The sequence below is a fragment of the Flavobacterium hankyongi genome, assembly GCF_036840915.1.
GTDB lineage: Bacteria > Bacteroidota > Bacteroidia > Flavobacteriales > Flavobacteriaceae > Flavobacterium > Flavobacterium hankyongi.
Genome location: NZ_CP085725.1, coordinates 288357 through 519042, shown reverse-complemented (window position 1 = coordinate 519042; position 230686 = coordinate 288357). Strand labels below are relative to the sequence as shown.

Here is a 230686-nt window from a genome sequence, read left to right as displayed (position 1 = left end):
AAGGTGATTCAGGAGCTTTCTTTGTTCTTGCTGGTGATATAGGAATTGAATATAATTTTGATTTCCCTTTACAATTATCATTTGATTTTAGACCTGAAATTTACATTAGTGATGATTATGGAGACTTAAGAGATGGCAACTTTGGACCTGATTTTGGAATCAGTGCTAGATATCGTTTCTAATAATAAATAAGTTTAAAAATAAAAAACACCTTAACTTTTAAGGTGTTTTTTATTTTGTTTTTTTACTACTTTAGAATAGAGTTCTTCATAAATAGGAACAATTTTTTCTATTGAGAATTGTTTGGCCGTTTCAAAGGCATTGTCTTTAAACTTTTGAAGTTCTTTTTCATCAGAAAGTATTTTTAAAGCATTTTTAGCCATATCGTCTACATCTCCAACATTACTTAGATAACCTGAAATACCGTGGAAATTAACTTCTGGCAAACCTCCTGAATTACTAGAAATTACTGGTACACTACAAGCCATGGCTTCAAGAGCGGCCAAACCAAAACTTTCAGTTTCTGATGGTAATAAAAATAAATCTGAGTAACTTAATATTTGATTTACTTCTGTACTGTTACCAAAGAAAATTACTTTGTCAGTAATTCCTAATTCCTCACACAATTCCTCTGCTTTTATCTTTTCTGGTCCATCACCTACCATCATCAATTTAGCAGGTGCTTTTTGTTGAATTTTATAAAACACCTTAACAACATCAGGAATATTTTTCACCTTTCTGAAATTACTAATATGTGTAATAATTTTCTCTTCAGGTCTTGCCATTACAGATCTTTTGCAATGTATATTATCTTCTATTCTATTGTCTAATTCAATAAAATTAGGTATTACCTGTATTTCATTTTTAATATTAAATAATCTAAGCGTATCATCTTTTAAACTTTGTGATACCGAAGTCACTATGTCAGATTTATTGATACTAAAGGTAACAGCAGGTTTATAAAAAGGATGATTTCCTACTAAAGTAATATCGGTTCCATGTAGCGTAGTTACCATAGGAATTTTTATTCCTTCGTCTTTTAACATTTGTTTTGCCATATAACCTGCATAAGCATGAGGAATAGCATAATGCACATGAAGTAAATCAATCTTGTGCAATTTAACCATATCAACTAATTTACTTGACAATGCTAATTCATACGGTTGATAATGAAATAAAGGATACTCAGGAACATTTACCTCGTGATAATGTACATTTGGATTAAGAAGTGCTAAACGTACTGGCTGACGATATGTAATAAAGTGAATTTCGTGTCCTCTTCGGGCTAATTCAAGGCCTAACTCTGTGGCTACCACACCACTACCCCCAAAAGTTGGATAACAAACAATGGCTATTTTCATACTACTAAAATACTTAAAAACAGATGATATTAGCAGTCACTTTTAGACAAAATTAACTATTATTTGATAATTGCTTCGTAGATAACTTTTTGAATATCCTCACGTATATTTTCCTTAGAAAGTTTGTTTGGAGCATTACCATCAGGATAAGTTCTATTAGACAGAAAAACGTATATAATTTCTGTTTCAGGATCTGCCCAAGTCATCGTTCCAGTAAAACCTGTATGTCCAAAACTAGTTATAGAAGCACAACCACATGTTGGCCCTGAAGTCCCAGCTAATTGTGGTTTATCAAAACCTAAACCTCTTCTATTACCTTCAGCACAGAAATAGCATGTATTAAAATCATCTAATGTTTTTTCAGAAAAGTACTGAATTCCTCCATAATTGCCTTTTTGCAAATACATTTGCATTATTTTGGCAATATCTATACTATTAGAAAAAACACCAGCATGTCCCGCAACTCCACCTTGCATTGCTGCAGCCATATCATGTACATAACCATGAACTTCCTGATGTCTAAAATATTTGTCTTTTTCTGTTGGTGGAATTACATCTTCGGAAAACTTTCTTAACGGATTGTACATTGTACTACTCATTCCTAACTTTGAAAAGAAATTTTCATTAGCCAAAACATCCAATCCTTTTTTATGGTGTGTTTCTAAATATTCTTTAAGCAAAATGAATGTAAAGTCACTGTATTTGTATTCTTTTTTAGGCAACAGCTTACTTTTCATTATTTTACTAATGATAGTATCATTATAGGCATTTGTGATGTATAAATTCTCTGCAACTTGTGTAGTAAAAGGTTTTACACTTGTTTTTTTATAATATTTTTTAAGTGGAAGCTTAGTTACTGAATCTAAAGTACTTTTATAAAAAGGTTCCCAAGCTTGCAAACGAGCGTAATGTGAAAGTAAATCTTTAAAAGTAATAGAATCTTTATTTGTTCCTTTAGCCTTGTGGACCATTTGTCCTAAATGAGTATCTAGACTTATCTTTCCATGATCGTAATCCAGCATTACATTTGGCAAAGTTCCAACAATTTTTGATAATGAAGCAATATCATAAATATCTGAGTTTTTCACCTTCACATCCTTCCTATAAGTGTGATATCCAAAAGATTTTTGATAAATAACTTTACCTTTTCTAGCCACTAAAACTTGTGCTCCTGGTGTCATTCCTCCATCTATGGCCTTCTTTACAATTCCATCAATTTTAGACAAGATTTTTGAGTCCATTCCAACACTCTCTGGGTTAGTAAAACCTAATCTATTAATTAAATCAGTAGACAATCCATCGCCTACTTTAAAATCTTCATTAATAGAAACTGGTAATTTTCCTTTAGCCTGAACAGTACCAAAAATTATTTCAGCTGAAATTTCCTGAGGGATATCTCCATTTTGATACGAAACAATTATACTTTCAAACTTGTCAAAATCTTTAATTGGTAAAAGTACATAAGGTTTAGAAAAAACATCTAAAATCACATCATTATGCTCTGCCACTTTGTTAACTAATTCAAGCTCTTTGGATGTAAATTCATGTTTCTTCCACCAAGATTTATCAGAAACATGATAACCGATAATTACTTTGTCATATTTCTTCAACTCCTGATTTAAACTGTCTACATTTTTATGAGAGACTTCCGTTACTTCAGCATATTTTTTTAAGGTAGATAAAAATGCTGTATTATTATCATCACCTATTTTGACATAAGCCAATTTAGATTTTGTCAAATCTTTAATTGGAAGTATTTCATCATTATTTTTAATGACAGTTATTGCATTTTCATACAATTTGTATTGTAATGATGTACTTTCTGGTTTGTTAATTTCGCTATATAATCCATCTATTTGAATTGGCTTGTAATTGTTTAAACCTGCCTTATACTTATATTTTAAAATCTTCTTCACTGAAAATTCAATCCTTTCATCTGTAATTTTTGGAATTGAATCTGTATAAGCTTGTTTGAATTTTTCTACCGCTTTAGGAACATCTTCTGCAAAAAGCAAAATATCATTACCAGCCATAAAAGCTTCAAAATCTATATCTCCAGGTTTTTTAAAACTACTGGCTCCTTTCATATTCAGTGCATCTGTAAAAATTAATCCTTTAAACTTTAGTTGTTCTTTAAGTATGTCATTTACAACATGGTATGAAATAGATGTTGGGTAATTCTCACGAGGTTCCAAACTTGGCACATTTAAATGAGCAACCATAACGGAAGCTAATCCTAAATGAAACATCTTTTTGTAGGGATAAAACTCAACTTCATTTATTCGTTCTTCTGAAAAGTTTACTATAGGGAGTGTATGATGTGAATCAGTTTCGGTATCACCATGACCAGGAAAATGTTTACCTGTTGCAAAAACCCCTTCATTTTGAATTCCTTTCATTAGAGCAACAGCTCTTTTAGCCACTTCTTCCTTGTTTTCTCCAAAAGATCGATTTCCAATGATAGGATTATTTGGGTTTGTATTGATGTCTAAAACTGGTGCAAAATTAAACTGAAGTCCGAGACGTTTAGCTTCTTTAGCCATTTGACCTCCTAATTCTTCAATTAATTTCATATCCTGAACGGCACCAAGTGTCATGTTCCAAGGATATTTATACGTTGAATCTAAACGCATGCTCAATCCCCACTCGGCATCATTACCAATAAACATTGGTATTTTAGATTTAGACTGAAATCTATTGGTTAATCTTGCTTGACGTACAGGGCCTCCTTGGAAGAAAATTAGTCCTCCTATTTTATAATTTTTAACAAGTTTTTCAATAGCATTAAAATGTACAGTATCCTTGTTAGAATAAGCCGCCACCATGAATAATTGACCTATTTTTTCTTCGAAAGATAATGTTGAATAAACACTATCTACCCATTTTTTCTCAGCTGGAGAATCTTCAAACAAATTAAATCCTTCTAATGAAGGATCTTTAAATTTTTCGATATTTGGATTTTCGGCAATAGCAACATCATCGCCTTTTACAGGGAGTTTTTTCTTTACAGAACAATTTACTGTAAAGGCAATTATACATAAAAGGAGAGAAATATTTATTCCGAGATTTTTCATTATATTTTTTTAAAAGAAACGACTATGCCAGCTATCCTCTGCGGGCACTTCCCAAGCTTCGTTAAACTCTTGAATAGTGTTTACCAAATTATTGAAAACAATTGTTGTTCCTGAAACAGCCTTTTCTTTAGCCATTTTTTTGAAATCAATTAAAGATTTATGAGCAATAAATTCACCATTTTTAAAAGTAACATTCATTTTATCCAATAAATCTACTTCGTATTTTTTCTCTAATTCTTGGATAAACGAAACTGATGAATCTATTGAACAACCTGTAGCAGCTTGTACTTCTTGATTTACTGCCAAAACAATAAATCTATTGTATTTTGTTATAAATGAAGCTTCTAAACTTGCTCCATGAGCTGACCAATTTTCGACGAAATCTTTAACCAAAGATTCAATTTCAGTCATTTCTTCATCCGTGAATTTTCTATTGGACTGATAAATCCAAATTCTTGATTCTATTGGCAATTCTTCAAAAGGAAGATACATAATTATATTTTTAAAATTTTGAAACTAATCCAAATCCAACTTCTTTATTACCATAATAAGGAAGTAATGATATTTTTGTTTTTGTCAAATTTTCCTTGAAAAACAATTTATTTATATATGGATAGAGAAAATAAGCAATTTTTGTACTCAACATCCCTATTCCTGCACCGGCCGCAACATCACTAAACCAATGTCTATTGTTGTACATTCTAAAAAAACCAGTAGCCGATGCTACTGCATACCCTGATAAACTATACCAAAGTGATTTGTCTTTATATTCTTGATGCAATAATTCGGCACCCATAAATGCTGTAGCAGTATGTCCCGAAGGAAAAGAATTATTTGACGTTCTATCTGGTCTTTCAGAAACAGTGGTACTTTTTAAAGTATTTACAACAGCTCCCATAATTAAATATGACGTAGCCGTTATAATAGCTTTGTCTTTAAAGCTATGCTTACTTTTTATTCCTAATCCATCGAGTGCATAAATAGAAACTAATGGCGCATATTGTGAAAAATCATCAATGGTTAGTTTTTTATCGATGTGTTCTCTTATTTCTTCCCTTACTTCAGTATTAAGATCTAAAAGCTGATGACTTTCTAAACCAACAACCCCATAAATTACTAGAGCCGAAGGAATAATGAATTGCTTATAATTAATTTTACTTTTTTCTAAAGAAACAGAATCTTGTTTAACAACAATTTCATTTTCTTGAGAAAATAAAGAAAGGAACATAAACAATAAAAAAACTGATAATATTTCTTTCTTTTTCATTCTTTTAATTATAAATCTTGTGCGTTTGCAATTAACTCAGCAACATCAAGAACTTTTACATCATGCTCGCGATGTTTTGCTTTTGTTCCATCTGTTAACATTGTATTACAGAAAGGACAACCAGCTGCAATAATTTCAGCATTTGTCTCTAAAGCATCTTCGGTTCTCTCTACATTAATATCCTTATCACCATTTTCAGGTTCTTTAAACATTTGCGCTCCTCCAGCTCCACAACATAATCCGTTTGCTTTTGAACGCTTCATTTCTACTAATTCAGCATCTAACTTTTGAATAAGTTCACGAGGTGCTTCGTATATTTTATTAGCACGACCTAAGTAACAAGGGTCATGGAATGTGATTTTTTTCCCTTTAAACTGACCCCCTTCAATTGTAAGTCTGCCAGCATCCAACAATTCTTTTAAGAATTGAGTATGATGCACTACTTCAAAGTTTCCTCCTAACTCAGGATATTCATTTTTTAAAGTATTAAAACAATGAGGACAAGCTGTTACAATTTTTTTTGTTTCATAAGCCTTCAACACCTCAATGTTCATGAAAGCCTGCATTTGGAATAAAAATTCGTTTCCAGCTCTTTTTGCAGGATCACCAGTACAACCTTCTTCAGTTCCTAATACTGCAAATTCGACATTGGCTTTATTTAAAATACGTACAAAAGCTTTAGTTATTTTTTTTGCTCTATCATCAAAACTTCCAGAACATCCTACCCAAAATAACACTTCTGGTTGTTTGCCTTGAGCTAACATTTCGGCCATTGTAGGCACTACTAAATTTTCTGACATAATCTATATGTTTATTCGTTGGTCTTGTTTGTTTTTAAATACTATCTTTTTCGTCATCAAAAACTTCGATAGTAACCTGTTTCTCAATTAAATCTGTAAACCTTCCTCTGTATCGAGTCGCTTTTACCAAATGATTATCAATCCAATGATAATTTCCTCCTCTTGGTTTTCCCATTATCATTCCGTGATATTTGAAACCGTGTTTTTTTAACCAAATTTCAGTGTATTCTCTATGCTCCTCAGTTCTTGATGTAAAGAAGAAAATAATATGACCTTCATCATACCATTTGTTCAAAGTTACTAGTGCGTCAGGATATACTTCGGCTGTTAGCATTCTTTCTGGCTCTTCATTTGGAATATCATCACAAATAGTTCCATCAATATCAATCAAATAGTTTTTGATTCCTGGAGGAAGAATAGGACTAATAGTTTGTCCATCTTCTGAAGCTGCAATTAAATTTTTATCTAAATCTTGGTTTTCCATTGTTGTGTGTTGTGTTGCGTGAGGGATAGAAGCAAACTACCATGTAGTGCGAATAGCCCGACCCGAAGGGGCACGCCAAAATTATTCTAATTTTCGTCTTTCCAGTTTAATCTATCCAATTGGTTGTATTGCCAAGGCGCACTATTGTTCTCAATATTTGTCATCATTGCATTTAATGATTGAGGTGCAGCACTTTGCTCCATAACCAAGTAACGACGCATATCCATAATAATAGATAACGGACTAATATTTACAGGACATTCCTCAACACATGCATTACATGATGTACATGCCCAAAGTTCCTCTTGTGTGATGTAATCATTTAATAGTGATTTTCCATCTGGAACAAAAACACCATTGTTTTTATCCATATTATCCCCTACTTCAACCATACGGTCACGAGTGTCCATCATTATTTTACGTGGAGATAATTTTTTACCTGTTTGATTTGCTGGACATGATGAAGTACAACGACCACACTCTGTACAAGTATAAGCGTTTAATAATTGCGCCCAGTTTAAATCCTGAACATCTGAAGCTCCAAATTTACTTGGTGCTGCATTAGCGTCTGGTGCTGGCGCCGCAAAAGGGTCAGCATTTGGGTCCAACATTAATTTTACTTCGTTTGTTACGCTTTCTAGATTGTCAAATTTTCCTAGTGGATTCAAATCGGCAAAATAAGTATTTGGGAATGCTAATATGATATGTAAGTGTTTTGAATAATATAGATAGTTCAAAAATGCCATCACCATCATAAAGTGACCCCACCATCCTATTCTTTCTAAAATATGCAAAGCTCCTTCTGACATCCCGCCAAATATTGCTGGACCTACATGTTGTGAAACTGCGAAACCAAATGAGCCTTGTCCTTCAAAATGAGATTTACCCATATTGTATAGTACTTCATCAGTACCATTCATTGTGAAAATACAACATACCAAAATGATTTCCATAATTAGAATCAAATTTGCATCTTTTTTAGGCCATCCTAATAATTCTGCTTTATTTAAGCGTGGTAACTTTAATAAGTTTCTTCTAGCTAAAAACAAAACAGTTGCTGTTAAAGCTAAAACTGATAATATTTCGATGAAACTGATTAAGAAAGTATAGAAACCTCCTAAAGCTGGTTTAAAAAAACGATGAGTACCAAAAATACCATCAACAAGAATTTCTAATAATTCTATTTGAGTGATAATAAAAGCAGCATATAAGGCAAAATGTAGTAAAGCCGGAATTGGTCGTGAAAACATTTTCTTTTGACCAAAAGCAACAAGTGCCATATTTTTCCATCTTTCAGAAGAACGGTCAGAACGATTTACATCTTTTCCTAATTTGATGTTTCGAATAATTTTTTTGACATTTTTAGCAAAAAAACCTCCTCCTACTATAAGAATAACAAGAAATAGTATACTGCTTAAATAATTCATAATGGTTATAATTGGTTGATTTGTTTGTTTTTATTTTTGTTCTGGTGCTGTGTATGGCTTTTCTTTTTTTCCAAAAAGCGATACGTTAACATAGCGAGTTGGATGTAATCTTAAATCTTGCAACAACAGTTCAAGCTCTTTAGAAGCTTTTGCGAAGTTGTTATACATTGTTTCATCTTTCATAAGTTTACCCATTGTACCTTTTCCAGACTCAATATCAGTCATTATTTTATTAACATTTACAAGAGTAGTTTCCAAGTTTTTAACTGTTTGCCCTAATTGAGCCTTTTCTAAATCAGAAGAAATTTTAGAAAAATTTTGAGTAGTCTGATCTAAATTTGAAACAGCACTACCTAATTTATCTTTGTTTTGCGCTAAAAGTTGATCTAACTCGGCAGAAACTTTTGTAAAATTAGAAAGTGTTTTATTTAACTCATTTATTGCTTTTTTAAGATTGGCCTGAGTTTCTGTATCAAGGACATTATTAACATTTGTTAAAAGTCCATCAGCACTTACAAGAACTTTATCTAACCTATGTTGTAAAGGTGTAAGTTTTTCACCTAATGAAGATGTTAATCCTAATTTTACTCCCGCTATTAATTTATCTCCAGAAACAGCAACTGATTTATCTTTATAATTAGGAACAATTGCTATTTGTTTACCTCCAATGAAACCAGGCTCATAAATTTCCGCGACACTTGTTTTTGAAATTGGAAAATCTTCTTCATTAATTTGAAGTTCAACTAATAATTTTCCGCTTGATGTTAATTCTATTTTATCAACCTTCCCTATAATTTTTCCGCTAACGGTTACAGGAGCAGAAACTGCCAACCCTTCTACGTTATCATACTCTACAAAAAGTCTTTTGTGATCATTAAATAGATTTGAGCCTTTTAAAAAACTATATCCCCAAATAAACAATAATAATGAAGCGATAACAAGTATAGCTGTTTTAATTTCTCTAGTAATTTTCAAAATGTATGGTTTTTAAAAAGACAAAAGTACTAATTTAATAGATATGTAAGTAAATTACTTGCTCTTTAAAGCATCGTTTAAGCTGATTTTTTGACCATTTTTAAAGGGTACAATAAATGCCGAATCATAACCTCTGGTTTTAGCTTCAAGCAATTGCATTTTTGCTTCGTTGTAATCATTAGTTTCGCCATACATATACTTAAAGTAACCTTTTTCTGAAATAAATGATATTTTCTTTAGACCATTAAAGTTCTCTGGCTTAGTTTCTACTTGTGTTGCACTAGCTTTAAGTTGGACTTTATAAATAACTTTATTAGAGTCAACAGGTCTAGAATCGTTTGTTTTAGGTGTAGAATCTTTAACTGTTGTTTTTGCTGTATCTTTTTTGACAACTGGTCTTTCAGACTTTTGAATTTCAATAACTGGCATAGTACCACCAAAGTGCTCCACTTTCATTCTAAAAATTGCATCTGCAATTGATTTAGCAACATTTAATTGTCCTTCTTCAGAGTTTAAGTAAGCGCCCTCTTCTTTATTTGAAATAAATCCCATCTCAATTAAAACTCTTGGCATAAAGGCTTTATGTAAGACCATAAACGGAGCTTGTTTTACTCCTCTTACTTTACGATTTAATTTTATATCAAAATTGTCTTGAATTCTACTAGCAAACTCAATACTTTGATCTAAATATTCTTCTTGCGCCAAAGTCGCACTAATTAATGACTCAGGAGAATTTGGATTATATCCTGCATATTTTGTTTTATAATCTTTCTCCATCTCAATTACCTGGTTTTCTTTCTTAGCCACTTCTAAACTTGAAGCACTTTTAGAAAGTCCCATTACATAGGTTTCTGTTCCATAAGCTTCTTGATTTTTGTTGGCATTACAGTGAATTGATACAAACAAGTTGGCATCAGCTCTGTTCGCTATATTAGCACGCTCGACAAGATCAACAAAAGTGTCATTCTTTCTCGTGTAAATTACTTGGATACTTGGATCTTGCTCTAATATTTTTCCAACTTTAAGCACTACACCTAAAGCAATATTCTTTTCTACAAAACCATGATAAGTAGCTCCAAAATCATGATCACCATGACCTGCATCTAAAGTAACTTTAAACTTACCTTGAGCAAATGCTGAAGAAACAATAAGTAATGATACTAAAACAAAAACTTCTTTGATTTTAAGAGTAAACTTCATACTAAAAATTTTATAATGACCAAAAGGTTATAATTTTACTAAATGCTTAATTATTTTTAAAAATAGATGTAAGTTTGTCACTTCAAAAATTAAGCCATACTTTTACAAAAATAGTATTTATAGCGTTGCGTACAAACTTATTTCATATCGTTTTACTGCCTTTTTTATTAACTCTTAGCAGTTTAAAAACTTTTTCGCAAGAGTTACCAAAAAAGAATATTTCAATATCTACTGATAAACAAGAAGATAAGATATTGATAAGTAGAAAAAATACTACAAGACCTCAAGATTCTACAAAAACTGACACTGTAAAGAAAAAAAAGGCTTTACTGGATGGAAAAATCCATTATAAGTCTAAAGAATACGCAAAAATCAATCAAAAGAAAAAGCAAATCACTTTACATGACGAAGCTGAAGTCTACTACAAAGACATCGAATTAAAATCGGGAATCATTGTAATTGATTATGAAAAAGATGAAGTTTATGCTGGTAGATTAAAAGATAGTTCAGGTACTTACATACAATATCCTGTATTCAAACAGGGGCAAAATGTTGTAGAACCTGATTCAATTCGTTTTAATTTCAAAACCAAGAAGGCATTAATCTGGAACTCAAGAACAGATCAAGGAGAATTTAAAGTAAAAGGTGAAATCACTAAGAGAGAAAATGACTCTGTTTATTTCATAAAAAATGCTCGTTTTACGACTTCAAAAAACATTGAAAATCCAGAATATTATTTTATTGCAAGAAAAATTAAATTAGTCCCTCAAAAGAAAGTAGTTACTGGACTAACAAACATGGTAATTGCAGATGTCCCTACTCCTATTGGACTCCCATTTGCCTTTTTTCCAATGACTGAAGAAAGTACCTCGGGAGTAATTCCACCTACTTTTGGACAAACTAATGCTCAAGGTTATTTCCTTCAAAATGGAGGTTACTATTTTGCACTAAATAAACATTATGATTTAGCACTATTAGGTGATTATTACACTAATGGAAGCTATGCTTTTAGAGCAGAAACAAGCTATGCCAACATATACAAATTCAGAGGAAATTTCAATTTTAGATATGAAAATCAAATAACAGGAGAAAGAGGTTTACCTGGATATGGTAAAACAAATTTATATAATATTCAATGGACTCATTCACCTGATGCTAAAGCAACTCCAAACTCAAGATTTTCTGCTTCAGTGAATTTAGGAAGTTCAAAATATTACCAAAGTTCTTTTAACCAGCTTAATACCGCAAATTTTTTAAATAATACATTAAGTTCTTCAATTTCATATAGCAAAACCTTTAATAGCATCCCTCAGGTAAACATGTCATTAACTGCATCACATTCTCAAAACACGAATACTGGTGTTATAAATATGACTTTGCCAACCTTACAAGCTAGTGTTGATAGAATTTTTCCATTTGCCCCAAAAAATGGAACAAAAAAAGGATTAATCAAAAACATTAATTTTCAATATAGTTTAAGAGGAGAAAATAGATTTGAAACAAATGATTCTTTATTTTTTAAATCTGAGATGTTTAAGCAAGCAAAAAATGGATTACAGCATTCAATTCCTTTAAGCACAAACTTTAAAGTATTCAAATATTTTAGTGTAACTGCTTCAACTAATTATCTTGAAACTTGGTATTTAAAAACTACTGAAAAGAAATATAATTCATTGACGAACAAAGTTGAAGATATTGAAAAATCTGGATTTGATGCTTTTAGAACATATGATTTTTCTTCAGGCGTGGGAACTACAATTTATGGAACATTCAACATTAGTAAAGATAAAAAGATACAAGCCATTAGACATGTAATGAGACCTAATGTGAGTTACTCTTATACACCAAGTTTTGAAAGATACTATGATACTTATGCTGCAGATGGAAGTGGTAGAATGGAAACCTATACTCGATTTGAAAAAGGAATTTTTGGTGCTCCAGGTAAACAAAATAATAATATCCTTAGCTTTGCTTTAAACAATACCTTTGAAGCAAAAGTAAGAGATAAAGATTCAACTAAAGTTGAACCAAAAAAAATAATGCTACTTAATAACTTCAATCTATCAACTGGTTATAATATTAGTGCAGATTCATTGCGTTGGACACCTCTTAGAGTAAGTGGAGGAACAAATTTACTAAAAGACAAAATGAATGTAAATTTTGGTATGACTTTAAATCCATATGCTATAAACAATAAAGGTCAAATGGTAGATGTATTTAATATTAATAATGGCGGAAGTTTATTTAGAATGACAAGTGCTAATATGACTATTAATTATTCTTTTTCGAGCAAAGACTTTAATGGTAATAAAGATGGAAAAGAAAACTCATTAAACAATAAAGGATTACGTAGTGGAGGTCGCGCAGATGATTTGTTTGGTACTACAACCGATTTTAGTGACAGACAAAAAAGCCAATTTGGGAAAGACGAAGAAACTAAGTTTGATGAATTTTTCAATGCAAGCCTTCCTTGGGATTTAAAACTTGCCTATTCACTAACCTACACTAACAATAATAGAGAAAACAAAATATCTCAAAGCTCCTTAATGTTTTCTGGTAATGTTGATATATCTCCACGCTGGAAAGCTGGACTATCTTCTGGATACGACTTTGTGCAAAATGGAGTAACATACACTCAATTAAGATTTGAAAGAGATTTATTAAGTTGGCGAATGGATTTCAACTGGAATCCTATTGGCGATAGAGCATCTTGGTATTTTTTCATAGGAATTAGCTCATCAGTTCTTAGTGATATTAAATGGGACAAACGTAGTTTACCTGACAGAAGACTTTAATCATCATATTTCTAAACATACAATTTATATGAAAAAAATAATTTTTACCGAAAAGGCACCTGCTCCTATTGGTCCATACAATCAAGCCGTTTTAGCTGGTGATACACTTTATATTTCTGGACAAGTAGCTTTTGTTCCTGGAACTGACAATTTAATTTTAGATAACATTGAAGCAGAAACTGATCAAGTCATGAAAAACTTAAAAGCTATTTTAGAAGCTGCTGACATGACTTTTGAGAATGTTGTTAAATCAACTATATTTATCATGAATATGGGAGATTTTGCTAGAATTAATTCAGTTTATGGTAAATACTTCAGCGAAACGACAGCTCCTGCTCGTGAAACAGTTCAGGTAGCAACATTACCTAAAAATGTTAATATCGAAATTTCTATGATTGCTGTTAAGTAATTTTTTTTTGACTATCATAATAAAATATAAAAACCCGAGTAATTAATTACTCGGGTTTTTTATTATTCAAAATATAATTTTAGATTATTTCACTTCTTCAAACTCTACATCTTGAGTTGAATCACCATTAGCGTCAGCCTGCGGTTGAGCACCTTGTGCTTGTCCTTCAGATTGAGCTTTGTATAATTCTTCAGAAGCATTTTTCCACGCTTCATTGATTTTATCTAAAGCTGGAGTAATTGCAGAAATTTCTTTTGTTTCGTAAGCTGCTTTTAATTCATTTAAAGCTGCTTCAATTGTTGATTTATTTCCTTCTGACAATTTATCACCAAACTCATTCAATTGTTTTTCTGTTTGGAAAATCATACCATCAGCTTCATTCAATTTATCTGCTTTTTCTTTAGCTAATTTATCTGCTTCTGCATTTAATTCAGCTTCTTTTTTCATTTTTTCGATTTCCTCTGGAGTTAATCCTGAAGAGGCTTCGATACGGATATCATGTGATTTTCCAGTTCCTTTATCTACAGCAGTCACATGGATAATACCATTTGCATCGATATCAAAAATAACTTCAATTTGAGGAACTCCTCTTGGTGCTGGTGGAATACCATCTAAGTGGAAACGACCAATTGTTTTATTGTCACCAGCCATAGGACGCTCACCTTGTAATACGTGAATTTCTACTGACGGTTGATTATCAACAGCTGTTGAGAATACCTGTGATTTTTTTGTTGGAATTGTTGTATTAGACTCAATTAATTTAGTCATTACACTTCCCATAGTTTCAATACCTAATGAAAGTGGTGTAACGTCTAATAATAATACGTCTTTTACATCACCAGTTAAAACTCCTCCTTGGATAGCAGCACCGATAGCTACAACTTCATCAGGATTAACTCCTTTTGATGGTTTTTTACCAAAGAATTTCTCCACTTGCTCCTGAATTACAGGGATACGTGTAGAACCTCCTACAAGGATTACTTCATCAATTTCAGAAGTTGACAAACCTGCATCTTTCAACGCTTTAGCAACTGGTTCCATAGAACGTTTTACTAAAGTATCTGCTAATTGTTCAAATTTAGCACGAGTTAACGTTTGAACTAAGTGCTTAGGTCCTGAAGCCGTAGCTGTAACGTAAGGTAAGTTAATTTCTGTTTGTGCAGAAGATGATAATTCAATTTTTGCCTTCTCTGCAGCTTCTTTTAATCTTTGTAAAGCCATTGGATCTTGACGTAAATCAACACCTTCAGCAGCTTTAAAGTCATTAGCTAACCAATCAATAATTACTTGATCAAAATCATCACCTCCTAAGTGAGTATCTCCATTAGTCGATAATACTTCAAATACACCATCACCTAATTCAAGGATAGAAATATCAAAAGTACCTCCTCCTAAATCGTATACTGCAATTTTCTTGTCATGTGCAGCTTTATCTAAACCGTACGCTAACGCTGCAGCTGTAGGCTCGTTAATGATACGCATAACTTTTAAACCAGCGATTTCACCTGCTTCTTTAGTAGCCTGACGTTGTGCATCATTAAAATAAGCCGGTACCGTAATTACTGCTTCAGAAACTGAATGTCCTAAATAATCCTCCGCAGTTTTTTTCATTTTTTGAAGTGTCATTGCTGACAATTCTTGTGGAGTGTACAAACGACCATCGATATCTACACGTGGCGTATCGTTGTCTCCTTTTACTACTTTATAAGCAACTGTTGATGCCTCTTTAGCACTTTCAGAATACTTATTCCCCATAAAACGCTTAATTGAAGCGATAGTTTTAGTAGGGTTAGTTACTGCCTGACGTTTAGCAGCATCTCCTACTTTAATTTCTCCACCTTCAACAAATGCAATTACAGATGGTGTAGTTCTTCTACCTTCAGCATTTGCGATTACTACAGGCTCTCCACCTTCCATAACCGAAACACATGAATTGGTTGTTCCTAAATCGATTCCAATAATCTTACTCATAATATAATTCTCCTTAATTTTTATTTCTTTTTGATTACTCCTCTATGAGTGAGCAGTGTTTTTGTAACACGATTTGCAAAATGACAAGGATTGTGCCAAGGATAAAATATTATTAAAATGTCAGTTTTTACAAAACCAGATGTGACAAAATGTCAATTTAAAACTATACAAAATAAAAAAACCGTCTAGATGACGGTTTTTAAAGTAATTGAATTCTAACTTATTGTAGGTTGAAGTATTCTTCATCTGACATTTCTCCCGACTGAATTCTTCTTAACTCTTCCATGTGTAACATGATATATGCATGAGTTTCTTTAGATATGTTAGCAGGTTTAGCTAAACGATAGGTTCCAGCTAAAACACCACTATAATAATAGAAGAAATTATAATCAAATTGAGATGCTGTTAATTTTGCATTAGCAGGATCTGCCAATAAGAAGCCTAAACGAACTGCTGAACGACGTTGTGGAGGCGTTCCATGGTGTCCTGAACTTGTTGTTTGATAATCACCAATTGCATACGCAAATTCATAACCAGTTGCTATAGAAGCAAAAGTTGATTTTCCATATCCTCTACGTAAATAGTATCCTGCCATACCATCTGCTTCTAACTCATTTGGTCTTGCTGTTGATTCACTCACAGATGGAAGTCCAAAAGCATATTGTAATTGATGTCCGTATTCATGAGCTAAAATCATTACGTTTATTAAGTTTGAAGCATCTTTAGCTTTTGCATCTCTAAAAATACCTTCTCCATAATAGATTCTTCCTGTGCTGTAAGAAATTGCATTATAAGTTGAATTCCAATTAGTTCCATTGTATACAAATCTAAACAAAGGTGCTGCTACAGAAGTTCCTCTCCAAAATGTTTTAATCGCCGTATTTTGATTGTTCATTAAAGTTACATCTGAAGATGTTCCAGCACCAGCAGATAGCGTAGTTGATAAAACAGCAGATGAAGGCCAATATGCATCTACATACATACATTCCTTTTCAAGTCCATGTGGCTGTTCAATTGTTTTTGCATCTAAGTTCTCAACAGGAACTTCGTTTTCATCTTTAGTACACGAATAGATTGTTACTAATGCAACTGCACTTAAAATAAATGCACTTTTTTTAATTTGTTTCATAATTGTTTGGTTAAAAGTTAATTATGTCAAATTTAAAAAAGTTTTAATTTAAAAATTTAATAAAGTTAATCTTACAAAATACTTATATCTGTAAAGTGTTATTCATCGACAAAAATAAACATTTCATCGATAATAACCTAAAAAACAGTTACATACGTAACAAAATACGTAAAAAGAGATTTATTTAAAACAACAAAAAATAATTTAAGATTGACTTAATTTCTTTTTAAGATTAATTTTTCGTTAAAAACTACAATCGCAAGCAGAATAATTGCATAAGCAATCATTTGCCCGAAGTTAATTTCTTCTTTAAAATAAAATAAAGCAAGGAAAAAATTGATTAATGGATTGGTATACATTAACACTCCAACAGTTGCTGAATCCATTCCTTTTAAAGCATATAAGTTCAAAAACAAAGGAATTATGGTGAACAAAACCACTATTAATGTCAATAAAACCCAAAATAAAGAATCTTCTGGCGTTTCTCCTTTATAAGATGGGAAGAAAGGCAATAAAACAATCGATGCGATTACCAATTGTACTGTTAATATCACAAATCTATCAAACTGATTGTTTTTACGCTGACTTATCAAATATAAAGCAAATGTTGTGGCTATTACTAATGAATACATCAAATCCTTCACATGACCATAAGACAAGATGGCACAGCTAATCACAAACAAAAATACTGCTAACCATTGCCATTTACTCAATTGCTCTTTAAGAATAAAGTATGCTAAAACAGTCGTTATAATTGGACATATTAAATAAGCCAATGATGCTGATTGCACACTCACATGATTAATACAATAGATAAATAGAAACCAATTGAATACTAATAAAAATCCGCCTAAAACAGTAAGAGAGATAATTTTTGTTTTTTCCTTTTTATCAAATGAATTATAGACTTTTAAGTCTGCTTTAATTTTTTCTTTTCTAAAAAATAAATTGATTACCAATAATAAAACAGTAGCATAAAATACTCTATAGAAAAGAATATCTAAAGAAGGATAATCATGTAATGGTTTTAAAGCTAAACTGAAAAAACCCCAGATGAAGAAGGCTGAAAAAGCAGATAAGAAGTATTTGTTAATTTGCATGTAAGTTGTATTTATAAATGATTGGGGCATTGATTGAATTGGCATCAAGATTAAACTTTTTATCATAAAAACTCCAGGGTGAATTACCAATGAAGTATAATGTATGATCTTTTACTAAACCATTTGTTGGTTCAATCATTTCATTTCTATTATGATCAATTACTTTAAAATTCACAATTGAATCACTTTCATTTAAAAACAATTGAGCAACACGGTGTGGTTTTATTCCATTTTGCAATGTTATTAATGAGTTTTTATAATATAACAATCCATCGATTCCTTTTTGTGAAAATTCTTCAGGCAGTTTCAACCAGTTTCTATTAGAAGTATTCTGAATATCAATTTTTAAAATTCCTTTTAAATAGTCAGCAACAAATATTTCGTTTTGAGTTTTACCAAAAGTAATCCCTTGCAGATTAAAAGCTTCTTTCTTTAAATCTAACCAAATAGCAAGCTCATTATTTTTAATAGAATAGATAACTGTTTCACCACTATCTGAGATAAAAACTTCTCCTTTATCATTTATTATTAAATCACCAAAGACATGATTTCCTTGAATCGAAAATCTTTTGACAATAATTTTGGTTTTAATATCAATTTTCAAAATTTCTGATTTTCCTTCTAAAGCAGAAACATATCCTTTCATTTCAGGAATTGCAGAGGTAGTTATCCATAAAAACTTTTCATCTTTATCTGCTTTCATAGCAAAAACTGAATATAAGTTGTCATTGGTAAACCAATCGGAACATTTACCAGATTTAGCATCAAACGAAATGACTTTCTTATTTCTAATACTATTCGCAAGCCAAATTTTTGATTTTTTTAAATACAACAAACTCTCTGGATGCAAGTCTTTTTCGGATAGTTCAACAAACTTTTCAGAATTGGCTACAGACTCATTCAGTTTTTTCTTTAGACCAATTAACTCTTCAAATTCCTTTGTATTTCGAATTGGAGATAAATCTGATTCATTTTCAAACGGAATGTTTGAGTTCGATAACAAACATTTTTTTAGCTGAATAATTGAATTATCAATCATATTATTCAGAGCGTAAGCACAAGCCAAATTGTATGTATAAGTAGGGTGTGACGGTCTTAAACTATCTAATTGTTTTGTAAGTTTTAAAAAAGTGGTATAATCTTTATCTGAATATACTTTAGTGCTAGCTTGATAAATTTCTTTTTGGGATTGTGCTAATAGTCCAACGGAAAACAGTAGAAAATATAAATGTTTCATCCCTAAAAATTAAATCGGGATAAAAGTACTCAATTCCTTTTACCCCGATTGTGATATTAATATTTCTTTAAGAGTTTATTAATGCGCTCCATCCGCTTCAATACTATCAACATCAATATTTTGTTTTTTCAAAATTCCTTTTACCAAAACAGCAAAAAGTGTCAAATAAGCAAAACAAACTACTGCAACAATATAAGATTGATGAATTCCTATAATGTCTGAGATTTTACCTTGAATTGGAGGAATAATTCCACCTCCTAAAATCATCATAATTAAAAATGCAGATCCTTGTGAAGTATATTTTCCTAATCCAATAATTGACAAACTGAAAATAGCAGGCCACATAATACTACATGCCAAACCTCCTGCTAAGAAAGCATAAATTGCGACAGTTCCAGTTGAAAATAAACCTATCAACATAGCAGATAATCCAAAGAATCCAAATATCATCAAAGTACGTGCTGGTTTATCTTTTGATAAGAAAGTTGCTACAACTTGTAACAATACACAAACTACATAATAGTATAGTGGTTTCATATCTTTTTCTGACAAAATATTTACACCTAAAATCACTCCAAAAGCGATCAATGGAACAATTACTAATGCTAAGTTTTTTTGAGATTTTTTTAAGTTGAAAACACTTATAGCTCCAGCCCAACGACCAATCATTAAACTTCCCCAATACATTGAAATATATGGTGCAATATCTGAAGATTGATGACTTCCAAATTCAGGTAATTTTAAAAGTTCTCCTAAATTACTTCCTATGGCAACTTCTACTCCAACATAAACAAAAATAGCCAACATCCCTAATACTAACTGAGGATATTGCATTGCTCCCCACCCTTCTGACTTCTTTTTTGCAGAAGAATATGAAAACAGGATGCCTCCTACAACCACTACTAACGCACCAAATAACCAATTCATTCTATATTTATTCAAATCTAATAATTGTTCAGGAGTATAAGCTGTTGTGTCTAATTGATATGTTTTAAAAATTGGTGTAAAACATGCAGCTAACAATATTGTCATTACAACTAAAGTTGTTAATGCTTTGTTCGCTTTCTCCATTGGCTCATCAGAAATACCAGATGGTACTTTTTTTGAAAAATAAAACATTGCCGCAGAACCAATAAATAACAAACCTACACAAACATATAAGAATATAACTTTACCAAGTTCTAAGTGCTTAATTTGCTCATCAGATACTGAAGCTGTAGTTCCAAATAAAGCCAAAGCCACTATAATAGGTCCAATTGTTGTTCCAAAAGAATTAATTCCTCCTCCAAGATTTACACGGCTTGTTCCTGTTTTTGGATCCCCTAATAAAAATGCAAAAGGATTCGCCGCAGTTTGTTGTAATGAAAAACCTAATGCTACAATAAATAAACCAACAAGCATACCTGCATAAACACTGGCTTCTACCGCTATAATCATAGCTCCAGCTCCTAATGCTGAAAACAGTAAACCATAAACAATACTCTTTTTATGTCCCCATGTTCCTACAACATCTTTCCCTCTTGAATTACCCATAGCAAACAGCAAAAGAGCTCCTATATAATAAGCTGTATAAAAAGCAAAATCAATTAACTGAGATTGAAACTGATCTAATGAAAAAAAGTTTTTACAAAAAGGTATAAAAATACTATTTCCGGCTGCTATAAAACCCCAGAAAAAAAATACTGTCACTAGAGTATATAGAGCGGGATAATTGGTTTTTGTTGATTCTAAACTCATAAATTTAGTTTTGGTTGATAAATTTGTTTTTTATTCTGCTAAAAATACTTTTTTAAAATTTCAAAAAACAACAAATAAAAATAAGTTATTAACGAAAACGTTGTAGTGAAAGTTTTACAATCTAATAAAAGTAATTTTTAAAATCGCTTCAATTATTAAGAACAAATAGTATTTTTGTTTAAAATTTTGAAACATGAAATATTTTTGGACACTTTTATTTAGTTTAATGATTTTAACTTCTTGTGATGATGGAGACATCATTGAAGATACATTTAATTTCGAAAATGAAACAATCCAGAAATGTTCAAATTCAAATGTTTTATATAAAATAAATGATAAAGAAGCTTTAATGTTTAATGCTCCTGAAGATTATTTTTCCAACAAAGAACAAACACAAACTTACACTATTGGGTCAGGGAATTCAATAATGTATAGAAAATTTGCTAGTACTACATCTACATCAAATATTTGTAACACTCCCACTTTACAAGTTATTGATGAATGGAATGCCATAGGAGGATCTATAGAAATTATTAGTACAGAAATACTTAATGGAACTACTATTGTTGCCTACAACCATAACATTACTTTCAAAAATGTTACCTTTCAAGCTTCTGACAAACAGGTTGTTTATGAATCTTATTTTTATGGAAGTTACAGAACTGATGTCATTGATTTAGATTTTGATTACACTTTAGCGCTAACGAAAAATTGTCCAGGAAATAATTTAATTTTCAAATACAATGGAAACAATGTATTATTATTTGACGTTAATAAATCAACTTTATTTCCCAATATCGTAACAACACCCGGAAGCCCAAGAGAAGTATTAATAAATACAACTACAAACAAAGTTGTTTACAGAGTTTATAATGGCGGGTTAAACGAAAACTTCTTTTGCAGTGCTATTACACCTTCTTCCCCTACTCTAACTGAAGAATGGATTGCTGATAGTGGTGTTAATAGTGTAAGCGGTATCATCAGAGTTGTAACCGAAACTACTTCTGTGCCAAATCAATACAAACATACTATTTCATTATACAAAACAACTTTTAGGAAAGGTTTTCAGTATTATAGTCCAAACCCAAATGGAGATTATGTTTTTGGAGTGTATTATACTCCTTAAATTTTCTTTTGAATAAAATACACTTCAGTTGCCCCTAAACCATATTTTTGGTAATTAGCATCTTGGAAAGTTATATTATCATATCTGCCCAACATAAAATCGAGTTCGGCTTTGAGAACACCCTCTCCTACACCGTGAATAAAAACAATTTTAGGAATTCTGTTTCTCATTGCAAATTCCATTTGTCTCTTTGCCGTGTCCATTTGAAGGGTTAAAATATCATAGTTACTCATTCCTTTTTTATTTCGAACTAGTTTTTCGATATGGAGATCTATTTCGAGTACAAACTCATCTTTCTTAGATTTTTTTTCTTTTACAAAACTTCTTGGAGCAGGAATTTCCTTTTCTTTTTTTATTGAAGAGAAATTTGTGTTTGCAAAATTATTCATCAAATCGTTAGAAGATTGTATCAATATCAATTCTTTTTCATTAAAAGTCAATTCAAAACCTTCATCGGTATCAATAGTTATTTGATTGGAAATAACTTTTATTACAACTCCATTAATATTATCATCTAAAACCGAAACTTTATCTCCTCTTGTAAACATTATTCTTCGTCTTGTTCATTATTTTTACTTGGTACTTTTCTACTTAAACGCATCATACCATAAAAAAGTAATACAAAGCCCATCACCTGAACCCACACATTTGGTTTGTCAGAATTTTGCTGCCAAAATAAAACTCCAACCACAACTATCATTAAAATCAATATGATAAACTTTTTCATGTAATTTCTTTTTTCAAAAATAACAACTTTCAACGTTTTATATTTTTAAATCAATATAATATTTTGTAAAATTGACTAAAAATAAAAACAATGAGAGCTGAAGATTATATGATTCCTTGCATGAACAAATCCTTATTTGGAGTTGAATGTATGGGCTGTGGGACACAAAGATCACTGCTTTTACTTTCTAAAGGAGAATTTATCGAGGCATTTTATATGTTTCCTCCCATTTATACAACAATTTTATTTTTTTTAATTCTAGGTCTAAACTTCATAGACAAATCCAGAAACTACAATAAAATAATCGTTTCAGTTGCAGTATTAAATGCTCTAATTATGGTTATTTCATATTTTTATAAACAAACAAATATTTAATCAAACTATGCAAAAACAAAAACTACCAAACGAAAAATCATCAATGATTTTAGCATTAACCTCTTTTATTGGTTGCTGTTGTACAAGTGGAGTACTGGGGATTATTTTATCACTAATTGGTCTACGACTTGCTAAAAAAGATGAAGCTACTTATGCTGAAAATCCTGAAAATTACAATCTTGAAAATGTAAAAACGTGGAAAACAATAAATACTATCAGTCTAGTAATAAGTAGCCTAGCTCTTATTTATGCTATTTATATGAAAGTTACAGGTAAAGATGTTGAGCAACAAGAACAATTAATGGAAATTATAAGACAATATCAGAAATAAATAATTTCTTCTAAATAAAAACCCCGAGATTTGCTCGGGGTTTTTATTTTATTTTTCAAAAGACTTTAGTGTTGAAATGATTATTGAAACACAATCTCTTAATTGTTCTTCGTTCATTACTAATGGCGGTGCAAAACGAATAATATTTCCATGAGTTGGTTTAGCTAGCAAACCATTTTCTGCTAATTTCATACAAATATTCCAAGCAGTATCACTTTCTTCAGTATCATTAATCACAACAGCATTTAATAAGCCTTTACCACGAACCAAAGTAGCAATGTTTGAAGTCTCAATATAATTTGCTAATTCTTGACGGAAAATTTTTCCTAATCGTTCAGAGTTTTCAGCTAACTGTTCATCTTTTACAACTTCTAAAGCTTCTATAGCAACTGCAGCCGCAACTGGGTTTCCTCCAAAAGTTGAACCATGTTGTCCTGGCTTGATTACATTCATAATTGAGTCATTGGCTAATACTGCCGAAACTGGATACGCTCCTCCAGACAATGCTTTTCCTAAAATTAAAATATCTGGTTGTACATTTTCATGATGCACCGCTAGTAATTTACCAGTACGTGCAATTCCTGTTTGAACCTCATCAGCAATAAACAAAACATTATGTTTTTCACATAAAGCTTTTGCTTTTGCTAAATATCCTTCACTAGGTACATAAACTCCCGCTTCACCTTGAATTGGTTCCACCAAGAATCCTGCAATATTGGGTGATGATGTAATAGCTTTTTCTAAAGCATCAATATCATCATATGCAATTTTGATAAATCCCGCTGTGTATGGTCCGAAGTTTTTACGTGCATTTTCATCATTCGAAAAAGAAATAATGGTAGTTGTTCTTCCGTGGAAGTTATTTTCACAAACGATAATTTGAGCTTCATTTTCATTTATCCCTTTTTTCTCATAAGCCCATTTTCTACAAAGTTTCAAAGCTGTTTCAACGGCTTCAGCACCAGTATTCATTGGTAACACTTTATCAAATCCAAAGTAATTGGTTATATATTGCTCGTAAACGCCTAATTTATCATTATAAAACGCTCTCGATGTTAACGTCAATGTTTGTGCTTGTTGCATCATTGCACCAACAATTCGCGGATGACAATGTCCTTGATTTACTGCCGAGTAAGCCGACAAGAAATCGTAATATTTTTTTCCTTCTACATCCCAAACATAAACACCTTCTCCTCTATTTAAAACTACTGGTAGTGGATGATAGTTATGTGCTCCGTGTTTGTCCTCTAATGCAATGGCTTCTGCTGAACTTAATTTTTCTAAAACTGCCATGATAATAATTTGTTATTGATTGGTAAAATCGCAATTCCTACTTGTGGAGAGAAATCATCCATAACCACTGCAAAAATAGAATTATTTTTGAATGCGTTGTAAAATATCATTCATCATTTCTATTTGCACTTTTTGTATCTCAATTAACTCTTGTTGCTGATTCATAATAAGATGGTCTATCTTTTCATCTAACATCCTAATTTCAACTTCTGCTTTTAAATTAATCATGTAATCTTTTTTAGCCCGTTCACGATCTTTTTCTTCTTGTCGATTTTGGCTCATCATAATAACAGGAGCTTGCAATGCTGCAATACAAGACAAAATCAAATTCAATAAGATAAAGGGATAAGGATCAAATCCTTTATTTGTCAAAAGAAACACATTGGAACCAATCCAAAATAGGATAAAAATAAAAAATGCGATGATAAAAGTCCAACTACCTCCAAAAGCCGCTACTTTATCAGCAATTACTTGTCCGTAATTTCGAATATCTACCTCATCTTCAACTTTATTTACGAATGACTTATCATCGTTGATAGAGTCAATGATTTTTTTATGCAAATCAGATAACTGATTCACTTCGGTAGATAAATACCTGGATATATATTTTTCGCGATATATATTCAACTCGGTATCTGCGATATAATCTTGAATGCTAAAATCGGGATAATCTTCTTTAATTAAATTCAAGACTGGGATTCGAATGGTTTTTCCTAAAACTTTTTCATTGTCGTTAAATTCTAATCCTGAAATTGCACTTGTAAACATAACTTTCTATTAATCCTACTAAGGTACAATTTATTAGTTTTTTTTAGTACTAATCTTGATACATATTTAACAAAGTGGTGACGGTATTCCAATTTCTAGTTATGCATTAAATAGGACTTTATTGTTCTCTAAGCCATAATATACTAAAAACACCTTTTCCTTACATTAAAATCACATACCTCCGTTTTATTAACCTTTTCTTAGATTTTTAAAAATATAGAGATTAGAATTTACTAACAATAGGGTTCTATGTTTGCATCACAAACAAAATTAACTACAAATGAAAACTTTAAACGTTTTAATGAGTGCAGCTTTATTAGGATCATTTATTGCCTGTAACTCTAATGATGACAACGCAACAAACAACGAATCAACTAATCCAGTTGAATTAAAAAGTCATTCAAAAACTCCGATTTTAATCAGTAAAAAAGCAGGTTTTGAAAATTTAGAAATCTATTCTATATTAAGTTCAGAGGACAAATTAGTAAACTCTCCTGATTTTGTTTACGGTTCAATGGCCGATGGAAATGGTTTATTAAAAAATGCTGATGGAACTTATTCACTAATGAATAATATAGAAGCACACTACTCTGTAGCCCGAATAACTTTCGACAAAACTTTCAAACCAGTTAAGGGAGAATATGTGTTAAATGCAACAGCAACAGCAAATACTGCAATGTGTTCAGGTACTTTAGTTACACCTGAAGAACATGGTTTTGGTCCATTATTTCTTTCAGGAGGTGAATGGGATGGAAACTCTAAAAACGTATTTGCAACCGATCCTTTTAAAAACGCTAATTTTGCAGGAACTGGAAAAACATTGCCAGCTTTAGGGCAATGGGATGTTGAAAATGCAGTGCCACTAGGTAAAGATGCTTACAGCAATAAAACAGTTATCTTAATTGGCGATGACACATCAAATGACTCAACTCCTAAAGGACAATTGGGAATGTATGTTGGTAATCGAGGTGATTTAGAAAATGGTAAATTGTATGGTTTAAAAGTTATTTCTTCAGGAATCAACTTCGAAATGGATATGCAAGAAGGTACATCTTATGATGTTTCTTTTGTTGAATATAATGAAAAAACATACAATGAAATTGAAACAGAATCAGCTACTAAAGGCATTATGGGGTTCTCGAGAGTTGAAGATATAGATTATAGAAAAGGTTCGGCTGAAAACAATCGTGAATTTTATTTTGCTGTTACGGGTAGAAAGAAAACTGGTCTTATAGGGAAAGGAACTGCTTATGGTCGAATTTACAAAGTTGTATTAGATGCAAATAATCCCTTAATCGGTAAAATCACTTGCGTTTTAGACGGAGATAAATTGACAGGAAAAGCAAAGCAATTTCATAGCCCAGACAATTTAGTTGCTACAAAAGATTATTTATACATACAAGAAGATCCGAATGGTTATCCTGATACTGCTGATAAAACTCATTATGCTTATTTATATCAGTATAATTTAAAAACTGGAGTTCTAAAAGTAGTTTTAGAATGCGACCAAGTAACTGCAGAAACAAAAGGATACGGACCAAAAACCACAGCATGGGAGTTTACTGGTATGGTAGATATATCTGATAAAATTGGTATTGAAGGTTCATTTCTTATCATTACACAAAATCACAGTTGGACAAACCCAAATTTCTTCGATCCAAAGGCAGTTACATCAACAACATACAAAGAAGGAAGTACTTTATATTTAGTTAAAGGATTAGAAAGATAAATGAAAAACATTTTAAGTTTGGTAAAAAAGGCTATTGTTTTATATAGCCTTTTACTATTTACCTTAAGTTGCAAAAAAGACAATTCTTACGAATCGAGGGACTCTTTCATTCAACTCGAAAAAGAATACAAAAACAATTTAGAAAAATGTTCGGAAGCACTTGATAATATCACAAATGCTTTATCTATTGAAGATTTTAAATCTTTATACAGTGAAGCCAGAAAACAATTCAAATTCGCAGAACCTATTATGGCTTTCATTGACGAAAGTAATTACAAATCCCTAAACCAACCCAATATCATAAAAGTAACGGAAGAAGATGGTACTAATATCCGAACCAGCAAACCATTTGGGTTTCAGGTATTGGAAGAATTGATATACAATCCAAATCCGGATCTCAAGCAGATACAGAAAGAAGCAAAACTTACCTCATGCAGAGTAAAACTTTTAAAAAACAACTGTTCGCTCTCTCAATTAGACAACCATCACATCCTTTGGATTCTTCGGGATGCCATAAATAGAGTCGCGCTAAAAGGGATTACTGGTTTTGACAGTACTGCTGCTTTTTCTTCGTTGGAAGACAGTAAAAACGTGTATCAATCCTTAAAAAACATCCTCTTTATTTTCGAGACATCTTTTACAGACAAAGCACTTTACAAGCAATGGATATCTGAAATTGAAAAATCTCAAAAAGCGTTTGAGGCTGATTTTAATGATTTTGATCGGTATACTTTTATCAAAAACCACACCCATAAAACGCTATCACTTTGGAACAAAACCGTAACCGATTGGAAAGTGACCTTTAGCATAAAGCAACCTTTGCAATACAATATTGTATCGCTGTTCGATAAAAACACCTTCAACATCACCCATTTTACCGATCAAGAAGATCCTACGAATCCTGCAAAAATAGCCTTAGGTAAACAATTGTTTAACGACAAAAAACTTTCTGATTCCAAAACCATTAGCTGCGCCAGTTGTCATCAGGCGAAACTGGCTTTTACAGACGGAAAATCAAAATCGCCAGGAATCAAACGAAATTCTCCTACATTATTATATGCCGGTCTTCAAAAAGGCTTTTTTTACGACAATCGCACTGGAGGTCTTGAAGGTCAAATTGTAGATGTGGTAACCAACCCGAACGAATTTCACAGTTCATTGGAGAAGATGGTTGCTTATGTAAAAAAATCGCCCGAATACCCAGCAATTTTCCAAAAAATATTCAAACAATCTCCATCAGATTATAATATACGAATGGTTATTGCTTCTTACATACTGTCATTAAATCCGTTCGATTCAAAATTTGACAGAAACATTTCAAACAAAGAAAATACCTTAACACAAAGCGAAAAAAATGGATTCAATATTTTCATGGGAAAAGCCAAATGTGCAACCTGCCATTTTGCTCCGCTTTTTAATGGAACAGTACCCGTAAGCTTCCGCGAATCGGAAATGGAACTGATTGGTGTTCCAGAATCTAAGAATAAAATAAAGCCGAAAATTGATCTGGATTTAGGGCGATTCGAAGTATTTAAAACAGAAAACAGAAAGTATTTCTTCAAAACACCTACCCTTCGTAACATTGCTAAAACCGCACCTTATATGCACAATGGGGTTTATACTACTTTGGAAGAAGTGGTCGATTTTTATAATGATGGTGGTGGCAATGGCTTGGGTTTTCAACTCGAATTTCAAACGTTGCCTTTTGACAAATTGGAGCTAACCTCTAAAGAAAAATCTGATTTGGTTGCGTTTTTAAAAACCTTAAATGATTATGAATAAAAGGAATACTAATTACATCCCATATTCTTTAAAATTCAGTTTGTTCATATTAAAATAAAACTAAATTAATATACAATTTTTCCTGTTAATTAATTTTGTAATCTATATAAAAAACATTTTATGAAAAAATTATTTTTAAAGTCAATGCCCTTTATGATGTTGACTAGTTTCCTTTTAACTTCATGTCAACAGGATGATGTAATTGATGACAAAACGGATGAAAACAAAACATTAACTGTTAATGCAAATGACCCTCAAGTTGTTAAGCTACTGGAAATGGGTTTCAAACTTGTTAATATTAAAGAGTTTGATGATTATTATCTTGTCGAAAATGATATGATATTCTACAAAAATGAAAATTACAATCAAAAGCAAGCCCATGGAAACAGATTAGTATACATGGATAAAGTTAATACGATGACTGTAAAAATTGATAATTCAATACCTGCAACTGGAAATTGGAGACAAGCCATAACCAATGCCGTAAATGACTGGAATAATATTGCTGATTGCCGTATCATTTTTTCAATAACAACCAATACCACTGCCGATATTTATGTGGTTAATGACCCTTCTATTTCTTCTCCATTAATCGCTGCTTTGCCATATGGAGGCAATCCTGGTTCACAAATTAAAATAAATTTAAATCATTCTAGTCTTATAGATCTTCCTGAATCAGGGAGAAAAAGAGCTGTAATGCATGAACTCGGACACACAATTGGATTTGTACACAGTAATGGAATAGCAAATGGAGAAGGTAACAGCCCTAATGGATATATTACAATTCCTAATACACCTTATGGAGGTGGCATATATATAGATGCTGATTCAGTAATGAATTCAAGTTTAACAACTGCAATTGGATTTTCTTCTTATGATTTAATTGCTTCAAAATATTTATACCCAGATACATACTCTATTAATGATTTGATAACTTTTCCTGTTGAAGGAACTAGAGAGGTTAATGGTGGTGGTGGCTTACATGCCTATTGGAAAGCCTCATATATCCCATCGGCAAATGTGAAAATTGAAGTTTTTAAAGAGGGAATATTAAAACAAACCTTAATTGTACCAAATACTGGATTTTCTTATTATGATACGTTTTCTTCAGGCTTCTATAAAGTCAAAATATCATCGGAGACAAATCCAAATTTGTATGATGAAGTGAATTTTGAATATTTTATGGATTAATTAAAAAATATTTTAAAATTTAGAAATAATTAAATCGGAATCATGTCTGATTCCGATTTAATTATTTATTATTCTTTTTAACTTATTATACGCTATACATCTCTAGCAGTTTCACAACTGTATTCCAATTTCGCATGGTTGCCTTTACATTGAGCTTTTTCTCTATATACTTTTGGTCAAAACGGGTCTTCCCTGCTCCAATGGCATATTTCACGTAAATTCTGTTTTTATCTATTACCGCTTCATCGGGTTTTACTTGACTCATTTTCAAATCATGAATACTGTTCTCACTTAACTCTTTGGAAATAAAAGTAAAATACAGTTTCTTGGTATCGGCTTCTTTTTCTTTCAGATACGGATTGTTGTTCAAACAGGCTTCCAAATCCTCTTTGGTAATTACAATTACAGGAACATCAAAACCCAATTGACTGAAAATTTCCTGTTTTATTTTAAAACCTACACTTGGACCATGTTCTTCTTCAGAATCAATAAATACATTTCCTGATTGAATATAAGTCTGCACATTCTGAAAGCCTGCTTTTTCAAGCAATGTTTTTAAAACATCCATCTTGATCATATTGTGGCCAGAAACATTGATTCCTCTAAGAAGTGCTAAGTGACGATACATAAACTATATAATTAATATACGAAGTTCGATAATTACAATTTCTTTTGCAACTCTTGTTTTTATATATCTTACTTGAACTCATTTCTTTTTTTTATCAAAAATTGTAGCAACTCCAATGGATCAGATTTCTCATTTAACAGTTGATAATTTTTATCTTCTTCACAAAATGCAAAGAACAATTCCAATTCGTCATTTTCTAATTTCAGGTTTTTACTTAAATAATCATCTGAAAACTTATTCTGAATAAAGTTTTTAAATGGAATTACTTTTTTATAAGATTCTTTATCTTTATTAGAAAATAATTTACCAACTAACTTGTAAGCTCCTTTACCTAATGCTATAAAATCTGCTCCATTTTGAATTTCACCAGTATAAACTCCTGTAACTTTTGGAGATAATTGCTCTTTGGCAATTTTTTCCATTTTTAAGGCATTATAACTTACATCGATTTTCATAGATGGTCCTCTAATTACTTCAACTTCTGTCAATTCTATTGCTTTTTTGTTTAAAAAAACTTCAATATTTTTGCTTAGATTATCTTTTGTAATTTCAATAGTTTTTTGAATATAATCTTTTAGATAAAACATCACTTTGTCATTCACATTTGCTTCAATTTGAAATAGACCATTTTCATCACTTTTTACAAAAATTTTATTTGAAGAATTAATTATTTCAACATTAGACAAAGGCATACTTCCACTTATTACTTTACCTGAGAATTTTGATTGTGCATTTACAAGGCTAAAAAAACAGCCAATTAGATATATAAAATAAAGTTTGTTCACCGCTTTCGTTTGTTTAAAGCTAAGTTAATTTTAAAGCCGTTTTTTATTACTAATTTTCTGTTAATTGAGTTTTTATTAACGAAGCTTAATAACTTTAAAAAAGAGTTCTCTTTTCATTATCTTTGCGCCATGGGAAGAAAACAAACAAAAAAAGTCGTATTCGAAAACGTAAAAGTCCTTGATGCAGGTGCAAAAGGCGTATCGGTGGCAAAAGCCCCAGAAGGTCAGGTAATTTTTATCTCTAATGTAGTACCAGGTGATGTTGTAGATGTACAAACCTTTAAAAAACGTAAATCTTATTTTGAAGGAAAAGCTATTAAATTCCATAGTTTTTCAGAACACCGCGTTGATCCAGTTTGTGAACACTTCGGGGTTTGTGGCGGATGTAAATGGCAAAACATGCAATACAGCCAGCAGTTACATTACAAGCATCAGGAAGTATTCAATAATTTAAAACGCATTGGTAAAGTAGAATTACCCGAATTTGAACCCATATTAGGTTCTGAAAAGCAGTTTTTCTACCGCAATAAAATGGAATTCGGTTTTTCATCATCTCGATGGATGACTCAGGAAGAAGTTGAAAGTGGTGCCGAACTAGATAATAAAAACGCAGTAGGTTTCCACATTCCTAAAATGTGGGATAAAATCCTTGATATTCAAAAATGTCACTTACAAGGTGATCCTTCAAACGATATCCGTAATGAAATTAGAAGTTTTGCCAATGAAAATGGTTTATCATTTTTTAACCCTAGAAATCATGAAGGGTTATTAAGAACTTTAATGATCCGTACAGCTTCTACTGGCGAATTAATGGTATTGATTCAGTTTTACGATAACAACAAAAAAGAGATTGAACAAGTAATGAATTTTCTATCGGAACGTTTCCCAGAAATCACTTCATTACAATATGTAATTAACCAAAAAGCAAACGATACCTTATACGATCAGGATATTATTCTTTTCAAAGGAAGAGATTATATTCTTGAAGAAATGGAAGGTTTGAATTTTAGCATCAATGCTAAATCGTTTTACCAAACAAACTCAGAACAAGCCTACGAATTATATTCAATAACACGAGAATTTGCAGGATTAACAGGTAGCGAACTAGTTTACGATTTATATACAGGAACAGGAACTATTGCACAGTTCGTTTCTAAAAAAGCAAAAAAAGTAATTGGTGTAGAAGCTGTTCCTGAAGCGATTGCTGATGCTAAAGAAAACGCAAAATGCAATAACATTACTAATTGTGAGTTCTTTGTAGGAGATATGAAGAATGTTTTCAACGACGAATTTATTGCCACACACGGTCATCCAGATGTAATTATTACTGATCCGCCACGGGATGGAATGCATGCAGACGTAGTGAAACAAATATTAAGCATCGCTCCTGAAAAAGTAGTGTATGTCAGTTGTAATTCGGCTACGCAGGCACGTGACTTGGCTTTAATGGATGAAATGTACAAAGTTACTCGTGTGCGTCCGGTGGATATGTTCCCACAAACACATCATGTGGAAAATGTTGTACTTTTAGAAAAAAGATGATTTTAGAATGATGTCTGAGGCATTCGAAGACAACATTCATTTGAAATTTGTTACCTTCGAGAACCTCAGGCAACATATATAAGATATTTAGATTATGAAAAAATTATTATTGTCTTTACTATTTACAATCACAGCAATTTTATTATGGAATTGTGAAAAAGATGATATTTGTGAAGATGGAACGCCTACCACTCCAAGAATGATTATCGAGTTCTATGATAACAATAATCCAACAACAAAAAAAACAGTAACGAATTTAGCTGTAGTCGCTCAAAATGTTACTGATACTTTATTATTTAATGGTGTAAGTAAAATTGAAATTCCGTTAAAGACAAATGCTGAAAATGTGATTTTTAATTTTGTGCATGATTCTAAAAACGCAACTGTTAGTTTAAGAAACACTGATGAAGTTATAGCCAATTATACTCGTAATGATGTTTTTATTTCAAGAGCATGCGGTTACAAAACAGTCTTTACATTAAATGATTCAAATGGGTTAGATTTTACTCCAGATAGTGATAATTGGATTAAAGAAATTGCTATTCAAAACCAAAACATTTTAAACGAAAACGAGGTTCATGTTAAGATATTCTTTTAAACTATTACTACTATTTTTGTCGATTGCTTCTTTTGCTCAAACTGCAAAAAAAGATACTGTTGTAAAAAAAACGGAACGATATGGTCTTCGTGTTGGAGTTGATTTATCAAAATTAGCTAGAACTTTCTACGAAAAAGATTATAAGGGATTAGAAATTGTTGGTGATTACAGATTAACCAAGAAAATTTACATTGCTGGTGAAATTGGGAATGAAAATAAAACAGTTGATGATGACAGAGTAAATTTTACTACAAAAGGAACTTATTTTAAAGTTGGATTTGATTCTAACGCCTATCAAAATTGGCTAGACATGGAAAACATGATTCACATTGGCCTTCGTTACGGTGTGAGTTCGTTTAGCCAAGAATTAAATACTTATAAAATTTACGATACTTCAAATTATTATCCTTTACAACCAGATGTAGTTTCAGGTAAAAAATTTGATGGTTTGTCTGCTCATTGGGCAGAAGTTGTTGCAGGAATGAAAGCCGAATTGTTCAATAATTTTTATGCTGGAATAAGTGTACGTTTGAATTATTTAGTTTCTGAGAAAAAACCCGAAAATTTTGACAACCTATACATTCCAGGTTTTAACAGAACTTATGATGGAAAATTTGGTGTAGGATGGAATTACACTTTGAGTTACTTTATTCCATTATACAAGAAGAAAAAATAATAAAAAATGCCTTCAAATGAAGGCATTTTTTATTTATTTAATCTCTTTTAATCCTTTGGTAAAAATCCATTGCATAAAAAGTTTTTCTCCGTCTTTAGTATTCACTGCTTGAAATTTAGGAGACAAAATAAGGCCAACTGCAAATGCAGTTAAAGGAATCCACCATCCTTCCAAATTTGTATAACTATCCACTAAATATCTTGTTCCAAAAAAGAATATTGCGAAACCAATAAAATTATATAGGAAAGCTTTTGTTTTTTTACTCATAATTTTTAGTTGTTATTTGATTCTTGGAATTTTGTTCTCTTACTTCCTGCATACATCTCATACTTCACCAAACGAGCTTCAAGTTTTCCGTTAAATAATTTAATTTTACGTGAAGGTTTTAAACCAACATATTTCAATGCTTCTAAGTTTGCTGTAATAAACCAAGCATTCGTATTAGAATAACTTTGTTTTAAGGTATCTCCTATTTCTCTGTAGAATCTTTCCAGATGTATATCTAAACGTTCACCATACGGCGGATTGAATACCATGTGCAATGGTCCTTGATTTTCTTTTTCGCTATCAAAGAAGTTACGCTCTGAAATCTTTACATATTCATCTAAGTTCGCATTACGGATATTGTCTTTTGCTTTCATTACTGCACTTGGCGCTTTATCATAACCAGTTATTGTATAATGGAATTCTTTCACTTTCTTCATTAGTGAATCCATAATTTGATCAAACAAATCATTATCCCAATCATTCCATTTTTCAAAAGCAAACTCTTTACGATTGATATTTGGAGGAATATTACAAGCAATCATCGCTGCTTCTGCTAAAATAGTTCCTGAACCACACATAGGATCCATAAAATCACAACTACCGTCCCAGCCTGACAATAACAACATTCCAGCTGCTAATACTTCATTAATTGGAGCAATATTTGTAGCAGTCTTATAGCCTCTTTGATGTAATGAAGAACCAGAAGAATCTAATGAAACCGAACATTGATCACGATCAATATGAATATTAATTCTTAAATCTGGATAATCTTTATCAATACTTGGACGTGAACCAAATTTCTCTTTAAACTGATCTACTATGGCATCTTTACATTTTTGAGCCACAAACTGTGAATGTTTGAAGTTATCAGAGTGAACTGTAGTATCAATTACAAAAGTCTGGTTCGAATTCATGTATTTTGACCAATCAATTCCTTGTATTCCTTTATATAAACTCGCTTCGTTAAAAGCTCTGAAATTATAAATTGGTTTTAATATTTTTAAAGCAGTACGCAACGCTAAATTAGCTTTGTACATAAATCCTTTGTCACCCACAAAGCTTACCATTCGGGTACCAATTTCTACGTTTTGTGCACCTAACTGCTGTAATTCTTTTGCTAAAATCTCTTCAAAGCCAAATAAAGTCTTGGCAATCATTTTAAAGTTTTCCATAAACTCGCTACTTTCCCACTAATAATTTACTAATTCCAATGAATCTTTAAATTTCAAATTGGAACAGGTTCGCAAAATTACTGTAAATTTGCATGTAAATTAGAATAAATGTCAGAAAACAATACTTCACAAGCAAACAACTGGTTCGAAACTTGGTTCGATTCTCCTTATTATCATATATTATACAAGGACCGTGACGATACTGAAGCGCAATTGTTCATGGATAATCTAACTCATTATCTTAATTTACCTGAAGAAGCTAAAATATTAGATTTGGCTTGTGGTAAGGGACGTCATGCTATTTATCTAAATCATTTAGGATATGATGTTACAGGTGTTGATTTATCTGAAAACAGTATTACAGAAGCTTCAAAATCAAGTAATGAATCGTTACACTTCAAAGTTCACGATATGCGTGTGCAAACAGAAGAAAAGTATGATGCCGTTTTCAATTTGTTTACCAGTTTTGGATATTTTGAAAATGAAGAAGATAATTTTAAAACTTTAGCAGCTATAAAAAATAGTTTAACCGAATACGGTTTTGCTGTAATCGATTTTATGAATGCAAATTATGTAATCGAAAATTTGGTTGCCGAAGAAGTGAAAACTGTTGATGGAATTGATTTCCATATCAAACGTTATGTAAAAGACGGGCATATTTTTAAGGAAATTGATTTTGAAGACACCCGAGCCGAAGGCGAACGGAGCGGAGCTAAAGGACAAAAATTCCACTTCACTGAAAAGGTAAGAGCATTAACCTTATCAGATTTTGAACTAATGATGGAAAAAGCAGATATTTATCTTTTAGACATTTTCGGAGATTATAAACTGCGTAAATTCTATAAAAATGATTCAGAACGACTGATCATGATTTTCAAATAATCTACAACTCATAATTGATTTTATGATTTATATAATTCCATTCTTATCAGTAGTATTAGGATACATAATTGCTACATTTTTACAACCCAAAAACAAAAAGAATCTCAAGCTATTATTAGCCTTTAGTGGTTCCTTTCTTTTGGCATTAACGGTTTCTCATTTATTGCCAGAAATATATAACGTAACTCATGTTATACCAGGCAAATTTGCACCTAGCGTTTTCATTATGATTGGAATTGTTTTCCAAATCATTTTAGAATATTTCTCGCAAGGAGCTGAACACGGTCATGTACACGGTCATAATAAAATGAATCACATTCCGTGGGCATTATTCATCAGTTTATGCTTACATGCTTTATTGGAAGGAATGCCTGTAAGCCAACATCATCATTTAGCTTGGGGAATTTCAATACACCACTTCCCTATTGCTATTATTTTGACCACATTTTTAATGCAGTCTCATTTAAATAAAGTTTCTCGATTAATTTTCATGATGGCTTTTGCATTAATGACACCGCTGGGAACATTACTCACAACAGATTCGAGCGCTTTATTGCAATTTCAAACTGAAATCACAGCCTTTGTTATTGGTATTTTATTCCACATCTCATCTACCATAATTTTTGAAAGTAGCGAAGGACACAAATTCAATATGGCTAAACTTACGGCAATTATTTTAGGAATTGTGCTAGCTTATTTTATGTAAAAGCAATAAACTTTAGGCAAACAGCTAAAAACTTTATAACTTTAAAACTCTGTCATCCAAAAATTTAAAAAATGGCTTTCACAAAAACCACCGAACAATCATCAAAATACGAGCATTTAGAACAAATGTCGGTTCATGATTTGCTAACCAACATCAACAACGAAGACAAAACTGTTCCTTTAGCAATTGAAAAGGCTTTACCTCAAATAGAAACTTTGGTTACTAAAGTGGTGGAACAAATGAAAAAAGGAGGTCGTTTGTTTTATATTGGTGCTGGGACTTCAGGACGTTTAGGAATTGTGGATGCTTCGGAATGCCCACCAACATTCGGTGTTCCTTTTGATTTGGTAATTGGAATCATTGCTGGAGGTGACATCGCTATCCGTAAAGCAGTCGAATTTGCTGAAGATGATAAAATCCAAGCATGGAAAGATCTTCAGGAATGGAATATCAATGAAAATGATGTGGTTATAGGTATTGCAGCTTCGGGAACAACTCCTTATGTAATTGGTGGATTAGAAAAATGCAACGAAAACAATATTGCAACTGGTTGTATAACTTGTAATCAAGGAAGTCCGCTAGCACAAACAGCTCAGTTTTCTATCGAAATAGTTGTGGGTCCTGAATTTGTAACTGGTAGTAGCCGAATGAAAGCTGGTACTGCACAAAAACTAGCATTAAACATGATTTCTACTGCTACAATGATTCAGTTAGGTCGTGTGAAAGGAAACAAAATGGTGGATATGCAATTAAGTAATGTGAAGTTGATTGACCGTGGCGTTCGTATGATTATGGGAGAAATTCCTGTAACTTATGAAGAAGCCGAAAAATTACTAAAAGAACACGGAAGTGTTAGAAAAGCTGTTGAAAACTATAAGGGATAATGAAATTGAATATATTATTTTCTTTTTTGGCCTTACTACCAATACTTTGGATAATAAACATCTTTATTCTAAAAAAATGGGAACATGTCTTTAAATATCTAATTTTAAATATTGTTGTTGCTATCACCTATTTTATTATTATTTTTTATTCAATGTCCAATTATTTTATAAATGATCAATACGGAATAGACAAAGTATTTTACTTTATACTTTTATTCATAATTCATACATTGCTAGCTTTTATTTTTGTTATATATTTTAAATATAAATCAACCAAGAATGTCAACTAATAAAGAAGTACTATACAAAGGAATTAAATATCTTGGATTCGCTTTACCTCTTATGTTTATAGGACCATCAGTAATTTTTAGCTCTTTTAAAAACCAAAGTCATCCCTTTTACATTCCTATTTTAGGGATTGGGATTATTTTGTGCTTACTGTCAATTTTTCTTATCTTTAAAGGAATACAAACTATAATGAAAAGCCTTTTTGATGGAAACTAATACTATTTTTTTAGAGAGTGTCAAGCGTTTGTTTTTATACTACAAAACATTGGCAGAAAAAGCAATTGATCAAGTAGAAGAAGAACAGCTATTTTTTTCTGCTAATGAAGATACAAACTCCATAGCTATTATTGTTCAACACTTAGCTGGAAATATGCTTTCTCGCTGGACAGATTTTTTAACGACGGACGGAGAAAAAGAATGGCGCAATCGTGACGGAGAGTTTGAAAAAAATTACAACACAAAAGCAGAACTTATGGCTTTTTGGGAAAAAGGATGGAATTGTTTGTTCAATGCTGTCAATTCGTTAGAGCCTAATCAACTTTCAGAAATAATATACATACGAAAAGAAGGTCACACGGTTATGGATGCCATTAACAGGCAACTTGCCCATTATCCATATCATGTTGGCCAAATTGTTTTTTATGCCAAAATGCTGAAAAAAACTGAATGGGATAGTTTATCGATTCCTAAAAACAAGTCTAATGATTACAATTCTGATAAATTCTCTAAAGAAAAAAGTATTCGTAATTTCACTGATGACGAATTAAATAAATTGAAATAATAGTCCTGATAGAGCCATTGTTGAAGCTCTTTTTGTAATATAACCTTTGGTTAATATTACAAAAAAGCGACTGGCGAAAGCAGGAAAAAGCTTCGAAAAATGAAAAAACTAATTGTACTATTTACCCTATCCCTAATTTCTTGCTATAATGTAGAAAGAGATTGCAAAGATTTTAAAATTGGTAAATTTGAATTTGAACAAGAAATAGATGGTAAGAAAATGAAATCTGTTTTTGAGCGTAATGACACATTACAAATTGAAACATTTAACGGAAAAACAGATACAGCAAGTGTTCGTTGGGTAAATGATTGTGAATATATTTTACAAAAAATACATCCAAAGAACATGCAAGAGAAAAAAGCAGTTCAGATTAAAATATTGAGTACCAATAAAGAAGGATATAAGTTTGAATATTCCTTTGTTGGTGACCCAAAAAAGCAGACAGGAACTGTAACCAAAATAGATTAATTGATATAAAAATCACCTATTCGCAATTCCCACACTCTTTTTTTGTTGGTCCCAAATTGTTTTTCCTTTTCAGATAGGTAAACTTTTTGAGAGGAGATAATTTCTTTTTTATTCTTAACATTTTGAATTTCTAAGACGTATTTCATTTCAAAAAAATTATTTTGAATTTCGTTGAGTTCAATTCTTGAAATAGCAAATTGGAGTTTATCTCTTTTTATACTTTCTAGAAACTGATCTATCGTTAGAAAATTTGGAGTATTACTATCAAGATATTGAAATTTGACATTATTATCAATAAAAAGCTTCTTTATTACGTTTTTAATTTCATTTGACGTAGTAGAATCGGTTTCTTTACTCCATAAATTTAAATAGGAATATAAATCATTAATCTTAGCTTTGGCTTGTTCTTTATAAGCATCTAAAACAATTGGACTAAAAACTTTCGAAATAGCAGCATTAGAGGCATAATCACTAGAAGTATGATTAGCATTCTGTGCAAATAAACCAATAGAAAACAACATCATAAAAACACCTATTCTCATCTTCACATTATTATTCATTTCCAATTCTTAAAAAAGAAATTTTTTGATCTGGATTACTTTTCAGTTCAATTATTTTCATCTTCTTAATCGAAGGCGTTGGTACTATCAACTTTTGTGAAAATTCTTCTTTATTAAAGTACTCAACTCCAAGATTGTTTTTTAACATAATCAACACTTCAACATCATCAGATAAAATCTTTTCCAACTGTTCCTTTCGTGTTTTCCAGTCCTTGATATCACTTTTCATAAAAGCGTTTAACATCATGGCATAATCATTAGGATATAAATCAATTACAGCTTCTGTATTTGTAGGTTCAATAGCTATTTCTTTTGATTTAAATAGCGGACTAGTGACCACTATTTTAGTTGGCTTTGTGACTTTTATTTTAGAATCTGATAAAATTATATTTGATTGGGTTGTATCTTCAATCTTAAATACTTTCACCTCATCATTAGAAAGTTTCTCGTTTGTGTAGACATTTTTAAATTCTAATTTTGTTTCTGTATTTTTATCATTAAACACAAAAAAATAAACACTTATAATTATTGCTAATCCTACCAAAAGAATTATAGTCTTCTTTTTATTACTACTACTTCCCTGTTTGCTTGATAGACTACGAGATGAATTTTCAGTAAAACTTTCATTAACATATACTGGAGCTAATTGATTAAACCTATATTCATCCCAACTTATTTTATGCACATACTTACATAAAATATCGAGCATATCTTTTCTTGGAAGCTTTTCATTATTCTCCGGTTTTAAATGCGTATAAATCCATTTTTCGCTAACCGTTTGTTTGGTTTCTTCAAAAATCTCGTCGATCAAATTCAATATGTCCTGTGAACTGAAGTTTTTCCAATTACCCACAAAATAAGGATAGCTTTCTTGATAACGAGAAAGCACCTCTTCTTTTAATTTATAAAAAGACTCCTTTTCAGTCATAAATAATTGAGTCGGTAAAAATAGTTTTATAATGATTTTTTTTACTGTAAAATCACTGTAAAACTATTGAAAATAATTTACAAGCAATATACAACCCTTTTGCCAAACTTGACTTTTAAGTGTGCACTATGTTTGCTTCATAATTTTAAAAAATCAATTATGAAAACAAAACTTTTCTTAGCAGCAATCATTTGTGCAACCACTAGTACTAAAGTATTAGGTCAACATTCAGGCAATTACAATTCAACTGGAAACTCAGGTTCTACTTATAGTAACCAAAATATACAAACCATTCCTACTTCTTATAGTGATGAAAACGAAATGACTATTACTATTAAAGGTATATACAATGAAAAAGCAACCTATCAGCGAGCAGTTTTCAGCATATTACAAATTGGCAAAACAGCGGAAGAAACAAACAAATTAATGGATGAAAGGATTAATAATACAATTACAAGACTAAAAAACTTAGGCAATGAAATTGATGTTGTAATAGATTTTATCTCTTTCATACCCAGTTATGACTATGAAGTACAAAAGAAAATATTTAACCCTAAAACCTATAACGAAAAACCTTCGGGATTTGAATTAAAAAAGAATCTTATTGTTAAATTTAAGAATACAAATGATCTCAATAAAATAATAAGTATTTGTAGCCAAGAGGAAATATATGATCTTGCCAAAGTAGATTATATCACTACAAATATTGATCAAATTAGAAACATACTTCACGAAAAAGTTTTACAAGAGTATAAAAGATTATTAGCCGAATATTCATTTATTATGAACGTTGATTTATCAAAAAAGAAGAAAAAGATAATTGATGCTTCTAATACAATCTATCCAATGGAAAGTTACAAATCCTACAGTGCCTATAGTCAAGCCGCTATCAATTTTAGTCAAAACTCACAAGTAAACAATATCAAGAAAAACAACACTCAATTTTATGATGGTGCAATGTTAAAAACCCATTCATTTGTAATTAATCCAGAAATTACCGAGCCTGCTATTCAACTTTTCTACGATTTAACAATCAAAATAAAACTTAATGAAGATCATTTGCCTAAAAATACCATACAAGTAAACAACAAATACTATATAATAACACCAACAGGTACTATAAAAGCATTGATATTATAATTACTGCTGATAAAAATTTTAAATGTTAAATTGGAGTTTATAAGTCAATAACGAAAAAAATAAATACTTTTGGGGTGAAAATAATTTTCTGTTTGTAACAAAACCCAATTAGACCCGTATAACTCCCGTAAACATAATTAAACAAAATGGAAACATTAATGAACCCTGATGCATGGATTGCATTACTGACTTTAACTTTTTTAGAAATCATTTTAGGTATCGATAACATTGTATTTTTATCGATTGTATCTGGAAAATTAAGAGCCGAAGATCAACCAAAAGCTAGAAGAATAGGATTATTATTAGCAATGGCTTTCAGAATCATTCTTCTTTTTGGAATCACTTGGGTAATGAGTCTACAGGATTCATTTTTTGATTTTGATTGGGGTTTTATGTCAGGTGGAATTTCAGGACAGAGTTTGATTGTTTTTGGTGGTGGTTTATTCTTACTTTATAAATCGGTTACAGAAATACACCATAAATTAGAAGGTGAAGAAGAGGCAACATCAGGTAAAGCTAGTAATTCGATAACAGGTGCAATTATTCAAATTGCATTATTAAACATTGTATTCTCTTTTGACAGTATTTTAACTGCAGTTGGATTGGTAAGTTCAGCAGAGCCACCAGTTGGTTTTGGACCTGCCGGGGCTTTAGAAATTATGGTAGGTGCAATTATTATTTCAATTGTAATCATGTTAATTTTTGCTGGACCAGTTTCTAAATTCGTTAACGAGCATCCTACAATTCAAATTTTAGGTTTATCGTTCTTAATCTTAATTGGCGTGATGTTATTAGCTGAAGGTGCTCACTTAGCTGACTTAAAAGTGTTAGGTTCAACAGAAGTGCATAGCATACCTAAAGGATATTTATACTTTGCGATTTTCTTCTCTTTATTTGTAGAATTCTTGAACTTGAGAATGAAGAAATCGAAAAATCCGGTACAACTTCACAATAGTAAAATTGTGGATGACAAATTAACCGACGATGATTTAACAAACTAACAATAAAAAGCCCTGAAAGTTCTCAGGGCTTTTTTATTTAATAATTCAAAGTTAATCCGAATCCAAATCCCATATCACTGTCATAATGAGTCGATAGCGCAGAATAACGATTAAGAATATATTTGAAGCCTGTCATATACTCTTTATCAGTATTTATCATGAAAGCCATACGTAATCTCCTTGATAGAGGAATATCTTCGCGCATTAATTGAAAACGTACATTACCATCAGTAAATACTTCTCCTTGAAATGTTACTAAAAAAGGTAAAACATAACTGGCACCTGCACTCAAAACAGCACGCTTATCTTTTGTGTTTGTTTGCCCAAAAAGATTCTTTTCAATTTCATCATGACCCATTTTTCGGTGGCGCCAATCAAAACCAATAAAAGGCATAAACCACTGTATTTTTCCGATATAGCGGCCAAAGTGAGTTTCTGTTTCATAACCATGCATATCATTGTAACCTAATCGCCATTCGGTACCTATACTCCATCGTGTATTTTGCAACATAAACATCCCATCATTTCCATTGGTTGCAAAATCATTTTCGGTCATGAAATGAAATTCACGATCATCTGCCTTAAGCATACGATATGCTTTTTTAGGATTTGGCAACTCAGGGTTTGGTGCTTGGTTTTCGTATGAAAAAATACGTCCCATTCCACTCATCATATGATACAAAATGTGACAATGAAAAAACCAATCACCTTCTTCATTAGCTAAAAATTCAATAGTATCTGTTTCCATTGGCATAATATCAACAACGTTTTTCAGCGGAGCGTAATCACCTTGACCGTTAATTAAACGGAAATCGTGTCCATGTAAATGCATTGGATGTCGCATCATTGAACCATTATAAAGAGTAATGCGCAATATCTCTCCTTTCTTCACTAAAATTTTATCTGTTTCAGAAATTACTTTGTTGTCAAGACTCCACACATAACGGTTCATATTCCCCGTAAGCTCAAACTTTAATTCCCTTACTGGTGAGCTTGAAGGCAAAACTGTTTTAGTGGGAGATTTGAGCATTGCATAATTTAAAGTGACAATATCTGATAGTTTATTGGCTTCATACTGATGATTTGAATGTTCATCTTGCATAATTTTTTTTCCTTTTTGGTTTCCTGTAATTTCGGGGTACATGACAACGTTCATATCCATTTGGTTGAGACTCATGTTCATGCCCATATCATTTAGTTCACCATTCATTTTCATCATATCGTTCATCATCTTCATTCCTTCAAAATATTTTAATTTAGGAAGCGGTGATACTAATTGTTTTATTCCGTTACCAAGAAATAAAGAAGTCGATTGTGTCCTGTCTTCTGGAGTAGCCAAAAACTCAAAAGCTATATCATTAGCAGGAATTTCAACCACAATATCATAGGTTTCAGATACAGCGATTAACAGTCTATCAACTTCCACAGGTTCAACATCATTACCATCATTTGCCACAACCATAATTTTTCCTCCAGCATAAGTAAGCCAGAAATTGCTCGATGCTCCTCCGTTTGAAATTTGCAAACGGACTTTCTCTCCTCCTTCGATTTCAGTAATTTGATTTTGAGGTTTTCCGTTAATCAAAAACTTTTCATAATACACATCACTTACATCCATAGCCAACATGCGTTTCCATTCGTTGGTAAGTTTAGTTTTAAAATGACCTTCTTTAATCGCTTCGGCATAACTTTGAGTACTACCTTTTTTTAAAGCAAACCAATCGGAAGCATTATGAAGCATACGATGTACATTTTCCGGATTAATATCAGTCCATTCACTCAAAATGACGGGATATGTTGGCAAATCGTCTATTCCTTTTCGGAAAGTAGGATCATTTTGTTTTTTCTTAAAAATAAGCGATCCATACATCCCTATTTGTTCTTGTAACCCTGAATGACTGTGGTACCAATGCGTTCCGTTTTGTTTTACCAAAAAACGATACACATAAGTACTGTGTGGTTTTATGGGCATTTGTGTCAAATGGGGAACTCCGTCTTCTTTATTTGGTAAAAAAACACCATGCCAATGCATGGCGGTTTCTTCATCCAACTCATTATGTACATAAATTTCAGCCATATCACCTTCGGTAAAAGTCAGTGTCGGCATAGGAATTTGACCATTAACTGCAATGGCTCTTTTTTCTTTACCCGAATAGTTTACGATGGTATCACGTACATATAAATCATATCGGACGACCTTTTGTGCAAAGGCCGTTGATAAAGCAAATAATAGTATAATATTTAAGAATAATTTCATTTTTTAGTTTATAATAACTGAAGAAGCATATAAGCGCTCATTGCAATCATCAATGCGTCTTCAATAATGGTTATAGTGCTCATGGGCAAGTTGAAAACGGCGCCCAAGCAAGCACACTGGATTCTTTTTTTATTCAAAACCGATTGTAGCACTCCTATAATACTAACAGTCATTACAACAAAGGTTGTCGAATTTGTAATTATTGGATTAAAATCAATTAGAAAAGCGATTCCCAAAGCCAATTCAATAAAAACATATGCATATGCCCAAGCAGGTAATTTTCGAGCTATTACATCATACATAATATAGCTTTCTGCAAAACCTTTTAAATTTAAAAGTTTAAAAAAGGAAAACACCAAAAAGAAGCCAGCCATGAAATGTCGCATCCACTCCATAAAATGAAACGTTCCCGATTGCCATTGAATTAATATAGTAACAACAGTTATAAATCCGAAAATCAGTAAGACTGATTTATATGTTTCAAACCATGACTTAGTCTGTTCAGCCAATTCATTATGTCCTTTCACTGAAATTTGATATTTACTATCTTTTTCCGTTAGTACTTTTTGCAATTCACTTAAAGAAACATGTTTATCCATTGATATTACGGCAGAATTAGTTTCTTTGGAAACTTCTACATTTGTAATGTTAGCAACTGTTAGCAAAGCTGATTTTACTTTTGCCTCGCAACTTGAACATGTCATTCCTGTTATTTGATACTCGTGTGTCATTGTTAAAATTTTTAGTTATTTATTAATGACAAAGTTCTGGACACGCTGTTAGGAATTCTTTACACTATTCCGAGTTTGATTTGTAATTTTTATAGGTCTTCGATTTGCTTACGTTTTTTTTCTTTTAATTGTTTAAAATAAGTTGGTGTAAATCCAGTTACTTTTTTAAACTGATTACTTAGATAAGCTACACTACTGTAATTAAGCTGATACGCAATTTCACTCAAAGACAATTCATCATAAACCAAAAGTTCTTTTGCCCTTTCAATACGTTGCAGAATATAATACTTTTCTATTGTAAGGCCTTCTACTTCCGAAAACAGGCTACTCAAATAATTGTAATCAAGGTTAAGTTTTTCGCCAATAAAATCAGAAAGGTTCGTTTTGATTTTATCCTGACTATGATGCACAAGCTCTATGACAATAGTTTTTATTTGTTCTATGATTTTGCTTTTTTTATCATCGATTACTTCAAAACCATATTGTTCCAATTGCCTGACGATTTCTTCTTTTTTATTTTCGTCTAAAGAACCAATAATATCTGCTTCGCCAAGTTCTACTGAAAGGACGCTAAGCCCGAGTTTTTCTAACTCGGACTTAACAACCATTTTGCAGCGGCTACAAACCATATTTTTGATATAGATCTTCATTATTTCAGCTTTTCAACCGTTTTACCGCAATTTAGCATCATCGAACCATAGTACGGATTTTTAATTGTACTCTCTTTGCTTAACCAATTGGCACCTTTACCATCATTCGCCATTGGACAAAATTGATAATAAACGGGCTCCTTAGATTTATCAACTTTCATTAACGCATATATATTTTTAGAAAGCGTCATAAAATAATCTCTTTGGTGTTTAACATCTTTAGTTTCATTGATATGTTCTGCATCTTCTGTTAGATTCTTCATTACTTTCATCCAAACCAAATGAACATCGTTGTCCAATTTTTCCATTTTGACTTCATTGATAGCTGTCAATAAAACTTTTGACAAATCAGAAGCCTTATTTCCATCAGATTTTACTAAAGCATCTTTAAGCATAAAGTAGTTTTCATAAACTTTTTCTAACTGATTTTTTTCTTGAATCACTTCTTGACTTTTTACATGATCCTCATGATTATGTGCCATTTCTTTTGAAACCGATTTAATAGTTTCCTTTTTAAATTCACGTTTGTATTGACAACATTCAGGTAAATTTTTATAGGCTTGATCTGGAGCCAGAAAAAATTGACTATCATAACCAGCCAAAGCAATTCTTTTTAAGATTTCCTCTTTGTTGGTTTTTTTGTCGTCATAACTTATTGTTGCCATTTTTGTGTCTTTATCCCAATCGACAGCGGCGATTTTCTTTAAATTCCCTGCTTTTTCAATGGTTTCTTCACACATTTCACAGTTCCCAGTGATTTTTACGGTTTCCTTTTTTTCATTTTTTATTTGGGCTTCACATGAGATAGAAAGTAATGCCACACTTAACAATAAAGTTATATTTTGAAATATATTTTTCATAAGTAAACGATTTTAAAGACTGAAAAACAGGCTGTTATTAGTATAAATTTAGATAAATAATTGCAATTGGAATAGTTATCATTTCCGAAAATGTACAATTATGGCTATGCAGAAAATCGTTTAGCTTATTTTAGGGAGTGACCAGATTGTCACAAATGCATTAGAAACGAAATCATTATAATGAAAGTTGTTTCCTCTTTCAATAGACGGAAAAAAGTAGCAAGTAGTGCCTTCAGTAGTACCAAAAATTAATGAAGTACAGCTTCCTAGTGAACTACATTGACATTTTGAATCATTACAGCTTTTGCTACATCCCTTATCTTTTGAAGAAGATTTTTTATCGCAACAACTTTTTGTTGCTGTTTTTTTTGAAGTGATTATTTTATGAGAAGTTACATTCATTTTCATATTACATGCATAAACATCTTGAGGCATTACAAACATGCCTAATAAGAATACGATTAAATATGTAAATACTTTTCTTCTCATTTCGTATGAGCAAATATAAAAAATAGTAACAGCGTAAACTGTTACTATTTTCTTAAAACTTATTCTAAAGTTAATGTGATTTGACCATCGTCATCCAGACTGATATTGTAATCCGTTAGCTCAGTCCCTTCCTCAGAAGAAGATTCGTTAACTTCTATTTCCTCAGGAATTACCTCTATTGGCTCTTCATAAGGAAGTGATTCCAGCAAGTTGACTTGTTTTAATTTATCAGTAGTTAATTGATTACCTAACGCCTTGATTCCTTTCACAGCTATGAACTGTTCCATATCGATGGTTTGGTTCTCTTTTTGAACTCCTTTACTCTTCACAAAAACAATTTCAGCTACTGGGCGCCAATCGGTCGAAACTATTTCTAACTGAGATTTTTCATGTTCAGTTATGAAAATTTCTTCTTTGTTTTCGTTTTCAACTAAGAAACGTTTAATAAAGTAGCGTTCTTTTTCTCCGTCATAATAAATCGCCGAAATAGGTTTCTTAGGATGCCATTTTTCAAGGATAATCATGTCCTCATCAAAATGGGTAGTCAATTCCGGGATAATAGTTTTTAACTTTCCTGATTGATTAATAATCAATAATCGATCATTAGGTCTGAATTCACCTAACAACTCTCCTCGTCCATCAACATTCAAACGTTGTACTGTATCATCGAACCAAACCTTACGTGGACGCAAAGTTGAAATTCCTTTCTCTTTCAGTTCAATTTTTTTGATAGGATATTTTGAAACCGTGTTTCCTTTAGAAGCACGTCCTTTAATCATGATTTCTGCAAAATCAACATCCCATTTCAGCTTTTTAACGCTTCCTACTTGACGTAATAAAATGGTTACTGTTTCGGCTTCACCATTTGGATTGGCAGAAAAATACAATACTTGCGATCCAGCTTTTTCTTGTGTTAAATCGTATTCTTTATCACGAGTTACTCCCGAAACATTGAATCGTTTAATAAATGAAGGGCCTGATTTACCATCACGATAAATCATATTATAAATCGTTCGCTTATCGTTTTTATCAAAAACGGCAATGTGAATAATGTCTTTGCCAATGAATTTCTTTTCATCTACTTTGGTAATGACCATTTTCCCATTGCGGAGGAAACAAATCACATCGTCAATATCAGAACAATCAGCAACATATTCGTCTTTCTTTAAGCCAGTACCAATAAAACCTTCTTCTTTATTTACATACAATTTGGTATTACGTAATACAACCTTAGTTGCTTCAATAGTATCAAAGTTTCTAATCTCGGTTTGACGTTCACGTCCTTTTCCATATTTCTCTTTCAAACGAGCAAAATAATCAATCGCAAAATCAATCAGATTGGCCAAATGATGTTTTACTTGTTCCATTTCAGATTCCAACTTCGCAATAGCATCATCCGCCTTATCAGAGTCGAAACGCGTAATACGAATCATCGGGATTTGGGTTAGACGTTGTAAATCTTCATCAACAATATCTCGAACTAATAACTTCTTAAATGGTTCGAAACGTTTATACATGTATTCATACAAGGATTCCTTATCAGAATATAATTTGAAGTCGATATACATTTCTTCACGAATGAAGATTTTTTCCAAAGTAGAGAAATGCCACTTTTCTTGTAATTCCTTCAATTGAATTTCCAATTCCTGACGCAATAAATCAACGGTTCTATCGGTTGAAATCTTCAACATTTCCGAAGCACCAATAAATAACGGTTTGTTATCCTCAATCACACAACCTAAAGGTGCAATGGAAGTTTCACACGCCGTGAAAGCATATAAGGCATCGATTGTTTTATCAGGTGAAACGCCAGGCGGAAGGTGAATTAAAATTTCAACCTCGGCTGCTGTATTATCTTCAATTTTCTTGATTTTGATTTTCCCTTTATCATTGGCTTTCAAAATACTATCAATCAATGAAGTGGTATTGGTTGAAAACGGAATTTGAGTAATAACCAACGTTTGCTTGTCTAACTGCGAAATTTTGGCACGAACACGAACACGTCCACCGCGCATACCATCATTGTAATTAGACACATCAGCGATTCCAGCTGTTGGAAAATCTGGAAATATTGTAAATGGTTTATTTTTTAAGATTTTAATCGACGCATCAATCAATTCATTAAAATTGTGAGGCAAAATTTTAGTTGATAAACCTACGGCGATCCCTTCTCCACCCTGTGCTAACAACAGCGGAAACTTTACAGGAAGATTGATGGGTTCTGCACGACGACCATCATACGACAAACCCCATTCGGTGATTTTAGGAGAGTATAAAACTTCAAGCGCAAACTTACTTAAACGCGCCTCAATATAACGTGACGCTGCTGCTCCATCACCAGTTAGGATATTACCCCAGTTTCCTTGAGTGTCAATCAATAAATCTTTTTGACCAATTTGCACCATAGCATCACCAATACTCGCATCTCCGTGAGGGTGATACTGCATGGTGTGTCCTACCACATTGGCTACTTTGTTATAGCGACCATCATCCAACTCTTTCATCGAGTGCATAATACGACGCTGCACGGGTTTGAAACCGTCTTCAATAGCGGGTACGGCACGTTCCAAAATTACATAAGAAGCATAATCTAAGAACCAATCCTTATACATTCCTGTAACTTTGGTTATGGTTGCTTCTGGATTTTCTTCGTCTTGGTCGTAAAAATGTTCGCCTTCAAAATGACCTTCCTCTGAAGTGTTTTCTTCAGATAAATTATCGTCTTGAGGTGTTAATTCTTCTTCGTTTATATTTTCGTTTTCTTCGCTCATAATTTAGTTAACAGCTAACAGCTAACAGCTAACAGAAAATTCTGTGAACTGTGAACCATAAACTTTAAGATGTTAATTCTTCAACGGTATCCAACTCCACTTTCAAATTCTTGATGATAAACTCTTGGCGGTCTGGCGTATTTTTACCCATATAGAATTCCAATAGTTTTTCAATAGAAGTCGCTTTGTCCAACATTACTGGATCCAATCGAATGTCTTCTCCAATAAAATGTTTGAACTCATCAGGTGAAATTTCCCCTAATCCTTTGAATCGTGTAATCTCTGGTTTTGGTTTTAATTTATCAATAGCTGCTCTACGCTCATCATCGCTGTAACAATAAATCGTTTCTTTCTTATTACGCACACGGAACAACGGCGTTTGCAAAATATACAAATGTCCTTCTTTGATAATTTCAGGGAAAAACTGCAAGAAAAACGTAATCAATAACAAACGAATATGCATACCATCAACATCAGCATCGGTAGCAATTACAATATTGTTATAACGTAAATCTTCCATGCTTTCTTCGATATTCAAAGCCGCTTGAAGTAAGTTGAATTCCTCGTTTTCGTACACAATTTTCTTTGTCATTCCGTAGGTATTCAATGGCTTACCACGCAAACTAAATACAGCTTGTGTATTTACATCACGTGATTTAGTAATTGAACCCGAAGCTGAGTCTCCCTCGGTAATAAATAATGTACTTTCTAAACTTCGTGGATTCTTAGCATCAGTTAAATGTACACGACAATCACGTAATTTTTTATTGTGTAAACTTGCCTTTTTAGCACGTTCTTTGGCTAATTTTCTAATTCCCGAAAGTTCTTTACGTTCGCGTTCAGCCTGAAGGATTTTACGAAGTAATAAATCAGCTACTTCAGGGTTTTTATGTAAAAAATTATCAAGATTCGTTTTAATAAAATCGTTTACAAATGTACGTACCGATGGACCATTTGGACCAATGTCAGTCGAACCTAATTTGGTTTTGGTTTGTGATTCGAAAACTGGCTCTTCAACTTTTACAGAAATCGCAGAAACAATTGATTTACGAATATCAGAAGCTTCAAAAGGTTTATTATAAAACTCCTTTATCGTTCTTACAATAGCCTCACGAAAAGCGCCCAAATGCGTTCCTCCTTGTGTCGTGTTTTGTCCGTTAACGAATGAATAATATTCTTCGGAATACTGACTCTTACTATGTGTCATCGCAATTTCGATATCATCACCACGTAAGTGAATAATTGGATATTGCATATCTTCTTCAGAAATTGTTTCTTCTAATAAATCTTTTAATCCATTATCAGAATAGAACTTTTCACCATTATAAACTATCGTTAATCCTGTGTTTAGGTAACAATAGTTTTTAAGCATTTTTACGATATATTCATTACGGTATTTGTAATGCTTAAAAATAGTATCATCAGCTACGAAAGAGACCTTTGTCCCTTTGCGTTTTGTTGTGGTTATAACTTCTTCTTCAAGGGTAAGGTTACCCGCAGAAAATTCGGCTGCTTTTTGTTGGTCATCACGAACAGATTCTACACGAAAGAAAGTAGAAAGTGCATTAACAGCCTTGGTACCTACTCCATTTAAACCAACAGATTTTTTAAAGGCCTTTGAGTCATACTTACCTCCAGTATTCATTTTAGAAACTACATCGACAACTTTTCCTAAAGGAATACCACGTCCGTAATCACGTACGGTCACCATTCGATCCTTGAGAGTAACTTCGATAGTTTTACCAGCACCCATTACGAATTCATCGATACAGTTGTCAAGAACCTCTTTTAACAGAATGTAAATCCCATCATCTGGCGACGAACCATCACCTAATTTACCAATGTACATACCAGGACGCATACGGATATGTTCCTTCCAGTCGAGAGAACGTATATTGTCTTCGGTATATTGATTTTGCTCCAGCATAACTAGTTTTTGGATTTTTTGCTAATATAATAGAAATGAGCCTAAAATGAAATAGACCACACCGAAAGTTATTAAGAAACCACTAGATTCATTTATTAACAATTTTTATCTTATAAAATCACGAATAATTTGTTAAAATATGTTAAAAAAATACATACATTAGCTTAAACTAAACAAACATTTTATGAAAAAACTAATCAATTTATCCTTTCTCTTACTGTGTGTATCCTATGCGTACTCGCAAGATCAGGAAAAAGAACAAACTAAAGAATTAGAAGAAGTCACAATCCAAACAGTTGGCTCAAGAAATTCAAAACGAACTGTTGTAAATTCTGCTGTTCCAATTGATATTATTAATGTTAAAGACGTAACGACTCAAAGTGGTAAAATAGAGATTAATGAGTTACTTCAATATGTTGCTCCTTCTTTTAATGCTAACAAACAATCGGGATCTGATGGGGCAGATCACGTAGATCCAGCATCTTTAAGAGGTATGGGACCAGATCAAACTTTAGTCTTAATCAATGGAAAAAGAAGACATCAATCTTCATTAATAAATCTATTTGGTACTAGAGGTCGTGGAAACACTGGAACTGATTTGAATACAATACCAGCTTCTGCCATTAAGAGAATTGAAATTTTACGTGATGGAGCATCAGCACAATACGGTTCAGATGCTATTTCTGGAGTAATCAATATTGTCCTTAATGACAATGTTAATGAACTCAACGGAGCCATTACTTATGGGGCTTATAATACAAAAGCAGATGGAGATTTTCCATTAGGAACTGCTAATACCAAGGGCTTTAGGTTAGATCAAAACGGTAATGGAAATTCATTTGGAAAAAACAAACGTTTTGATGGAAACTCTGTAAAAGTTGGAGCAAACTATGGTGTTTCTCTTGGTAAAAAAGGTGGTTTTGTAAACTTTACCACAGAATTTTTAAATAAGGAAAAAACATTACGTCCTGGTTTTGACTTTAGAAAAGGCTTTGGAGAAGCCGAAATCATGAGTGCCAACATAATGGCAAATCTATCAGTTCCAATTTGTGACAAACTAGATTTTTATGCTTTTGGAGGAAGAAACTACAGAGATACTGACGCTTACGCTTTCACAAGAAATGATGGAGAAAGAGTTGTAGAATCAATTTATCCTGGAGGATTTACTCCTAGAATTACATCAAACATTGTTGATAATTCTATTGCTGTTGGTTTTAGAAGAAAATCTGACAAGGGATGGAAAATGGATTTAAGTAATACTTATGGGAAAAACATTTTCGACTATAGAATAAAAGGAACTTTAAATGCATCATTAGAAGGTAATTCTCCGAGAGAGTTTGATGCTGGAGGACATAGCTTAAGCCAAAACACAATTAACCTTGATTTTTCAAAAAATTATGACTCAGTTTTAAAAGGGATGAATTTAGCTTTTGGAGCTGAATACAGATTAGAAAGATTCGAAATTTTTGCTGGTGAAGTTGGATCGTACGCAACTTATGATACAAACGGCAATGTAATAACTGATCCTTCAACACAATCTGCTCCTATTGATCCTGTTAGTGGTAATCCGAGACCAGGTGGATCACAAGGTTTCCCTGGATATAGTCCTAAAAATGAAGTTAATGAGACTCGTTCAAACATCTCTTTTTATGCTGATGCTGAATTTGATATTACAGAAAGATTACTAATTAGTGGCGCAGCTCGTTTTGAAAACTATAGTGATTTTGGAAGTACTTTAAACGGAAAAATAGCCTCTAGGCTTAAAATCACAAGTAAAATAAATTTAAGAGCTTCAATAAGCTCAGGATTTAGAGCACCTTCATTAGCGCAAATTTATTACAACACTAGTTTTACAAACTTTAGCAGCTCTGGTGCTTCTGAAATTTTATTAGCAAATAATGAAAGTTCAGTTACAAGAGCTTTTGGTATAGAAAAACTAAACGAAGAAAAAGCTATAAATACATCATTTGGAGCAACAGCAAATTTTGGAAATTTTACAGCAACAATTGATGGATATATGATTAACGTAAAAGACAGAATTGTTTTAACAGGCTATTTTGATGCATCTTCTTTAGGCTTAGGTGTAGATCAAGCTCAATTTTTCGTAAATGGTGCAGATACAAAAACAAAAGGTATTGATCTTGTATTATCGTGGAAGAAAAAATTTGGTGAATCTAATTTTGGAGCTACATTCGTAGGTAATATAAATGAAATGAAAATTTCTAAAGTAAAGAATCATAATTTAGATGAACAAACATTCTTTGGGGAGAGAGATAAAGCCTTTTTATTAGCTTCAGCACCAAAAAATAAGTTTGCTTTAAATTTAAATTACGGCAGAAAATGGTTTGATGCAGGCCTTGCATTTACTAGATTTAGTGAAGTTAAATTATTGGATTATCAAGTATATGAGGATGTTGCTGATTATGGTTCATTTGACAACCAAATTAAAGCTGCAACTGACACATATGACCCTAAAATTGTTACCGATTTAACTTTAGGCTTTAAACTATCTAAAAATTTCAAACTTACATTAGGAAGCAACAATATGTTTAATATATATCCTGATCAACAAGATGATTGGGTTGAAGCTGGTGGATATTGGGATGCTGTACAAATGGGCTTTAGTGGTGCATACTACTACGCAAGACTTGGACTTAAGTTTTAATTCATAGAATGAAAAAAATACTATTTTTAGTTTTGCTTATTTTAGGAATTACCAACGGATATTCCCAAATTATAACAGGCATAATTCACGACAGTAGTAAAAAACCACTTTCAGGTGTAATAATTACTGAAAAAGATGTGATAAATAATTGTGTATCCGATAAAGATGGTAAATTTTCCATTGCCATTAATAATCTTGTAGATAACAAATATATGTTAGGAATATCATTAGATGGTTACTATTATAGTGAAGCCTCAGGCTTTGGTAATGAAACAAAATTAGATATTGAAATGATTAGAATTGGAGAAGATTTGGAAGGTGATTGGAAAAAAATATCTCCTGAAGAAAAAGACAAGCAAAAAAATTAAAATATTCATTTAAAAAAAGCCTTCAATAATTTGAAGGCTTTTTTATGATTAGATTATTTCAGCTACAAGCTCCCTTAATTGAGAATCTAATTCAGAATTAGAAATTTTTAAATTCTCTATATCAAAATTATCATTAAAACTTGGTAATGAAAATGTTCCTTTAATATCAGCTCCAAATCTTGGGAAAGCATTTTTAGCAATTTCTAAAACTGTAGCTCCTCCTCTACCTCCTGGTGATGTAGCCATTAATAGCATTGGTTTTTGTTGAAAAACCTCTTTAGCTTGTCTGGAAGACCAATCAAACAAATTTTTAAATGCTGCCGAATAGTTTCCATTGTTCTCAGCTAATGAAACCACTAAAAAATCTGCAGAAGTAATTTTATTCAAAAAATCCTTAGCTAACTGTGGCTGTCCAATTTGTTTTTCCAAATCGACACTAAAAAGTGGTAATGCAAAATCATTTAAATCTAGAATTTCTACTAAAGCATCATTAAATAAAGTTGAAGCATAGGTAGCTAATTTTTTATTTATTGAGTTTTTACTATTACTTCCTCCAAAGGCAACTATTTTCATACTTTTTAAATTTATTTACAAGATAAAAAAAATGCGAGATAAATTAACTCGAACCTATATTATTTTCTATTCAAAAAATTATAGATCGAAGCGGAAGTGCATTACGTAATCATCATAAACGATATATTCTTTTCCTTCTACACTTAATTTTCTTCTTTTTTATTTAGAATCAAAGAGAATTTATAAATTTTAGCAACTTCAACTACTGAACAAGAAAAAATAATATTCAGTTACGAAACTTCTCAAATTGTAGTCTATAAAATTTGTAAAAAATTTGTAAGAATAACTTTTATATATTTGCTAAATCACAAACTGTTGTATTTTAAATAATTAGAGATAAAACATGAGAAAAATTACTTTTTGTATATTGGGAACTGTTCTAATTTTCAAATTACAGGCGCAAATTAGCCCTGCAAATTTTATAGACACAGCTGTTGAAACTGCTGGTATAACCAAGATCATTTCCTCTGATTTAAATAATGATGGTTTTAATGACATCATTACTTCTTCTACAGGAACCAATGGTAGATTAGGATTTTACAACAATCTAACGAATCATACGTTTTCAGCTTTTAATATCATAGAACCCTTTGAATTTTGTAGAGGAATCGCAACTGGGAATTTCAATAATGACAATTTAATAGATTTTGTTGCCATTGGTAAAGCAACCAATGAAGTCAAAATTTTCATCAATAATAATGGCTCTTATACAACATCTATAATCGATTCCCATAACATGATATTGAATGATGTTATTGTAGCCGATTTTGATCAGAACAATTTTGACGATATTGTAGTTATCGGACAACATTCCATTGATTTTTACAGAAATAATGGTAATAGTCAATTTAATAAAGAAATTATATTAAACACAAGTACTTCTCCGTTAGTTTTAGAATGTTTAGACATCGCTACCAAAGACATGGACAATGATGGAGATTTAGACATTATATCAGGAGAAACTGCTGGTTTGGTTGTTTATATTAATAATGGAAATGCTATTTTTTCACCAAATTATTATTCGATAACCCCTGAAGTATATTTTTTAGTACATCCAATCGACATAGATAATGACGGAGATTTTGATATTGTTGGTAGAAATGGTGCAGGAAAAGTCAAATGGTTTGCAAACAATGGAAATGGTAATATGACTTATCAAGCTACATTGACTTCGATACCAAATATAATATCTTTGGACTCCAACGATTATAATGGAGATGGCTGGCAAGATTTATATGTTTCTTTCACGAATAACATTGCAATATTTGCAAATGATGCTACTCATAATTTCAATACTTCTATCAATATGTATCAAAATACAGGTTTAAATATGGGAAAAGTAGCTATCGCCAATATTAATAATGACGCTAGCCTAGATTATGTTTGGTCTGGTGGAAACAATGCCCTTGCATACCATTTAAATCAGAGTGTATTATCTTTAGATAAGGAAGAACTAAACAATTTGATTATTTTTCCAAATCCAACAAATGAAATTTTACAAATTTCTGTACAAGTTGAAAAATTAACTCTTTACAATTTAATTGGAGAAAAATTACTGGAAAATAATAACTCAAACAGTATTAATCTATCAAATCTTTCTAATGGAATTTACATCCTTCGAATAGAAAAAGAAGGAAAAAGTAGTTTTAAAAAGATCTCTAAAAAATAGATATAAAAAATAAAAGCTATTTATAATTAATAATGATATAGTATTCCTGTATCAGTTGCTGTCCACAAGGCTGCTTTCTGATTGGATGCCTTCAAGGCATTGTTGGTCCAGGTATTGCAGGTATGAAATAGGCTATAACTTCCTTTGGCTTCATAAAAAGCATCATTTTTTCCATAAACCGCATTCGTTTCAATTTTCATATAATTATCTGAATCTAATTGAAAAGAGTCATTTATATAGTCTATTAATTTTTGATATTCTGCTTCAGAAACAATTATTTTTTTACAATTGTTATTCTCTTTCAAGCTTTTATAAAATGTAGCATGAATAGCGGATGTACTGAAACCTATTGCCGCTTTTAAAGCTGTTGAAAGTTTCAAATCATTCCAAGTTGGTGTTTCCAGATAAAATCCTTTATCACCCCATCCAAAGGCTACTAATTGAGCTGTTGAATCTTTAGCAATTGTATTCTCGAATTTTACCTTTTGACTCCAATCAAACAGGTTATTTTTAACTGGAAGAACTATATCTGTGTGGATACCATTTGACAGGATATAAACCGGGATTGTTTTTCCTTCTTATGAAACATCGGAATTAACTGAAATTTTAGGTAATAAAAAAGCACATAAAGTATAGGTTAATAAAAAACCTAGGAGACCCAGTATTAATTTTAGAGAGAATTTGAATACTTTTTTGAATTTCATAGAATAGTTTACAAATGAAAATCAAAAATTAAGCCAAAAAGAAAGCGAAACCTCTGGGTTTCGCTTAATTATTTATGTATGAGATTATTAAAAATTATACATTGAAACGGAAATGCATCACATCACCATCTTTTACAATATATTCTTTACCTTCTACGCGTAACTTTCCAGCTTCTTTTACTTTTGCTTCCGAACCATAGTTTGAATAATCCTCAAAAGCAATAACTTCAGCACGGATGAATCCTTTTTCAAAATCTGTATGGATAACTCCAGCTGCTTTTGGCGCTGTATCACCAATATTGATTGTCCAAGCTCTAACTTCCTTAACTCCGGCAGTAAAATACGTTTGAAGATTTAATAGTTTATAAGCCGCACGAATTAACACAGATGAACCTGGTTCTGTTAAGCCCATATCTTCTAAAAATACTTGACGCTCTTCGTAGCTTTCTAACTCAGTAATATCAGCTTCTGCACCAACAGACAAAATAATTACCTCTGCTTGTTCGTCTTTAACCAACTCACGCACTTGGTCAACATATTTATTTCCACTTACAGCAGAACTTTCATCAACATTACAAACATATAAAACTGGCTTTGTTGTAATCAATTGGAATTCTTGCATCAATTCTTCCTCATCTTGATTTTGAGGAATTACCGTACGAGCCGATTTTGCTTGCATTAATGCTTCACGAATTCTATCTAATAACACTTTTTCAGCTTGTGCTTCTTTATTTCCCGTTTTTGCAGCGCGATTTACTTTTTCTAAACGTTTGTCAACTGTTTCTAAGTCTTTTAACTGCAATTCGATATCGATAGTCTCTTTATCACGAATTGGATTTACATTACCATCAACGTGAACAATATTATCGTTATCAAAACAACGTAAAACGTGAATAATAGCATTACACTCGCGGATATTTCCTAAGAATTGATTTCCTAAACCTTCTCCTTTACTTGCTCCTTTTACTAATCCTGCAATATCTACGATATCTACAGTAGCCATTTGCACTCGCTCTGGTTTTACTAATTCTTCCAAACGGTTAATTCTTGGGTCTGGAACATTAACTACACCAATATTAGGTTCAATAGTACAAAACGGGAAGTTTGCACTTTGTGCTTTAGCATTAGATAAACAATTAAAAAGAGTTGATTTCCCAACATTAGGCAATCCTACAATTCCTGCTTTCATTATTTTGATTTTTAAAAGTGTGCAAATATAGGGTAAAAGTTACAAAGTCTCAAAGTAGCTAAGTACAAAGTTATTTTTATAAAAGATTCTTAATTAGAAGATTTTTAACTTGAAATCTTGAAAAAATTACCCAGCCTAGTTATAATAAAATCAAAGAATACTATTACTTTTTTTAATAAAAAGATTATGTTTAAATTTTGATGATGTTGTAGGGCACCCTGATGGCACTCTATAAATCTTAGTTATTTTCTTCTCTACTCTACTTTTTAAATATTGTTCAAAAACATCATTTAGTCTCTTACTTTGTTTCATATGTAATTTTTAAAAATCTATTTTTCAATTTATAAGAATGAATTCTTACAAAAAATCATTAAATATGATGATTGTTTTATGTACAAAATAAACTTACTTTTGCAAGAAATTTACTCCTAAAAAAAATGAAAAAAGTATTTATTTTATTACTTATACTAATTGGAAGCATAAGTCATGCTCAAAAACTTTCTTTCCAATACGATAGTGCTGGAAACCAAATAGTAAGACAACTCTGCCTTAGTTGTTCTTCAAAAACTTCAGAAACACCACCAAAAGAAGTCAGTGAATTACAAAATGAAGATTTAAAAAAATTTTCTCCTGAAGATGTTATTTCCTATTATCCAAATCCAGTAAAAGAGCAACTATATCTAAAATGGGATCTAATAAATAATATAAAAGTCGTTTCTATTAATCTATATTCATTAACTGGTCAACTTATAAAAACTTTCAAAAATCTAGAAAATGAGAACAGTTATGTAGTTTCATTTTATGACCTACCAGATAATGTTTATAGTCTAAACCTAGTTTACTCCAATGGAGAACAAAAACCAATCAAAATCATTAAAAAATAAATTTTGCTCCTATGAAATATAGAATACTATCTATACTCTTCTTTTTTACAACTATTTTATTTTCTCAAAATTATCACGACACACAAGGTAAATTAGAAATCTCAAATAGCGGGCAAGCCGTTTATACTTTACCAATTGCAATGCCACCTAGTGCTAATGATGTCGGGCCTGTAATAAATCTTGTCTATTCAAGTGGCCAAATGGGAGGTGTCGCAGGTCAAGGATGGAATATTAATTCGATTTCTACTATTGCCAGAATGGCGACAAGAACTGACATTGATGGTTTTAAAGATGGTGTTGATTTTGATGATAACGATAAATTATCACTAGATGGTCAACGACTTATTTTAAAGTCTGGAACGTATTGGGCTGATGGTTCAACCTACGAAACCGAAATACAATCGAATACTAAAATCGAATTAAAAGGAAGTGGCACCAATATTTATTTTATTACTACTGCCCCAGACGGTTCACGCACATGGTATGGTAATTATGGAGGTACAAATGCTACCGATTTGACTGCTTATTATATTGTTCGATTTGAAGACACTAATGGTAATTATATCACCTACCATTATTCTAATCCTTTTGGAAAAAGTTTATGTATATCCGAAATTAAATTTAGTGCTAACAACAATGGAGTAACTCCTGTAAACAGTATTCTTTTTAATTACAAGCAAGCGAAACGAACTGAAAAAGCTTATATAAAAGGTGTATTACTTGAAAAAGTAGCCTTACTAGATAATGTAGAAGTAAAAACTTCAGGTCAATTATTTAGAAAATATCAACTAACTCATATTGAAAACTCAGGATATGAAAGAGTGAAACAAATTCAAGAGTTTAACGGTGCTGGAGAACCTGCTAATCCAGTTGTTTTTGATTACGATACCACATATACACAAAATATCGAAACACCAACAGATTATGCAAATAATTTAAATTTTAATTCTATAACATTATCTGGTGATTTTGATGGTGACAGCAGATTAGATTTTGCAACAGAAAACAAAATATACAGTAAATTATTTCAAGGTTCAACTGGTGCTGTAACTGATATTCCTTTTTCTATTGACAAAAGAACATCACTATGCGTTACAACATTAAATGGCACAAAACTAAATCAATTTCATTCAATTTCTAACATTAAAGAAAATGCTAATTCCATAGCTTTTGAAGTTTACAGTAAAAATCCAGACTATTCTCCTTATCTACCAGGTTTGAGTTTGAATTACATAAAAGAAATACCACTAAATAATACGGGTACTGGAACAGGAGATAATTCTAACTGTACATTTGAACCTGTTTATACAAAAAAATCAAATGAATATTTGGAAGGAGATTTTGATGGAAATGGCATTTCAGAGATTCTGATTACCAGTAAAATAAACGAAGTTAAAAAGACTTTATTTACTACAGAAAATGAATGTATACAATGCAAATATGAAATTGACTTTAATTCACATAAATTATACCGTAAACCACAATATCCGTATTCTCAATATCCTTTCGAATCTTCAAATTTTACTACTGAATGTGTAAATCTAAGAGGAACCTGTCAAAAAGTTGGTTATATAAGTTTAGAAGATCTTTTTGATTTTAACGGACATCAATATGTATATAAATATTATAGTAATAGAGCTAGTACGGGCTGGAACTTACAAACCAATCCACCAGCCAGCCTTAATTCTCAAACTTCAACACTTACTGATTATGTAATTCCTATTGGTGGCATTACTCTTAATGCTACAAAAAAATGTTATGAATCATATTCAGACTCTGGAAATAATTATTACTATTTAGATCTAAACCAATATAGTTCTGAAGATTTAGGAAGTAGTGGATTCTCTCAACTTGATGTACCAAATTCAACAATTTTAGAAGGTAAAAAGTATGTGATGGATTTTAATGGTGATGGAAAGAGTGATATTTTATGTGTAAAAACCAATGGGCAATACAATTTAATCACATTTAATAAGCTAAATCAATCTCCTTGGGTTAATCTGGAAATTATAGGAAATGGTACTTTAAATAATTATACCGATGATAAGCAAATATTATTTGGAGATTATAATGGAGATGGAAAAACAGATATTATGATGCCTCATCATAATGGTAACGGATGCTCACAATGTGATTACTGGTATATTTACTATAGCAACCCTAAACCCACTGGAGGATCTTTTTTTGAAATAGAAGGGCATAATATAGTTGAATATTGGGCAAATACTGGTGATAGCTATAACACTCAAACTCATTTAAGTAATTATTATGCATTAGACACTAATAATGATGGAAAATCTGACTTAGTACGAGTTTGGCGTAAATATTACAAACCAGACGAAACGATAAATGACCATAATACCATGTGGGAAGTAACTACTTATGTTAACAATATTGGAAATACAAATGTAACTGGTAACAAATTTACATTAGATTACACCAGTCCAATTAATCATCGTAGTGATAACAACTGGATGCCAATTCCAATAGTTTCTTCTTATAGAAACAATGGATTAGAAAGTGACTTAGTGGTTGTCCAAAATCAAGATAACACAGTCACTTATGTTAATTTCACCAAAAATGTTTCGCAAGATATTTTACTAAAAAAAGTAAGTTCATCAGGCGGAAACATTCTAGATGAAATTACATACAAATCCATGGAACCTGAAACTAATGCTAATTTTGGTCAAGGCGCATTCTCAGAATTTTATTCTTCAAGCAATTCACTAGATTATCCCAATGTAGAAGTTAAAAGAGTTATACCAATTAAACTTGTTTCAAAAATAACTAATACAGCTGTAGGTGTAACTAAAAGTCAAGATTTTAAGTATCATGGTTATATGGTCAATATGAACTTAGGCCCTATTGGTTTTGCCAAATTTGCTCGTAGTGCTTGGTATCAAAATCCTACGGAAAAAAGAATATGGAGTGTGACTGAAAATGATGCTATATGGCGAGGTGCAACCAAAAGAAATTATTCACAACTCGTAAGCACGGGTAATGCTTTTTCATTCGTAACTTCAGGTAATCCATCAGGAATAATAAACAGTACACGAAATAGTTTTTCTTATAACACTGTAAATAGTGTGTATAACATTCTCTTAAATACTCAAATCACGACTGATTTCATTACAAATGTATCTAACGAAAGCAGCTACACTTACGATTCTAATTATTTTATCCTTACTCAAAGCACAACAACAAATAAATTAAATGGGGTAACTCAAGGAATTGTAACCACTGATAATACTTTTAGTAATAATCCTTCAGGAACAGGGAGTACCTATTTTATTGGAAGACCTTTAACCACAAAAACAACAACTGTTGCTTATTCGGATACATCACAATCAAGTACTGAATTTTATTACACCAATAATTTACTTACTAAAACCAAGAAAAAAGGAAATACAACTTCAAATAAATATTTAGTCGAAGACTATGAATATGATTTCTTCGGGAATATCAAAAAGAAAACTGTGAGTGCTGAAGGATATACTGGCCCAGTAATAGCACCTAGGAGTACCTCGTTTACTTATGATTCTTCAGGAAGATTTGTTGAAACCTCTACTGATGTTGAAGGTTTAACCACAACTAACAACTTATTTCATCCTTTATATGGTATTGTCCTTAAATCGACAAATCCTTTTGGACTTGCTACAACAACTGAAGTTGATAATTGGGGAAAAACAAAAAAAATTACCGATTATCTTGGAAAAAGCATTAACTATACTTACACGAAAACTTCTAACGAATATACTGTCACAAAAACTGGTGATGATGGAAGCAGCAGCATTACAGTAAGTGATGCTTTAGGTAGAGGAATTAAAACCGGAGTTAAAAACATCGATGGATTATGGTCATATAAAAATGTGGAGTATGACTTTTTAGGTAGAATATATAAAGAGACTGAACCTTACTCTACAGGTGGCCCTACAAACTGGAGCACTCTAACCTATACCTATGATGAATATGGAAGGAAATTAAGAGAAGTTAAAGGTACAACAGGAATAATAAAAAATTATGTTTATAATGGTCTAACCGCATCTGTTTCTGACACATTTAAAACAGTTTCAACTACCAAAAACGCTAATGGCCATATAATGTCTACAACAGACAATGGTGGAACAATAACTTATACATATTACGCCAATGGAGGTCTTAAAACATCAAATTTTGAAGGCACAACCATAAGCACAAAATATGACGAGTGGGGTAATAAAATAGAACTAAATGATCCATCTGCAGGTCTTTATAAATATGAATACTATCCAACAGGTGAAATTTATAAAGAAATCACACCAAAAGGGGAAACTGTTTATAATTTAGATAATACTGGAAAACTTCAAGAGAAAACAATTTCAGGAGATCTAACAGAGACTAAAATAGTACATACCTATGATGGGACAACAAAATTGCTAACATCAACAGATTTTTATGATGTTGATGGAGAAAACATACAATATACTTATGAATATGACCAGTTTAATAGAATAGTAAAAACTACTGAAACCAACACTAATACAGCTGGTTATGAAAGACAAACCACGTATGATAGTTTTGGAAGACCTGACAGAGAATATTACAAAGCAACCTATTATGCCAATGGTAAAAGTTCTGAAAAATGGATTAAAAATACCTATAAAAATGGCTCACATTGGCAAATACTGGATGATACTTCTCAAAAAATTTTATGGCAAACTAATACCGTTAATGAAAGAGGTCAATTAAAAGAAGGGTTGTATGGTAATGATATTTTAGTTACAAACAGTTATAATGAATTAGGATTCCCTACCCAAAAAAAACATGATTTACAAGGTACAACTCCTGTAAATGTCATGACTCTAAACACCACTTTTGATGTAGTAAGAGGTAATTTATTGAATAGATACAATAGTTTATTTAATAAAACGGATCAATTTAAGTATGATGCTCTTGACAGACTTACAGAATGGAGTGATGGTCCAAAACTATTATTTAAATATCTTTTCACAACAAACAATGAAGGGTTTACAGCTTTTGGAACTAGTGGAATTGTAGTTACACAAGAAAGTGGTAGACTAAAAGTAAATGCTACAAATTATGGTGTAGGTACAGAAAAAGTAATTTTAACAAATGCTTCTATTGGAAAAACTATAAATGTTAAAGGTGAATTTACAAGAATATCTGGCGCCACTAATGTTTCTATTACTATTATTGAAACAGACCCTGTAACTCAAGATTTTTATGAAGTTGATGGAGGTACACTAGCTAATGGTAATTTTGAAATGGAATACACTACTCAATTTTATCCAAACATTAAACTCCGATTTAATACAGGTAACGGTTTTATAAACAGAAAAACCAATGGAACCATAGTAAATCAGAACAGTCAAAGTATTAATCAAAGACCTGGAGACCCTATAATTACGCCAGATCCTGCATCTGTAGTATTCACTCTGGACAATATCACAATTACAGATATGAATCCTCCTGGTATAACACAATCGTATGACAATAAAGGGCGAATCACTCAAAGCAAAATTGGATCTTATAATTATACAAATACAGCAAAACTGTATCAAAATACTTCTGTATTCGTAACGCCTGAAGCTAATACATACTATCAAGCACAACCATTACAAAACGTTAGCTATAATGCATTTAAAAGTCCCGTTTCTATTGCTGTTGACGGTATTGATGCACTCTTCTTTTCATATAACGCTTTCAACAATAGAAGTGCCTTATATTATGGAAGTCCTGATCCTGATATCTCAAGATGTCTTTATAAAAAATTCTATTCGGCTGATGGCACAATGGAAATAAAATATGATAAAGACACAGACATCACTGAGTTTATTACTTACATTGGTGGTGATGGTTATACAGCTCCAATTATTTTAAAAAGCGATGGCAATAAAAAACATTATTTTTATTTACACAGAGATTATCAAGGCAGTATAATAGCTATAACTGATGAAGCGGCTAAAATAGTAGAAAAAAGACTTTTTGATCCTTGGGGTGAAATCGTAAAAATTCAAGATGGATTTAACAATAATCTAGACAAATTAACCGTTTTAGACAGAGGTTATACAGGACATGAGCATTTACAAACTATTGGTCTAATTCACATGAATGGTCGATTGTATGATCCTAAATTACATCGTTTCCTACAACCTGATAATAATATACAAGACCCGTATAATACACAAAATTACAACCGTTATGGTTACGTTCTTAACAACCCTTTAAAGTATACTGACACAAGTGGTGAATCGTATGAGCTACTAACAGCAGTAGTAGTAGCTGCCGCCGTAGCAGTTTTAAGCTATACGGCTACAGCCTTTTTTGCCGATGTACCATTTACAGCTGGTGGCTTGGTTAAATCTGTCTTAATAGCTTCAGCTTCAGCAGTAATTACATACGGTATTGGATCTGCTACAAGTACTATTACAAATTTTTATGTAAGATCTGGAGTACAAGCCCTAGCACACGGGGCATTTCAGGGAGGAATGTCAAGCGTACAAGGAGGTAATTTTTGGCAAGGATTTGCGGCAGGAAGTATAAGTAGTCTTGCAGCTAGTGCTTTTAGTAAAGGTTATAGCCATGATGGTGTAGATGCTAGTGGACAAATGATAAATGCAAAACAAGTATGGAGTGGTGCTGGGCAATTTGCCGATAGCACTGCTGGCATGGTTGCTTTTGGAACAGTAATGGGTGGTGCCGGTGCTAGTATAAGTGGCGGTAACTTTTGGCAGGGAGCTGCAACAGGTTTCACCGTGAGTATGTTTAATCATGCGATGCACGATGGAGACAGAAACAGTATGTTTGATGATGATGACCTACAACAACAAGGCAAGGAGGTAACTCTAAAATCATTAGGGATTAGTTCTAGAGACTCTGGAGAAACAATCATTAATAAAATCATGTCTGGTATGAAACCAGGTGATTATGCGTCTGGTGATATGTTTTCTTTTATAAATTCAGATGTTGGAGATTATATTAAGACAGTAACAAGAGTAGATGCAAATAATTTTAGAATTACTACTAAAGGTGTGTTTACAGGCGCGGCATTAAAAAACAATTCTACTCTAACAATATCAAAAGCTAATATCTCCGCATTAAAAATTACTGGAGCATACAAAATATCTATAAATGGACTCACTTCTATAGGTAGAGGTCAAATTTATCAGAATGTTTGGGTAAATGATAATATGCGATATATGTACGACAATAATAAATGGTTACAAGCAAAAGTAAAATAAATAGTTATGAAAAACATTTATCAAAAAATCATTATAGTATTATCTACCTTATTATTTAAGATATTAATTTGGTATATTTTTCAAAATCAAGCTATAGATTTATCTAATCTTATTTGTGAAAATTTAGGAATTGTAACCAAAGGGAAACAAGATTTTTTTAACGGAATACCAAAATTAATAGTCCTAATTAAAGTTAGTATTTTAATTATTGAAGTTTTATTAGACTTGGTTATTTTATTGTCTTTAAGATTCATTTTTAGGTATTTTATTTTAAAGCGTTTTATTTATTGCTATCTAATTGTTAGTTTTATCATTTTACTTTTGGTTCTATTATTATTTTAACGAAAATTAACATAAACAACAAACCCAGCCGTTGAGCTGGGTTTTGTTATTTATAAAATATTTAGTTTAGTAGCTTTAATAAAATTATCTACGGTAAGCAATAAGCATTGTTTATCTTTTTCGGGCAGGCTTTCAATATCTGCCATTCTTTTAAACATAACTAGTCTTTAAATATATTTTGGTTATCTGCTTCTCCCATTAAAAAACCGTGTCATCAAAGAATATAAACTACAACTGTAAAAAGTTGTAGTTTTGTTTTTTTATATACACCATGTCCACAAAATATAAAGCCGCAACTAGACGAAGCTTATTTTATTACGATAACAACAGTAGGATGGATAGATGTTTTTACAAGATTAAATCAAAAACAAAACATTGTCAGAGCACTACAATACTGGCAGTTACATAAATGACTCTAAATTTATGTTTATTGTATTATGACAAGTCATATACAAATACTATGTAAAACTACTAATGGATTTATTCTTAGTGATGTTATACGTGATTTTAAAAAAATTTACTTCTAAGGAAATCATTCAAATAATTATTAACGAACCAGAGAGCAGACGTGAATAGATGTTGGATTATTTTCAAAACGCATGTGAACATTTAAAAGAGAGCAGCACTATAAAGTTTGACAAGATGGTTATCATGCAGAACAGATTTATAGAAATTCGTTTATAAGACAAAAAGTTGAATATATACACAGGACCCCTGTTAAAAACAAAACTGTAAGATGTCAAGAAGATTATTTTTTCAGCTCAGCCAGAAATTATGCGGGTTTGGAAAATGATTTAGATGTGATTTTGTTAGATTTGTTTTAAAGTTTGTGATAAGCACGGATTACACTCGAGCGAAGCGAACAGACGAAGTAAATCCGCGCTATCAGATTATCAGAGTAATAATAAAGACATTATAACACATATAAATATAAAAAAAGCTGCTCAAATGAGCAGCTTTTTTTATATATGTAGAATAAATTTATTGAAGATTTCCCAAACGCTCTATCACTTCTTTTTCTTCTTTTGTTGAGATGAAACCTGATTCTACATCCCAATAATTGTTATAGTATTTTGTTTTTTTACTGATTAAGGATTTGTCTTTAAAAACATTATGCTCGTTATACTTGAAAAGTTTTTTATCATAATTAGTTGTCACCATATGATTATTCACCTCTACTCTACTGCTTGTTTTCTTGTATTTTTTTTCAAATGCAATTACTTCTTTAGAATTCGCTAAATAATATAAATTACCATCTGTTTTAAAAGTGTTTTTATACTCTAGCTTGTAAATTTTACTACTTTTCAAAAATGACTGTCTTAATTCGCCCAAACGCGATTCGGCAACCATAGAACCTGTTTCCATGATTATCATTTTATTTCTATCGTAAACAATTTTGTAATTAGACAACACACCATCTGCTTCTTCAAGTGGCGTAATATTAATTACCAAATAATCTTCATTACTAGAATATGACATAACTTGAAAATCATATCTTCGCTTTGCACCTGACTCCAACACTTCTCCTAAGTAGCTAAATTGATAATAGTTTTGAATAATATCATTTAAATCATAACCTAAAAGTTCGTTTTTAATATCAATCTCTAATAAACCAATAGCTCTATTTTGTTCTACTAAAATATCCGTTTTAATATTTTTTGAAGTTCCAAATATTTGAAAATTTATCAATCCATCATTAAAGAAAACTATCTGATCATTTTTCTTGTAAAATTCCCTTAAATACACTTTCAAGTTAGCTGGAATCGATATTTTTTCAAGAGAGTTTTTAACTAATTTCTTTAATATGTCTTGAGGATGTTCACTGGTTAAGATAATTTCATCAAGTCTTTTAGCATTACTTTCTAAATAAACTTCATTGACTTTTTTATTCAGCTCAGTAAATTTAACAGTGTAGGTTTTATAAAGCGAATGTTCAAATTGTAAATCTGACGCTTTGCTAAGGTTAATAAAAGCTTCTCCATCTTTGTTAGTTAAAAAGCCTTGATTATTTTTTTTTGAAGTTATGGTTACTTCTTCAATAGGTAGACCTGTTTCAATATCTTTTACTATTACTACAAACTCAAGATTTTGAGAAAAAGCACTAACACTAAGAAAAAATAAAACAAAAGATAAAATGTTCTTCATCAACGTTGATTTGTATCAAATTTAAAAAAAAAGAGGATTTTTTTTAAAAAAACCTCTTTTATTATATTCTTATCTATTATTCGTTATGTAAAAATGATTGTCTGTTTAACAACGTTTCCTCATCTTCTACATGATTGTCATCGGGAACACAACAATCGACTGGACAAACTGCAGCACATTGCGGTTCATCATGAAAACCCTTACACTCTGTACACTTCCCTGGAACAATATAATAAATATCGTCTGAAACTGGTGTTTGAGCAGCATCTGCATCTACTTCAGTTCCATCAGGTAAAATAATTTTTCCGCTTAATCGTGTACCATCTTTCCAACGCCAGTCGTCAGCGCCTTCATAAATTGCAGTATTTGGACATTCTGGTTCGCAGGCACCACAATTGATACATTCGTCTGTTATGATAATTGCCATATTTCTAAGTTAGAATTTAAAAGTAGAAGTTAGAAGAATATTGTTATTATTCATTAACTAAAACTTATTACTTATTTTTGTGCAAAATTACAATGTAAACCACACATAAGCAAAAAACAAATGCTACAAAAAGATAAAATAAATGCTTTTATTGAATTGGGAAAATTTTTAAGTCAGTTCCAATTAGAAAAAAGTGTAAAGATTGAAGATGTAAAGTTCAACTATCTTTACTTTGACCGTTTTTTAAATCTGATTGAACTTTCACAGTCTCATAATGGTTGGTTTACACCTGAACAGGTTTATTTTTCTATAAAATCGTGGGCAGAAGCATTGACAGAAGAAAATATTAATCAATGGCTTTCTAACTACAATTTTCAGGAAGTAACTACAAAAACTGTTGGTTTAATTTTAGCTGGAAATATTCCGCTTGTAGGTTTTCACGATTTTTTATCAGTGTTAATTGCAGGACATAAAGTTTTGGTTAAAACCTCTTCAAACGATCAGCATTTATTACCATTTTTGGCCAATTATCTAATTGAAGTAGAACCTGTATTAAAAAATTACATTGAATTTAGCGAAGGTAAACTTGAAAATTTTGACGCCGTAATTGCTACTGGAAGTAATAATACAGCCCGTTACTTCGAATATTATTTTAAAGACAAACCTAGTATTATCCGTAAAAACAGAAATTCAGTAGCAGTTTTAAATGGAAATGAATCGACCAAAGATTTGGTTAATTTAGGAGAAGATATATTTCGTTATTTTGGATTAGGGTGTCGTAATGTTTCCAAACTTTTTGTTCCAGAAGGCTACGATTTCAAAAACTTTTTTGAAGCCATTTTTGAATATCAAGATATCATAAAATATGAAAAATACGCTAACAATTACGATTACAATAAGGCGGTTTTTTTAATGAGTTTGTTCCAAATTCTAGACAATGGATTTTTAACAATTAAGGAAGACACGAGCTATGCCTCTCCTATTTCATCTGTATTTTATGAGTTCTATCAAGACATTAAAGATGTAGAGTTACGTTTAAAAAATGAAGCAGACTCCATTCAATGCATTGTCTCCAATAATTTGGTTCCAAACAGTATTCCGTTTGGACAAACACAAAAGCCAAAGCTTTGGGACTATGCAGATAACATAGATACATTAGACTTTTTGTTACAATCATAAAGCACGAAAACGTTTTCGTTAATAAACTAAAGCCTAATGTTAACAACAATTAGGCTTTTTTGTTATCTATTTCACGAAATTTGTGATGATTTTAAAAAATCCGATAAACAACACACAAACTACACAATGAAAAAACACAATTACAGCGCCGGACCATGTATTTTACCGCAGGAAGTTTTTGAGCAGTTAGCAAAGGCTATTCTCAATTTTAACGGAATGGATTTATCCATCCTTGAAATTTCACATCGCAGTGCAGCATTTGTCTCGGTAATGGAAGAAGCACGTGCTTTGGTTCTTGAACTTCTGGGATTAGAAGGAAAAGGTTATCAGGCATTATTCTTGCATGGAGGTGCTAGCTTAGAATTTCTCATGGTTCCTTACAACTTAATGAGAGAAAACGGTAAGGCTACTTATCTTGATACAGGGACTTGGGCAAGTGGAGCGATTAAAGAAGCTAAACATTTTGGTGAAACTATTGTGGTTGCCTCTTCAAAAGCAGATAACTATAATCACATTCCTAAAAATTATGAAGTTCCCACAGATGCAAATTATTTTCACTGTACAAGCAACAATACTATTTTTGGGACACAAATGAAATCGTTCCCAGAATTGAATATTCCTATCGTTTGTGATATGAGTTCTGACATATTTTCGAGATCATTGGATTTTTCCAAATTCGATTTAATCTATGCCGGTGCACAAAAAAACATGGGGCCTGCAGGAGTTACATTAGTAGTTGTAAAAGAAGAAATTTTAGGCAAAACTGGAAAACACATACCTTCAATGTTGGATTACCAACAACATATCGCTAAAGAGAGTATGTATAACACTCCACCAGTATTCCCAATTTATGCATCTTTACTAACATTACAATGGTTAAAAAAGCAAGGTGGAATTAAAGCCATTGAAAAAATAAACGAAGCAAAAGCTAATTTACTATATACCGAGATTGACCGCAATCCTTTATTTAGAGGAACAGCCGTTACAGAAGACAGAAGCATCATGAATGCTACATTTGTATTAAATGATGAAGGTCATGCAGAAACTTTTGACAAATTGTGGAAAGCGGCTGGAATATCTGGATTGACAGGACATAGATCAGTTGGCGGATATCGTGCCTCAATGTACAACGCCTTACCACTTGAAAGTGTACAAGTATTGGTTGGTGTAATGAAAGAACTGGAAAATAAAATATAACTAGCCCCGATAGTAGCAGCATCCTTTTTTGTAACCTGAGGCTCTCGAAGGTTACAAAAAAAGATACAGCGAATAGCGGGAAAAACTCCTAAATAAAAACACAATGAAAATTTTAGCAAACGACGGCATTTCAAAAAGTGGAATTGCACATTTAGAAAATGCTGGATTTGAAGTAATTACTACAAAAGTGGCCCAAGAACAGGTTGCCAATTATATAAACACGCACCAAATTGCCGCGCTATTAGTTCGCAGTGCGACTAAAGTGAGAAAAGACATTATTGATGCTTGTCCGTCCTTAAAAATTATTGGTCGTGGCGGCGTAGGAATGGATAATATTGATGTTGATTATGCTATTTCGAAAGACATACAAGTGATTAATACACCTGCTTCATCATCAAATTCGGTAGCTGAATTAGTGTTTGCCCATTTATTCAGTGGCGTTCGTTTTCTACACGATTCTAACAGAAATATGCCACTTGAAGGTGACAGTAATTTTGACGGATTGAAAAAAGCCTATGCTAACGGAATTGAACTAAGAGGAAAAACTATTGGTATTATTGGTTTTGGCCGAATTGGTCAGGCTGTTGCCAAAATGGCGCTTGGCTTAGGCATGAAAGTAATTGCATCGGATAGTTTTGTAGGTAAAGCCATGATTCGAGTAGAATTTTACAACGATCAATTCATAGACCTAGAAATTGCTACTGAACCTGTAGAAGATTTATTGAAACATTCAGACTTTATTACCCTTCATGTGCCTTCACAGGATGGTTACTTAATTTCTAAAAAGGAATTTGAAATAATGAAAGAAGGTGTAGGAATCATTAACTGTTCGCGTGGTGGGATTATCAATGAAGTTGATTTAGTAGAAGCATTGGATAGCAAAAAAGTGGCCTTTGCAGGATTGGATGTTTTTCAAGACGAACCAACACCAGCGGTACAAATTTTAATGCATCCTCAAATATCGTTAACACCACATATTGGAGCTGCAACAGTTGAAGCTCAAGACAGAATTGGAACAGAATTAGCAGAGCAAATTATAACATTATTGAAACACGAAATCTAAAATTTTTCCTTAATTTTATGTCCTTACTAACTTAACAACTAAGGAATTATGTCAGGATTAATGGACTTACTAAATAGTGATTTAGGCAAACAAATTATTTCGAGTGTAGGACAACAAGCTGGGACCAGCGAAGCAGAAACTTCATCGGTTTTGACTTCTGCATTACCTACATTAATTAATTCCATGCAAAATAATGCTTCTACAGAGCAAGGAGCTAGCGGTTTACTTGGTGCCCTTTTAGGAGGAAAACATAATAGTGGTTTCCTTGACAATCTTGGTGGATTAATGGGTAATGGCGGTGTTGATACTGAAGACGGTGGAAAAATACTGGGTCATGTTTTAGGAGATAATCAGGCTAATGTTGAAAACTCGTTGAGTCGAAATACAGGAGTAAGCTCTGATAAAATTGGAATGATTTTAAAAATTGCAGCACCTATTTTAATGGCCATTTTAGCAAAAAAAGCAAAAAGCAGCAATGTTCAAAATGGAACCGACTTAGGTGATTTATTGGGTGGACTGTTAGGTAATAGTCAATCATCACAATCTTCTTCAATGGGTGGTTCTATATTAGCCTCAGTTTTAGATCAAGATGGAGATGGACAACTAGGAGTTGGTGATGCACTCGCAGCAGTCACTAAAAAAGGAGGTCTTGGAGGTTTACTCGGAAAATTATTTGGAAAATAGAATAACTAAACCACGCTTTATCAGCGTGGTTTTTAATTTTCATTATTATGAAACATTTTATAATATTTCTGTTCGTTTTTGTGACTATAATTAGCTGTAAAACAAAAAATGTTACAAGCACAAACTCTAATTCAAACTCGGTAAAAGGAGATACTGTCACCATTGCAAATAAGGATTTAGAATATGAAGTGACCATAATTGATCCCGGTTTTACTAGTTGGCTAAATTCTAGAGCTTATCAAAGAGGATATCACTCTGAATTCTATTTAGAAAACAAAAATCGTTGGTATGTTTCAGAATGGAATAGAAGAGTACTACAACCTCAGCGATATGATCCCAATTTATACGAGATGCAAATTAATTATGATCCAAGCATACATTATGGTTATGAAGTAAATTACCTCATTTATAACTACATGATATATTTTCAAAATACTTACAAACAAAACTTATACGGTATTGTTCCACCAAGGTAATTTTTTATATTTGTTTTATGAACAAATTAAAACAGCGTTGGGGAATTACATCAAACTGGCAATTGGTCGTAATTTTTATTGTTTTTGCCATTAATGGTTCATTGTCTGCAAAAATATCAGACTATTTAATGGGTCTTTTAGGGCTTACAAAAAATAATTTACACTGGATTCCTTACTATATAATTCTGTTAGTACTTGTATTGCCTTTATACCCTTTTATGCTTATGGTATTTGGTTATTTATTTGGACAATCAGGTTTCTTTTTTCCTTTTGCTAAAAAAATGCTTAAGTCAATTGGTTTAGGTTTTATTTTTAAAGCATAAAAAAATCCCGATTACTCGGGATTAATCATTTTTATTTATTTTTCTTTTCTTGAAAATACTCATACAACCATGTTATGGTAAATGTTGGTATAAAATCCAGCCCAGGAATTATCTCTTCAATAAAGGCAATTACACCACTTACCTTACCCACTGTTCCTTTATACATCATCGAAATTGAAAAAGCTGCAATAGGCGCCCAAATTATATCTGTCGCTTCAGCTAAAACTGGAACTGCATAAGATAACATTCCTATAGCATCAAACAATACCCCTATTATAAGTTTCCCTATTGTTGCTTGAGGTTTTTGTTTTACCTCAATTTGTACATCTTTTGTCATTCTTAAATTTAAATTAGTTACTAAAATAATAACAAATCTAGTGCCAATTATTTTTTTAATTTATCCTTGAACTGCTTCTTAACTTTTTCAACTTTAGGTGTTATCACATAATGACAATACGATTGATCCTTGTTTTGATTGTAATAATTTTGATGATAATCTTCAGCCACATAAAATTCTGATGCATTGCTTACTTTTGTAACTACTTTTTTTCCAAATGTATTTTCTTTGTTTAAGAGATCAATGTAAGCTGTAGCCAATGTTTTTTGTTTTTCATTGGTAGTAAATATTTCACTTCTATATTGAGAACCTACATCATTTCCTTGTCTATTTATTGTCGTTGGATCGTGAGTAGCAAAAAATACTTCTAATAATTCTCCGTAGGTTATTTGGTTAGGATCAAAAACTATCTTTACGGCTTCGGCATGACCTGAATATCCTGAACAAACTTCTTTATAGGTTGGATTACTTGTTTTCCCTCCTATATAGCCAGGTTTTATACTTTCGACTCCTTTAAGTTGCAAAAAAACTGCTTCTGTACACCAAAAGCACCCTCCTGCAAAAATAGCTATTTCTTTTTCTTTTTCTAAATTCATATCTTGTTTTTCTAATGAAGGCATTGGTTTCGATTTTGATTCACAACTCAAACTTAAAAGTGATAAAAAAAGTGCAACAAATGTTTTCATAATTACAATGTTTACTCAAATTTAACCAAAAGTGAAACCTAAAAAAACAACTTAACAAAACTTTATTTGATGTTCAACAAATTCTTTGTTTCTTTGTGAAAACAGATAGTATGATTACGGCCAAAAATATTCACAAATTTTATGAAAACTTACACGTTTTAAAAGGTGTAAACCTACATATTAAAAAAGGTGAGATTGTTTCTATTGTTGGTGCATCTGGTGCTGGAAAAACTACATTGCTACAATTATTAGGCACTTTAGACACTCCAAAACTTTCAACGGGATCAGACATACAAATTAACGGTGAAAGCATTTTAAAAATGAATGATGCCACTGTTTCTAAATTTAGAAATCAAAATTTAGGATTCATCTTCCAATTTCATCAATTACTACCTGAGTTTACTGCTTTAGAAAACGTATGTATTCCTGCCTTCATTGCTAATAAACCTAAAAATGAAACAGAGGCTGAAGCTGAAAAACTACTTACCTATCTTGGTCTTAAAGAAAGAATGCATCATAAACCCAGTGAACTTTCTGGTGGTGAACAGCAAAGAGTTGCAGTAGCTAGAGCTTTAATAAACAGACCCGCAGTTATTTTTGCCGATGAACCTTGTGGAAATTTAGATTCACATACGGCAGAGACTTTACATCAACTTTTCTTTAAACTTCGTGATGAATTTGGTCAAACATTTGTAATAGTAACTCATAACGAGCAGTTAGCAAACATGGCCGATAGAAAACTAGTGATGGTGGATGGTCGAATCAAAGATGAGATTTTAAATTCGACATCTCTTTCAATTTAAATAACTATTTTAAATTAAATAGAAAAATACATATAACTTTTACAATTTCATTAAAAAAACCACCTAGAAAAGGTGGTTTTTAAAAAATTAATTTGATTTCATAAACTATAATTTACATTTACACTCCAACGGTATTTAGCTTCAACTCTACCTTTAGCTAAATTTTGATTAATCGGAAGCATAGTGTTAAATCCAAACGATAGTTTATTTTTTCCTAATTCACAACCTAATTTTCCAAACAAAATATCACCCGAGGTATTTCTAACTATTTCAGAATATTGACGGTTGCTTGCATAAACCTCACCTGCAAAACCTAACTGTGGTGCAATTGATAATTCATCTTTTTCAAAAAGATAGAAGAAGGTACTTGAATAATTAAATTGGTTACCAAATCTGTAATATTTATCATTTTCAGTTTTGACAGTATAGTTCAACATTGTATTTAAGCCAAGCTGCTTCCTTTTAATAATGTATTCTGTTGCCAAAAGATAATCCCAACTACCAGTTCCTACCTGAAAACTTGGGTTAACATTACCAGCATTGGCTTGGTCAAATTTTCCTGTTGGTGCTTTTATCCCACCACCTACTTGCAAAGTATGAACTAAAAATGTACTGTCTTTATGTGTTTGATATAATCTATACATAGCTAACACAGTAATATCTCCAATTCCGTTAATTTCTTGGTTACCAGCTTTAGATTCACGATTATGAGATTGATAAGGAACTAATGCTGAAATTTGAAAGTTTGTAAAAATGGGTATTCTTGCCCAGACTTGAACTGTATTAAAATTTTCTTTATACCAAGGTGAATTACTGTATAAGCCGTCAGTACTTCTGTAGCTTTGATTAAAATACCGCACTCCAACGAAATTGGAATTTAACATTGAAGCAAATCCCATACTTCCACCACTTGCAGAACATCCACAGGCATCACACATCAATTTTTCTGGAAAAGCATAATATTTCCTGAACGGATTGGGGTTTGTGTTTGATAAACTGTCTTTTTCTGTCGCATTTGTAAATTGAAATACAATCAGCAATATTAAAACATATTTTTTCATTTCTTTAAAATTCTGAAAATCGCTTATCGGTTAGATATTGATCATCTGTTAATGTTTTTAAAAAGGCTATGAGCTTAATTTTTTCACTTGTAGACATTGGAATGCCTAAATTTCCATTATTGTTTAAACTCGGGTCAAGCGTTGAAGAATTAACTACTCCTGACGAATAATGATCTAAAACTGCTTCGAGCGTAAAAAAACGACCATCATGCATGTAAGGCTTTGTTTTTTCAATATTTCGCAAGCTTGGCACTTTAAATTTGTATTTGTCCTGCTCCAGTAAAGTTACACGATAACGACCAATATCATTAACTAGTGGATTGACCGCTAATCCATTATTTCTAAAAGAATTATCGGTAAACAAATCAGTGGCATGACAGGATACACACTTCTGATTAAAAATAGCATAGCCGTCAAGTTCTTCCTGAGTTAAAGACCCACCTGATTCATTCCTGCGATACTTGTCAAATCTGGAATTGGAAGAAGTTACCATCACTAAAAACTGAGCCATAGCTTTAAGCATGTTTTCTGTGTTGATTGGTTTACCTGGGTAAGCCAATCCAAATAGCTTTTTGTATTCTGCATCAGAATTTAACATTGCTACTATTTGGGTAAAATTGCCATTCATTTCCACAGGATTCGTAATCGGGAGAATTGGCTGTAAATTCAAATGTTCCGTTGCGCCATCAAACATAAATGTATTTTGAAACGCCAAATTTTGAATTGAAGGAGAGTTTCTTATCCCGCTCAATCCATTTACACCATGACTAACCGTGTGTCCATGATGTGTAAAAGCATACTGTTGTTGGTGACAAAATCCACATGATATTGTTCCGTCTGAAGATAATCTTCCGTCATAAAATAACTTTTTGCCTAACTCAAATCCCTTTACAGTTATCGGATTATTTTGCAAATCATAAGCTAATGGCGGGAAATTACTAGGTATTTTAAAATCAATCGGAATATCCTTATACTCGTCAGAATCATCACTTGAACAACTCCACAATAAGGACAAAATGAGCAATACTAAATATTTTGCTTTCATTTTAATTCTATTTATAAAAAAGCTGTAAGCAAATAAATGCCAACAGCTTTTAATTAAATCTAGTCGTTATGAACGTGGTTCACAGTGAACATGTTGGATAAGTTAGCAGTGATAAGAGCCAAGTTCGAACCTGACATAATCATTGCTCCCATTCCGCCCATATTATTATCCGATAATTTTATTTTATTTGTTCCATCAATAATTTTTGCAACATCAGCAAAAATATGGACATCTGGTGTAATGTTAGTTCTTACCAAAGCTTTATCAGGAAAATTTAAAGTTACTTCTTTATAATTATAATCTGCTCCAGATTTCCCTGTATGTATCATAAATTGTGTTGATGTAGTAACACTTGAAGAAGTAAACATACCTTCAAAAAGTAAATGTTTATAGCCTGCGCTCCAACTCCAAGCCATGTCCTCATCTTGAGCATAAGCAAAGAAATCTCCTTGAACTGTTTGACCTGCATTGTATTGTGCCTCATCAACTCCTATACCAAACTTGATCTTAGTATAATTTCCAGCAGGAATATTTTCTAATTTCAAAACACGAGAAGCCTCATTTGCTTCACTAACAATGAAATAACCTTGAGCTTTTGGATAAACAAAAGTTGATCCGTCTTCTTTTGTCAAAACGATATTGCTAATTATATATTTTACATCCGATACGTTTAGGGTTTCACCTTGAGAGGTAACATTTGCCTGCGAATTAAGAATTAAGTCAGCGCTTCCAAAAACATTATCATATTCAACATCTAATTTTCCAGTTCCAGTAATATTATTTGCAGGATTTTCATCATCGTTTGAACAAGAAACAAATGCAAGAGCCATTGCCATCACGGCAACTATATTTTTTAATTGAAATTTCATCTTTTTTGTATTTTATTATTTATTGTAAAAGATGGAACTTGGCAAACAAAAGTCATTATAAAACAACTTGAAAAGCCTCGTTTCATTTTTTTATTTATTAAAGTTTATAAGAATTTTGTTCGGGAAATAACTCCCAAACGATTTTGAACACAAACACTTTGGCAACCTATACAGAATAGGAAGCCTTTAAAGCACATATTTTGTTCAAAAACTTTAAGAAATAATTGAAGGTGGATGAAAAGAAGTTGAACAGTCCAAAAAACTATACAAATTGGAATATTTTGAATTTAATTCATTCATAAACGCTACTAATGGCTGTGAGATTGAAACGGCTTCAATTTCTTGAAAAAACAGCACCTCAACTTCTTTAACTATTAGTTTTTTATCTGAAATCGGCTTTTCTTCTTCAGAAGATTTTGCCAATTGGCTCATAAGGTAACATTTTCCGTCACAACCAATGATTGGCTTTTCCTTATTTACACAGAGTACTTTTGATATATACTCATAATTGACAACATACTCAACAAAAGGTATAAATGGTTTGAGTAGGATAAATGATGCCAATATGAATAGTGTTTTTTTCACAATGCAAATATAGATTGTTTTTTTAAACATATATCAATAACTCAGAAATTTAAAGTAACATAAAAAGAATTTACTTTAAATAACCTGCTTTAATATTTTCAATTAAGTCTATTTTTGCATTTGGAAAAGTCAAATTAATGATATTGAAACAATTTGAATTAAAAGAATTTCTTGATGAAAAAGTGGAATTATACAACAATCCAAATTTCATCGAAAGTGATCCTATACAAATTCCACATCAATTTAATTTAAAAGAAGATATTGAAATTGCTGGTTTCTTAGCATCGGTCATTGCTTGGGGAAATCGAAAAATGATTATCAAAAATGCACAAAAGATGATGGAGCTAATGGGAAATACTCCCTATGATTTTGTCATGTCACATGAAGAACATCATTTGGAAAATTTGCAAAGCTTTGTACATCGAACCTTTAATGGTCAGGATTTTATAAGTTTTATTAAAGGATTACAAAACATTTACACTAATCATAATGGTTTAGAGAATGTCTTCAGTATAAATACAGCAAATAATTCAACCCAAAAAGCCATTTCTGAATTCAAAACTACTTTTTTTGAAATTCCACATCTTCAAAGGACTCAAAAGCATTTACCTAATCCCAATATTGGTTCAGCAGCAAAGAGAATTAACATGTACTTACGCTGGATGTGTCGCCAAGACAACAAAGGAGTCGATTTTGGTATCTGGAAAACTATCCCTACTTCTGCCCTATCTTGCCCTCTAGATGTTCACTCAGGTAATGTAGCCCGTAAACTAGGATTACTTATCCGAAAACAAAACGATGCCAAAGCATTGCTAGAATTAGATACAAACCTTAGAAAACTTGACCCGAATGATCCTGTAAAATATGACTTTGCATTATTTGGTTTAGGTGTTTTTGAAGGATTTTAAACATATTTAGTTAAGGTAAACTTAAATTGAAATTCCAGTTACATGCTTATTTAGTAACTTTGATGAAGTTTTTTATCAAAAAGCATGAATTTTAGTGAATTCCCGGAAAATCCGTTTCAAATAAAAATTTCTTTTCATAAAGTTTTAGAAGCTTTAGAAGAAATTGCCAACTCTGATGTTGATTACAGATCTAATTACGCCAAAGCATTACTAGAAAAAACAGCACCATTCCCAGAATTGCGTAATGGAATAACCAGTATGCGACAAATAGATGATAATGCTGTATTGATTAATCATTTACTGGCAGATTTATTTCCAACAGCTTTAACCAATAATGAAATTAAAGCGGTTACTATCCCTTTTGTCAATATTACTTTCAACTATACGGAAAGGTTTAAAAAAATACTTAAAGATGCCGGAACTGATTTCGACATGAATATTCGTGATTTTGATGAAAATCAGTTTTATATCATGTGCTGTTGTCTTATAATCAACATGCAATACAAACAAAATTTTGATTTCAGCAAACCTTTATTTTATGATATTCCAGATGCTCTAGGCATCATGAAACACTATCGCATTTTATATAATGCTGATTTTCTTGAAATACTCCCAACAGAAAACTCTATACATCTTACACAGGAAGATATTGATTTATTAATGGATAGTTTTGACAACATTGATATCTGGAAAGAAAAATTTCCCATTGACAGTTGGATTCTAAAAGGTTTTGGTATAGTAGTACTTTTTGACGCTACAACTGAGAATGCAGTTTCAAATCTTAAAAGTACTTTATTAAAAGTAGCTGATGAAAACGAAGATTTTAGTGAAATTTTAAAAGGAATACTCAAATCTATATACAAAATAAAAGATTTACGTATTGGCTATACTTCTTTTTCTCAAGACGAAATAAAATTCAACACTATGGAAAAAGAGAAGAAAGTAGATAGCTTCTTACTCTGTGGTACTACCGAAATGAAATGTCAAAAAGCATTGAACAGTGATATTTATAAGTCTTTAGTAGAAGAAAAAAACTACGTAGCTATTTCTAATGTGAGTAAATTTGCAGCAATAGCAGAAAATGCATTCTTTGGTTATCATTTACTTTCACAAAATGTTATGAGCTGTGTGTTTGCTCCAGTTGTAAAAGATAACAATTTACTAGGTGTTATCGAACTGGTTTCTTCTAAAATTGGGGAATTAAATAGCTTGAATGCTCACAAGTTGGATATTGTTATGCCTTTTATTGTGGATACAATAGATCGTTATAATTCAGATGTTCAGAATAAAATTGAAGCAGTAATCCAAAAAGAATATACTACAATACATCCAAGTGTTTACTGGAAGTTCCAGAAAGAAGCCCGTAAATACATTATAAACGAACATTCGAGTCCTGAATACACCTTCAAAGAAATAGTATTTAAAGATGTGTACCCATTATATGGACAGATAGACATCAAGGAATCCTCAGACACAAGAAACAGAGCCGCTCAGGAAGATATTAGAAATCAATTAAGGTCTTTAATTCAGATTATTGAAGCGTTACATGAAAAAACAAAACTTCCAATATTAGAACAACGAAAATTTGAATTAGAAAGCTATTTAAATGATTTGTTTACTAACTTAAAAGCTGATACTGAACAACAAATTCAGCGTTATATTGAAACTGATATTCATCCCATCCTTAAAAATGAAAATGAAGCCGAAAAGGTGCAGGATTATTTTAAGATGATTGATGAAAATACTGGTACTTTTTATCAGGAAAGAAAAAAGTTTGATGCTACACTAACAGCCATCAATAAAAAAATAAGTGTTGTATTAGACAATAAACAGAAAGAGGCACAAGCAATCTTTCCGCATTATTTTGAACGGTTCAATACCGATGGCGTAGAACACAATTTATATATAGGCAATTCAATAGCGCCTAATGGAAATTTCAACTTGAATTATCTTTACAATATGCGTTTGTGGCAATTGCAGGTACTGGCTGAAATGGAAAAAGAACATTATGCCCTAAAAGACACATTACCCTTTCAATTAGAAGTTACTTCGTTGATATTGGTGTTTAGTTCTCCAATCACTATTCGTTTCCGTATGGATGAAAAACGTTTTGATGTAGACGGTTCTTATAATGCACGTTACGAAGTAGTCAAAAAACGCATCGACAAAGCTTTAGAAAAAAACACCAAAAAACGTATTACTGAAAAAGGAAAAATCACGATTGTTTATTCACATTCTCATGAAGAAAAAGAATACACAAAATATATTGAATATCTTCAATTCCAGAAAATTCTTGAACCTACTGTTGAATTTCTTGAAGTTGAAGATTTACAAGGTGTTTCTGGATTGAAAGCGATACGTGTTAAAGTACTTTTAAATTAGATTCCAGAAGTTTTAAAAGCCCATACAAAAGCAAATACTGAACAGATTATTCCAATCATAAAAACGGTATAGGTTGTACGCAATAATTTGTATTTACGGTTTAATACAAGGCCAAGGTAATACAAGTCTTTAATCATTGAATTGTACAGATAATCGCGATCTTTCATCATTTCATTTACCGCCCATTGGTATTCATCTAACGGCATTTTATAGAAATTACCAAAGAACAAAAGATTTACCTTTTTGTCTTCTATATCCTGACGTGTGAATGTTCCGCTTGTGACTTTAGGTCTAGTGGACATAATAGCAAAAATGATTGAAATCACACTAAACATTAATAGAATAAAAGTAGGCACAATTAAATGTACATTTCCAGGACTGTCTAATTTTGGAATTAGGGTTGATAATGCAATAGAAATAATAATAGCATTAACCGAAAGAAGTATATTCGCTTTACTGTCTGCTATTTCACTAAGACGAGTATGATTACTCAGTGTAGTTCTAAACATTGTATCAATACCACGTTCAGGACGTTCCAGTTTTTCCAATTTCTTCTTTTTAATTTTAGACTTGGAAATGTTTTCTATGTTTCCTGAAAGCTTTTGTATTTCTTTATGTAATAACAAAATATTTTTATCCTTTACTGGTTGCCATTTTTCTTTAGCATAATCCGTAAAATAACGATGGCAACTTACTAGAATCCTTCTGTTTTCTGTCATCCATTCTAAATCGGTGTATTCTTTTTCTTGAGTAAGCTTCCATTCTTCGCGCAATAATTGACAAGTTGCTATATAATCCTCACTAGCAAAATGGCTATAATCTGCATCTTTAATGATTTTTTCTAAAATATTTTGAGGCTCATAATTGACTTCCGTTGCACGAATCAATGAAGCTACTTTATCTATAAACTCTTCATCTTTATTATTATCTAAAAGGAATTGTTTTACTATCACAGCACTGGCTTCTTCATGACTGGTAGGACCTTTTATATATCCTGTATCGTGAAACCATGCTGCTACAAGAAGGGCTTCGGCATCGTTATCATTGACTTTTTCATTAGTAATCAATATTCTGGTAGCCGAAACTACTTTTTGAGTATGATTAAAATTATGGTAAGTATATAAATTAGAAAGATTATCTTTGAGTAATTTGAAAACAAAGTCTTCTGCGTGTTGAATAAAATTCATACAATGATCATTTAATACTACTAAATTATGAAATTGTTTTGGGTAAACGAATCAATCAAACAAAATTATAAACTGTTTTGCTATTCTTTAACCTCTCTACTGCTTACTGCCTGTGCTACACACAAAATTCAATTAGGTAAAAACACATCGAATGAAATTACTGAAGAAAAACAGGATACTATAAAAAATAGCCATACACTGTATTTAATTGGTGATGCTGGAAATGCTGATGATGAACAAACCCAGAAAACTCTTTCTCTTTTAAAAGAAAGACTGGATAAAGCCGATAAAAATGCGACATTGTTATTCCTTGGAGATAATATTTATCCATTGGGAATGCCTGCAGATAAAAATAATCCTGAAAGAACGGCTGCCGAAACGAAACTTAGCAATCAATTAAAAATAACCGAACAATTTAAAGGAAAAACCATTTTTATTCCAGGTAATCACGACTGGTATCACGATTTGAAAGGATTGCACGAACAAGAACTTTTTGTTTCTACATACCTAAAAGAAAAAAAATCCTTCTTACCTAGAAAAGGCTGTGGTATAGAGAATATCAGTCTAAGCAATGATGTTGTTTTAATCACAATTGACAGTCAATGGTATTTGGAAGACTGGAACAAACAGCCTTACATTAATGATGATTGCGAAATCAAGACAAGAGATAAATTCTTTGAGGAATTTGAGAGTTTAGTCAATAAAAACCAAAACAAAACTACTATTATTGCCATTCACCATCCGTTATTAACAAACGGTCCACATGGTGGGCAATTTTCATTAGAGAAGCAAATCTTTCCATCAAAATACAAAGTTCCTCTACCTGTTCTAGGCTCTTTTATCAACTTATTGAGAAAAACATCAGGTATTAGTCCGCAAGACTTACAAAACAAACAATACACAGCTTTTGTAAACCGTATAAAGCCAATCATTCAAAACAGAGACAACATTATTGTAGTTTCTGGTCATGAACATAATTTACAATATATTGAACACGAAGGCATCAAACAAATTGTTAGTGGTTCAGCCTCAAAAAGAGAAGCTGCAAGAGCCATTTACCCTAATAACTTTTCATTTGGAGGTAATGGATATGCTGTTCTCAACATAAAAAACAATGGTACTGCAGTGACTTCATTTTACAGTACCGAGGACAACAATGAAAAAGAAATCTTTAGTCAAGAAATTATTAAAACCGAAAAAGGAGATGAATTAATCTATACTGGATTAAACAACAAAGTCGTGGAAGCTCCTATATATCCAACGAAATTGACTAAAAAAAATGCTTTTTACCGCTTCCTGTGGGGAAAACATTATCGTGACTATTACGGTATGCCTATTGAAGCTCCAATAGCGCAATTGGATACGCTGCATGGTGGGCTAAAACCAAACATTGCTGGTGGAGGTCATCAATCATTATCATTGCGCTTAAAAGACAAAAACGGTAAAGAATATGTAATGCGTGCCTTAAAGAAAAGTGCTTCGCGTTTCCTGCAAAGTGTTGCCTTTAGAGACCAAAACGTAGAAAACGAGTTCTATAATACTGCTGCTGAAAAGTTTATTTATGATTATTACACTACTGCACACCCTTACACTCCATTCATTATTGGGGATTTAGCTGATAATGTTGGTATTTATCATTCTAATCCAAAATTGTTTTATGTTCCAAAACAAAAACTGTTGGGGCAATACAATGACACTTTTGGAGATCAATTATACATGATTGAAGAAAGACCAACTGATGAACACAAAGACTTGGAAAACTTCGGAAAGCCTGATGCAATTGTAGGATCTGATGATGTTTTTACCAATTTAAGAAAAGATGAAAAGTATAGCGTTGATGAGGAAAGCTACATAAGAGCTCGCCTTTTTGATATGCTTATTGGCGATTGGGACCGCCACATTGACCAATGGCGATGGGCCGAATACAAAAAAGACAACAAAATTATTTACAAGCCAATTCCAAGAGACCGTGATCAGGCATTTGCAAAAATTGATGGAAAACTACTTTCTTTATTGACCAATATTCCAGCGGCAAGACATATGAAATCATTTAAAAAAGAGTTCCCTAGTGTGAAATGGTTCAACTTTGCTGCGAATTCATTAGACAAAGCTTTTATAAAACAGAATAATCGCGAAGTATGGAAAAAGCAAGCTAACTATATTGTAACTCATCTTACTGATGAAGCTATTGATAAGGCTTTTTCTAACTTACCAAAAGAAATCAGAGATGATCACACAACAAATGAAATAAAGGAAAAACTTAAATATAGAAAAAGTCAACTTGAAAGTTTTGGATTAAAATACCAAAAAAGATTGGAGGAAAATGTGCTTCTTTTGGGTACCGATAAAAAAGACAAATTTGTCATTACTCGTATGCCCAAAGGGAAATCGGAAGTAAAAATAATCCGAATGAAGAAAGACGGAGAAGCATTACAATTCAGTAAAATCTACAACAAAAAAGAAACCAAAGAAATCTGGATTTATGGCTTGGACGATGAAGATATTTTTGAAGTTAAAGGTAATGCAGAAAATCCAATACTGATCCGCTTAATAGGTGGACAAAACAACGATACCTATGTTATTGAAGAAGGCAACAAAGTAAAAATTCACGATTTTAAATCGAAAGAAAACACAATAGACAATAAAGACAATGCTTGTGTTGCTTTATCAGATGATTATGAAATTAATGAATACTATTACAAAAGAGCACTTTTAAACGCAATGAGAATAATGCCTTCTGTTGGTTCTAATCCTGATGACGGAGTAAAACTTGGAGTAGCTCTAAATTATACTAAATATGGGTTCAACAACAATCCGTACCAACAAAAACATCAATTTAAAGGTAATTATTACTTTGCCACCGAAGGTTTTGAATTGTTTTACAAAGGGACTTTTGCAAAAGCTGTAGGAAATTGGGATTTTGTGATTGATGCTAGGTATACCACTCCTAATTTCAGCATCAATTATTTTGGATACGGAAATCAAACTTCAAATAATGATGAGGAATTCGGAATGAATTACAATCGTGTAAAAATACAATTACTAAAAATAGCTCCTTCATTAGTCAGAAACGGAAGAAACGGAAGTACTACACAAATTCAACCCATTTTCGAAAACATTGAAGTAGAGAAAACCACTAGAAGATTTGTAAATCAACTAGGTAACAATGTAAACGAAAAGATTTTTGACTATCAGCAATTTGCCGGAGTTGATTTCAAGTATGGATACGAGAATTACGACAATACTTCTAATCCTACTATGGGAATGACTTTTTCTGTACTGGCGAGTTGGAAAACTAATTTAAGTGATTCAAAACGTAACTTCCCTTACTTGGAAGGAATTTATGGAATAAGTCATAAGCTTACTACAAACGGTGCTTTGGTATTAGGCACTATGTTAAAAGCAAAAGCTGTTTTAAACAATAATTATGAATTTTATCAAGGCGCTACCATTGGTGGTGACTACGACTTGAGAGGCTACCGTACAGAACGTTTTTTAGGAAAACAATCGTTTCTACAAAGTACCGATTTACGTTTGAAAATTGGTAAAATACGTCAGAGTATCGTTCCTATGCAATACGGAATATTAGGAGGCTATGATTACGGACGTATTTGGCTCGATGGTGAAACTTCAAACAAATGGCATCAGTCTGTTGGAGGTGGTTTATGGTTGAACGGAATTAATACTGTTACGGCCAGACTTACGTTTTTTAATGGTTCAGATGGTAATAGAGTTGCCTTCGGGTTGGGTTTTGGATTTTAGTTCTTAAGTTTAAACTCATATACTTTCCCTCCTGATTTCTTTATTTTCTCATCTGCAATTAATAACGCCGAATTGCTTTTAAATGTTATGGCTTCTTTTTGGGAGTAATGGTTTAAAGGCAATTCTGTTTTTTTACCATCAAAGAAATGATCCTCTTTAAAATTTTCAAATAGCCAAACAGCATTGTGACTCAGCAATGCCAACTTTTGCCCGTCATTGCTTATATCGGCAGCTGTAATAGCGCAAGTATTAAATTCTGGACAAGTAATAAACGAACCAATTTGCTGGGCAGGTTGATTACCTGGTTTGTTAGGGATTTTATACAACGCTACTCTGCCATCTAAATTCTTACTTCTGTTTTTTGTAAAGAGATAAAAATGGTCTTTGAACACTACAAAAGCTTCCACGTCAAACACTCTTTCAGTCTTTTTTGGTGGAAATTCCTTTTGTTCTGGATAACTGAATGTTGTTTTGGACACAGCTTGGCTTTGCTCCTGCCCTAATGAATCTTTACTGATTTTATAAATGCATAAATCAGTGCGGTCGTTATCATTATTACCAAAATCTCCTATATAAATATTACCTTCAGTATCTGAAGCCAAATCTTCCCAATCTGTGTTCGTGGCATTGCTAATTATTACACTATGAATAACCTCCCCTTTTTCATCGAGTTCATACAATTCGTTTTCATTACCACTGTCTTCAATAGCCCATAACTTATTGTTCACCCACTCTATTCCGGAAACTTCTTTCAATGATTTAGGCAAAGAATATAGTACTTCAGGCTCATTCATCTCTTGTTTTTCTTGACATGAAGCTGCTGATATCATTAAAAGTAAGGTTGCCGAAAAAAGAAGGTATTTCATGATACATTTATTTTATAGCTAATTTAGGGATAATTGTTAATTATGAGTTATGAATTGGCTTACTATTATATTTTTTTGGCAGTAATTAGAAACTTATTGTTCTGTATCAAACCGCAGGCAAATCCTTATCTTTGCAAAAAATTAGATTACTACTACTATGATTCCGAATGATACTATTGTTGCTTTAGCTACGCCATCTGGTGCTGGTGCTATTGCTGTGATTAGAATTTCAGGCAAAGAAGCTATTGCTATTGCCAATCAGGTTTTTAAATCGGTTCGAAATAAAGACTTAACGAAACAAAAATCACACACATTACATTTGGGTCATATAATTGACCCTTCCACAAGCTCAGGGCAAGGAGAAAAGACTTTAGATCAAGTGCTGGTTGCCGTATTTAAAGGGCCAAACTCGTATTCTGGTGAAGATACTGTTGAAATTTCTTGTCACGGTTCTACTTTTATCCAACAACAAATCATACAATTATTGCTTCGTAAAGGCTGCCGCATGGCACAGGCGGGTGAATTTACCTTACGTTCTTTCTTAAACGGAAAAATGGATTTATCACAAGCTGAAGCTGTTGCTGATTTAATTGCTTCGGACAATGAAGCCAGCCATCAAATTGCCATGCAGCAAATGCGTGGTGGTTTTAGTAATGAATTGGCTAAGCTACGTGAAGAATTGTTGAATTTTGCTTCGTTAATTGAACTAGAATTAGACTTTGCAGAAGAAGATGTAGAGTTTGCCGATAGAAGTCAGTTTGTAGACTTATTGAATAGAATTGAATTCGTCTTGAAACGATTAATTGATTCGTTTGCTGTTGGTAATGTAATTAAGAACGGTATTCCTGTAGCTATTGTGGGTGAACCCAATGTAGGCAAATCGACTTTACTGAATGCTTTATTAAATGAGGAACGTGCTATTGTAAGTGATATTGCGGGAACGACACGTGACACCATTGAAGACGAATTGGTCATTAACGGTATTGGTTTTAGATTTATAGATACTGCCGGAATACGTGAAACGAAAGATTATGTAGAAAGCATTGGTATCCAAAAAACATTTGAGAAGATTGAGCAAGCACAAGTAGTATTGTATTTGGTTGACGGTTTACAGTTAAAAGCTAACAATCAGCTGGATGTTTTCATAAACGAAATTGGAAAAATACAAAACCAATATCCTCAAAAATCATTAATTGTTGTCGTTAATAAAAAAGACTTAATACCTGTTGAAACTTTAACAGCAATAAATAACCGAATAGCTGCATTCCAAGAAGAACTATTAGCGGTTAACCGTAAACTGTTTACTAATTTTATTTCTGCTAAAAACAAAGAAGGTATTGAAGAACTAAAAAACACTTTACTATCGTTTGTAAACACAGGTGCTTTACGAAACAACGAAACCATTATTACCAATACCAGACATTACGATTCACTACTTAAGGCTTTGGAAGAAATTCAAAAAGTGCAATGGGGTATGCAACAAAACTTATCATCTGACCTTATGGCGATTGATATCCGCCAAGCATTGTATTACTTTGGAGAGATTACTGGTGAAGTAACTAATGATGAGTTGTTAGGTAATATTTTTGCTAATTTTTGTATCGGGAAGTAACCACACTTCTCTTTATTGTTAAGCATCTGTTTTTGTTGGGTTTACGGATTTTTTTCTTCCTTTATTTGTTGCCAAACTGCCTTTTTTTAAATATATTTGTTGTTCAATTGTTGCCATAATATCATTTTTGTTGCCCAAATAACCAAATGATATAAAGTAGAGAAATAGTGCTACATATTGCTACACTTCGCTACCTATTGCAACATAAAGCAACATTTTATGAGCAGTAATATTTCTATTCCAAAAGTATGTAATCATTGTGGCAAAACTTATATTGCCCACAAAACCACTACAAGGTATTGCAGTCACAAATGCAATTCCAGAGATTACAAATTAAAAGCCAAACAGGATAAGATTGAAAAAACACTACTGGAACAACAAAACATCATTGTTTCAAAGAATGAAACTCAAATCTTAAATCCAAATTCTTTACTAACTAAAAGCTATTTATCAATCCAAGATACTGCCGACCTCATCGGTGTAAGTCGTTGGACTATTAATAGGATGGTCAAACGTGGAGAATTACAAATTCACAAATTTGGAAGAAAGAAAATTATTCAGAAAGAGCAAATAGAAAACCTTTTTAAATCTTAACACTATGAAAGTTACACTAAGAGAAAGATTAAAAGGTAATAGCATCAGTTTATATCTTGACTATTATCACAAAGGAAAAAGAAAAAACGAGTTTTTAAGACTATACCTCAACCCAGAACCTAAAACAAAGGCTGAAAAAGATGTAAACAAAAAAACACGAGAGCTTGCAGAAACTATTCGAGCACAAAGACAAATAGAAATGCAAAACGGAACTTTTGGCTTCCATGATATTGAAAAGCTAAAAGGAAGTTTTACATCCTATTTACTAAAGCTTTCTGAAGACCGTAATACCAGTGATGGTAATTATGGTAATTGGGATAGTATGATAAAGCACTTTAAAACCTTTGCTCCTTACGATGTAAGCTTTCAAGATTTAGATAGAAAGTTAGTAGAGAATTTCAGAACCTATTTAGATTCTAAAGCAGAATCCAAAAGCAAAAAGAAACTTTCTCAAAACTCTAAATATTCTTATTTCAATAAATTTAAAGCTGCACTAAAACAAGCGGTTAAAGATGGCATTATAAAAACCAATCCAGGTGAAGGAGTTGATACCTTTAAGCAAGGAGAACCGCAAAGAGAATTTCTAACTTTAGAAGAATTACAAAAATTGGTTCCAGTAGAATGTGAACTGCCAGAACTAAAAAAAGCCTTTTTATTTTCAGCTCTTACAGGTTTACGTTGGTCAGATATTGAAAAACTAAAATGGTCTGAAATCCAACACTCTAATGATTATGGCTATTACATAAGATTCAGACAAAAGAAAACCAAAGGAGCAGAAACACAACCAATCTCAGAACAAGCAGTAAGCTTATTAGGAGAACGCAAAGAACCTGATGATAAAATCTTTGATGCTTTGAATTATAGTGCTTGGTCAAACCTAAAATTACAGCAATGGGTTTATAAAGCAGGTATTCATAAAGATATTACGTTTCATTGTGCAAGGCATACTTATGCTACATTGCAATTAACACTGGGAACTGATATTTATACGGTATCAAAAATGTTAGGTCATAAAGAATTGAGAACCACTCAAATTTATGCTAAAATCATTGACGAGAAAAAACACGAAGCAGCCAACAAAATTAAATTAGATTTCTAGTTATGAGTAAAGATATTATTAATGATCTAATCTATGTAAATCCTGTATCAAAAGACAACAGAACAGATGTAAAGATTAATGAAGAACTAAAAAATTTAGTAAAAGAATATCCTATTGCAACTCCTCTTTATGAGATTGAGTTTAAAAAGGCTATTACTCCTATTCGAAAATATTACACGGAACTAATAAAAAACTTCATTACAAGTAAGCTGAACGAAATAATTTCAAACAGCAAAACAGATAAACTAGAGGAAGAATATCAATATTTATATGTAGTTGCCGAAAGCGGTATAAAACAATATTTTAATTTCATTAGAGAGCATATCGAAAATAATAATCTTACAGAAGATTTATACAAAAGTCCTTCCAGAGACAAAAAAAGCGATGAAGCTTATGTAATTCATTTTATGAAATACAATTGCATAATGTTATTTATGGAACTTCAAGAACGTTTCAAAGGTAAAGCCGAGTTTGAAATAATGGAATTGGAAGAAATACAAGAAACATATTTATATGAAGAAGCTTCAAAAGATTTAGTAATCAAACCATACGAAGGCAGTCCAATTCATTACACCGAGAAAATCAAGGAAGACGCAAAAGCTTTCAATCCTATTAAAGGAGATTTAGAAGACAGACGTGAAAACAATAAAATAATCAAATTTGATGATTTAATTGCCAAACCTGACCAATTTGTAATTCATGAAAAAACATTGAATGAATACGGCATAATCGATAACGAATATGACTTTATTTTCAAAAAAGGAAACAAACAGCTTTTAGCTGCATTTATATTACAACTAAAAAACAAAGGCTACTTCAATGAGTTTACTTTCCCGGGCAGAAAACCTATTAGAGATTCTAAAATAACTGATTTTTTTGCTCACAGGTATGGAAACAACAGCGACACAGACAAAGAATACCGAAACTTTAAAGGCACAAAAGCTTTATTATTTAAACAATTAGTAGATAAAACCTATTGGTTAGACAAAATATCCTAAAATCAAAAAGTGGTATTATCAATTCATAATACCAAACCATAATACCAAAAAATATTTTAACCTATTTATTTTCAATAGGTTACTAATACCATTTTTTCCTTTTTCTTCCTTACCAAAGTGCCTACCCTACCTTTGAAACGTAGTTGAAAACCAACTATGACATTTGGCCAGATGTCCATTTTAAATTAAATCTTTTAAGGAAGATGGACACTAATATTTTAGAAAAATTAGAACGCATTGAAAAATTGCTAGAAACACAGCAGGCAATGCAAAAGCAAGTACTAAACTTTAACGATGCTTGCATTTATTTAGAACTTTCCCAGTCACACTTGTATAAACTTACGAGTACTGGAAGCATTCCTCATTACAAACCTAATGGGAAAAAACTGTATTTCAATCGCCAAGAACTTGACAATTGGCTTTTGAGAAACAGAAGCAATTCTATTGACGAAATCGAACAAGAAGCAGCTAACTACTTAATTAAGAAAGGGAGGGTGCAATTATGATAGAGTTAATGGACTTAGCAATGGAAATGTCAAAAGACATTCAATATTTGAAAGCTTATATAGAAGCCTTAAAAAATCAAAAAAGAGGAAAGTTAAGTGATGAGTGGTTAGACAATCAAGAAGTACTACAAACACTTCATATAAGCCCACGAACACTTCAAACCTATCGTGACAATGGTACACTGCCATTCAGTAAAATTGAAGGTAAATTCTATTACAAATCAAGTGATATAGAAAACCTTTTACAGAGTAATTATACCAACAAATCAAAAGACAAGTAGTATGATTACAAAGGAAAAAATACTGAACAAAACACACTATGGTATAAATATCTATGCGTTTATATTGAGACAGTTTTATCCTAACGCTACCGTTCTCTCTCTTCATGGGAGAGAATGTAGTGTTACTTGTAACCCTTACAATCAGGATAAAGAAACTTTATTAGTTAGTATCGTAAATAATTGTGCAACGCATAAAGATGACGAAATTTTGGATTTTCATGGAGATGTCTTCGACTTTGCTCAATTGTATTTTCAGTGTAACAATCAAACAGAATTACTTCAAAAAATAAATAAAGTAATGCATTTGAGAATTGATACAGAAGAAACAAAAGAGTGCAATTACATTGAACAAGAAGATACAACTTGGTATGTTAAATGCAGTTTTTACAAAGCTCCTGTAATGAATGTATTTCCATCGAAAGAATTAAAATTAAGCGAGATATACGATTTAATTACAAGCAATACTTATGAAAGCGTTACAAACCATTTAAGAACGATTACAGACCCAAAAGAGAAACGAAAGTACAAAGCAAAGCATTTTGATTATGTAACCTTCTCAGGAACTTTTACAAAGCGTAACGATGATGATTTAATCAAACATTCACTATTAATGACAATTGATTTAGATCATTTGGAAAATCTAAACCAAACTAGAGAAATGTTATTGAAAGATGAATATTTTGAAACCGAATTACTTTTCAAATCTCCTTCCGGTGATGGTTTAAAATGGATTATAAAAATTGATTTAGAACAAGCAACACATCAAGAATATTATACCGCTGTATCTAATTATTTAGAGCAGCAATACAATATCAAAGTCGATGCATCTGGAAAAGACATTTCCCGAGCTTGTTTTTTATGTTATGATTCCGAAGCTTACATTAACCCTAGACACACAACAAAATGAATAAGAAAATATTTAATCCAAAAGAATGGCTAGAAGCTCCTGCAAAGCAAGAACCTCAACCAAAACAAATACCTACTCCTGTTGTTTCCGACAATCAGTTTGAAAACTATTTACAACAAATTGAATACACAGGAACCGACATAACACAGGGCTACGAGAATTGGAGAAACATTGGCTTTGCACTAGCTGACGAATTTGGCGAAATGGGTAGAGACTATTTCCACAGAATAAGTAAATTCAATAGTGCTTATGATTACAAAGAATGTGATGTACAATACAACAATTGCTTAAAAGCTAAAGGAACAGGCGTTACAATGGCTACAATCTATTATTTAGCACAACAGAACAACATTAAAATACATAATGAAAAACCAATAGTAAATAATGAAGTGACGGAAGTAAAAATAGAGAAAACACCAGTATTTCCAAATCATATTTACGACACCTTACCGCTATTCCTAAAAGATTGCGTTAAACCTGCAACCACAAACGAGGAAAGAGATATTTTGTTATTGGGAACACTCACAACATTAAGTGCTTGCCTACCTACTATTTATGGTATTTACGATGGTAAAAAAGTAATGGCAAACTTGTATTTATTTGTAACAGCTCCAGCATCAGCAGGAAAAGGAAGGTTAACCCAATGCAAACAATTGGTGCAGCCTATACACAGATTAAAGCGAGAACAAGCCACTTTAATAAAAAAGGAATACGAAGCTAACCTTGCAATGTACAACCAAGAAAAGGGTAAAAATCCAAATGCCGAAAAACCTGCAAAACCACCCGAAAGAATGTTGTTCATTCCTGCCAATAATAGTACAACAGGAGTATTTCAATTGTTGTTTGATAATAACGGAGAAGGATTAATTTTTGAAACCGAAGGAGATACATTAGCACAAGCATTTAAAAGCGATTACGGTAATTATTCCGATGGTTTTCGTAAAGCGTATCATCACGAAACAATAAGCTATTATCGTAGAACAGACCGAGAATATGTAGATATAGAAAACCCATGTTTATCAACAGTATTATCTGGAACACCAAAACAAGTTTCAGCTTTAATACCAAATGCAGAAAATGGTTTATTCAGTCGTTTTATGTTTTATTACATGAACATCACACCTATTTGGAAAAACGTATTTGAAATTCAAACCACAAATGGATTAGACGATTATTACAACGAATTAGGTGGACAATTTTTGGAGTTCTACAAAGCGTTAAACAACAACCCGAGTATTCAAATTAAATTGAGCCAAAGCCAACAATTACAATTCAATGAATATTTTTCAAAAGTGCAAACCAAATATCTGAATATTCAAACCGATGATTATATTGCTACCATCAGAAGAATGGGATTAAATGCCTTTCGTCTAATGATGGTAATCACAACTTTACGAATCATGGAAGACGGCGATTGTTCCACTACTAGAGAATGTGAAGACATCGATTTTCAAAATGTACTCGATGTAGTAACGGTTTTGACACAGCATAGTAGCAAAGTGTTTAACGATTTACCTGTTGAAACTCCAGTTGCCACAAGAACAAACCGTAAAGAAAAGTTCTTGGAAATGCTTCCCGAAGCTTTCACAACAACAGACTATTTAGCCATTGCAGAGAAATTAACTATTCCTCACAAAACTGCCGAAGGCTACATAACTGCATTTGCAAAAGCAGGATTAATTCATAGAGAAATGAATGGAAAATACCGCAACATGAGTAAACAAGAAAATAAGGATTTTAAGGGAAACTTGTATTAGTTTCCCTTATTCCCTCAAACCCCTCAACTAACTAATAACTTGTGGATAACTTTTTATTTCCTTTGCTTATTTCTTTCTTACTTTTTCCTACATTAGACAAAATTTGACAAGTCATTTATAGTAATATGAAGTTCGGAGAACACATAAAGCAATTACGAGAACAAAACCATCTATTGCAAAGACAATTAGCTAATGCTTTAGACATGGATACCGCTATGCTCAGCAAAATTGAAAGAGGTGAAAGAAGAGCTAAAAGAGAGCATATTCCAATTCTAGCATCAGTTTTAAAAACAAATGAAAAAGATTTATGTACAATTTGGATGGCAGACCAGGTATATAATTTAATCAAAGAAGAGAATAATGCTTCTGAAATTTTAAAAGTTGCAAATGAAAATTTTAAATCAAATTAGAAATAAATGGTATATATAGAGAATTTAGAGAGAGAAATATTTCTAGTAGAAGAACCATATGTTGATTTATTCAACTATATGGATGAGAATAATTTAGAAAAGGATTTTATTATTTCCTCAAAAAAAACAAATGTTAGCTTTGAAGCAATTACAAATAATAGTTTGCTAGGAAATGGTAATTGTAATGATCTAATGGCATTTATCGGTAGTAATAGTGTTGATTTAATTCTAACAGACCCTCCTTATAACTTAGGTGAATTTATGCACAATCGTAATACGAACTTAGTTAAAATGAGAGAAAATCAATTTGCCTACGCTGGTTGGGATAATTTATCTCAAAAAGATTGGGAAAAAGAAATGAGAGAATTTTTCAAAGAAAGTAGTAGAATACTTAAAAAAAGTGGCTCATTATTAATGTTTATGTCTTTGATTAAACTAGAAACCATAATAAAAATAGCATCAGAATATAAGTTTTACTATAAAACAACTGGGATTTGGCACAAAACTAATCCTATGCCTAGAAACATGAATATTCATTTTGTTAATTCAACTGAAGCATGGGTTTATTTTATATATAATGATACTTCAGGCACATTCAATAATGATGGTATTATGCACCATGACTTTATTGAAACATCATTAACAACAGCTAAAGAAAAAAAATTCGGTAAACATCCTACTCAGAAACCTTTAAAGTTAATGTCACATTTTGTAAAGTTGCTTTCAAACGAAAATGATGTTATTCTAGACCCTTTTATGGGTAGTGGAACAACAGGTGTAGCTTCATTGAAACATAAAAGAAAGTTTATTGGCATTGAATTATCCGAAGAATATTTTGAAATTTCAAAAAATAGAATTTTAAATGAGTAGTTTAAGAATTATTGATTTATTTGCTGGAGTTGGTGGTCTGTCACAAGGTTTTATTTCAAATGGTTTTGAAGTAGAGTTCGCAATTGAATATGATAAAGAAATTGCAGAATCATACAGATTAAACCATCCCAACACTGATGTATATGCAGAGGATATTGCTAAAATTGATTTTAATGTTTTAAAAGAAAAACACGGAAGTGTTGATGTTATTGTTGGTGGTCCACCTTGTCAGGGATTTTCTCAAAAAGGCAAAAGACTAAGTATAAAAGATGAAAGAAATTATTTATTTCAAAAATTTATTGAAGCAGTAGATATTTTTAAACCAAATTATTTTGTTTTGGAAAATGTGCCTAATATATTGACGACTGCAAATGGTTTTTTTAAAAATGAAATTGTTCAGGGATTTGAGGAGATTGGATACAAAGTAAATGCAAAAACTTTAAATGCATCAGACTATGGTGTTCCACAAAATCGAAGAAGAGCATTTTTTATTGGTACATTAAAATCAAAGATTATTGATTTTCCTGAACCTAACAAAAATAAAGTTACAGTAAAAGAAGCTATTTATGATTTGCCTTTTATTGAATCTGGTGAGGGTGAAAAAGTTACTGAGTATCGTGAAATTAAATATATATCAAATTATCAAAAACTACTACGAAACAAATCAAAAATTGTTCATAATCATATAGCAACAAAACATTCAAAACTTGCAATTGAAAGACTAAAATTAATTCCAGTTGGTAAAGGTAAAGAGGTGTTACCTGAAGAACATCGTACAAAATCTATATTTAGTGGTACTTGGTCAAGACTAAAAGAGGATGGTATTGCTGCAACTATTACAACAAGATTTGACACTCCTTCATCGGGATTGTTCACACACCCAATATTAAATAGATGTTTAACTGTAAGAGAAGCAGCGAGAATTCAGTCATTTTCTGATAATTTTATTTTTTATGGTTCCAAAACTTGTCAAATGAAACAAGTGGGGAATGCAGTTCCTCCATTATTAGCATCAGCAGTAGCAAAACAAATTTTAAATGATATAAACAATGAAAGTTAATCCAAAAAATATTGTAAACCGTGAAGAATTAAATTTAAGATTAGGAATTAAATGTTCTTTACCTGATATAAATAAATTATTAGCTGTATTTTATTCTATTTATGCAGCAACTAAAAAAAGTGAAATTGTTTTTTGTGTTGAATACTCAAACAGCAATAATAAAATTGCTATAAAATTGAAGGAAGAATATGAATCCCTTATATTTAATTTTTTTGATTCACAAATTAATTCTGAAGGTATTGATAAAAATGTTTTTTTAGACTATTTTAATAACTCTCCATTATTTACTCAACATATTGAATCATTACAAGTAGCATTACAATTATATTGGAAACTAGGCGAAATAATTTTTGAAGATAAAAATAAAGCCAACACTATTGAGAGAACTGGCGGTAATAGATATTCAAAGAAAATATTTTTCTCAACTAATGTTGATTTAATAGAATTAACATTTAGTAACGAGGAAAATATACTATCAGAAAGATTTAAAAATTACTTGTTTAATGTTATCATAAATAAAGGTTCGACTGATGATTCAGTAAATAACAAATTATCAAAATTACTTTCAACTTTTTCAGAAGAAACCACATACAAAATAAGAGTTTCTGGGACAGAAATTATGTTTCAACAAATTGGTATTTACGAAGAAATAATATTAGGAAATACTGTAGAAAGTAATGATTCAATTGAACAAGTTGGTCCGTTACGAATTCTAAAGAGTTCTCTCAGCGACAATTTAAATTATTACATTGAAGACACTAGAAATGAAGGATTTAAACTTCATTCAAATATAGAAATTGAGGAATTAAAAGAATATTCTTCAAGAGTAAATACAAAACTTAATTTGTCACCAAAATCAACAAACATTGAAATAATTGTTCCTGAAAATGTTAATACAATTAATGAAACTGATTTACCAAAATCCAAAAACATAATTTATTACGGTGCTCCAGGAACTGGTAAATCAAATAAGATTAAAGATATAGTTAAAGGTAAAGAACAATTCACAGAAAGAGTTACTTTTCATCCTGATTATGATTATAATTCATTTGTGGGAGGATATAAACCTACTTCTAAAAATGGAGAAATTAAATATGAATTTGTTCCTCAAATTTTCACAAATATCTATGTTAAAGCATGGAATGATATTGAAAAAAATAATTACTACTTAGTAATTGAGGAAATAAATAGAGGTAATTGTGCTGAAATATTTGGTGATATTTTTCAATTATTAGATAGAAATCCCGAATACTCAATTTCTCCAAGCGATGAACTTATTGACCATTTAAAAAAGGAATTAAAAGGTGATGGATTAAAAGGCATTGAAGGTGACAAAATGAGGTTACCTGACAATTTAATTATCTATGCATCGATGAATACCTCAGACCAATCTTTATTTCCAATGGATAGTGCATTCAAAAGAAGATGGGACTGGGAATACATACCTATCACTTATAAAAATGGAAACAATCAAAACGATGATAACTTATCGTTTAAATTTATAGTAGAAATTGACGATACAACAACTTTCGAATGGATAGAATTTATTGAAAAAATAAATTTGAATCACATTATGGATAATGAGTCACTAGGCATGGATAAATGTTTGGGTAATTATTTCATAATGCCTGATTTAGCAAACAATCACATTTCTTTAAAATCATTTGTAAATAAAGTTATTTTCTATTTATGGAATGATGTTTTTAAAGATGAGAATAGCACACTTTTTAAAGGCTTAGCTTATGAAAAGTTTTTTCCTGTAGATGACAAAGGTAAAGAAGCAGTTCTAAAAATTCTAAACACATTAGATGTTACTATAAATAAAAAATAATAAATAAACTTAAGGGAATGAAAATCCTAATAGAGAACGAAATATATCCAATCGATTTACTTCAAGAAGTATTTGATGATCCAAAGTTTTATAAACAAAACGGTTTGGATGGAACAATTACGTCTGTAGGGTATTACCATTCATTTGAGAAAAATAGTTTAGTTTTCATGCTGCCAAAAGTCTTTATGAAGGATAAAGAAAAAACAGTATTTGGTTGCGAAAAAAGTGAATTAGTTGATTTAATAAAAAATGAATCCATAAAGCATAAAACACAATACAATTGGGTTCGTCAATTATCAGTACATTTTTATAACAGTTTAACGGAGTTTAAAAAGAGATACACCGACACTTCTATAATTCATAATACCGAGACGTTTGAGCTAAACACAAATTTAGGAGATAAAGAATATTCTTTTTTGGACCTATTATTAAGCTTTGTAAACTTCTATAAAAAGAACAAACAACAAATATTATTCAAACACATAGAGTTTGTCTCAAATCAAGCGAAAAAGCCAAAATGGGAGAAAACTATTAGGAAGTCATTACCTATTTTAGCAAATGGTAAAACACCTATTTATGTTGAAATTACAAATAAAAAGAAAATAATAAATACAGAAGAAGAGTTACTAACTTATTTCTTTTCAATCCTAAATCGTCTCAGTACAGAGCATAACTTAAACCTAAAAATTGATAAATCATTCAATCTTATAAAAGGGCAGTCATTTGATAGATTATGTTTAAATGGAAGTGCTAAACTTAGAAAAATAAAACATAGATACTTTAACGACACTTTAAAGAAAATGTATGTTTTATGTGAAATGTATTTCTCTCAATTTGACAAAAGTAGTATTAAACGAAAAAGAGAAGATTTTTTAGCAATCAGCAATTACAATTTAGTATTTGAGGATATGGTAGATAAATTATTTTCAGACGAATTAAACACACTTGAAGTTGATGGCATTACCATAGACAAGTTAAAAAACAATGATGATGGTAAAATCATTGACCACATTTACGATTATAAATCATTAATAGATACAAGCAATATTTTCTATATTGGTGATTCTAAATACTACAAATCAGACAGTTCAGCAGGAAAAGTATCAAAGTATAAACAATTTACTTATGCTAAAAATGTAATTCAATTCAATATTGATTTATTAAATAAAAAAGGGCAAAATCATTTAGGTAGTTTAAGATATAGAGATAAAACAACAGAAGGATATAACATATCACCCAACTTCTTTATTTATGGTTATATAGACGACATTGAAAACTATGACATACATTCAATAAAGAAAAAGGGTAAACCAATACCTTCCTGCCATTTTGAAGACAGATTATTTGATAGAGATACATTATTTGTACATCAATATAAAATCAATTTTTTATACGTTTTAAAGGCATATACAAACTTCAACGAATTTGAAATACAATCATTTCGTAAAGAAATTAAAGACACCTTTAGAAATCATTTTTTAGATTTTTTCAATGATAAAGAAGATTGTGGTTTTGAATTTTATGAATCCCTTTTAAAAACAGAAGATTACGAAACATTTGTTGAGAAAAACTTTAAAAAACTAAACGGAAAATGCTTTTGCACAATAGACAATAGGTTACTCCTTGCAAAGCACAATGATGATAATGAATTAGACGAAATCCTAAAACACTTTAAAAAGATTGAAAAACTAGAATAATTTAAAACAGCACAATATGAGCCAACAATTGTATTTCAACCTACTAACTTTTGACTGGCCACAAAAGCCAATAACACTTTACTTTAGTTTAGAACAAATTAAAGGAAGTGTTTTGGTATACAAATCAAACCACCCAAACAACATAACAGAAATTTTCCCAAATCTAGGAAATGAGGGTATTGAGAAAATCTACACCACTTTCGATAAAAATGTCGAAGGCACTACCCCGTTAGAAATTGATTTCAATGATAAGAATGTTTTTTTCTATAAAGATTTTCTAAACTACAAATTATACCATTATTTTAAATCCATATCAGGTGTAGTAGTTACCCGTAACTTCATCAAAGAACCTCAAGTTTGGGTTATTAATAAAACGGAAGAAAAGAAAGACTTTTGGGTATTCAATAAGTTTTCATTAAAAATACAATTCAGTAAAGTTTCAAAATTTCCTGAGTTAGTTATAGCCTATGACGACACTTCAAAAATGAGTAAAAAATCAGTTTTAGAAGTATTAGAAGATGTCCCAGCAACATACATAAAAAAGATTATCAATGACAAATCTGTACTAAATTATCAAAAAATTGATGCAGAACTAAAAACAAGTATAGACCTCGAAAAATCGTGGCCTATCCTCAATCGTGAGTTAGCTTCAAAACTAAATATCGATGTAGAAGTAGAAAGAACAAAAAACAGATACATACGCTACAATACAGCTATTGATGAGTTTGTTCAAACCTACTTAAACAATGCAGATTTTAAAACCCTTATTCCCTTACATTCCTTAAACTACTTACCTGTTGAGGAAACAAGAATATTATATGTAGACAGAAGTTGCAATGACCTTGTATTCAAAGGTGGTGAAATTGGTTTTACTCCAAAACTAGACTTTCCAACAAAAGGTGCTTTGGTAACTTCACCAAAACCAAACATTACGATTTTTTACATATTTCACGAAAGTCACGCTGATGTGTGTTTAGAATTGCATAATCATTTACAAAAAGGGACAGGAACATACTACAAAGGTTTATACAAATTTGCTAATATAGAATCCCACACTGAAAAAACATTAGCAATAAAATACAAAGATGAAAATAATCCATTACCTGAGATTATAGAAAAATTAAACAATAGTAATTTCAATTACGAAAACACTTATGTAGCATTTTACATTAGTCCTATTGCAAAGTTTGACGAAGATAAAGCACGCAAAAAAGTATATTACAGAGTAAAAGAAGAATTACTCAAAAGAAGAATTATTTCTCAAGTAATTGATTTTGAAAAACTAAAATCAAAAATCAACAACTATCAATTCGAATTAAACAACATATCATTAGCCTTGTTAGCTAAATTAGAGGGGAAACCTTGGCAGCTTTCCACAAGTTCAAACAGAGATTTAATTATAGGTGTTGGAGCTTTTAAAAATGTAGACGAAAACACTAACTACGTGGCAAGTGCTTTTAGTTTCAACAATAGTGGTTCATTTAAAAAGTTCGAATACTTTACCAAAAGTGATACAAATCTGTTAGCAGGTTCAATTTGCGATGCAATACATCAATATGCAAACCTTGAAGAGAACCCAACCAAAGTAGTAATTCACTTTTACAAAGAAATGAGCGACAAAGAGTTAAAACCCATCATTCAAAAAATGAACAGGCTAAATCTCGATTGTCCTTTATACATCATCAACATTAACAAAACCAATTCAGAAGACTTAATTGCTTTTGATAATAATTGGTACAATCGTTTAATGCCAAAAAGTGGTACCATAATAAACATTGGAAAAAAAGAATACCTACTTTTCAACAATACAAGATACAACGATTCCGAAAAACATTCAGAACAAGAAGGCTATCCATTCCCAATAAAACTAAAAATTTCATCACCCAATAACGAAGAAGATTTAGACAATTTCGAAATCAAAAAACTAATTGAGCAAGTATATCAATTCAGTAGATTATATTGGAAATCATTAAGACAACAAAACGTACCCATAACCATCAAATACCCAGAAATGGTAGCCGAAATAGCACCTCACTTCGAAAGCGGAAACATTCCGCCACACGGTAAAGAGATATTATGGTTTTTGTAAAAATATTTTAATTATGGGTACAGCAATAGACAATTACATTCAGAAAGTAACAGAAGAAGTAAAATCACACATACAAAATGATTTTAACCTAAATAATATAGCCTTTAAAAACTTTTCAAGTTTTGATTATATTAATTTCTACTTGATTTATAAATATATTTTAAATGAAGAAAAGGATGATTTTTTTATAAGCATACCTGAAGATGAATATAGACCAAATTTTTTTGCTTCTATTTTCCATTCAGTTGTATTAATTAAGTTATTTCAAAATTATTTCTATCATAATAATCATAAACCAATACTTCAAACTAACGATTTAGTATATGGTAAAATTGGTAAAGAAAATCGAATTTTAATTGTTAAAGGTGTCGGTCCAGATACTTTAAGAATACATTTAAGATTCCCTAAAAAAAATGAAAATGGGGCAGTTAATACATTAATACCTTTTAAAAATCAGACTAAAATCAACCCTAATTTAACTAATGGTAGAAATACTGTAAAATATATTAATGCTTATAAAGAATTTTTAAATGAAAATTTTGGGGTTAATTTTCCATTCATTACCGATTTTTCTAAAAGAACATTAGTTATAGCAGATACAAAATTTTTTAAAGAAAATGACTCGTTACCCGTAAACTACACAAATAAAAAAGGTAAAAACAAAAATGAACTTCCATTTTTTAATTATCTAATTGAGTGTTGCAACGATTTTAAAACTGCTAAAAATTATCTATTCGACAAAGATTATTCCTTTGATGAAGTTGTAATAATTGGAGATACAAAGTATAGGGATTGTTTCACAGAACTATTGCAAGAATCTAAATGGAAAGGAAAAGCTAAAAATATAATCATTATTGGAACAAACGAACCTTCAAACGAATATCCTTTTAAAAAATGGTTATGGTCAAATCAAGAAATTAGACTTTCTAACAATGAGAATTTAAAAATAATAAGTAAAGAAGTTGTAAAATTTGAGGATCTCTATAATGAGTTAAATAATTTTTCAACTTTAATAGAAAAATACAAAACTGAAAAAAATATTAATCTTTCATTCGTATTTAGATATTTAAACTTTTTTTATAAGATAATCGTTGTTGATTCTAATATTTCAAAAGGAATGTATCAAGAATACGCTGACAGGCTTTTACATTATTTTTCTAGTGATAATTTTGATGAAGAACTAAAAAATAATTTCTATAAAAATGATATATATAATCCTACCGAAATAAATGAATGTAAAGAAAGTATCATTCAGCATTTTAAATCAATATCTAATACTCTACAAGAAAGAAATCCAAAATGGGAAACAATAGTTCGTAAAAGTCGGGAATTACAAAAATTCTATTTATTAGTTGAGAAGAAAAGTTATGACATAATAAAAAACCAATTACAAAAGTTTCGTATCAATAATGTGGTATTAGTAAGTGATAAGAGAATTGACAATAAAATTCTTTATTGGGAAAAATGTTTTAATGATGAGTTTAATTCAGAAGATAAAACATTTATAATTCCTTATTTAAACAATTATGATACTTTAAATAGATTATATGAATTGAAAGGAAAAACTATTATTTTATGCTATGAAAACATTGATGAAATTGTGTTTGACAAGCTTATTAAAAATAAATTAGCTAACGAAAATTCAAGAATTAGTCATAAGGATAGAAATAGTTTTATTAAAACAAGATTTACTCTTAAAGAAGAATATTTAAAACCAAACCCACTAGATAGTCTTTTTGATTTAGAAGATAATTTTCGTGATAAATCAAACACAACAAATGAAGAATTAGAATTACCTAAAGATAAAATTCTTTATGAAATAGTCTTTACCGATGGTTCTATTGAAAAATTTGAATCAACAAAAGGTATTTTCTTAATTGAAAATAGTGTACAAATTAAAACAACAATTGGGGAAATTTACGAAGGTGCTAAAATCAGGTTTTATCAAAACAATAACCCAGAAGTATTTAAAAAAATCCTCAAAATATTTGATTCAGAGGGTTTATTAAAATCATTTGATAGTTATTCTCAAAGCTGGAAAACAACTTTAATAAAGTTATTATCTAAATACCGAAGTATAGAAGATTTACATTCAAAGTTGTTTGACAACTCAAATAGAATCAATCTCGTAACATTTAAAAATTACTTTGATAAAAATTCAAGTACAAGATTTCCTAGAATTAAGGTTTTAAATGCTATTAAAAATCATTGTATAAGCACTGGTTTAGATAATGAATTAATTGTTACCGATTATGATAAATTTATTATTTTTTCAAAAAAAGATCATTCAATTAGACAACAAGCTGGTAGATTACTCGGTAGTGATTTATTAGATTATGTTGCTTCTGATAAAACTGAAAAAAGTGATGCTCTTACAAAGCTTAACGATGAAATAATAGAAAAACTAATCGAAACAATAGTCGAGAAAGTTATAAAACAAAAAAAGATTTCTAATGAAGAATAAGTATATAGAAGAACCTAGATTAATATTTAGAGATACAATTCAAAAGAACTTGATTGGACCAGGTTCTGATATTTTAATTAGTGATGCTGAGAATGAAATCATATCCGACTATCCATTAAGCAGATACTTTTCAGGTATTGTATTTCCAGAAAAAATTGTTGACCCAATTCAAGATAGTTTTGGTTTAGAAAATGAATGTAATGCAAATGCAGAAACAATAAATAATGATAATTCAATCACAAATGATTTAGTCGATAATAATGATTCTATTTTAGTTGAAGATGATAACTCAGAAAAGAAAGCTAAAATAAATACTGATAGTGAATATTCCGAAGCTAATCAATATTTTCCAACAAATTTTGGCTTAACTTTTTGTGTTCCTAATGAACAAAAGGAAATTACAGTAGAGTTTATTTATGCTAAATACAAACAATTAAAACCTCTTGAAGGCAAAGTAGAAATCTCTCAAGAAGATTTTGAAAAATTTTACAATCATCCATTTAATCCAATTAAACAACACTTAATTTTTGAAAATGGCTTTCTAATGTTTAATAAAGAAACTTTTGGCAAAAGCGGATTAAATGTTAGAAACTATAAAAAAACTTTTCAAGAACATGAACAACAAAGAGAATTAATTGATTCTGTTGGATATAAAAAAGTCGAATTACTGTTAGGGAGACTTTGGAAACGTTTACCCTGTGAACAAAAAATAATCAAAATCAATCTTGAAGAAAATAATTCAAATGAAGCTACTCCAATACCGTTAGAAATAGAAGAAGAAACAAAAGATACAATCACTTGTTTTTTTAAAAAGGTTTTAGAAACAAATCACGGCAAGTTTATAAAAATTTTACTTGCTAATAGATTACAACATTCAAAAAAGAAATTTTCATTTAGTAATGAGAGATTAAATTCAAAAGCAATGTTTCAAGCACAAATAAAAGTGAATGGAACAACTTTCTTACCCTATAAACAATTTACCGAAAACAATCCTTTTGATGAAGAATTAAATACAATAAACTTCCAATATAGAGAAGAATTTTCATTTGCTATTGGACATGGATGTGCGGTAAAATGGAATGACGATAGACAACCTACAGAACTAAATACAACATTCTTGCCAGAAGTAGACATTAAGAGTTATAGCAATGAATTTAAAGAAGATTTTCCAGAAGATTTAAAATCAATTACAGAATTAAGAAAATTATCTATTTGGTCAGATCTAAATAATGATGAAATTATAGATAAACTCTTTTTATTTGTTAATGAATATCAAAAATGGATTGATAAACAAATTAGCATTAAAACAGCTGATAGTTTTCAAAATATAAAAACTAATATAATTGGAAAACAATCTGAAACTTTCAAAAGACTAATAAAGAATATTAAATTTTTAAAAGAAAACGAAGAAGCATTCAAATCATTTAAGCTAGCAAACACTGCAATGTATATTCAAATGTTTGTTTCAAATGAAAAACAGTTTGGTAAAAAAAATATAGAACTAACAGAAATAGATGAAAATATAAATTATAATAATCTTGATTATTTTAGGGAAAATTCCACTTTCAATCCAAAATATAGACCTTTCCAATTAGCTTTTTTTCTTTTAAATCTAGAATCATTAATTAATACTGATTCTGTAGACAGAAATAATATAGTTGATTTGTTGTGGTTCCCTACTGGTGGTGGAAAAACCGAAGCTTACTTGGCATTAACAGCTTTTACCATCATTAGCAGAAGAATTTTAAATGAAGATAATGCAGATGGCGTTGCAGTAATTATGCGTTATACACTAAGACTTTTAACCGCTCAACAGTTCGAACGTGCTACAAAACTTATCCTGTCATTAGATTTTTTAAGAAAGCAATTTAAAAATAAAGATGAATATTATTTTGGAGACACTCCTATTTCAATAGGTATGTGGGTTGGTGCTTCATCAACACCCAACTCATTTAAAGATGCAAAAAAAATATTTGATGACATTTCGCAAAATTTAGTTCGTGCAAACACTAGTAAAAATTACGATTTTCAAAAAGCAAATAAATTCCCAATTGAAAATTGTTCGTGGTGTGGTTGCAAAATAATATCAAAAAACAAATTTAATTTTTTTGAACAAGGTTATCATGCAACTACAAATTCATTTAAAATAAAATGTATAAATAACACTTGTACATTCAGTAATGAATTGCCAATATATTTTGTAGATGATAAAATCTATGATACACCACCAACTTTACTTTTCGCTACAGTAGATAAATTTGCTATGATTTCACACAGAGAAGAAGCACATAAGTTATTTAATTCTATTGATAAAGATAAGTTACCACCTGATTTAATTATTCAAGATGAGTTGCACTTGCTTAGTGGTCCACTAGGTTCTATAACTGGTATTTACGAATCTATTGTCGAGTTACTATCTACAAAAGGAAATAGAAAACCAAAGATTATTGCTTCAACAGCTACAACAAGAAATACGGCTCATCAAATTGAAATGTTGTATGGGAATAGAAAGTTAAATATATTCCCACCAATGGGATTAAGCTATAACGACAACTTTTTCTCGTTTGTATCAAATGATAGTAAAAGAAAGCACATAGGTTTCATGCCAACAGGTAAAACAGGTCTAAATTCACAAATTCAAATACTAGGTAATCTTTTCATAGCTCGCATTGAATTATTCAAATATTTAATTGAAAATGAAAATTTATCCCATGAAGAATGCATAAATAAAATGAACTACTTCTGGACAATTGTTTCATTCTATAATAGTTTAAGAGACGTTGGTAAAATATACAATAAAGTTCCAGCTGAAATACTTTCCTTGATAAAATTACTTCACAGCAGATATAATATTAGTAGAGATAAATATGCTTTTAATTGGATTGGTTTACCATCAAGAACAAAAGAACTAACAAGTAGAATTGAGAGTAATTCGATTAAAAAATTGTTAGATGAACTAGAACAATCTTTTAGTTTGAATAGATATGAAGGCAGGGATTATGTTCAAAAAACAGTCGATTTAGTATTAGCTTCTAATATGTTTTCTGTTGGTATTGATATAAAAAGATTGAATGTAATGTTAATGAATGGGCAATCTAAAAATGTAGCGGAGTATATCCAAGCATCCAGTAGAGTTGGTCGTGAGGATATGGGTATAGTGATAAATCTATTAGATGCAAACCGTTCAAGAGATAAATCATATTTCGAGAACTATGTTAGCTTCCACAATGCTTATTACAAATATGTGGAACCATTAAGTGTAACACCATTTACTGAAATTGCAGTAGATAAAGTTATGGCAAGTCTTTTAGTTGCTTATGTTAGGCATAAAAAAGGGTTATACAAAAACAATCAAGCAAATGATTTCAATGGAAATATTGATGAGTTAAAAACATTTTTATCTGAAAGAATCAAAAACATAAAGCAACGTGATTATGCAATTAATAAACTTGATGAATATGTAAAAAAATGGACTACTAAAGAAGATGGTTTAACTTACGAACTGTTAATTAAAAAAATCGCATATATGGATGAATGGAGCTTAATGATGTCGATGAGAGAAATAGATACGAATAGTATAATAAAATTAGCAAATTAAATGGGTAAATACGAACAAATACAAACTAGAAAAACCATAAGTGCTTATGGTGGTGTTGGCTCAATTATTGAAACTAGAGACGGTTCAATAATAATAAAACCATTTGATGAATGGCCTTTTTTTATTAGTATTGATGGTAACTTTCAAGACCATAATAATATTGAAGATGTTAGATTTAAAAATCGTTTAAGTAAATATTTTATCAATCTTGAACGATTGGTAAAAATTCCTGTAAATGATTTAAAAAATGGTTTTCAATTGCAAAACGGCGAACAAAATACTATTGGAGCGTCTTATTTTCCAGAATGGTTCTATTGTAGTAGTTGCAATAAATTTGATAAAATTACAGAATGGAAATACAATTGGTTGAATAATGTAGATCTAAATCATAAAGAAAATTTCTTTCCTCCAAAATGTTATAAATGTTACGCAAAAAATAGAAATAGTAAACGAAAATTCTTTGACTTAGAACAAGTACGTTTTATTTTAACTGCTCCAAATGGAGATATTGCCGATATTCCTTGGGATAAATGGTCAATGTTAAAAAGAGAAAAAAGAGAAAAATCTAACAATGAAAATAAAGATATTGATACAAATGAAGAGACTATTTCTTTATCTAATGTAGATGTACCAAGCGATTTATTATTAGAATATCGTACCTCAGACAAATTAGATGATTTAAGTGGTATTAATATTATTGCAAAAAATAAAGAGGGTGAAACATTAAATTTTACAACATTATCAGGTTTGTTTAATTTAAGAATTAAAAATCAAGAATTAATTCCAAATGCTGAAATTAAAGACATACTCTTTAAACCTGTTATTCGTTCTAGTAATAGTGTATACTATCCCAATATTTTATCCAGTATTTATATTCCAGCAAAAGACGAGTTAAATAAAACATTAATAGATTATATTAAGGAATCGCATAATGATGGTGATGAACCTTCAAGAATTGTAAAAGATTTAAAAAGAAATAAAAATGTATCAATTTCTGAGGATACAATAAAAAGATTAATTGATAATGATTTTATTGAAAGAGATGTAGAAATATCAAAGAGTGAAAATGAGTACCGTTTTGATGAGTTTAAATACATTACAAGTAAAGGAAATGACGAAATAAAAGACTTATTGATTTTTGACAAAGTAGATTCAAATTATTTTCAAAATGACTTAATAAAATCCATTTTCAGAATGGATAAAATAAAATTTACATCTGTTCAAACATCTTACACAAGACAAGAACCTATCTCAATTGATACAGCATTAAAAGAAGAAGATATTGAAAGTAACAAAGTTGATGCAATAAGAAAAAAATACACCTCAAATAAAGGATTAACAACAAAATATTTACCTGCCATTGAAAGTTTTGGTGAGGGTATATTTTTTGAATTTGACAATGATAATTTGGATAATTGGTTAAATTCAAACCAATTAATTAAAACAAGAGTTGAACCAATTTTAAACAACTATCATAATTTTGATTCTGCTTTTAACAAAGATATAGAAGTAAACCCTAAACTAATACTCATACATACTTTTTCACATTTGATAATAAAAGAATTAGAATATTTATGTGGTTATCCTTCAACATCAATTCAAGAACGAATTTACGTTAGTGAAACTCCTAATATGAATGGTGTTTTAATTTATACTATTGCAGGTTCAGAAGGGAGTTATGGTGGCTTAACTTCATTATGTGATGATGATAAGATTGGTAAACTAATTCAATCTGCAATTATGAGAGCAAAAGATTGTGCCACAGATCCAATTTGTTATCACACAACTGGTCAAGGAGTTGGTAATCTAAATTTGTCAGCTTGTTTTAGTTGTTCTTTATTACCCGAAACATCATGTGAGCTATTCAATAGTTTTTTAGATAGAAGACTATTAATTGATGAAGTATTTGGTTATTTTAGGAATTATTTAAAATAGGTTAGCCCTAAGGGCAGTCGTATTTGCATCCCACCCAGCCCAACGCTCCCCAACGCTCAAGTGGTTTCTCCCACCGCTCTCAGCACTTGTTTTTCCCTATGTGCAGTACTTTTCCTTGTCTGTTTTATTCTCCCAACCCCATCGCACAAAAAACAGCCAGATAAAAGCACTGCACTCCCAACCCAAAAACAAGAGCTGAAACCCAACACTAAAACCACTCCCAAGCTATATTTACATAATGATGGCAACATTATAGTTCAAAAAAAAGAGATAATATTGGAAAAACGTTATTTTTTTGAACTATAATTTCATTATGTAAAATAGCCGCACTCCAACGCTCCCACCCGAAATAGGAACAGTATTTTCATTGTTTTTTGAAGGTGCAATACAATTCCATAACAACACTTCAGCAAGCATTGAAAACCCTAATTTCAATCAACACTCTTGCACCCTCAAAAATCAAAACCAAGAAAGAGTAACAAATTTTTGTGCTGGATATAAAGCAGTTTTATTTGATTTTTCAATGGTTTTTATATCCATCCCATAAAATTTGTTACCCTTTCACAACTACCCAATTCAAAAAGAAAATCCCACCAAAAAACAACTCCCGATTAAGTCAAGGAAACAAAACAAAAAAAATAAAAAAAAGAATGCAAAGGTAAGTTTCGGGTTTACAGAAAAGCAAGTTCAAGCCTACGGTTTTTAAAAAAATCTCCACCCAAAAATTTCCAATCCACTTCCCGATTAAACAACGAAAACCCTATTCCAGTTCAACCATATGGGTAGTATTTTTTTAAAAAAACTTGCTTTTTTGAAACCCTTCACTAGAACAGATGGCTTTCTTTTTTTTCCTTTTTTCTTTTGAAAAATTTTATGGCGAAGCATGAAATGCGAGCATAACTTTAAATCCGATATTATGACTTATCACAACGTATTTACACACCAAAAAGACAGAGTTTACAGCCAACCCCACTTCTTCGTTTTAAGCAAAGGAAATAATAGCGGAAAACCTCTAAAAGAACCTTGCCCGAACTGCTTCGTAATACTGGTAAAAACCGAAGAAGAAGCCGAAAACCTCTATTGGATAGCATTAAGCTTATGGAAATCAAAATTCTGGTATCAACACTTAGTCGGTTCAGTTATTCCGTTTCTTCGATTACAGGAGTTTAAAAGCAATTTCAGAAATAAAGTGTTACATATCTACAAGGAACACAAAAAACACACTGAAAATGTCGAAAAACTCAAAAAACTAGAAAGTCTATCAACTATCTACAGCAAAAATTTAGACACCATAGAAAGATTAAAAGCTGCAATACTTCATTATTACCTCTAATCCCAGCCCGATTTTTTCGGGCTTTTTCTTTAAAATTCACATTGAAAGTTTGTCATATATGACACTAAAAAAATGTCCCTGCATTATTTTGCACTTTGTCATAAATAACTTGTCATAACTCATACAAAGCAACAGAACGCAAACGACTGCAAAGCCTTATTTTACAAGAGTTTAGCACAATTATTGCCCTATATTTACACAAATGGTACAGCTCTTGGACAAAGCCGTATCAAGTCCAAACAAATTTTTAATTCTTAAATTTTTAATCCAAATGGGAAAAATTAATCAAGGTATTCTAGGAGGAGTATCAGGTAAAGTAGGTAATGTTATTGGTGGTAACTGGAAAGGGATTGACTACATCAGAGTTAAACCTTCAAATGTTGCAAATCCGAGAACAGCAGGTCAAGTAATGCAAAGAACAAAATTTACTGTGACTTTAGAGTTTTTACAAGCGATTAAGCCTTTTGTTAAAGCAGGTTACAGAAACCTTGCAAACAAAAAGACTGAGTTTAATGCTGCAATGTCTTACATCTTAAACAATGCAATTACAGGAGTAGATCCTGATTACATTGTAGATTACACATTAGCACTTTTGAGTAGAGGTGGTTTATCAATGCCTTTAAACCCTTCAGCTGATGCTTCAACTTCTGGAGAGGTTACATTCACTTGGGGAGACAACTCGGCTGAGAGTAATGCAAATGCTACTGATAAAGTAATGTTGTTAGTTTACAACCCAGCTAAAAAAGAATCTGTTTCAATTGTTGGGGATGGGAACACTCGTGTTGATGGTTCTTACAACGTAGCTATTCCAACTACCTATGCAGGAGACACTTTAGAGCTTTTTATAGCGTTTATGTCGGCTGATGGAACACAACTATCAAACAGCATGTATTTAGGCTCTCAAATCGCAGGATAAGTTTAAATTACTTAGAATTAAGTCGCTCATAGTAGCGACTTTTTTTATATATTTACATGCTGACAAATAAATCAACTTTCCTTTATTTACTTGTTTTTAAGTCTTTATTTATAAGAATTTGATGCTTATTTGTTGCCCAAACCTTGTAAAGCATTATAAATACTACTAACTTCAAATATTGTATCGGGAAGTAAAACCTGAAATTTATAAAACATAACATTAAACCACACAAAAAGGACAATGTATTTTCTGTGTGGTTTTTCTTATATTAGCTGTAAATAAAAGGAACTCGATATATTGCAAAATATGCTATTGCGTATATTTAAGAGTTAGCGGTCATGCATGCCAAACGAGAAGAATTGGCGGCTAAAAATTCAGAAATTGTAGTAATAAATTATGGCAGAAATATTTTATGATAGATTGAGAGATTATTTTTTAAAAGTAGCTCAAGCATTAGAAGCCGAGGCAAAAATAGCTTCCATTTATCCAAACTCATCCGATATTGGATTACATAGAGAATTAACCTTTGCTAACTTTTTAAGACGACATTCTCCATCAAAAAGCAATGTTTTTTTAGGAGGCTACTTATTCGGAGAAGATGGCTCAGAATCAAAACAGTTAGATGTAATTATATCTACCGATACATCTCCAAGATTTGACTATCTTAAGAAAGATGAAAATGGAAAAACGTTTGTGCCAGTAGATGGATGTTTAGGAGTTGCTTCAATTAAATCTAAATTGGATAAAAAAGAACTTATTGATTCATTAAAAAATATTGCTTCAATTCCAGACAAACAAAATCTTACTAACAATATACATCCTGATTTTTATTTGGACAACTACGAAGATTGGCCATACAAAATAATTTATGCATCCGATGGTCTACAAATAAAAACAATTATAAAACATATTGACGATTTTTATTCAAATAATCCAACACCATTAAACAAAAGACCAAATATAATTCATGTTATAGGTAAATATGTTATTTTCAGAGACATGGATATAACAATTGACGGACAAAAAGCTAAAAAAGGACAATATGTTGCGCTTGATTCAAATCCTGATTTAGTAGCATTTCAATGTATTTTAAATGAATTACAACAAAATGCTGCAGCATCAAACTACATTAAATTTAATTACAATACCATATATGACCAACTATCAAAAAGTTAAAAACATATAAATAAATTGCACGAACCGCTAACAAGGGTTTTATGCCCCTGCAGGCGCGAGCGTCACGCTCGTGAACATAAAGCTGTAACCCGTTCCAAACTCATTACACAAAATGAAATTCTTAAAAAATCCTAAGCAACTTATTCTAATTGACATTTTAGGTGCTTCAGTAACAACTGTCTTGTTGTTCATAGTCGTTAAGAATTTTAACCAATTTTTTGGAGTAGATATTTATGAAATAAATACTTTGGCAATCATTGCATTATCAATTTGTTGTTTTGGTGTTGTATGTTGGTTTACAAATAAAAAATTTTCGAAGCCACTTTTATATACCCTCGCTATATTTAATTTACTTTATTGCTTGATTACTATTATAATTCTTAATTCAAGCACTAACCTAACTATTTATGGAGTTTTATACTTTACTATTGAAGTAGTAATAATTATATCCTTAGCTTTTTTGAGATAAAAACAGCACAACGATTAAACTAATCGAATTTGACAATGTGACAAAAACTATAGTGAAGTTAATAAACGAGAGCAAAGATTGAAATTGCAACAACAAAGTTTGTCATTCTACAGGTCTTGACAGAAACATTATGACATTATATAAAAAACTGAATAACAATTAATCCGAAAATAATCGGGCAACAGCTAACAAGGGTTTGGCGAAATGGCGGATTGAAGTTATGACTTTAACAATTGTACTTCTTTCGCCGCATAAGCCGATTTTATTTTCTTTTTCATAAATTGGCAAATAGAAATTGGCTTATACTAGTGTGGTGCAAAACTGAACTCTTGTGCCTTCTTTTCCGCTACTATCGCCAAGCCACGGGACGTTGTACCAAATTTTACAGAAATGAATCCAGAAACAGAAATAGACTTAATAAAATGGATGGAAGACAATTGTTATAATTTCAATAGTTATAGCATTAACGGTAATTTCATCTATGAAGGTTATGGGATCGAAAAAAATGGGAATCTATATTCTTGGTACTATACTGAACGTGGACAAAGAGAAAACTTAAAATATTTTCCAACGGAAAAAGAAGCGGTTAATTTTGCTTTTGAACAGATTAAAACTGACCTAACTGCAAAAAGTCATTGCATTGCGATACTGAAAAGTGATAGTGAGTTGAATCGTTTAACATCCGAATTGGATAAACGCGAAGTCAAATATTCAATTGATAAAATTCCATATGGAGGACTGAATGATATGAGAAGTAGAATTTTTGTAATTGGTTGCGATATTAGAAAAGTTGAAGATTTAAAACAAAAAAACTAGATACAACAGCCGTTTCTCGCAATAGCTGGTTTTTATTTTTACGTGTTCACGAAAAACGTTTATCTTAATTAGAAAATAATCCGTCCGCTTGCATCGTAACAGTCGCAAAGCCACGGAACGCTAGCGATAATTGTAAAAAAATGACGGAAATAAAAAAATCAACAATAGAAGACAACGAAATTTTGACTGAAATTACTAAGAAGTCAAAAGCTTATTGGGGATATTCTGACGAGCAAATGGAAAATTGGTCTGAATTACTGACAATAACGAAAAGCTATATTGAAACAAATAATGTTTACAAACTATTAGTTGACAATTTAACTATTGGATACTATTCATACATCTATTTGAATGAAAAAGAAGTAAAACTCGACAACTTATTTGTTTTGCCAAATTATATTGGACGCGGACTTGGAAAACTTCTTATGAATGATTTTCTGAATAGAATTAAAAACACTGAAATAGAAAAAATAATATTAGATTCTGAGCCAAACGCAGAAAAATTTTACGATTATTTTGGGTTTATTAAAGTTGGACAAATTGAAACAACAATTAAGGACAGATATTTGCCAATTATGGAACTAAAAATATGACAGAAATAAAACAACTACCACTAACTATCGCTTAACAAGACTTCAAATTATGTGATAAACTCAACTCTAGATTTCTAACCTAGAAGTAAATCCTAAATAATATCTAATCTATTTTTCGTTTCAATATAATTATTGAGACTAAAATCGTATTGATTAATTTGTGCTATTTCTTGAATAAATTATGCTATACTTTATTGTTTTATGTTTTTATTTTTGATAAAAAAAACACGATAAAATTATGGATAATTTAATTTCAAAACCCAATTTTAAAGAAAAATACGATAATTTCGTTAACGGAGAGTTCAAGAATCCCTCCTCTGGAAAATATTTTGATGTATTTTCTCCAATAGACGGAAAAGTATTTACAAAAGCTGCACATTCAAATGTACAAGACATCGAATTAGCAGTAAATGCGGCGAGTGAAGCCTTCAAAACTTGGAGTAAAGTATCTGTCACAGAGAGAAGCAATATGCTCATAAAAATTGCACAAGTAATGGAGGATAATTTAGAATATCTTGCAGCTGTCGAAACTGTCGATAATGGTAAAGCCGTAAGAGAAACTTTAGCAGCAGATATACCACTAGCAATTGACCATTTTAGATATTTTGCTGGTGTAATAAGAGCAGAAGAAGGCTCAATAAACGAATTAGATAATGACACCGTATCATTAATTGTTCACGAACCAATAGGAGTTGTTGCACAAATAATTCCTTGGAATTTTCCTCTGCTAATGGCAGTTTGGAAATTGGCACCTGCTCTTGCTGCAGGGAACTGTGTAGTATTAAAACCTGCTGAGAATACTCCTATTTCAATCATGGTACTAATGGAATTAATTGGTTCAATTATTCCTCCAGGTGTTGTAAATGTAGTAAATGGATTTGGTTCAGAGTTAGGAAGACCATTGGTAACAAATCCTAAGGTTGCAAAAGCTGCTTTTACAGGTTCTACAGCAACTGGTAGATTAGTAATGCAATATGCTACCGAAAACATTGTACCAGTAACACTTGAACTTGGCGGAAAATCTCCAAACATTTTCTTCCCCTCTGTTATGGATGCAGATGATGAATTTTTAGATAAAGCTATTGAAGGTGCTGTATTATATTGTCTTAACCAAGGAGAGGTTTGTACATGTCCATCTCGCCTACTAATTCATGAATCAATTTACGATAGTTTTATAAGCCGAGTATTAGAACGAATAAAACAAGTAAAAACAGGTAATCCGCTTGATCCAACTGTAATGATGGGAGCTCAGGCTTCAAAAGTTCAAAAAGACAAAATCTTAACTTACATCAAATTAGGTAAAGAAGAAGGTGCCGAATTGCTAATAGGTGGTGATGAAAACAAATTTGGTGGGGATTTAGATAACGGTTATTATATTCAGCCAACTGTTTTTAAAGGAGATAATAAAATGAGAGTCTTTCAAGAAGAAATCTTTGGACCTGTATTAGCCGTTACCACTTTTAAAACCAATGAAGAAGCAATAGAAATTGCAAATGATACTCTTTATGGTTTAGGAGCTGGGGTCTGGACTCGTGATGCTCACGAATTATATCAAATACCTAGAGCTATTCATGCAGGAAGGGTTTGGACTAACTGTTATCATGCTTATCCAGCTGGAGCTCCATTTGGGGGTTATAAACAATCTGGTATTGGTAGAGAAAATCACAAAATGATGTTGGCACATTACCGTCAAACAAAAAACATTTTAATCTCATATAACAAAAATAAATTAGGATTTTTCTAATAGATGTATGGAACGTATTGAAGCTACCCCTAATGCCCTCCAAATTATTGAAATATTGGAAAAAAATCATGGCCCTTTAATGTTTTATCAAGCAGGTGGTTGTTGTGAAGGAACTCAACCTCAATGTTTTGAAAAAGATGGATTTTACCTAAGATACAATGATGTTTGTATCGGACAAATCAAAGGTTATAATTTTTGGGTAGATAAAGATTTATTTGAGTATTGGAAAAATGCTCATTTCATTCTTGATGTTATGGACGGCATTGGGGCTGGTGGCTTTTCTTTAGAAACTCCATACGGGAAAACTTTTATTATAAGGTATAGACTCTTTACAAATGAAGAACTATTAGAATTAAAACCTGTAACTTATAATCATTAAACAAGTGTTTGATTATTTTAAAATTTAGTTAAAAAATCTTTTGTAATCAAAATTAATAACCAAAATTTGATTTTTCTTTTTACTTTTATTAGAAGATAAAGCCCTTACAATCAATGTATCAATCTAAAACATTACTTTATACTCCTGATTTAACACCAGAAAAGTCTTTAAAAACTTTGGTTGAAAATCGTACCGTTTTCACATTAAACAGTTGTGAATTAAATTTATTCGAAACATATCAAGAGTCTGAATTAGTTCCTTTAAAATTTAATGACCTTGTTGTAACAAGTATGCTTAGAGGAAAAAAAATCATGCATTTGTTTGACGATCCTAGCTTTGATTATGTACCTGGCGATACTGTTATTGTTCCTTCAAACGTTGAAATGAAAATCGATTTCCCTGAAGCATCAAAAAGTAATCCAACTCAATGTATAGCTTTAGCAATCGACAACCATTTAATAAAAGAAACACTAGACTTTTTAAATGAAAAATATCCAAAAGAAGGTAAAAACAATTTATGGAAACTAGATAAAGAAAATTATTTTTTCTACAACAATCTTGAATTAGCTAATGTTATCAACAAGTTGATTAAAGAATGTATGGGAACAAGCATCACTAAAGATGCTATTGCCGATTTAACTTTACAAGAACTTATTATTAGAATTATTCAAACACAAACAACAATACTTTTTAATAATGAAAAATTACCTGACTCAAAAAGCCCAATTTCTTCAAGTATCGAATATATTAGACAAAATATACACGGATCAATAAACTTAAAAGAATTAAGTAAGTATTCTTGTATGAGTCCTACTTCTTTTTATCGATATTTTAAAAGAGAATTAGGAATTAGTCCTATTGAATATATTTTGAACGAAAAAATTAAATATTCTAAGAAATTATTGAGTAATCCAAATATTCAAATTAACGAAGTATCCTATGCCTCAGGTTTTGAAGACTGTAACTATTTTATAAGAATATTTAAAAAATACGAAGGAATAACTCCTAAACAATATCAGTTATTGAATTTTACCAATCATAAACAGTAATTAACTTACGATAAACACAGGTGCTTTACGAAACAACGAAACCATTATCACCAATACCAAACATTACGATTCGTTACTAAAAGCCCTAGAAGAAATTCAGAAAATGCAATGGAGTATCCAACAAAATCTATCGTATGACCTTATGACGATAGATATTCGTCAGGCGCTATATTATTTTGTGAGATTACTGGTGAAGTCACAAATGACGAATTGTTAGGGAATATTTTTGTATCGGGAAGTAACAACATAAAATCGAATAACCTTTTATATTAAACCACACAAAAAGTACAATGTATTTTCTGTGTGGTTTTTCTTATATTAGCTGTAAATAAAAGGAACTCGATATATTGCAAAATATTCTATTGCGTATATTTAAGAGTTAACGGTCATTGTAGCGCGACTATGCCACAAATTTATAACGAACTTGACTAGAATATTAAACAGATGATTAAGAAGTATTTGGTTTTTGTATGCATGACTATTTCAGTAATATTAATCGTAATTGCAGCGTTAGCCTATCCAGGTGGATCATTACTTGACAAGAATTCAGAGGGTTTTGGTTGGTCAAAAAATTTTATTAGCAATTTGTTTGCAGAGAAAGCGATAAATGGTTCAGAAAACCCTGGCAGGATTTGGGCAATTCTCGGAATGGCATTCCAATCGGTTGGTTATGGTGCTTTTTTTATAAATATGTCAAAAAAAATTTCTTTAAAAGCATGGGTAAATATTTTAAAATATATAGGATATGCCAACATTTTTTTTATTTTCTTAATTGCAACACCTTTCCACGACCTAGGAACAATTTCAATTGTTTTAACATTGTTTGGACTATTTATTATTACTTTATTTATCCTTAAGTCAAAACTACATTTACTTAAATTTTGCTGTATAATATGCTTATTAACTTATTACTGTTTCTTTTTCCTTTATGGCTTTAGTTATTTGGAATTAGCCTTTATTATGCAGAAAGTATATTCAATATGCTCAATACTATTAGTTTTAGGACTGGAATATTTTACAAAATATGAAGACTTTGCAAATATTAAATCGGGAGAACAAAAAAAGCAATGAACCACTAACATGGTATTGCCAAAAGCGGGGCTGAACGGCTTCGGTTGGACATTTTTGCAAGATTCAACATTTGTTCTTCGATTGAATTTTTGTACTAAAAATCCCCCCGCTAGTGCGAGCGTCACGCTCGTGAACATAAAACAATAATTAAACCCGCTACACAAAATTTCCTAACTTTACGTGATTATAATCATAAGTGACTCCCAAGCCCTGATGTTGCAGGACATTTTTGCTATGTCACCAAAAAATCGTACTAATAAAGAAAATATGAGAAAAATAACTTTTTTAGCATTATTTACTACAATTTTTACTTGTTACGGTCAAAATTACGAAGACTTAATAAAAAAAGCTGATTCATCTTACAATGCTAAAAATTACAAGTTAGCTACAAACTTTTTTGATAAAGCAATAAAAGAAAAACCTGAATCAAAAAAGAACTTTTACAATGCAGCTTGCGCTGCATCTTTAGCAAATGATAAGAAGAAATCAACAAAATGGCTAGAAATAGCAATAAATAATGGATTTGACAATTTGCATCATATAAACACTGATACCGATTTAGATAATATTCGAAATGAAAAAAAATTCAAAAATATCATATCCGAATTAAAAAAGAAAACAGAAATCATTGAAGCAAACTATGACAAACCTTTACAAAAAGAATTGTTAGACATTTTCAAAGAAGATCAAGATATAAGAAATCAATATGTGTCAGCACAGAAAAAATATGGTTATCAAGGTAAAGAGATGGACAGTTTAGGCAAAATTATGCTTTTAAAAGATAGTTTGAATTTAATTAAAATTGTAAAAATACTAGATGAAAAAGGTTGGGTTGGAAAAGATAAAGTTGGACAACAAGCAAATCAAACATTATTTCTTGTAATACAACATTCTGATTTACAGGTTCAAAAAAAATACTTACCAATGATGCGTGAAGCAGTTAAAAAAGGAAATGCAAATTCAAGTTCTTTAGCATTATTAGAAGATAGAGTTGCAATACGGGAAGGACGAAAACAAATTTACGGAAGTCAAATTGGAACAAATCCAACAACCAAAGAACAATATGTTTTACCTTTAGAAGATCCAGACAATGTTGATAAAAGACGAAGTGAAGTTGGATTGGGAGCTATAGCAGAATATGTTGCTTACTGGAACATAACATGGAATGTTGAACAATATAAAAAAGATTTACCCGAAATTGAAAAATTAAGTAAATCACAAAAATAAACAGACAAATAACTAATATATGAAAATATTAATCGAAACAGAACGACTACTTTTAAGAGAATTAGAATATACAGACGAAAAAGACTTGTTTGAAATGGACTCTGACCCAGAAGTTCATTTGTTTATTGAAAATAATCCTGTGAAATCAATTGACGAAATAACAAAAGTCATTGAAATGCTCAAAGTACAGTATATAGAAAATGGAATTGCTCGTTGGGCTGTAGTTGATAAATTGACAAATGAATGTGTTGGTTGGTCTGGATTAAAATATTTTAACCAGCCTTTAAATAATCACAATAATTTTTACGAACTAGGTTATAGGTTTAAGAAAAAACATTGGGGAAAAGGTTTTGCGACTGAATCTTCAAATGCAATTTTGGACTATGGATTTAAAAATTTGAATACTGACACAATTTATGCAATAACTGATCCTAAAAACGAGAATTCAAAAAAAGTATTGACTAAGTTGGGATTTGACTATAAAGAAACTTTTGATTATGAAGGCGACCCAACAGATTGGTTTGAATTAAAAAAAACAACGTGGGAAAATAAAAACATTAACCGCTAACAGCAGCTAATTTGTTCTGTATTCTAAATATACCTCCTCCGCAAAGTCTCCTAACTTTGTGTAACCATGATCTATAATACTGCTTACGAAAAAAGTTATTTTAATGCACTTTATACGTTGAAAAGCCTAACACATTGAAAATAAATACGTTTTCATAGAATATATCCATTTATTAAACCTATCTTTGTCCAGATTGGTTCTCTGCCAATGCTCGTCCTGAATTTTAAAACTTGTTTTAACTACTTCTTTTTTCTCTTCAGTTTTGGCGTTTCAGTACTGCCTTTTTTAATTTAAAACAATTTTATTATTATGAACATTTATGTTTCCAATCTGAGTTTTAATACTTCAGAATCTGAATTAAACCAAGCGTTTAGCGCTTTTGGTCAAGTAAATTCAACCAAAATTATAATGGACCGTGAAACTGGTCGCCCACGTGGTTTTGCCTTTGTGGAAATGACACAAAAAGAAGATGGTCAACATGCTATCAACAACCTTAACAATACTGAGTTAAATGGATTTTCTATTTCTGTAGCTGAAGCACGCCCTCGTGAAGAGCGCTCATACTCAAACAATTCATTCAACAACTACAAACGATACTAAAAAATCCTGTTTGTATTTGCTTTCACTCGTATAAGAGTGCCTATTATTAGCTTTTAAATAAGGCGAAAGTAGAACTTTGTGTTCCATTACGCCTTATTTTATCTTTCAATACGACTTCACTTTTACATCTAAAACGAATACACCATGGATAGGTATCCCTAATCCTTAAATTCGTATGCTTATGCATTTTCAAAATCTTTTATTACTTCCAACCATCTACCAAGCGATAGAGGAATCGGGATTTACAACCCCTTCTCCCATACAAGAAAAAGCAATTCCAATTGTTTTGAAAGGCCATGACTTAATCGGTTGTGCTCAAACCGGCACGGGTAAAACAGCTGCGTTTGTACTTCCTATTTTGCAACAGCTTTCTCAGAATAATCCTAAAACCAACGGAACAATTAGAGTTCTGGTGCTAACCCCTACGAGGGAATTAGCCATACAGGTAGAACAAACTTTTAAAACCCTTGGTAAATATACTCCTCACCGATCTCAAGTTATTTTTGGTGGCGTTTCCGAAGTGAATCAACTTCGTGACCTTCGTCAAAAACCTGAAATCTTGGTGGCAACACCTGGTCGTTTACTCGACTTAGTGCGTCAGCAAAAAATTAGCCTTAATGACATTCAACATCTTGTATTGGATGAAGCAGACCGTATGCTGGATATGGGATTCATCCATGATATGAAAGCCTTGCTGAAATTTATCCCTCAAAAAAGACAAACCTTGTTTTTTACAGCTACCTTACCCGATTCGATAAAAAAACTGCTTCCTGTGTTTTTAAATCAACCTATTCAAGTAGATGCTAACCCAGTATCTTCAATAAAAGCTACAATCAATCAGGCGGTATATGCAGTAGAAACAGTAAACAAAGTATCTTTACTACTAAACGTACTTCGCAATCAAGGCAGCAATCAATGTTTGTTGTTTACCCGTACCAAACACGGAGCCAATAAATTGGTTCAAAAATTAGGTGATAAAGGCGTAACAGCGGCAGCAATTCATGGCAACAAGTCTCAATCGGCACGACAAAAAGCGTTAGCCGATTTTAAATCGCAATCCATTCAAGTAATGGTGGCTACAGATATTGCAGCACGCGGTATCGACATCAAAGAACTACCCTTGGTCATCAATTTTGATTTACCTGGCGAAGTAGAAACGTATGTACACCGCATTGGTCGCACAGGACGCGCCGGACAGTCTGGTCAGGCAATTAGTTTTTGTACCCAAAGCGAACAAGCACTATGGAAGCAGATTGTCAAACAAAATGGAAGTCCTATCAATGAATTAATTCACTAAAAAACAATTTTAAATCTATGGCAGATTCGTTTTCAAAAAAACAAAGCATCAAAAACAAAGCCCTAAAGCAAAAAGAAAAAGACACAAAAAAAGCAGACCGCAAAATCAATAACAACAAAGGCAAAGGCTTTGAAAGCATGATTGTCTATGTAGACGAAAACGGTCATTTTACCAATACCAAACCCGAACCGAAGCTGGTAACGCCAGTAGTGCGCTCACATAAACTATTTCTTAAAAAAGAATAGTAATAATTATAGCCTCCCAATCGTCTCCACTGTTGGGAGTTTTTATATAAAGTACTACACAGAAGTCCTGTGAGAAAAAGTTTGTGAGATTTTTTTTTCTCACAATAAAAATTCTCACAGCCTTGTGAGAAAATTTTTTAAAATATTTTTTTTCTCACAACAAATGGCTAACCCACTTTTACTATTTTTTAAAAATTTGAACTCCTAAACTAAAAATATTTCTCTTCTTTACGGGAAACCATAATTTTCTTACAAATACTTTTTTATCTTAGTATCATAAATAAATAATATTTAATGTTCAAAATTGAATTGTGAACATTTGTGAGCCAATATCAATTTTAAATATACTTATATGAAAATAACAAAAGTAATTAGTTTTCGAAATTCATGGAACCGAATGATTGAAGACCATAAAGAAGAATTAATTGATATTGAAAATACTTTACCAAGGTTCATAAATGCATATGCTAATAGAAGTAGAAGTTCATTCGTATCTGCAAGGGAAATTTGGGATAAAGAATTATTAAAAATGGGTTGGTCGAAAAGTGATAATGCATTTTATAGTGATCATGGACAAAGGTTATTTTTTGGAAATCTTGGTCCTATAAAAAATAATGTTGCAGCTTATCTAACCTTTGGTCATATTGATTTTTTGAATCGTTGGTTATTCCAACAAACTGCATTAGCCGCAAAATATCATTTAGCAGAGATTCCTGTTTTATTAGTTCCAACTGATGAATATTCTAAAAGATTAGATGATAGGTCATTGACAAGATTAACTCTAGAAATGTGTTACCGACAAATCCATCCATTAACTCCACTAACGCATACCCATCCTTTTTTGATATTAGGTTACACAGACACCAAACAAGAAAATATATTTGATATTGAAATATTTGAGTTGGAGGCTGAAGTATTATATGATGAAGAAAATATAATTATTGACAGAAGTATAGAGTTCCCAAGTGAGTACTATCAAGCTGGATTAAATATCCTAAATTATTTTGGAACATATCTAAGAGAACAATACCCAGATGAAGAGGCTAAAGTTAAAATTGAACAAAATGGAAATACAGTCCGATTAATTATAGAAAATAGTAGTGGTGAAAAAGAAATTATAGAAAAAGCACTTGAGGAATACCAACTTGTAATTTCTGGACAAAGACAACCATCAGAAATTACATCTAATCAAAAACTAATACTTGAATTAAATAGTGAGCTTAGAATAGCTAAATATCGAATGGAAACACAACAAGATATTATTCAAGTTCAAAAGGGGCAAATTGAAAACTTATTTTCAATGATTGCTGAAAGTTTGTCTGCTAAACAAACAATTAATATTGAACTAAGCCCTACAATAAATTTAAATCAAAACAATGTAAATCAAAATATTACTAATGCACTTTCATCTTTGAATGAATTAAAAGAATTATTACCAAGCATTAGTAGTGAATATATTGAGATACAAGACATAGAAGATTCTCTTGTTTCAATTGAGAAAGAACAGAATGCGGAAACAGTCAAAAATTCATCAGGCATGAAAAAATTAAAAAAGTTATTTGATTCTGTAGAAAAAGGGTCATCTGCAATGTCAAAAACTCTTAAAACTGTTGAGGGTGGTATTGATATTCTAATGAATTTAGCTGGTAAATATAACAAAATTGCTGAATGGTGCGGATTACCACAAGTACCATCAGTTTTTACTAAATAATATCCTGACTAAAAAGAATTGTCGAGCTTCGGATTTTATAACCCTGACAGCTCGAATTTACTTCGTCTGTTCGCTTCGCTCGAGTTTAACCAGATGGCGCGGATTTACTTCGTCTGTTCGCTTCGCTCGAGTTTAATCCGTGCCTACAAAGATTAGTAACTACAACTGTAAAAAGTTGTAGTTTTATTTTTTACAAACGTTAGGAAAATATAAAAAATGGAAGAAAGAATTTATAATTGGTTAAAAATTGGTTTCCTACAGCCAAGTGAAAGAATATCTGAATTATTTTATTTCGATAAACGTGATAATCAATTTTTTTCTATTCTAATTGCTGATTATTTTCACTTTGATGAAAATTATAATATTCCTAAAAATGCAACTTCTAGCTATCCAGAAAATGTTTTAAAATTACTTGCTGATAGAATGATACGAATTCAAAATGATGACCAATCAATCATTTCATTGTCTAGAACAAATAAAGAAGAAAATACAAGTGACGAGTATTTAGACCAAAAAATAAAAACATTTTTAAATATAAATTCAATCGATATTAAAACTGCAACAATTTGGGATATAGATACAACTGGAAGTGTAACAATTAATCTCAAAGAGGATACTGAAAGTAATTCTAGAATCAATAAAAAATGGTGGGAATTTTGGAAATAAAAAAACCAATCTCCATCACAGAGATTGGTTTTCCAACTTAACAAATCAATTTTAACCTAACTTTTCTTTTTTAATCGATCCTTAAACACCTTTTCAAATTTTTCTAATTTGGGTTGGATCACATACTGGCAATAACTTTTAGACTTATTATTTTCATAGTAATTTTGATGATAGGTTTCGGCCTTGGTAAAACCTTTAAAAAGTTCAAGTGTTGTAACAATTTTAGATGTATATGCCTTAGCATTATTCAATTGCTGGATAATTTCCTGAGCCGTTTTCTTTTGCTCTGCATTGGCATAAAAAATCACAGAACGGTATTGCGAACCTACATCGGCGCCTTGTCTATTCAATTGGGTGGGGTCGTGAACAGTAAAGAACACTTTAAAAATTTCGTCCAAGTTTGTTTTTCCGGTATCGTACTTTATCTGAACCACTTCAGCAAAACCTGTTTCTCCTGTGGAAACTTCTTCATAACTAGGATTTTGAATACTTCCACCTGAATAACCGGATTCGGCAGCAATAACTCCGTCAAGTTTATCGAAAACAGCTTCGATACACCAAAAACAACCTCCACCCAAAGTAATCGTTTCTATTCTTGGTTTTGCTTGTTGGGCAGAGACTAACGCTGGAAGTAACATCATTAAATACAATAACTTTTTCATCTTATTTCTTTTTTGGTTTCATGTCTGGTTCAAAATCTAACGAAACCGAATTCATGCAATAGCGTTTCCCTGTGGGTTCTGGACCATCATCAAACAAATGACCTAAATGACCGCCACAGCGTCCGCATAAAGCTTCTATCCTATCCATTCCGTAGGATTTATCACTTTTAAACACAATACTTTTTTTGTTTTCCTGTTCAAAAAAACTTGGCCATCCACAAGAACTCGCAAACTTGGCATCCGATCGAAAAAGTGTATATCCGCAAGCCGCACAATAATAGGTTCCCTTACCAGTGTAATTCCAATACTTTCCTGTAAAAGCCGCTTCTGTATTTGCTTTTCTGGACACTAGGTACAAATCTTCAGGTAGAATGGCTTTCCATTCAGCATCTGATAAATGAAGCTTTTTTTCATCTGTATGAGAGTAATATTTGTGTTTCGCTACATTTTGAGCTTGCAAAGGCAGTACAAGACCCAATAAGAAAACAAAACAACTTCTCTTTAAAAACTTAACTAACATATTTTCTATTATTTTAATTATACCACTAATTTATATCTGTTTTAAAACTCAATTTGTAAGCTAGCTAACATCTCCAGAATGCTTTAACAAATGATTGTGATTTAGAAAATCTCTTTTGTAATCACCTTACTTTTAATTGAATAAAATCACTTTGCTATACGTTTTATTATCAGACTCAATTACCCAATACCCTTTTTTAGCTATATATGTTTTATAATGGAGCGATTTATTTTTATCTATAGTTTTTAAATACTCCTGAAAATTTTGTGAACTATTAAGAAGATACAATGTCTCTTTATCAAACTTAAAGTTAGTATAGTTGTTATCGAGTAAATCTACTTTTAACAAATCTTTTGAGGTATTATCTTGAGACTTTTTAAATTTTAAAAAAGCTTGAGATTTTCTTAGACCATCAGTATCATTGATTGTTACTACATCCAAATAATTACTGTCTTTTGAAAAAAGACTACAAAAAACTTCGTTTTCTCTTAATCGAATCGAAAAATTGATTTTTGAAACATCTTGATTTTGATTAAACCCAGAAGCATCAACTACATCTTGATGTGACTCCCATAGTAGTTTTCCATTGAGATCGTATTTAAAAATGTAAAAACCTAAAGGAATGTTAGTAGAATTGGTAATTTCCTTTGCTTCACTTCCAAATAATCCATAGACATAAACATTTCCACTTTTTTTATCTACCAAGTAATTGTTTACGGCTAATTCGCTTAATTTTTTAGAACTATTGGAAGGATCTAAAACGCCACTACCATTATTAGACAATAGTAAAAAATGTTTGGGTTCACTCACAAAATAGGAATAATCTCCTGTTTTGGTTCCATACAGATCATAAACGGTTCTATAAATAGTCGCCGATTTGTAGTTTCTATTAATCGCCTTAGTAATAAAACTAATGTCACTTTCATTAATACGAACATCAAAATCAAATCCTTCAGTGAATGTTGCTGTTGTTTTGTTCTCTAACTTATTTAAATCAAGCTTTTCTAATTTATTTTTTTCCACTTTACCACCAAATAGATCAATTACTTTTAGAAAAACATCGTCATTTTTTAAATCTATTTTTGTACTTTCTTTTTGGTTCACAAGGTCCAATCCGTAGATATCATTAAAGTATCTAAAGCGCTCATTGATGGTAAAATACTTTGTGGGTACTCCATCCAGAATTAATTTATATTCGGTTGGAAATTCATTCTTTTCAGGTAATTTACCTATCAAAAAAGCTGTTTCTATAGGTGAAAACACGCAATTGGCTAATTTTTCATTGGCCACTAATTTTTGTGTAAAACCATCTTTGTCAAAAGCCCAAACATCAGTGATGGTATTTCCATACACTTTATTAGTTCTTTGACCTAAAGTAATTACTACTTTGTCTTGGTTAGGCAAATAAATTATATCTAAGGGTTGCTTATTCTCCTTGAAAGAAACCTCAGCTATAACTTTTTGTGCAAAAGTGGTTGAAGATATAAGTAGAAGTAAATAATGTAACTTTCTCATATACTAAAAACCTTGCTTAAATGACAATCCAAAAGTAAAAGCCCTTGTCAAACCATCAGGTCTCACTTCGCGAACTACAAAAGGTGTTGCAAGTGAAGTCTCTATATTACTGTTGTCACCAATTTTATAATTAGCTATTATGTTTCCATTGATGGTTAATCCGTCAGAATTTGCAATTTCAACGCTGTTCCCAAATTGATTCACATACGAATCATTTCCTAAATGGTATATAAACAATGCATTAGGTTTTAATGTTAGTTTTTCGTTTAACAACACTATGCTGTAGGTAGACCTAAACAATACATCTGATTTACGGTGGAACAGATTGGTTGAATCAAATTTATCTGTGGGTGATAAAGATGATAAATAAGAGTTTTTGTTGTCATTTAAAGGAATTTGAGCTGCAATATTAAAATCCCATTTTTTCACACTGGCTTCAAGCCCTCCAATAATATCGAAAGTTCCCAAACTAGATTGATATGGCATAGGCAGGGAAATAGTATTGATTTTGTCATTACCCGCCGTTAATGGAATTTTTACCCCTAAAAGACCTGACCATTTTAAATTACTTGCATCAGGATTGAATTTATAATTTCCAGTTAAAAAAACATCTCCAACATTGCTTCTTGTTCCAAAACTACCATTAGCAACTGTTCCGGTTAATTTAGCATTTACAGCAAATTTGTCTGTAAACAAACGTGTATAACTTGCATAAGGTGAAAAAATGGTAACATCTTCTTCCCCTATTCCATAGACACCTCCTATTTCAATCAAGTTCTTTTTTTCTGTGGAAGCAGCTTTAAAAGGGTTTCCTACAGAGCAAAATCCAGCATCACTACAACCTTGAGCTGAAACTTGTTGAATACAGAAAACCATAAAAGTGAAAATTGTAACTTTAAAATTCTTAAGCATATTATTTATTTTAGTTAATTAATTTAAATTAAGTTTAGCCACTGCATACAAATGATTGTATTGCTGACAATGTATAAGTACATACGGATAATTTGCTAATACGGTTTCAGAAGGAATTGGATAAACACTATTTCCATTCCCCGCAAAATTTCCAAGATTGACATATTGCGTTGGTGTATCTGATTTTGATAAATAGACTTTTAAATCTGGTGCAGAAGACACATTAGCATTTTCAATTTCTAACTTATGCACTTCATTATCTAGATATACTTTTACCATTCCAGAAGCATTAACACCTGAAGTAGGCGAAAAATTTCCTGTATACTTTAAAACAGCTCCTTCAGGAATCGACACATTATTTTCTTTTTGAGTCAATTCGCCTTCTTTTTCACATGATAACATGAACAAGACCAATAAGATTAACAAATATTTATTCATAACGTAAAGATTTAGACTACAAACTTATTTAGTTTAGACTTCCTAAAATGTTAGCTAGGTTACATTAGAATATATTTGTTAGAGTTTCTTTTTTTACATTAATTTGCCAAATGATAAATCCTTCGGCGCATGGTTGGGTGAGTAAATTTTTCTTTGAGCAAAACTCACAAGAACAATTTAACTTGTATGATTTTGAAAGTTTTTATGTCGCCACACGAAAAACAGGATTTTTGGTTGGTTATGCCACTCATTTTGTAACTACTAAAGAAATTGAAACAAAGGGTTTAACAACCGAGGAAATTTCTAAAATAGCCCTTTTAAATTCACTTTTCGGCGTTTTCCAAATTGCTAATGGTACTAATAATTCTGAAGCATTCGTTCATAAATGCATAGCCTTTTACAAAGAATTACATCCAAAAAATTCAGGCCTTTTAGATATTTTTCTTCCAACAGATTCGCCAGAAAGCAAATTGGAAAAAATCATCGCGAATCGAATTAAAACGAATGACAATATCATAAGTAAAAACTTCTCTCATATCTTGACGAATGCCTTACTTTTTGTAGATGTATTAGCCTTTAAACGCTTTATCGAAGAAGATAGTTTACCTAAAAAGTACCTAAAGAAAATAGAAGAAATTATTGTAAGTGTGGTATCCATAGCACTGAACACGAAAGAAACCAAATCAAACTACGATGATTTGCTTCAAAAATTGTTTGAATCATCAGTTCGCTATTCCAAATTTGAAAAATCAGCTAAAGAAACTTCGCTAGACAATATTGATTTCTCTTATCTCGATGACGATTATGAACGCTATTATTTAATAGATATAGCCAATATGGCACTTTGGAATGACGGAAAAATTGAAAGTTCAGAAAAGAAATTTTTATACAATTTAGCCAATCAACTTGAAATTTCAAGTAAATTTGCAGAAAGCAGTATTCATGATATGGATATTTTTTTAACCGAAAACAAATCGTCAATTCCTTATTTTAACTATTCAAATCCAGTTAAACATTTCTACGATCAAACCACTTCGAATGTACAAACACTGGTTCAACGAAATAAAACCAGATTGCTTCTTGAAATTTCACAAAGCAAAGAGTTAATGACACTTTTACGTAAATCGGCTTCAGAAAAATTAACTCCAGAAGAAAAGAAAAAGGTGCGAAATCAAATACTTGATATCTGTAAAAGTATCCCTTCACTAACCATCTTTCTTGTTCCTGGGGGAAGCTTACTCCTTCCTATCTTGATTAAATTTATACCACAATTACTTCCGTCTGCTTTTAACGAAAATTTAAGCGAAGATTGATTATAATTTAATTTTATAGTTTTTATATTTGAATAAAATTTAACTATAAAATGACAATCACACAATTACAATATGTTTTGGCAGTAGCCGAATACAAAAACTTTACACTAGCAGCCGAAAAATGTTTTGTTACGCAACCTACATTAAGTATGCAAATTCAGAAAGTAGAAGATGAACTTGACATAGTTATTTTTGATCGTAGTAAAAAACCCATTCAGCTTACTGAAGTAGGACAAAAAATTGTAGCTCAAGCAAAAAACATAGTTAACGAAGCAGATAGAATCCAAGATATTGTAGATCAAGAAAAAGGATATATAGGCGGAGAATTTCGATTAGGAATAATTCCAACTATCATGCCTACGCTACTACCCATGTTTTTGAATAATTTCATCAAAAAATATCCAAAAGTTAAATTAATTATTGAGGAATTAAATACTGCTGAAATTGTCACTAAATTAAAAAACGGACATTTGGATGCAGCCATTGCAGCAACACCTCTTGAGGAAGAAAAAATTAAGGAAGTGGTCTTATATTATGAACCTTTCATGGTTTACGTTCCTGAAAGTCATTCAAAATTTGAGAAGAAAGAACTTGAAATTGATGATTTAAATGTTGATGAAATCTTGCTATTGCAAGACGGTCATTGCTTTAGAGAAGGTATTTTAAATATTTGTAAAAGTAAATCGCAGTCTAAAGAGAATAAATTTCAAATTGAAAGCGGAAGTTTTGAAACTCTAATCAAACTATCTGATGAGGGATTGGGAATGACGTTATTACCTTATTTACACACATTAGATTTTAATGATAAAGAGAAAACGAAACTTCGTCACTTTGCTGATCCAAAACCATCGAGAGAAGTAAGTTTAATTTTTCCAAAAAATGAATTAAAGATTCATATTATTGACGCTTTAAGAAATGTAATTTCTGGAGTATTAAGAGGCGCAATCGCTTTTCAAAATGTAGAAATTATAAGTCCATTACATAAGAAATGAAAAAGGAGCTAAATGGCTCCTTTAAGTTTACGTTTCTTTCTGTTAAATTAGACATCAACAATATGAATACATTGTTTCAATTCTGGTTTTTCACTTGTGAAATACAACAGCCATTTTTTTAGATGTTCTAGTTCATAAGGAAGTAAATTTCTAACAGCTTTTTTTAACTCTTTAGCAAAAAGCTTAATGTCAAAGCTAACTTTTTCAAGTACGTTTTTGGTGTAATCGTAAATCATTCGGGGCATAACCTTATTGCTTAATAATGAAACAATTGACTTAAGAACTCATTATAAATTTAGTGTATTTTACCGCTAAAAAGCAAATAAACTCGATGAAATGCGTTTTGAAAAATCTTTTTTCTAACTTTACTTACAAAGTGAATAATAAAACAAATAAAAAAGGGAGCTAGTTAGCTCCCTTTTTTATTTATACAGTTAAATAGATTTCACATTTTCTAAGTTCTGGTTTTCCTTTGGTAAAACTAAAGAACCATTTGGACAATTCTTCTATTTCGTAAGGTAAAAGCATTTTAACCGCTTTCTCAAGTTCCTTACGAAACAAAGCTGGATCAAAACTAACTCTTTCAAGAATCGATTTTGTATAATCAATCATTTGTCTTGACATATGTAAAAATTTTGTGGTATTGATATTCTCAAATTTACTAAATTTTGAAAAACAAAATACCCAAAAACTATTAAATTTTCCTTAAAAAATTCTTAAACGCAATAAACATTTCTCTCTTTCCTGGAGGTCCTGGAACTTTTTTAACTTCGAAACCTACTTCCTTCATTGCTCTCTTAACCACTCCTCTTGCTGCATAGGTTACTAGAATTCCTCTTTCTTTAATAGATTTAAACATCTTAACAAAAATCTCCACACTCCACAGTTCCGGTTGAAAAGGATAACCAAAAGCATCAAAATAAACTATATCATATTGGTTATGATCATCAATATCCTGAAAAAACTGTTTCCTTTTAGTCAATGTAAAGTTTTCATCAATTTTAGTTTCTTCTCCCCATTCTGCATTGTGCATAACTGAAAATATGTCCTTAAAATTTTCGGCTTGAAGTTCATCAACATAATTCATATGTTCGATTTCATCTTTCGAAATAGGATACGCTTCTACTCCAACATAATTTATGGATAAATCCTTTTGCTTGGCTTCTAAAAAAGTAATAAAAGCATTTAAACCTGTACCGAAACCAATCTCTAAAATAGAAACGGACTTGTCTTCTACTAAAGAAAGTCCGTTTTTGATAAACACATGATACGCCTCTTGAATGGCTCCATGTTTAGAATGATAACACTCACCCCAATCCGTTAACTGAATTGTTGTTGAACCGTCATCAGTCTTTATAATTTTTCGTTCCAATTATTTAATGTATAATTTTTTAATTCTCACAATAGGCCCTCCACATTTCACCTCATGACATTTTACACATTCATCTATACTAGCATTAAAATGTTCTTTAGCGTTTTTAGGGTCTTCATAAATCAATTTTTGAGATTGAATAAAAGCCAATGCATGTGATTTAAAAAATTCATCATTTTCCTGCTTGTCTGTCATCACAGCTTTATGAATTTTTAAAAAATGCTGAGGAAACTCTCCTATTGTATCTCCTTTAATAATTCTTTGTTTTAATCGTTCGTTATCAACATACATCTGCTCCATGAGCATTGCCATTTCTGACATTTCATACATCTCAAACTTTTTTTCTTCTTTTGCTGGGAGCTCACATTTTTCTTGTTTTTTTTCACAAGAAAATAATAGAGCTACAATTGGCAATAAAATTAAGACCCTCATTATGATTTTTTAATTAAAACGCCAGTTGCCTGAAAAGCATAAGTTACTTTTGGTTTAGTAATCTTATTTATTTCTTCTTGAGATTTTTTAGCATCTTTTGCATAATGACGTAATTCATCAACAGAAACTACATCAATGTAAGCTTTACCATTTACGATTGCTTCGCTACCGTCAGCATTAAGAGGCACAAAAAATCCATAATCTTTAAAACGTACAAATGAATTATTGTTACCTGATAAATCCATGTTCATCCAACAACCTTTCTTTTTACAAACTTCTTTAATTTTTGATTTGAATTTGATAACAACAGTATCTCCTTTTTTTAATGTCTTATATTTTTTTAGCATTGCTTTTTCTGTTAGTACTCCAGAAGCAGTAAATTTTTCTCCAAAAACAGCATAATCGTTTGTATTTGTAGCAGCTTTTTTAGATTGAGCATTAACATCGTTTGACGCAAGCAATAAGGAAAATGCAGCAAGTAGTAATATTTTTTTCATTATAGTTATTTTTTGATTTTAAATACAAATCTATAAGAAATAGATCAAAACGTATATTAACTTTAACATAAATCTAAAAAAATTATCAAAACAGCAATGAAGGATAAAATATTTTAAAATTTTAAAAAAAATAATCAATTAACAACCAAATATTGACCATAATTTAACAATGCGGCTTATTATTTATTAAATTAGCAAAAAATAAATAGGTAATGAGCTTACAAACTACTGGCGAAATTGATATTATCAAGGCCGCTACTTCAAAAATTGACCAAGTTGACTTTGAAAAACTAACATTTGGTAGTGTATTTACAGATCATATGCTAGTTTGCGATTTTCGAAATGGAGCTTGGGAAAAACCCGTAATTAAACCTTACGAACCTTTTTTATTAGATCCTTCGGCAAAAGTCTTCCATTATGGGCAAGCTATTTTTGAAGGAATGAAAGCTTATAAAAAAGATGATAATTCGGTTTGGTTGTTTCGCCCAGAGGAAAACCATATCCGAATGAACAAATCTGCGGTTCGTATGTGTATGCCCGAAGTTCCTCAATCTGTTTTTGTTGAAGGACTAAAAGATTTAATTCGTTTAGATGAAGCTTGGGTTAAAAACGGAAAAGGTAATACATTATACATTCGTCCTTTTATGATTGCTATTGGAAGTGGTGTAATTGCACAACCATCTACTCAATATCGTTTTTGTATTATTATGTCACCAGCAAAAGCATACTATTCTGGCGATGTAAAAGTACTTATAGCAGATTATTACAGTCGCGCTGCAAACGGTGGTATTGGAGCTGCAAAAGCTGCCGGAAATTACTCAGGACAGTTTTACCCAACACAATTGGCACACAATGCAGGGTTCCAACAAATCATCTGGACAGACGACGCTACTCACACAAAACTTGAAGAATGTGGTACCATGAATGTTTTCTTTAGAATTAATGATACTTTATATACTGCACCAACAAGTGATAGAATTTTAGATGGAGTAACCAGAAAAAGTTTAATCGATTTAGCGAAACGCGAAGGTATTACTGTTGATGTGCGTCCTGTTTTAGTTGATGAATTAGTTGAAGCTGCTAAAAACGGAAGTTTAAAAGAAATTTTTGGAGCTGGAACGGCTGCGGTAGTTAATCCTATCATTGGATTTCAATACAAAGACGAATATTTTGAATTACCTAAATTAGAGAAATCATTCGCTTTAGATTTAAAAGAAAAACTAACTGATATTCAATATAAATTAGCTGAAGATACTTTTGGTTGGACAGTTCAAGTTTAATTGAAATTAATAAATACAAAAAAGGCGATTTTAAAATTAAAATCGCCTTTTTATTTAGGAAATAAATACTATCCCAATATTTCTTCAAAATTAGGTTTAAAATAATTTGGCCCTTTCATTACCTTTCCATCTTCACGATAAATAGGTTTTCCATCTTCTCCTAATTTACTCATATTACTACGCTGAATTTCATCGAAAACTTCTTCAATTTTATGTTGTAATCCATGCTCTAAGATAGTTCCGCATAAAATATAAAGCATATCTCCTAATGCATCTGCAATTTCTACGATATCATTATTCTGAACTGCTTCAAGATATTCTTCATTTTCTTCTTTCATCAAATTAAAACGAAGCATATTTTTGTTTTCTCCCAAATCACCTGTTGGTAATTCCTGTACTCCCAATCCAAAAGCGTTATGAAACTCTTTTACAGCATTAAGTTGTTTTTGCATTTTTAATGTATTTATTTGAGTTGCAAAATAGCGATATCAATCCACAATTACTTATTTTTACAGAAAAAAATTATGTTTAGTAAAGGTCAACTTATATTCGCCCTTATTTTCTTTATCTCATTCGTTTGCATTATGATTTTTTCATATAGAAAAGATCTAAAATTACACAAACAATACTACAAAGGTAGCCTTTGGATACTGGTAGCTTTTTTGGTTTTTATTGGTCTTCTTTTTGTAATTAAGTCGTTGTTAAAAGAATAAGAAAAATTATATTTTTTTAACATTTTTTTTTATTTTTACTGCACCAAGCCTTACCTACAATACAACATGAAGATTGCAAAATATTTAATTTTACTTCTCCTTCTGATAGCAGGAACCATTTCGGTATTTGTTGCCACTAAAGATGGAAAATATTCTGTAAAAAGATCAAAACTTATTGATTTGCCAAGGGAAACTGTTTACAAGTATGTTTCAGACAGAAAAAATTGGGATTCCATAAATCCTTGGAAAGAAGAAAAATTAAAATTAATTGATTTTCAAAATCCAGACGATACTACAGTTATTCAAAAGATTCTTTTGAATGAGATTGAAAACAATCTTACTTTAAAAATTAAGGATACACTTTCTAAAAAAACATTATTAGAATGGTCTACTGATGGAAACTTGAGTTTTAGAGATAAGTTTTTAAGTATTATTGGGAAAGGAACTAAAAACAATTTTGATAATAGATTTGATGAAGGATTAAATTCGGTTAATACCATTCTAACCAGAGAAATAAAAAGTTTTACTGTAAAACTTGAAGGCTTTGTAAGGTTAGATACTATATTTTACATTCAACGTCCTTTGGCTTGCAAAACGGAAGATTTGCCCAAACAAATTAAAAGTCAATTACCAAAACTTAACCAATTACTTGTAAATGCAAACGTAACTGCTAAAGGTTCTCCTTTTATCATTTATCATAAAAAAGATACCATAAACGATATCATCACTTTTTCTGTGGCACTACCAACTGAGAAAAAAGTTTACACAACATCCGAAAGTGATATTTTTAATGGACAGACTAATCCTTTTGGGGCAGTAAAGGCTACTTTAACTGGAAATTACGTTAACAAAAAAGAAGCGATTGCTAAAATTAATGAATTCATTAAAAAGAATAAATTAGAACAGAGTCCAACTTATAAAGTAATTGAGTTCATACCTAAAAATGTACTTACAGAAAAATCGGCCTCAACTTGGGTAACCGAAATTTATATACCAGTAAGACCCATAAAAGTTGTACAGGTTAAAAAAGTAAAAACGGTAAATCAAGATTCGATTTCAAAAGCGATTGTAAAAGATATTCTTAATGCAGATAAAAATAAAAAATAACTAACATTAAAAAACCGAGATTATAAGTCTCGGTTTTTTATTAAATATTAAACTGCTTTTATTTCTTTAATAAATATTTCACTACGGTTTCTGCAGCATGAAGACCAAATAAAGCTGGCATCCAACTATTAGTGCCATAAAATGATTTCTTGAAATTAGATCCATCGGTCATTTTTACACTGCTGTAATCAGGCCTTTCGAATGAGTAAACTACCTTTACTCCGCTTGATATTCCTTCTGTTTTAAGTCTTCTTCTTACTTGTTTTGCTAAGGGACAGTAATCTGTTTTACTAATATCTTTAACACATACTTTACTCGCTTCAAACTTTCCACCAGCTCCCATATTGCTTATAATTTTGATTTTTTTTCTTTTTGCTGCAAGAATCAAATTTAGCTTTGGAGTTACACTATCAATACAATCCATTACATAATCAAACTCATTAGTAACTATTTCATTTGCTCTTTCCGGAGATAAAAACTCTTGAACTACTGTAAGATCTAAATCAGGGTTAATATCTAACAATCTAGCCGCCATCAATTGCACTTTAGGTAAACCAACTGTAGAGTGTAACGCTGGCAACTGACGATTAATATTAGTTATATCAACAACATCACCATCAACAATAGTCATTTTTCCAACACCAGCACGCGCCACAAACTCGGCTGCAAACGAACCTACTCCACCCATTCCTACTACAAGAACGTTAGCATTTTTAAGTTTTTCTAATCCTTCTGTTTTAAATAATAATTCCGCTCTTTCTTGCCAAACTGCCATTCTCTAAATTTTAATTTTTTATGTTTTAAATATGAAAAAACTGTTCTAAAATTATCTTCAACTTGTTTTTCCATATCACTATTTTTAATTTCCAAAGCTTTCTTATAGACTTCAATTATTGTTTCTTCTACAGTATCTGTCTCTAAAAAAAATCTATCATTAGGTACTTGATTAAATACTGATGAAAGTTCAGGGTTTCTCAACAAATATTTTCCAAAAGAAAGATAAAATCCATTATCAAGAAGTGATTTAGCGACATGCCAATTCTTTGAAAATCCGTGAATAATCATTGGAGTTTCAATTTTCATGCTCTTTTTTACTTTAATAACTTCCTGATACGCAGAAACGCAGTGCAAAATTACAGGTTTTTTATGCTTTTTTGCAAGTAATAATTGTTTTTCAAAAACTTGGAGTTGCAATTCGATTGGAGTTTCTATACGTTTATCTAAACCACATTCTCCAAGTGCTAAACAATTATTAAGCTGGAGTTTTTCATCAATAACATTTAGTTCTTCATCAATACTTTGAGGATTTATGTGCCAAGGATGAATTCCAATAGAAAAAAAAGAGACATTATTATCAAACTCTTTTGGATACTGATTTACAATTTCCAAAACATCAGAAAGTTGAGTCTTTTTATGTGTATGAAGATTATAAAACATTAGTCATGAAATTTTTTAACTCCGGCTTTAATTTCGATATCCAAATCATTATCTAACGGAACTAATGGGCAAGAGTATTTATAATTATAGGCACAATACGGATTGTATGCTTTATTAAAATCAATAATCATCACATCACTCTTAGGAATTCGGGCATCTAAATACCTACCACCTATATAACTTTCCTTACCACAAGTCAAATCTGTAAACGGCAAAAACAAATAGTCCTTATATCCAGGTTTTTTACTCAAATCAATATTTTGATAAACATTTAGTTTAAATGTTTTTCCATCTAAAGTAAAATGCAATTCACCATACTTTTTATATTTGGGTAGCCTTGTTGTTGTTGTTTTCATTTCAAAGACTTTCTCTCTTTTAGCCTTTACGAATTTTGCCTCAACAATATATTTTTCATCAATAGGATAAAAATCAAGAGCTTTAAAAGTTTTCAAATCTGCTTCCATCAAAGGAGATGAAGTACTATCTGCAAATTCTTTATTCAATTTTTGCTGATATTCTAACGAAGTTTCCAATTTCTTTTCCTGTGCATTTAAACAAACTGAAAACAAAAAAACTAATACGTATGAGTACTTTTTCATTATAAAAATTTTAACAAAAATACTTTAAAACCACAGAAGCAGCAACATCTTATTTTCGTAAATTTGACTTTTACTCCTACAAATGCTTCAAAAAGCCATTAATCGTTACTTCGACAATTTTAAAGGTTTCTCAAGAGAAATTTGGATTTTAACACTCATTACTTTCATCAACAGAGCAGGCACAATGGTTTTACCATTTTTGTCTAAATACTTAAAAGAAGATTTACATTTTAGTTATTCACAAGTTGGATGGATCATGGTCTGTTTTGGAACAGGATCAATGATTGGATCTTGGTTGGGAGGAAAACTTTCTGATAAAATTGGTTTTTATAAAATCATGATTTTTAGTTTGTTTTTTAGTGGAATCGCTTTTTTCATCCTTCAGTTTATAACGAGTTTTACAGGATTATGCTTAAGCATGTTCTTCATTATGGTTATTGCCGATATGTTTAGACCTGCAATGTTTGTTTCTTTAGGTGCTTATGCCAAAAAAGAGAATAGAACTAGAGCTTTAACACTGGTTCGATTAGCAATTAACTTAGGGTTTGCTGCTGGTCCTGCAATGGGGGGATTAATTATTATGAATATTGGTTATAAAGGGTTGTTTTGGGTAGATGGAGTCACTTGCATTATTGCCATTTTAATATTTTGGTTAACGGTTAAAGAAAAGAAGAAATCAAAATATACAGACAAAGAACATCCTGGTGAAATACTTACTCACTCCGTTTTTAAAGACAAGCCATTCTGGATATTTTTAGCATGTTGTACTATTACAGGAATTTTATTTTTCCAACTTTTTACAACAATTCCGTTGTATCATAAAGAACAATTCAATTTAACCGAATTTCAAACAGGGCTTCTGTTGATGATGAATGGATTATTAATTTTTGTTCTTGAAATGCCTATAGTTAGTATTGTTGAAAGAAAACAAATTAATAAAGTTAAAGTAGTAACATTTGGAGCTTTAGCCATGACAATAAGTATGCTTTTAATGCTTATTAATATGTGGAGTGGTATTTTAGTTATCATGATGCTCTTTATGACTTTTGGAGAAATGTTTGCTTTTCCATTTTCAAATTCATTTGCGATGAGCAGAGCTCCTAAGGGCCATGAAGGGAGATATATGGCTATTTTTACAATGAGTTATAGCTTAGCCCATATTTCTTCAGCTAAAATTGGAATGGAAATAATTTCATACTTCGGCAAAAAATATGGCCTTGAAATGGGCTATCAAATCAATTGGGCTTTTATGACATTATTAGGTCTACTAGCAATTATTTTAGGAATTTGGGTGTATAACCTTGTTCAAAAAGAAAAACAACACTCTGAAATACAACAAAATACAACTTCACTCTCTTAAAAATAACTTAAATTTTAGTTAAATAACTATAAAAATAGTTTGTTAACTAAAAAAATAGTTATATGTTTGAACTATCAATTATTCAATCATGCAAAAGTTAACTAATAAAGAAGAAGAAATCATGCAAATCTTATGGAGGCTAAAAAAAGCTTTCGTAAAAGAAGTCATGGCTGAGATTACCGAAGAAACCCCACATTACAATACACTTTCAACTATAATCAGAAATTTGGAGGATAAAGGCTATGTAGGACACAATGCTTTTGGAAATACACATCAGTACTACCCTATTATAACTATCGAAGAATACAGAAAACGTTTTATGAAAAACGCCATCGAAAATTACTTCAATAGTTCATATAAAAATTTAGTTTCATTTTTTGCTGAAGAAGACAAAATATCAGCAAAAGAACTACGAGAAATTTTAGAGATAATAGAAAAAAAGGAATAGTATGGAAAATATTTTCATATACTTTTTGAAAGCTAGTGCATTAATTGTAGTATATTTTACAGCTTACCACTTCTTATTAAGAAAAGAAACATTTTTTAATACAAATAGATGGTTTTTACTAGCAGGACTTTTTACATCTGCAATTCTTCCTTTATTTTTCATTAAAAAGACTATTTGGATAGAAAAACAAAAAGTTTCAATAGATGATTTGATTCAATACAGTAAGACACAAATTACTCCTAAAACTGAATCTTTCACAATAAATTGGGACCAAATTCTAATTGCATCTTATATAGTTATTTCAGCATTTTTATTGGCAAAAGTGATTACAAACTTAGTGTCCTTAGCAAAATTATTACATAACAAAGAGGTAATCAAAAAAGATAAGTTTTCATTAGTAGATTTAAACGAAGATATTGCTCCTTTTTCATTTTTCAATTACATTGTATTTAACTCTGATTATTATACAAATGATGAGTTAAGAAGTATTCTACTTCATGAAAAGGTTCACAGCGAAGAAAAACATTCGATAGACATAATAATTGCAAAAATTTTCTGTATCGTTTTTTGGTTTAATCCATTCATGTGGCTATACAAAAAAGCAATCATCCAAAATTTAGAATATATAGCTGATCAAAAAGCCTGTTTGCAAATTGAAGACAAAAAAGTATATCAAAAAGCCCTATTAAAAGTAGTTTCTCATCAAAATTGCTTATCAATCACAAATCATTTTTATCAATCATTAATCAAAAAACGAATAGTTATGTTAAACAAAAATCAATCCCACAAAAGAAATTCATGGAAATACGCAGTGGTAATTCCAGCACTTGTATCCTTTTTTATTTTATTTCAAGTAAAAGTTATTGCACAGGAACGCGAAAATAAAATTGTTGAAAAACAAGTAGATAAAAAAGTTGTATCCATTGTAATTGATAAAAACTCATCAGACAATGACATTAAAAAAAATACAGAAATGCTTAAAAGCGAGCACGATGTAAATTTAAAAGTCTCTAAAGTAAAGAGAAATTCACAAGGTGAAATCACTAGCATTAAAGTAGAATACAAAGACAATAAAGGAAACAATGGTTCTATGCAATCACAAAGTGATACTCCTATCGAACCAATTCATTTTTATAAAGAATCCAGTAATGATGGAAACAATAGAATTGGTTTTGGTAAACCTAGAATGGAATTAAGAAGATCTCACGCAATTAAACGTCTAGCTGAAGTTAACAAAGATTTTGACGAAGATGAACTAGGAAAAAAAATAGAAAAAGAAGTTGAAGAAGGCTTAAGTAAATCATTTGCATGGAGTTTTTCTGATGATGATACTGACGGAAAATCTATTGAGAGAAAAATTGTTGTTAGAAAAAGAGGAAAAAATGGTAATCCCGAAGTTATTATTAATGGTGAAAAATTAGACATTCCTTTTGCTGATTTAGAAAAAATGGATAAAGATTTTGATGGAAAATTTGAGTTCAAATCAGATGACAACGGGCCATTCATTTTCAAATTCAACGACGAAGAAATAATGCGTTTTACCCCGGAAGATATCGAAAGAATAAAAAGCGATGCTCTGGAAAGCGCTAAAGAAATGGAAATTTCAAAAATTCACATGAAAAAAATGAAAGAACGTATGGAGAAAATGCGTCCTGAAATGGAGAAGATGAGAGAAAAAATGCAATATGACAGAGAGGAACGCAATATAGACATGCAAAAAGCACGTGAAGAAATGCTAAAAGCGAAAGAAGAAATGTTAAAGGCTCGTGAAGAAATGAAGAAAGCCAAAGAAGAAATGGAAAAAGCAAAATCTGAAATGAAAACCAGAAAAGCTTAATAATACAAAGACTGTCAATTGACAGTCTTTTTTTATCTTTGTCAAAAACAAAACGTATGTATAAAATCTTAGCTAAAATCAATAAGCTTATTTTACCTAGCTTTACAAAACAACAACTGGATATTGCAAAAGCAAAGAAATGGCAAATGGCAATTATAGGTTGGAGGTATTATGTAACTAAAAGAGCATTAGAGAATTAAAAAATAAAGAAAGATTTTTTTAAAATCTTGTTTGCATATTAATCAAATATACCTATATTTGCACCCGCAATCAGCAAGATACTTCTCCTGATTACAAAAAGGCCTCGTGGCGCAACTGAATAGCGCATCTGATTACGGCTCAGAAGGTTACTGGTTTGAATCCAGTCGAGGTCACTAAATTCTAAAACGCAATAAATTGATAATCAATATGTTGCGTTTTTTATTTTTTATATACCTTTAAACTAAATATCAAGAATTTGTTTCCCTTATTGTTTCCCTAATATCTATTACAGGGAAACTAAGATTTCTAAAAAATCACTTATTTATCTTTATAAAGATAAATTTTACCAATCCCATCTATTTCATCATTTATTTCAAAATACTTACATTTGGAAAAAACAAATTATGTTCGAATATTTGAAAAATGTTTTGGATTCTTACCGAGAAAGACTTAAAAATCCGATACTTGGGACGTATACAATCACTTTTATCTTGTGTAATTGGCGCCCTATACTAATCTTATTGAATTCGAAGAACAGCATCGAAAAAAATATTGAAGTAATTGATGAAAAATATTCTTTTTGGGGCGCAATTTTGTGGCCAGTTTTATTGACAGCTGTAGTTGTATTAGCTATTCCTTATCTAATGATGTTACTTGAACAAGCTATTAATAAAGCTTTATTATATAGGAAAAAATTAAAATATGATAGTAGCATCGAAGATTATAATCATAAGATAGTTATTGCTTCTAAGGAATTTGAGATCCAGAGCCAAAAATCTGGAACTAGAACTATCGAAATGCTACAAACTAATATTGAATCTTTAGAGATTGATAAACAAGTACTTATCGATCAATTATCTCAACAAAAAGAGATTGATTCGGCTGAGATTAGCAAATTAAAAGATATAATAAAACTAGAAAAAGAAAAAAATGAAGTAAAATTTAACGAAAAGACATTCGAAATTCCCTACACAGTTTTTGAAACTTATAACTATTTACAATCGAGTGGAAGACTTGAGGAATTTTTACAAAACTATGATTATTTCGGAAGTTATTACTCATCAACGGAGTTAATTAATTATTATAGAAATCTAGGCTTAATGAATTATAGAGATAGTAGATATTTTTTCACTGAATTAGGTGGTATGCTCTTCAATTTTCTATTTGAATTAAATTATTCCAAAGATTTAAAAAAGAAATTTAAATCTGTTGTGGAACGACTAAATAAACATGAAATATCAATTTTTAGAGCGGCAAATATAGAAAACAGAGATTTAAATTTATCAGGATTTAATCAGCAACTTGTGGCGCAATTAAAAGAAGATGGTTTTATTGAAGAAAGTCAATTTAAGAACAGATATAATTTAACTACAAATGGTTTGAATTTAAGAAATCTAATAGGCTTATTACCAGAAAATTAGAAACTTATAATAACTTCAGAGGTGTTGAACAAAGTCCTTACAGTTTAATTATCCATAAAGCTTAATAGTAGAGTGAAAAACTGAAAAACTTAGGTCGTGTTTCCCTTTTGTTTCCCTGTAACACTTGCGAAGCCTTATGAAATAAGAAAAAAAAATACATATATGATACAGTCGAGGTCACTAAATACATTAAGTCTGCTCAATGAGCAGACTTTTTTTGTTTATATCATATTGAAAAATAGCTTTCATTCATAATTAGCTGATTTTAATTATATTTACTTCTAATAAAAAAGAAAACAGGTGAATTCTGAAAAAAAAGCAACTCAATTTATAGCTTGGTTTTTATCTCGACCAAAAGCATCGGGTTGCATCGTTTTCTTTTCAATGCTTTTAGTGTTAAGCTTAATTGTTACTTTTAGATATCAAGCTATAAAAGAAGCTGAGCGTTATGAAATGAACAACATTCTTAGTGTTGTCAAGAAAAATATTGAGCAAAACTTAAAAAACAATTATGCAACATTAATTACACTTGCATTATCCATAGATGATTCTGGACAACCTAAAAATTTTGAAGAAATTGCTGAAAGTCTTGTAAGCAGTTATAAAAACATAGATGCTGTCCAACTGGTTCCTGATGGAATAATTAAAATGACTTACCCTCTTAAAGGAAATGAAGCCGCTACTGGTTTAGACATTCTTAACAATCCACTACATAGAAAAGCTGCCTTAAAAGCCATTAAAAGTAAAGCTATATATTTTTCAGGTCCAGTAGAACTCAAACAAGGTGGTTTAGGAGTTGTGGGAAGACTCCCAATTTTTAAAAAAGGGAAATTTTGGGGATTTTCTGCGGTTATTATCCGATTTAACAATTTTATCAAATCAACTGGTATTGATACATTTGGTGAAAACAACTATTATTTCCAATTAAGCAAAGTAAATCCGTTAACTAAAAAAACAGAATTTTTTCTTTCCAACAAAACAGATTTTTCAAAAAAATACTATAAAACAGTAGACATTCCTGAAGGAGACTGGAAACTTTATATTATATCTAAAAAGGAAAATCATTTTTTTGACTTACTCCCAATATCTACCATAGGTTTTTTATTATCATTACTTTGCGGATTGTTTATTTACACCTTACTTAAACGCCCTTCTGAATTACAAAACCTCATCGAAGTACAAACTAAAAAACTTACTAAAAGTGAATTTTTATTTAAATCTATTTTCGAAAATGCTGGTTTAGGTATTTTTCACACCAATACTATTACTGGAAAATTTATAGATGCAAATGATAAAATTTGTCAGTTATTAGGTTATACTCTAGAAGAAATAAAGGAAATGGATTATATTTCCATTACCCATCCTGTTGACATACAACAGGATTTAGATTACATGGAAAAACTAAAAAATGGAGAAATTAAACAATTCTCTATGGAAAAAAGGTATTTTCATAAAAATGGAGACATCATATGGGTTTCGATAACTGTCTCTCCTTTATGGGAAAAAAATGAAACTCCCAATCATCATATTGCCATTGTTGAAGATATTTCAGCCAGAAAAGAAGCACAAGATGCATTACTAGAATCGAAGCAAAAAATAAAGGATTTAATTGACAGTATCGATGGTATTGTTTGGGAAGGAGATTCGATAGAACCAGGAATCACCTATATCAGTAAAAAATCGGAAGCCATATTGGGTTATACTCCTGAAGAATGGACTTCAGATGAAATGTTTTGGCGAAATATAATTCATCCAGAAGATCGTGATTGGGTTATTGAATACAGCACAAATGCAGCTAAATACAGAAAACCATTTGATCAAGAGTACCGAATGATAACAAAAAATGGTAATACTGTTTGGGTTCGTGACCTTGTAAGCATCTATACTGTCGATGAAGAAAGAATTCGTTACAGAGGGATTTTGATTGATATTACAAAATCGAAACAATTTGAAATTGATTTGAACAACTCTTTAAAGCTAGTTACTGAACAAAACAAACGATTACTTAACTTCTCGCATATTGTTTCACATAATCTACGTTCGCACACCAGTAATATTCAATCGCTTATTAGTTTGATTGAAATGAGCGAAGATGAGAAAGAACAAAATGAGCTACTCGGTCTATTAAAATCGGTTTCAGAAACTCTAAATAAAACCATGGAAAACTTGAACGAAGTGGTTTCTATTCAAACAGATATTAATCCAATCATTGAAAAATTAAATCTGAATAAATACATTACTAAAACACAAGAAATTTTACATAGTCAAATTACAAAAAATAATGTCATTATTAATAACACCATCACTGATGATGTTCATATACAATTTAATCCTGCTTATTTAGAAAGTGTTTTACTTAATTTTATTTCAAACGCTATTCGTTATAGACATCCAGAAAGAGTACCTGAAATTAAACTTTCTTATTATACTGAAGATAATTATCAAATTCTAGAAATTAAAGACAATGGAATAGGAATTGATTTAAAGAAAAATGGAAAAAAACTCTTTGGGTTATATAAAACCTTTACCAAAAATCCGGAATCAAGAGGAATTGGTTTATTTATTACAAAAAACCAAATAGATGCATTAAACGGAAAAATTGAAGTAGAAAGCAACTTAAACGAAGGAACAACCTTTAAAATATATTTTAGCCATGCCACAAAAGAAAATTTACATCATTGACGACGACCCCATTTATAAATTAGTTACCAAAAAACTAATTGAAAAGACCAAATTATTTAGTCAAACCAAAGAATTTTCTAATGGCAGTGAAGCCTATGAGTATTTTGAAAGCACCGAAGATATTCCTGAAGTAATTCTTTTGGATCTTGAAATGCCCGAAATGGATGGTTGGGAGTTCTTAACAGAATTTTGCAGATTAGAAAAGCAACTCAATAAAGAAAGTACCATTTACATAGCTAGTTCATCTATTGCCATTGAAGACAAAGAAAAAGCCAAAAATTTTAAGTGTGTGAAAGCATTTTTGAGCAAACCCATTAATCTTGAAAAATTAGAGACTATTGCCTGTCAGGATTAAGTATATTTGCTTTCAAAAAAGTAAACATGACTGCCGATTTTATTTACGATAAAGAATTTAATCACATTACATACTCAAAATACGAAATCACACAAAAAGAATTTGAAAATTGTGTTTTTAACTATTGTGACTTTACCGACTGTAATTTTACTGGAACCCTTTTTGTAGATTGTACATTTAACCATTGCAATTTTAAAGAAACTAAAATTGGTCATGTAGGCCTCCGTGGCGTACAATTTAACGATTGTGATTTTACAGCCGTAAATTTTGCCATGACCGATCAAAAAATATACGAGTTCCACTTTACCAATTGTCTTTTAGACTACTCTATGTTTTACAAGCTAAAACTAAAAAGAATGCAGTTTACCAATTGCAGTATGGTTTCGGTCGATTTCATGGAAAGTGATTTAACCGAAGCTTTGTTTGACAATTGTAATTTACGCCTAGCCGTTTTCTCGGACACCGATTTAACCAAAGCTGATCTTTACAGCAGTCACAACTTCTCTATACATCCTGTAAAAAATAAAATCAAGAAAGCTATTTTCTCACAAGAAAACGTAAAAGGATTATTAGAACATTTTGAAGTAATCATTAAATAATTCTGAAAGTTTTTACTTACTTTTCGTAGTTTTGAAAAACACAAAGGCAAATTTGTCTTTGTCTTAAAGTAAAAACTAAAATGACAGAAAATTTAAAGTATTTCTCTAAACTATCACTATCAGCAATTATAAGTTTCCTAAAAATAAACATTCTTGGTTCAATCTCTACAGTTGTAGTTACAATAATTGGCTTTATAATTCTAACTAAAAATATTAATGCTGGAAATTCAGGTCATGTAAGTGCCATTCCTTTTCTTGTTATGACATTTTTCTCTAGACCAATTGGATCTATTTTGTGGTATATAATTGCCTTAGGAAGTCCTTTCCTTTTTTTTGCATTAGGAAACAAATACATTCTAACAAAATTGGCAAACAAGATTATAGTTGACAAATCTGACACCTTGATAAGTCCCGCATTGGATAAGTTTTTAAATAAACTCAAAGCAAAACAGCCAAATTCAGTAAAGAGTGTTGCTGATTATTCTATGGCCAAATTGAAACTCATAGAAAATATTAAGAAAGACGAAACCGAAAACAAATGGCTAAAAAGGATTATTGTTTTTGGAATGAAAAAAGTCAAAATGGATGATGTTGATTTCAATAAAGAAGGACAGAACTTTCATGATATTCTTAAACTAAAAACGATAGAAAAGCTAAAAGACATTTCTGAACCTAATAAAAACATACTTTGGCTGATTATCGCTTTACAATGGGCTTTATTAGCATTTATATGGTTGACGAAGTTTTAGATTAATTTTATGTGTATTTTTAAAATATCTACTAAAAATACTTAAATAAATAACATCTAACTTCATCGGATACAACCAAAAATATTGCAATACGATGGGACTAATGGTTGCTATTTTATACCCTTATCAGAACAACAGTAAGAATTTAAAAACATCAAAAAATGAAAGCTTTCAGATTCATAGTTTACATTTTCATCACAACAATTTTATTAAGTTGTTCAACCAAAAAGAACACTTATAAACTTACAAAAAATTATATCCCCGATGATCCTGCACTATATGATACCATCATCAATTTAGATAAGGCTTTTTTTGATGCGTATAATAATTGTGACAAAAATCTGAACACTTACAGTTCATTTTATTCCGATTCTATAGAGTTTTTTCATGATAATGGTGGTTTTATGAATTCGAAACAAGAAATTGTCGCTGGAACAAAAAAATATGTTTGTGGAAAAGTAACAAGAGAACTTGTTAAAGGAAGTATTGAAGTCTATCCAATAAAAGATTATGGAGCCATAGAAATTGGATTACACAAATTTCACAATAAAGAGGAACCAAATAATATTGCTAAAGTTGGAAGATTTACTATTATCTGGAAAAAAGAAAATAATGAATGGAAAATTACAAAAGTTATTAGTTTACATTAAACCACTAAATCAAAATGTCCAATCTCATCAAATACGACTTCTCCGCAAAAATATGGCAATACAATGGCCCTAATGGCTGGCATTTCGTGTCATTACCGCAAGAGATTTCAAAAGAAATACGTGAAAATCTAAAATGGCAAGAAGAAGGTTGGGGACGTTTAAAAGCGACTGCAAAAATTGGATCTGTAGAATGGAAAACCGCTATTTGGTTTGACACCAAACAAAACACCTATCTCCTACCCTTAAAAGCTGACATCAGAAAAAAATGTAAGCTGGAAAAAGACCAAAGAATATCTATTAGTATTTTAGTGTAAATAAAAACAACTAACATACTAGTTTATAAAATATAAAGTATGTTAGTTCTTGTATAAAATAGCTTATAATTCACTAATAATTTGGTCCACAAGCAATCTTGATTTCGGTTTCAATTCTGGTTGGTTCGCATCATTTTCATCACGTTTCCCAATAGCCACAGCAAACAAAGGTTGGTAATCTTGTAATTTCAATATTTGTTTGTATTTGTCTTTTTCAATACCTTCCATAGATGTCGAATCGATTCCTAAACTAGCACAAGCGGATAAAAAGTAACCCAACGATAAGTACACCTGATGTTGCAACCAAGCTTTAACTTCGTGTTCTGGTAATGGTTTTAAAAACTGACGATAATAACCTACTGCTCCTTCTGGCAAATTCGCTTCAATTTGCTGTTCAAACTTCTCCAAATTATCAATAGCGCTAAAAACTACCGTACAACTTGATTCCAACACTTTAGGTGCATTAAAATAAGAGGCTTCTGCAAGCTGTTCTTTTATCTGGGGATTGAATACAAAACTAAAATGCCATGGCTGACTATTTATTGATGATGGAGACAACTGTAAAATATTTTTCAACTTAGTAATAACCTCATCCGATAATTTTTCATTGGCATTATATTTTTTGGTCGTATAACGCTTTTGGGCTAATTCTAAAAAATCCATATTTTTAAATTTAAACTATACTTTTTATAGTTGCAAAACTATTTATAGTTTATTACATTTGCAATAACGGTCAAATTGTATAGTTAAAAGTATGTATAAAATAGACGATAAAAAGTTTCCTTGTAGCACGAGTCTTGCCATGAAATATATAGGAGGCAAATGGAAAGCGGTAATTTTGATCCATCTGTATTCTAAAAAGAGATACAATGAATTACGCAAAGAATTACCTATGGTCACAGAAAGAACGTTAAGCCTACAACTAAAAGAACTGGAAAACGACGGATTAATTTCAAGGACTGTTTATACTAGCAAACCACCACTTAAAGTAGAATATGAATTAACAAATCTTGGCAAAACACTTATTCCGTTATTAAACGCGATGGCTGAATGGGGTAAATTCATAGGCGAAAAACATTTAAAAGTAAAAACAGAACCTTGTGTTATTTAGTTAACACTTTTAAACTTTAATCTTGCCATCTTCCATCGTAATAATTCGGTGGGTTCTATTGGCAAAATCTGGATCATGAGTTACAATTAGCAACGTTTGTTTGTATTCTTTTGTGAGTTGGTTAAAAATATCAAACACAATATCACTGTTCTTCTTATCAAGATTACCTGTTGGCTCATCTCCCATTATAATCAATGGTTTATTTATAAGCGCTCGAGCAATGGCTACACGCTGTTTTTGTCCGCCGCTTAACTGATTGGGCATTTTTAAAGCATGTTCGTGCATATCAAGTGTGCGAAGGTATTCCATAGCATTTTGCTCGATTTCTTCTTCAGAAAGTTTTCCTAATTTGAGACCTGGAAGCATTACATTACGCAAAACATTAAACTCATTAAGCAAATAATGAAACTGAAACACAAAACCTATGTTCTCATTACGTATTTGAGCCAACTCCTTATCGGTTTTGCCTGTAATAAGTTGCTCGTCCATCAAAATTTGTCCTTCATAATCCGTATCCATTGTAGAAAGCAAATACAATAAAGTCGATTTACCGCAACCTGATTTCCCTACGATAGACACAAACTCACCGTGTTCTATAGTAAGGTTAATTTCTTTGAGAACCTGCATACGGACAGGGTCTTCAAAATATTTGGTCAGTTTTTTGGTTTCTAAAACAATATTGCTCATTACTTTCCTCTAATAATTTCTACTGGATCAACTTTACTCGCTTTTAGGGCGGGAAACAAACCTGCAATAAAAGTGGTTATTATAGCAAAAGTGATTCCTATGATATAAAACAACGGATTGTAATTTACCGGAAACGTTTTTACCGTTGGCAGAGCTGCTGTATTAAAAGGAATTACATCAATAATATTCGAAAAAATATAACCAAAAATAAGTCCTAAAACACCTCCGCAAATACCAATTACCATCGACAATATTATAAAAATCCATTTTACGTCATTCCCTGAAAAACCTGTCGCTTTTAAAATCGCGATGCTATCCATTTTTTCAAAAATCATCATATTAAGAATGTTGTAAATACCAAATCCTGCCACAATCAACAAAACAATTCCCACAGCATATGAAATGATACTTCGTATAGTCGTTCCAGTTTCGAATTGTGAATTTGTGGTTTGAAAATCAATCGTATCGACATTGTATTTGTTTCTGTATTCTTTGGCTAAAACTGGGGCTAAATTCAAATCATGAATTTTTACCTGAATATCTGTAATGTAATTTTTAGGTGCTCCCAACAATTTTTGAGCCATAGTTAACGAAGTATAACTTGTAACATCGTCAATTTCTGCTATACCTATTTGAATAATACCAACAATCTTCATAGAAGCTAAATTGCCTTTTGGTGTAGTTATTTTGATAATATCACCAACTTTTAAAAGCATTTTATCAGACAAGCCCTTCCCTATAACAATACTATTATTTTGGCGAAGATCTTCAATTTTCCCTTCCACCATGTAATCATTAAGTTTGAATAACTTTTCCTCGATTAAAACATCGATACCATTGGCGACACCAGATATTTCAATAGTCCCGGAATTAAAAAAAACGGGAGTTGTAATTTTAGGTGCCACATCAAAAACCCTATTGTCTTGTTTTAAACTTTGAATAATTGCTTTGGCATTATAAATCGATTTTCCTCTGTCTTTTGGTTTAATTGAATTGATAAAATTGACATCATTTTTGTGCTCTTTTGCCAAATTTACAGGCTGATTTTCAGAAGGTTTTATTTCGTTATAAAGTCTTACGTGCGGTGTTCTGTTGATAATTAATCCGTCAAGTAAATCATTCATTCCGTACATAAAACTTACCAAAGTAATGAACATCGCTATTCCAAAAGTCACTCCTACCCCAGCGATTACAGTTTGTTTTAATCGTGAACGCATTAAATGCAAAGCAATGGAAAAGATTAATTTAAAATTCATTATTTGGGTAAATAAATAGTTTCATCTTCCGTTAAACCTTCTAAAACTTCTACGTTTTGATAGTCACTTAGACCTATTTTAATTTTTCGCTTTTCATCATCATTAACCAAAACGTATTCATCATCAATCAAATAATTACGTGGAATAGTCAATACATTTTTTCTAACATTAATAATGATGTTTGCTTCGGCTGTTAAATTTGGATATAATTTAGGCGGCGTTTGTGCAAAATGCGCTTCGATTTTGAAAGTGCGTGAACGAACATCCATAATGGGATAAATTTTATCAACTGTGGCTTCAAACACTTTTCCTTTGTAACTATCCATAGTAACCAATACTTTTTGACCAACAGTCACGCGAACCATATCATTTTCGTCAACATCCAATTCTAATAAATAATTGTCTTTTTTTCCTATAGTTGCCAATGGTGTTTGTGGTGAAATCAAAGTGCCTTCTTTTACCAAAATATCAAACAATTCACCCGAAAATGCGCTTTTTACGGTAAAATCACTTTGCGATTTTTCATTGATTTTTAAATTGATATTACTTCGACTTTGCTCATTTTGAAGTTGTGATTTTAACTGCGACAATTGTTTTAGTGCCGATGCATAATTTGATTTAGAGTTTTTATAAGCTAATTCTACTTTTTCAAAGTCAACTTCAGAGATTGCATTATATTCTTTTACATTTTTACTTCTTTTGTAAATAGACTCATCCAGAACCAGTTTATCTTTAGTACTTTGCACACGCAATTCAGCTTCGGCAATTTTATCCTGAATAAAACGACCACTTTCTTGACTAATTTCATAAGCCAATCGTGCATTTTCTGTTGCTAAATTGGCCTTCTCACTTTCAATTTGAAATAAAGCTTGCCCTTTTGAGATAGTTTGCCCAACACTCACATTAACTTTTTGTAAAACACCACTTACCGTAGCAAAAACTGTGTACTGATTATCTGCTTTTATCACTCCCGAAGCATATACACTTTCGGTTACTGTACCCATTTTAGGTTGAATTTCTCCCGTTTCCTTTTTGGAACAAGAAAATATAAAGAACAACGATGCGAAGAGTACTTTTTTCATCTATGAATTATTGATTTTTAATGATTATAAAATTACAGAATAACTGATGAAATAATGTGACAATTGTCAGTTAATTCATTATTTTTATAATAAATCAACCCATTTTCTCATGACCTTAGAATTATTGATTTATTTTATTCTTTTAGCGTTATTATCAGAAGTTGTAGGTACTGTAGGAGGTTTCGGTTCTTCAATGCTTTTTGTTCCTATTGCGGGTTATTTTCTGGATTTTCATTCAGTTTTAGGGGTTACTGCAATTTATCATCTTTCAAGTAATGTTTCCAAAATATATTTCTTTAGAGAAGGTTTCAATAAGAAACTCGTCATTAACATGGGAATTTCATCTGTCCTATTTGTAATTCTTGGTGCTTTTTTAAACAAATACATTTCCTCTAAATTATTGGAATTTTTCTTAGCCATCTTCCTAGTTATTTTAAGCATCTTATTGTTGATTTTCAGAAACAAGAGATTGGCTCCTACTACACTAAACGCTGTTTTAGGCGGAAGTTTTTCAGGATTTGTAGCAGGACTTTTGGGTACAGGAGGTGCAATTCGAGGAGTTATTTTAGCCTCTTACGGATTAAAAAACAATATATTTATTGCCACGTCAGCACTAATCGATTTAGGTATTGATGCAAGCCGAAGTGTAGTGTATTCCTTAAATGGATTTGTTCACAAAGATGATCTTTATTTGATTCCCATTTTATTGATAGTAAGTTTCACGGGCACTTTTATTGGTAAAAAAATTGTGAATTTATTAACTGAAAAACAGTTTCAAACTACTGTTTTATTTCTAATTTTAATAACTGGAATGGTTAGCTTATATAAAACTTTTCCATAAGACTTATGACTTTAAATAACTTAGATAACATCGCAAACCAATTTCCTCGCACTGAAAAAATGCCCGTTTTATTTCTTGGTCATGGAAGTCCGATGAACGCTATTGAAGAAAATCAATTTGTACAGGGCTTTAGAAACATTGCCAAAACCATTCAAAAACCCAATGCAATTTTATGTGTTTCAGCACATTGGTTTACTAATGGCACCAAAGTAACTGCAATGAATTTTCCGCCAACTATTCATGACTTTGGTGGATTTCCTAAAGCATTATTTGAAGTGCAGTACAACGCTCCTGGAAGCCCTGAGTTAGCAGAAGTGACACAAAATTTACTTGCTCCTACTCCAGTAGATTTAGACCACAATTGGGGGTTAGATCATGGAGCTTGGAGTGTCATTAAACATTTATATCCAAATGCTGATATTCCAGTAATTCAATTGAGTATAGATTATACAAAACCTGCTCAATATCATTATGAATTAGCTCAAAAATTGCAAAAATTACGTGAGCGTGGCATTTTAATTATTGGAAGTGGAAACATTGTACATAATCTTCGTTTGGTTGATTTTAATAATATGAATAAAGTCGATTATGGTTATGATTGGGCTCAAGAAGCATTCGATATGGTTAATAAACATTTACTAGATGGCGATTACCAGCCACTAATCAATTATGAAAAACAAAGCAAAACTTTACAGTTAGCTATCCCTACACCAGATCATTATTTACCATTGCTATACATTTTAGGATTACAAAACAAAAATGAAGAGCTCTCGCTATTTAATAATCATTTGTTAGCTGGCTCATTGAGTATGACTAGTGTGAAAATTGGGTAGAAGAACTAAAATACTAATTAGGATTTTTGTTAATTAATATTGATTTTCATTTACTTATATCCAAAAAACAAGGTTTCCTACCAATTCTATTAGTAAGTTATATGAGGTTATAGAGAACCAATGTGCTAAAAACACGAAACAGAATGAAATTGCTTTGAAATATATATTTTTTTGTACATTTGATAAACTGAAACTTTTTATTATGACCGCTGTCTTAAACATTTTTAAAAAATCTAAAAAAGCAACTTCAGTAGTAAAAACTACAGAAGTTAGAAGTGCTTTAGTTAGATTAGTAAATAGAATAGATACAACTGACGGTAAAAGTAAAGTTGTAAAAATTGGAGATAAATATTTTAGAGTTCGTGAACTTGGATAAAGCATGAATATAGCTTTTACTTCAATACTTCTTTTTATAATATTAGCTCCAGGTTTTTTATTTAGAATCTCTTACAATTCATCAAAACTAAGTGTTAAAGACCCTAATAGAAATTTAGTAAACGACTTGACTTGGTCTATACTTCCTTCAATTTTATTACACACTATTTCTATATTTTTAGTTGAATTAGTTTCCACTTATTTTATTGATTTCAAACTGTTAGGTAATTTACTGTTAGGAGTTACTTCTTCAAATAAAACAGAAGAAAGTTTTATCCAATTGAGATCATTTTTTTATCCAATCTTTTTTTATAATATAATTGTTTTTATCTCATCTATTGTATTTGGCTATTTAGCAATGAAGTTAGTGCGTAAACTAAATTGGGATAGAAAGTATAGGTTTTTAAGATTTTCAAATAAATGGCATTATATTTTTACAGGAGAATGCCTTGATTTCCCAGAAGTACCTGATGAATTTAAAGAAATAACTGAAAAATACGTAAATGTTTTATGCAAAGTTAATGGTAGAAGCGTTTTGTATTCAGGGGAATTTTTTAATTATTATGTTGATAGTAAAGGAGATTTAGAAGCCATACACTTAAAACTTCCTGAAAGACGATATTTCGAAAACGATGCGGAAGATAAAAAAGACTATTATAAAATACCTTCAAAATATTTAGTAATTCCAAATTCAGATATTATAAATATTAACTTCAAGTATATGAGTTCAACGGAAGTTACAGAATCAGAGCTAACAGAAGAGGAAAAAGAAAACTTATTTGATTTCTCTACGGAAGAGAAACAAACTTAAAAATAAAAGCCTCACACAACAGCTACTCAACGATTACCAAAATTATTGACCTATAACTGCAGAAAAAAACTGTCTCGTTCTTGAAAGCGAGACGAAATTTATAATTTTCATTACTTAATAAATTTTCTTTTTTTGAAGTTTTTCGACTTGATAATTTTTCCCTTATCAGTAATCAAGACACAAGAATATTCAGGAAATTTTTCAAGTAATTGTAATCCTTTTTCAACTCCTAAAACGATTATTGAAGTACTAATTCCGTTGGCTATTTCTGCACTTGGACCAAATACCGAAGCACTACAAATTCCTGTTGAAGGCATTCCTGTTTTTGGATTTATTATGTGAGAATATCGTTTACCATCAAACTCAACAAATTTTTCGTAATTCCCAGATGTTGTAACTGCAAATCGTTTAAACTTTATAACTTCAGTATAATCGTTATTATTAAATGGGTTTGTAATCCCTACTGTCCAATATTTACCATTGTGTTGTTTCCCCCAAGTTGCTAAATCTCCAGATGCATTAATAATTCCGGCCTTTACGCCTTTTGATTCCATTAATTCTCTGGCTTTATCAGCTGCATAACCTTTCCCAATAGAACCAAAACCAATTTTCATTCCTGGATTTTTTAAATAAATTGTCGATGCAATGGTATCAATTTCAATATTTTGATAGCCTACTTTTTCAACCGATTTTTTAATGGCTTCAGGGCTTGGCATAGTTGCCATAGAACCATCAAACTTCCAAATTTTATCCATGGCTACGATACTAATATCAAATGCTCCGTCAGTCAATTTAGAAAAACACATACCTGATTGTGTTAAGCGAAGTACTTCCTTGTTAACTTTTACAGGCTTAATTCCTGCATTTCTGTTAACTTCTGAAATTTGAGTTTGTGGTCGCCATTCGGAAATTAAATTTTCAATCCTTTCTATTTCAGCTATAGATTCATCAATAAATTTTTCAACAGCTAATGAGTCTTTCGCTTCAATGGTAATATCAAAACGACTTCCCATTAATGTAACTGCTCGATGTCTTTGCACTTGAGCTACAGCAAAATTTGAAACTAAAACGATTAAAAAAAGTATTTTGTTCATTAATAACAATCTGATAATATTTGGCCTTTAGCTTGAAAATGAGCTAAATTATGATTTGTTTTTTCTATACAAATCTGATCTAACACAGCAATAATATCTTTATACATTGCCAACGAACCACAAATCATTACAACGCCGCTATTTTGCAATATTGAAGCTATTTTAGCAGCATCATTTTGAACAATTTGAGTAACGTAACAATGGTTCCCTTGACGAGATAAGGCGAATTGGAAGTCTTTTATTTTTTTATTTGCTAAAGAAGTCTCTAAACTTGTTTTAAACCCTTTTACAATTGGTGTTTCTTTTCTAAAACCTGCATAAAGATGTAACGGAACTGATTTAGTATTTTTATTAATCATTCCTAAAAACGGTGCTATTCCGGTTCCATTTGCGATTAAAATTACTTCTTTTTTATTTGGTAAATGAAACGACTTATTTTCAACTATTCTTGCTTCAAAATGACTTCCAACTTCTAATTGACGTAAATAATTAGAACCTAATCCAAATTCATGCAATTTTACTACCAACTGAATTTTACCATCAACTTTACCAATAGAATACAATCTTTCTTTGCCTTCATTTCCTGGATAAATAGCTAACAAATCTCCAGATTGGAATTTAATCTTTTTATAAGGTTTTAATGTTAAAACAAAGGTTTGACACTCTTCTGAAACTAAAGTTTTCGATTCAACTTCAAACTTTTGCAGTGCTTTTGGTTGATTAATATATTGAGCAGGAGTTGTACTTAATTCGGTCCCATTGATTTGATTATAGGACTTTACCCATTCAACAAATTCATTTACCGATTTATCATTTATTGTACGAAGTCCGATAAAGGTTTTATTCCAACTTTTGCTCTGTAGCCATAATTCGACTTTTTTAGCATAGCCACAAAAATCTGGATAGTTTGTTGAACCAAAACCAACTACACTGGTTTGAATAGGTTTTGAATAATTCAATTCTGCAATTAATTTTTCGAATTGAGTTGCATTAGAAGGTGCATCTCCCAAACCGTGCGTCGAAGTAAATAGTAAAATTTGTTCTGCTTTAGGAAATACTTTTAAGGCATTCATTTCTGTAATAAATACTTTCTTTCCAACGCTGACCAATTGTTTTTGAATAGCATTGGCAAATCCTAATGTACTTCCGTTTTCAGACCCAACTAAAATAATAATACTACTTTCATCTGCCGAAAACTGATTTTTTATTTTATTCTTCATCCTTTTCCAAGACATACTAAATCCTGAATAGATAAAAAATAAAATACTAATTGATGAAATCCCTAAAATTATAGCCCAAATTGAATTTGCTCTACCTGTATGTAAATCAAGAGTCAAAGTTTCTAAAAGCACCGTTTTAGGATATTTAATTTCACTTAAAACGCTACCATTAAACTGATTGACTAAAAGCTCTCTATCATTTAATTTTAAAGTATAAAACTCTTCAACATCATCTGTAAAAGGAAATTCAATTTTTTGAACTTCCGACAGTTTTATGTTTTGAAATGTTTTAAAGTCTCTAATTTCTATTTCTTCGGGAGCTTTATTTGGAAAGGATAGTTCTTTGTGATTTAATTTGGCTTGATCAAACCATTTTAATCTGTTAATAGTTAAATAGGTTCCTGACAACGATATAATCAAAATTGGCAATAAAAACCATCTTCCTGTAAAAACATGCAAAAACTGCATCCATCCTTCGTTGGGAATAGCACTGAAAAATCGTAAAAACCCTTTTTGTCGCTGGATCATTAAAATGGTTCCTGATACGGCAATTAAGAACAGTAAAAAAGCATTGATACCAATAATTATTCTTCCTGTATCATGTAGAAATAAAGAGCGATGCAACGAAGTTACCCATTGAATAAATTCATTTTTCTTTTCTGGTTTTCCAATGATTTTTCCTGAATTTACATCTATATAGGCTTCAATTTCATTGCCATTTTCATCTAAACCTTTTAGAGTTACAAATTGGTTATGATCTACAGTAATTTCATTTACTTCTAAAAATTTATCCTTAACTGTAGGAATTACTTTTGAAAGGGTAATTTCTTCAAAATTAGCTACACGATAAGGCGGTAATTTCTGCCCTACTGCATCAACTGCTAATATTATTCCAGTAATACTAGCCATTAATAAAAATAGAGAAGAGACCACCGCCAACGTAAAGTGTGCGTATCGCCAAACGGAAAGCGTCATGAAATGGGCTTACATTTTATTTAATTTCACGTAACGAATGTATCCTTTTCCTTCGGTTTTTTCAGCCAAACCTTCAGTTGTTAGAATAACTTCAGCATCTGTTACGTGATATTTTTGATTTTCAACTGCAGATTCGAAACGGATTTTATATCCTGCATTTATTTTATTGTCATCGATTTCAAAAACTGTTACACTTCTATCACCTCCAGCAATTGAAGCACCAGTTTTAGCATCTACTTTATTTTTTTTACTGTAGAACTTATACCATTCTTTAATGTCTTTGTACCATTTTTTATCGTCTCCCATTACATATAATGTCTTTTCATATTGTCCTTTTGGGTTGATTAATGAAACTACTATGTACGCTCCTTCTCCAACATAATTAGACATTTGCAACATACATTTATATTTTGATGTTTGTGCAGACACTTGATTTGTAAATAAGCCAATAACTAAGCTTAATACTACGTATTTAATATATTTTCTCATTCTTATTTTAAAAAGTCGATATTAACCTGATTTTTTACTAACACTTCGTTTTCTTTTGCTAAATCATAAGCCGTTTCATCAAAATCGGTTTTGATAGATTTATCAGCATTTAGTGATACAATATATTTTAGCAATGAATCATCTTTTGCAACTAAAGCCGCTTTATGCAATGCTGTAAGACCTTCTGCATTTTTAGCATTTATATTGATTGACAATCCTTCTAGTTTTTTTACTAAGTTCAAATCGTTTTTACCAACTGCCAAATGATAAAGCGTGTTTCCATCTTTTTGTTGAGATTGCAATGCTACTCCTTTACTTTTTAACAGATTTAATTTATCCAAAAAATCATCGTTACCGCCACGAGGTGCACGGAAATTTTGAACTAAATGATACCCAACATCATGATTGTCTTTATCTAAAATACTTAAAGAAGCATTTTTATTTAATAACGCATTGATTACATCAACAGAACCTGATTTTACTGCTTGAAAAACTGCAGTTTCACCTTTACTATTTGCTTGATCTACTTTTGAACCCTTTTCTAACAATAAGTTTACCAAACCAGCATCTCTACCAGCAGCAGCATTTATTAAAGATGTATTTCCTTCTGCATCAACTAAATTTATATCAACTCCTTTAGAAATAAAATAATTTACAACCGGAACTTGATTCTCTTTTTTAGCAATAAAATGTAAAACAGATTCTTTATTTTTTGAAAGTGTAGTTGGTTTAATTTTTAAATCATCAACTAAATATTGAAAGACTTCTATTGTATTTGCACTTCTTCTTGAAGCTTCAGCAGCAAACAATAAAGCATTAGGAGTAAATTTAACACCTTTAGAAACCAATGTTTTTAGATTAGTGATATTTCCAGTTCTTGCTGCATAATCAAAAACCGTATTTCCTTCTGCATCTACATCTTTTAAAGAAAGTCCTTTAGAAACCAAATAATTTGTCAAATTCAAATCCTTATCATTTGGAATTGTCAACATTAAAATAGTTGCATTGTTTTTGTATTTTTTCTTTGGATCTAAACCAGCCTTGAAGAAAGTTTCAAATAAAGCTACGTTATTTTGACCTCCTTGAGCTGCATAAACCAATGGCGTTGCATCATGAGAGTCTTCAATGTTAATATCCGCACCTTTTGTAATCAAATAATCAACAAGCTCTAAATTTCCTTTTCCAGCAGCCCAATGTAAATAAGTACGAGCATCATGTGTTTGTTTTTTTACATCATTCCCTTTTTGCTCTAATAAGTACTTCACAACATCAATAGCAACACCATTATTTATTGCTAAAGTTGTGGGATCAAAAGCCGAAGGATTCAACGCTGCGGGATCATTCCCTTTTTCAATTTCTCCCTTTACAGTCGCTACATCAGGATTTTTTTTCCAAAAACCTTGATCCAAAAGTGAATTTCCTTTTTGTGCCGAAACTAGTCCAGCAGCTAATAAGGTAATTACTAAACTTATATTTTTCATTGGTTAGTTGTTTTTATTTATATTAATTCTAAACAAGCGCAAAGTTATTAATAAAATTGACCTGCAAAAACGATTTAAGATTTATTTTAGAAAGCTTTTATTTGAAATGGTGTAACTGAATACTAAAAAAATCCATAAACAAACCTATTGAATTATCATTCAATACAATAGATTTAAAAACAAAAAATCCTGAGCTAGAATTTGGAATTTTTATAGTTTAAAAGACGGCATTGAAACTAGTGCTGTGTTTATTACTTTGTAAGATTTTTTAGTTATTTTTGAAAGAATAAAATTGATAAATATCAAACATTTACATCAAAAAAAAGGCAGGCATGTATGATTTTGTCATATATATAAACAAGTTACCCGCAACTGCAGAACATAAACCTATTAAGAATATGACAAAAATTTTATCTATCGACTATTTAAAAGCCAATTGGGGGTTTTTGACGACTGGTTTTGGAATTCTCTCCGGACTTTTCTTAACTGGTTTAAAAATTGGAGACTATAATAAAAGTTTAGATTGTAAACTAGAACGTATAGAATTTGAAAGAGCATGTGATTCAAGGGTTGAAGAAGAACATGAAAAGTGCAAAGATGCAGATTTGCTCTTCTACAAAACTAGGTCACAGGAGTTAGAAAATGTAATTAAAACAATTGGCAAACATGAAAAATAAAATTATAGTTCTATTTGTGTTTGCTGTATTAATTACAAGTGTAAGTTTCAATATAATATTAGCAAACTATCAATCAAACATTGAAAGTGAATTACAAGAAAAGGATAAATTAATTAATCGGATAAAAAATAATCAAACTAAATACGGTGACAGTATAAAAAAATATGCTAAAACAATCGAAAAGTATGTAGATGACTGCAACTTTGAATATGGTGGTAAAAGCATCTCTTCTACTGATTTAATAACTTTTGTTAATAGAAAATTAGAAGAAAATGATGAGTTAAAATTAGAGCTTGATAACTGTAGTGATTCACTAAAAATTAAAAACGATATTCTAGCAGAGGCAAAAAAACATTATGGAATTAATTACATTATTGAAAAGACTGCTAATGGATATACGATAAGCAAACCATATCCAACAAAACTTGATAGTGCACTTGTACTATTCCCACACTACAAAGATAAAATCAAACTCTCTGAAGACGGAAAAAATTGGGTTATCACAAAAACTCCAAAAAAGTAACAGCTGCTGGTAACAGCCGTTTGGCAAGATTGCGTATTTTGTTGTGAATTCACATTTACATTTCACAAGAAATTTTATCTTTAACAGAAAATAATCGTTTCCGAAGATCGCAACAGAAGTAAAGCGGCGATACATTAGAGAAAACTTATTGAACTTACAGCATAAAAATAAACCAAATGAAATTATTATTAAAATTTGCCATTATCATTTTCAGTCTAAATTGTTTTGCACAAAGTAAAATAGATAAGATGAAAGATGAAGTCGTTAAAGAAGGAATATTACTATTCAAGTCTGAAATGGCTTCATGGTATGGAAGCGACATTCTTATTGAAAAGATAGATCGATCCAAATTCGGAGGTTACGTTTCATATACTGAAGAAGAAAACACAAAGTGTGTTTTTCTATCTAATGACAAAGTACCTCAAATAATTGGAATGGTTACTTTTGACAAAACATTCGACATTAAAAATGCTAAGACAGATTTGGTTGAAAGAAAACCATCTGAAATTGAATCTCAACTTTTCGAGTTAAGAACTAAATCTCTTGAAGCAATAAGTAATGATACAATTTTTAAACAATATAAAAACACGAATTTAAATATAGTTCCAATTATTTCAAAAGACAGTAAAAAAGTTTATGTTTTAACAGGCCCAACACAAAATGGAGTTGTTCTTTTTGGAAACGATTACCTTATTACTTTTAATAGAAAAGAAAACATTGACAATATAAAAAAATTACATTCAAGCTTAATTCCCGTTCAATATGGTGGTGGTGATCCAGATAAAAAGTCTGTAGCTTCAATGCATAGTCATCTTCCAGAATATAGCGACATTATTACAGCAACCGACATATGCACAACGATGTTATATCAAAAATTTACGGAATGGGAATCTAGTTATGTTATGTCAAAAAAATATGTTTCAATGTGGGATTGCAAAAAAAATGATTTAATAATCATGACGATTGAAGCATGGGAAAAAATATCAAATCAGGTCGACAAAAAATAATGGCTTCCCCCAACAAAGCACTGTGCTTAAAACAAATTAAAACTTGAATTTTCAGTAATTTATTTACCGTTTACTACTCACCATATTTAAAAACATAAAAAAATCCCGAGCTCTTAACTCGGGATTTTCTATTTTAAAACCCAACAGGTTTCGGAAAACCTGTTAGGTTTGGATAAATTACTATTTCAAATTTGCTAAACTTTGTTCTAAAGTAGCAATTTTAGCTAAAGCATCAGCTTCTTTTTTGCGTTCGTTAGCAATTACTTGCTCTGGTGCTCCACTAACGAATTTTTCGTTAGAAAGCTTCCCTTGAACCGATTTCAAGAAACCTTTTGTATAATTTAATTCTTCTGTTAATTTACTAATCTCAGCAGCAATATCAATACCTTCTCCTACTGGAATAAAGTATTCATTAGATTTTACACGATAAGAAAGAGCTCCATTTACTTTATCAGAAACATATTCTAAAGAAGATACATTACCTAATTTGGTAATTACACTATCAAAATATGTTGAAGCCTTTTCGTTGTTTACTACTTTTAACTCGATGGTATCCTTGAACGAAATATTTTTATCTTTTCGAATCGTTCTAATTCCTGAAATTACTTCGGTAGCAAAATCAAAATCGGCAATTAATTTTTCGTCATACGATTTTATTGCTGGCCATTGTGCCACAATTAAAGCTTCTTCAGGAGTTCTGTCTGCAATATACTGCCAGATTTCCTCTGTCAAGAACGGCATGAATGGATGCAATAACTTCAAATTAGCTTCCAACATTTCGATGGCTTTATTGAAAGTAGCTCTGTCAATTGGTTGTTGGTATCCTGGTTTAATCATTTCCAAGAACCACGAACAGAAATCATCCCAAACCAATTTGTAAATAGACATTAAAGCATCCGAAATACGGTATTTATCAAAGTTGTCTTCGATTTCAACCAATGTTTTTTGCAATTTCGCTTCGTACCATTCTATCGCCACTTTAGACGATTCTGGTTGCGAAATATCGGCTACTTCCCATCCTTTAATCAATCGGAAGGCATTCCAAATTTTATTAGCAAATCCTTTCCCTTGGTTGCATAATTCTTCGTCAAACAAAATATCATTTCCTGCAGAAGCACTTAGCAACAATCCACAACGAACACCATCGGCACCAAATTTTTCAATCAATCCTAATGGCTCAGGAGAATTGCCTAATGATTTAGACATTTTACGTCCTTGTTTGTCACGAACCAAACCAGTTAAATATACATTTGAAAATGGTTTTTCTCCTGCATATTCGTAACCTGCAATAATCATACGGGCTACCCAAAAGAATAAAATATCTGGCCCTGTAACTAAATCATTCGTTGGATAATAGTATTTAAAATCTTCATTCTCTGGTTCCATAATCCCTCCAAAAACAGCCATTGGCCATAACCATGAAGAAAACCAAGTATCTAAAGCATCAGCATCTTGTTTTAAGTCTGAAGTTTGAAGATTAGAATTTGAAGTTCTTTCTTTTGCTAAAACCAAAGCATCTTCTATATTTTCAGCAACTACGAAATCTTCTTTTCCATCACCATAATAATACGCCGGAATTTGTTGACCCCACCATAACTGACGAGAGATATTCCAATCGCGAATATTGTTTAACCAATGCGCATAAGTATTATTAAAACGAGATGGATACAATTTAATTTCATCAGATTCTAAAACCGCTTTGATTGCAGGTTTTACTAACTCTTCCATTTTCAAGAACCATTGGTCAGACAAACGAGGCTCAATTACCGCTTTGGTTCTCTCGGAAGTACCTACATTATTGATATGATTTTCAACTTTAGCTAAAGCGCCAATCGTTTCCAATTCTTTTGAAATTTCTTCACGAACTACAAAACGATCTTTACCTTCGTAATGCAACCCAAAACTATTTAAAGTCGCATCCTCATTGAAGATATCAATAATTTCTAAGTTGTGTTTTTCGCCTAACGTTTTATCATTTACATCGTGGGCAGGAGTTACTTTTAAACAACCTGTACCAAATTCCATATCCACATATTCATCAAATATGATTGGAATTACACGATTACAAATAGGAACAATGGCGCTTTTCCCTTTTAAGTGAAAATAACGCTCATCCTCTGGATGAATACAAATGGCGGTATCACCTAAAATAGTTTCTGGACGTGTCGTTGCAATTGTTACAAATTCATTTGAACCTTCAATTTGATATTTTAAATGGTAAAGTTTCCCTTGACGCTCTTCGTAAATTACTTCTTCGTCAGATAACGTTGTTTTCGCTTCGGGATCCCAGTTGACCATTCGGTAACCACGATAAATCTGTCCTTTGTTGTACAAATCAACAAACGAACGAATTACAGAAGCTGACATATCAGGATCCATTGTGAATTTGGTTCTATCCCAATCACAAGAACATCCTAATTGTTTTAATTGTTCAAGGATTGTTCCTCCATATTTATCAGTCCATTCCCAAGCATGTTTCAGGAATTCTTCACGGGATAAATCGTTTTTATTGATACCCTCAGCTTTTAGTTTGGCAACAACTTTTGCCTCTGTAGCAATCGATGCGTGGTCAGTTCCAGGTACCCAACAAGCGTTGAATCCTTTTAAACGTGCACGACGGATTAATACATCCTGAATGGTATTATTTAACATATGCCCCATATGTAACACTCCTGTTACATTAGGTGGCGGAATGGTAATTGTATATGGTTTACGGTGGTCTGGCGTAGAATGGAAATATTTGTTTTCCATCCAGTAGTCATACCATTTTTTTTCTACAGATTTTGGATCAAACTGTGCTGGTATCATTTTTAAATTAGAATTTAGAGTTTAGAATTTAGAATGTTTAGATTCTAAAAGTTTACAAAAGTGTTGTTGATTGCTCTATAGCCCCGATGGGAGCTAACTACCATGTAGTGCGGACAGCGGGAATATAGTTTACTGGATGTAAAGACTGACTCGCTCCTGAAGAAATATGTATAAATGAGTTTGGTACACTTTTTGTAATTTATTGCAAAAGTAAGTAAACTATGTAAATATAAAAAGAAAGATTTTTTGTAAGTTTACAAAAACAAATCTTACTGGACTTAAATTAAAAATTATGAAAAAACTAATGTTAATAATGGCTGTTTTAGGTTTTGCCTTTTCAGCTAGCGCACAAAAAGGTGCGAAAATTGAATTTAAAGACCAAGACAATACTATTGATTACGGTACAGTAACAAAAGAAAGTGACAATGGTGTTCGTGTTTTTGAATTTACTAATACTGGAGATGCTCCTTTGATTATTACAAATGTGCAATCTACTTGTGGTTGTACTGTTCCTAGTAAACCAAAAGAACCAATTATGCCAGGTAAAACTGGTCAAATTGAAGTGAAATACAATATGAATCCTGGACCAATTAGAAAAACAATTACAGTTGAATCTAATGCGGTAAATTATGAGGGAGGAAAGATAGCATTAAAAATTAAAGGTACAGTTGTAGCTGCTTCGGATGTAAATGTTATGGAGAAGAAAAAAACGTTACCAAATAACTAAAAAAATAAGGCTCAAAAATGAGCCTTATTTTTTACAATATTTTTTTGAGTTGAAATTTAGTTTTAAATATTACACCATTTCTTTCTACTTCTAGTTTAATCCATTTCCCTTCTTCAGATTGCATCAACGAAATAATGTCTTGTAGTTTGTATTTAAAAGCATACTTACCATTTAATACTGCTATTATATCTCCTTTTTTTATACCTGCTAAATCTGCTGGAGAAGATTTTCTCACGCTTGTTATCTCATATACTGGTTTTAAAGCAAATTGATACTTAAGGTTATTTTGTCTTCCAGACTCATAAACTGAAACTTCGTCCTTTACAGTACTCAATAAATTTGTTTTAAACTGAACTTCTTCTTTTATCCATTGCAAACCACTATGTTGAACTTCGATTCCACTCATATTATAATTAAATGGATCCTCAAAGTCATTATTTTTTTTAAAAAACATTCTTCCGTTTTTATAATCGTAAATAGTTGTAAATCTTCTTAGTATTTCTGAACCAATAGATCCTTTTCTATCTTTAACAAAACTAGCGTTCTGTAACGACTCTTTATCTGGAAAAGATATAGTAGGTAAATTAATTTCTTTATTACCAATATTCATCTTCTTAATTCTAGCTCTTTTACCATGTATATCACCACTAAAACCCTTTCCTAAAAAATCAATAAAATAATCATTTGGAGACTCAATAATCTCTCCATCTTCAAACAACCAAATAGCATCACTACCTCCAGTATCGACTAAAAGTTTAGCTTTAATATTTTTTTCATTTAATAATATATCTGCAAAAATATATGGCTTTTCTAATTCTAACGAAATAGGAATTTCTTCAAATGATTTAAGTCTTGATTTAGGATAGTCATCAATATTTCTGTAAACAACTACCCTTTTTGCTTTATAGTTTATTTCAACAAAATAATCTTTAAAAAAATTATAACCAATAATACCATGAACTGGAATTCCAACTTGGGAAGAAAAGTTTACTTCTTGATCTAGTATAATAAAAACTTCATGCTTATTATCTACAAAACCGTTGATTCTTAAGTCGTTTCCCTTTGAGTGTAATGCTTCTATTGCTTTACCAGTACCAAGTCCTTTAATTTTAATCTTTTGTAAACTATTGAAAGATATCGAATCTGCTTCCTCTAAACTAAACAAAATGGTACTCTCTACTCCTGTATCAAGCAAAAAATTAAGCTTGACTCCATTTAATTCTACAGGAATAATTACAAGATTATTTCCTACTTGAAAAGGGATTGAAATCTTTTTTTTATTGGTCAAAAATTTAAAATTTCCTTGAGAAAAAATAAAATTAATCGACAATAAAAAAAGAATAAAAATGGATATTTTTTTCATTAATTAAACGGCTTTCTTTAAAGTTACTAATTTTCTCAAACGGAAAACACATAATTAACACAATTGAAACAATTTTAAAGAACTATTCTGCAAAAAAAATTGCAAATTTGCATCACCAAACTTTTTATTATGCCTAAAATATCAAATAAAGGACATCAAATGCCAGAATCTCCCATAAGAAAACTGGTTCCTTATTCAGAAATGGCCAAAAAAAACGGCCACAAAGTTTATCATTTAAACATCGGTCAACCCGATATCAAAACACCTGAAATTGCAATTGAAGCTGTTAAGAATTCTGATATAAAAATATTAGAATACAGTCATTCAGCAGGATTTGATAGCTACAGAACAAAACTAGCATCAAGCTATCAAAAAATTGGACTACCTATTAATAAAGAAGATATTATAATTACTACAGGCGGTTCAGAAGCTTTACTTTTTGCTATTGGAACTACCATGGATGCAGGTGATGAAATAATAATTCCTGAGCCATTTTATGCTAATTATAATGGATTTGCAACTGCATCTGGAGTAAAAGTTGTCCCAGTTATATCTACACTAGATGAAGGCTTTGCATTACCTCCTATTGCAGATTTTGAAAAACTAATTACTTCTAAAACTAAAGCAATTTTAATTTGCAATCCCGGAAACCCAACTGGTTATTTATATTCTCAATCAGAAATCAATCAATTAGCTGAGTTGGTAAAAAAACATGATTTATTTTTAATTGCTGATGAGGTTTACAGAGAATTTGTTTACGATGAGGGAGCTAAACACTATTCTGTAATGGATGTTCCTGGAATTGAAGAAAACGCTATAATGATTGATTCTGTTTCAAAACGCTATAGCATGTGTGGAGCAAGAATTGGATGTATTGTTTCTAAAAACAAAGAAGTAATGTCAACGGCACTAAAATTTGCTCAAGCACGTTTAAGCCCGCCAACTTACGAACAAATTGCCAGTGAAGCTGCATTAGAAACTCCTCAAAGCTATTTTGACGAAGTAATTACTGAATATAAAGAGCGTCGCGATACTTTAATTACAGAATTAAATAAAATCCCAGGTGTAAAAGTTGCCACTCCAAAAGGTGCTTTTTACTGTATTGCTCAACTACCTGTAACAGATGCTGATAATTTTGCTCAGTGGTTATTAGAAAGTTTCAATTTTAATGGTGAAACTGTTATGGTTGCACCTGCTGCTGGATTTTATTCATCTCCTAATGTTGGAAAAAATGAAGTTCGTATTGCTTATGTTTTAAAAAATGAAGACTTGATAAAATCTGTTCAAATTTTAGGTGAAGCGTTAAAAGTTTATAACAATTAATTTCAATAAAATTGAAATACATCTTAATTCAATTTTTATAATAATTTAAAAAAAGAAAGAGGCTTACAGTTGTAAGCCTCTTTCTTTTTATTAAAACCATTTATCGTTTTAAAGAGAAATGGGATTTAAATTCTTTGTTTTGTCCTTTTTCTTGGTAGAATACCACAAACCAGTAATCTGTTGATGGCAAGTCTTGTCCGTTAAAGGTACCGTTCCAACCACTACTCGAAGGTCTGATTTCTTTCAGTAATTTTCCAAATCTGTCAAAGATATGAATTTTTGAATTAGACTGACCTTGTAAGGCAGAAATATTCCACGTATCATGATAGCCATCACCATTTGGCGTGAAATATCTTGGAAAATCAATAAGTGTAGTAGTAATTGAAATATCTCCACACTGATGTACATCACGAACCGTGACTGTGTGTTCTCCAGGTGTTACATCTGTAAACACACTGCTGCTTTGGTAATCTCCACCATCTAACGAATATTCATAATTCCCTGCTGGTGTAGCCATTACATTAATACTCATTACATCTGCAAAATATTCTGAAGTAACTACATCTAAAGCCTGTGGCCATGATGATGGAACTACTGTAGCTTGTGCTGGTAATGGCGGACATACTGCCGATGTGAGTGGAGTTGCAATTGCAGTATAAGTTCCTGGTGCTGATGCTGTATATGAATTTCCTGATCCTCCTACTATCGCTCCTGAACTATCTGTCCATTGGAAACTATAATCTGTCGCGCTTAAATTAGCCGTAATTGTATAAGTATTCAACACAGCTCCTGAATTTGGATCCACACAAACATAGCCATTAGTTAAGGTCATCACTGGAGTGGTAAGTTTTTCAGGGTTTTTAAACGCTATCGATGCTCCCGATAAGCAACTTCCGTTACTAGCCTTTACCGTATAACTTATACCTGCTGTCATACCTGTAATAACTCCACCTGCGCCTACTGTTGGACCTGTTGGGGTGAAAACATACGTCTGTGCAGCATTATAATTGGTAATTGTACTCAACCCATCTGCCGCACATGTAGCCGCTGTTGTTGCTGTCGTTGGAACTACTGGAGTAACTAACATTGCTGCATTACTAAATGCCGCTGATGCAACTGATGAACAACTTCCATTACCTGCCGTCACGGTATAACTCGTTCCTATAACCATACCTGTAATCACTCCACCTGCTCCAACTGTAGGACCTGCTGGGGTGAAAGTATAAGTTAACGTCGCAACATAATTGGTAATCGTACTTGATCCATTTGCTGTACAAGTTGCTGATGCTGTGTTTATTGTTGGAACTACAGGAGTTGTAAGCATAACTGGATTATTAAATGATGCCGAAGCTGCCGATGTACAACTTCCATTACCTGCCGTCACGGTATAACTCGTTCCAGCAATCATACCTGTAATCACTCCACCTGCGCCTACTGTTGGACCTGTTGGGGTGAAAGTATAGGTTTGACCCGCTACATAATTTGTAATCGTGCTTGATCCAGCTGCTGTACATGTAGCCGCTGTTGTTGCTGTCGTTGGAACTACTGGAATAACTAACATTGCTGCATTACTAAATGCCGCTGATGCAACTGATGAACAACTTCCATTACCTGCCGTCACGGTATAACTCGTTCCTATAACCATACCTGTAATCACTCCACCTGCGCCTACTGTAGGACCTGCTGGGGTGAAAGTATAAGTTAACGTCGCAACATAATTGGTTATCGTACTTGATCCATTTGCTGTACAAGTTGCTGATGCTGTGTTTATTGTTGGAACTACAGGAGTTGTAAGCATAACTGGATTATTAAATGATGCCGAAGCTGCCGATGTACAACTTCCATTACCTGCTGTCACGGTATAACTCGTTCCTGCAACCATACCTGTAATCACTCCACCTGCGCCTACTGTTGGACCTGTTGGGGTGAAAGTATAGGTTTGAGCTGCTACATAATTTGTAATCGTGCTCGATCCAGCTGCCGCACATGTAGCCGCTGTTGTTGCTGTTGTTGGAACCGCTGGAGTAATTAGCATTGCTGCATTACTAAATGCCGCTGATGCAACTGATGAACAACTTCCATTACCTGCCGTCACGGTATAACTCGTTCCTATAACCATACCTGTAATCACTCCACCTGCTCCAACTGTAGGACCTGCTGGGGTGAAAGTATAAGTTAACGTCGCAACATAATTGGTAATCGTACTTGATCCATTTGCTGTACAAGTTGCTGATGCTGTGTTTATTGTTGGAACTACAGGAGTTGTAAGCATAACTGGATTATTAAATGATGCCGAAGCTGCCGATGTACAACTTCCATTACCTGCCGTCACGGTATAACTCGTTCCAGCAATCATACCTGTAATAACTCCACCTGCGCCTACTGTTGGACCTGTTGGGGTGAAAGTATAGGTTTGACCCGCTACATAATTTGTAATCGTGCTTGATCCAGCTGCTGTACATGTAGCCGCTGTTGTTGCTGTCGTTGGAACTACTGGAGTAACTAACATTGCTGCATTACTAAATGCCGCTGATGCAACTGATGAACAACTTCCATTACCTGCCGTCACGGTATAACTCGTTCCTATAACCATACCTGTAATAACTCCACCTGCGCCTACTGTAGGACCTGCTGGGGTGAAAGTATAAGTTAACGTCGCAACATAATTGGTAATCGTACTTGATCCATTTGCTGTACAAGTTGCTGATGCTGTGTTTATTGTTGGAACTACAGGAGTTGTAAGCATAACTGGATTATTAAATGATGCCGAAGCTGCCGATGTACAACTTCCATTACCTGCTGTCACGGTATAACTCGTTCCTGCAACCATACCTGTAATCACTCCACCTGCGCCTACTGTTGGACCTGTTGGGGTGAAAGTATAGGTTTGAGCTGCTACATAATTTGTAATCGTGCTTGATCCATCTGCTGTACATGTAGCCGCTGTTGTACTAGTTATTGGAACTACTGGAGTAATTAGCATTGGTAAATTACTAAATGCTGCTGATGGAGCAGAAGAACAAGTCGCATTAGTTGCTGTTACTGTATAAGATGTTCCAACCAACATACCTGTAATAACTCCACCTGCGCCTACTGTAGGACCTGCTGGGGTGAAAGTATAAGTTAACGTCGCAACATAATTGGTTATCGTACTTGATCCATTTGCTGTACAAGTTGCTGATGCTGTGTTTATTGTTGGAACTACAGGAGTTGTAAGCATAACTGGATTATTAAATGATGCCGAAGCTGCCGATGTACAACTTCCATTACCTGCTGTCACGGTATAACTCGTTCCTGCAACCATACCTGTAATCACTCCACCTGCGCCTACTGTTGGACCTGTTGGGGTGAAAGTATAGATTTGAGCTGCTACATAATTTGTAATCGTGCTTGATCCATCTGCTGTACATGTAGCCGCTGTTGTACTAGTTATTGGAACTACTGGAGTAATTAGCATTGGTAAATTACTAAATGCTGCTGATGGAGCAGAAGAACAAGTCGCATTAGTTGCTGTTACTGTATAAGATGTTCCAACCAACATACCTGTAATAACTCCACCTGCGCCTACTGTAGGACCTGCTGGGGTGAAAGTATAAGTTAACGTAGGATCGTAATTTGTGATTGTGCTCGATCCATCTGCTGTACATGTTGGTGCTGTTGTTCCAACAAGCGGTATTGAAGGTGATCCCGGAGGGGTATTAATGGTAACAGGAGTTGTCGAAGATACACAAGAAGAACTGATATCTCTTACAATAACTATGTATGATCCAGGTGGTAATCCTGGAAATAATGGATTAGATTGATAGTTCATGCCATTATCGACACTATATTCATAACCCGCTCCTAATGGAGAAGTTACAGTAATGGAACCTGTAGTCACCGTACATGTTGGTTGAACAACCGTTACTGCTGGCGCTGTTGGAGCTGGATTTATTGTCACAGTGAATGTTGGTGCCGAAAATGCTGGACAACTTCCCGATGCAACTATATCATAATGAACTGTATATGTATTAGGTGTACTACCATTTGGTGTAATTGCTCCTGTAGTTGGATCTATAATCAATCCTGCTGGTGTAGCACTAAAAACACCTCCCGATGTCAATGCACTTAATGTTACAGCCTGTGGCGATGTAATCGACTCACAATAAGTAGCAGGTGTATAACTAAAACTTCCACTTGGACCAGCTGTAACGTTTAATTGAAAAGATCTAAGATTCGTACACCCTGTGCCGGTTACAGTTCCTTGCTCTTCTATTTCAACCCAAATGGTTTGTGGATATGTAGTAGATATTGGTGTGTATGCACCTAAAGTTGCATTAGGAATTTGAGCCCCTGGTGCACCAGCATTATCCACATAATACCTAAACACAAAATCACCAGGCGTTGCATAACCATTTGCCATATAAGTATTTTGGTTAATATTAAATGTATAAGGTCCTGGAGAAGATGTACATAGTGTTATGTCTTGAGGATCTAAAGTTGGTAAAGCTGGTTCTACACCAACAGTTATATCGTCTTGTATTTCTATTAAAGTACCATCACATCTAGTGTAAGTTGCTACAGCTGTATACGTTGTTGGTGTTGTAGGAGAAACCGTAATTGGATTTGCTGATCCTAAACTTGGACCAGTTGAACTACCTAAATGCCAATTTAAAGTCACATTTGACCCTCCTGCAGCTGATGGAGTAAAACGCCATGCCTCATTAAATGCACTCCAGTTTCCAGTATTTCTACCTGGTGGCACAGCAGCTAAAGTCCCCGCTTTATTCATAAGTCCAATAACCCCAACACCGTTCTGCCATGCATTACAAGGTGTCCTTTTCTTAACAAGAACATCTATAGTATTAGTTGTTTCATATAAAATGATCTGATAAGTTTGAAGACCAACACTTGTATTACAAGAGAATTGAGGGATCTCAGATGTATTAAGAACAAAAGCTCTATTAGGGTAAGTTCCAGTTACATAATAATTAATATTCTGAACTACTGGATTAGTAATTAAACCTGGATGAATATCTTGATAAACCCCATAAATTGCATTTCTTATATTGAAATCTGCATTAGTAGTTGGTATTGATGAAGAAAAACTCCAATCACAACCACCAGCTACTAAAGGTGTTTGTGTTCCACCTGGCACAACACCAGCGATATCGAAAGTTACAACACCATTAGCTCCTACTAATAATTTAGTATAGTTTTGTCCATAAAAACAAAAAGGGAAGGGTAAAGTCACTATTGGTGACCAAATATCATCGACTGACACATCTAAAAGTGTTCCTCCCGTAAAAGGATAAGAAGGTGCATACGGAATCGATGTCACATCATAGTTATTAGTATTTGTAGCATAAGTTTGCAAATAATCAGCCTGAAGAGTGGTTGATTCTCCCGGATTACATATTGGCAAAGGTGCTTGTATATCCACATATACAGTTGGGGCATTTTGCGAAAATGACAGAAAATATCCCAATGAAAAAATGAAGATAAGTAGGTGTTTTTTCATAATTATTGTATTTTGCTCAAATAAATTTGCGAAAATTAATGAATTTTTAACAATTAACACATTTTTATTTAACTTTTTTTATGTTAAAAATCAAAATTTATAATCTGAATATAATATGTATATTTGCGTCTTATATAAAACTGTTGAATATTTTATAATGACTCAGAACGAAGAATTTCAAGAAGAAATTGGAAATAACCACATAGGTACAAGTGCCACAAACCCTCTACGTAAAGATGCTTTCGAATTGACAGATGAACAAAAAATCACCTCAATTAGAAAGGATGTAGAAAGTATTTTAACAACTTTAGGGATGGATTTAACCGACGACAGTTTAAGCGGAACTCCTAATCGTGTAGCCAAAATGTTCGTTAAAGAAATTTTTGGGGGATTACACCCTAATAAAAAACCTGGTTCTTCAACTTTTGCCAATAATTATAAATATGGTGAAATGCTTGTTGAAAAAAACATAACCGTTTATTCAACTTGTGAACATCATTTATTACCTATTATAGGTAGAGCTCATGTTGCTTATATTTCGAACGGAAAAGTGATTGGTTTATCTAAAATGAATCGTATTGTGGATTATTATGCAAAAAGACCTCAAGTTCAAGAACGTTTAACAATGCAAATTGTACAAGAGCTTCAAGCTGCTCTTGGAACTGAAGACGTTGCATGTGTTATTGATGCAAAACACCTTTGTGTAAATTCAAGAGGAATAAAGGACATTGAAAGTAGTACTGTAACTGCTGAATTTGGCGGAAAGTTCAAAGAAGAAAAAACACGCAGAGAATTCTTAGATTATATTAAATTAGACACAAAATTTTAATAATAGCCCTGATAGAAGCGGCATCCTTTTTGTTTACTGAGCGAAGTCGAAATGTATAGCAAAAAGATATAGCGGATAGCAGGAAATAGCTCCCAGTAATGCATTTATATCAAGACAATCCTATAAAAATATACAATTCGCTTACAGGCGAAAAAGAGACATTCACTCCTATTCTTCAAGGTAATATTGGGATGTATGTTTGTGGACCTACTGTGTACAGCAATGTTCATTTGGGTAATGTGCGTACTTTTATGAGTTTTGATATGATTTTCAGATACTTCTTGCATCTAGGATATAATGTTCGCTATGTGAGAAATATTACTGACGCAGGACATTTAACAGATGATGGAAATGTTGATAACGATCGTTTTGTAAAACAAACTCGATTAGAAAAATTAGAACCAATGGAAATTGTACAAAAATATACAGTGTACTTCCACAAGGTTTTAGATTTATTCAATTTTTTACCTCCAACTATAGAACCTACTGCTACGGGACACATTATAGAACAGATTGAATTGACAGAAAAGTTGATTAAAAAAGGTCTTGCCTATGAAAGTAATGGTTCTGTATACTTTGATGTGTTAGAATACAACAACAGAGGTTTAAATTATGGTGAATTAAGCAATAGAAACATTGAAGATTTGTTTGCCAATACTCGTGATTTAGACGGACAAAACGAAAAGAAAAACGCTCCTGATTTTGCACTTTGGAAAAAAGCATCACCTGCTCATATCATGAGATGGAATTCTCCTTGGGGAGAAGGTTTTCCAGGTTGGCACTTAGAGTGTACAGCCATGAGTACTAAATATTTAGGAGAAACTTTTGATATTCACGGAGGTGGATTAGACTTGAAATTTCCTCATCATGAATGTGAAGTAGCACAAGGCAAAGGTTGCAATGGCTCTTCGCCAGTAAATTTTTGGATGCACGCTAACATGCTAACCATGAATGGCTTACGAATGAGTAAATCTACAGGAAATTTTATACTTCCTATTGAACTTTTAAATGGTGAAAATAAATTTTTTGAAAAGGCATTCAGTCCAAGTGTAGTACGTTTTTGTTTTATGCAAGCTCATTATAGAAGTGTTTTAGACATTTCTAATGAAGCTATGGTTGCTAGCGAAAAAGGATTAACAAGGCTGTTTGAAGGAATTAAACTTTTAGATAAAATTTCTTCATCAAACACATCATCAATAGATATTTCTGCTTGGAAAAAGAATTGTTATGATGCAATGAATGATGATTTTAATACGCCTATATTAATCGCACATTTGTTTGAAGGAATAAAATATATCAATTTAATTAATGATGATAAGGAATCAATTTCACAAGCTGATTTAGATAACTTGAAACATACTTTAACAACATTTGTTTTTGATATTTTAGGAATTAAGAATGAAGAAGCTACTGCAAACAACTCTGATAAACTAAATGGAGTTGTCGAAATGTTGATAAAAATGCGCAACGAAGCTAGAGCTAATAAAAACTGGGCAATGTCTGACCAGATAAGGGATGAGCTAGCCGCTATTGGTATTATCTTAAAAGACGGTAAAGAAGGAACTACTTTTATGACTTAATAAAAAATAAACCGGTTTACAGCCGGTTTATTCATTTTAACAATTACTTTATGATTAAAAAAATAGCTATAGCTCCTTTACTTTTCTTAGTTTGGTTTTATAAAATACTTATTTCACCACTCATGCCTGCTACTTGCAGATACCAACCTACTTGTTCAAGCTACATGATTGAAGCCTTAAAAAAGCATGGTCCCATTTATGGTCTATTTTTAGGATTAAAAAGAATTGGGCGTTGCCATCCTTGGGGAGGAAGCGGTTATGATCCTGTACCTTAAAATATTCCTAAATTCAATTAAATAACTATTGTTGTAGTAATTTTTATTGTTATTTTTGAAACACTTTGAATAAAATACAATATGACACACCCACTTTACTTTGTTTGGAATCCTTCTGAAGGAATACATATAGGTTCATTTACAATTCGTTTTTACAGTTTGATGTTTGTCGTAGCATTCTCGCTAGGCTTTTACATAATGAAAAAAATATTCGAAAGAGAGAAAGAGCCAATTGAAAAACTAGACAATATGTTTATATGGATGGTTATTTCTGTATTGCTTGGCGCTCGATTAGGACATGTTCTATTTTACCAACCGGAATTATTTAAAGAAGATTTTTTTAGCATCTTTTTACCTTTTCGTTTCAACCCGAGTTTTGAATTCACAGGATTTCAAGGACTTGCAAGCCACGGCGCAGCAATCTCAGTAATTATTTTTATGTATTTCTTCTCTAAAAAAGTAATGAAAAAACCCGTTTTATGGGTACTAGACAGAGTTGTAATTCCTGTAGCAAGTGGAGCAATTTTTGTACGTTTAGGCAATTTCTTTAACTCAGAAATTGTTGGTCATGAAACTACATCATCATTTGGTATTAAATTCATTCAAGATGCTATACGCCCAATTGAAGCTATGAGAATTACAGGTTTAACAGATTCCAAAGCAGCTTTTAATGCAATTGCTACAGATCCTAAATTTACATCTGTTTTAGATAAAGTTCCTGCTAAACATCCTTCTCAGTTATACGAAGCTTTTGGTTATATTTTTGTGTTTGCTTTACTTTTCTTTTTATATTGGAAAACAAATGCTCGTTTAAAACAAGGTTACCTTTTTGGTGTGTTTTTAGTATCACTATTCACAGTTAGAATAATTGTAGAATCTGTTAAAGAAAGTCAAGGAGGATTTGAAAACATTCTAGGTATGCTATCTACAGGTCAATGGTTGAGTATACCATTTATCATAGCAGGAATCTATTTTATTGCCACAGCAAAGATTAAAGAAGAATTATAATACAATAAAAAAAGCCATTCATATGAATGGCTTTTTTTATTGTATTATAATTTATGCATATTCTCTGCTAAAGTCTCAATAAACTTTGAGATTGGTCCTTTAATCATCATTGCCATCATTGCATTAAATTCACCTTGAAAAAACAATTGAACTCCTGTAGTTTCTACACCTTCTTCGCTTAAATTTGCAGTCAATGTAAAAGGCAATTTACTTGAAGCAGCTCCTAAAACAATTTTAGAATTTGGAGTAACTTCTTTTTTTAACAATTTAATTTCAGGCATACCTTTTAAACCAAATTCGAAACAATTTTCATCGATTACTTCAAATTTAGCGATATTATCAGGCATTAATTTTTCAAAATTCTTAACTTGACTTAATTCGTTAAATAAATATTCTGCAGATTTTTGAACAGTAACTTTCGGACTTTCTAAATTCATTATTTTAGATTTATAAATTATTTGATTCTTTATTTAACAAAAACTATACTTCAACATTCCATTCAGATGGATTTTTTCTCCATTCTTCAAGGGTTTCCTGCTCATCTTCTGCAATATATTTTTTTTCTACTGCCAAAGTTATCAAGCTATCATAGTTACTTAATGTATACAAATTTACTTTTGCTTCTTTAAAATTATCAGTTGCAACTTGAAAACCGTATGAAAAAATGGCAGCCATTCCTTTAACGTTTGCACCTTCATTTTTTAGAGCCTCAACTGCCAGCAAGCTACTTTTTCCTGTACTGATAAGATCTTCCACTACCACAACATTTTGGCCTTTTTGCAAAAACCCTTCTACTTGATTCATTCTACCATGTTTTTTAGGTTCAGGTCTAACATAAACAAATGGCAAACCTAATTCCTGCGCAACAAGCATACCTATTCCAATAGCACCTGTGGCAACACCAGCTATAACATCTGGTTTACCAAATTGCTTTTCAATGTTCTTTGCAAATTCGTCTCTTACAAAATTTCTTATCGCCGGAAAAGATAGAATTACCCTGTTATCACAGTAGATTGGAGATTTCCAACCTGAAGCCCATGTAAAAGGATTTTTAGAATTCAATTTAATTGCATTTATTTGTAAAAGCAATTCGGCAGTTTTACTCGCTGTATCTTTATTAAAAATCATAGTACAAATGTATAAAGTTTTTGTAAACGACAAGCCTCTTTTCCTGACAAATGAAATCAAAAAAGAAACTGATTTCAAGTTTTTTTTATTGGAAAGTGTCGACATAGAACAATTAATAATTGGTTTTTTTCAAAACAAATTTCAGAAGGTGTATTTATATCATCCTGATGAAAAAGAAATTATGAAAACTTTGAGAGCCAAAATACCAGTTTGCAAAGCAGGAGGCGGATTAGTTCATAACGACAAAGGAGAGGCTCTCTTTATTTTTAGAAACGGAAAATGGGATCTACCAAAAGGCGGAATGGATCGCGGTGAAGAATATGAAGAAACCGCTATACGAGAAGTTAAAGAAGAAACTGGTGTTGGAAAACTTAAAATAACTAATAAACTTCCTAAAACATACCATGTATTTAAACGTAACGGTAAATACAAACTTAAAATAACACAATGGTTTGAAATGCATTCTTCTTTTGAAGGAAAACCCGTTGGACAAATAGAAGAAGGTATTGAAAAAGTAGCTTGGTTAAAACCACACGAAGTTGAAGAAGCACTGAAAAACTCATACGAAAACATAAAACTGTTATTTACAGAAGAAAAAAAGCTCCATGAATAGAGCTTTTTTTATTTTATGATTCGATAAACAGGATATTGCAAATGTGCTTTTTCGTAATGAACAGAGTTTTTATATGCCCAATCTAGTTGTGCTTCGGGATTTTGTGCAAAAGCTTTATCATTATTTATTTTTTCATCTAATTGTTTTCTCAAATTAGGGTTCTTTTGTAAAATTTCATTAGCTAAATCTTCAAAAACATATTCTGAGTATCCTTCTTTTTGTTGAAGAATAGTATCGAAAAAATTCCAATTAAAGAAAGAATCCAACGCTTCTGGCTCCAAAGTTTCTAATAGGTATTTTATTGAGGTTTCATTCACAGAAAACAAATAATCCCCTTTACTAAATCTAGTTTTCTGAACAAAAGAAGTAACTTTTGTATTACGATGATTATAATGTCCTTCATAAGCCGATGTGGCAGTTTTATAATCGGCTATTTTATAACTTTCTACTTCTATTATTGAGTCATTTTTCAGGATGGTATATTGACAATTATTCGCTTTCAATAAATTAATCACATTCCACCAAGACTTTGGAATAACATATGATTTAGGAACAACCACTTCTTTTACCGATTTATATTTTGGATAAAAATCAATCTCTTTACTATAAGGCTTATTCCTATCATAAAACAGCCTATCTCCTGTTGTCACATCGCTTTTTTTATAGCTTCCTTCATAGCCTAAAAATTTCATTTTATCAACTTTAGTTGAGTCCAATTTCCATTGTACTGGATATTTGTCACCAATAGAAAATTGAAGTGAATTTTTCTTTCTTGTCTCTTTAAGTTGTTCTGTATTTTTATCTACAAAATTGAGGAGAGATTCCATAAAACGGTACGTTGCTCCTACCCTTTTAGCATAATCTTTTAGCATATGTGTTTCGACAACATAGCCTATCATATTGAATAAAGATGTGTAACCAGTAGTATATCTAGGTGAATCAAAAAATTGAGCATATCCTTTATCCGGTGTACCTCCCCAAACATTTACATAAGGAATAGACTCAACACCATTTTCTTTAAGATTTTTCACTATAGATGGTGTCATGACATTTCTTTGAAAATCACCCAACTCCTTCCCTAACTTGTCAGGTTGGGATTGAATGTAGGTTAACAAATATTGATAATCAGCTCCATTACTCACATGATTATCTATAAAGATATCTGGATTGAATTTATGCAAAATTTCAACAAGTGCTTTTGTATTCTTTGCATCCGATTTAATCATGTCTCGATTCAAGTCGAAATTTCTTCCGTTTCCACGAAAACCATATTCTTCAGGACCATTTTGATTGACTCTTGAAGTCGAATTTCGATTAAGCAATCCTTCAATATTATATACAGGAATTGCAATTACAATGGTATTTTTAGGAACAGCTATTTTTCCAATAGCCAAATCTCTAAAAAACATCATAGAAGCATCTATTCCATCTGGCTCTCCTGCGTGAATTCCGTTATTTATTAAAATGACAGATTTTCTTTTATCAAATGATCTAGAGTCAAACTTTTTATCAGGGTTAAAAATAACTAATTGTAATGATTCTCCGCAATCTGTAAGTCCCATTGATTCCATTTTTATGGACTCGAAGTCTTTGTCCAGCATTTTGTAAAACGAAATGACTTGATCGTAAGTAGCAGATTGATTTCCGTTACCTTTTTCGAATACTGTCTCATATTTTTGAGAATATACAAATGCTGAAAAAAGAAATGCAGATAATTTAAGAAGTCTCTTCATTATTTCACAGTAACTGCATCTGGTACCAATACTTTGTAATTTCCTCCGTTTCTAATAACATCTCTAACGATACTTGAACTTATAAAAGAAGTATCTGCTGCTGTTAGAAGAAAAACAGTCTCAATTTTAGATAATTTTCTATTTGTGTGGGCAATCGCTTTTTCAAATTCAAAATCAGCAGGATTACGCAAACCTCTTAATATAAAATCGGCCTCTAATTTTTTACAAAGGTCAATTGTTAATCCTTCGTAAGTTATTACTGAAATTGAATCTTCTAGCTTAAACGTTTCCTCTATAAAACGCTTACGTTCTTCTAAAGGAAACATGTATTTTTTTTCTGCATTGACACCAATTGCTATTATAATTTCATCAAACAAAGGAATACTTCGGTTGATTATATCTAAATGTCCTAGAGTAATAGGATCAAATGATCCTGGAAATATGGCTCTGCGCATAATTATTTATTTAATGCTAGTTCGATAACGTTTGAAAACAAATCTGATAATGATATTCCAGCTTCATGAGCTTGTTGAGGAATCAGACTTTCATTTGTAAGACCAGGAATTGTATTCATTTCTAACATATGTGGCTCACCATTTACTAAGATGTATTCACTACGCGAAAAACCACTCATTTTAAGAACCACATACGCTTTTTTAGCCACTTCACGAACTCTTGCTTCTATCTCAGGGGTAAGCCTAGCAGGTGTAATTTCTTGTGACTTTCCTAAATATTTTGCTTCATAATCAAAAAAATCATTCTCAGAAACTATTTCGGTCATAGGCAATACAATTACTTCTCCTTTATAATTTATAACACCCACGGAAACTTCTGTTCCATCAAGAAAACTTTCAATAATAATTTCGTTGTCTTCTTTATAAGCATTTTCGACAGCATTTAAAAAATCTTCTTTTTTATGTACTTTAGAAATTCCAAAGCTTGATCCCGATTTATTTGGTTTAACAAAACAAGGCAATCCTACTTTCTCTATGATTTCATCTACATCTATTTTATCTCCTTGATTTAGATAGAATGAGGTTGCTGTTTTTATTCCGTAAGGTTTTAAAACCGATAGCAAATCTCTTTTATTAAAAGTTAAGGCTGCTTGATAATAATCACATGATGTTTGCTTAATTCCTAGCAGTTCAAAATAAGCTTGCATTAATCCATCTTCTCCAGGAGTTCCGTGAATTGCATTAAAAACACAATCAAAAACAATTTTATTACCATTAACAATAACAGAAAAATCATTTTTGTCTACTAAATATTCATTATCATTATCGTCTACATAAACCCATTTTTCTTTAAAAATATGAATACGGTATCCTTTGTATTTTGCCTGATCAAGATTTTGGTAAACTACGTTTCCACTTTTAAGTGAAATTTGGTACTCGCTTGAGTAACCTCCCATAATAATGGCGATATTTTTCATAAATTGTATTTGTGTTTAAACAAAATTATCATTTTTTTTGAAATGAAATCGCTTTAGTATTTTTATATCTTTGCAATAAATCATTTTTTATGAGTCTCAAAAAATTCCTATTTAGTTTTACTTTTTTCAAGCAACTTGCTTTAGCTTTTTTAATTATATGTGCATCACTGTTTTTATTCATGTATTGGATTAGTTTTACAACTAATCATGGTGAAGAGATAACAGTTCCTAACTTAAGCAAACTAACTCTTGAAGAAGCAGAAGACAAATTAGATGAGCTCGATTTAGACTATGAGTTATTAGACACAGTTGATTTCAATTCTTCATTTCCTATACATTCGATAGTGCAACAAGATCCGGCACCTGGTGCAAAAGTGAAACAAAACCGTGTTATTTATGTAAAAATAAATGCTTCGGGTTACTCTAAAGTTAGACTACCCGATTTAGTCCAAAAAACATACCGTCAAGCTGTACCAACATTAAAAGCTCTTGGCTTAGAAGTTGGTGATACAACATATATTCCTAACCTCGCAAAAGATATGGTTCTTGAAATGAAAGTTGGAGGAAAATCAATAAAAGCTGGACAACAAGTACTTAAAATGACTAAAGTTGATTTGGTTTTAGGAGATGGTAAGATTGGTTTTGAGGAAGAAAATCTTGACGAAATTAATCAAGGAACAGATTCAACAGCTACAGAATAATGAGTCAGGAAGTTTTTGAAAACGAAGAATTAGACGACGAGTTATACGAGCATTACAAATTTATTTCACCTAAAGGTCAATCGATTTTACGTGTAGATAAGTTTTTGATGCAACTTATCGAAAATGCAACACGCAATAAAATTCAACAAGCCGCAGAAAGAGGTAATATTTTTGCTAACGGAATTCCTGTAAAATCAAATTATAAAGTAAAACCTTTTGATGAGATAAAGGTAATGCTTTCACACCCTCCGTTTGAAAATCATATTATTCCCGAAAACATTCCTTTAGACATCGTTTACGAAGACGATGCATTACTTGTTATTAATAAACCTGTTGGTTTAGTAGTTCATCCTGGACACGGAAATTATACGGGTACATTAGTCAATGCACTTGCTTATCATTTTGATAACTTACCAATGAACAGCAGTGAGCGTCCTGGTTTAGTTCACAGAATAGATAAAAATACTTCGGGCCTATTAGTTATTGCAAAAACGGAGTCTGCAATGACATATTTAGCAAAACAATTTGAAGATAAAACTACTGAGCGAGAATATATTGCTATTGTTTGGGGAAATGTAAAAGAAGATGAAGGAACAATAGAAGGAAACTTAGCACGTCATGCTGTTGACAGAATGCAGATGGCGGTATATGCAGATCCTAACATTGGGAAACCAGCAATAACACATTATAAAGTTTTAGAAAGATTTGGTTATGTCACTGTAGTTTCTTGTATTTTAGAAACTGGTAGAACGCATCAAATTAGAGCTCACATGAAATATATTGGACATCCGTTATTTAATGATGAAAGATATGGTGGTCACTTGATTTTAAAAGGAACAACTTTTACAAAATACAAGCAGTTTGTAGAAAATTGTTTTAAAATATTACCACGCCAAGCACTACATGCAAAAACACTTGGTTTTGAACATCCTGTCACTAAGGAATACATGCGTTTTGATACAGAAATTCCAGATGACATGAAAGAGTGTATAGAAAAGTGGCGAAATTATTCTAAATCGCATATATTTGATCAACCTGAAGATTAATTACTAATGGGACATCATGAATTACGTAAGGATATGACTTGTTTGAACTGCAATTATGTAGTTGAAAAAAGGTTTTGTCCTAATTGTGGACAAGAAAATAAACATACCAAAGAATCTTTCCATTTTTTGTTTACACATTTCTTTGAAGATTTTACTCATTATGAAAGTTCCTTTTGGAAAACCATCAAGTATTTACTTTTCTATCCTGCAAAATTAACCAAAGAGTACCTTTCGGGAAAGCGACAAACATATGTTCAACCAGTAAGACTTTATATTTTCATTAGTTTTGTTACTTTTTTTTTATTACCAACATTAACCAATATTACCAACCATAAGGAAGAGAAAAAGGTTAGAGATTCAGAAAAATATATACAAAGTAAAGAAGAAGAAATTTCATCTAAAACATTAATAGGAGATTTTAAGTCGGTTGCAGCTTATGACTCCTTACAAAACACACTTCCTGAAAAAGAAAAATCCTCTTCGATTGAGCGTTGGGTTGGTAGAAAAATTGCAAGTATAAATGAGCACAATACTTGGGAAGAGTTTCAAGAAAAATTTGTTGAATCTTTATTTCACAATTTACCCAAGGTGATTTTCTTGTTCATGCCTGTTTTTGCTTTTACAATTTGGTTATTTCATAACAAAAAACGTTGGTATTATTATGAACACGGTGTTTTTACTCTACATTATTTTTCCATGATTTTATTGTCGTTTACTATATTCCTGTTGTTAAATTGGATGCTGGGTTTTGTTGAAAATTACATTAATACTGATGCGATAATTGGACTTGTTGGAACTGCAATGTTTTTCTGGTGGATATTTTATTTTTTCAGATCACACAGCCGATTTTATGAAGAAAAGAAATTCGTTTCAAGGCTAAAAGCAAGTTTTATATTTTTTATTAATTTCTTTTTAATGGAGATTTTTCTAATTCTTTTATTAGCTTACAGCATTTTAAATGTTAATTAATTCTAATAAAATTTGGTAATAATATTGTATTGGCTAAATTCGTTTACCAATTATTAAATTATGAAAAACCAAATTGCCATTTTAACCTTAGCCCTTGCTACATTTACTAGTTGCACGAGTCAAAAATCGACCGCAAGCATGACAACTTCTACTAGTGTTTCGCTAGAATCAAACAGTACAGATGTTGAGAAGTACATAAAAACCATTACTTCTGATGATTTAAAAACGCATCTTTACATTGTTGCTTCTGACGAAATGCAAGGACGTAATACTGGTGAAGAAGGTCAAAAAAAAGCAGGTAAATATCTTATTGAACAATACATTAAAAACGGGGTTTCGTTTCCTAAGACAGCTAAAGATTGGTATCAAAAAGTACCATCAGAATTTATGGCTAAAGGATTTTCTCCTAAATTAAACAATTCCGAGAACATTTGGGCATTTATAGAAGGATCTGAAAAACCCAATGAAATATTAGTTGTTTCTGCCCATTATGACCATGTAGGAATGAAAAATGGTGAAATATATAATGGTGCCGATGATGACGGATCAGGAACTGTTGCTCTATTGGAAATAGCACAAGCATTTCAGCAAGCTAAAAACGAAGGGAAAGGTTCTAAACGTTCAATTTTATTCTTACACGTAACTGGTGAAGAACATGGATTACACGGTTCTCGTTTCTATACAGAAAATCCTTTATTTCCCTTAGCAAAAACAATCACAGACATCAATATTGATATGATTGGTCGTCGCGACGAGTTTCACAAAGACAGCAACAATTATGTTTATATAATTGGTTCTGATTATCTTTCATCTGATCTTTATAATATTACAGAAGCTGCCAACAAAAAATTTGTAAATCTTAATTTAGACTACAAATACAACGATCGTAACGACCCTAATCGTTTCTACTACCGTTCAGATCACTACAACTTTGCTAAACATAACATTCCTGCTGTGTTCTTATTTAATGGTACTCACGAAGATTATCATCAGCCAACAGATGAGCCTAGTAAAATAGAATACGATGCATTGGCTAAAAGAACACAATTAGCTTTTGCTATTGCTTGGGAATTGGCTAATCGCAAAGAAAGACCTGTTGTAGATAAATCAGGAAATTAATCAAAATAATAATGGCACATCGGCTGCTCAGGCAGCCGTCGGGCTATTCGCGCTATCTCGTTATACATAACGAGACTGCTCCTATCCCTTGTGCAAAATATTATAAATAAAAAAAAAGCCCTGAATTTCTTCAGGGCTTTTTGTTGTGAAAATTTCCTATAATTTACCACCTCTACAGTATGAGATATTTTTCTACTTGTCCCCAAATAGATGAAAAACCAAGATTATAATTTTTTCTTATTTAATCCTGAAGAAATATTTTGAATATTGCTAATATAATAATGCATGACTAATATAAAAATTGTCAATACTTCTAATAACAAAAAAGCCCTGAATTACTTCAGGGCTTTTTTCTGGGGTGAAAGACGGGTCTCGAACCCGCGACCTTCGGAACCACAATCCGACGCTCTAACCAACTGAGCTACAATCACCATTTAATCGAAATGCAAAATCTCTTTTGCGAGTGCAAATATATAGTAAAACTTGAGTTCTGCAAAAGTTTTTTACAAAAATTTACTTCAAATCTGTTAAGCTACTGACTGCCAAATACCTTTCTGTAGTAAAACCTTCTGCAAAATCGGTTCCAATTAATCTTCCAAGGTCTTGAGCTCTGTATTTTACGCTATCCAAAAAGTTTTTAGATGTTATTGGAGTTTCTGGCTCATTAGTATCTGGATTATAAAACTGAGAATCATAAGCTAAAATTGCCTTCATTTTAACATCCATAAAACCAGTAACATCAACTACGAAATCTGGTTCTATGTTTTTCCACTGAATGTAATGATAGACATGTTTAGGCCTCCAAGCTTCTTGAATGCTTCCATTAAAGCTAGTTTCAATTTTAGGCAATCCAGACAAGAAACAAGCATCAGAAACTAATTTACTTCCTTTACCATGATCAATGTGTCTATCATCAATGGCATTACATAAAACAATTTCTGGCTTGTATTTTCGAATCATTCGAATAACTTCCAATTGATGCTTTTCGTCATTTTTAAAAAAGCCATCTCTAAAACTCAGATTTTCCCTAACAGAAACATTTAAAATCTTAGCAGCTCTATCAGCTTCGACATCTCTAATTTCTGCCGAACCTCGTGTGCCAAGTTCTCCTCTAGTTAAATCTATAATTCCTACTGTTTTCCCAAGTGAAATTTCTTTAGCAATTGTGGCTGCACAACCCAATTCGACATCATCAGGATGTGCGCCAAAAGCGAGTATATCAAGCTTCATAAATATTTTATTTGATAATATAAAAGCAAATTACAAAATTCGCTTCATAGTTTTGGTTTTGTTTACTGTTTCTTCCCATTCGGCTTCCGGATTACTGTCTTTTGTAATTCCTCCACCAACATAGATTTGAGCTACCTTATCGCCTACTTTCATACATCTTAAATTGACATATAGATCAGTTTCATGCTCATTGGTATTTATATTTAAGTTCAATTCCCCTAAAAAGCCGGAGTAAAACTCTCTATCATAGCCTTCATTTTTAAGTATAAAATCACGGGCGATATTTTTTGGCAAACCACAAACCGCTGGTGTTGGATGTAATATATCGATAACATTTTTAAGATTTGAATCTTCATTTAATGTTCCTTCAATATCTGTTCTTATATGTAGTAAGTTTCCAGCTCTTGTTGTATAAGGTGTTGATAATTGAACATCTGAAGCTTGATTTTTTAGGTTTTCGACAATAAAACTAGTCACAAATTCTTGCTCTTCACGTTCTTTGTTCTTCCAGGATACCACATCATTTCCTTGAAAAGTCTGAGTTCCTGCAAGCGACATGGTGTTAAAACTTTTTTCTTTGGCTTGTAACAATCTTTCTGGTGTTGCTCCCATCCACATTCCTATTTTTGGATGATACCAACAATAACAAAATGCCGTGGAATAATGCTGAAGCATTCTTTCGAAAACTACTTCTATATCAAAATTGGGAACATCAACTGCTTCTACTCTTGACAATACAACTTTTCTAAAAGTTCCTTCATTAATAGCATTTATTCCACTTTGAACCAAACTAATAAACTTTTCTCTCTCTGCTTCATTAGTTTTTGTCTGAAGATTTTTTTCATCGTTACCATCTACTAAATGAGGAGCAGCAAACTTAACTTCAGAATGTTCAATTGGAAAAACTATTGGCTTATCACCTAAAAATGATGAAAATATAAAAGCTTCCTCTTTAAAGTTTTCAGAAAAATACAAGTGGTCATTTACCTGAAAAACTCCAATAATTGTTCTAGAATTGGGTTTACGGTAAATAACAAAAGGTAAGTTTTCCTTACTATGCAATTTTACTTTCTCAAAAATAGGACTCATGACTATTTTTTTAATGGCAATACAATGTTTGTTAATTTACAAAGTGAAATCATTGTGTCATTTTCATCAACAATTTTTATCTCCCATAAATGAACTAAACGTCCTTTATGAATCATTTTTGCTGTTGCAAAAACTTCTCCTGAACGCTTGCTTTTTACATGATTAGCAGAAATTTCAATTCCTCTAACCTCTTCATTTTCTTTATCGATAAACATAATTGATGCAGCACTTCCTACACTTTCTGCTAAAGCTACTGTAGCTCCACCGTGTAACAATCCCATTGGCTGATGGACACTAGAGTTTACAGGCATTTTGGCTTTTAAAAAATCGGGACCAACATCAATAAATTCAATCTTAAGGGTTTGCATCAAGGTATTTTGACACATGAGGTTAAATTGGTTTAAAACCTTTTCTTTATCAAAGGACATAGTAAAAATTTAGTATCCCAAATTTACAAAAAATAGTATTAACAGACTTTTTAAAGAATAAAAACATTTTTTACTCGTTAAAACATTTTGCTTATTTTTATCAAAAATTAAACCTAAATGCGTTACTCAATATTACTTATAGTTGTCACTTTTTTATCACTAACTTCTTGTCGAAAAGATTTTGACACTAAACCCAGCAATGGACAACTTGAGTTTTCTAAGACCACAGTTTATTTAGACACTGTTTTTACTAATACTAGCTCGAGTACTTACACTTTAAAAGTATATAACAGAAGTAATGACGACATTCATATACCATCAATTACTCTTGGAAAAGGGGATAATTCTAAATACAGAATAATGGTTGATGGAATGTCTGGGAGAGATGGGAAAGGAAAACATTTTGAAAATGTTGAACTTTTAGCAAAAGATAGTATGTATGTTTTTATTGAAGCAACTGCTGGTATTGCTGACGCTAATCCTACAGATTTTTTATACACTGATAAAATTTTATTTGATGGAGGAACTAATCAGCAAAGTGTTGATTTAGTAACATTAATTCAAGATGCTTATTTCATTTATCCACAAAGAACGCAAAATCCTGACAATTCATATACTTACGAAGGTCTTCCCCTTTCATCAACCAATCCAAGACTTACTTCTTTTTCTTTAGACGAAAGTGACCCTATAAACGGTAACGAACTCCACTTCAACAATACAAAACCATATGTTATTTATGGTTTCCCAACAGTCCCAAATAATAAAATTTTAGAAATTGACCCTGGTGCAAGAGTATATTTCCACAGTGAATCGGGTATAATAGTAGCCGATAATGCTAGTATTCATGTAAACGGTGCACAATCAACTACGACTGCATTAGAGAAAGAAGTTATTTTTGAAGGAGATCGTTTAGAGCCAGGCTTTGCAGATGTTCCTGGACAATGGTTTTCTATTATACTAACTGACGGAAGTACTAATAATCGTTTTAAAAATTTAACAATCAAAAACGCAACTGTTGGTTTATTCGTTCAAAATAATGACGGAACTACAGTTGAAATTGAAAACACACAGATTTACAACTCATCTGTAGCGGGAATTTTAGCTCGCACAGGTAAAATAAATGGTAGAAACATTGTAATTAGTAAAGCGGGACAATATGCTTTAGCTTGTACTCTTGGAGGAAATTATGACTTCACTCATTGTACGTTTGCCAATTATTGGTCAGGAAGTTCAAGACAATCTCCAACTGTTTTATTAGACAATACCTATAATGATGGCGAAACTCTTTTCATAGCCGATTTGGTACAGGCCAATATTAGAAATAGTATCATTTTTGGACCAAATAATATAGAGCTTGGGTTAAACAAGAATACTCTTAAATCTTTTAACTATTCTATCCAAAATACACTTATCAAATTCAATGATATAAATAATCAGTTTGGAAATAACCCATTATATACTCCTTTAAAGGATGTGAGTAATGCAAATTTGTTTAGTAATAATCAAACCACCAATGATCCAAAATTTAAAAACACAAACAAAAATAATTTACGAATCCTTTTAGGTTCAGCTGCAATTGCAAAAGGGAACAATACATATTTAATTCCAACTGATGCAGATGGCATCACAAGAACTCCAGCATCAACACCAGATTTAGGAGCGTATCAGCATTTACCATAAAACATAAAAAAAATCCCACCTTTTACAAGGTGGGATTTTTTTTATAAAGATTTTTTATTTTCTTAGAAAACAAACATCGCTCTTTCACTCATCATATCGTTTACCTCATCAGCAACTTGTTCTAATACTTCTTCATTTGTATGATTCATTAAAACACGGTCAATCAAATCAACAACTGTTTCCATATCCGCTTCTACTAAACCACGAGTGGTAATAGCAGGAGTACCCACACGAATACCAGAAGTTACAAATGGTGATTTATCATCAAAAGGCACCATGTTCTTGTTTACTGTAATTTCTGCTTTAACCAACGCGTTTTCAGCTTCTTTACCAGAAATGTTTTTATTACGTAAATCAATTAACATCATGTGATTATCTGTACCACCAGAAATGATATTATAACCTCTCTTAACAAAAGCTTCAGCCATTGCTTTGGCATTTTTTTGTACCTGAACAGCGTAAGTAAAAAATTCATCAGACAAACACTCTCCAAATGCAACTGCTTTAGCAGCAATAATATGCATTAAAGGTCCACCTTGATTTCCTGGAAAAACAGACATATCCAAAACGTGAGACATCATTCTGATTTCACCTTTAGGAGTTGTTAATCCCCATGGATTTTCAAAATCTTTACCCATCATGATCATTCCACCACGAGGTCCACGTAATGTCTTGTGTGTAGTTGTTGTTACTATATGACAATGAGGAATTGGATCATTCATTAATCCTTTTGCAATTAATCCAGCAGGATGAGAAATATCGGCGATTAAAATTGCTCCAACTGAATCTGCAATTTCTCTAAAACGTTTAAAATCCATATCACGAGAATATGCCGAAGCACCTGCAATAATCATTTTAGGTTGTTCTTTTGTTGCTATCTCCTGAATTTTATCATAATTTAAAACGCCGGTTTCTGCATCTACTCCATAAAATACAGGGTTATATAATTTTCCTGAAAAATTTACTGGCGATCCGTGAGTTAAATGCCCTCCATGTGATAAATCGAAACCTAAGATTTTATCCCCTGGCTTTAAGCAAGCAGCAAAAACTGCAGTATTAGCTTGTGAACCAGAATGTGGTTGCACGTTTACATATTCGGCACCAAAAAGAGCTTTAGCTCTATCGATTGCAATTTGCTCAACTATATCAACTACCTCACATCCACCATAGTATCTTTTCCCTGGGTAACCTTCAGCATATTTATTTGTTAAACAAGAACCAGCAGCTTCCATAACTTGGTCGCTAACAAAATTCTCAGAAGCAATAAGCTCTATTCCATGAATTTGTCTGTCTTGTTCGTCAAGAATTAAATCAAAAATTTGTTCGTCGCGTTGCATTTTAATTATTTTATGTTAAATGGTCGTCAAAAATACGAAAAGTGTTTGGTATAATCCCAATAGAAACTATATTTGAGGTGTTAAAACAATACAATTTCACAAAATATATTATTATGCCTATAACTGCTAACGATCCAAACAGAAAATCATGGATAGAAATAGAACCTAACAGTGATTTCCCTATTCAAAATATTCCTTTTGGAGTATTTTTAACCAAAGAAAACATTGTAACCGTTGGAACACGTTTGGGTGATTTTGCAATTGATTTAGGTGCTTTACAACAACTAGGATACTTTGAAGGAATCGAATTGACAGATGATGTTTTTCTTCAGGATACATTGAACGATTTTATTTCTGACGGAAAAAAAACTTGGAGATTAGTTCGAAATAGAATTGCAGAAATATTTGATGCCAATAATGCCGATTTAAGAGATAACAAAAAACATAGAGATGTTGTTATTTTTAACATGAAAGATGTAGAAATGCAACTACCAGTTTTCATTGGTGATTATACAGATTTCTTTTCAAGTAGAGAACATGCTACAAACACAGGTAAAATGTTCCGCGATCCTGCAAATGCTTTATTACCAAACTGGCTTCATATTCCGGTAGGATATCATGGAAGAAGTTCTACTATTGTTCCTTCAGGAATTCCTGTTCACAGACCAATGGGGCAAACAATGCCTGCAGATGCTACATCTCCGGTCTTTGGACCATCTAAACTAGTTGATTTTGAATTAGAAACTGCTTTTATTACCACTGACGCCAATATTATGGGTGAAAATATCCCTGTTGATGAAGCTGAAGAGTACATCTTTGGAATGGTGTTATTAAACGATTGGAGTGCACGTGATATTCAAAAATGGGAGTATGTTCCACTTGGACCATTCTTGGCTAAAAACTTCGCATCTTCAATTTCTCCTTGGATTGTAACTATGGATGCTCTTGAGCCTTTCCGTTGTGCTTCTCCTAAGCAAGAGCCAACTCCGCTGCCTTATTTGCAACAAACAGGTGACAATGCTTTTGACATTAACTTACAAGTAGGTATTGCACCTGAAAAAGGTGAAGAAACTATTATTAGTAATACTAATTTCAAATACATGTATTGGACGATGAGCCAACAATTGGCACATCACACCATTAACGGATGTAGAATCAATTCAGGAGACATGATGGGATCTGGAACTATTTCTGGTCCAACAGAAGACTCTTTTGGTTCGATGCTAGAACTAACATGGGGAGGTAAAAATCCACTCACATTAAAAGATGGTACTGAACGTAAATTCATAAACGATGGCGATACTGTAATCATGCGTGGTTATTGTCAAAATGAAGAAGTTCGCATAGGATTTGGCGAAGTTTCAAGTAAGCTTCTACCTCCTATTCCAACAAAATAATTACACAAAAAACTCCGATTAATTCGGAGTTTTTTTATAGCCCCGATGGAAACGGCATCCTTTTTGTTTACAAAAAGATATAGTGTACAGCGGGATAAAGCTCCTAAAAATATATATTTGCCAAAATTTGAAACGCATGAGAAAAATTACCTTTTTAGTTATTGTTTTTAGTTTTCTTATTGGTTGTGGTGTGAAAAGCACTCAATCTATGCTTAGTAATGGGGATTATGATGGTGCAATTTATCGTGCAACCGAGGCTCTTAATACTAATAAAAATTCAAAAGGGAAACAAGATTATGTTTATTTGATTGAAGAAGCTTTTGCAAAAGCAAAAGAGCGTGATTTGCGCGACATTGAAATGCTTCAAAAAGATGGAAATCCTGCAAATCTTGAAAAAATTTACAATACATATTTACAACTTAACAATCGTCAAGAAAAGATTAGACCTTTGTTACCTTTATCTTTATTGAAAGAAGGAAGAAATGCCTACTTCCCTTTTGATGATTATTCAACTCAAATTGTAAAGAGTAAAGAATCGCTTTCTAAATACTTATACGACAATTCTAAAAATTTAATGAAGCAAAACGATAAAATGTCTTTTAGAAAAGCATTTGATGATTTTGCTTATTTAGAAAAAATTAATCCTGGTTATAAAGATGTGAGCAAGATGATAAATGAAGCTCAATATAAAGGAACCGATTATGTGAGTGTTTATACCAAAAACGAAACACAAATGGTAATTCCTACTCGTTTACAATCGGATTTACTTGATTTTAGCACTTTTGGACTAGATGATAAATGGACTGTATATCATAGCAATCGTCAAAAAGGAATTAATTATGACTATGGTTTGATTGTTAACTTCCGTCAGATAAACATTTCGCCAGAACAGATAAAAGAGCGAGAATTCACTAAAGAAAAACAAGTTGCTGATGGTAAAAAACCACTGCTTGACACAAACGGAAACCAAGTAAAAGACGAAAAAGGAAATGTTGTAATGGTTGACAATATGAAAACTGTTCGTGCAACAATATATGAATTTAAACAATTTAAAGCGTGTAATATAACTGCGAAAGTAGATTATATCGATTTTAGAACAAATCAGTTAATAGATACGTTTCCAATTTCAAGTGAGTTCATTTTTGAGTACATATATGCTAACTACAACGGAGATAGAAATGCTTGTGACAGTGATTATTTACAGTATTTTGGCAGAAGAGCCACTCCTTTTCCTAGCAATGAACAAATGGTTTATGATTCTGGAGAAGATTTAAAAGCGAAACTAAAAAGTATTATTACCAGAAATAAGTTTAGAAGATAATTCTACATATATTCCCGTAATTAACATCAAACACCTTAAAATCAAGGTGTTTCTTTTTGTTTTTATTTATTTTGTAGTATTTTTACTATTAACAAAAACAAAAAATATGAAAAGAAACATCTTATTATGTGCTTTATTGCTTCTTGGAATTCAGTTGCAGGCACAAGAATTTTCGAAACCAAAAGAAATTCCTGTAAAAGGAAATTTCACAAACCCAGTTGCTTCTCCAGATGGTAAGTATGCTCTTCTTACACAAGAACATAATCATGGAGTCTATTTATTGAACTTAACGACTTATGATGTTGTGCCAATTTCACCAAATACAGGTATTGGTTATGGTTACACATGGAATGCTGATAGTCAAACATTTTATTTTAAAGAAAAAGGAGAAAAAGAATACTTTTCAAATTCTAAAGTAAAATCGTATTCAATTAAAGAGAAAACAGCTTCAGAAATAGATTTAAATCACAATCTTCTTCCTTCATTTAATGGTAAAAACGAAATAGTAGTTCATACTAATCCTTTTACATTACAAATTGAAGCTACTAATCTAAAAACGCAAAAAACTTGGCTCATAACTAGTAACGAAGGACAATACTATAATGCAATTCTTTCTCATGACGGAAAAAGAGTTGCTGTACATAATGGTCCTGATATTTGGGTTTATAATATAGATGGATCTGGAAAAGGGAAACTTATTGGTCAAGGAATTGCAACATCATGGTCAAATGATGATAAATATCTTATTGGTTTCTTAGATGAAAGTCAGGATGGACATTCTATAAGCAATTCCGAAATTCTACTCTTTGATGTAGAAAATGCAAGAACCAAAAAAATAACTTCTACAGAGAATCAGTTTGAAATGTTTCCATCATTATTTGGTGAAAATCAAGTTATTTTTTCTGATGAAAATTCTGGAAAAATCTATGTATCAACTCTAAAACTTTAAGCCATGAAACAAATTTCAACAATACTATTTGCTCTTTTTACAGCAATAACAATTCAAGCTCAAGTTGTAGTTATTGATCCTGGTCACGGTTATGGAGCCACTACAAGTGACAATCCTGACGGAAGAACAGCAACAGAAATTGAAACCTCATTAGATGTTGGTTTGCGTACTAGAACTCTAATTCAAAATTCATGTTCATCTTGGACAGTTCATATGACCAGAACAACAAATTTAAACAGTTGGACATCGGTTACTCAACGTGCAACAATGTCTAACAATTGGGGTGCAGACCGTTTGTTAAGTATTCACTGTAATGCAGGAGGTGGAACAGGAACAGAAACATTCTATTGTACCTATGATGACACCACAACAGCTGCTGATATTGCATTTGCTCAAAAAATTCAAAATGATATGGCAACAAACGGTTCTTGGAGCAACCGTAGATGTGTTGAAGACAACAGCTTCCTCGCCTACCATTTAGGTGTTTTAAGATATTCTTCGGCGACTGGATGTTTAAATGAACTTGGATTTGTTGATACTTCGGATGCTACAAAATTAACTAGTCCTACATGGAGGGCTACTTTTGCAAATTCATATTTTAGTTCTTTAAAATCTAACTTAGGAACTACGTGTAGTTCATCTTTACCTGGATCATTTAGCCTAACATTAACTCCTGAATGTAGTGGTACTACTTCACAAATGCGATTAAATTGGACTGCATCTACAGGGGCAACTTCATACGACGTTTACAGAAATGGATCATTATATGCTAGTGATATAACAGGAACACAATTTTTAAACACTTATTTAATTACTCCAGGAACGAGCTACTCTTACTATGTAAAAGCTAAAAATAGTGCTGGAGGAACCAATAATTCTAATGGAACTAGAACAGCTACAGCTGTTGGTTGTGTTCCTGGAGCATTTACGGTTAGTACAACTGCAACATGCAGTGCATCAACAAGTGCGATTAATGTAACATGGACAGCTTCTACAAACGCAACTTCATACGATATTTATAGAAACGGTAATTTATATGCTCCAGATGTGACAGGGACATCATTTTTAAACACATATCTAATTACCGCAGGCACTAACTACACCTATTCAATGGTAGCAAAAAACAGTGCTGGAACAACAAATAATTCTAATGGAACAAGATCTGTTACCGCAATTAGTTGCGCTGCAAAAATTTCAGAAGATAATGTAAATCATATTGCCAGCGGTACACCTGCATTTAAAGTTTACCCAAATCCAACTTCAGGATTGATATCAGTGAGCTTAAACAATATAAATTCGGCAAAAGCAGCATTTTTTGTTTTTGACATTACAGGAAAACAAGTTTACTCTTCTGAATCAGCCATTAAAGAAAAAGATTTAGTAACAGAAATTAATATCGAAAAACTACCTAGTGGGACATACATACTTCTTGTTCAACTCGATAATAAAGAATACTCTCAAAAAATAATAAAACAATAAATAAAAATCCCGAAGCTTAATACTTCGGGATTTTTATTTAAATCTTATTGAGGAATAATTTCTTGAAGCATTTCATTTTCCTTTTTATCAAAGTAAGTACAGGTCATCCCTTTCATAGAAACTTTCCATTTCTCAACACCTGATTTTGCACAATCATTACAAAAAGTCATGTAATCTGTTTTTCCTTGCTGATGATCTTTTAAATCAGATTTGAATTGTTCAACATTAACCGAATCTGAAATGATTAGAGCATTATACTTGGGTTCAGAAATGATTTTATACTCTTCATTTCCTTCAAAAACCGTGTGACCATCCGAAACAAAAGTTTCATAATTGGTTACACCTAACCCAATTAAGTCCTTTATGTAATTGGGAAAATCGGCACCTGATTTTACTTTAGCATGCGCTTCTTTGATTTGTACTAATGTGAACATATTTATTACTTTTTATACTCTATAAATTTAAACAATAAAAAGATTTGTAGTTATACTTCAACTTTTTGTTTTAGATTATTTTGAGAAGTCAAAACCCTTTCAGCCTGAAATATATGTCTTTGATTGTGATAAATTACGAATCTAAAAGTATCTCCTAATTTTATTCTAATCCATTTTGAAATACTAACCCCTGTTTTCAATTTGTTTAGATTCACTTTATTTGATGCTGCCAACAATTCCAATAATTTATTCTGTTGAAGAATAAAATTGTCAATTACATTTCTATCCAACTTACTCCCTATTGGATCTGTTTTCTTAAATGTTTTCATTTTATTCAGTTTTGCTTTTGGCTGCATGCTTTTGGCAAAATAATCTCCTAAAAATCCAGGACGGAATTCATTCTCTGGTGAAATTGTAGCTTTTCGGATTGTACTTTCAATCTCTGGAAGGTAAAAGTTACCATAAATATTCAAGTGTTCCAAACATTCTAAAATACTCCAGCTTTTTATATCGCTTCTAAAATTGAGCTCTTCATTAGACAAATCATAAAGACTTTGTGCAAAATTGATATTTTGAAGTGTAATCAATCTTAATTCCGAAATTAAATCTATAGTTTTCATTCTCTTTGTTTTGAACAAATTTCTGAATTAATAAGCACCAAAAAATTGATTGAAATCAAGACTTTTTCAAACGTGATAAAGTTTCAGGTGTCATACGGAGATAATTGGCAATGTACTTATGTGGAATTTCCTGAAAAAGTCTTGGACTTCTTTTTAAAACCCTAGAATATCGCTCATTTACAGAAGAAATCAGCAAATCTTTTTCTCGTTCCATTTGCTGCAAAACCAAATTTTGAAGAATGGAATTCCACAATTTTAGATTGTCTTCTTCTTTATTAATGAAATCAAAAAACGCTTTTTTAGAAATAACTTTTACCACAGTTTTTTTTATTGCCTGAATATAAAAATCAGAAGGCTCTTCGATTAAAAAGGAATCCAATGAAACAATTAAATCATTTTGATAACCAAAACGAATGATTTGTTCTTCCTTCTCTTGAGCAATGTATATTCTCAAGCTTCCTTCTTCAATGAAATAGATATTAGTATCGACTGTTCCTGCAACTTTCAAGAATTCATTTCGTTTAACCACCAACTCTTCTTCAAATAAGTTGTTCGCTTTGAGTAGGTCTAAAATTCCTGAAGATTTGACAGCCATAGACTAAATATAATTTTTCAGATCTTCTATAGTAATGCTATCGTGAGAAGCATCATAAACTGCTTTGCCATTTTTAATCACAATCAACTGTGGAGATTGATGAGTAACATTAAAAACAGCAGCTATTTCGTTAGAAATGGGTCTAAACTCTAATAAATCCAAGAAATATGGTTTTACTTTATCTCCTAAATCAAATTCCTTTTCAAAATTTTTTAAAACTGTTCTACTGATTATACAACGTGTGCTGTGTTTAAAAATTAAAACAGGTATCTCCCACGAATCATTAATAATCATATCTAATTGATCTAGATGGGTTAAACCCGTCCAGCTCATTTTTGATTCTTCCTTTTGTTGTTCGTTGTTGCCAAAAATATTCTTTAAAAAACTCATATTTTGTCTTGTTTTCAGACATTTTGTCTTGATAATATTGTTCAAATCAATTAAAATCAGTCATTTTGTCTTGATTTATACATTGGAATACAAATTGACTATTTCAATGCAAAGCTAAACTTTAAAACAATACATAGTAAGTAAAAATATGAATCTAAACAATTTAACAATCAAATCGCAAGAAGCTTTGCAACAAGCACAGCAAATTGCACAAGCCAACGGTCAACAACAGTTGGAAAACGAACACATCTTTAAAGGAATATTAGAAGTTGATGAAAACGTAGCTCCTTTTATTCTTAAAAAACTAAATGTAAACGTAAATCTGTTCAAACAAATCTTGGACAGTACTATTCAAAGTTTTCCAAAAGTTTCAGGTGGCGAATTAATGCTTTCTCGTGAAGCTGGAACAGCTTTAAACGAAGCCAACATTATTGCTAAAAAAATGAACGATGAATATGTTTCTATCGAACATTTGATATTGGCTATTTTTAAATCAAAAAGTAAAGTTTCTCAAATATTAAAAGACCAAGGTGTAACCGAAAAAGGTCTGGAAGCTGCCATTGCTGAAATTCGTAAAGGAGAACGAGTAACCTCCGCTTCTGCAGAAGAAACCTATAATGCTTTAAACAAATACGCTAAGAATTTAAATCAATTAGCAAATGATGGTAAACTCGATCCAGTGATTGGTCGTGATGAAGAAATCCGTCGTGTATTACAAATCTTATCAAGAAGAACTAAAAACAATCCAATGTTGATTGGTGAACCTGGTGTGGGTAAAACCGCTATCGCAGAAGGATTAGCACATAGAATCGTAGCTGGAGACGTTCCTGAAAACTTAAAAGATAAAGTAGTTTTCTCTTTAGACATGGGTGCTTTGATTGCAGGTGCAAAATATAAAGGTGAATTTGAAGAGCGTTTAAAATCCGTGGTAAAAGAAGTGACTTCTGCCGAAGGAGATATTGTTCTTTTCATTGATGAAATCCACACATTAGTAGGTGCAGGAGGTGGCGAAGGCGCTATGGATGCTGCCAATATTTTAAAACCAGCTTTAGCTCGTGGAGAACTAAGAGCTATTGGTGCTACTACTTTAGACGAATATCAAAAATATTTTGAAAAAGATAAAGCTTTGGAACGTCGTTTCCAAAAAGTAAATGTAGATGAACCTGATACTGAAAGTGCGATTTCAATCTTACGTGGTATTAAAGAGAAATACGAAACACACCATAAAGTACGAATCAAAGACGATGCAATTATTGCGGCGGTAGAATTATCACAACGTTATATTACCAATCGATTCTTACCAGATAAAGCGATTGACTTGATGGATGAAGCTGCTTCAAAACTACGCATGGAAATCAACTCCAAACCGGAAGAATTAGATGTTTTGGATCGTAAAATCATGCAGCTGGAAATTGAAATCGAAGCGATTAAACGTGAGAATGACGAAAACAAATTAAAAGTACTTGGTTTGGATTTGGCGAACTTAAAAGAAGAGCGCAACGAAGTGTATACCCGTTGGAAATCTGAGAAAGATTTGGTAGACAACATTCAATCTGTAAAACAACAAATTGAAGATTTTAAAGCTGAAGCTGAACGTGCCGAACGCGACGGAGATTATGGAAAAGTAGCCGAAATCCGTTATGGAAAAATCAAAGAAGCTCAGGAAAAACTGGATGATTTACAAAAACAGTTACAGGAAAATCAATCGGATAAATCTTTAATTAAGGAAGAAGTAACTCACGATGATATTGCTGAAGTAGTTGCTAAATGGACTGGAATTCCAGTTACTAAAATGCTACAAAGTGAGCGTGAAAAGTTACTAAAACTTGAAGACGAATTGCATCGCAGAGTAGTTGGACAGGAAGAAGCAATTACGGCAATTAGTGACGCTGTTCGCAGAAGTCGTGCCGGATTACAGGATGCAAAAAAACCAATAGGTTCTTTCCTATTCTTAGGAACAACTGGAGTTGGAAAAACGGAATTGGCAAAAGCATTGGCCGAATATTTATTCGATGATGAAAATGCTATGACTAGAATCGACATGAGCGAATATCAGGAACGCCACAGCGTAAGTCGCTTAGTAGGTGCGCCTCCGGGATATGTTGGTTATGATGAAGGTGGTCAGCTTACAGAAGCAGTTCGAAGAAAACCTTATTCTGTAGTGTTGCTCGACGAAATTGAAAAAGCACATCCAGATACGTTCAACATTTTGCTACAGGTTTTGGACGAAGGACGTTTAACGGACAACAAAGGACGATTAGCTGATTTTAAAAACACGATCATAATTATGACTTCCAATATGGGAAGCCACATTATACAAGAAAAGTTTGAAAATTTAAAAGGTGGTATTGAAGCCGCAACTGAAGCTGCAAAAGTGGAAGTTTTAGGTTTGTTAAAACAAACGGTGCGTCCAGAGTTTATTAACCGTATCGATGAAATTGTAATGTTCACACCATTAACAAATGAGAACATTCGTGAGATTGTTGGTTTACAACTGAAAAGTGTTATCAAAATGCTTGCATTACAACACATTACAATGGATGCCACACCAGAAGCTATTGCTTACTTATCAGAAAAAGGATTCGATCCTACTTTTGGTGCAAGACCAGTAAAACGAGTAATCCAGAAGGAGGTTTTAAATCAGCTTTCTAAAGAAATACTAGCAGGAAAAGTTACAACTGATAGTATAATACTATTGGATAGTTTTGATGGACAACTGGTTTTTAGAAATCAAACAGAAAAAGAGTAATTACAATTTCATATTTATTTAGTTTTTGGTTATACCTGACTGATTTGTTTATCAGTCAGGTATTTTTTATTCATATTAAGTGATTTTTTATTCCTACATTCGGAAAAATTAAACTTTCCCTTTGATAGATATGAACTTATTTGAAAAGCAATATCAAGAAGTTATTGAACTTATTGGTTTTGAAGATTATAATCAAGCAACCAAAAGAATTATCGATTTTACTCTAGACACAGAAAACATAGATTTTTATAAAAAAACTAATGATTTCTTAAACTGGCATGATACTAATAATGATTCAGTTGAAGTAAAAAAGAGACTAACTGAATTAGCTTCTAGCCTACACAACTTTCTTCTTAAAAAAGAAATAAAACCTCATCAAACGATTATTTCAATTGAAAAACTTGGAAAAAAATATAGTACAAGTTTTACGCTAGGCCCAATCAATTTAGATATTAAATCGGGTGAAATTATTGGTTTAGTGGGTGAAAACGGGAATGGTAAAACAACATTATTAAGAAGTATTTGTGGTGAACTACATCCATCTTCAGGAGGCATTAAATACAATTTCCAATATGATGATTTATTTGATTTAAGAACAAAACTAGTTTACATTCCTCAAAGAACAGAAACTTGGCGAGGTTCTATGTATGAAAATCTAGAATTTGCAGCCAGTTGTTATGGCTATTTACCCGAAGAAAACAACTTAGTGGTCGATTTGATTATAACACGATTAGGACTTAGAAAATTTAAAAATTACAACTGGAACGGATTATCTTCTGGATATAAAATGCGGTTTGAATTAGCTAGAATGCTATTAAGAAAACCTAAAGTATTGCTTATTGATGAGCCTTTGGCGAACTTAGATATTCTGGCGCAACAAACCATTTTAGATGATTTCAGAAACATAGCTAATTCGGCATTTAGACCTATTGCCATTGTATTAAGTTCACAACAGTTATATGAAGTAGAAAAAACATCTAATCAAGTGGTTTTTCTAAAACAAGGAAGTCAACGAAATCTAAAATCTGAAGAATCACAAGAACATCACTTTATTATTGAATTTGAAACCAATGAATCGTTGAGTGTTGTTAATGAAAAATTGGCTAAACTTAATTTAATTTCATTGGAACAAAACGGTGGAACTTTAATTGCCTCATTCCCTTTAGATGTTACTATAAATGATTTTATGAAAATTGTTATCAATGAAAACATTCATATAAACTACTTAAGAAACATTACTCATTCAACAAGAAGATTCTTCATCAAATAATATTACTCATGTTAGGTAAAATTCAAAAACAATTACTTTTAAAATATCCTTTACTGTGGAACACAAAATTTGTTCCTATGGTTTGTATTGGGGCATTAATAAATTTATTATATTTTTTCATTGGATATGCAGATGGATCTATTGATTTCAAAGAACGTTATGACTCTGATTTAGATTTTACTTTTTTTAGTTTTTGCTTTCTAATTTCTGTTGTGTTACTCATTTTATGGCTGGTAAATTACTTCAGAAACAATTCTCTTAAATCGTTTTATCCAAAAAGCAAGTACAGTTTGTTTTACGAATGGATTCAGATTTTAATTATCGTTTTATTATTGATTGGTTTTTTCTTTCCATTTGAAATAGGAAGAAAACTTCATAAACAAAGCTATATAACTAAAGAAGTTGCCAAAAAAAGATGTGAAATAATATCTAAAGCTGATTTTTTCATTGATGGTAGTTTTGGCGAAGCAGAAATTGATTCAGTAAATTCGGTTTTTAATGATACAGTGATTAATGGTGAACCTAAGTATACTAATATTGTTTATAAAGATTACATTACTCTTTTTGGTAAAAAATATGTAGCCACATCGCTGATAAACAGAAATACAAGAGGATTTGCTTTTTTTACAGATGTTGAAGATTCACTTCGAAAAGTAGAAATGCAAAAAATACTTTTCAAAGATGAAAGTCATAAAATAAAAAAACTTATGACTGACTATATGTCGATTGTAAAAGAACATGGTTTACAAACAAATCTTACAAAAGAAAAATGGTTTGATATAACATACAATGCACCTGATTTTAAGAAGTATGAATTAATTACACCTTACAAACCTAGTGATAGTACTGATGGTTATTATTATAATGATTATGAAGAACCAGTATCCGTAACTACAGCTGTTGCTAATTACGAATACAAAAAAGAATATTCAAAATATTACATCGAACAAAACACTCTTGCTCACAACTACCAAGAAATAGCGAGATCTTATGTCAATTCAATTTTTACAGAAGACACTTTACTTCCGTTCTTTTATTTTGGATTTGGAATTTCGTTATTAATCTTTTCCTTTAGAGTGACTTCGGGGAAAAGTTGGCTTATTGCTGTTGTAACTTTAGGAGTTTTAAACTTAATTCTAGGCATTTTTTCAGCCTTGAGCGGAGAGTTTATCACCTATACCATCTTGATGATTTTGTTTATTCTAGCTGCAATAATTTATTATTCATCAATTTTGATATCAAAGAAAAGTCAGAATATTTCTAAAATCGTGCTCAATCTTTTGTTATGGCTATTTGGTGCATTAATTCCTTTAATATATGCAACTTACCAAGAGATTTATAAAAAATCGATTGAATATAAAGATGACTATTATTATGACTCACATTATGAATTTTTAAGAGACAATGTCCCTTCAATGCTTTCAATTAATCTTTTTGTAGTTTTTATAATGATGTTCTTTTTATGTTCATTAATTAGAAAATGGAAAGGAATTGCTGAAGATTAAAAAAGAAAGGGTTTAGAAACATTGATGACTAAACCCTTTTTTAATTGATGATTTTTAAGTTTAAACTTATATGTGACATTTGTTAAAGAATAGGTTAATTTGAAAACTAGATTCCTGCAATAATTTCTCCATTAGGATGCACGACCAGTCTTTTAACATCGTTGTCTTTTTTAATCTTTAAATTATATTGTTTTTTTAGAACATCACCATCTGCTTGACTATATAAGAATTTATCATTCACAATAACCCAGCCTGGAAATTTTTTATACACTGAATATATAACCGATTTAGGTAATTTTACATTGTCATATTTCTCAACAACTCTAATTAATTTACCAGTATCATTATAAGTTGCTACAAGCGAAGCTTCTTTTGCATCGAAAAACACTAGATATTCGTCATGTCCCTCGTAATCTTTACCAATATTATATCCAACAAACTTATCCTGCATTTGTCTAACTTTAGCATCTGGATTTCTATCTGGTAGATAAACAGAAAAATCTTTTCCTGCGCTTTTAATAACGACTGCAGGCAATTCATCGGGTCTCATTTCATCGTCTAGAATAGTCTGCGCGTTTAACGTCAAAGTAAAACCCACCAGAGCTACAATACTAAATACTAACTTCATAATTACAAATTTTAATTAAACAATTAATAAAAAATAACTTTTTAGCTACTATCGTAAGGCTTACATTTACTTCCCCTTTTGTTAAGTGATGAATAACTTAAAAGTGCTTAAAAAAGTTTTTGGAATAGGATTTCGGAAGATGATGGGGGAAAAATTTGATTACGTAAAGTTAACTCTATAAAAGATTAAGTATTGTTAATCATTTCTATAAACAATGTTAATTATTTATACCATTTTTTAATAGTTTAAATCGTTACTTTTGGATAACTTAAATTAGTTAGAAATTGATACATAAAATTCTTCACAATAATATTTTGGTTGAGATTAATTCTCTTGGAGCCGAATTGATTCAGATTTCAAAGGATAACATCAATTATATATGGAATGTAGATGAGACCTTTTGGAACAAAACATCACCCATATTATTTCCCATTGTAGGAAGATTAAAAAATGATTCCTATTCTCTCAATGGAATAAACTATGAAATGGCTAGACATGGCTTTGCCAGAAACTATGACTTTACAGTCCTGAATAAAACCGAAAACTCAATTAGTTTTGTTCTTACTGATAATGAAGAAACACTCTTACAATACCCTTTTAATTTTCAATTAACAATAACTTATACAATTCATATAAAAGGTTTAACTATTGATTATACGGTAAAAAACAACTCAAAAGACCTGATGCCTTTTTCAATTGGTGCCCATCCAGCAATAAGTATTGATTCAGAATTTAAAAATTATTCAATTCAATTTGAGAATGATTCTGAACTTATTAGTCACGAGTTGGAAAATGAAAATTTTTCAGGGAAAACTAATCCAATCAAACTTGAAGAAAAAACCTTAAAATTAAACTACGATTTGTTTGAAAAAGATGCAATAGTCGTAAAAGAATTTCAATCAAATTATTTAACAATTTATAAGCACAATAGTCCATTTATAAGAATTAGCTTTGATAACTTTCCGCATTTAGGTATTTGGACAAAAAAAGATGCTCAATTCTTATGTATTGAACCTTGGCAAGGCTATGCAGATAATGAAAATACAACTGGAGATTTAATAAAAAAAGAAGGTATGCTTCATTTATTACCAAATGAAGAAAAAAACTTCTCAATATCATTCGAAATACAATAACAACATGAATACCATTTCCTTTTTACCCTTTCAAAATTTAGAATCAGAAAGATTACTTCTAAGACAAATCACAACTGATGATGTTAACGAAGTTTTTGAAATGAGGAGTAATCCCGAGATTATGAAATTTGTACCAAGACCCTTAGTAACTACAAAAGAGGAAGCTTTAGGACATATTAAATTAATACAAAGCAAAATTGAAGAAAATGAAGGTATTAATTGGGCAATTACTCTTAAAGGAAATCCTAAACTAATTGGTATTATTGGTCATTATAAAATTTCATGGGAAAACTTACGATCTGAAATTGGTTATATGATTTTACCAGAATACCATGGTAAAGGGATAACATCAGAAGCTGTTAAACTTCTTATTGATTATGGCTTTAATACAATGAAAATGCATTCATTAGAAGCAGTTATTGACCCAAGAAACCAGGCATCTGCAAAAGTATTAGAAAAAAATAATTTTGTTCTTGAAGCACAATTTAAAGAAGACACATTATGGCAAGGTGAATGGCTTGATACCAATATATATTCACTACTAAATAAAAATTAATGATAAAACGGTTATTTATATTACTTCTCGTTTTAAGTTTTAATGCTATGCATTCACAAACTTATGTAAAAATAAACGGGGTTACGGCTTTTGCTCTAATTCCTAATATTGGTATTGAAACAACTTTAAAAAATCACTTAAGTTTTCAAGCCGATGTTAGTGCATCTTTTTGGAAGTCAATTAATGGTGGCCCTTTAGAATTTGTAATTATCACCCCTGAAATCAGATATCATATAAACAAAGATAATCAAGGACTATATTTTGGAGGTCATATTGCAGGAAGTACTTTTAAACTTCAAAAATGGAATTATGCAGAAACTCAATATTATCAGCAAGGATACAATTATATGATTGGAGCAACTATTGGTTATCAAAAAAAAATCTCAAATAAATTCTTAATAGACATTTTTTTAGGAGGAGGAAATCAACAAGCCTTTTACAAAGGTTATTCATTATATACCGGAGAAAGAGTTGAAAAAGCACATGACTATAACAAAAGTGGAGAATGGCTTCCATATAGAGGTGGAATAATGTTTTGCTATACTATAAATTAAAAAAGCCATCAATTACGATGGCTTTCTTTTAATTTTTTTTATTGTACCGCTAGCAAAGCATTTGGCATACCATAACCAAATTCAGAGTGCTTATTTGGATACAAATGCGATGTTTGCTTCATTTTATTTAAAACCTGATCTCTTGTCCATGAAGGGTTTTTAGCCCAAACTAGAGCGGCAATACCAGCTGTAGTTGCTGTTGCCACAGAAGAACCACCAACATAGTTTCCTTGACCATCATAATAACTATTTACTGGTATAGTACTACCTGAAGGACGCTCCATCATTATTGTAAAATCAATTTTAGAACCAGTATGACACACATCACATTTTTGATAGGTTGAAGCTTCTTTGATACCTGTTACAGCAACAGTTTCAGCCATCCATGCTGGAAAAATTACACCTACAAAGTTTGTAAAGCTTGTTGACGTCCCTCCTGCACAAAAAATTAATTTTCCTTTCCCATAAGCATACTTAACTCCATCTTCAATTTTTCCTACAGAAAATATGTGTCCCATAGACATCGAAATAATTTTAACACTTGAATTATTTGCTAATCCAGTAAATGCATTCTTAACTCCATTTTGTTCATGATATCCATCTAAAACAACATTTGAAGCTGCTCTATAAGCAATTAAATTAGCATTATATGCCACACCAACAGGTTGTCCTGCATTATTTCTAGGAGCTGTTGCCACTGAAGACATACTCGTACCATGACCACACTTGTCATTCACACCATCTGTCCCTGTACTCCATGGCCAAACAGAATCTACATATACTCCGTAACGTTGTACACTTCTTCCTGAAGAATATCCACTATTAAAACTTGAATTCAAAAGTGAATTAACTGTTGATGCTCCTGTATCAACAACACCAATAGTGACACCAGCTCCTGTACTATAATTCCAAGCTGCAGGAATATTATGATTGTTAAATGCCCAAGGTAATTTTGCATTTGGAGCTATAGTTGTATAATCCGATGAAGAAATCGTTTCAGAACTCAATCCACATCCTGAAGATGATTTTTGATAAACCATCCCTTTATTTTGAAAGTATCTAAAATCGGACGGTTCAACATATCTAATAAAATTATTTTTTCTAAGTGCGATGACTGTTTCTTGTTTTTCAATAATTACATCAATTAGATTTAAAAATGGATCAGATGAAATTAAAAAATCTTTTGACGATTTCCCTTCATACCTTTCAATAATTTGAATAATAGTATTTTGGTACCCTTTGCCACTGATCGATTTACTTCTGTCGAAATCATTCTTACTATCTCCAAATCCAATAGTACATATATTATTTCCATTTTCTAAGGCACTCCAAATCTCATGATTCGAAGCGTCTTTCCAATTAAATGAACCTTTTGTTTGAAGAGATTCATCAATTTTGGAAACAATTTGTTGTGATGTTAAAGGATTTTTTTGTTCTGGAGAAACAGTAATTTCTTCAAATTTTGAATCATCTTGGGTACACGAAGAAAACGCAATAACTACTACTGCAAGAATTCTTAAAAGTTTTTTTTTCATGTTTTGGTTTTTTGGTTTGTTAACAAATAAATTCAAAAACCTAATCTACAACATTTTATAAATAAATTGTAAGAAAAAAGATATAATTTTAATTTTGTCAAAAGTTCATGTTTAAAAAAACAAATGACAATTCGTCAAAAAACCCAAATTTCATAGTAAATTTGACCCCAAATGCAGAAAATAGTTAACATACTCAACAAAAGAGCAAAATTCGATTACGAGATTATTGATCGTTACACTGCTGGTATTGTATTAACAGGTACCGAAATAAAATCAATACGCTTAGGAAAAGCTTCAATAGCAGAAAGTTTTTGTGAATTTAGTGGCAACGAATTATTTGTAATCAATTCAAACATTGAAGAATATCTTTACGGAAATCATTATAATCACAAAGCAAAAAGTGAGCGTAAACTTTTATTGAACAAGAAAGAGTTGAAAGGCTTATTAAAAGATGTTCAAAACAAAGGATTAACTATTATCCCTTTACGTTTATTTACCAATGAAAAAGGATTGGCTAAACTTGATATAGCACTTTGCAGAGGTAAGAAAAACTACGATAAACGTGAAACTATAAAAGACAGAGATAACAAACGAGACTTAGACAGAATCAAGAAATCATATAAATAAAAAAAGGCCTAAGGCCTTTTTTTATTTATAGCAGTAATTTTTATTTAAAATTTCATCCCTACACCCATTCCTAAAACTAATGGATTTAAATCTACTTTAGCAGGAATACTTAAATTAGGAGCTAAATTTGAAGCATCTACAGTTACATCTGTCTTTAAAAACATTTTTTTAATATCAGCATTTATAAAAAACTTGTCAGTTACCATTAAATCAAACCCTGCTTGAAATGCATATCCCAATGAATTTTTATATTCTATATCTTTAACTATATTTCCTGCTTTTATGTCATAAAAAATAGTATAATTTACACCTGCCCCTAAATAAGGTTTAAAAACATTATCCTTCTCTTGATTAAAATGATATTGAACAGTAAGTGTAGGAGGTAATAATCTAACAGTACCTAAATCAACATTGTAATTTGTTGGACCACCAACAGCAGAAATATCTGAACCTATAGTTTTTACTTCATGCTTAGATGTACCTAAAATCAGCTCAGTAGCAATATTTTTTGTAAAAAAATAAGTAAAATCTAATTCCGGAATAATTTCATTTGAAACGTCTACTTTTCCACCTATTGTTGTAACATCTGATTTTTCATCAGGAACTACACCTACAACCCTTAATCGCATTTTCCATCTTAAAAAATCAGTTGATTTCGAACTTTGAGAATAACCTGCTTGAAAGGCAAATAGAGCAACTAACCCTAAAATAACTTTTTTCATTTTTGTTGTTTTTTAAAATTATACATCAAAGGTAAATTCATAAAAACTACAGAATAATGATAAAAATCATTTATATTTAATATATTTTTTAATTAATTTTTATCTTCTAATAAAGGAACAAATCTAAAGTCTCCAAGTTCATGTTTTTCAAATTGTGTCTCCGTTTTTCTAATAAGTAAAGTCATAACCTGAACATCTTCACCAACAGGAATTACTAATCGCCCTCCTATTTTAAGTTGAGCCATTAACGGTTGCGGTATAAATGGTGCACCAGCTGTAACAATTATACTATCAAAAGGAGCATGACCTGGCAATCCTTTATATCCATCTCCAAAAATTAACTGTTTAGCACGTACTCCAAGTTTTGGTAGTAATAAAGATGTTTTTTTGAAAAGTTCATTTTGTCTTTCGATAGAGAAGACCTTTGCCCCCATCATGAACAAAACAGCTGTTTGATAACCAGATCCTGTACCAATTTCTAAAACTTTATCGTCCTTTTTGACTTGTAGTAATTCCGTTTGAAAAGCAACTGTATAAGGTTGAGATATAGTTTGTCCTGCACCAATTGGAAATGGTTTGTCCTGATACGCAAAATCTTCAAAACTTGAGTTTAAAAACAAATGTCTTGGTATCTTTCTAATAGCTTCCAATACATTTTTATCTTTAATCCCTTTTTTTTCCAGAATGCTTACTAACTGATTTCTAAGTCCTTGATGTTTGGCCAAATCTCTCACTCTAACATTTAATTTATTCAACAAAATTAGACTTTATATTCGCAAAAATCAAATTAGGAATTCTAAAAAAAACTTCTTTAAATAGTGTTTAAAAGTTGAGATTTATTATTTTTAATTTACTTTTGTTAAAAATAGTCTTTATGCTAAAAATAGGCGTTTTAGGTGCTGGTCATCTTGGAAAAATACATTTACGATTACTCAATCAATCTGAAAAATATGAATTAGTTGGTTTTTATGATGAAAACCAAGAATATGCAAAAAAAATAGCAGCCGAATTTGGTTACACACACTTCGACACCATAGCTAAATTAATTCATGCTGTTGATGTAATAGATATTGTTACTCCTACCCTTTCTCATTATAAATGTGCCAAAGTTGCCATAAAATCAGGTAAACACGTTTTTATCGAAAAACCAATATCAACTACAGTAGAAGAAGCCGAAGAAATTATTGCTTTGGCCAAAGAATACAATGTTAAGGGTCAAGTAGGTCATGTGGAAAGATTTAACCCTGCTTTTAAAGCAGTAAAAGGAAAAATCGAAAATCCTATGTTTATTGAAACACATCGCTTGGCAGAATTTAATCCGAGAGGGACTGATGTTCCTGTAGTTTTAGATTTAATGATTCATGATATTGATGCTATTTTAAGTGTTGTAAATTCGAAAGTAAAGGAAGTAAACGCTAGCGGAGTATCTGTAATTAGTGACTCTCCTGATATTGCAAATGCTAGAATAGAATTCGAAAATGGTTGCGTTGCCAACATTACTTCGAGCCGTATTTCTATGAAAAATATGCGTAAGTCTAGATTTTTTCAGCGTGATGCATACATTTCTGTAGATTTCTTAGATAAAATATGTGAGGTTGTAAAAATGAAAGATGCACCCGAAGTTCCCGGTGATTTTGACATGATTTTACAAAATGCAGAAGGTGTTAAAAAGCAAATTTATTATGATAATCCATCAATAGAGCCTAACAACGCTATTTTAGATGAATTAGAATCGTTTGCAGATGCAATAAATAATGACACAATACCTGTTGTAACTCTAGAGCAAGCTACTGAAGCTTTACGAGTTGCATATCAGATTATTGACTCGATGAATAAATAACAAAAAACACACTCAATACTAAATAAAACAATGAAAAACATCGCTGTAATAGGAGCTGGAACAATGGGTAACGGAATTGCCCACACATTTGCGCAAAGTGGTTTTACTGTAAAACTTATCGATATTTCAGAAAAATCTCTGGAAAAAGGAATGGCAACTATTGCCACTAATCTTGACAGAATGGTTGCGAAAGGAACCATCACTGAAGATGACAAACACAAAACAATTGGCAACATAATTACGTACACAGATATTAAAGATGGTGTAGTAGGTTGTGATTTAGTGGTTGAAGCAGCCACTGAGAATGTTGGTTTAAAACTAAACATATTTAAACAGTTAAGTGAAGTTTGTGATCACAATGTTATATTAGCGACAAACACGTCATCTATTTCTATTACTCAAATTGCAGCCCAAGTAGTTCATCCAGAAAGAGTAATTGGTATGCACTTTATGAATCCGGTACCAATTATGAAATTAGTAGAAATCATTCGTGGTTATAACACATCTGATGAAGTAACTAAAATCATTATGGATTTATCTGTTAAGTTAGGAAAAATCCCTACTGAAGTTAATGATTACCCTGGTTTCGTTGCTAATCGCATTTTAATGCCAATGATTAATGAAGCTATCGAAACGTTATACAATGGTGTTGGTGGTGTTTATGAAATTGATACCGTAATGAAATTAGGAATGGCTCATCCAATGGGGCCATTACAGTTAGCTGATTTTATTGGTCTTGATGTATGTTTATCAATCTTAAACGTAATGTACGACGGATTCAAAAATCCTAAATATGCTCCTTGCCCACTATTGGTAAACATGGTTATGGCTGGAAAATTAGGAGTAAAATCTGGAGAAGGTTTCTATGACTATTCAGAAAGCAAAAAAGCTGAGAAAGTTTCTTCTCAATTTAGTAAATAATAAAGTCACAGTTTTCAGTCACAGTTTCCAAAAACGTCTGCTGTGACTGAAACTGTAAACTAATAAATGGCAAAAATAATTCCTTTTAAAGCAGTTCGTCCTGCGCCCGACAAGGTAGCGTTAGTTACTTGTAGAATGTACGATGATTATACCCCAACCGAATTAGCGGCTTGGCTTAATTTTAATCCTTATTCATTTTTGCATGTAATTAATCCGGCTTACACCTTTACGAATTCGCAAAAAATTACAATCGATAAACGTTTTAAAGGAGTTACCCATAAATACAATGATTTCAAAAGGGAGAATATTCTAATCCAAGAAGATAAGCCAATATTTTACTTGTACGAAATACAAACCAAAACCAATACTTTTACTGGAATTATAGCAGGAACTTCAATAGAAGATTACCAAAACAATATTATCAAAAAACACGAAGATACACTGCAATATCGAGTTGAGTTATTTAAAGATTACTTGCACCAAACAGGTTTTAATACTGAACCAGTTTTAATCACCTATCCTGATAGTACTGAAATTAATACATTTATTACCTTACACAAAAGCAATAAACCCATTTACGAGTTTTCAACTACTACAAAAGAAAAACACACGCTTTGGAAAATTGATACTCAAACCGAAATTAATTTATTAGTCGAACATTTCGAAAGTATCCCTAATTTATACATTGCAGATGGTCATCATCGTTCTGCATCTGCAGAAATGTTGTATGAACAAAACAAATCAACTGGCAATACTAATTTGAATTACTTTATGAGCTTTTTAATTGCTGAAAGTAATGTAAAAATATACGAATTCAATCGTGTAGTTCGTGACTTAAACGGCCACAGTAAAGATGATTTCATAAAACAAATTGCTGAAAATTTTGTCATAAAAGATAAAAAGCGAGAGTTATGGCAACCTAAACATAAATATGAGTTTGGAATGTATCTTGACGGACGTTTTTATGCACTTGAATACAAACACAAAGAAAAAATAAAAGGTATTTTAGAGAATCTCGATGCCCAAATTTTATACGATAATGTGCTTCACCCTATTTTAGGTTTAGAAGACTTGCGTAATGATGAACGTATTGATTACATACCAGGCAAACAAGCCATTCTACACATGAAAGAAATGATAGATGAAGGCGAATTTGAAGTTGGCTTCATGCTTTATCCATCAGACATCAATGAAATAAAACTTTTAGCAGACAATAATCTTATCATGCCTCCTAAAAGTACTTATATAGAACCTAAGTTTAGAAGTGGACTTTTAGTTTATGAATTGTAATTTTCACAAATGAAGAACTTACCAAATCTAACTGCAATTCGATTCTTTTTAGCTTCATTAGTTGTTCTTTTTCACATTCCCGAATATTGTATGAATAGGGGTTTTCCTCATTACAATGACTTACCTATTTTTCATAGAGGAACTGAAGCCGTTTTTGCTTTTTTTTGCTTGAGTGGATTTTTGATTATAAGAAACCTTTTTATTGAAAAAGAAAAAGATGAAATCAATTTGAAAAAATTCTATCTGAGAAGAATTTTAAGGATCTTACCTCTATACTATCTAGTTCTTATAATTGGACTTCTTTTTTATCATCTTATTGCGCCAAGATTTGGTTTTACACATGGAACTGAATACAACTTAAGCATAGCATTGCTATTAGGATTTACTTTTTTTCCGAACATTTTAGCAACATATGCACCTGGAGGGATTATTGAGATTTTATGGTCAATAGGAATCGAAGAACAATTTTATATTTTTATAGCTCCTGTAATTTATCGCCTAAAAGCTAAAAGCAGTTTACTGTTTCTAGTAATTTTCACTATTTTTTATTTTATTCTCTTTCATTTTGGCACATTAAGTGAAGTTTTAATCAAATACGGAATGTATTTCTTTTATTTTTCATTTAGTGGAATAATAGCCTATTATTCAATTAAAATTGATACATCAAAAACAAACCCTCTTATTGGTTACATCTTTTATATTTTATCTATTTCAATTTTCTTTACAGATTTTTTCAAGAATTCTTTCGACAGAAGTATATATAACTTTATATGTATGATAAGTTTTCCAATGAGTATTTACTTTTTATCATTAAAACCTGTAAAACTATTAGAGAATAAAATTTTAATTAAACTTGGAGAAATTTCATATGGTATTTACATGTATCATGTTATTGTATTCCAACTTGTTGGTTTTATTTTTTTTAAGACTAACATTAATAAATTGGTTTCAGAAACATATTCGATTGTAATATTTAACTTTGCCGTTTTTATCTTTACAATATCAATTTCATACATTTCTTATCATTATTTTGAAAAGAAATTTTTAAAACTAAAGACTTATTAAAATGTCAATTCAAGAAAACCTTAATAACATAAAATCTACACTTCCTGAACAAGTAACATTGGTGGCAGTTTCCAAAACCAAACCTGTTAGTGATTTGATGGAAGCTTATAATGTTGGCCAACGTATTTTTGGTGAAAACAAAATCCAGGAAATGACCGAAAAATGGCAGCAAATGCCTAAGGATATTGAATGGCATATGATTGGACATGTACAAAGCAATAAGGTTAAATATATGGTTCCTTATGTTAAACTAATTCATGGTGTGGATAGTTTAAAGTTGCTTAAAGAAATTAATCGTTTAGCAATAAAATGGCGTAAACACATTAATGTTTTGTTACAAGTTTATATCGCAGAAGAAGAAACAAAATTTGGTTTAAATGAAGTAGAACTTGATGAGATTTTTCAATTTGTTCAAAATGACGACTCTTTAACGAATGTTAAAATAACGGGCTTAATGGGAATGGCTAGTTTTACAGAAAATAAAGACCAAATTAGGAAAGAATTTACACATCTTAAATCATTATTCGATAAATATTCACAACTAAATACTCACAATTGCCAACTAAATACACTTTCTATGGGAATGAGTAGCGATTATAAATTAGCAATTGAGTGTGGGAGTACGATGATTAGAGTTGGAAGTAGTATATTTGGTGGTCGCTAACGTAAAAGACACTTTACACTTTTAGCTAACTTTTAATAAAAACACTAAGCCCGAGCTTATAGTTTATAGTAAAAATGTACGCAATACTTGATATAGAAACTACTGGAGGACAGTACAATGAAGAAGGAATTACTGAGATAGCCATCTATAAATTTGATGGTCAAGAAATTGTAGACCAATTTATCAGTTTAGTTAATCCAGAAATACCTATTCAGCCATTTGTAGTAAAGCTAACTGGAATAAACAATGCTATGCTACGTTCTGCTCCTAAATTTTTTGAAGTTGCCAAACGAATCATAGAAATAACTGAAGGTTGTATAATCGTTGCACATAATGCATCATTTGATTATCGTGTAATACGAACAGAATTTAAACGACTTGGATATACTTTTCAAAAACCAACACTTTGTACAGTTGAACTTTCAAAAAAACTCATTCCAGATCAGCCTTCATACAGCTTAGGAAAATTAGTCAGAAACTTAGGAATCCCAGTTGCCGACAGACACAGAGCCAGTGGTGATGCAACAGCCACAGTAAAGCTTTTCAAAATGCTTTTGGCTAAAGACTTAGAAAAAGAAATAGTTAAGAGTTTTATTAAAACCGAGATTAAATCGGGAATGTCTCCTAAATTATTAGACATTGTAGAATCATTACCAGCCAAAACTGGTATTTATTACATTCACAATGAAAAAGGTGACTTGATTTACATTGGCAAAAGCAAAAACATAAAAAAACGAGTTAACCAACACTTTACTGGTACATCAAACAAGAGCAAAAAAATACAACGAGATGCTTACGCAGTTACATTTGAAGAAACGGGAAGTGAGCTTGTCGCTTTATTAAAAGAAAGCGAAGAAATTAAAGTTAATAAGCCCATTTATAATCGCTCACAACGAAAAACAATATTCCCTTGGGCTTTGTATGCTGAAAAAGATGACAAAGGTTACTTGGCACTAAAAGTTTTAAAAGCAGATGGTAGAAAAAAAGAAATCACTTCTTTTTCAACATCTCAAGAAGGCAAAAATGCTTTGTTTAAAATTACCGAAAAACATCAATTATGTCAAAAGGTTAATGGATTATATGAAACTAAAAAAGGATGTTTTCAATATGATTTAAAACAATGCAACGGTGCTTGTGTAGGAAAAGAAAGTCCTGAAGAATACAACATTCGTGTAGAAAACTTCATTACTAATCACCAATTCAATAATCAGAATATGGTAATTGTTGATAAAGGAAGGAGTACAAACGAACGAAGTGCTGTTTTATTAGAAAATGGGATTTACAAAGGTTATTGTTTTTATGATCTAAATCATCAGATAAACAATATCGAAATTCTAAAAAACATCATTATCCCTATGCAAAGCAATAGAGATACACGTAATATCATTCAGAATTACATTAACAAACGTAGAGTACACAAAATCATAAAGTTTTAACAACTTTATTTTATAAAATGAGAGAGCTCAAAAGTAAATATGACATCCTCAAACAACAAATCTATATTATCATTTATGGTTCTAATACATTTGCTGGAAGACTTTTTGATCTAATATTACTAGGCGTTATCTTATTAAGTGTTCTGCTAGTGATGTTAGAATCAGTTGAACAGTTAGATGCAAAGTACCATAGCTTTATTATTATTTCTGAATGGATAATTACTATTTTTTTTACAATTGAATATTTTTTAAGAATTATAAGTAACAAAAAACCTTTAAACTATATTTTCAGTTTCTATGGTATTGTAGATTTTATTTCAATACTTCCCATGTATCTATCTTTTATCATTCCAGGTTCTCGAATGTTATCTGTTATAAGGGCTTTGCGACTTTTAAGGCTATTTGGAATACTAAATTTGGTACATTTTACGGGACAAGAATCTCAACTTAAACTCGCTATAAAAGCAAGCAGAACAAAAATTATAGTATTCGTCTACTTTGTTCTCATAGTATCTATTTTATTAGGAGCAATAATGTATGTTGTGGAAGGAAAAGAAAGCGGTTTTACAAGTATTCCTGTAAGTATTTATTGGTGTATCGTAACCTTAACTACCGTTGGTTATGGAGATATTGCACCCGTTACAACTTTAGGTCAAATAATAGCATCGTGTATCATGATTATGGGTTATGGAATTATAGCCGTGCCAACAGGTATTGTAACTGCCGAATTTGCTTCAGCTAAGAAAAATCAAATCAATAATTCTAAAAAAAGAATTTGTCCTTCTTGTACTTCAATTGTGTACAATGAAGAATCAAAATTTTGCCACCTTTGTGGCCAAAAATTAAGTAATGACTAACTTTTTAATCACAATAATAGGCCCAACCGCCATTGGTAAAACAGCTTTAAGCATAAAGTTGGCACAACATTTTGGTTGTGAAATTCTTTCTTGTGACAGTCGTCAGTTTTTTAAAGAAATGTCAATAGGAACTGCTGTTCCTAACTTGCGTGAATTAGCTTCGGCACCACATCAATTTATTCAAAACAAATCGATTTTTGAAAATTATTCGGTAGGTGATTTTGAAGCAGAAGCCTTGCAAAAATTGGATGAATTATTTCAGAAAAATAATATCCAAATAATGGTTGGTGGTTCAGGATTATATGTAGATGCTATACTAAAAGGCTTTGATGATTTCCCTGAAATCGATTTAAAAATTAGAGAAGAAATCAATACAAAGTACGACGAATTGGGTATCGAATTTCTACAAGAAAACTTAAAGAAACTTGATCCTGAATATTATTCAAAAATAGAAACTGAAAATCCGCAGACTTTACAAAACCCACAGCGTATGAAACGTTTTGTAGAAGTTTGTTTAGGAACAGGAAAACCATATTCTAGTTTTATTGGTAAAAGAAAAAATCAGCGTGACTTCACTCCTATCATTATTGGTTTAGAAGCTGACAGAGAAGTTATATATGATCGTATTAACAAGCGTGTCGATATAATGATGGCAGAAGGACTTTTAGAAGAAGCCAAAGCTCTATATCCTAACAAACAACTAAACGCTTTACAAACTGTTGGTTATCGCGAATTATTCGATTATTTTGACGAAAAAATTTCTCTTGACGAAGCTATCGAACAAATAAAAACCAATACTCGCCGCTTTGCTAAACGACAAATGACATGGTTTAAAAGAACTGAGAACACAAAGTGGTTTGATTATCAAAACGATATATCGCAAATAATAAATATAATAGAAACAACAATTCATAATTCATAATATTCAAATGCCTATTTCAGAAAACTTCACCTCTATTTATTCTCATGAATGGGAAATAAATTTTACACAATGTGCTCCTAACGGATACTTGAAGTATGTTGATTTGTCTAATTTGCTTCAACTCACAGCAGCTGAACATTCGATACTAGGCGGACTAAGTTTTAATGACATGCAAGAACATCATCAGGCATGGGTTTTAAGCAGAATTAGAGTTGAGATTGATTCATTACCAAAATGGTTAGATAAAGTAGTTGTAAAAACATGGATCGAAAGTCTTGAAGGAAATAAATCGATTCGTAATATAGAAATGTATTTGAATGATGTTAAAATTGCTGGAGCAACAACGTACTGGGCAGTTTTTAACACACAACTTCGTAAATCTGAACCTTTAGCTTTACCTCACGTACATTTTGAAAAATTCCCCGAATGGAAAGCGACTTCAAAATCTTTTTCTAGAATTAACATTAGTGAAGATGTAAATTTTGTTTGTGAAAGAAAGGTTCTTTTGTCTGATTTAGATATTGTAAACCACGCTAACAATACAAAATACCTTGAGTGGTGTTTAGACACAATTCCTCCCAAAACGATTCTTAAAAGCCAAATAAAAGTCTTTGAAATGAATTTTCTTCGTGAATTGAATTGGAATGACAAAATCTCAATTAATAGTAATGAAAGTCAATCACACTTTACCGTTAGTAAAGATGAGAAAGTTTGTTTTGCAATGTTGTTAGAATAAATAAAAAATCCCAGCAATTACTGGGATTTTTTACTATTGAGCTTTGTTATTTTTTCACAACCAATCTAAAGCCTTCTCCATGAATGTTTAAAATTTCAACATTCTCATCAGATTTAAGGTATTTACGAAGTTTTGCAATATACACGTCCATACTTCTTGAAGTGAAATAATTATCATCTCTCCAAATTTTGGTAAGTGCTAATTCTCTTGGCATCAAATCATTTTCATGTAATGCTAACATTTTAAGCAATTCGTTTTCTTTTGGAGACAATTTTATTGGTTCATCACCAGGGAATGTCAAGAAACGAAGTTTTGAATTCAATTGGAACTTACCAATTTCAAATTCAAATTTTGCAACATCAGCTTTAATTTCAGATGCTTTTCTTTGAATGATTGCTTTAATCTTCATCAATAAAACTTCTGAATCAAATGGTTTGTTTAAATAGTCATCGGCTCCAACTTTGTATCCTTTTAAAACATCTTCTTTCATTGTTTTTGCCGTTAAAAAGATAAGAGGCACCTCTTTGTTCTTTTCTCTAATTTCTTTTGCCAATGTAAATCCGTCTTTATAAGGCATCATTACATCAAGAATACACAAATCGTAGTTATCTTTTTTAAATTTTTCGAAACCTTCCATACCATTTTTGGCAAGAACAACTTCGAAATCATTCATAGACAAATAGTCACGAAGAATCGCTCCAAAGTTTGGATCATCTTCTACTAGTAATATTTTTTTGCTTGTATCCATAATTTAATAAATTAATGGTAGTTTGATTATAAATGTACTTCCTTTTCCTTTTTCACTCTCGACCATTACTTCGCCATGATGGTCGTCTACTATTCTTTTCACATAAGCTAATCCGAGTCCGTGTCCTTTTACATTGTGAATATCACCTGTATGCTCGCGATAAAACTTATCAAATATTTTCTTTTGTGCTGCTTTACTTATTCCCTGACCTTGATCCTTAACTTTAATAACAATAAAGTTTTTAATGTTTTCTGATGTTACATTAATTACTGGTTTTTCTGGAGAATACTTTATTGCGTTCTCTAAAATGTTTACCAATACATTTGTAAAGTGAACATCATTTAATAGAACTGTTGTTTTTACTGCTTTTAAATCGACGTTGATTGTTCCTTCTCTATCCTCTATTATCAAACTCACGTGCTCTACAGCTTCTTCGATTATATCGTGCATGTTACACGATTCTTTCTTTATGTCAAGCTCTCTTCTTTCTAGTTTAGAAATTCGTAAAACGTTCTCAACTTGAGCATGCATACGTTTATTTTCGTCTTTAATCATTTGAAGATAACGAAACACTTTTTCTTTATCATCAATGATTTTAGGGTTTTTTATAGCATCAAGAGCCAAATTTATAGTTGCAATTGGAGTTTTAAACTCATGTGTCATATTGTTAATAAAATCTGTCTTAATTTCAGAAATATGACGTTGTTTATTTAACTGATTTAAAGCTGTGTAATAAGCTACTATGATGATTGCTGTAAACAAGAAAGCTAATGTTGCAATTCCAATTAAGTCAGAAATTAAAAATGATTTCTTCTTAGGAAACGAAACTAGTAACTGATATTTACTAACACCATCATTATCTGTAAAAATTGGCGTATCAAAAGTGGTCTTTTTATCGTATTTGAAATTTTCAGATTTTACTTTGGTAGCTAAACCATTACTGTAAATTCCGAATTCAAAAGGAGTCTTTATACCATACTCTCGCAATTCCTTTTCAAAAAAATTTTTAAGCTGCTCTGGTGATACTCTTTGGGTAATAGATCTCGTTGCAGCAATATCCTTAAAATTAATTTGAAATGTTGCCTTGTCCAAAACATCTACAACACCTGTTTTTGTTATTTTCTCAGAAGGAATAACATTACTACTTACATCTGAATTTACAATATTTTGATTATAAACTTCTGTAACGCGCTTTGCTACATAATTTTTAATTCTTGTCGAATCATTATTTTTATCAAAGAACGAAGCAGATACCGAATAATCTTCTGGAATTATACTGCTTGAATAAATTATTGTTTCGTTTGTTAATTCATTTTTTTCAACATAAAAAAACTTCATCAACTCACTTCTTTGTGGCGTCTTACCAATACTATCTTTTAACTGATTAAATCTACTTAAAAAAGTATATGTCTCTTGTTCTTCAACACTTTTTGCAACATTTGCTACAACTTGTTTTACTTGATACTTAAATTGTTCCTCTTTATTTTTAAAAGATGCGTTTATTAAATATCCTTGTACAGCAATGATACCCAAAAGGGCAATTGTCATTAAAACAACCACAAAACGAAACAAGGTCTTATTCATTGCTACAAATTTAACATTTTAACATTTGTATCTTAAAAACATTAACCAAATATTAACAGAGAGCCTGTTTAATGTATATTCTTTAAAATTTTAAGAATTTGTAAAAATTGCTCTTTTGCAAGGGTCTTATATTCATTATAAATAATAAAATTACTTCTCTCAAGTCTTTCTTTTTCAGGGATTTGATTTTTTATTCTTTGTAAAACTTCTTCAGGTTTTACATGGTCTCTCTTTACTACCCTTTCTATTCGAGTTTCTTCCGAAGCAGTAACTGTTATAACTTTATCACAATATTTATAACTCCCACTTTCAAATAATATTGCAGCCTCTTTTACCACAAAAGGATGATGAGAATTTTGCTTTACCCATTCATCAAAATGTTTTTTTACTAATGGGTGAACAATCGAATTAAGTTTTTTGAGCTGCTCAGGATTATTAAATACAATTTCTGATAATGCTTTTCTGTCAATTTGACCATTATCGATTACTAAATCTCCAAATTCTTGTCTTACTTTTTCAACTGTTATTGGACGTAGCATTATTTTTTTTGCTTCGTCATCAGATATATATACAGGGATTCCTTCGGCTTCAAAAAGTCTTGCAATGGTTGTTTTACCACTTCCAATTCCGCCGGTTAATCCTATTATCTTGGTCATTTATACTTTAAAGAAAAGTTCCGGAAATGCTTCTTGTGGTTTTTTCTTTAAAATATTGATTTTAATAAATGACTCAATAAAACCTAATCCATACCCAAAGAACTGACGCCACATTGCAATTATTGACAAAAATCCAACATATACATTTCTGTTCTTAATGCTTGAAGACAAAAATATTATAATTGTATAAACAAAATATAGTTTAAGAATCCAGTCGAATGCAAAAATTAAAGCAAGAACACCAATAATAA

Annotated in this window: 214 protein-coding genes, 2 tRNA genes and 1 pseudogene (2 of these 217 only partly in view); 126 read left to right on the top strand and 91 right to left on the bottom strand. The window is 31.5% G+C overall.

Translation table 11 applies throughout. The annotated features are described in order from the left end of the window. Nucleotides 1–182: the 3' portion of a hypothetical protein gene (locus LJY17_RS02450; protein WP_264542285.1), read on the top strand. The gene continues 373 nt to the left of window position 1, outside the view; 182 of the gene's 555 nt are visible here — the last part of the coding sequence; its start codon lies beyond the left edge, outside the window; it ends in the stop codon at nucleotides 180–182. A gap of 30 nt (nucleotides 183–212) precedes the next feature. Here the strand turns inward: LJY17_RS02450 and bshA are convergent, their stop codons facing one another. The 9 genes from bshA to LJY17_RS02405 form a co-directional block, all read right to left on the bottom strand. After that, nucleotides 213–1361: an N-acetyl-alpha-D-glucosaminyl L-malate synthase BshA gene (gene bshA, locus LJY17_RS02445; RefSeq protein WP_264542284.1), complete on the bottom strand. Its 1149-nt coding sequence runs from the start codon at nucleotides 1359–1361 to the stop codon at nucleotides 213–215. Nucleotides 1362–1420: 59 nt separating this feature from the next. Continuing rightward, nucleotides 1421–4435 carry a glycoside hydrolase family 3 N-terminal domain-containing protein gene (locus LJY17_RS02440; protein ID WP_264542283.1) on the bottom strand — a complete coding sequence of 1005 codons (3015 nt, stop codon included), beginning with the start codon at nucleotides 4433–4435 and terminating at the stop codon, nucleotides 1421–1423. Nucleotides 4436–4444: 9 nt separating this feature from the next. Continuing rightward, entirely contained in the window at nucleotides 4445–4927 is a 483-nt protein-coding gene (locus LJY17_RS02435) for an ABC transporter ATPase (RefSeq protein ID WP_264542282.1), read from the bottom strand. 10 nt (nucleotides 4928–4937) lie between these two features. Then, nucleotides 4938–5702 (bottom strand): phosphatase PAP2 family protein, encoded by a 765-nt coding sequence (locus LJY17_RS02430; RefSeq protein WP_264542281.1) that lies wholly within the window; start codon nucleotides 5700–5702, stop codon nucleotides 4938–4940. Nucleotides 5703–5710: 8 nt separating this feature from the next. Continuing rightward, entirely contained in the window at nucleotides 5711–6502 is a 792-nt protein-coding gene (locus LJY17_RS02425) for a (Fe-S)-binding protein (protein ID WP_073310935.1), read from the bottom strand. A 34-nt stretch (nucleotides 6503–6536) separates the two neighbouring features. After that, nucleotides 6537–6986: an LNS2 domain-containing protein gene (locus LJY17_RS02420; protein WP_264542280.1), complete on the bottom strand. Its 450-nt coding sequence runs from the start codon at nucleotides 6984–6986 to the stop codon at nucleotides 6537–6539. Nucleotides 6987–7072: 86 nt separating this feature from the next. Further along, complete coding sequence (locus tag LJY17_RS02415) at nucleotides 7073–8413, bottom strand: (Fe-S)-binding protein (protein WP_264542279.1); 1341 nt, start codon at nucleotides 8411–8413, stop codon at nucleotides 7073–7075. 30 nt (nucleotides 8414–8443) lie between these two features. Beyond that, complete coding sequence (locus LJY17_RS02410) at nucleotides 8444–9388, bottom strand: MlaD family protein (protein ID WP_264542278.1); 945 nt, start codon at nucleotides 9386–9388, stop codon at nucleotides 8444–8446. Nucleotides 9389–9442: 54 nt separating this feature from the next. Next, nucleotides 9443–10588 carry an N-acetylmuramoyl-L-alanine amidase family protein gene (locus LJY17_RS02405; protein WP_264542277.1) on the bottom strand — a complete coding sequence of 382 codons (1146 nt, stop codon included), beginning with the start codon at nucleotides 10586–10588 and terminating at the stop codon, nucleotides 9443–9445. A gap of 74 nt (nucleotides 10589–10662) precedes the next feature. Between LJY17_RS02405 and LJY17_RS02400 the strand changes: the two genes are divergently transcribed. Further along, nucleotides 10663–13383: a putative LPS assembly protein LptD gene (locus LJY17_RS02400; protein ID WP_264542276.1), complete on the top strand. Its 2721-nt coding sequence runs from the start codon at nucleotides 10663–10665 to the stop codon at nucleotides 13381–13383. Nucleotides 13384–13411: 28 nt separating this feature from the next. Beyond that, nucleotides 13412–13792, top strand: a complete 381-nt coding sequence (locus LJY17_RS02395; protein WP_264542275.1) for a Rid family detoxifying hydrolase — start codon at nucleotides 13412–13414, stop codon at nucleotides 13790–13792. Nucleotides 13793–13876: 84 nt separating this feature from the next. Here LJY17_RS02395 and dnaK read toward each other — a convergent pair whose 3' ends face one another. The 5 genes from dnaK to LJY17_RS02370 form a co-directional block, all read right to left on the bottom strand. Then, complete coding sequence (dnaK, locus tag LJY17_RS02390; RefSeq protein ID WP_264542274.1) at nucleotides 13877–15763, bottom strand: molecular chaperone DnaK; 1887 nt, start codon at nucleotides 15761–15763, stop codon at nucleotides 13877–13879. A gap of 220 nt (nucleotides 15764–15983) precedes the next feature. Then, nucleotides 15984–16892 (bottom strand): metalloprotease, encoded by a 909-nt coding sequence (locus LJY17_RS02385; RefSeq protein WP_264542273.1) that lies wholly within the window; start codon nucleotides 16890–16892, stop codon nucleotides 15984–15986. Nucleotides 16893–17107: 215 nt separating this feature from the next. After that, nucleotides 17108–17992, bottom strand: coding sequence for an EamA family transporter (locus LJY17_RS02380; RefSeq protein ID WP_264542272.1), 885 nt, complete (start codon nucleotides 17990–17992; stop codon nucleotides 17108–17110). Then, nucleotides 17982–19229: a TPR end-of-group domain-containing protein gene (locus LJY17_RS02375; RefSeq protein ID WP_264542271.1), complete on the bottom strand. Its 1248-nt coding sequence runs from the start codon at nucleotides 19227–19229 to the stop codon at nucleotides 17982–17984. The genes LJY17_RS02380 and LJY17_RS02375 overlap by 11 nt, the downstream gene beginning before the upstream one ends. A gap of 78 nt (nucleotides 19230–19307) precedes the next feature. Next, complete coding sequence (locus LJY17_RS02370; RefSeq protein WP_264542270.1) at nucleotides 19308–20966, bottom strand: MFS transporter; 1659 nt, start codon at nucleotides 20964–20966, stop codon at nucleotides 19308–19310. 193 nt (nucleotides 20967–21159) lie between these two features. Here LJY17_RS02370 and LJY17_RS02365 point away from each other — a divergent pair, with 193 nt between their 5' ends. Next, nucleotides 21160–22092, top strand: a complete 933-nt coding sequence (locus LJY17_RS02365) for a hypothetical protein (protein ID WP_264542269.1) — start codon at nucleotides 21160–21162, stop codon at nucleotides 22090–22092. Here the strand turns inward: LJY17_RS02365 and LJY17_RS02360 are convergent. Both LJY17_RS02360 and LJY17_RS02355 read right to left on the bottom strand, forming a co-directional pair. Continuing rightward, nucleotides 22089–22640: a Smr/MutS family protein gene (locus LJY17_RS02360; RefSeq protein WP_264542268.1), complete on the bottom strand. Its 552-nt coding sequence runs from the start codon at nucleotides 22638–22640 to the stop codon at nucleotides 22089–22091. The genes LJY17_RS02365 and LJY17_RS02360 overlap by 4 nt on opposite strands. Continuing rightward, entirely contained in the window at nucleotides 22640–22819 is a 180-nt protein-coding gene (locus LJY17_RS02355; RefSeq protein WP_264542267.1) for a hypothetical protein, read from the bottom strand. The genes LJY17_RS02360 and LJY17_RS02355 overlap by 1 nt, the downstream gene beginning before the upstream one ends. Nucleotides 22820–22909: 90 nt before the next feature. Between LJY17_RS02355 and LJY17_RS02350 the strand changes: the two genes are divergently transcribed. Continuing rightward, entirely contained in the window at nucleotides 22910–23194 is a 285-nt protein-coding gene (locus LJY17_RS02350; protein ID WP_264542266.1) for a DUF2752 domain-containing protein, read from the top strand. A gap of 7 nt (nucleotides 23195–23201) precedes the next feature. Further along, a complete protein-coding gene (locus tag LJY17_RS02345; RefSeq protein ID WP_264542265.1) occupies nucleotides 23202–23525 on the top strand; it encodes a CCC motif membrane protein in 324 nt (107 codons plus the stop codon). 48 nt (nucleotides 23526–23573) lie between these two features. On the opposite strand, the gene rocD is transcribed toward LJY17_RS02345, so the two are convergent. Together rocD and LJY17_RS02335 are read right to left on the bottom strand one after the other, a co-directional pair. Continuing rightward, nucleotides 23574–24818 (bottom strand): ornithine--oxo-acid transaminase, encoded by a 1245-nt coding sequence (gene rocD / locus LJY17_RS02340; protein WP_264542264.1) that lies wholly within the window; start codon nucleotides 24816–24818, stop codon nucleotides 23574–23576. 81 nt (nucleotides 24819–24899) lie between these two features. Further along, nucleotides 24900–25586 carry a DUF1003 domain-containing protein gene (locus tag LJY17_RS02335; protein ID WP_264542263.1) on the bottom strand — a complete coding sequence of 229 codons (687 nt, stop codon included), beginning with the start codon at nucleotides 25584–25586 and terminating at the stop codon, nucleotides 24900–24902. 280 nt (nucleotides 25587–25866) lie between these two features. On the opposite strand from LJY17_RS02335, the gene LJY17_RS02330 reads away from it, so the two are divergent. From LJY17_RS02330 to LJY17_RS02320, 3 genes are all read left to right on the top strand, one after another. After that, nucleotides 25867–27315: a PhoX family protein gene (locus LJY17_RS02330; RefSeq protein WP_264542262.1), complete on the top strand. Its 1449-nt coding sequence runs from the start codon at nucleotides 25867–25869 to the stop codon at nucleotides 27313–27315. Beyond that, a complete protein-coding gene (locus tag LJY17_RS02325) occupies nucleotides 27316–29097 on the top strand; it encodes a cytochrome-c peroxidase (protein WP_264542261.1) in 1782 nt (593 codons plus the stop codon). Between the two features lie 120 nt (nucleotides 29098–29217). After that, a complete protein-coding gene (locus LJY17_RS02320; RefSeq protein WP_264542260.1) occupies nucleotides 29218–30288 on the top strand; it encodes a zinc-dependent metalloprotease in 1071 nt (356 codons plus the stop codon). An 85-nt stretch (nucleotides 30289–30373) separates the two neighbouring features. Here the strand turns inward: LJY17_RS02320 and LJY17_RS02315 are convergent, their stop codons facing one another. Together LJY17_RS02315 and LJY17_RS02310 are read right to left on the bottom strand one after the other, a co-directional pair. Then, on the bottom strand, nucleotides 30374–30916 hold the full coding sequence (locus LJY17_RS02315) for a DUF1697 domain-containing protein (RefSeq protein ID WP_264542259.1): 543 nt from the start codon (nucleotides 30914–30916) through the stop codon (nucleotides 30374–30376). A 68-nt stretch (nucleotides 30917–30984) separates the two neighbouring features. Then, nucleotides 30985–31701, bottom strand: coding sequence for a hypothetical protein (locus tag LJY17_RS02310; RefSeq protein WP_264542258.1), 717 nt, complete (start codon nucleotides 31699–31701; stop codon nucleotides 30985–30987). A 129-nt stretch (nucleotides 31702–31830) separates the two neighbouring features. On the opposite strand from LJY17_RS02310, the gene rlmD reads away from it, so the two are divergent. The 3 genes from rlmD to LJY17_RS02295 all read left to right on the top strand — a co-directional run bounded on the left by rlmD (nucleotide 31831) and on the right by LJY17_RS02295 (nucleotide 34517). Further along, nucleotides 31831–33243 carry a 23S rRNA (uracil(1939)-C(5))-methyltransferase RlmD gene (gene rlmD, locus LJY17_RS02305; RefSeq protein ID WP_264542257.1) on the top strand — a complete coding sequence of 471 codons (1413 nt, stop codon included), beginning with the start codon at nucleotides 31831–31833 and terminating at the stop codon, nucleotides 33241–33243. Between the two features lie 94 nt (nucleotides 33244–33337). Further along, nucleotides 33338–33841, top strand: coding sequence for a DUF6452 family protein (locus LJY17_RS02300; RefSeq protein WP_264542256.1), 504 nt, complete (start codon nucleotides 33338–33340; stop codon nucleotides 33839–33841). Further along, the gene (locus LJY17_RS02295; protein WP_264542255.1) at nucleotides 33822–34517 is read left to right on the top strand and encodes a DUF6048 family protein; all 696 of its coding nucleotides are present in this window, start codon (nucleotides 33822–33824) and stop codon (nucleotides 34515–34517) included. Before LJY17_RS02300 ends, LJY17_RS02295 begins: the two co-directional genes overlap by 20 nt. A 33-nt stretch (nucleotides 34518–34550) precedes the next feature. Here the strand turns inward: LJY17_RS02295 and LJY17_RS02290 are convergent, their stop codons facing one another. Both LJY17_RS02290 and LJY17_RS02285 read right to left on the bottom strand, forming a co-directional pair. Next, a complete protein-coding gene (locus LJY17_RS02290; protein ID WP_264542254.1) occupies nucleotides 34551–34784 on the bottom strand; it encodes a hypothetical protein in 234 nt (77 codons plus the stop codon). A gap of 5 nt (nucleotides 34785–34789) precedes the next feature. Next, the gene (locus tag LJY17_RS02285) at nucleotides 34790–35956 is read right to left on the bottom strand and encodes a THUMP domain-containing class I SAM-dependent RNA methyltransferase (protein WP_264542253.1); all 1167 of its coding nucleotides are present in this window, start codon (nucleotides 35954–35956) and stop codon (nucleotides 34790–34792) included. A gap of 108 nt (nucleotides 35957–36064) precedes the next feature. Between LJY17_RS02285 and LJY17_RS02280 the strand changes: the two genes are divergently transcribed. From LJY17_RS02280 to LJY17_RS02255, 6 genes are all read left to right on the top strand, one after another. Further along, a complete protein-coding gene (locus tag LJY17_RS02280) occupies nucleotides 36065–36838 on the top strand; it encodes an SAM-dependent methyltransferase (protein WP_264542252.1) in 774 nt (257 codons plus the stop codon). 22 nt (nucleotides 36839–36860) lie between these two features. Further along, nucleotides 36861–37544: a ZIP family metal transporter gene (locus tag LJY17_RS02275; protein WP_264542251.1), complete on the top strand. Its 684-nt coding sequence runs from the start codon at nucleotides 36861–36863 to the stop codon at nucleotides 37542–37544. A gap of 71 nt (nucleotides 37545–37615) precedes the next feature. Beyond that, nucleotides 37616–38428: an N-acetylmuramic acid 6-phosphate etherase gene (murQ, locus tag LJY17_RS02270; RefSeq protein WP_264542250.1), complete on the top strand. Its 813-nt coding sequence runs from the start codon at nucleotides 37616–37618 to the stop codon at nucleotides 38426–38428. A gap of 279 nt (nucleotides 38429–38707) precedes the next feature. Beyond that, entirely contained in the window at nucleotides 38708–38932 is a 225-nt protein-coding gene (locus LJY17_RS02265) for a DUF6095 family protein (RefSeq protein ID WP_264542249.1), read from the top strand. After that, nucleotides 38922–39497, top strand: a complete 576-nt coding sequence (locus LJY17_RS02260) for a DUF1572 domain-containing protein (RefSeq protein ID WP_264542248.1) — start codon at nucleotides 38922–38924, stop codon at nucleotides 39495–39497. Before LJY17_RS02265 ends, LJY17_RS02260 begins: the two co-directional genes overlap by 11 nt. Nucleotides 39498–39596: 99 nt before the next feature. After that, a complete protein-coding gene (locus LJY17_RS02255; protein WP_264542247.1) occupies nucleotides 39597–39965 on the top strand; it encodes a DNA topoisomerase IV in 369 nt (122 codons plus the stop codon). On the opposite strand, the gene LJY17_RS02250 is transcribed toward LJY17_RS02255, so the two are convergent. Continuing rightward, nucleotides 39962–40525 carry a hypothetical protein gene (locus LJY17_RS02250; RefSeq protein WP_264542246.1) on the bottom strand — a complete coding sequence of 188 codons (564 nt, stop codon included), beginning with the start codon at nucleotides 40523–40525 and terminating at the stop codon, nucleotides 39962–39964. The genes LJY17_RS02255 and LJY17_RS02250 overlap by 4 nt on opposite strands. Further along, complete coding sequence (locus LJY17_RS02245) at nucleotides 40518–41453, bottom strand: hypothetical protein (protein ID WP_264542245.1); 936 nt, start codon at nucleotides 41451–41453, stop codon at nucleotides 40518–40520. The genes LJY17_RS02250 and LJY17_RS02245 overlap by 8 nt, the downstream gene beginning before the upstream one ends. 159 nt (nucleotides 41454–41612) lie before the next feature. On the opposite strand from LJY17_RS02245, the gene LJY17_RS02240 reads away from it, so the two are divergent. Beyond that, nucleotides 41613–42593, top strand: coding sequence for an SIMPL domain-containing protein (locus LJY17_RS02240; protein ID WP_264542244.1), 981 nt, complete (start codon nucleotides 41613–41615; stop codon nucleotides 42591–42593). A gap of 146 nt (nucleotides 42594–42739) precedes the next feature. Next, nucleotides 42740–43594 carry a TerC family protein gene (locus tag LJY17_RS02235; protein ID WP_264542243.1) on the top strand — a complete coding sequence of 285 codons (855 nt, stop codon included), beginning with the start codon at nucleotides 42740–42742 and terminating at the stop codon, nucleotides 43592–43594. Between the two features lie 37 nt (nucleotides 43595–43631). Here LJY17_RS02235 and LJY17_RS02230 read toward each other — a convergent pair whose 3' ends face one another. The 7 genes from LJY17_RS02230 to LJY17_RS02200 all read right to left on the bottom strand — a co-directional run bounded on the left by LJY17_RS02230 (nucleotide 43632) and on the right by LJY17_RS02200 (nucleotide 53279). Beyond that, nucleotides 43632–45851, bottom strand: coding sequence for a multicopper oxidase family protein (locus LJY17_RS02230; protein ID WP_264542242.1), 2220 nt, complete (start codon nucleotides 45849–45851; stop codon nucleotides 43632–43634). Between the two features lie 8 nt (nucleotides 45852–45859). Continuing rightward, nucleotides 45860–46582, bottom strand: coding sequence for a heavy-metal-associated domain-containing protein (locus tag LJY17_RS02225; protein ID WP_264542241.1), 723 nt, complete (start codon nucleotides 46580–46582; stop codon nucleotides 45860–45862). An 89-nt stretch (nucleotides 46583–46671) separates the two neighbouring features. Continuing rightward, entirely contained in the window at nucleotides 46672–47232 is a 561-nt protein-coding gene (locus tag LJY17_RS02220; protein ID WP_264542240.1) for an AraC family transcriptional regulator, read from the bottom strand. Beyond that, on the bottom strand, nucleotides 47232–48092 hold the full coding sequence (locus LJY17_RS02215; RefSeq protein ID WP_264542239.1) for a DUF3347 domain-containing protein: 861 nt from the start codon (nucleotides 48090–48092) through the stop codon (nucleotides 47232–47234). Before LJY17_RS02215 ends, LJY17_RS02220 begins: the two co-directional genes overlap by 1 nt. Before the next feature lie 120 nt (nucleotides 48093–48212). Next, nucleotides 48213–48581, bottom strand: a complete 369-nt coding sequence (locus LJY17_RS02210; RefSeq protein ID WP_264542238.1) for a hypothetical protein — start codon at nucleotides 48579–48581, stop codon at nucleotides 48213–48215. A 59-nt stretch (nucleotides 48582–48640) separates the two neighbouring features. Next, entirely contained in the window at nucleotides 48641–51352 is a 2712-nt protein-coding gene (locus LJY17_RS02205; RefSeq protein ID WP_264542237.1) for a DNA gyrase/topoisomerase IV subunit A, read from the bottom strand. A gap of 64 nt (nucleotides 51353–51416) precedes the next feature. Next, the gene (locus LJY17_RS02200; protein ID WP_264542236.1) at nucleotides 51417–53279 is read right to left on the bottom strand and encodes a DNA topoisomerase IV subunit B; all 1863 of its coding nucleotides are present in this window, start codon (nucleotides 53277–53279) and stop codon (nucleotides 51417–51419) included. 184 nt (nucleotides 53280–53463) lie between these two features. Here LJY17_RS02200 and LJY17_RS02195 point away from each other — a divergent pair, with 184 nt between their 5' ends. After that, nucleotides 53464–55944, top strand: a complete 2481-nt coding sequence (locus LJY17_RS02195) for a TonB-dependent receptor plug domain-containing protein (protein ID WP_264542235.1) — start codon at nucleotides 53464–53466, stop codon at nucleotides 55942–55944. 8 nt (nucleotides 55945–55952) lie between these two features. Beyond that, nucleotides 55953–56312, top strand: coding sequence for a carboxypeptidase-like regulatory domain-containing protein (locus tag LJY17_RS02190; RefSeq protein ID WP_264542234.1), 360 nt, complete (start codon nucleotides 55953–55955; stop codon nucleotides 56310–56312). 48 nt (nucleotides 56313–56360) lie between these two features. Here the strand turns inward: LJY17_RS02190 and LJY17_RS02185 are convergent, their stop codons facing one another. Beyond that, complete coding sequence (locus tag LJY17_RS02185) at nucleotides 56361–56885, bottom strand: NADPH-dependent FMN reductase (RefSeq protein WP_264542233.1); 525 nt, start codon at nucleotides 56883–56885, stop codon at nucleotides 56361–56363. Between the two features lie 343 nt (nucleotides 56886–57228). On the opposite strand from LJY17_RS02185, the gene LJY17_RS02180 reads away from it, so the two are divergent. Further along, complete coding sequence (locus LJY17_RS02180) at nucleotides 57229–58554, top strand: FG-GAP repeat domain-containing protein (RefSeq protein WP_264542232.1); 1326 nt, start codon at nucleotides 57229–57231, stop codon at nucleotides 58552–58554. Between the two features lie 26 nt (nucleotides 58555–58580). On the opposite strand, the gene LJY17_RS02175 is transcribed toward LJY17_RS02180, so the two are convergent. After that, nucleotides 58581–59120: a TIGR02117 family protein gene (locus LJY17_RS02175; RefSeq protein ID WP_319800137.1), complete on the bottom strand. Its 540-nt coding sequence runs from the start codon at nucleotides 59118–59120 to the stop codon at nucleotides 58581–58583. A gap of 232 nt (nucleotides 59121–59352) precedes the next feature. After that, complete coding sequence (gene ychF, locus LJY17_RS02170) at nucleotides 59353–60447, bottom strand: redox-regulated ATPase YchF (RefSeq protein ID WP_264542231.1); 1095 nt, start codon at nucleotides 60445–60447, stop codon at nucleotides 59353–59355. A gap of 437 nt (nucleotides 60448–60884) precedes the next feature. On the opposite strand from ychF, the gene LJY17_RS02165 reads away from it, so the two are divergent. Next, entirely contained in the window at nucleotides 60885–61331 is a 447-nt protein-coding gene (locus LJY17_RS02165) for a T9SS type A sorting domain-containing protein (protein ID WP_264542230.1), read from the top strand. An 11-nt stretch (nucleotides 61332–61342) separates the two neighbouring features. Further along, nucleotides 61343–68572 carry an RHS repeat-associated core domain-containing protein gene (locus LJY17_RS02160; RefSeq protein ID WP_264542229.1) on the top strand — a complete coding sequence of 2410 codons (7230 nt, stop codon included), beginning with the start codon at nucleotides 61343–61345 and terminating at the stop codon, nucleotides 68570–68572. Nucleotides 68573–69895: 1323 nt separating this feature from the next. On the opposite strand, the gene LJY17_RS02155 is transcribed toward LJY17_RS02160, so the two are convergent. Together LJY17_RS02155 and LJY17_RS02150 are read right to left on the bottom strand one after the other, a co-directional pair. Further along, nucleotides 69896–71059 (bottom strand): carboxypeptidase-like regulatory domain-containing protein, encoded by a 1164-nt coding sequence (locus tag LJY17_RS02155; protein ID WP_264542228.1) that lies wholly within the window; start codon nucleotides 71057–71059, stop codon nucleotides 69896–69898. A gap of 76 nt (nucleotides 71060–71135) precedes the next feature. Beyond that, nucleotides 71136–71486: a 4Fe-4S dicluster domain-containing protein gene (locus LJY17_RS02150; RefSeq protein WP_264542227.1), complete on the bottom strand. Its 351-nt coding sequence runs from the start codon at nucleotides 71484–71486 to the stop codon at nucleotides 71136–71138. A 120-nt stretch (nucleotides 71487–71606) separates the two neighbouring features. On the opposite strand from LJY17_RS02150, the gene LJY17_RS02145 reads away from it, so the two are divergent. The 6 genes from LJY17_RS02145 to LJY17_RS02120 all read left to right on the top strand — a co-directional run bounded on the left by LJY17_RS02145 (nucleotide 71607) and on the right by LJY17_RS02120 (nucleotide 76408). Next, complete coding sequence (locus tag LJY17_RS02145; RefSeq protein WP_264542226.1) at nucleotides 71607–72665, top strand: acyl-CoA reductase; 1059 nt, start codon at nucleotides 71607–71609, stop codon at nucleotides 72663–72665. Nucleotides 72666–72791: 126 nt separating this feature from the next. Then, nucleotides 72792–73862 carry a 3-phosphoserine/phosphohydroxythreonine transaminase gene (gene serC, locus LJY17_RS02140; protein ID WP_264542225.1) on the top strand — a complete coding sequence of 357 codons (1071 nt, stop codon included), beginning with the start codon at nucleotides 72792–72794 and terminating at the stop codon, nucleotides 73860–73862. A 103-nt stretch (nucleotides 73863–73965) separates the two neighbouring features. Next, complete coding sequence (locus LJY17_RS02135; protein ID WP_264542224.1) at nucleotides 73966–74925, top strand: D-2-hydroxyacid dehydrogenase; 960 nt, start codon at nucleotides 73966–73968, stop codon at nucleotides 74923–74925. Between the two features lie 48 nt (nucleotides 74926–74973). Further along, nucleotides 74974–75609 carry a DUF937 domain-containing protein gene (locus tag LJY17_RS02130; RefSeq protein ID WP_264542223.1) on the top strand — a complete coding sequence of 212 codons (636 nt, stop codon included), beginning with the start codon at nucleotides 74974–74976 and terminating at the stop codon, nucleotides 75607–75609. Nucleotides 75610–75656: 47 nt separating this feature from the next. Then, on the top strand, nucleotides 75657–76085 hold the full coding sequence (locus tag LJY17_RS02125) for a DUF6146 family protein (protein WP_264542222.1): 429 nt from the start codon (nucleotides 75657–75659) through the stop codon (nucleotides 76083–76085). Between the two features lie 17 nt (nucleotides 76086–76102). Further along, a complete protein-coding gene (locus LJY17_RS02120; RefSeq protein ID WP_264542221.1) occupies nucleotides 76103–76408 on the top strand; it encodes a DUF6787 family protein in 306 nt (101 codons plus the stop codon). A gap of 31 nt (nucleotides 76409–76439) precedes the next feature. On the opposite strand, the gene LJY17_RS02115 is transcribed toward LJY17_RS02120, so the two are convergent. Together LJY17_RS02115 and msrA (LJY17_RS02110) are read right to left on the bottom strand one after the other, a co-directional pair. After that, nucleotides 76440–76745 carry a hypothetical protein gene (locus LJY17_RS02115; RefSeq protein WP_264542220.1) on the bottom strand — a complete coding sequence of 102 codons (306 nt, stop codon included), beginning with the start codon at nucleotides 76743–76745 and terminating at the stop codon, nucleotides 76440–76442. 47 nt (nucleotides 76746–76792) lie between these two features. After that, the gene (msrA, locus tag LJY17_RS02110; protein WP_413614517.1) at nucleotides 76793–77365 is read right to left on the bottom strand and encodes a peptide-methionine (S)-S-oxide reductase MsrA; all 573 of its coding nucleotides are present in this window, start codon (nucleotides 77363–77365) and stop codon (nucleotides 76793–76795) included. 176 nt (nucleotides 77366–77541) lie between these two features. Here msrA (LJY17_RS02110) and LJY17_RS02105 point away from each other — a divergent pair, with 176 nt between their 5' ends. Continuing rightward, nucleotides 77542–78234, top strand: a complete 693-nt coding sequence (locus tag LJY17_RS02105; RefSeq protein ID WP_264542219.1) for an ABC transporter ATP-binding protein — start codon at nucleotides 77542–77544, stop codon at nucleotides 78232–78234. Between the two features lie 98 nt (nucleotides 78235–78332). Here LJY17_RS02105 and LJY17_RS02100 read toward each other — a convergent pair whose 3' ends face one another. From LJY17_RS02100 to LJY17_RS02085, 4 genes are all read right to left on the bottom strand, one after another. Then, the gene (locus LJY17_RS02100) at nucleotides 78333–79295 is read right to left on the bottom strand and encodes a transporter (RefSeq protein WP_264542218.1); all 963 of its coding nucleotides are present in this window, start codon (nucleotides 79293–79295) and stop codon (nucleotides 78333–78335) included. 4 nt (nucleotides 79296–79299) lie between these two features. Next, nucleotides 79300–80340, bottom strand: coding sequence for a cytochrome-c peroxidase (locus tag LJY17_RS02095; protein WP_264542217.1), 1041 nt, complete (start codon nucleotides 80338–80340; stop codon nucleotides 79300–79302). 59 nt (nucleotides 80341–80399) lie between these two features. After that, nucleotides 80400–81209 carry an MbnP family protein gene (locus LJY17_RS02090; RefSeq protein ID WP_264542216.1) on the bottom strand — a complete coding sequence of 270 codons (810 nt, stop codon included), beginning with the start codon at nucleotides 81207–81209 and terminating at the stop codon, nucleotides 80400–80402. A 213-nt stretch (nucleotides 81210–81422) separates the two neighbouring features. After that, nucleotides 81423–81773 carry a hypothetical protein gene (locus LJY17_RS02085; RefSeq protein WP_338441804.1) on the bottom strand — a complete coding sequence of 117 codons (351 nt, stop codon included), beginning with the start codon at nucleotides 81771–81773 and terminating at the stop codon, nucleotides 81423–81425. 164 nt (nucleotides 81774–81937) lie between these two features. Between LJY17_RS02085 and LJY17_RS02080 the strand changes: the two genes are divergently transcribed. Both LJY17_RS02080 and LJY17_RS02075 read left to right on the top strand, forming a co-directional pair. Beyond that, a complete protein-coding gene (locus tag LJY17_RS02080) occupies nucleotides 81938–82702 on the top strand; it encodes a TIGR02757 family protein (protein ID WP_264544871.1) in 765 nt (254 codons plus the stop codon). 84 nt (nucleotides 82703–82786) lie between these two features. Further along, entirely contained in the window at nucleotides 82787–85084 is a 2298-nt protein-coding gene (locus tag LJY17_RS02075) for a GAF domain-containing protein (RefSeq protein ID WP_264542214.1), read from the top strand. Here the strand turns inward: LJY17_RS02075 and LJY17_RS02070 are convergent. Further along, nucleotides 85081–86271: a Pycsar system effector family protein gene (locus LJY17_RS02070; protein ID WP_264542213.1), complete on the bottom strand. Its 1191-nt coding sequence runs from the start codon at nucleotides 86269–86271 to the stop codon at nucleotides 85081–85083. The two genes, LJY17_RS02075 and LJY17_RS02070, sit on opposite strands and share 4 nt — an antisense overlap. Before the next feature lie 27 nt (nucleotides 86272–86298). Here LJY17_RS02070 and LJY17_RS02065 point away from each other — a divergent pair, with 27 nt between their 5' ends. Further along, on the top strand, nucleotides 86299–90033 hold the full coding sequence (locus LJY17_RS02065; RefSeq protein ID WP_264542212.1) for a metallophosphoesterase: 3735 nt from the start codon (nucleotides 86299–86301) through the stop codon (nucleotides 90031–90033). Here LJY17_RS02065 and LJY17_RS02060 read toward each other — a convergent pair. Then, nucleotides 90030–90899 carry a hypothetical protein gene (locus LJY17_RS02060; protein ID WP_264542211.1) on the bottom strand — a complete coding sequence of 290 codons (870 nt, stop codon included), beginning with the start codon at nucleotides 90897–90899 and terminating at the stop codon, nucleotides 90030–90032. The two genes, LJY17_RS02065 and LJY17_RS02060, sit on opposite strands and share 4 nt — an antisense overlap. A 157-nt stretch (nucleotides 90900–91056) precedes the next feature. On the opposite strand from LJY17_RS02060, the gene mnmE reads away from it, so the two are divergent. From mnmE to LJY17_RS01890, 34 genes and pseudogenes are all read left to right on the top strand, one after another. Continuing rightward, entirely contained in the window at nucleotides 91057–92511 is a 1455-nt protein-coding gene (gene mnmE / locus LJY17_RS02055) for a tRNA uridine-5-carboxymethylaminomethyl(34) synthesis GTPase MnmE (protein WP_264542210.1), read from the top strand. 219 nt (nucleotides 92512–92730) lie between these two features. Then, complete coding sequence (locus tag LJY17_RS02050; protein ID WP_264542209.1) at nucleotides 92731–93105, top strand: helix-turn-helix domain-containing protein; 375 nt, start codon at nucleotides 92731–92733, stop codon at nucleotides 93103–93105. 4 nt (nucleotides 93106–93109) lie between these two features. Continuing rightward, on the top strand, nucleotides 93110–94204 hold the full coding sequence (locus LJY17_RS02045) for a site-specific integrase (RefSeq protein WP_264542208.1): 1095 nt from the start codon (nucleotides 93110–93112) through the stop codon (nucleotides 94202–94204). A 2-nt stretch (nucleotides 94205–94206) separates the two neighbouring features. Then, nucleotides 94207–95202: a DUF6617 family protein gene (locus tag LJY17_RS02040; RefSeq protein ID WP_264542207.1), complete on the top strand. Its 996-nt coding sequence runs from the start codon at nucleotides 94207–94209 to the stop codon at nucleotides 95200–95202. Nucleotides 95203–95405: 203 nt separating this feature from the next. Continuing rightward, nucleotides 95406–95708 carry a helix-turn-helix domain-containing protein gene (locus LJY17_RS02035; RefSeq protein ID WP_250581928.1) on the top strand — a complete coding sequence of 101 codons (303 nt, stop codon included), beginning with the start codon at nucleotides 95406–95408 and terminating at the stop codon, nucleotides 95706–95708. Then, nucleotides 95705–95989 carry a helix-turn-helix domain-containing protein gene (locus LJY17_RS02030; protein WP_264542206.1) on the top strand — a complete coding sequence of 95 codons (285 nt, stop codon included), beginning with the start codon at nucleotides 95705–95707 and terminating at the stop codon, nucleotides 95987–95989. The genes LJY17_RS02035 and LJY17_RS02030 overlap by 4 nt, the downstream gene beginning before the upstream one ends. Before the next feature lies 1 nt (nucleotide 95990). Further along, entirely contained in the window at nucleotides 95991–96896 is a 906-nt protein-coding gene (locus LJY17_RS02025; protein WP_264542205.1) for a BT4734/BF3469 family protein, read from the top strand. Then, a complete protein-coding gene (locus LJY17_RS02020; protein WP_264542204.1) occupies nucleotides 96893–98653 on the top strand; it encodes a DUF3987 domain-containing protein in 1761 nt (586 codons plus the stop codon). Before LJY17_RS02025 ends, LJY17_RS02020 begins: the two co-directional genes overlap by 4 nt. A gap of 125 nt (nucleotides 98654–98778) precedes the next feature. Next, entirely contained in the window at nucleotides 98779–99063 is a 285-nt protein-coding gene (locus LJY17_RS02015; RefSeq protein ID WP_264542203.1) for a helix-turn-helix domain-containing protein, read from the top strand. 6 nt (nucleotides 99064–99069) lie between these two features. Further along, a complete protein-coding gene (locus tag LJY17_RS02010; RefSeq protein WP_264542202.1) occupies nucleotides 99070–99933 on the top strand; it encodes a DNA-methyltransferase in 864 nt (287 codons plus the stop codon). Then, nucleotides 99926–100993 carry a DNA cytosine methyltransferase gene (locus LJY17_RS02005; protein WP_264542201.1) on the top strand — a complete coding sequence of 356 codons (1068 nt, stop codon included), beginning with the start codon at nucleotides 99926–99928 and terminating at the stop codon, nucleotides 100991–100993. The genes LJY17_RS02010 and LJY17_RS02005 overlap by 8 nt, the downstream gene beginning before the upstream one ends. After that, nucleotides 100983–102824, top strand: coding sequence for an McrB family protein (locus LJY17_RS02000; protein WP_264542200.1), 1842 nt, complete (start codon nucleotides 100983–100985; stop codon nucleotides 102822–102824). Before LJY17_RS02005 ends, LJY17_RS02000 begins: the two co-directional genes overlap by 11 nt. A gap of 17 nt (nucleotides 102825–102841) precedes the next feature. Then, a complete protein-coding gene (locus LJY17_RS01995; protein ID WP_264542199.1) occupies nucleotides 102842–104521 on the top strand; it encodes a hypothetical protein in 1680 nt (559 codons plus the stop codon). A 16-nt stretch (nucleotides 104522–104537) separates the two neighbouring features. Further along, nucleotides 104538–106610 (top strand): Piwi domain-containing protein, encoded by a 2073-nt coding sequence (locus LJY17_RS01990; RefSeq protein ID WP_264542198.1) that lies wholly within the window; start codon nucleotides 104538–104540, stop codon nucleotides 106608–106610. A 13-nt stretch (nucleotides 106611–106623) separates the two neighbouring features. After that, nucleotides 106624–109074, top strand: coding sequence for a hypothetical protein (locus tag LJY17_RS01985; protein WP_264542197.1), 2451 nt, complete (start codon nucleotides 106624–106626; stop codon nucleotides 109072–109074). Further along, nucleotides 109064–112672: a helicase-related protein gene (locus LJY17_RS01980; RefSeq protein WP_264542196.1), complete on the top strand. Its 3609-nt coding sequence runs from the start codon at nucleotides 109064–109066 to the stop codon at nucleotides 112670–112672. The genes LJY17_RS01985 and LJY17_RS01980 overlap by 11 nt, the downstream gene beginning before the upstream one ends. Next, the gene (drmB, locus tag LJY17_RS01975; RefSeq protein ID WP_264542195.1) at nucleotides 112673–114607 is read left to right on the top strand and encodes a DUF1998 domain-containing protein; all 1935 of its coding nucleotides are present in this window, start codon (nucleotides 112673–112675) and stop codon (nucleotides 114605–114607) included. It abuts the gene before it with no gap. Nucleotides 114608–115523: 916 nt separating this feature from the next. Then, nucleotides 115524–115940 carry a DUF6943 family protein gene (locus LJY17_RS01970; protein WP_264542194.1) on the top strand — a complete coding sequence of 139 codons (417 nt, stop codon included), beginning with the start codon at nucleotides 115524–115526 and terminating at the stop codon, nucleotides 115938–115940. 271 nt (nucleotides 115941–116211) lie between these two features. Continuing rightward, nucleotides 116212–116856, top strand: coding sequence for a DUF6266 family protein (locus LJY17_RS01965; RefSeq protein WP_264542193.1), 645 nt, complete (start codon nucleotides 116212–116214; stop codon nucleotides 116854–116856). Between the two features lie 396 nt (nucleotides 116857–117252). Continuing rightward, entirely contained in the window at nucleotides 117253–118032 is a 780-nt protein-coding gene (locus LJY17_RS01960; RefSeq protein WP_264542192.1) for a DUF6602 domain-containing protein, read from the top strand. 859 nt (nucleotides 118033–118891) lie between these two features. Beyond that, nucleotides 118892–119317: a hypothetical protein gene (locus LJY17_RS01955; protein ID WP_264542191.1), complete on the top strand. Its 426-nt coding sequence runs from the start codon at nucleotides 118892–118894 to the stop codon at nucleotides 119315–119317. 140 nt (nucleotides 119318–119457) lie between these two features. Next, nucleotides 119458–119910, top strand: coding sequence for a GNAT family N-acetyltransferase (locus tag LJY17_RS01950; protein ID WP_264542190.1), 453 nt, complete (start codon nucleotides 119458–119460; stop codon nucleotides 119908–119910). 238 nt (nucleotides 119911–120148) lie between these two features. Further along, nucleotides 120149–121654, top strand: coding sequence for an aldehyde dehydrogenase family protein (locus LJY17_RS01945; RefSeq protein ID WP_264542189.1), 1506 nt, complete (start codon nucleotides 120149–120151; stop codon nucleotides 121652–121654). Between the two features lie 7 nt (nucleotides 121655–121661). Continuing rightward, a complete protein-coding gene (locus tag LJY17_RS01940) occupies nucleotides 121662–122033 on the top strand; it encodes a DUF779 domain-containing protein (RefSeq protein ID WP_264542188.1) in 372 nt (123 codons plus the stop codon). A 113-nt stretch (nucleotides 122034–122146) separates the two neighbouring features. After that, nucleotides 122147–123082, top strand: coding sequence for an AraC family transcriptional regulator (locus LJY17_RS01935; RefSeq protein ID WP_264542187.1), 936 nt, complete (start codon nucleotides 122147–122149; stop codon nucleotides 123080–123082). 10 nt (nucleotides 123083–123092) lie between these two features. Continuing rightward, nucleotides 123093–123355: pseudogene (locus LJY17_RS01930) on the top strand (hypothetical protein); the annotation flags it as partial. A 171-nt stretch (nucleotides 123356–123526) separates the two neighbouring features. Further along, nucleotides 123527–124153: a hypothetical protein gene (locus tag LJY17_RS01925; RefSeq protein WP_264542186.1), complete on the top strand. Its 627-nt coding sequence runs from the start codon at nucleotides 123527–123529 to the stop codon at nucleotides 124151–124153. Nucleotides 124154–124420: 267 nt separating this feature from the next. Continuing rightward, nucleotides 124421–125380 carry a DUF6624 domain-containing protein gene (locus LJY17_RS01920; protein ID WP_264542185.1) on the top strand — a complete coding sequence of 320 codons (960 nt, stop codon included), beginning with the start codon at nucleotides 124421–124423 and terminating at the stop codon, nucleotides 125378–125380. A 19-nt stretch (nucleotides 125381–125399) separates the two neighbouring features. Further along, the gene (locus LJY17_RS01915; protein ID WP_264542184.1) at nucleotides 125400–125948 is read left to right on the top strand and encodes a GNAT family N-acetyltransferase; all 549 of its coding nucleotides are present in this window, start codon (nucleotides 125400–125402) and stop codon (nucleotides 125946–125948) included. 309 nt (nucleotides 125949–126257) lie between these two features. Beyond that, complete coding sequence (locus tag LJY17_RS01910) at nucleotides 126258–126548, top strand: RNA recognition motif domain-containing protein (RefSeq protein WP_264542183.1); 291 nt, start codon at nucleotides 126258–126260, stop codon at nucleotides 126546–126548. 181 nt (nucleotides 126549–126729) lie between these two features. Then, nucleotides 126730–127845 (top strand): DEAD/DEAH box helicase, encoded by a 1116-nt coding sequence (locus LJY17_RS01905; RefSeq protein ID WP_264542182.1) that lies wholly within the window; start codon nucleotides 126730–126732, stop codon nucleotides 127843–127845. Between the two features lie 17 nt (nucleotides 127846–127862). Further along, nucleotides 127863–128090 carry a hypothetical protein gene (locus LJY17_RS01900; protein WP_264542181.1) on the top strand — a complete coding sequence of 76 codons (228 nt, stop codon included), beginning with the start codon at nucleotides 127863–127865 and terminating at the stop codon, nucleotides 128088–128090. Between the two features lie 352 nt (nucleotides 128091–128442). Continuing rightward, the gene (locus LJY17_RS01895) at nucleotides 128443–129801 is read left to right on the top strand and encodes a hypothetical protein (protein ID WP_264542180.1); all 1359 of its coding nucleotides are present in this window, start codon (nucleotides 128443–128445) and stop codon (nucleotides 129799–129801) included. 216 nt (nucleotides 129802–130017) lie between these two features. Then, the gene (locus LJY17_RS01890) at nucleotides 130018–130467 is read left to right on the top strand and encodes a hypothetical protein (protein ID WP_264542179.1); all 450 of its coding nucleotides are present in this window, start codon (nucleotides 130018–130020) and stop codon (nucleotides 130465–130467) included. 56 nt (nucleotides 130468–130523) lie between these two features. Here the strand turns inward: LJY17_RS01890 and msrA (LJY17_RS01885) are convergent, their stop codons facing one another. The 5 genes from msrA (LJY17_RS01885) to LJY17_RS01865 all read right to left on the bottom strand — a co-directional run bounded on the left by msrA (LJY17_RS01885) (nucleotide 130524) and on the right by LJY17_RS01865 (nucleotide 134514). Next, nucleotides 130524–131129 carry a peptide-methionine (S)-S-oxide reductase MsrA gene (msrA, locus tag LJY17_RS01885; RefSeq protein WP_264542178.1) on the bottom strand — a complete coding sequence of 202 codons (606 nt, stop codon included), beginning with the start codon at nucleotides 131127–131129 and terminating at the stop codon, nucleotides 130524–130526. Between the two features lies 1 nt (nucleotide 131130). After that, entirely contained in the window at nucleotides 131131–131649 is a 519-nt protein-coding gene (gene msrB, locus LJY17_RS01880) for a peptide-methionine (R)-S-oxide reductase MsrB (RefSeq protein ID WP_264542177.1), read from the bottom strand. A gap of 132 nt (nucleotides 131650–131781) precedes the next feature. Then, on the bottom strand, nucleotides 131782–133164 hold the full coding sequence (locus tag LJY17_RS01875) for a hypothetical protein (RefSeq protein WP_264542176.1): 1383 nt from the start codon (nucleotides 133162–133164) through the stop codon (nucleotides 131782–131784). 3 nt (nucleotides 133165–133167) lie between these two features. Further along, nucleotides 133168–134076, bottom strand: coding sequence for a hypothetical protein (locus LJY17_RS01870; protein ID WP_264542175.1), 909 nt, complete (start codon nucleotides 134074–134076; stop codon nucleotides 133168–133170). Between the two features lie 18 nt (nucleotides 134077–134094). Beyond that, the gene (locus tag LJY17_RS01865) at nucleotides 134095–134514 is read right to left on the bottom strand and encodes a DM13 domain-containing protein (RefSeq protein WP_264542174.1); all 420 of its coding nucleotides are present in this window, start codon (nucleotides 134512–134514) and stop codon (nucleotides 134095–134097) included. 110 nt (nucleotides 134515–134624) lie between these two features. Between LJY17_RS01865 and LJY17_RS01860 the strand changes: the two genes are divergently transcribed. Together LJY17_RS01860 and LJY17_RS01855 are read left to right on the top strand one after the other, a co-directional pair. Continuing rightward, on the top strand, nucleotides 134625–135827 hold the full coding sequence (locus LJY17_RS01860) for an LETM1-related biofilm-associated protein (RefSeq protein ID WP_264542173.1): 1203 nt from the start codon (nucleotides 134625–134627) through the stop codon (nucleotides 135825–135827). Between the two features lie 50 nt (nucleotides 135828–135877). Further along, a complete protein-coding gene (locus tag LJY17_RS01855; protein ID WP_264542172.1) occupies nucleotides 135878–136819 on the top strand; it encodes a hydrogen peroxide-inducible genes activator in 942 nt (313 codons plus the stop codon). A gap of 47 nt (nucleotides 136820–136866) precedes the next feature. Here LJY17_RS01855 and LJY17_RS01850 read toward each other — a convergent pair whose 3' ends face one another. From LJY17_RS01850 to LJY17_RS01830, 5 genes are all read right to left on the bottom strand, one after another. Further along, on the bottom strand, nucleotides 136867–137064 hold the full coding sequence (locus LJY17_RS01850; protein WP_264542171.1) for a hypothetical protein: 198 nt from the start codon (nucleotides 137062–137064) through the stop codon (nucleotides 136867–136869). Nucleotides 137065–137245: 181 nt separating this feature from the next. Next, entirely contained in the window at nucleotides 137246–137443 is a 198-nt protein-coding gene (locus LJY17_RS01845; protein ID WP_264542170.1) for a hypothetical protein, read from the bottom strand. 70 nt (nucleotides 137444–137513) lie between these two features. Further along, nucleotides 137514–138191: a tRNA (5-methylaminomethyl-2-thiouridine)(34)-methyltransferase MnmD gene (gene mnmD, locus LJY17_RS01840; protein WP_264542169.1), complete on the bottom strand. Its 678-nt coding sequence runs from the start codon at nucleotides 138189–138191 to the stop codon at nucleotides 137514–137516. Next, nucleotides 138192–138623 carry a hypothetical protein gene (locus LJY17_RS01835; protein ID WP_264542168.1) on the bottom strand — a complete coding sequence of 144 codons (432 nt, stop codon included), beginning with the start codon at nucleotides 138621–138623 and terminating at the stop codon, nucleotides 138192–138194. It abuts the gene before it with no gap. Beyond that, a complete protein-coding gene (locus LJY17_RS01830; protein WP_264542167.1) occupies nucleotides 138623–139120 on the bottom strand; it encodes a DUF4920 domain-containing protein in 498 nt (165 codons plus the stop codon). Before LJY17_RS01830 ends, LJY17_RS01835 begins: the two co-directional genes overlap by 1 nt. A 212-nt stretch (nucleotides 139121–139332) precedes the next feature. Here LJY17_RS01830 and LJY17_RS01825 point away from each other — a divergent pair, with 212 nt between their 5' ends. Continuing rightward, nucleotides 139333–140400 (top strand): branched-chain amino acid aminotransferase, encoded by a 1068-nt coding sequence (locus tag LJY17_RS01825; RefSeq protein WP_264542166.1) that lies wholly within the window; start codon nucleotides 139333–139335, stop codon nucleotides 140398–140400. A gap of 68 nt (nucleotides 140401–140468) precedes the next feature. Here the strand turns inward: LJY17_RS01825 and LJY17_RS01820 are convergent, their stop codons facing one another. After that, nucleotides 140469–140852, bottom strand: a complete 384-nt coding sequence (locus LJY17_RS01820) for a nucleoside triphosphate pyrophosphohydrolase family protein (RefSeq protein WP_264542165.1) — start codon at nucleotides 140850–140852, stop codon at nucleotides 140469–140471. A gap of 72 nt (nucleotides 140853–140924) precedes the next feature. On the opposite strand from LJY17_RS01820, the gene LJY17_RS01815 reads away from it, so the two are divergent. Then, complete coding sequence (locus LJY17_RS01815; RefSeq protein WP_264542164.1) at nucleotides 140925–141113, top strand: hypothetical protein; 189 nt, start codon at nucleotides 140925–140927, stop codon at nucleotides 141111–141113. 66 nt (nucleotides 141114–141179) lie between these two features. After that, a complete protein-coding gene (locus tag LJY17_RS01810) occupies nucleotides 141180–142220 on the top strand; it encodes an AraC family transcriptional regulator (RefSeq protein WP_264542163.1) in 1041 nt (346 codons plus the stop codon). Nucleotides 142221–142278: 58 nt separating this feature from the next. Here the strand turns inward: LJY17_RS01810 and LJY17_RS01805 are convergent, their stop codons facing one another. From LJY17_RS01805 to LJY17_RS01795, 3 genes are read right to left on the bottom strand one after another with little or no spacing between them, the layout of a single operon-like run. Further along, nucleotides 142279–142995: a tRNA threonylcarbamoyladenosine dehydratase gene (locus LJY17_RS01805; protein WP_264542162.1), complete on the bottom strand. Its 717-nt coding sequence runs from the start codon at nucleotides 142993–142995 to the stop codon at nucleotides 142279–142281. Further along, nucleotides 142944–143657, bottom strand: coding sequence for a TatD family hydrolase (locus LJY17_RS01800; protein WP_264542161.1), 714 nt, complete (start codon nucleotides 143655–143657; stop codon nucleotides 142944–142946). The genes LJY17_RS01805 and LJY17_RS01800 overlap by 52 nt, the downstream gene beginning before the upstream one ends. Then, nucleotides 143657–144256 (bottom strand): DUF1684 domain-containing protein, encoded by a 600-nt coding sequence (locus LJY17_RS01795; RefSeq protein ID WP_264542160.1) that lies wholly within the window; start codon nucleotides 144254–144256, stop codon nucleotides 143657–143659. Before LJY17_RS01795 ends, LJY17_RS01800 begins: the two co-directional genes overlap by 1 nt. A gap of 82 nt (nucleotides 144257–144338) precedes the next feature. Here LJY17_RS01795 and LJY17_RS01790 point away from each other — a divergent pair, with 82 nt between their 5' ends. The 12 genes from LJY17_RS01790 (at nucleotide 144339) to LJY17_RS01735 (ending at nucleotide 154872) form a co-directional block, all read left to right on the top strand. Further along, on the top strand, nucleotides 144339–145616 hold the full coding sequence (locus LJY17_RS01790; protein ID WP_264542159.1) for an MDR family MFS transporter: 1278 nt from the start codon (nucleotides 144339–144341) through the stop codon (nucleotides 145614–145616). Nucleotides 145617–145704: 88 nt separating this feature from the next. Next, nucleotides 145705–146064 (top strand): BlaI/MecI/CopY family transcriptional regulator, encoded by a 360-nt coding sequence (locus LJY17_RS01785; RefSeq protein WP_264542158.1) that lies wholly within the window; start codon nucleotides 145705–145707, stop codon nucleotides 146062–146064. A 1-nt stretch (nucleotide 146065) separates the two neighbouring features. After that, the gene (locus LJY17_RS01780) at nucleotides 146066–147901 is read left to right on the top strand and encodes a M56 family metallopeptidase (RefSeq protein ID WP_264542157.1); all 1836 of its coding nucleotides are present in this window, start codon (nucleotides 146066–146068) and stop codon (nucleotides 147899–147901) included. 56 nt (nucleotides 147902–147957) lie between these two features. Further along, nucleotides 147958–148101, top strand: a complete 144-nt coding sequence (locus LJY17_RS01775) for an SsrA-binding protein (RefSeq protein WP_264542156.1) — start codon at nucleotides 147958–147960, stop codon at nucleotides 148099–148101. Nucleotides 148102–148201: 100 nt separating this feature from the next. After that, nucleotides 148202–148275, top strand: a tRNA-Arg gene (locus LJY17_RS01770). 348 nt (nucleotides 148276–148623) lie between these two features. Then, on the top strand, nucleotides 148624–149523 hold the full coding sequence (locus LJY17_RS01765; RefSeq protein ID WP_264542155.1) for a hypothetical protein: 900 nt from the start codon (nucleotides 148624–148626) through the stop codon (nucleotides 149521–149523). A 300-nt stretch (nucleotides 149524–149823) separates the two neighbouring features. Further along, complete coding sequence (locus tag LJY17_RS01760; RefSeq protein WP_264542154.1) at nucleotides 149824–152205, top strand: PAS domain S-box protein; 2382 nt, start codon at nucleotides 149824–149826, stop codon at nucleotides 152203–152205. After that, nucleotides 152177–152560: a response regulator gene (locus tag LJY17_RS01755; protein WP_264542153.1), complete on the top strand. Its 384-nt coding sequence runs from the start codon at nucleotides 152177–152179 to the stop codon at nucleotides 152558–152560. The genes LJY17_RS01760 and LJY17_RS01755 overlap by 29 nt, the downstream gene beginning before the upstream one ends. A 26-nt stretch (nucleotides 152561–152586) precedes the next feature. Then, a complete protein-coding gene (locus tag LJY17_RS01750) occupies nucleotides 152587–153159 on the top strand; it encodes a pentapeptide repeat-containing protein (RefSeq protein WP_264542152.1) in 573 nt (190 codons plus the stop codon). A gap of 80 nt (nucleotides 153160–153239) precedes the next feature. Continuing rightward, entirely contained in the window at nucleotides 153240–153908 is a 669-nt protein-coding gene (locus LJY17_RS01745) for a hypothetical protein (RefSeq protein WP_264542151.1), read from the top strand. A gap of 161 nt (nucleotides 153909–154069) precedes the next feature. Further along, a complete protein-coding gene (locus LJY17_RS01740; RefSeq protein ID WP_264542150.1) occupies nucleotides 154070–154558 on the top strand; it encodes a nuclear transport factor 2 family protein in 489 nt (162 codons plus the stop codon). Nucleotides 154559–154572: 14 nt separating this feature from the next. Beyond that, complete coding sequence (locus LJY17_RS01735; RefSeq protein ID WP_264542149.1) at nucleotides 154573–154872, top strand: DUF1905 domain-containing protein; 300 nt, start codon at nucleotides 154573–154575, stop codon at nucleotides 154870–154872. 63 nt (nucleotides 154873–154935) lie between these two features. Here LJY17_RS01735 and LJY17_RS01730 read toward each other — a convergent pair whose 3' ends face one another. Continuing rightward, nucleotides 154936–155535 carry a nitroreductase family protein gene (locus LJY17_RS01730; RefSeq protein ID WP_264542148.1) on the bottom strand — a complete coding sequence of 200 codons (600 nt, stop codon included), beginning with the start codon at nucleotides 155533–155535 and terminating at the stop codon, nucleotides 154936–154938. Between the two features lie 91 nt (nucleotides 155536–155626). Here LJY17_RS01730 and LJY17_RS01725 point away from each other — a divergent pair, with 91 nt between their 5' ends. Beyond that, the gene (locus tag LJY17_RS01725; protein ID WP_264542147.1) at nucleotides 155627–155983 is read left to right on the top strand and encodes a winged helix-turn-helix transcriptional regulator; all 357 of its coding nucleotides are present in this window, start codon (nucleotides 155627–155629) and stop codon (nucleotides 155981–155983) included. A gap of 9 nt (nucleotides 155984–155992) precedes the next feature. Here the strand turns inward: LJY17_RS01725 and LJY17_RS01720 are convergent, their stop codons facing one another. Genes LJY17_RS01720 through LJY17_RS01710 form a run of 3 tightly spaced genes read right to left on the bottom strand, consistent with a single transcriptional unit; the run spans nucleotide 155993 to nucleotide 159008 of the window. Next, nucleotides 155993–156670 (bottom strand): ABC transporter ATP-binding protein, encoded by a 678-nt coding sequence (locus LJY17_RS01720; protein ID WP_264542146.1) that lies wholly within the window; start codon nucleotides 156668–156670, stop codon nucleotides 155993–155995. Then, complete coding sequence (locus LJY17_RS01715; protein WP_264542145.1) at nucleotides 156670–157926, bottom strand: ABC transporter permease; 1257 nt, start codon at nucleotides 157924–157926, stop codon at nucleotides 156670–156672. Before LJY17_RS01715 ends, LJY17_RS01720 begins: the two co-directional genes overlap by 1 nt. Then, nucleotides 157926–159008 (bottom strand): efflux RND transporter periplasmic adaptor subunit, encoded by a 1083-nt coding sequence (locus LJY17_RS01710; RefSeq protein WP_264542144.1) that lies wholly within the window; start codon nucleotides 159006–159008, stop codon nucleotides 157926–157928. The genes LJY17_RS01715 and LJY17_RS01710 overlap by 1 nt, the downstream gene beginning before the upstream one ends. 109 nt (nucleotides 159009–159117) lie before the next feature. Here LJY17_RS01710 and LJY17_RS01705 point away from each other — a divergent pair, with 109 nt between their 5' ends. The 4 genes from LJY17_RS01705 (at nucleotide 159118) to LJY17_RS01690 (ending at nucleotide 161868) form a co-directional block, all read left to right on the top strand. Further along, a complete protein-coding gene (locus tag LJY17_RS01705) occupies nucleotides 159118–159849 on the top strand; it encodes a sulfite exporter TauE/SafE family protein (protein WP_264542143.1) in 732 nt (243 codons plus the stop codon). 5 nt (nucleotides 159850–159854) lie between these two features. Continuing rightward, on the top strand, nucleotides 159855–160682 hold the full coding sequence (ygiD, locus tag LJY17_RS01700) for a 4,5-DOPA dioxygenase extradiol (protein ID WP_264542142.1): 828 nt from the start codon (nucleotides 159855–159857) through the stop codon (nucleotides 160680–160682). A gap of 202 nt (nucleotides 160683–160884) precedes the next feature. Beyond that, on the top strand, nucleotides 160885–161058 hold the full coding sequence (locus tag LJY17_RS01695) for a hypothetical protein (protein ID WP_264542141.1): 174 nt from the start codon (nucleotides 160885–160887) through the stop codon (nucleotides 161056–161058). Between the two features lie 3 nt (nucleotides 161059–161061). Next, nucleotides 161062–161868, top strand: a complete 807-nt coding sequence (locus LJY17_RS01690) for a hypothetical protein (RefSeq protein WP_264542140.1) — start codon at nucleotides 161062–161064, stop codon at nucleotides 161866–161868. Nucleotides 161869–161978: 110 nt separating this feature from the next. Here LJY17_RS01690 and LJY17_RS01685 read toward each other — a convergent pair whose 3' ends face one another. The 4 genes from LJY17_RS01685 to LJY17_RS01670 are packed head-to-tail and all read right to left on the bottom strand — an operon-like array spanning nucleotide 161979 to nucleotide 167127. Beyond that, on the bottom strand, nucleotides 161979–162962 hold the full coding sequence (locus LJY17_RS01685; RefSeq protein ID WP_264542139.1) for an FAD:protein FMN transferase: 984 nt from the start codon (nucleotides 162960–162962) through the stop codon (nucleotides 161979–161981). Next, nucleotides 162962–165157 carry a PepSY domain-containing protein gene (locus LJY17_RS01680; protein WP_264542138.1) on the bottom strand — a complete coding sequence of 732 codons (2196 nt, stop codon included), beginning with the start codon at nucleotides 165155–165157 and terminating at the stop codon, nucleotides 162962–162964. Before LJY17_RS01680 ends, LJY17_RS01685 begins: the two co-directional genes overlap by 1 nt. A gap of 9 nt (nucleotides 165158–165166) precedes the next feature. Then, the gene (locus tag LJY17_RS01675) at nucleotides 165167–165646 is read right to left on the bottom strand and encodes a DUF2271 domain-containing protein (protein ID WP_264542137.1); all 480 of its coding nucleotides are present in this window, start codon (nucleotides 165644–165646) and stop codon (nucleotides 165167–165169) included. A gap of 2 nt (nucleotides 165647–165648) precedes the next feature. Further along, nucleotides 165649–167127: an ankyrin repeat domain-containing protein gene (locus LJY17_RS01670; protein WP_264542136.1), complete on the bottom strand. Its 1479-nt coding sequence runs from the start codon at nucleotides 167125–167127 to the stop codon at nucleotides 165649–165651. A 398-nt stretch (nucleotides 167128–167525) separates the two neighbouring features. On the opposite strand from LJY17_RS01670, the gene LJY17_RS01665 reads away from it, so the two are divergent. The 3 genes from LJY17_RS01665 to LJY17_RS01655 all read left to right on the top strand — a co-directional run bounded on the left by LJY17_RS01665 (nucleotide 167526) and on the right by LJY17_RS01655 (nucleotide 169334). Continuing rightward, nucleotides 167526–167804, top strand: a complete 279-nt coding sequence (locus LJY17_RS01665; protein WP_264542135.1) for a hypothetical protein — start codon at nucleotides 167526–167528, stop codon at nucleotides 167802–167804. Next, nucleotides 167794–168327 (top strand): hypothetical protein, encoded by a 534-nt coding sequence (locus LJY17_RS01660; protein ID WP_264542134.1) that lies wholly within the window; start codon nucleotides 167794–167796, stop codon nucleotides 168325–168327. Before LJY17_RS01665 ends, LJY17_RS01660 begins: the two co-directional genes overlap by 11 nt. A 176-nt stretch (nucleotides 168328–168503) precedes the next feature. After that, entirely contained in the window at nucleotides 168504–169334 is an 831-nt protein-coding gene (locus LJY17_RS01655; protein ID WP_264542133.1) for a hypothetical protein, read from the top strand. A gap of 180 nt (nucleotides 169335–169514) precedes the next feature. Here LJY17_RS01655 and LJY17_RS01650 read toward each other — a convergent pair whose 3' ends face one another. Next, on the bottom strand, nucleotides 169515–172142 hold the full coding sequence (locus LJY17_RS01650) for a valine--tRNA ligase (protein WP_264542132.1): 2628 nt from the start codon (nucleotides 172140–172142) through the stop codon (nucleotides 169515–169517). A 292-nt stretch (nucleotides 172143–172434) separates the two neighbouring features. Between LJY17_RS01650 and LJY17_RS01645 the strand changes: the two genes are divergently transcribed. Beyond that, on the top strand, nucleotides 172435–172869 hold the full coding sequence (locus LJY17_RS01645) for a DUF1573 domain-containing protein (protein WP_264542131.1): 435 nt from the start codon (nucleotides 172435–172437) through the stop codon (nucleotides 172867–172869). 31 nt (nucleotides 172870–172900) lie between these two features. Here LJY17_RS01645 and LJY17_RS01640 read toward each other — a convergent pair whose 3' ends face one another. Beyond that, complete coding sequence (locus LJY17_RS01640; RefSeq protein WP_264542130.1) at nucleotides 172901–174157, bottom strand: aspartyl protease family protein; 1257 nt, start codon at nucleotides 174155–174157, stop codon at nucleotides 172901–172903. 204 nt (nucleotides 174158–174361) lie between these two features. Between LJY17_RS01640 and LJY17_RS01635 the strand changes: the two genes are divergently transcribed. Continuing rightward, complete coding sequence (locus LJY17_RS01635) at nucleotides 174362–175555, top strand: pyridoxal phosphate-dependent aminotransferase (protein ID WP_264542129.1); 1194 nt, start codon at nucleotides 174362–174364, stop codon at nucleotides 175553–175555. Nucleotides 175556–175655: 100 nt separating this feature from the next. Here the strand turns inward: LJY17_RS01635 and LJY17_RS01630 are convergent, their stop codons facing one another. Continuing rightward, complete coding sequence (locus LJY17_RS01630) at nucleotides 175656–181055, bottom strand: T9SS type B sorting domain-containing protein (RefSeq protein WP_264542128.1); 5400 nt, start codon at nucleotides 181053–181055, stop codon at nucleotides 175656–175658. 157 nt (nucleotides 181056–181212) lie between these two features. On the opposite strand from LJY17_RS01630, the gene folE reads away from it, so the two are divergent. The 4 genes from folE (at nucleotide 181213) to lgt (ending at nucleotide 184747) form a co-directional block, all read left to right on the top strand. After that, nucleotides 181213–181884: a GTP cyclohydrolase I FolE gene (gene folE, locus LJY17_RS01625; protein WP_264542127.1), complete on the top strand. Its 672-nt coding sequence runs from the start codon at nucleotides 181213–181215 to the stop codon at nucleotides 181882–181884. A 98-nt stretch (nucleotides 181885–181982) separates the two neighbouring features. Continuing rightward, nucleotides 181983–183464 (top strand): cysteine--tRNA ligase, encoded by a 1482-nt coding sequence (gene cysS, locus LJY17_RS01620; RefSeq protein ID WP_264542126.1) that lies wholly within the window; start codon nucleotides 181983–181985, stop codon nucleotides 183462–183464. Nucleotides 183465–183514: 50 nt separating this feature from the next. After that, nucleotides 183515–183739, top strand: a complete 225-nt coding sequence (yidD, locus tag LJY17_RS01615) for a membrane protein insertion efficiency factor YidD (protein WP_264542125.1) — start codon at nucleotides 183515–183517, stop codon at nucleotides 183737–183739. Nucleotides 183740–183820: 81 nt separating this feature from the next. Continuing rightward, nucleotides 183821–184747, top strand: a complete 927-nt coding sequence (lgt, locus tag LJY17_RS01610) for a prolipoprotein diacylglyceryl transferase (protein ID WP_264542124.1) — start codon at nucleotides 183821–183823, stop codon at nucleotides 184745–184747. Between the two features lie 44 nt (nucleotides 184748–184791). Here the strand turns inward: lgt and LJY17_RS01605 are convergent, their stop codons facing one another. After that, the gene (locus tag LJY17_RS01605) at nucleotides 184792–185184 is read right to left on the bottom strand and encodes an SRPBCC family protein (protein WP_264542123.1); all 393 of its coding nucleotides are present in this window, start codon (nucleotides 185182–185184) and stop codon (nucleotides 184792–184794) included. Between the two features lie 43 nt (nucleotides 185185–185227). Continuing rightward, a complete protein-coding gene (gene pyrE / locus LJY17_RS01600; protein ID WP_264542122.1) occupies nucleotides 185228–185875 on the bottom strand; it encodes an orotate phosphoribosyltransferase in 648 nt (215 codons plus the stop codon). 7 nt (nucleotides 185876–185882) lie between these two features. Between pyrE and LJY17_RS01595 the strand changes: the two genes are divergently transcribed. After that, nucleotides 185883–186488, top strand: a complete 606-nt coding sequence (locus tag LJY17_RS01595) for an NUDIX hydrolase (protein ID WP_264542121.1) — start codon at nucleotides 185883–185885, stop codon at nucleotides 186486–186488. An 8-nt stretch (nucleotides 186489–186496) separates the two neighbouring features. Here the strand turns inward: LJY17_RS01595 and LJY17_RS01590 are convergent, their stop codons facing one another. The 3 genes from LJY17_RS01590 to LJY17_RS01580 are packed head-to-tail and all read right to left on the bottom strand — an operon-like array spanning nucleotide 186497 to nucleotide 189653. After that, nucleotides 186497–188221 (bottom strand): M14 family metallopeptidase, encoded by a 1725-nt coding sequence (locus LJY17_RS01590; protein ID WP_264542120.1) that lies wholly within the window; start codon nucleotides 188219–188221, stop codon nucleotides 186497–186499. Then, on the bottom strand, nucleotides 188221–188676 hold the full coding sequence (gene coaD / locus LJY17_RS01585; RefSeq protein ID WP_264542119.1) for a pantetheine-phosphate adenylyltransferase: 456 nt from the start codon (nucleotides 188674–188676) through the stop codon (nucleotides 188221–188223). Before coaD ends, LJY17_RS01590 begins: the two co-directional genes overlap by 1 nt. 2 nt (nucleotides 188677–188678) lie before the next feature. Continuing rightward, entirely contained in the window at nucleotides 188679–189653 is a 975-nt protein-coding gene (locus tag LJY17_RS01580; protein WP_264542118.1) for a D-alanine--D-alanine ligase, read from the bottom strand. A gap of 89 nt (nucleotides 189654–189742) precedes the next feature. On the opposite strand from LJY17_RS01580, the gene LJY17_RS01575 reads away from it, so the two are divergent. The 4 genes from LJY17_RS01575 to LJY17_RS01560 are packed head-to-tail and all read left to right on the top strand — an operon-like array spanning nucleotide 189743 to nucleotide 193488. Continuing rightward, nucleotides 189743–190354: a PASTA domain-containing protein gene (locus tag LJY17_RS01575; protein WP_264542117.1), complete on the top strand. Its 612-nt coding sequence runs from the start codon at nucleotides 189743–189745 to the stop codon at nucleotides 190352–190354. Further along, nucleotides 190354–191400: an RluA family pseudouridine synthase gene (locus tag LJY17_RS01570; protein ID WP_264542116.1), complete on the top strand. Its 1047-nt coding sequence runs from the start codon at nucleotides 190354–190356 to the stop codon at nucleotides 191398–191400. The genes LJY17_RS01575 and LJY17_RS01570 overlap by 1 nt, the downstream gene beginning before the upstream one ends. 6 nt (nucleotides 191401–191406) lie before the next feature. Continuing rightward, nucleotides 191407–192369, top strand: a complete 963-nt coding sequence (locus tag LJY17_RS01565) for a DUF3667 domain-containing protein (RefSeq protein WP_264542115.1) — start codon at nucleotides 191407–191409, stop codon at nucleotides 192367–192369. 60 nt (nucleotides 192370–192429) lie between these two features. Next, complete coding sequence (locus LJY17_RS01560; RefSeq protein WP_264542114.1) at nucleotides 192430–193488, top strand: M28 family metallopeptidase; 1059 nt, start codon at nucleotides 192430–192432, stop codon at nucleotides 193486–193488. A gap of 354 nt (nucleotides 193489–193842) precedes the next feature. On the opposite strand, the gene LJY17_RS01555 is transcribed toward LJY17_RS01560, so the two are convergent. From LJY17_RS01555 to LJY17_RS01540, 4 genes are all read right to left on the bottom strand, one after another. Further along, nucleotides 193843–193919: transfer RNA gene (locus LJY17_RS01555), tRNA-His, on the bottom strand. 82 nt (nucleotides 193920–194001) lie between these two features. After that, the gene (bshB1, locus tag LJY17_RS01550) at nucleotides 194002–194718 is read right to left on the bottom strand and encodes a bacillithiol biosynthesis deacetylase BshB1 (RefSeq protein ID WP_264542113.1); all 717 of its coding nucleotides are present in this window, start codon (nucleotides 194716–194718) and stop codon (nucleotides 194002–194004) included. Between the two features lie 30 nt (nucleotides 194719–194748). Further along, entirely contained in the window at nucleotides 194749–195807 is a 1059-nt protein-coding gene (locus LJY17_RS01545) for an isochorismate synthase (RefSeq protein WP_264542112.1), read from the bottom strand. 2 nt (nucleotides 195808–195809) lie between these two features. Next, a complete protein-coding gene (locus tag LJY17_RS01540; protein WP_264542111.1) occupies nucleotides 195810–196235 on the bottom strand; it encodes a PaaI family thioesterase in 426 nt (141 codons plus the stop codon). A gap of 117 nt (nucleotides 196236–196352) precedes the next feature. Between LJY17_RS01540 and LJY17_RS01535 the strand changes: the two genes are divergently transcribed. Further along, entirely contained in the window at nucleotides 196353–197915 is a 1563-nt protein-coding gene (locus LJY17_RS01535; protein WP_264542110.1) for a choice-of-anchor Q domain-containing protein, read from the top strand. Nucleotides 197916–197977: 62 nt separating this feature from the next. On the opposite strand, the gene glyA is transcribed toward LJY17_RS01535, so the two are convergent. Beyond that, nucleotides 197978–199252, bottom strand: coding sequence for a serine hydroxymethyltransferase (gene glyA / locus LJY17_RS01530; RefSeq protein ID WP_264542109.1), 1275 nt, complete (start codon nucleotides 199250–199252; stop codon nucleotides 197978–197980). A gap of 113 nt (nucleotides 199253–199365) precedes the next feature. Here glyA and fahA point away from each other — a divergent pair, with 113 nt between their 5' ends. The 4 genes from fahA to LJY17_RS01510 all read left to right on the top strand — a co-directional run bounded on the left by fahA (nucleotide 199366) and on the right by LJY17_RS01510 (nucleotide 204398). Next, on the top strand, nucleotides 199366–200649 hold the full coding sequence (fahA, locus tag LJY17_RS01525; protein WP_264544870.1) for a fumarylacetoacetase: 1284 nt from the start codon (nucleotides 199366–199368) through the stop codon (nucleotides 200647–200649). A 136-nt stretch (nucleotides 200650–200785) separates the two neighbouring features. Further along, entirely contained in the window at nucleotides 200786–201970 is a 1185-nt protein-coding gene (locus LJY17_RS01520; RefSeq protein ID WP_264542108.1) for a hypothetical protein, read from the top strand. A gap of 106 nt (nucleotides 201971–202076) precedes the next feature. Continuing rightward, the gene (locus LJY17_RS01515) at nucleotides 202077–202919 is read left to right on the top strand and encodes a TolB family protein (protein WP_264542107.1); all 843 of its coding nucleotides are present in this window, start codon (nucleotides 202077–202079) and stop codon (nucleotides 202917–202919) included. Nucleotides 202920–202922: 3 nt separating this feature from the next. Further along, the gene (locus tag LJY17_RS01510; protein WP_264542106.1) at nucleotides 202923–204398 is read left to right on the top strand and encodes an N-acetylmuramoyl-L-alanine amidase; all 1476 of its coding nucleotides are present in this window, start codon (nucleotides 202923–202925) and stop codon (nucleotides 204396–204398) included. 44 nt (nucleotides 204399–204442) lie between these two features. On the opposite strand, the gene LJY17_RS01505 is transcribed toward LJY17_RS01510, so the two are convergent. From LJY17_RS01505 to ytxJ, 4 genes are read right to left on the bottom strand one after another with little or no spacing between them, the layout of a single operon-like run. After that, nucleotides 204443–204832 (bottom strand): DUF1398 domain-containing protein, encoded by a 390-nt coding sequence (locus LJY17_RS01505; RefSeq protein WP_264542105.1) that lies wholly within the window; start codon nucleotides 204830–204832, stop codon nucleotides 204443–204445. 50 nt (nucleotides 204833–204882) lie between these two features. Further along, on the bottom strand, nucleotides 204883–205452 hold the full coding sequence (locus tag LJY17_RS01500; protein ID WP_264542104.1) for a DinB family protein: 570 nt from the start codon (nucleotides 205450–205452) through the stop codon (nucleotides 204883–204885). Nucleotides 205453–205507: 55 nt separating this feature from the next. After that, nucleotides 205508–206047 carry a Crp/Fnr family transcriptional regulator gene (locus tag LJY17_RS01495; protein WP_264542103.1) on the bottom strand — a complete coding sequence of 180 codons (540 nt, stop codon included), beginning with the start codon at nucleotides 206045–206047 and terminating at the stop codon, nucleotides 205508–205510. 3 nt (nucleotides 206048–206050) lie between these two features. Continuing rightward, complete coding sequence (ytxJ, locus tag LJY17_RS01490) at nucleotides 206051–206437, bottom strand: bacillithiol system redox-active protein YtxJ (protein WP_264542102.1); 387 nt, start codon at nucleotides 206435–206437, stop codon at nucleotides 206051–206053. 148 nt (nucleotides 206438–206585) lie between these two features. On the opposite strand from ytxJ, the gene clpB reads away from it, so the two are divergent. The 3 genes from clpB to LJY17_RS01475 all read left to right on the top strand — a co-directional run bounded on the left by clpB (nucleotide 206586) and on the right by LJY17_RS01475 (nucleotide 211961). Then, the gene (gene clpB / locus LJY17_RS01485; RefSeq protein ID WP_264542101.1) at nucleotides 206586–209186 is read left to right on the top strand and encodes an ATP-dependent chaperone ClpB; all 2601 of its coding nucleotides are present in this window, start codon (nucleotides 206586–206588) and stop codon (nucleotides 209184–209186) included. 130 nt (nucleotides 209187–209316) lie between these two features. Beyond that, the gene (locus tag LJY17_RS01480) at nucleotides 209317–210456 is read left to right on the top strand and encodes an ATP-binding cassette domain-containing protein (RefSeq protein WP_264542100.1); all 1140 of its coding nucleotides are present in this window, start codon (nucleotides 209317–209319) and stop codon (nucleotides 210454–210456) included. A gap of 8 nt (nucleotides 210457–210464) precedes the next feature. Continuing rightward, entirely contained in the window at nucleotides 210465–211961 is a 1497-nt protein-coding gene (locus LJY17_RS01475; RefSeq protein ID WP_264542099.1) for a hypothetical protein, read from the top strand. 106 nt (nucleotides 211962–212067) lie between these two features. Here LJY17_RS01475 and LJY17_RS01470 read toward each other — a convergent pair whose 3' ends face one another. Continuing rightward, a complete protein-coding gene (locus LJY17_RS01470; protein ID WP_264542098.1) occupies nucleotides 212068–212589 on the bottom strand; it encodes a hypothetical protein in 522 nt (173 codons plus the stop codon). Between the two features lie 284 nt (nucleotides 212590–212873). On the opposite strand from LJY17_RS01470, the gene LJY17_RS01465 reads away from it, so the two are divergent. Genes LJY17_RS01465 through LJY17_RS01455 form a run of 3 tightly spaced genes read left to right on the top strand, consistent with a single transcriptional unit; the run spans nucleotide 212874 to nucleotide 214832 of the window. After that, entirely contained in the window at nucleotides 212874–213722 is an 849-nt protein-coding gene (locus tag LJY17_RS01465) for an aldose 1-epimerase family protein (RefSeq protein ID WP_264542097.1), read from the top strand. Continuing rightward, nucleotides 213682–214278: a GNAT family N-acetyltransferase gene (locus LJY17_RS01460; protein WP_319800116.1), complete on the top strand. Its 597-nt coding sequence runs from the start codon at nucleotides 213682–213684 to the stop codon at nucleotides 214276–214278. Before LJY17_RS01465 ends, LJY17_RS01460 begins: the two co-directional genes overlap by 41 nt. Continuing rightward, the gene (locus LJY17_RS01455) at nucleotides 214278–214832 is read left to right on the top strand and encodes a DUF3575 domain-containing protein (protein ID WP_264542096.1); all 555 of its coding nucleotides are present in this window, start codon (nucleotides 214278–214280) and stop codon (nucleotides 214830–214832) included. The genes LJY17_RS01460 and LJY17_RS01455 overlap by 1 nt, the downstream gene beginning before the upstream one ends. Before the next feature lie 38 nt (nucleotides 214833–214870). Here the strand turns inward: LJY17_RS01455 and LJY17_RS01450 are convergent, their stop codons facing one another. Next, nucleotides 214871–216367 (bottom strand): S8 family peptidase, encoded by a 1497-nt coding sequence (locus LJY17_RS01450; RefSeq protein ID WP_264542095.1) that lies wholly within the window; start codon nucleotides 216365–216367, stop codon nucleotides 214871–214873. A 171-nt stretch (nucleotides 216368–216538) separates the two neighbouring features. On the opposite strand from LJY17_RS01450, the gene smpB reads away from it, so the two are divergent. After that, entirely contained in the window at nucleotides 216539–216994 is a 456-nt protein-coding gene (smpB, locus tag LJY17_RS01445; protein ID WP_264542094.1) for an SsrA-binding protein SmpB, read from the top strand. A gap of 44 nt (nucleotides 216995–217038) precedes the next feature. On the opposite strand, the gene LJY17_RS01440 is transcribed toward smpB, so the two are convergent. Further along, nucleotides 217039–217716 carry an OmpW/AlkL family protein gene (locus LJY17_RS01440; RefSeq protein WP_264542093.1) on the bottom strand — a complete coding sequence of 226 codons (678 nt, stop codon included), beginning with the start codon at nucleotides 217714–217716 and terminating at the stop codon, nucleotides 217039–217041. A 92-nt stretch (nucleotides 217717–217808) separates the two neighbouring features. Further along, a complete protein-coding gene (locus tag LJY17_RS01435; protein WP_264544868.1) occupies nucleotides 217809–218450 on the bottom strand; it encodes a protein-L-isoaspartate(D-aspartate) O-methyltransferase in 642 nt (213 codons plus the stop codon). A gap of 140 nt (nucleotides 218451–218590) precedes the next feature. Here LJY17_RS01435 and LJY17_RS01430 point away from each other — a divergent pair, with 140 nt between their 5' ends. From LJY17_RS01430 to LJY17_RS01390, 9 genes are all read left to right on the top strand, one after another. Further along, nucleotides 218591–219556 carry a Gfo/Idh/MocA family protein gene (locus LJY17_RS01430; RefSeq protein ID WP_264542092.1) on the top strand — a complete coding sequence of 322 codons (966 nt, stop codon included), beginning with the start codon at nucleotides 218591–218593 and terminating at the stop codon, nucleotides 219554–219556. A gap of 30 nt (nucleotides 219557–219586) precedes the next feature. Then, the gene (locus tag LJY17_RS01425) at nucleotides 219587–220477 is read left to right on the top strand and encodes a 3-hydroxyacyl-CoA dehydrogenase family protein (RefSeq protein ID WP_264542091.1); all 891 of its coding nucleotides are present in this window, start codon (nucleotides 219587–219589) and stop codon (nucleotides 220475–220477) included. Nucleotides 220478–220543: 66 nt separating this feature from the next. Next, nucleotides 220544–221767 (top strand): DUF1015 domain-containing protein, encoded by a 1224-nt coding sequence (locus LJY17_RS01420; RefSeq protein WP_264542090.1) that lies wholly within the window; start codon nucleotides 220544–220546, stop codon nucleotides 221765–221767. Between the two features lie 9 nt (nucleotides 221768–221776). After that, nucleotides 221777–222832, top strand: a complete 1056-nt coding sequence (locus LJY17_RS01415) for an acyltransferase family protein (RefSeq protein WP_264542089.1) — start codon at nucleotides 221777–221779, stop codon at nucleotides 222830–222832. Nucleotide 222833: 1 nt separating this feature from the next. After that, nucleotides 222834–223496, top strand: a complete 663-nt coding sequence (locus tag LJY17_RS01410) for a YggS family pyridoxal phosphate-dependent enzyme (protein ID WP_264542088.1) — start codon at nucleotides 222834–222836, stop codon at nucleotides 223494–223496. 74 nt (nucleotides 223497–223570) lie between these two features. Further along, nucleotides 223571–224932 (top strand): exonuclease domain-containing protein, encoded by a 1362-nt coding sequence (locus tag LJY17_RS01405; RefSeq protein ID WP_264542087.1) that lies wholly within the window; start codon nucleotides 223571–223573, stop codon nucleotides 224930–224932. A 17-nt stretch (nucleotides 224933–224949) separates the two neighbouring features. Next, nucleotides 224950–225789, top strand: a complete 840-nt coding sequence (locus tag LJY17_RS01400) for an ion transporter (protein ID WP_264542086.1) — start codon at nucleotides 224950–224952, stop codon at nucleotides 225787–225789. Then, nucleotides 225782–226711, top strand: a complete 930-nt coding sequence (miaA, locus tag LJY17_RS01395) for a tRNA (adenosine(37)-N6)-dimethylallyltransferase MiaA (RefSeq protein WP_264542085.1) — start codon at nucleotides 225782–225784, stop codon at nucleotides 226709–226711. The genes LJY17_RS01400 and miaA overlap by 8 nt, the downstream gene beginning before the upstream one ends. A gap of 7 nt (nucleotides 226712–226718) precedes the next feature. After that, on the top strand, nucleotides 226719–227447 hold the full coding sequence (locus tag LJY17_RS01390; RefSeq protein ID WP_264542084.1) for an acyl-[acyl-carrier-protein] thioesterase: 729 nt from the start codon (nucleotides 226719–226721) through the stop codon (nucleotides 227445–227447). A 46-nt stretch (nucleotides 227448–227493) separates the two neighbouring features. Here LJY17_RS01390 and LJY17_RS01385 read toward each other — a convergent pair whose 3' ends face one another. The 4 genes from LJY17_RS01385 to LJY17_RS01370 all read right to left on the bottom strand — a co-directional run. Beyond that, complete coding sequence (locus tag LJY17_RS01385; protein WP_264542083.1) at nucleotides 227494–228195, bottom strand: response regulator transcription factor; 702 nt, start codon at nucleotides 228193–228195, stop codon at nucleotides 227494–227496. A gap of 3 nt (nucleotides 228196–228198) precedes the next feature. Further along, the gene (locus LJY17_RS01380) at nucleotides 228199–229779 is read right to left on the bottom strand and encodes a sensor histidine kinase (protein WP_264542082.1); all 1581 of its coding nucleotides are present in this window, start codon (nucleotides 229777–229779) and stop codon (nucleotides 228199–228201) included. Nucleotides 229780–229847: 68 nt separating this feature from the next. Beyond that, complete coding sequence (gene coaE, locus LJY17_RS01375) at nucleotides 229848–230435, bottom strand: dephospho-CoA kinase (protein ID WP_264542081.1); 588 nt, start codon at nucleotides 230433–230435, stop codon at nucleotides 229848–229850. Next, a protein-coding gene (locus tag LJY17_RS01370) for a glycosyltransferase (RefSeq protein ID WP_264542080.1) crosses the window boundary here: on the bottom strand, nucleotides 230436–230686 show its end. 748 nt of this gene lie beyond the right edge of the window; only the last 251 of its 999 coding nucleotides appear in the window; the start codon falls outside the window, past its right edge — the gene reads right to left on this strand; the stop codon is at nucleotides 230436–230438.

What these genes read in the sequence shown, in the direction of transcription:
- bshA (WP_264542284.1), bottom strand. Translation starts at nt 1,361, where the DNA reads ATGAAAATAGCCATTGTTTGTTATCCAACTTTTGGGGGTAGTGGTGTG.
- LJY17_RS02440 (WP_264542283.1), bottom strand. Translation starts at nt 4,435, where the DNA reads ATGAAAAATCTCGGAATAAATATTTCTCTCCTTTTATGTATAATTGCC.
- LJY17_RS02435 (WP_264542282.1), bottom strand. Translation starts at nt 4,927, where the DNA reads ATGTATCTTCCTTTTGAAGAATTGCCAATAGAATCAAGAATTTGGATT.
- LJY17_RS02430 (WP_264542281.1), bottom strand. Translation starts at nt 5,702, where the DNA reads ATGAAAAAGAAAGAAATATTATCAGTTTTTTTATTGTTTATGTTCCTT.
- LJY17_RS02425 (WP_073310935.1), bottom strand. Translation starts at nt 6,502, where the DNA reads ATGTCAGAAAATTTAGTAGTGCCTACAATGGCCGAAATGTTAGCTCAA.
- LJY17_RS02420 (WP_264542280.1), bottom strand. Translation starts at nt 6,986, where the DNA reads ATGGAAAACCAAGATTTAGATAAAAATTTAATTGCAGCTTCAGAAGAT.
- LJY17_RS02415 (WP_264542279.1), bottom strand. Translation starts at nt 8,413, where the DNA reads ATGAATTATTTAAGCAGTATACTATTTCTTGTTATTCTTATAGTAGGA.
- LJY17_RS02405 (WP_264542277.1), bottom strand. Translation starts at nt 10,588, where the DNA reads ATGAAGTTTACTCTTAAAATCAAAGAAGTTTTTGTTTTAGTATCATTA.
- LJY17_RS02395 (WP_264542275.1), top strand. Translation starts at nt 13,412, where the DNA reads ATGAAAAAAATAATTTTTACCGAAAAGGCACCTGCTCCTATTGGTCCA.
- dnaK (WP_264542274.1), bottom strand. Translation starts at nt 15,763, where the DNA reads ATGAGTAAGATTATTGGAATCGATTTAGGAACAACCAATTCATGTGTT.
- LJY17_RS02385 (WP_264542273.1), bottom strand. Translation starts at nt 16,892, where the DNA reads ATGAAACAAATTAAAAAAAGTGCATTTATTTTAAGTGCAGTTGCATTA.
- LJY17_RS02380 (WP_264542272.1), bottom strand. Translation starts at nt 17,992, where the DNA reads ATGCAAATTAACAAATACTTCTTATCTGCTTTTTCAGCCTTCTTCATC.
- LJY17_RS02375 (WP_264542271.1), bottom strand. Translation starts at nt 19,229, where the DNA reads ATGAAACATTTATATTTTCTACTGTTTTCCGTTGGACTATTAGCACAA.
- LJY17_RS02370 (WP_264542270.1), bottom strand. Translation starts at nt 20,966, where the DNA reads ATGAGTTTAGAATCAACAAAAACCAATTATCCCGCTCTATATACTCTA.
- LJY17_RS02365 (WP_264542269.1), top strand. Translation starts at nt 21,160, where the DNA reads ATGAAATATTTTTGGACACTTTTATTTAGTTTAATGATTTTAACTTCT.
- LJY17_RS02360 (WP_264542268.1), bottom strand. Translation starts at nt 22,640, where the DNA reads ATGTTTACAAGAGGAGATAAAGTTTCGGTTTTAGATGATAATATTAAT.
- LJY17_RS02355 (WP_264542267.1), bottom strand. Translation starts at nt 22,819, where the DNA reads ATGAAAAAGTTTATCATATTGATTTTAATGATAGTTGTGGTTGGAGTT.
- LJY17_RS02350 (WP_264542266.1), top strand. Translation starts at nt 22,910, where the DNA reads ATGAGAGCTGAAGATTATATGATTCCTTGCATGAACAAATCCTTATTT.
- LJY17_RS02345 (WP_264542265.1), top strand. Translation starts at nt 23,202, where the DNA reads ATGCAAAAACAAAAACTACCAAACGAAAAATCATCAATGATTTTAGCA.
- rocD (WP_264542264.1), bottom strand. Translation starts at nt 24,818, where the DNA reads ATGGCAGTTTTAGAAAAATTAAGTTCAGCAGAAGCCATTGCATTAGAG.
- LJY17_RS02335 (WP_264542263.1), bottom strand. Translation starts at nt 25,586, where the DNA reads ATGTTTACAAGTGCAATTTCAGGATTAGAATTTAACGACAATGAAAAA.
- LJY17_RS02330 (WP_264542262.1), top strand. Translation starts at nt 25,867, where the DNA reads ATGAAAACTTTAAACGTTTTAATGAGTGCAGCTTTATTAGGATCATTT.
- LJY17_RS02325 (WP_264542261.1), top strand. Translation starts at nt 27,316, where the DNA reads ATGAAAAACATTTTAAGTTTGGTAAAAAAGGCTATTGTTTTATATAGC.
- LJY17_RS02320 (WP_264542260.1), top strand. Translation starts at nt 29,218, where the DNA reads ATGAAAAAATTATTTTTAAAGTCAATGCCCTTTATGATGTTGACTAGT.
- LJY17_RS02315 (WP_264542259.1), bottom strand. Translation starts at nt 30,916, where the DNA reads ATGTATCGTCACTTAGCACTTCTTAGAGGAATCAATGTTTCTGGCCAC.
- rlmD (WP_264542257.1), top strand. Translation starts at nt 31,831, where the DNA reads ATGGGAAGAAAACAAACAAAAAAAGTCGTATTCGAAAACGTAAAAGTC.
- LJY17_RS02300 (WP_264542256.1), top strand. Translation starts at nt 33,338, where the DNA reads ATGAAAAAATTATTATTGTCTTTACTATTTACAATCACAGCAATTTTA.
- LJY17_RS02295 (WP_264542255.1), top strand. Translation starts at nt 33,822, where the DNA reads ATGTTAAGATATTCTTTTAAACTATTACTACTATTTTTGTCGATTGCT.
- LJY17_RS02290 (WP_264542254.1), bottom strand. Translation starts at nt 34,784, where the DNA reads ATGAGTAAAAAAACAAAAGCTTTCCTATATAATTTTATTGGTTTCGCA.
- LJY17_RS02285 (WP_264542253.1), bottom strand. Translation starts at nt 35,956, where the DNA reads ATGGAAAACTTTAAAATGATTGCCAAGACTTTATTTGGCTTTGAAGAG.
- LJY17_RS02280 (WP_264542252.1), top strand. Translation starts at nt 36,065, where the DNA reads ATGTCAGAAAACAATACTTCACAAGCAAACAACTGGTTCGAAACTTGG.
- LJY17_RS02275 (WP_264542251.1), top strand. Translation starts at nt 36,861, where the DNA reads ATGATTTATATAATTCCATTCTTATCAGTAGTATTAGGATACATAATT.
- murQ (WP_264542250.1), top strand. Translation starts at nt 37,616, where the DNA reads ATGGCTTTCACAAAAACCACCGAACAATCATCAAAATACGAGCATTTA.
- LJY17_RS02265 (WP_264542249.1), top strand. Translation starts at nt 38,708, where the DNA reads ATGTCAACTAATAAAGAAGTACTATACAAAGGAATTAAATATCTTGGA.
- LJY17_RS02260 (WP_264542248.1), top strand. Translation starts at nt 38,922, where the DNA reads ATGGAAACTAATACTATTTTTTTAGAGAGTGTCAAGCGTTTGTTTTTA.
- LJY17_RS02255 (WP_264542247.1), top strand. Translation starts at nt 39,597, where the DNA reads ATGAAAAAACTAATTGTACTATTTACCCTATCCCTAATTTCTTGCTAT.
- LJY17_RS02250 (WP_264542246.1), bottom strand. Translation starts at nt 40,525, where the DNA reads ATGAATAATAATGTGAAGATGAGAATAGGTGTTTTTATGATGTTGTTT.
- LJY17_RS02245 (WP_264542245.1), bottom strand. Translation starts at nt 41,453, where the DNA reads ATGACTGAAAAGGAGTCTTTTTATAAATTAAAAGAAGAGGTGCTTTCT.
- LJY17_RS02240 (WP_264542244.1), top strand. Translation starts at nt 41,613, where the DNA reads ATGAAAACAAAACTTTTCTTAGCAGCAATCATTTGTGCAACCACTAGT.
- LJY17_RS02235 (WP_264542243.1), top strand. Translation starts at nt 42,740, where the DNA reads ATGGAAACATTAATGAACCCTGATGCATGGATTGCATTACTGACTTTA.
- LJY17_RS02230 (WP_264542242.1), bottom strand. Translation starts at nt 45,851, where the DNA reads ATGAAATTATTCTTAAATATTATACTATTATTTGCTTTATCAACGGCC.
- LJY17_RS02225 (WP_264542241.1), bottom strand. Translation starts at nt 46,582, where the DNA reads ATGACACACGAGTATCAAATAACAGGAATGACATGTTCAAGTTGCGAG.
- LJY17_RS02220 (WP_264542240.1), bottom strand. Translation starts at nt 47,232, where the DNA reads ATGAAGATCTATATCAAAAATATGGTTTGTAGCCGCTGCAAAATGGTT.
- LJY17_RS02215 (WP_264542239.1), bottom strand. Translation starts at nt 48,092, where the DNA reads ATGAAAAATATATTTCAAAATATAACTTTATTGTTAAGTGTGGCATTA.
- LJY17_RS02210 (WP_264542238.1), bottom strand. Translation starts at nt 48,581, where the DNA reads ATGAGAAGAAAAGTATTTACATATTTAATCGTATTCTTATTAGGCATG.
- LJY17_RS02205 (WP_264542237.1), bottom strand. Translation starts at nt 51,352, where the DNA reads ATGAGCGAAGAAAACGAAAATATAAACGAAGAAGAATTAACACCTCAA.
- LJY17_RS02200 (WP_264542236.1), bottom strand. Translation starts at nt 53,279, where the DNA reads ATGCTGGAGCAAAATCAATATACCGAAGACAATATACGTTCTCTCGAC.
- LJY17_RS02195 (WP_264542235.1), top strand. Translation starts at nt 53,464, where the DNA reads ATGAAAAAACTAATCAATTTATCCTTTCTCTTACTGTGTGTATCCTAT.
- LJY17_RS02190 (WP_264542234.1), top strand. Translation starts at nt 55,953, where the DNA reads ATGAAAAAAATACTATTTTTAGTTTTGCTTATTTTAGGAATTACCAAC.
- LJY17_RS02185 (WP_264542233.1), bottom strand. Translation starts at nt 56,885, where the DNA reads ATGAAAATAGTTGCCTTTGGAGGAAGTAATAGTAAAAACTCAATAAAT.
- LJY17_RS02180 (WP_264542232.1), top strand. Translation starts at nt 57,229, where the DNA reads ATGAGAAAAATTACTTTTTGTATATTGGGAACTGTTCTAATTTTCAAA.
- ychF (WP_264542231.1), bottom strand. Translation starts at nt 60,447, where the DNA reads ATGAAAGCAGGAATTGTAGGATTGCCTAATGTTGGGAAATCAACTCTT.
- LJY17_RS02165 (WP_264542230.1), top strand. Translation starts at nt 60,885, where the DNA reads ATGAAAAAAGTATTTATTTTATTACTTATACTAATTGGAAGCATAAGT.
- LJY17_RS02160 (WP_264542229.1), top strand. Translation starts at nt 61,343, where the DNA reads ATGAAATATAGAATACTATCTATACTCTTCTTTTTTACAACTATTTTA.
- LJY17_RS02155 (WP_264542228.1), bottom strand. Translation starts at nt 71,059, where the DNA reads ATGAAGAACATTTTATCTTTTGTTTTATTTTTTCTTAGTGTTAGTGCT.
- LJY17_RS02150 (WP_264542227.1), bottom strand. Translation starts at nt 71,486, where the DNA reads ATGGCAATTATCATAACAGACGAATGTATCAATTGTGGTGCCTGCGAA.
- LJY17_RS02145 (WP_264542226.1), top strand. Translation starts at nt 71,607, where the DNA reads ATGCTACAAAAAGATAAAATAAATGCTTTTATTGAATTGGGAAAATTT.
- serC (WP_264542225.1), top strand. Translation starts at nt 72,792, where the DNA reads ATGAAAAAACACAATTACAGCGCCGGACCATGTATTTTACCGCAGGAA.
- LJY17_RS02135 (WP_264542224.1), top strand. Translation starts at nt 73,966, where the DNA reads ATGAAAATTTTAGCAAACGACGGCATTTCAAAAAGTGGAATTGCACAT.
- LJY17_RS02130 (WP_264542223.1), top strand. Translation starts at nt 74,974, where the DNA reads ATGTCAGGATTAATGGACTTACTAAATAGTGATTTAGGCAAACAAATT.
- LJY17_RS02125 (WP_264542222.1), top strand. Translation starts at nt 75,657, where the DNA reads ATGAAACATTTTATAATATTTCTGTTCGTTTTTGTGACTATAATTAGC.
- LJY17_RS02120 (WP_264542221.1), top strand. Translation starts at nt 76,103, where the DNA reads ATGAACAAATTAAAACAGCGTTGGGGAATTACATCAAACTGGCAATTG.
- LJY17_RS02115 (WP_264542220.1), bottom strand. Translation starts at nt 76,745, where the DNA reads ATGACAAAAGATGTACAAATTGAGGTAAAACAAAAACCTCAAGCAACA.
- msrA (WP_413614517.1), bottom strand. Translation starts at nt 77,365, where the DNA reads ATGCCTTCATTAGAAAAACAAGATATGAATTTAGAAAAAGAAAAAGAA.
- LJY17_RS02105 (WP_264542219.1), top strand. Translation starts at nt 77,542, where the DNA reads ATGATTACGGCCAAAAATATTCACAAATTTTATGAAAACTTACACGTT.
- LJY17_RS02100 (WP_264542218.1), bottom strand. Translation starts at nt 79,295, where the DNA reads ATGAAAAAATATGTTTTAATATTGCTGATTGTATTTCAATTTACAAAT.
- LJY17_RS02095 (WP_264542217.1), bottom strand. Translation starts at nt 80,340, where the DNA reads ATGAAAGCAAAATATTTAGTATTGCTCATTTTGTCCTTATTGTGGAGT.
- LJY17_RS02090 (WP_264542216.1), bottom strand. Translation starts at nt 81,209, where the DNA reads ATGAAATTTCAATTAAAAAATATAGTTGCCGTGATGGCAATGGCTCTT.
- LJY17_RS02075 (WP_264542214.1), top strand. Translation starts at nt 82,787, where the DNA reads ATGAATTTTAGTGAATTCCCGGAAAATCCGTTTCAAATAAAAATTTCT.
- LJY17_RS02070 (WP_264542213.1), bottom strand. Translation starts at nt 86,271, where the DNA reads ATGAATTTTATTCAACACGCAGAAGACTTTGTTTTCAAATTACTCAAA.
- LJY17_RS02065 (WP_264542212.1), top strand. Translation starts at nt 86,299, where the DNA reads ATGAAATTGTTTTGGGTAAACGAATCAATCAAACAAAATTATAAACTG.
- LJY17_RS02060 (WP_264542211.1), bottom strand. Translation starts at nt 90,899, where the DNA reads ATGAAATACCTTCTTTTTTCGGCAACCTTACTTTTAATGATATCAGCA.
- mnmE (WP_264542210.1), top strand. Translation starts at nt 91,057, where the DNA reads ATGATTCCGAATGATACTATTGTTGCTTTAGCTACGCCATCTGGTGCT.
- LJY17_RS02050 (WP_264542209.1), top strand. Translation starts at nt 92,731, where the DNA reads ATGAGCAGTAATATTTCTATTCCAAAAGTATGTAATCATTGTGGCAAA.
- LJY17_RS02045 (WP_264542208.1), top strand. Translation starts at nt 93,110, where the DNA reads ATGAAAGTTACACTAAGAGAAAGATTAAAAGGTAATAGCATCAGTTTA.
- LJY17_RS02040 (WP_264542207.1), top strand. Translation starts at nt 94,207, where the DNA reads ATGAGTAAAGATATTATTAATGATCTAATCTATGTAAATCCTGTATCA.
- LJY17_RS02035 (WP_250581928.1), top strand. Translation starts at nt 95,406, where the DNA reads ATGGACACTAATATTTTAGAAAAATTAGAACGCATTGAAAAATTGCTA.
- LJY17_RS02030 (WP_264542206.1), top strand. Translation starts at nt 95,705, where the DNA reads ATGATAGAGTTAATGGACTTAGCAATGGAAATGTCAAAAGACATTCAA.
- LJY17_RS02025 (WP_264542205.1), top strand. Translation starts at nt 95,991, where the DNA reads ATGATTACAAAGGAAAAAATACTGAACAAAACACACTATGGTATAAAT.
- LJY17_RS02020 (WP_264542204.1), top strand. Translation starts at nt 96,893, where the DNA reads ATGAATAAGAAAATATTTAATCCAAAAGAATGGCTAGAAGCTCCTGCA.
- LJY17_RS02015 (WP_264542203.1), top strand. Translation starts at nt 98,779, where the DNA reads ATGAAGTTCGGAGAACACATAAAGCAATTACGAGAACAAAACCATCTA.
- LJY17_RS02010 (WP_264542202.1), top strand. Translation starts at nt 99,070, where the DNA reads ATGGTATATATAGAGAATTTAGAGAGAGAAATATTTCTAGTAGAAGAA.
- LJY17_RS02005 (WP_264542201.1), top strand. Translation starts at nt 99,926, where the DNA reads ATGAGTAGTTTAAGAATTATTGATTTATTTGCTGGAGTTGGTGGTCTG.
- LJY17_RS02000 (WP_264542200.1), top strand. Translation starts at nt 100,983, where the DNA reads ATGAAAGTTAATCCAAAAAATATTGTAAACCGTGAAGAATTAAATTTA.
- LJY17_RS01995 (WP_264542199.1), top strand. Translation starts at nt 102,842, where the DNA reads ATGAAAATCCTAATAGAGAACGAAATATATCCAATCGATTTACTTCAA.
- LJY17_RS01990 (WP_264542198.1), top strand. Translation starts at nt 104,538, where the DNA reads ATGAGCCAACAATTGTATTTCAACCTACTAACTTTTGACTGGCCACAA.
- LJY17_RS01985 (WP_264542197.1), top strand. Translation starts at nt 106,624, where the DNA reads ATGGGTACAGCAATAGACAATTACATTCAGAAAGTAACAGAAGAAGTA.
- LJY17_RS01980 (WP_264542196.1), top strand. Translation starts at nt 109,064, where the DNA reads ATGAAGAATAAGTATATAGAAGAACCTAGATTAATATTTAGAGATACA.
- drmB (WP_264542195.1), top strand. Translation starts at nt 112,673, where the DNA reads ATGGGTAAATACGAACAAATACAAACTAGAAAAACCATAAGTGCTTAT.
- LJY17_RS01970 (WP_264542194.1), top strand. Translation starts at nt 115,524, where the DNA reads ATGACTTATCACAACGTATTTACACACCAAAAAGACAGAGTTTACAGC.
- LJY17_RS01965 (WP_264542193.1), top strand. Translation starts at nt 116,212, where the DNA reads ATGGGAAAAATTAATCAAGGTATTCTAGGAGGAGTATCAGGTAAAGTA.
- LJY17_RS01960 (WP_264542192.1), top strand. Translation starts at nt 117,253, where the DNA reads ATGGCAGAAATATTTTATGATAGATTGAGAGATTATTTTTTAAAAGTA.
- LJY17_RS01955 (WP_264542191.1), top strand. Translation starts at nt 118,892, where the DNA reads ATGAATCCAGAAACAGAAATAGACTTAATAAAATGGATGGAAGACAAT.
- LJY17_RS01950 (WP_264542190.1), top strand. Translation starts at nt 119,458, where the DNA reads ATGACGGAAATAAAAAAATCAACAATAGAAGACAACGAAATTTTGACT.
- LJY17_RS01945 (WP_264542189.1), top strand. Translation starts at nt 120,149, where the DNA reads ATGGATAATTTAATTTCAAAACCCAATTTTAAAGAAAAATACGATAAT.
- LJY17_RS01940 (WP_264542188.1), top strand. Translation starts at nt 121,662, where the DNA reads ATGGAACGTATTGAAGCTACCCCTAATGCCCTCCAAATTATTGAAATA.
- LJY17_RS01935 (WP_264542187.1), top strand. Translation starts at nt 122,147, where the DNA reads ATGTATCAATCTAAAACATTACTTTATACTCCTGATTTAACACCAGAA.
- LJY17_RS01925 (WP_264542186.1), top strand. Translation starts at nt 123,527, where the DNA reads ATGATTAAGAAGTATTTGGTTTTTGTATGCATGACTATTTCAGTAATA.
- LJY17_RS01920 (WP_264542185.1), top strand. Translation starts at nt 124,421, where the DNA reads ATGAGAAAAATAACTTTTTTAGCATTATTTACTACAATTTTTACTTGT.
- LJY17_RS01915 (WP_264542184.1), top strand. Translation starts at nt 125,400, where the DNA reads ATGAAAATATTAATCGAAACAGAACGACTACTTTTAAGAGAATTAGAA.
- LJY17_RS01910 (WP_264542183.1), top strand. Translation starts at nt 126,258, where the DNA reads ATGAACATTTATGTTTCCAATCTGAGTTTTAATACTTCAGAATCTGAA.
- LJY17_RS01905 (WP_264542182.1), top strand. Translation starts at nt 126,730, where the DNA reads ATGCATTTTCAAAATCTTTTATTACTTCCAACCATCTACCAAGCGATA.
- LJY17_RS01900 (WP_264542181.1), top strand. Translation starts at nt 127,863, where the DNA reads ATGGCAGATTCGTTTTCAAAAAAACAAAGCATCAAAAACAAAGCCCTA.
- LJY17_RS01895 (WP_264542180.1), top strand. Translation starts at nt 128,443, where the DNA reads ATGAAAATAACAAAAGTAATTAGTTTTCGAAATTCATGGAACCGAATG.
- LJY17_RS01890 (WP_264542179.1), top strand. Translation starts at nt 130,018, where the DNA reads ATGGAAGAAAGAATTTATAATTGGTTAAAAATTGGTTTCCTACAGCCA.
- msrA (WP_264542178.1), bottom strand. Translation starts at nt 131,129, where the DNA reads ATGAAAAAGTTATTGTATTTAATGATGTTACTTCCAGCGTTAGTCTCT.
- msrB (WP_264542177.1), bottom strand. Translation starts at nt 131,649, where the DNA reads ATGTTAGTTAAGTTTTTAAAGAGAAGTTGTTTTGTTTTCTTATTGGGT.
- LJY17_RS01875 (WP_264542176.1), bottom strand. Translation starts at nt 133,164, where the DNA reads ATGAGAAAGTTACATTATTTACTTCTACTTATATCTTCAACCACTTTT.
- LJY17_RS01870 (WP_264542175.1), bottom strand. Translation starts at nt 134,076, where the DNA reads ATGCTTAAGAATTTTAAAGTTACAATTTTCACTTTTATGGTTTTCTGT.
- LJY17_RS01865 (WP_264542174.1), bottom strand. Translation starts at nt 134,514, where the DNA reads ATGAATAAATATTTGTTAATCTTATTGGTCTTGTTCATGTTATCATGT.
- LJY17_RS01860 (WP_264542173.1), top strand. Translation starts at nt 134,625, where the DNA reads ATGATAAATCCTTCGGCGCATGGTTGGGTGAGTAAATTTTTCTTTGAG.
- LJY17_RS01855 (WP_264542172.1), top strand. Translation starts at nt 135,878, where the DNA reads ATGACAATCACACAATTACAATATGTTTTGGCAGTAGCCGAATACAAA.
- LJY17_RS01850 (WP_264542171.1), bottom strand. Translation starts at nt 137,064, where the DNA reads ATGCCCCGAATGATTTACGATTACACCAAAAACGTACTTGAAAAAGTT.
- LJY17_RS01845 (WP_264542170.1), bottom strand. Translation starts at nt 137,443, where the DNA reads ATGTCAAGACAAATGATTGATTATACAAAATCGATTCTTGAAAGAGTT.
- LJY17_RS01835 (WP_264542168.1), bottom strand. Translation starts at nt 138,623, where the DNA reads ATGAGGGTCTTAATTTTATTGCCAATTGTAGCTCTATTATTTTCTTGT.
- LJY17_RS01830 (WP_264542167.1), bottom strand. Translation starts at nt 139,120, where the DNA reads ATGAAAAAAATATTACTACTTGCTGCATTTTCCTTATTGCTTGCGTCA.
- LJY17_RS01825 (WP_264542166.1), top strand. Translation starts at nt 139,333, where the DNA reads ATGAGCTTACAAACTACTGGCGAAATTGATATTATCAAGGCCGCTACT.
- LJY17_RS01820 (WP_264542165.1), bottom strand. Translation starts at nt 140,852, where the DNA reads ATGCAAAAACAACTTAATGCTGTAAAAGAGTTTCATAACGCTTTTGGA.
- LJY17_RS01815 (WP_264542164.1), top strand. Translation starts at nt 140,925, where the DNA reads ATGTTTAGTAAAGGTCAACTTATATTCGCCCTTATTTTCTTTATCTCA.
- LJY17_RS01810 (WP_264542163.1), top strand. Translation starts at nt 141,180, where the DNA reads ATGAAGATTGCAAAATATTTAATTTTACTTCTCCTTCTGATAGCAGGA.
- LJY17_RS01805 (WP_264542162.1), bottom strand. Translation starts at nt 142,995, where the DNA reads ATGGCAGTTTGGCAAGAAAGAGCGGAATTATTATTTAAAACAGAAGGA.
- LJY17_RS01800 (WP_264542161.1), bottom strand. Translation starts at nt 143,657, where the DNA reads ATGTTTTATAATCTTCATACACATAAAAAGACTCAACTTTCTGATGTT.
- LJY17_RS01795 (WP_264542160.1), bottom strand. Translation starts at nt 144,256, where the DNA reads ATGAAAAAGTACTCATACGTATTAGTTTTTTTGTTTTCAGTTTGTTTA.
- LJY17_RS01790 (WP_264542159.1), top strand. Translation starts at nt 144,339, where the DNA reads ATGCTTCAAAAAGCCATTAATCGTTACTTCGACAATTTTAAAGGTTTC.
- LJY17_RS01785 (WP_264542158.1), top strand. Translation starts at nt 145,705, where the DNA reads ATGCAAAAGTTAACTAATAAAGAAGAAGAAATCATGCAAATCTTATGG.
- LJY17_RS01780 (WP_264542157.1), top strand. Translation starts at nt 146,066, where the DNA reads ATGGAAAATATTTTCATATACTTTTTGAAAGCTAGTGCATTAATTGTA.
- LJY17_RS01775 (WP_264542156.1), top strand. Translation starts at nt 147,958, where the DNA reads ATGTATAAAATCTTAGCTAAAATCAATAAGCTTATTTTACCTAGCTTT.
- LJY17_RS01755 (WP_264542153.1), top strand. Translation starts at nt 152,177, where the DNA reads ATGCCACAAAAGAAAATTTACATCATTGACGACGACCCCATTTATAAA.
- LJY17_RS01750 (WP_264542152.1), top strand. Translation starts at nt 152,587, where the DNA reads ATGACTGCCGATTTTATTTACGATAAAGAATTTAATCACATTACATAC.
- LJY17_RS01745 (WP_264542151.1), top strand. Translation starts at nt 153,240, where the DNA reads ATGACAGAAAATTTAAAGTATTTCTCTAAACTATCACTATCAGCAATT.
- LJY17_RS01740 (WP_264542150.1), top strand. Translation starts at nt 154,070, where the DNA reads ATGAAAGCTTTCAGATTCATAGTTTACATTTTCATCACAACAATTTTA.
- LJY17_RS01735 (WP_264542149.1), top strand. Translation starts at nt 154,573, where the DNA reads ATGTCCAATCTCATCAAATACGACTTCTCCGCAAAAATATGGCAATAC.
- LJY17_RS01730 (WP_264542148.1), bottom strand. Translation starts at nt 155,535, where the DNA reads ATGGATTTTTTAGAATTAGCCCAAAAGCGTTATACGACCAAAAAATAT.
- LJY17_RS01725 (WP_264542147.1), top strand. Translation starts at nt 155,627, where the DNA reads ATGTATAAAATAGACGATAAAAAGTTTCCTTGTAGCACGAGTCTTGCC.
- LJY17_RS01720 (WP_264542146.1), bottom strand. Translation starts at nt 156,670, where the DNA reads ATGAGCAATATTGTTTTAGAAACCAAAAAACTGACCAAATATTTTGAA.
- LJY17_RS01715 (WP_264542145.1), bottom strand. Translation starts at nt 157,926, where the DNA reads ATGAATTTTAAATTAATCTTTTCCATTGCTTTGCATTTAATGCGTTCA.
- LJY17_RS01710 (WP_264542144.1), bottom strand. Translation starts at nt 159,008, where the DNA reads ATGAAAAAAGTACTCTTCGCATCGTTGTTCTTTATATTTTCTTGTTCC.
- LJY17_RS01705 (WP_264542143.1), top strand. Translation starts at nt 159,118, where the DNA reads ATGACCTTAGAATTATTGATTTATTTTATTCTTTTAGCGTTATTATCA.
- ygiD (WP_264542142.1), top strand. Translation starts at nt 159,855, where the DNA reads ATGACTTTAAATAACTTAGATAACATCGCAAACCAATTTCCTCGCACT.
- LJY17_RS01695 (WP_264542141.1), top strand. Translation starts at nt 160,885, where the DNA reads ATGACCGCTGTCTTAAACATTTTTAAAAAATCTAAAAAAGCAACTTCA.
- LJY17_RS01690 (WP_264542140.1), top strand. Translation starts at nt 161,062, where the DNA reads ATGAATATAGCTTTTACTTCAATACTTCTTTTTATAATATTAGCTCCA.
- LJY17_RS01685 (WP_264542139.1), bottom strand. Translation starts at nt 162,962, where the DNA reads ATGAACAAAATACTTTTTTTAATCGTTTTAGTTTCAAATTTTGCTGTA.
- LJY17_RS01680 (WP_264542138.1), bottom strand. Translation starts at nt 165,157, where the DNA reads ATGACGCTTTCCGTTTGGCGATACGCACACTTTACGTTGGCGGTGGTC.
- LJY17_RS01675 (WP_264542137.1), bottom strand. Translation starts at nt 165,646, where the DNA reads ATGAGAAAATATATTAAATACGTAGTATTAAGCTTAGTTATTGGCTTA.
- LJY17_RS01670 (WP_264542136.1), bottom strand. Translation starts at nt 167,127, where the DNA reads ATGAAAAATATAAGTTTAGTAATTACCTTATTAGCTGCTGGACTAGTT.
- LJY17_RS01665 (WP_264542135.1), top strand. Translation starts at nt 167,526, where the DNA reads ATGACAAAAATTTTATCTATCGACTATTTAAAAGCCAATTGGGGGTTT.
- LJY17_RS01660 (WP_264542134.1), top strand. Translation starts at nt 167,794, where the DNA reads ATGAAAAATAAAATTATAGTTCTATTTGTGTTTGCTGTATTAATTACA.
- LJY17_RS01655 (WP_264542133.1), top strand. Translation starts at nt 168,504, where the DNA reads ATGAAATTATTATTAAAATTTGCCATTATCATTTTCAGTCTAAATTGT.
- LJY17_RS01650 (WP_264542132.1), bottom strand. Translation starts at nt 172,142, where the DNA reads ATGATACCAGCACAGTTTGATCCAAAATCTGTAGAAAAAAAATGGTAT.
- LJY17_RS01645 (WP_264542131.1), top strand. Translation starts at nt 172,435, where the DNA reads ATGAAAAAACTAATGTTAATAATGGCTGTTTTAGGTTTTGCCTTTTCA.
- LJY17_RS01635 (WP_264542129.1), top strand. Translation starts at nt 174,362, where the DNA reads ATGCCTAAAATATCAAATAAAGGACATCAAATGCCAGAATCTCCCATA.
- LJY17_RS01630 (WP_264542128.1), bottom strand. Translation starts at nt 181,055, where the DNA reads ATGAAAAAACACCTACTTATCTTCATTTTTTCATTGGGATATTTTCTG.
- folE (WP_264542127.1), top strand. Translation starts at nt 181,213, where the DNA reads ATGACTCAGAACGAAGAATTTCAAGAAGAAATTGGAAATAACCACATA.
- cysS (WP_264542126.1), top strand. Translation starts at nt 181,983, where the DNA reads ATGCATTTATATCAAGACAATCCTATAAAAATATACAATTCGCTTACA.
- yidD (WP_264542125.1), top strand. Translation starts at nt 183,515, where the DNA reads ATGATTAAAAAAATAGCTATAGCTCCTTTACTTTTCTTAGTTTGGTTT.
- lgt (WP_264542124.1), top strand. Translation starts at nt 183,821, where the DNA reads ATGACACACCCACTTTACTTTGTTTGGAATCCTTCTGAAGGAATACAT.
- LJY17_RS01605 (WP_264542123.1), bottom strand. Translation starts at nt 185,184, where the DNA reads ATGAATTTAGAAAGTCCGAAAGTTACTGTTCAAAAATCTGCAGAATAT.
- pyrE (WP_264542122.1), bottom strand. Translation starts at nt 185,875, where the DNA reads ATGATTTTTAATAAAGATACAGCGAGTAAAACTGCCGAATTGCTTTTA.
- LJY17_RS01595 (WP_264542121.1), top strand. Translation starts at nt 185,883, where the DNA reads ATGTATAAAGTTTTTGTAAACGACAAGCCTCTTTTCCTGACAAATGAA.
- LJY17_RS01590 (WP_264542120.1), bottom strand. Translation starts at nt 188,221, where the DNA reads ATGAAGAGACTTCTTAAATTATCTGCATTTCTTTTTTCAGCATTTGTA.
- coaD (WP_264542119.1), bottom strand. Translation starts at nt 188,676, where the DNA reads ATGCGCAGAGCCATATTTCCAGGATCATTTGATCCTATTACTCTAGGA.
- LJY17_RS01580 (WP_264542118.1), bottom strand. Translation starts at nt 189,653, where the DNA reads ATGAAAAATATCGCCATTATTATGGGAGGTTACTCAAGCGAGTACCAA.
- LJY17_RS01575 (WP_264542117.1), top strand. Translation starts at nt 189,743, where the DNA reads ATGAGTCTCAAAAAATTCCTATTTAGTTTTACTTTTTTCAAGCAACTT.
- LJY17_RS01570 (WP_264542116.1), top strand. Translation starts at nt 190,354, where the DNA reads ATGAGTCAGGAAGTTTTTGAAAACGAAGAATTAGACGACGAGTTATAC.
- LJY17_RS01565 (WP_264542115.1), top strand. Translation starts at nt 191,407, where the DNA reads ATGGGACATCATGAATTACGTAAGGATATGACTTGTTTGAACTGCAAT.
- LJY17_RS01560 (WP_264542114.1), top strand. Translation starts at nt 192,430, where the DNA reads ATGAAAAACCAAATTGCCATTTTAACCTTAGCCCTTGCTACATTTACT.
- bshB1 (WP_264542113.1), bottom strand. Translation starts at nt 194,718, where the DNA reads ATGAAGCTTGATATACTCGCTTTTGGCGCACATCCTGATGATGTCGAA.
- LJY17_RS01545 (WP_264542112.1), bottom strand. Translation starts at nt 195,807, where the DNA reads ATGAGTCCTATTTTTGAGAAAGTAAAATTGCATAGTAAGGAAAACTTA.
- LJY17_RS01540 (WP_264542111.1), bottom strand. Translation starts at nt 196,235, where the DNA reads ATGTCCTTTGATAAAGAAAAGGTTTTAAACCAATTTAACCTCATGTGT.
- LJY17_RS01535 (WP_264542110.1), top strand. Translation starts at nt 196,353, where the DNA reads ATGCGTTACTCAATATTACTTATAGTTGTCACTTTTTTATCACTAACT.
- glyA (WP_264542109.1), bottom strand. Translation starts at nt 199,252, where the DNA reads ATGCAACGCGACGAACAAATTTTTGATTTAATTCTTGACGAACAAGAC.
- fahA (WP_264544870.1), top strand. Translation starts at nt 199,366, where the DNA reads ATGCCTATAACTGCTAACGATCCAAACAGAAAATCATGGATAGAAATA.
- LJY17_RS01520 (WP_264542108.1), top strand. Translation starts at nt 200,786, where the DNA reads ATGAGAAAAATTACCTTTTTAGTTATTGTTTTTAGTTTTCTTATTGGT.
- LJY17_RS01515 (WP_264542107.1), top strand. Translation starts at nt 202,077, where the DNA reads ATGAAAAGAAACATCTTATTATGTGCTTTATTGCTTCTTGGAATTCAG.
- LJY17_RS01510 (WP_264542106.1), top strand. Translation starts at nt 202,923, where the DNA reads ATGAAACAAATTTCAACAATACTATTTGCTCTTTTTACAGCAATAACA.
- LJY17_RS01505 (WP_264542105.1), bottom strand. Translation starts at nt 204,832, where the DNA reads ATGTTCACATTAGTACAAATCAAAGAAGCGCATGCTAAAGTAAAATCA.
- LJY17_RS01500 (WP_264542104.1), bottom strand. Translation starts at nt 205,452, where the DNA reads ATGAAAACTATAGATTTAATTTCGGAATTAAGATTGATTACACTTCAA.
- LJY17_RS01495 (WP_264542103.1), bottom strand. Translation starts at nt 206,047, where the DNA reads ATGGCTGTCAAATCTTCAGGAATTTTAGACCTACTCAAAGCGAACAAC.
- ytxJ (WP_264542102.1), bottom strand. Translation starts at nt 206,437, where the DNA reads ATGAGTTTTTTAAAGAATATTTTTGGCAACAACGAACAACAAAAGGAA.
- clpB (WP_264542101.1), top strand. Translation starts at nt 206,586, where the DNA reads ATGAATCTAAACAATTTAACAATCAAATCGCAAGAAGCTTTGCAACAA.
- LJY17_RS01480 (WP_264542100.1), top strand. Translation starts at nt 209,317, where the DNA reads ATGAACTTATTTGAAAAGCAATATCAAGAAGTTATTGAACTTATTGGT.
- LJY17_RS01475 (WP_264542099.1), top strand. Translation starts at nt 210,465, where the DNA reads ATGTTAGGTAAAATTCAAAAACAATTACTTTTAAAATATCCTTTACTG.
- LJY17_RS01470 (WP_264542098.1), bottom strand. Translation starts at nt 212,589, where the DNA reads ATGAAGTTAGTATTTAGTATTGTAGCTCTGGTGGGTTTTACTTTGACG.
- LJY17_RS01460 (WP_319800116.1), top strand. Translation starts at nt 213,682, where the DNA reads ATGAAGAAAAAAACTTCTCAATATCATTCGAAATACAATAACAACATG.
- LJY17_RS01455 (WP_264542096.1), top strand. Translation starts at nt 214,278, where the DNA reads ATGATAAAACGGTTATTTATATTACTTCTCGTTTTAAGTTTTAATGCT.
- LJY17_RS01450 (WP_264542095.1), bottom strand. Translation starts at nt 216,367, where the DNA reads ATGAAAAAAAAACTTTTAAGAATTCTTGCAGTAGTAGTTATTGCGTTT.
- smpB (WP_264542094.1), top strand. Translation starts at nt 216,539, where the DNA reads ATGCAGAAAATAGTTAACATACTCAACAAAAGAGCAAAATTCGATTAC.
- LJY17_RS01440 (WP_264542093.1), bottom strand. Translation starts at nt 217,716, where the DNA reads ATGAAAAAAGTTATTTTAGGGTTAGTTGCTCTATTTGCCTTTCAAGCA.
- LJY17_RS01430 (WP_264542092.1), top strand. Translation starts at nt 218,591, where the DNA reads ATGCTAAAAATAGGCGTTTTAGGTGCTGGTCATCTTGGAAAAATACAT.
- LJY17_RS01425 (WP_264542091.1), top strand. Translation starts at nt 219,587, where the DNA reads ATGAAAAACATCGCTGTAATAGGAGCTGGAACAATGGGTAACGGAATT.
- LJY17_RS01420 (WP_264542090.1), top strand. Translation starts at nt 220,544, where the DNA reads ATGGCAAAAATAATTCCTTTTAAAGCAGTTCGTCCTGCGCCCGACAAG.
- LJY17_RS01415 (WP_264542089.1), top strand. Translation starts at nt 221,777, where the DNA reads ATGAAGAACTTACCAAATCTAACTGCAATTCGATTCTTTTTAGCTTCA.
- LJY17_RS01410 (WP_264542088.1), top strand. Translation starts at nt 222,834, where the DNA reads ATGTCAATTCAAGAAAACCTTAATAACATAAAATCTACACTTCCTGAA.
- LJY17_RS01405 (WP_264542087.1), top strand. Translation starts at nt 223,571, where the DNA reads ATGTACGCAATACTTGATATAGAAACTACTGGAGGACAGTACAATGAA.
- LJY17_RS01400 (WP_264542086.1), top strand. Translation starts at nt 224,950, where the DNA reads ATGAGAGAGCTCAAAAGTAAATATGACATCCTCAAACAACAAATCTAT.
- miaA (WP_264542085.1), top strand. Translation starts at nt 225,782, where the DNA reads ATGACTAACTTTTTAATCACAATAATAGGCCCAACCGCCATTGGTAAA.
- LJY17_RS01390 (WP_264542084.1), top strand. Translation starts at nt 226,719, where the DNA reads ATGCCTATTTCAGAAAACTTCACCTCTATTTATTCTCATGAATGGGAA.
- LJY17_RS01385 (WP_264542083.1), bottom strand. Translation starts at nt 228,195, where the DNA reads ATGGATACAAGCAAAAAAATATTACTAGTAGAAGATGATCCAAACTTT.
- LJY17_RS01380 (WP_264542082.1), bottom strand. Translation starts at nt 229,779, where the DNA reads ATGAATAAGACCTTGTTTCGTTTTGTGGTTGTTTTAATGACAATTGCC.
- coaE (WP_264542081.1), bottom strand. Translation starts at nt 230,435, where the DNA reads ATGACCAAGATAATAGGATTAACCGGCGGAATTGGAAGTGGTAAAACA.